Here is a 228897-nt window from a genome sequence, read left to right as displayed (position 1 = left end):
GAGCACCACGCACGACACCAGCAGCACCATCGGCCTACCCCCGCTTGCGCGGGGAGCACCTCTCGCGCACGTGCACGGGCTCGCGGACGAAAGGCCTACCCCCGCTTGCGCGGGGAGCACCGACGCTGCCACCACCTCCGGGAGTCGGCTTCCGGCCTACCCCCGCTTGCGCGGGGAGCACTCGAGCACCACGCACGACACCAATAACACCATCGGCCTACCCCCGCTTGCGCGGGGAGCACGGGAAGGCCGGCCGATGTCCCATCCGGAGACTCGGCCTACCCCCGCTTGCGCGGGGAGCACGGCGGAGCCCAACAGCGAGGGAGCATCTGGAGGGGCCTACCCCCGCTTGCGCGGGGAGCACGGCGGTCCGGGCCTCGACACCTCGTTTTTCGGGGGCCTACCCCCGCTTGCGCGGGGAGCACAGGCTGCGCACGCCTCAGGCGAGGACCATCCGGGGCCTACCCCCGCTTGCGCGGGGAGCACTTCGCTGGGCCTCTGGTCCACGGTTTTGTGCGGGGCCTACCCCCGCTTGCGCGGGGAGCACCCCCACCGAGGTCACGTCGCCCGGCATGGCATCGTGCTCAGCCGTGACCGTCGCCACAGTCGTGTCACCAGGGTCGCCCTCGACCACATCAATCCGGTCAGGGACCCACAACGACGCGACAGCCGGCGTGCCCTGGATCGTCACTCGCAGATGATCACGAGCGTCCAGCTGCGGCGCCGTTCCGGTCTCACCGGGGCACAGACGCTGACCTGTGATCTCCACCACGAACGACTCGTCGGTCTCGCCTGGCGAGTTCGGCTGAGTCGCGACCGCCACCGGGCGAGTCGCGCTCGCCACACCCACGCCCAACGTTCCCGCCGGGAACGTCACCGTCCCCGAGCTGGCCGTGTAGTCAGCCGGCGCGACAGCAGACCCGTTGCGGGTCACCCAGTCGACCTCGATGCACGGCGCGACAGTCGAAACGTCACCACGCGACGCCTCAATCTGAGAAGTCGACAGCGAACCGTCCACCACCGACACATCCGGTCCAGCACGCACCGACAACGGATCAGCAGCCCAACACGCAGCCCACTGCGCAGGCACAGACGGATCAATCCCTGTAGCCGTCGGCTCCGGGTGGTAGCCGGTGGCTCGCTGCGAACTTGGTGGCAGGACGGTCGCGCCGGGGACACCCGCATAGGTGACATCCGGATCCTTGCCCCAATAGGCGGTGCGCTCGAGCGCGTGATGTCGGTATCCAGAGACGAGAAATCGCCCGTCTTGCCGATCATCTGCCAGCGTTTCACCGCAGAAGACATACCGCCATGTTTGGTGACGGCCGTTGTCCACGAACCGGAACCGGGCGCTGGCCTGAGCGATCAGCGCAGCACGAGCCTCATTGGAGATTGCTGTTGAGAAGAAGGCCGTGAACCGATCCAGCCCAGTCGCGACCGGTGTGGTCGCCGTTGCCGACAGTCTGTGCCCGCACCCGGCGCCGCCCGGCGGTCCGAACTGAGTACACCCGGAATAGCGCCACTGGCTGTGGCTAGCAGTTCCCAGAGTCTGGTCTCTGCCGTTGATGTTCACGTTGGCAGCGGCGCAGCCGATGTAGTCCCGCGTGTCGACCGAGTACGAGACCGGCGGATAGGTGGGCGGTGTGACCCAGGTCAGCTCAGGATTCACATCGCATCGCCAAGGCACCGAATGGTGGTTCCAACGGCTCCATTTGCCGAGCCACCTGGTGTGTCCTGGTGGGGGAGTGCCAATCTGCGGGGCCGGTTGCGGGGGGTCCACCGATGCCGAGTTCGAGGCATGCGGGATGCTGTCGTGCGCGTCGGTTCGGTCAGCCGGAACCGCCACCAGCAGCGCCGCACCGAGCGCGACCACGACTAGCCCTGCCAGCCACTTGCGGTGTTCTCGTCCATGGCTCATCACCGATGAGCATGAATCCCGGCCGCTCTAGTGCCCCCGCATTCTCCCGCGCTTGGTTCGGTGCCATCCGCAGCGCACAGACCGCGTTGTGGGTGGCCCGCGCAACTGGGATTTCGACGGCGAAGCGGGCTTCATCACGACGACATGTAGCCGAGTTTGCGGTTCTGTCTGCGTAGACCCGACAGCGTGTAGATGTTGGATTTGAGTTGGTTGCAGGGGCCGCACAACAGCACTCGGTTGCTGATGTGGTTGATGCCGCCATCAGCGCGGGGGGTGTTGTGGTCAAGTTGCAGGTACCGCTCGTCGTCGAAGATCCGATCGCACCCTTGGCAGACTCGTCCGTGCTGGGCGACCAGGTGCTCGTACATCTGCGCTCGCGTCCACCGCGGGCCGTCGGGCTCCTGTACGCGTTCGGTGACTTGCAGGAACGGCGCAGCCGTCTCACCATCGTCGGTTCGCGCAGGGGGCGCGTTGGCGTAGGTGACCTCCCCGAATGTGAACAGCCGGTCGTCTGTGGCGTCGGCGTCCGGCACTGCAAGCGTCTCAGCCTGCATCCGGTCCAGCACTGCTTGGTGGGCCCTGTCCCAGATGTCGATCCCCACCCATTGGCGACCTTGCCGCTCAGCGGCGACTGGTGTTGTGGCGCAACCGCAGAACGGATCGAACACGATGTCGCCCGGATCGCTCGACGCGGCGATGATGCGCTCGTACAGCGGCAACGGCTTCTGTGTCGGGTAGCCGTATCGCTCGGGAGACCATGTTTGCAGCGAGTTGATGTCTGTCCACCAGTCCGGCATCGATGCTCCTCGCTCTAGGTCGCGCTCGCGTCCATCGATGCTCACGCCGCCGCGGCTGCTCACAAGTGCTTGTGACGCCTCCGAGTAAGGGACGTGCTGCCGGTGGAATGTGTTGTCGCGGCCAGCGGCGTAGAACAGGAGTAGGTCGTGCTTGCGCGCGAACGCATTGCGCGGTACCCCTCCACCGCGGTAACACCAGACGACTTCGTTTCGGAACTGCTTGCGTCCGAAGATTGCGTCCATGAGTTGCTTCAGGTAGTGGCTGGCGGTCGGGTCGCAATGCAGGTAGATCGAACCGGTCAGCTTGAGAATGCGGTGCATCTCGACGAGCCGCACGGCCATGAAGCACAGGAACGCCCCCAAGTCATCGCCCCAGCTCGATCGTGCTGCGCCAATGACATGCCACACGTCGGGCCAGTCATCTTCCAACTGGTCAATCCAGTCGCCTTCGATGTCGTCGGCCCATGACCAGCGGTCTTGGAACTTCGCCCCGGCAGCCAGGCTGTCCGGCGTGGCGTGGAAGTCCTTGCCCTTGTTGAACGGCGGGTCGGTGGCGATCAGATCGACCGTCTCGCTGTTCATGCCCCGCATCACTGCGAGGTTGTCAGCGTGGAACAGCGTCCGGTTCGCCCAGTTCGGCGCGCCTGAATCCCGGGGGGGTCACGGCAGACGCCTACTCAAACGTTGGCCGTCCGCGTCCGACGCACATGCATCTCGGTCTCGCCAGACACGCACGCATCCGTCTGCCGCAGACAGCACGGCAGCACCGTAGTGCGCTGCAACGAGACACGCCCGAAACGCCTAGCCCATGCCCTTGCCGTAGGTCAGGCGGCGGAGCCAGAAGCGGCCACGCGCTCAGCTGCGAACTTGGCGAAGGGTTCGATTGCGTAATGCACGCTGGCTGACTCGAGGGCCGCCATGTATCGCTGCCGATCGACGACTCGAACCACGGTCCACGGGTACCCACCTTCGGCGAGCATGAGGTTCATGATGAAGCGGGCCATGCGGCCGTTGCCGTCCGGGAACGGATGGATGTACACGAAGCAGAAATGCCCGAGGACGGCTCGCACCGACAACTCATCCTCGTTCTCGAGCAGGTCGAAGAACTCGGCCATCGCCTCCGGCACGGCCGACCAGTTCATGGGCGCGTAGCGCGAGCCGCTGAGGAATACGGCATGTTGCCGGTAGCCGCCGAGGTCGCTCGCCTTGACGAGTCCCATGTCCACGGAGGGGGCGAAGAGCTCGCGATGCCAGTGTCGATGCCGTTCGCGCAGCAGTGCTGAGGGATCGGCACCGTTGACAACCTCCCCGACGGCGAGACGGACTTGCTGGAATGCGCGCCAGTAGCCCAGCGCTGCCATCGCATCACGCGCTGACGCGTCATCGGCGTCAGACTCCGGATTCCATGTGCCCGAGCGGACTCGCTCGATGAGTTCAGGCGACACGCGGTACCCCTCGATAGACAGCGAGTGGTAGGCGTCCTGCTGATAGTTCTCGTCGACGGCGGCGAGGTAGGCGTCGGTGTCCGGGCGCGCCCCACGCGCCGTCGGCATAGCCGACACGACAACGCTCCTGAGATCCGCCCACATGACCCTCAAACGTGCGGCAGCGGGGTGAGTCCGAGAACGGAGCGAGCTCAGTGATGCGTACTGCTGCCACGGAGGCGCCTCGCGCACATCGAATCCGGCGCGCTTCATGGCATGGAGCACATCATCTGCTGCGTCAGCCCGCCCCACGGCTCGGAGCGCGCCTGCCAGACGCCCGGCGATCGTGGAGTGGGCGCCGTCGAGCAGTCGCCCCAAGAGCTTGCTGTGGTCGTTCATCTGCGCCATCACTGTCATCACTGCGACGCGGTGAGAGGTGAAGAAGCGCTCTGACGCACTGACCAGTGCAGTCTCGACGCACAGCAGCCGAACGCCGTCGGGGTCGACGAGCACGTCCTCGTGGCCGGCGTGTGCGTTCGTCTTGAGGTCGAACAGCGATGTCTCGTGCGGCAAGTCGACGCTGTGGTTCGACGCAAGCGGTGAGCAGACGATCACCTGGGGCGGAATCAAGCCGAGGCCGGCGTGCCGCAGGATCGAGCCCTCGGCCGAGAGATGCCACGCATCGCCGAATCGGTGTTGGCATCGCTGCACACAGAACTCCCAGAAGCAGCCGTACCAACCGGTCGCATCATCAAGCCGGTCAGCGGGATTTGCGACGAACAGCCACCCCTTTGTGGCCTGTCGCAGGAACCCACTCCGCATCAAGCGTTCCCGATGGGTGCGCGAGATCTCGTCTGAGCGAAGAACCCGCCGGTCGCCTTGCACTTGCGACAACTGCTCCAGCGATGCCGCCAGCTTCTCTCGGGGCGTAGGCATGTTCACATCCGGCGTCGATGCACGAAGACACGGCTGCTCGGAGCACAATCCGCCGCCGCTGTGCTCACACAATCATATTATGCAGTACGACTACACGCACATTCTGCATCGTGCTGCCCTCGTCACCACCGCAACCCGTGACAATCAGGGACCCAGCGAGCAAGGCGCCCAATGGCCTCCGCCGCATGCAGAAATGGCAGCGGGTGACCGCGCTATCCCGTCAGGTTTCTCGCACCAAGATCCCTCGCCGACAGCCGACACGAGGCGGGAGCGTAGTTTGCTGCGCCCAGAGTCACCAGATCGGTGCGGCCGACCTAGTTGAGACCTTCCCCGCAGGTCACCCAAGTGTTCGCACGGCCACCGTTGTGCCACGTCCATTGGTCGATTGCGAGCGCCTGGGCACCGCTTGCGACGACATCACCAGCGGGATCATGGCGAGTCGCCACCGAGAAGATGCGTCCATGATTCGACGCTGCTCCACTGCCTTTGGGATGGAGCATGCATGTCACAAGAACCCGATACTCGAAGTCCTCGGGCGGCAGATGATCGCACTCGAAATAGTTGGTGCAACGGAAGGTTTGAGTCGTGAGCACGAACCGCTGAGTGGCGATCACGCGATGCGTGACGCCAGCAGCGGATGTCACAAGAGAGATGTCGTCAAGCCCCAGTTGCTGACAGTCAGATGAAGGCTGAAGAACGATCTCGTCGCCAGGGCGCGCCGACGCGACAGCATCGAAACCGAGTGCACAAAAGCCGTCGCCGTTGTCGTCGAGATTCTCGGTGATTCGTTGGATGTCAAGTGTGCGCGTGGTGCCGGTTGCTGGTGGCACCCACACTTCGATGGGTTCGCGGTTCGGCGAACCGACCAGACCGTACACCTGAGTCAACTGGTTGCCGGCCGGGGTGTCGCTTGTGCAGTTGTTGCACTGCCCTGCTGCGGCTGCGTTGGCACCGTAGCCGGCTGTGCCGTTCTCGCTGCCGCCGAGGATCACGTTCGGCTGGTCTGAGGCGACCAAGAGATCGCCGGCTTCTCGGGCTTCCGTTGCGGTGGTCGGGTACTCGCTGTCGTCGGCTGGGTCGTCCTCTTCGGGTGTTTCGTCTTCGGCGGGGCCTTCCTCGTCGGGATCCGCAACGGGGTCCTCGGTGGCCTCTTCGTCGCCATCTGGATCACGTTCGGCGGTTTCCTCGTCGTCTCCAGCGGGGTCTCCAGTGGGCTCCTCACCGTCGGCCGGGTCGTCCTCGCTGGCCGGCTCGCCGTCTTGGGCCGGGTCTTGTCCTGCGTCGGGGTCGCCGGCGGAGTCATCGACGTCGGGATCGTCGGTGCCCGAAGTCGTGCTTTGGCCGTCTTCGTCGCCAGCGGCCGGTGCTGCGCCATCGGCCTCGGTGGTGGGGGAAGAGGAGGTGCTGTCGTCGCCGGACGGATCATCGTCGGTTGTCGTCGGTGTGCTGCTGTCGGTGGTGATCACCTGATCAGCGGCCGCGGTGTCCGTTGGCGCAGCCGTCTGTTCGGTTGCCTGGCTGTCCTGGGTTGCCGTGGGGTCGTTGACCGTGGTGGTCTGTGCGGGCTCCCCAGAGCACGCCGCGGCGATGACCGCAGCGGCAAACATGGCAACTACGAACCTGGTTCGGTGCTTGCGATTGGTGTTCATCACGGAACTCACTTCCACTGAAGAGACTATTTTCGGACATGGCCGCTAGGCGACGCCAATCCAGCGTGCCAGTCAACGGCGCGTCCGCGTTCGTCTGACGGCCCTTGCGCTCTCTCGGGCCGAGGCGGGCACTCGCCGATGCGCTTCCTTCTCGGTCGTAGGCTCACGCACCCGATGTCTGAGTCAGGCTGGTTGTGGAGATGTTGACGACCGTTGTTGTCGTAGCTGTCGTGAGCTTGGTGATCGCGGGTGTCCGGTTCGCGTTCGGCCGTCGCTGGGACGCCTCTGTCGTCTTGCAGCACCAAGACGCGCTAGCGGTGTTCCTGGATCAGCGAGATGGCGAACTGATCACACGTGTTGAGTTGGATGAGTTCCTCGCTGCGCAGGATCGTCCGATTGCTGACTACTACCGGCCAGAGGCGTGCCGCAGGGCAAAGGTGCTGATGTCGGAGCACTCGAGGGTGCCAAGGGTGCCCAATGGCGCGAACTGCAAGACGAAAGCATGCTCATCTCTTGCGGGATGACGGCCGCCGAGATCAACCCAATCGCTGAGCGCATCCTCGAACGTCTTGACGTTGGGCCTACCCCCGCTTGCGCGGGGAGCACCTCGGGTTCGGGTTCAGCATCAGCTTGGTAGTGGGCCTACCCCCGCTTGCGCGGGGAGCACAGGGGTGGTGTCACGCCACACGACCCGGTGCCAGGCCTACCCCCGCTTGCGCGGGGAGCACTGACCGGTCGGCTCCATAAGACTCCATCTCGGAGGCCTACCCCCGCTTGCGCGGGGAGCACGTCCAGACTCGGAACCCACGTCCGTAGTGGAGGGGCCTACCCCCGCTTGCGCGGGGAGCACCCGGATGCGTCTCAGGGTGGGACTGCGCCTCTGGGCCTACCCCCGCTTGCGCGGGGAGCACAGGCCTGGCCAGGGCCGGCCGATGGAGGGGCGGGGCCTACCCCCGCTTGCGCGGGGAGCACAGCCACAGATCGCCCGACGGCTCGGACAGGACAGGCCTACCCCCGCTTGCGCGGGGAGCACCCTCCGTGACCTGCTGGTTTAGGAGGACAATTCGGCTCTATCGGGCACTGTGATGTTGTCAAGGTGCTCTGCGGACATGGTTACCAGTTGCAGGCCGTCGAAGTCGACGATGTGTCTGCGGTCCGTTCCGCAGGTGCGGATCGAGAACCCCTGCTCGGTGGCATCCGGGTGGATGAGAAGTGCCCAACCTCCGTGGGTTTCTCCTTCGATGATGGTCCAGAGTTCGTCTCTGACTCGTGCTGACATGGTGCCGACGAACACTCCTGGTGCTGGTTCGATCATCCACCGGGTGAGTGCATGCCGGACATTCGGCGGTACAGCGGTGAGCACGAATGTCGCGTTCATCGGAGATCAAGCTCCGGCGGCGTAGTTGGTGCCGGCCGGCAGCGCACCGAATTCAGGAGACCAGAGATGGATCACGTTGTCGAACTCGTCTTCGAAGTCGGCACCCGCTCGTGGGATATCTGGATCCAGAGCCGCTTGGATGTCGGTGACCATTCGCCTGGTCAGTCGCAACAGCCGCCAGTCTCTTCGCATCGAACGCCGAACTGCAGATACGGGGTCGTCCTCGCTTGCGGCGGCGAATGCTGCGGGGGCGGCGAGCTCCATCTTGTATAGGTCTGCGATGTCGTACACGAACGATCTTTGACCGCCGGTGTGTATGAATCCGAGGGCGGGTGAGGCGCCGAGCGCTGTGATGACCGCATGCGCGACGCCGTAGAGAACATGGTTGGCGACGGTTAGGGCTTGATTGACCGGATCGGAGGCATCTAAATCCTTGGGGCTGTACACGCGGCGGAACGGGATCCCGTGCTTGCTGGCCAGGGACCTGTAGGCGTTCTTGACGCGATGCCCTTCCATGCCGCGCAACTGCTCGACGCTTTTGCCGTCAGCGAGGCTCCCGTCCTCGAATCTCATGCGGTACAGACGTCGGGCGACCTCTGCGCGCTTCTCGTCGTCAGCCCACTGTTGCGCCTGCAGGTGCAGCCATCGCGTTGTGAGTCCGTCATGGATGAGGGAGCCGTGATAGTGCCCGCCGGCTTCTCCCGAGAAGACGATCACTCCCCCGTCTCTGAGCACTTGTGACGCAGCCGGCTGAGTGATCGAAGTGCCCGGCCCGATCAGCAGCGCAGCCACCGACGCTGTGGGGAGGTACACGCGTTCGACGCCACGGGCCTCGGTGCGGAAGATCGCATGCACGCCGTTGTCGTCTCGTTCGATGCGGACACGGTTGAGGTACACGAAGCTGAGTTGATCGCTGACGCGAGGCAGCATCACCAGTGTCGGTGCGTGCAGTTTCTTGGGAAGCTCGGGCATCAGGCTCGCAGCACCGTCAAGAGGCCGCAGCCCCATGCTCTGGCATGCCCGATCCCTGCACGCATAGCAGCGCGCAGGCTCTCTGCGTCAGAGACCTGCGCGGTCCCGTCCACGCGTACCGAATAGACGGGAACACGCTGCTTGCCCCGCCTGATGTGCCGGTCAGCCATGCCAGTAATGGTCGGAGCCGACAAGGCAGCAAGACCGGCGTTCGCGATCCGTCCAGCGACCCACTTGGGCCGATCTTGCGCGGGGATCACGATTCGCTTGTTGATGCCGCCGGTGCGAGTGTTTCTGGCCGGATTGAGCACCACCCGGTAGTTGACGGCCATGCCATCTTGGAGCGACTCTAGGTGCTTGTCGATGAGTCGTTCTTGAATGTCGGCGTAGTCGTCTGGCAGGTCATCGAACCATGGCTCGGCTTCGGACTGCATCAGGATCGTCGGTGCGTCGCCGGGTTCGATGCGCCACAGCAACCCGACGTGCTTGCGTGGTTCACTGCCGAGATCGGAGTCGAAACAGCGCATCAGAGTCTTGTGGACTGTCTGCGGGTCACGGAACGATGCGCGGGCGAGCTTCGAACTCGGGTTCAGCTTCAGCAGCGTGAGAGTAGTCATGGCGTCGCTCCGAGCGAGTCCCTCAGCCGCATCACAGCTTCGGGCCCCCGTCCGGCGCATGCAACCGCTGGCACCTGGATCGACTTAGTGATCACGCGCCTGTTCATGTGCGCCAGACGGCGGGGGTCGAACGTCGTCGGCGCATCTGGTCTGAGCGTCGCTTGGTGACCGATGTCGTCCGGTGCTGACATCTCAATCAGCGCCGAAACATGTCCCGAGACGTCTGTGTCTGCTTCGAAGTAGTCGACATCGCTGAGAGGGGCACTCCCTCCGTCTGTTTCCCGTAACAGTGCTGCCGTAGTCAGCACTTCCTCAGGAGTCCGGTCCGCGACCACGCATACAGGGACTCGTTCCGCCGGCGGGCAGCTTCGACGCCCGAGGTACAGCGGACGTCTCGGGTTGTTGAGGGCATCCAGAATCTCATCAGCCGGCATTCCTCCGACTGGCGGTGTGTACACCGCCAAGAACGCTGCGTCCTGCAGATACCAGCGTCTCGTAGGCACCGAATAACGAAGGAGTTTGCCCTCGGCATTGAGGACATTCCCGAGTGTGTGGAAGTCCTCCATCGGCGTTCCCGGCCGGTCCGCCCGGACTGCGAGGCGCGCCCCCGCTGCTAAGTCATCGATGGGGTCGGTGCGCTTGCGGCCGAGCGCGTTGGACACCATCCCGATGATCCCTGACAGCGACGGCATGGATCCCGTGCCGCGTTCATAGATACCGGGCGCGGGACCGCCCCACGATTGCAGCGGGCCGGTGAGCAGCATCACAACCCCTGAGGTCATGCGCCGCATCTCTTCCGCCTGGCCGCTGGGATACGTGGCTCATCAGAAGTCATGTGCAGCCCGTTCGCCGTCGCTCCGCGTCGTCGTTGGAGCGATGTTGTGCTCCACGACTCGCACCAAGTCGTTCAGGCTGTCCAGCGGGTCGCCGAGGCCGCTGACATCAGGCGTCTCGCTCTCGACATACCACGAGTCGATCACGCCCTCAGGGCCGTACATCTGGTTCTCGAGCGCAGCTCGCCTGTGCAGTGCTTCGATGCTGGCATTCATGAAGCCGCCGTTGCGGCCGGGCTCGACTGGCTTCTCGAACGCGGCCGCGAACGACACCGGACGGTCGGAACGCAGAGTGACCGCCATCAGATCAGGCCGTGTGTGAGCGTTCGCGGAGTTCTGCTTGCCGGTCGGCTCAGCCAGCGCAAATGCCCTGATGAAGCTGCCTGCGACCTCAGCAACGGCCGCCTCCGAGTCGTCCAGCAATTCTGCGAGTTGTCGCAGCCCGATGGTTGCGTGCCGGTAGAACACACCGCTCGTGTACTCGCCGACGTTGATGTGCCCGGCGCCGGCCTCGTCGCCGTCAAGTTGCAGCTGATCGTCAACGGCTGTGAAGTAGTCGAGCTCAAGTGTCGAAGTGTGGGTCGTGAACGCGTGCGCCACTTGAAGCGCCCCGTCAACGTTGGTCTCGGGCAGCGCTGCGAGCATGCGGCCGCACAGGGCGATGATCGGATTGTGCGCATGCAGTGCAGAGGTCAGCGCCTTCTTGGTGGGCGGATCCGGCTTGAAGCCCTCGGCCAATACTTCGTCCTTGCAGGAGGCGATCACCCGGGCAACTGCGGCTGCCGCCTCAGTGGTGGTGAATGTGAGTTGATCACTTTGGAGCTCGTGCCCGTCGCCGTCCGATCCGACCTCTTCGACCGTGATGCCCTTCTTCACACCCTTCCCCTTGGCGTTGGCGAACATGGACACCACTGCTTGCTTCGCGTCATCGTCGTCCGCGAATACCTCGTCAGCCATGAGTCGCTCACGTACGAGCTGCGGAAGCCGACGAGTTCGAAGAGCGGTTCCGAGATCGGTGTTCTGCTCGAGCCAGAGCCGTGCAGCTCGCTTGGTGCACTGCGACGAAATGCGCGCCCGAGTCGCTCCGCCATACACCATCTGTTTGGGGGTGCCCAGATTGTCCCGATTCAGATTCGAGAAGGGGACGGCGTGCAGGACATGCACGTCGAGGAAGGCGCTATCGGTCTTGGTCATGATTGGTATCCCTTTCGGTTGATTCGTTGTTGTTGAGATCGGAGTGATGGAAGTCGCGGTACCAGCGGTGACGAGCTCGCTGTGCCCGATCACCGCCGCGTGAGAATGCGGATAGATCAGCGATCAGGAGCGCCCAGTCGATACGCACCGGCGCTGGGCGGAGCATCTCGATCACGCGGTTCACGCGGTCGATGCGAACGTGAGTCTCGATCCCGTCCGCTGTCATCCCTTCAAGCGACCGCTGGGCCACTTGATCGCTGAACCTCACACCGGCGCGGGCCAATTCCCCTGCGGGCGTGCGCCAAGGGGCGGATTCGGTCTGGCGATGCGTAGCACACCATGCAGCGACGCGGGCCATGATCAGCGCTTCGTCTAGATCGGCAGGCAGCCATCCGCCAAGCAACCACCATGCGTCATCGCCGATCACCTTGCCGTTGCGCAGCGATCGGCGCAGTCGCGCACGGTTGCCGGTATCAGCAGAAATTCGTCGCACATGCTCGACGAACGCACCGTTCCGCGAGGTGCTGGACCCGTCCGGCTGTTGCGTGATCGTCATACGGTCACATCTCCCCTGTCGGTCGATCCATTCGATTGTCGGCGCCAGCGTTCAATCCACCGTCGACTCTCCACCACAGCAAGATGGCTGCGCCGCTCGTGCATCAGATGCGCAGTGGCATCGTCGAAGCCGATGAGTGCGTGCTCCCTCAGTCGTTCGCCAAGATGCTCGTCATCAACGACATCCCGGGCGACTTGCCAAAAGTCTGCTTCCGCTCGATGCCAATAGGCCGAACGGGCGGGCTTCCGCACCTCGGCGATCTCCTCAGCCTTTGACTTACGAGTAATCACACCTGCCTTTCGGAATGCGGACTTCACCTCATCACACATCAATCTCTCGGCATCTGCGGCGAGGGCCAAGAACGTGGTGCATCGTCGGGATGCGTCAGGTTGGAAGATGCCCAAGAGGTCCGGGGCATGAGCGCACACGCTTGCGCGTTCCACCGGTTTGGATCTCTCGCCTCGATGGGAAAAGGCCACCCATCCGAACTCACTCGGCGGATAGTTCTCTGCACTGCTGTCCCCATCGCGAGCCCAATCCAAGATCGGAACCCGCGCGTACTGATCGTCACCTGACTTCAAGAGCAGCGATTGTGCCTCCCGCCAGAATTCGCGCCCTTCGCGTGGACGGATAGGGGACTGATCGTCTCTCACGAGGGTGTACGGGTCTTCTATCGCTAGATCCGGCGCAGTCCCTCTGCCAGCAGCGAGCGTAAACCCAGTGATGCAGCCGTTGGTCGTGTGCCAATAGAACGTCTTGTCCTGGCGACCTGCGATCTGCTCAAGCATGCCCGCGCGTCGTGCGTAGGGAGCGATTTGGCCCGGGACGCTCTCCGTCTCCCAGAAGGCTTCTCCGAACACCGTGTCATGAGGCTTCGGGATCATGTGAGCGATGAGAGTTGCAGCGAGATTCTTCCCAACCGGATGCAGCGACGTGGTGTTGCGCAGCGGTGGGTTCTTCCCATTCCCTCGAGGCTTGCCGGTGGCCGGGTGCCCCGTGACCGTGCCGCAACCGTAGAACAGGCGCAGCGTGAGCAGTGCTTGAGCGGCAATGCCGGGCTCAATCATGTCTGTCGCCGCATGTGGGCCCAGCGACGGACTGCTCGTTGATGCCCATGCAAACACTGCTTTAGCGGGCTTGTCTGGACACTCGATCCTGCTGAGTGCAGAGTCCTGTGCAATGGGTTCATGGCCAGCTGGCGGGTTGACGAGCCAGAACCGGTCCCGGTGCTGGTCCAGATACGAGCGAACGCATTCGGGGTCGAGTCGGCCTTCGTCGAGCAAGCGTCGTTGTCGGTCGGCGAATTCGCAGCGGTATAACTCATGGTCATGGTCGTCCATGCCGGTGATGCGGTATGTCATCGGGACGAGCAGTCGCATGAGCGCTTCGGAGAAGGCGGGGTCGCTGCATGGCCAACCATCGATCTGGTGGGCGTTGACGAGCGCTTCCTCAATAGAGATCGGCCCGCCGTCGACGGGGATCCATGGGTCGGTGATGAGATTGAATCCCTTGCCGGTCACGCTGCCTCTTTCGTGATGACGAGCCCTGCCTCACCGTCGACTCGGAGTGTCCATTCGCCGATGTCGCACGGCCCTGCGGAAACATCAAGAATCTGAGCCTGCGCGACAGGGGTTCGATCCCACGCGCCGGCGAGGTGCGGAAGTTCGCTGGACCATCCGGGGTTGGGGTACGAAACCGGGATCGACGCCTCGAATACCTTGCGGACGACATCAAGCGAGGGGTGCTGTTGCGGTTCGTGAACGATGACGGTGCCATCCGCGAGCGTCCAGCCGTCGGGCGTCTTCATGCAGGGCACTATCAGCGTCGAGTGGGCTTGGTGCCGGGTGCCGGGATGGGTCTCGTCGGTGTCGAGATGGCCCGTCAGAAGATGCAATGGCGCATCAGGTCTTGGTGGCGGGATCGCCCAGTTCGAGGCAAGCGACTTCTCGGCGTCGATGCGGACCAGTTGCGCCAGCGTCGCCTCGGCCGCGTCTGCCGCATCCTCGTCGGCGAATTCGAACTTCTCTTCGGCTTCGATATCTGCCCGTTCCACGAGCACAGGAACATCGTCCGGCACACGAATCATGAGGCTCGACTTGGTGTCCGCTGATGTGATGCACGCATGGGCGCCCATCAGATCGGCGCGGGAGTAGATCGGCGACCAATGACTCGGCTCGCCCTGCCTGTCGAGAGGCCAGACGACCGTCGTGCCCACATACTCGCCGTCCGCGGGAGTGCGATGCCGGCGCACCCGTCCAGCGCGCTGCAACAGCGCAGGCAGCGGTGCCGGGTCTGTGATCAACAGGTCGAAATCGACGTCGAATGACTGCTCCACGACCTGAGTGGCCACCACGATCAGCCGCTCGGGCCGATCGCTCGTGTCGCTGCCGAGTCGTCTGAGCATGTTGTCTGCCCTGCGCCGTCTGTCGCCCCGCGGCAAGCGCGAGTGGATGGTCTCGACGGATTCGCCAGGGACGAGTGATGGGTCTAGCTCTCGAATCGCTTGGTAGGTCTCCTGCGCCGCAGCGACAGTGCTGCGCACGATCAGCACGCATTGCCCGTTGTCGTGATTTGCTGCATGCAGCGCCGTCTCAGCGATGCGCCGCGTTGCCTGCTTGCGCTCCACCGTGTCGATTCCGATTCGCAGATCCCAGCTACGGCTTGCTTGTGAGGCTTCACCGGTCCAGCCATCAGCAGGAGTCCAACCAATCCAAGCCGGGTACCCATCCATAGCGGCTTGTGTGTCGCCGACGATTCCGCAGCCCTCTTGGTACGCCGAGCACAATTCTCGGACACGCTTGGGCGGCAACGTCGCTGACAAAATCACGACAGGCGTGCCCAGAGCTGCCAGCCACTCCACGGCTCGGCACAGCAGCTTGCGCATGTACGGGTCCAGAGCGTGTACCTCGTCCACGATCAGTACGCCGGACGCTGCGCCGAGGATCCGCAGCGGCGAGTGCTTCGCCCGCAGTGCGCCGAGCAACACCTGGTCGATCGTCCCGACACCGAACGGCGCCAGCAGGGACTTGCGTGTCCCGCGCATCCACGAAGCCGCTGCGCGCATGGTCTCGGAGTCGTCTGAAACGGCAGCGCTCGAGTCGCTGTCCGCCAAGAGCGCCTGCGAATGGACTCGTCGGAGGATCGGAAGATCGTCGTCCGGGGCGAGATTTTCGATGCATCTCCGGAGCCGGTCGTGCAAGCCTTCCGCTGTGGCGACGGTGGGCATGGCGAAGAACATCCCGTGGCGTTCTGACGCTGCGGAGAACTTCGCTGCGGCGATCAGCGCAGCCTCGGTCTTGCCTTCCCCCGTCGGAGCGCAGATCACCGAGATACCCGGGCTAGTCGGGTGGAAGCTTCTGTGGATGCTCGCTTGCAGACCTCTCCATGTCGGCTCGTCACCGTCGATGAGGTCCGCGGGCTCAGGCAGCTTCCGTCTCTTCGGGGCGACCAAGCCCGCAGCCTTCATGTAGGACTCGGTGAGGCGCAGCGCCCGCTGATAATGCTGCCCGGCATCGAATCCTTCAGCCTCGAGCGCTGACTGGTGCTCATGGATGAGAGCCTCGTCTGATGCCACCCAGTCGGCGAGCACCACGACAGCGAGAGCAGCCGACGCAGCGGGCGTCGGCATAGCGACTTCCGGCAGCGTCCCGATGGTGCCGTCGAGGGTGTCCCACAACCACCGCCTGGCAGATTCGAGCTCGCTGGGCGGGTTCTCGTCGACTTGTGCCGCGCCGCCCCACGCCTGCAGTTGATGCAAGTCAAGCCGCGGAATGCACCCGTGATGTCCGCCGATGATCTGAGCCACTCTCGAACGCGTGCGTGTCGGGATGTCCCCGAGCCGATCCCATGTCAGCCACGCACCGGTCAACGCATGTTCGCTGGCACGAATCGAGTCACGATGTCCGCGTGCCCAGTCAGGGCAGGCACTCTTGTCCAAGTTCTGGAAACCGCACGAAGCCTTCCCTATGTCATGCCACCCAGCGAGCACCCGAACCGCGCCAGCCCAGTCTTGGGCGCTGCAACTAACGCCGACATGACCCGCGACCGCTGTCGCCAAGCTGTGTGGCAGCACGCGCTCCGTGATCACCTGAGCCGCACCGGCCGTGTCCAACAGATGGCACACCAATGGATAGGGCGCCTGCAGCGACTGTGACTTGCCCCACAGGTCAAGGAACGCTCGCCATGAGTCGATCATGCTGAAGAACGCACGTAGTGATGGGGGGTTATGTAGGATAGTTGACGGCAGGGAAGCCTCGTCAGCCGTCCGGCCACCACGCTCGATTACCGGTTCGAGCGCTTGCGCAGCAACGCCCGCGCGACCTGTTCAGGCGTTGCGTCCGGGTCTGTCTGACGTACCGGCGGGTAGATGCGGGATCGCTTCACCCGCCGATCACGTTTCGGCTTCGTGGCCACTGGCTGCTCCTAGCTCGCTGTAGGGAACTTCTGTCGTGATTCCGGGCGGCAGTCCCCATGTCGCCCGTAGTTCGCTCATGGTCAGCCGGTTGCCCTTGCGTCCGTTGCACGCGGCGCACAGCAATTGCAGGTTAGCGTCGATGTCCGGCCCGCCCTTGGATTTCGGCTCGATGTGGTCGAGGTGGAAGTCGTCGTGCCACTTCGCTCGGTCGCAGCCCGGACACGGCCTGCGCTCGCCCGTGCCGAGCGTCTGCCACAGGATCGCTCGGATGTTGGGCGAGCGTCGCGGTGCATCGTCGTCTGTGCGCTGGGGGGTCGCGGGCAGATAGACGGTCTGTGTCGAGAGATCGAGGAACGCAGTGCCGTCAGCGTGCTGTTGGAGCCGCTTCTGCGTGATGCCCACAGCCACCTCGTCAATGTCGATGCCCGCCCAGTGACGGCCCAGCCGTTCGGTTGCCGCACACGCTGTGGCGCAGCCTGCGAACGGGTCGAGCACGATGTCGCCCTCGTTGCTGCTGGCTGAGATGATGCGCTCCAAGAGCGCTAGAGGTTTCTGTGTCGGCCATCCGGTGCGCTCTTTGGGTGGAAGGCCGCGACCACCGGGCAGATCGGCCCACACGTCACCCACCGGAACCGTGGTGTCTGCGTGTGCGAGGTACTTCTTGAGCGTCGGCAGGCCACCCTCTTGGTCCGGCCAGTGCAGCAGACCCGCCGCGTCGAGCGCGTCCAGCCGGTCTGAGGCGTCTTCGACGCTGCGATAGCCAGCGATGAACTCGCGCTCGATCCACTCGGCATCGTGCCCGGACTTCGGCGCGTTCCACGAGCCGGTACCGTGCCGCAGACCGCGCCATTCGCTCAGTCCTCTGCTGCTGGGATTCCTGAGCCGAAGCCGAGTGAACCTGCCTCGCTCGTCTTCGAGCGTGTACCACTTGCTGATCTGTTCATCCGTCCACGGAACAGTCTGCAAGTCCCAAGCGCGATGTTCAGACTTGGCGTAGAAGAACAGCCGGTCGGTAGTTGCGCGGGTAACGCTTCGCGCTGTTCTTCGTGCCTATCTCGCGCTGCCAGATGATCTCGTTCTCGAAACGTGCCGTGCCGAACACCGCGTCGAGCAGCTGCTTGAGGCACTGCGACGCGTTGTCGTCGCAGTGCAGATACAGCGAGCCGGTCGGCTTGAGAACGCGGTGAAGCTCGATGAATCGCTGCGCCATGAACGTGAGGTACGCCTGCATCGACTCGCCCGCTGTCAGCCCTGCGCCCAGGACTGTGTGATGCAGCGACGTGTCGGCGGCTTGCTGCAACTCGGCCCACTCGGCGGCGAAGTCGCTCATGCTCCATGTGTCATCGAAGCTGGCGTGCGCTGCCTTGCTGCCGAGCGGAGCGTGGTAGAGCCGCTGGCTGGTGAACGGCGGATCGAGGCAGATCGCGAACACCCACTTGCGGAGCGGCACGTTGGACGCTTCCAGCGCGGTGCCGGTCTTGGCGGAGAAATACTTGCGGCAGTCGCGGCACCTGTAGGGCATCGTCTTGTGCTTCGCTTCGTGCGTGCTGGTCGATCCGCAGTGCCCGCAGCACCGCTGCCCAGTCCACACCTGCGCCTCGAACCAGACGCGGGCCGCTTGCTCGTCGGGGAACAGTTCGGTGAGCTCGAGCAGCGTGATGCCCTTGCGGTGGTGCTTGCCGGGCGCTTCGGCGACGCAGAACACCGCCCCCCAGACCGCCCCCGAGCCCAACAGCGCGGCCACCGGATTCCCCGGCATCACCGGCACAGCGCTGCCCGGCGAGACGCTGACCGCCACCACCGGCGGCATCGCCGACGCCGACGGCCTGCAGATAGGGGCACCGCCAAGCCGCCCACTGAGGGTTCTCGCACCGGTGCCCTCGGCCAACCGGCGGCTCACGGCACCAGCGCCTGCCTGCCGCTCACGAGGGGGGTTCCGAAGCACATGACCCACTAATATCTGGCGGCATGGAGCTTCTGGGTGCGCAGGTCTGGCACTACTGGTTGGCGGTGCCGCTCACCGTGGCGACGGTCGCCACCGTCGCGAAGCTGGTGGTGGGCTACGTGCAGAAGGTGGTCGCACCCCGGTACCCCAAGCGCTGAGCACCCAGGTGAGCGCCTCTGCCGACGAGCACGTCGACTGGGATCTGGCGCGCCGGATCGCCGTCAAGGTTGCCGGCACCGAGCCGCTGTACCAGTCGTATCTGGCTGAGCCGCTGCGCGCCGACTTCGCCCGGTTCGTGCCGATTGCCGCCGAGCTCGTCGCCATCGAGACCGGCCTCGAGACACCTGGCGAGGCTCACGCCGAGGTCATCGACCGCGTCGGCTGGATCGACGCCAACATCGCTGCGTTCCGACGATTGCTGCAGCCACTGCTCGGCGCACCCGGCGCCGGCGGCGAACCGGCGGCGAGCTCCACCGTGACGCGCACCTTGGGCGCCGTCGAGCTGGGAGGGGTGCTGGGCTGGATGTCGCGGCGGGTGCTGGGCCAGTACGACCTGCTATGGGCATCCGAGGACGAGACTGCCCACGACGGCACCGGTCCGGGAGGCCTTGATGGCCCCAGCGGCCTCGACAGCCAGACGACCGGCGACACCGTCTATTTCGTCGGCCCGAACATCCTGCTCACCGAGAAGCGCTACGCATTCGTGCCGGCTCAGTTCCGGCTGTGGCTGGCGCTGCACGAGCTGACGCACCGTTCGCAGTTCACCGGCGTGCCGTGGCTGCGTCCCCATTTCCTGAAGCTGGTGAACGGCCTGGTCGATGAGGCGCAGCCCGATCCCGAGCGGCTGCGCGAAGGACTGCGCACCCTCGTCATCCAGCGCCGCAAGGGCCAGGACCTGCTGGGCGAAGGGGGCCTCGCGGCGGTGTTCGCCACTGAGCACCAGCGCGACCTGATTGCCCAGGTCGGCGGCATGATGAGCCTGGTCGAAGGCCACGGCGACGTGACGATGGCGCGGGCAGCCCGTGGCCACATTCCCGACGCAGAGCGATTCGCGCTGGTCATGTCGCACCGGCGCCGCAACGCGCGCGGCATGAACCGGCTCCTCCAGCGACTCCTCGGCATCGAGGCCAAGCTGGCGCAGTACCGGGCCGGCGAGGAGTTCATCGCCGAGATCGAGGCCGAGCGCGGCCCGCGAGCGGTGGACCGCATCTGGGAACGCGCCGAACACCTGCCGTCCATGACGGAGATCCGCAACCCCACAGCGTGGCTGGAGCGTGTCCCCGCCGCCTGATCCCCCCGGCGGCGCCCATCGAGCTGGGGCACCGGGATCGGGTGCCGAACTCGATCAGATGCTCGAGCGATGCACGTTCGGCGACCTCACCCAATCCAAGCTGGTCTGCGGGGTGTCCGGAGGTCCCGACTCGGCGGCTCTGCTGGTGCTGGCCTGCCGGCACGCGCAGCACAACAGCACACACGACGCAACGGTCGCCGCTGTCCATGTCGATCACGGCCTGCGCGACACGGGCGATGCAGAGGCCGCCCACGTCGAGGCGCTCTGCCGCCGGCTGGATGTGCCGCTGCGTGTCGTGCGCCCGCAGATCGCACCGGGCGCCAACCTGCAAGCCCGTGCCCGGGAGGCCCGCCACGCCGCCCTCGGCCCCGATGCGCTGCTGGGTCACACCGCCGACGATCAGGCCGAGACCGTGCTGCTGCAACTGCTGCGGGGCGGCGCACTCGACGCCCTCGCTGCCATGCGCGCCGATCGTCGCCCGCTGCTGGCGCTGCGGCGAGCAGACACCGAACGGATCTGCGAGCTGGTCGGCTACGAGTCCTTGCGCGATCCCTCCAACACCGACGCGCGCTTCTGGCGCAGCCGTGTGCGCCATGAGGTGATCCCGCTGCTGTGCGACATCGCCGGTCGCGATGTGGCGCCGCTGCTGGCGCGAGCCGCCGGCACCGCGGCCGCCGACACCGACCTGCTGGCCGAACTCGCTGCCGGCATCGACCCCACCAGCGCCGCCGAACTGCGAGCGGCGCCGCTGGCGCTGGCACGCCGGGCCGTCCGCGCCTGGCTCCGCACCTCCCATCCACCGGATGCCGCCACGGTCGAGCGAGTGCTGGAGGTGGCCCGCCACACCCACCGGGCTACCGAGGTCGGCGGCGGCCGCCGCGTCGTCCGGTCTTCTGACCGACTCCGGCTCGAGGGCTGATGCTTCAGCGTCGCCGCGCTGGGAGGACGATTCTGCCGACGGCAACCGCAAACCGCTAAGTTCAGCTCACGTGGCAGAGGTATCGGCTGCAACCGCATCGGAGTCGGGGGCAACGGCTCCGCAGGCTCCCCCGAGCGACCTCGACTCGATGCTGGCCGGCGATCCCAATGTCGGCGAGGTGCTCGTTTCAGGCCCCGAGATCGCCGAGCGGGTCACCGAGCTCGGAGCGCAGATCACCGCCGACTACGCGGGGTGTGAGCCGTTGTTGGTGGCGGTGCTCAAGGGCGCCGTGATGTTCGCATCCGACCTCAGCCGCGCCATCGACTTGCCGGTCGAAATCGATTTCATGGCCGTGTCGTCCTATGGCAGCAGCACCCGCTCCAGCGGTGTGGTGAGAATTCTCAAGGATCTCGACATCGATATCGTTGGGCGCGACGTGATCCTGGTGGAGGACATCGTCGAGAGCGGACTCACGCTGTCGTATCTGCGTCGCAGCCTGCTGGCTCGCGGCCCCGCGTCGCTGGCGGTGTGCTCGCTGCTGACCCGTGAGCACAACGGCAGTCTGAACGGGCTCGTCGACTACATAGGGTTCCGGCTGCCACCCGTGTGGGTGATCGGATACGGGCTTGATGTGGCCCAGAAGTACCGCAATCTGGCCGAAATTCGCGCATACGACTCATCTGCCGACGACGACGTCTGAAACATACCCCGCAGCACCGTGCACTGTCGGATCGACACCGGTAAATTCGGCAGCGGGCACGCACTGGTGTACTGCGAGCGTCGATGACGCTCCGACACACTGCAAGCGTCGATGACGCTCCGACACACTGCAAGCGTCGATGACGCTCCGACACACTGCAAGCGTCGATGACGCTCCGAGGGACGACGCACTATGAGAGGGAAGTGGGCGGAAGGCATTCAGCCCCGCAACTTCAACTGGGTTGTCGCCGAGCGTCTCGCTGTGTGCGAGCGTCCAGGAGGCTATGGCGCCAGCCACCGGCGCGTCCGCAGGCAAGAAGAGATCATCTGGCTGCGTCGCAACGAGTTCGACGTTGTCGTATCGCTCATCTCGGCACCGCACAACCTTCACAACTACGACGAGCTGGAATTGCCATACCTGCACCGGCCGTGGCCGACCTTCGACGACCTCGGGGACTACCTGCAAGAAGTCCATGACGACCTCGAACGGCTGGCAGGCGAACGCAAGCGGGTCATCCTGCACAAGGAGCGGGTGGGCGAGGACATCTGCGGGTTCGTGGCCTCATACCTGCTGCTGTCGGGCAAGGTGCCGACGGGTCCGCAGGCGACGGCCATCACCGAGCGGATCTTCGGACAACGGGTCGGGCCGGAGGGGCGTCGTGTCGTCGAAGTGGCGCTCGGCATCCTCGCCGCCGACGGAACGACACCCTGATCTCGGCCGTGGACACTCACACCGGCGCTGCATCTGATCACCGTGTTGATGATGCGATCGCCACGAGCGATCGCATTGAGCTGCGCGGCTTGCGGGTGATGTGCATCATCGGGGTGATCGCCCACGAGCGGGCCGCCCCGCAGCCAATCAGCATCGATCTCGATCTGTATGTGGACATGCGTCGGGCCGGCGAGTCGGACGACGTGTCTGACACGGTCGACTATGGCGAGGTCTGCGAACGCGTCGAAGCGCTGTGCGCCGATTCCAAGCCCCGCCTGCTGGAACGGATGGCTGCGCTGATTGCGGCAGATCTCTGCAGCATGGAGCTCGTGACGGCAGTGGCGATCACCGTGACCAAGCTGCGACCGCCGGTCGCTGTCGACCTCGGCACCAGCGCGGTACGCATCACCCGCATCGCGGACTGAGCCGGTGAGCCAATCCGGCACGCGGGCCTTCGTGGGGATGGGCGCGAACATCGGCAACCCGGCGGCGCAGCTGGCCGATGCACTTGACGCACTTGGGGAGGCGGGCCTGCTGGTGGCCTCCTCGAGCGTGTATCGCAGCGCCCCCATCGGGCCCGAACAGCCGTCGTTCCTGAATCTCGTCGCCGAACTCGCTGTCCGTGAAGGGCCATACGAGCTGCTGGCACGCTGCCAAGCACTCGAAGAGGTCGCACACCGGGTGCGGCGAGAACGGTGGGGCCCGCGCACGCTGGACGTGGACGTGCTGCTGTACGGCGAGACCACGCTGCAAGATACCGAGTTCGTCATCCCGCATCCGCGGATGCGCGAGCGCCGGTTCGTGCTCGAACCGCTGGCCGAGCTGGCCCCCGAACTCGTCACGGTCGGCGATCTGACGGCGGTCGGCGATCAGGACTGCGAGCGCATCGCTGCAGCGGACCGGCTGCGGGACTTGGCCGCCGCCTCGCCGGATGGCTAGCCAACCATCGGTACCGTGAGCTTACGATGACCAATTCCCTGCTACAGGGCCCGCCAGGCCACTCCAAGACGTGTCACTTCAACGAGACGTGAGCTTGCGATGACCAGGTCTCTGCCAGCGGGCGAGCCCGACGACGGCGCTGCGGCGGCCCACCAGCATCCCGGCGAAACCGGCCCGCCGTACCGCTACGAGCGAGACGCCGTTGCGGCCGACCTGCACGAGCAGTGGTCGGACCTGGAACCCGGCACCGAGACCGAGACGCGGGTCACGATCGCCGGCCGCCTGATGCTGCGGCGGGTGCAGGGCAAGCTGGCCTTCGGCACGCTCGACGACGGCACCGGTCGCATCCAGCTCTTCGCCCCCGCTGCGGTCACTCCCGACCATGCCGACTTCTGCGACCTGAACCTGGGCGACTGGATCGGCGTCAGCGGCATCGTGATGACCACCCGTCGCGGCGAGCTGAGCGTCCGGGTCGACGAATGGAGCGTGCTCGCCCGAGCTCGCCGGCCGTTCCCCGACAAGTGGCACGGCATCACCGATCCCGACACCCGCTTCCGCCAGCGCTACGTGGACCTGTGGGTCACGCCGGCCGCCCGGCGCACGTTCGCCCTGCGCAGCCAGATGATGACCGAGACCCGCCGCTTCCTCGAAGACCGGGCCTACATCGAGGTCGAGACGCCCATGTTCCACCCCATCGCAGGCGGCGCGCTGGCCAAGCCGTTCACCACCCACCACAACGCCCTCGACGCCGACCTGTGCTTGCGGATCGCCCCCGAGCTGTACCTCAAGCGTCTGATCGTGGGCGGGCTGGACCGGGTGTTCGAGATCGGCCGGGTCTTTCGCAATGAGGGCCTGTCCACCCGCCACAACCCCGAGTTCACGATGCTCGAGCTGTATGCGGCCTATGCCGACTACGGCGACATGATGGAGCTGACGTCGTCGCTGGTGGAGCACTTGGCCGTCACCCTCACCGGCTCCGCTGTCTTGAAGGCGGGCGACGAGATGATCGACGTCACGCGGCCGTGGCGGCAGGCCACCATGGCCGAACTGGCCAGCGAAGCGGTCGGCAGCACCATCAGCGTGCACACGCCGCGCGGCGAGCTGGCGGCATTGGCCGAAGCACACGACGTGGCCGTGCCCGACGGCTCGCGCACCAGCTCAGCCAAGCTGCTCACCGAGCTGTACGAAAAGCTGGCCGAGCCCGGGCTCGCCGGCCCGATCTTCGTCACCGAGCACCCTGCGGAGACCTCGCCGCTGGCCCGGCGTCACCGACGGGATCCGTTGCTGGCCGAGCGGTTCGAGGCCGTCGTGGCCGGCCGCGAGCTGGCGAACGCCTTCAGCGAACTGATCGATCCGGACGACCAGCGGCAGCGCTTCGAGGCCCAAGCCTCAGCCCGGGCCGAAGGCGACGACGAGGCCATGGTGGTGGATGAGGACTACCTGCGCGCCCTGGAATACGGCCTGCCGCCCACCGGCGGGCTCGGCATCGGCATGGACCGGCTGACCATGCTGCTGGCCGGTGTCGAGGCGATCCGCGAGGTCGTGCTGTTCCCGACACTCCGTCCCGAGCAAACCTGACCCGGGCAGAACTGAGCGTCAGCGCCGGCGCAGCAGGGCTTGAGACAGCCATCTCACCAGAGCCAGCTCAATCCTCCGGCATCTGCGGCGCGTCCTTGCGCATGATGAACAGCCCCTCGGCCCTGACGCACAGACCGTCGGGGCCATGCACGCTGGCGTGCTGGACGATCTTGCGGCCCGACGTGTGATCGATCCATGCCCGCAGCTTCAGCGGCTCGCCGATCGGCGTCGCGGCGTGATAGTGGACGGTCAGCCGGCCCGTGTACGCCTGGCGGCCCCGCATGCGGTTCAACGCGCCCATCAGCTCGTCGATGAGCAGCGCCACCACGCCGCCGTGCGTGCGCTCGGGAGGTCCCGCGAACATGGCATCCACGACGGCCTCGCCGCTCACGGCATCTTCGGATTCCTTGAAGTACCTGACGTCCACCGATGCGGGGTGCAGCTGCCCGCCGCCGATCGAGAACGGGTCGAACTCGATCTCGTCACCGGGTTCGAGCGGCAGCGGGAAGTACTGCCCCTCGTAGATCTCCCGCAGGTAGGGCCGCGAGAGCATGTCGTCGAGCTTGACGCGCAGCGTGCCCTGCTCGATCCGCTCGGCGGCGGCCTCGACGGTGGCAGCGACCTCGTGGAGCACCTCGTCGTCGACGCGCCGATTCGCCAGCGCCCGATTCAGCCGCCGCATCGCGGCAGCGGCCCGTTCGACAGCGCTCCAGTCGTGCAGACCCTCGCCGGCATTCACGGCTCGTGACGCTAGCTGCGAAGCCACATACGCTCGTCGTATGCGGCGCACCATCTTTGACGAAGAGCACGAGATGTTCCGCGGGACGGCCAAAGCCTTCGTGGAGCGTGAGATCGTCCCCAACCACCCCAAGTGGGAGGCCGACGGCAAGGTCGACAAGGCCATGTTCCGCAAGGCAGGAGACGTGGGCCTGCTGGCGACCGCCGTCGACGAGCGATTCGGCGGCGGCGGGGTCGCAACCTCGACAAGCTGGGCCTGAAGTCCCAGGACACCGCCGAACTGTTCTTCGACGACGTCTTCGTGCCCACCGAGAACCTGCTCGGCGGCGAGGGCAACGGCTTCATGCACTTGGTGCGAAACCTGCCCCAGGAGCGCCTGTCGATCGCCGTGGGCGGCGTGGCGCACGCGCAGGCTGCGTTCGACTGGACGGTGGACTATGTCACCGAGCGCACGGCCTTCGGCAAGACCATTGCCTCGTTCCAGAACACTCGCTTCGAGCCGGCCGAGATGAAGACCGAGCTGGACATCGCCTGGGTGTTCGTGGACCGCCAGATCGAGGCGCTCAACGCCGGCGAGCTGACCGCCACCGATGCCGCCGAGGCGAAGTGGTGGGTGACCGAGATGCAGCTGAGGCTGATCACCCGGTGCCTGCAGCTCTTCGGCGGGTACGGCTACATGACGGAGTTCCCGATCTCGAAGGCGTACGCGGATGCCCGGATCCAGACGATCTACGGCGGCACGACCGAGATCATGAAAGAGATCATCGGCCGCGAAGTCGCCGGAACCCGATAGGCAGGGTCGATGACGTCAATTGAATCGGCCGAGCCTGCGAGGCGCATTGATTCAGTAGCAATCATCGGCGCGGGCACGATGGGCGCCGGCATTGCCGCGGCGTCAGCGGCAGCGGGCTGCCGGGTGCTGGTGCTCGACACTGACCCCGAGGCGGTCCAGCGAGCGCTGGACGGCGTCGACGATGAATGCCGCGATCTCGTCGACATCGGCACCGTCGACGATCGGCTCGACGACATCGCCGGCTACGACTGGGTGTGCGAAGCGGTCATCGAGGACCTAGCCACCAAGCGCGACCTGTTCGAGCGGCTCGAAGCCGCCCGCAGCGACGGCTCGGTCATCTCGTCGAACACCTCGGGGATCCCGCTGCGCCAGATCTCCGAGGGCATGAGCGAACGGTTCCGGCGTGACGTGGCGATCACCCACTTCTTCAACCCGGTGCGGGTGATGAAGCTGTTCGAGCTGGTGCCCGGCGAGGACACCGAACCCGAGGTGATCGACGCCTTCGCACGCTTCGGGGCCGAGCGGCTCGGCAAGGGCGTCGTCCATGCCAAGGACACCGTCAACTTCATCGGCAACCGCATCGGCTGCTTCTTCATGCTGTCGGGCCTGCACGTGGCGAAGCCGTTCCTGGCCGGCGGCATGACCCAGGAGACCATCGACGCCGTGCTGGGCGTGCCCATCGGGCTGCCGCCGACGGGCTTGTACGGGCTCATCGACCTCATCGGCCTCGACGTGATGGAGCTGGTGGGCGCCAACCTGGCCGAGAACCTGCCAGCGGGCGACCGGGGCCTCGACTTCACTGCCTTTCCTGAGACGGAGCAAGCGATGGCCGACCGGGGCCAGCTCGGGCGAAAGACCGGCGGCGGATTCAGCCGGCGAACCAAGCTGGATGACGGATCGCGCAAGACCGAGACCTTCGATCTCGTCACCGGCGAATGGCGCGCTGCGGGGCCACCCGATCTCGGAGGCGTGCCCGCCGGCCTCGGCGAGGTGCTGTTTGCCGACTCGGTCCAGGGCGAGCTCGCCCGCCACGTCTTCGGCGGCACGCTGACCTATGCGGCCGATCTGGTGCCCGAGATCGCCGACGACATCGCCAACGTCGACAACGCCATCCGCTGGGGCTTCAACTGGGTGCACGGCCCGTTCGAGATGCTCGACCATCTCGGCCCCGATCTGGTGATCGAGTTCCTGCGCGGCGTCGATGAGCCGCTGCCGGCCATGCTCGCCACGCTCGAAGCGTCGGGGCAGCCGACCTTCTACAGCGAAGCCGCCGACGGCACCCGCACCCAGCTCATGCCTGACGGCACGGTCGCACCCGTCACGCCGTCGTGAAGCTCGGACCGTAGCCGAGATCCACAGAGGCGGATTCTTGGTGTCCGAAACCGACGAAGGCGACGAGACCAGAATCAACGCGGCGCTCTATCGCTTGACTGGTATTTCTGAATTGAAAGACGGTTTACGTGAGAAAGAGTCGGATGAGGAAATCCTCGCTGACACCCGAATTCGACGCTCGGTCAATTTGCCGCATTGGCGCGGATCCCTGGCGGCACCGGGTTGGCTGAGATCGGGCAGCGAAACGGCGACGATAACAATGGTGTCCTCGTCGGCGATGATCTCATCAAGTGTGTCGTCGGAACGCTCGGCATCGATCAGGACAGTGGTGTCGAGCAGCAAGTCCGCCATCAGCGGGCATCAATCTCGAGCAGGCCGCGCACAGTTGTCAACTGGGGCAACCAGTCTGGATCCGGCTGCGCGCGGCCGAGCAGCTGTTTGACTCTGAGGCCCTCGCCCTGACGGATGGACTCGATGCGCGCGAGAGCCTTGCCTCGCCGAATCACCGTGAAGCACACGCCGTGGTGCTCGACCGCGTCGAGCACGCCGGCCAACCCGCGGGATGCCTCGGTCGCAGTGATGTCTGCCATGAAATCAGATTATTTGATTTCATGGCTCCCGATGGCTGGGTTTCTTGGGCCGCGGGATCAGCCGTCCTCGCGACGCGGTCGCACGATGGCGTCGGTCATGCGCACGGCTTGCATCATCTCGGCCGCATCGTGCACCCGTACGACGTCGATGCCTGCGCAGATGGCGGCCACGATGGTGGATGCCGTGCCGAAGAGGCGATCGCCGGGCTTGGTGTTGGTGACCGCGCCGATGGTGGACTTGCGCGACGTGCCGATGAGCACCGGCAGCTCCAGTGCCCACAGCTCCGGCAGGCGACGCATCATCTCGAGGTTCTGCGAGACGCCGAATCCGAAGCCGAAGCCTGGATCGACGATGATCTGATCGGTGCCCACGCCGGCGTCCGAACAGATCAGCAGGCTTGCTTCCAGCCCGGCGGTCACGTCGGCCACGAGATCGGTATGGAGCCGGCCCCGCTGGTTGTGCATGATCACCGCGGCCGCCCCGCGCTCGGCCACCAGCGGCGCCATGTCGGGATCGAGGCAGAACCCGGTGATGTCGTTCACCACCGACGCGCCGGCGTCGAGAGCAGGCGCCGCCACCTCGGCCCAGGTCGTATCGACCGAGATCGGAAGCTCGGCGCCGATGCGGTCCAGCTCGGCTCGCACGGCGCCGATGACCTGCACGGCGCGGCGTCGTTCCACCTCCCGCGGTGTGGACTCGGCACCGGGCCGGCTGGACGCACCGCCCACGTCGATGATGTCCACTCCGGCGGCCACCAGCTCCCGTGTCAGCGCCAGCGCCTCGTCGAGCCGGTCGGCGACGCCGTCGCCCGAGAACGAATCCTCGGTGGCGTTGACGATGCCCATCGCGAACGTGCGGGTGCCCCATTCCCAGGGCAGACCCCGGCCGGGGTCCCACAGTTCACTGCGGTAGCAGCGACGGACCGGCCAGACGGGACCCATGGTGTGCCCCGACACGCTCAGGATCGGCCCGCGGCGTTCGCACGCGAGGCGATCGGCGGCAGCGTCCCGAGCAGGTTCGACGCCGCAGCCCGCAACCCGATCACCGCCGGCGTCGCATCGAGCGGCGCCAGCGCGTCGAGCGCGTCAGACACGCAGCCCTGCGCCGTGTCCACCGAAGTAGCGATCTCGGGGCCGTCCACGATCATCGTCCGGGCTCGGTCCCGGCGCTCGTCGTCGAGCGGTTCGCCCAGCAACTCCCGCAGTGAGTCATTGGCAGGATGACCGTCCGCCAGCATGCGGATGACCGGCAGCGTGTAGACGCCCTCGCGCAGATCGTTGCCGGAGGGCTTGCCGAGCTCCTCGTCGGTGGCCACCAGGTCGAGCACGTCGTCGACGATCTGGAATGCCATGCCATAGGCCCGCCCGAAGCTGGTCAAGCGGTCCAAGGTCTCGCCGTCGACGCCGCCCACCATCCCGCCGATGCGGCATGAGGTGGCGTACAGCTCGGCGGTCTTGCCCTGGATCGCGAGCAGGTACTGGTCCTCGGTACGGCTGCGATCATAGATCAGCTGCAGTTCGCGAACCTGTCCCTCGCACAGCCTCCCGATGGTGGCGGCCAGCAGGGCAGCGACCTCGGTGCCCAGCGACGCTGCCAGCTCGGACGCCTTGGCCAGCAGGAAATCGCCGGCCAGGATCGCCTTGAGGTTCCCCCAGCGATGGTTGACGGCCTCGATGCCGCGCCGCGTCTCCGCATCGTCCATGACGTCGTCGTGGTACAGCGAGCCCAAGTGCACCAGCTCTACTGCGACGCCGCCACGCACCATCTCGTCGGTGACCGCCTCGTGCGCGGCGCCATCAGAGTCAGGCGCCAGCGCCGAGGCGATGACGAATGCCGGACGCAGGCGCTTGCCTCCCGCGGGGATCAGATGCGAGGTCACCTCGGTGAGGAAGTCGTCGCCGGTGACCGCAGCAGCCCTCAAGGCCTCCTCGACGCGGGCCAAGTCGTCGTCGGGAGAGGGCCGGGTTTGCAGGGGCGAAAGGAGCGCCACGGCGCAACCGTAAACGACAGCGGCACCGTTGCGACACTCGTGCCGCGCGACCCTCACCCGGCGCGGAACCCCAAATGGCGAGGGAGCGATCCGGCAGGGCATCGTTACACTGCGCTCAGGAGACCCGAAGCTCCCGTGTGGGTGGCTCACGCCAGGAGGCCCAGTGTTTGAACGCTTCACCGATCGGGCCCGCCGAGTGGTGGTGTTGGCGCAGGAAGAAGCGCGCCTGCTGAATCACAACTACATCGGCACCGAGCACATCCTGCTGGGGCTGATCCACGAAGGCGAAGGTGTCGCGGCCCAAGCGCTCGAGTCGCTGGGCATCTCGCTCGAGGCGGTGCGCAGCCAGGTCGAGGAGATCATCGGGCAGGGCAGCTCGTCGCCGAGCGGCCACATTCCCTTCACGCCGCGCGCCAAGAAAGTGCTGGAGCTCTCCTTGCGCGAGGCCCTGCAGCTCGGCCACAACTACATCGGCACCGAGCACGTCCTGCTCGGGCTCATACGCGAGGGGGAGGGCGTTGCCGCTCAGGTGCTGGTCAAGCTCGGCGCCGATCTCTCGAAGGTCCGCCAGGAAGTCATCCAGCAGCTGTCCGGCTACAGCGGCTCCGGCGGCGGGCGCGAGACCGTCGGCGCCTCGTCCGGCCAAGCCAGCGAGCAGAGCGCCCAGAGCGGCTCGCTGGTGCTGGACCAGTTCGGGCGCAACCTGACCGCGGACGCCCGGGCCAAGAAGCTCGACCCGGTCATCGGGAGGCTGCGAGAGACCGAGCGCGTCATGCAGGTGCTGTCGCGCCGCACCAAGAACAACCCGGTGCTCGTCGGCGAGCCCGGCGTGGGCAAGACCGCCATTGTCGAAGGCTTGGCACAGAAGATCGTCAACAACGACGTCCCCGAGCTGCTGCGTGACAAGCAGCTCTACACGCTCGACCTCGGCGCGCTGGTCGCCGGCTCCCGCTACCGGGGCGACTTCGAGGAGCGCCTGAAGAAGGTTCTCAAGGAGATCCGCACCCGCGGCGACATCATCCTGTTCATCGACGAGCTGCACACGCTCGTCGGCGCCGGCGCCGCGGAAGGCGCCATCGATGCAGCCTCGATCCTCAAGCCGATGCTGGCGCGCGGCGAGCTGCAGACCATCGGCGCCACCACGCTCGAGGAGTACCGCAAGTACCTCGAGAAGGACGCCGCGCTCGAGCGCCGTTTCCAGCCCATCACGGTGGACGAGCCCACGCTCAGCCACACCATCGAGATCGTCAAGGGGCTGCGCGACCGCTACGAGCAGCACCACCGGGTCACCATCACCGACCAGGCGCTCGTGGCCGCAGCCAACCTGGCCGACCGCTACATCGCCGACCGGCACCTGCCCGACAAGGCCATCGACCTCATTGACGAAGCCGGCTCTCGCTTGCGCATCAAGCGCATGTCGACCCCGCCCGACTTCAAGGAGATCGAGACCAAGCTGGCCGATGTCACCGAGCGCAAGAAGCAGGCCGTCGAGTCGCAAGACTTCGAGACGGCCGGTGAGCTGCGCGACGAGGAAAAGGAACTGCTCGAACGCCGCACCGAGATCCTGGCGCAGGCCAAGGCCGAGGGCCACGACCTGTTCGACGAGGTCGACGAAGAGACGATCGCGGAGGTGCTGTCGATCTGGACCGGCATCCCCGTCTACAAGCTGACCGAGGAAGAGACCCAGAAGCTCCTCAAGATGGAAGATGCCCTGCACAAGCGGGTCATCGGCCAGAACGACGCCATCAAGGCGGTCAGCCAGGCGATCCGCCGCACCCGTGCCGGCCTGAAGGATCCCAAGCGACCGGGCGGCTCGTTCATCTTCCTGGGCCCCTCCGGTGTGGGCAAGACAGAGCTGGCCAAGACGCTGGCCGAGTTCCTGTTCGGCGACGAGGACTCGCTGATCAGCCTCGACATGTCCGAGTACATGGACAAGTTCACGGTGAGCCGCCTCGTCGGCGCGCCGCCCGGGTACGTCGGCTACGACGAGGGCGGCCAGCTCACTGAGGCGGTCCGGCGCAAGCCGTTCTCGGTGGTGCTGTTCGACGAGATCGAGAAGGCCCACCCGGACGTGTTCAACACGCTGCTGCAGATCCTCGAAGAGGGCCGGCTGACCGACGCGCAAGGCCGCTCGGTCGACTTCCGCAACGCGGTGCTCATCATGACCTCCAACCTGGGCACGGCCGACCTGCGCAAGGCCCGGGTGGGCTTCGCGACGGCTGACGAGGGTGCGAGCTACGAGCGGATGAAGGAGAAGGTCGACGACGCGCTCAAGGCGCAGTTCCGGCCCGAGTTCCTGAACCGCATCGACGACACGATCGTCTTCCACGAGCTGAGTGTCGAGGAGGTGACCCAGATCGTCGACCTGATGATCTCGCGCACCAGCGACCAGTTGCGGGCTCAGGGCCTGGGACTCGAGCTGACCGACGCCGCCAAGGAATGGCTGGCCCGCACCGGTTACGACCCCCAACTCGGCGCACGGCCGCTGCGGCGTGCGCTGCAGCACCACGTTGAGGACGCGCTGAGCGAGCGGATCCTCTACAAGGAATTCCACGCCGGCGAGATCATCGTGGTGGATGTGGAGGACGACGAGATCGTGTTCCGCACCATCGAGGGCTTCGACCCCGGGCCGATCGAGCTCGAAGAGGCTGCAACGGCCGAGTAGCCGTGCCATGACGGGCACGGTGCCTCCCCCGCCGGTGCCTGAAACGCGCACTCAGCCGCAGCGACGCTTCACCGTTGCGCTTGCAGTTGCGGCAGTGTCCATGGCGCTGCTGGCCGCGGGCTGCCGAGTCGACATCGTTGTCGACATCGACATCGCACACGACGGCGCCGGCGAGGTCACCGTCGAGGTGGTCTTCGACGAAGAGGTGCTGCGGTGGACGCCCGGCTTGGCTGAACTGATCGTGACAGACGACCTGGTGGGCTGGGAGGTCAGCCGGCAGCTTTCGGACACCTCCGCAGGCGAGCGCCTTGTCGTGGTCGCGTCCAAGCGGTTCTCGTCACCCTCCGAGCTGGCCGGCGTGCTTGCTGAGATCGACCAGCCTCCAGATGGGTCGGCCGGACTGTTCAGGTCCGCGACCTATGTGGGATCACGTGACGGCGCGCTGGTGCGCTACGAGCTGACCGTCACCGTCGGGCTGGACCGACCGATCAGCGAGCTGGTGAACCCCGCTACCGCCGAGGCGCTCGAAGGGGAGCGGTTCGGCATGCAGATCGCGGACATCGAGGCGCGGGCGGGCGTTCCGCTGGACGAGCTGGTGTCGCTGGTGGTGCAGGCGTCGGTGCCCAACGGTGCGGGCAGGCTGCCGGAGTCGGGAGCGATGACGCTCAATGAAAGCGACACGCGCAATGAAGACGGCACGCGGGAGCTGCGAGTGGTCGGCGAGATGGTCGATCACGAGATTGCGACAGCCGATGCCGATGCCGAGCGGCTGGCTCAACGGGCCAGTCGTGGCACCCGCATCGCGATCGTCTGGGGGATTGCCGTGGCGATCATCGCCGCGCTGCTCTTGGCTCTCGCCGCTCGAAACCGGCGCCGTCGTCAGGGATTCAGCTTCCGCTAGCTGTTCCTGCTCGATGAAGCGCTGGAGATCGTCAAGGTCTGACGGGCACGAGTCGGCCACGCGCGACGGACGGCCGCTGCGATCCAGGCCGGGTGTCGCGAAGCGGGGCCGGTCTGTGCTCACCCGGAACGTTTTCGATTCCTGTTCGCGTCTCTGGGGCCTTCGCCAAGACCCGTACATGGACTTCGACTGTAACCCTGTGCCACGCGCCAGCAAAGCCGTTTTTTGCAATGTGAGCTCTACGACAGGACGTAGTGCAGGGCCAGTTTCACCTCGCGCTGGTGTGCTTCGTCGATGACCGGCCCATCGGGGCCGACCACGTAGAACGAGTCGACCACCACGTTCGCCAGCGTCTGGATCTTGGCCGAGCGGATGTCCAAGCCCATCTCGGCCAGCACGCGCGTCACCTTGTACAGAACGCCGATGTGGTCCTCGGTGCGAATCTCCACAATCGTCGCGCCGGTGGCCGACTCGGCATCGAAGCTGACCCCGGTGGCAGCCCTGGTGGCTGACAGGGCTCGGCGCCGCCGGTACACCCGGGCTCGCTCGGCGATGCGCGCCTCCAGCGCCAGGTGGCCCCGCAGCGACCGCCGCACGTCGTAAATGACCCGATCCCAGTCGACGGGCGCATCGGGCGGCACGATGCGGAACGACGACACCGCCATGCCCGCGGGACTCGAGTAGGCGTCCGCCTGCAGCACGTCCAGCCCGCGCAGTGCCAGCACGCCCGCCGCCCGGCTGAACAGCCCGCGCTCGTCGGGAGCGACCACTGTGAGCACGTCTCCGTCGACCCGCAGCGCCGTCTCGCCGGCGGCCATCAGCTCCACGATTTCCTCAGTCAGCAGGCGCCGGGGGCTGGACTGGGCCTGATCCGCGCCGCTCAAGTGCTCGGAGGTCATCTCGACGAGTGCGGAGACCAGGTTCGCCGTCCAGTCCCCCCACGCCATCGGACCGGTCGCCATGCAGTCGGCCTCGGTCATGACCGCCAGCAGCTCCAGGAACTCCTGAGTCTCGACGGCGCGGACGACGGTGACAACGGTCAGCGGGTCGTCGAGGTCTCGACGCGTGGCGATGTCGGTCAGCAGCAGGTGGTGCTGCACCAGGCGCACCAAGGTGTCGGCGTCGGTGGCGCTCCAGCCGCAGCGCCGGGCGATCGGGCCCGCCAAGCGCATCCCGACCTGGGTGTGGTCTCCGGGGTAGCCCTTGCCGATGTCGTGCAGCAGTGCCCCCATCAGCAGCAGGTCAGGTCGTGCCACACGGTGGGTGAAGCGCGCTGCCGTGGCCACGGCCTCGAGCAGGTGCCGGTCCACCGTGAAGCGGTGGTATCGGGATCGCTGGGGGCGATTGCGGTTCGGCGCCCACTCGGGCAGCACCCTGGTCCACACGTCGAAGTAGTCGAGCGCCTCGATGACGTCGATGGCCCGGTGCCCGCAGGCGAGCAGATCCACGAACAGGTCACGGGCGCCATGGGGCCACGGATCGGGAAACTGCGCCTGGCGCTCGGCCAGCTTGTCGAGGCTGGCCCGGCTGATCGGGATGTCGCCGCGGGCCGACTGCACGGCGGCGTGCAGCACCAGCACGACATCGGCGGCGGGGTCGCCGTCGATGACCAGCTCGCCGTCTCGAACCGCCAAGCCGGCGATGTCGACGTCCGGTGCCTCGAAGGAGGTGCGCCGACGGGCAACGCCCGACCACAGCTGATCGGACAGGAACGCGATGACGCGCCCCGCCTGCGCGATGTCGGCCATGAAGGCATCGGCGTCGATGGCGCCGTACCGCTCGGCCACCGCATCCTGATCGTCGGCCGACAGCACATCGCTGCGCAGGCCCGTGGTGCGGTGCAAGTCGACCCGCGCCCTCAGCAGCGTCCGGTAGGCGTCGGCCAGGCGTTCGGTATCTGCTGCGGGCAACTCAGCGCCGGCCAGCCGCGCCCACCTAATCGCGTGCGCGTCACGCAGACCGCCACGGCCCGTCTTGAGATCGGGCTCCAGCCGGAACGCCACCTCGCCGCTCTGGCTGTGCCAGCGGCTGACCGCACGCTGCAGCTCGTCGAGCCGCCCCGTTGCGTCGTCACGCCAGAGGTCCCGCACGCCGGCGATCAGGCGCTGGGTCAGGTCCGCATCGCCGATCAGGTGGCGGCCATCGGCAAGCGCCGTCGCCGTGTCGATGTCCGATGCTGCCAACCCCAGCGTCCCCAGCAGCGAGCGCACCGCGTGGCCGAGCTTCAGCTTCTCGTCCCAGATCGGATACCAGAGCCGGTCGGCCAAGTTGCCCCGCTGCGAGCTGTCCCCGAGCGCACCGTGGCTCGCCAGCAGCGATGCGCGGCCGTCGTGCAGCAGCAACAGGTCGATGTCGCTGCCGGGGCACAGCTCGGCGCGGCCGTAGCCGCCGACTGCCACGAGCGCCACTCCGGTGCCCGAGCCGTGGTCGCCGTTCAGTCCCCATTCAGCGGCCTCGGCGGCGTACCGCTCAGCCAGCCAAGCGTCGGTGAGATCGGACAGCGCCGCCGGCAGTTCGGCCGCGTCGGCGGTCCGGACCAGCGCCGCTCGCCGCTCGCCGAACGACGTCACCGCTGCCCGGCTGTGTCAATGCGCCTCGCAGGCTCGGCTGTGTCAATGCGCCTCGCAGGCTCGGCTGTGTCAATGCGCCTCGCAGGCTCGGCTGTGTCAATGCGCCTCGCAGGCTCGGCTGTGTCAATGCGCCTCGCAGGCTCGGCTGTGTCAATGCGCCGTCGCTGCAGCACCTCGAACGCCTTCGCCGCGCCCCACGCGATGCCGATCGGACCCAGCTCCGGATCGATGTCGGCGAACGAGGCCGGCGTCAGGTCGTAGGGATCATCGGGAAAGCGGGACGCATCGAAGTCGTCACGCTCGGACACCGGCACGCCGCCGTCGGCCAGCACTTGCGTCGGGAACCGCACGGCGCTGCGCAGCACACTCAAGGGCGTGGTCTGCTGCTCGTCCACATCGGTTGCCAGCAGCTCCCGCAACCGAGAACCGACCTCTGCCGCACACCGCATCCCGGCGTTATGCGCCGGAGCGCTGAGTTCCGCAGGAGCAATGCCGGCGCGCTCGCAGGCCGAAGCCACGCAGCGCTCGACCCAGCCGGGCAATGCGCCAACGGCCCCGTCGGCCAGCAACTCAGCGGCTTCCTCCACTGATCGTGGCATCAAGGCATCGGGCGGCACCGCAGGAGCATCGGCATCCGTCTCGGTCACGCTCATCGCCCGGCCCCTGCGGCGGGCTCGTTGCACATGCCGTCGGCCCCAAGTCCGTCAGGTCCAGTGCTATCGGGCACCGCGTTGCCGGGAACAGGTCCAGCCAGCCCCTCCGTCGGCGATGTCTCCAGAGCCGGCGAGCTAGGTGCCTCCAGCGCGTCGTTGAGGTTGCCCGAGCGGAAGCCTTCGAGGTCCAGGGTGACGTAGCGATAGCCGGCGCCCTTGACAGCGGCGACCAGTTCGTTTCGCCGCGCGACAGCAGTCGCCAAGTCGTCGGTCGCCAGCTCGATGCGGGCCACCTCGCCGTAGTGGCGCACCCTGAGCTGACCGAACCCGAGCCGTCTCAATGCGGCTTCGGCACGGTCCAGCCGGTCCAGCAGCGGCACCGACACCGGCGTCCCGTAGGGAATCCGCGAGGCCAAGCACGCCGCTGCGGGCTTGTCCCAAGTGCGTAGGCCCAACCTCTCGCTCACCCGGCGCACGTCGGCCTTCGTGAAACCGGTCTCCACCAGCGGGAACCGCGCTCCCCGACCGGCGGCAGCCTGCTGGCCCGGCCGGTGATCCCCCAAGTCGTCGACGTTGACGCCCAGCACCACGGTGGCGTCGCGCTCGGCAGCCAGCGGCTCGAGCACGTCCATGAGCGCCGACTTGCACCAGAAGCAGCGATCGGCGTCGTTCGCCCGGTAGGCGGCATCGCTCATCTCGTCGGTGCGGACCGCCTGCCACCGCAGTCCCCACTCGCGGGCGAGCGCGACGCAGTCGTCCTTCTCGTCGCCGGCGAGGCTGGGCGAGACGGCGGTGACGCACAGCGCGTCGTCGCCCAGCACGTCGTTGGCCGCCCATGCCACCAGCGACGAGTCGACGCCGCCGCTGAAGGCGACCACCACCGGCCCAATGCCCTCGAGCGTCTCGCGCAGCGACTCGATGCCCACAGGTGCCGGTGCGCTCATGGTTCCGATCTCACCCACCATCGCCCCGGAGCAGAGGCTGAACCCCGGGTCCGAGCGGCCCGCGAGCGAAGCGAACAAGAGCGGGAAGCAACTGGTGCGACAACACGAGGGTTCACCTTCCCGCGCGGTTCCCTACAGGCGCTCGGCCGGAATGGCGTAGAAGAGATCGGCGCCGCCGGTGACGGCGGGGACCAGTCCGGCTGCACCCGACAGTATCTGGGTGGCGTAGAAGTGCGCCGTGGCGATCTTGTCGGCGAGGAACTGCGGCGACGACGGGCCGCTGCCGTCGGCTTCACGGGCATCGGCAACGCTGAGACCCTGCCCGGCCAGCAGGTGCACGGCCGTCTGGGCGCTGCGAGCCATCAGCCAGCCGCCCACCACCACGCCGGCCAGACGCAGGAACGGAGTCGAGCCGGCCGCCACGTCGTTCGGCGCCGATGCGAGCTGGGTGCCCAGCCACATCGCCGCGTTGCCGAACGCCTCCGCCCCCGCGCTCAGCGGGGCGGCAATCGCCTCGAGGTCCGCGTCGTCGCTCGCAGCCAGCTCCGCGGCGGTCTCGCCGATCTGGCCGATGAGCCGCGCCATGGCCTTGCCGCCGTCCAGCGGCAGCTTGCGGAACGCCAGGTCGGCGGCCTGGATCCCGTTGGTGCCCTCGTAGATCGGCGCTATGCGGCTGTCGCGCCAGTGCTGGGCAGCCCCGGTCTCCTCCACGTAGCCCATGCCGCCGTGCACCTGTACGCCGAGCGAGGTCATCTCGACACCCACGTCGGTACCCCAGCCCTTGCTGATCGGCGTGAGGATGGCCACCAGCTCGTCAGCCTGCGCACGCTCATCGGGATCAGCCGCCGACTGCGACTGATCGATGGCAGCGGCGTTCAAGTACATGACGCAGCGCATCGCCTCGGCGTTGGCCCGCATCGTCATCAGCATCCGGCGCACGTCGGCATGATCGACGATCGGCGAGGACTGACCGGGCGGCAGCTCGGACCCGATCGCCCGACCCTGCTTGCGCTCGACGGCGTAGTCACGCGCCTGCTGGTAGGCCCGCTCGGTCAGCGACAGGCCCTGCAGGCCCACCGACAGGCGTGCGTTGTTCATCATCGTGAACATGGCCCGCATGCCGCCGTGGATGGGACCCACCATGTAGCCCACCGCGCCGCCGTTGTCGCCGTAGGACATCACGCAGGTGGGGCTGGCGTGAATGCCGATCTTGTGCTCGGTGGACACCGCCCGCAGGTCGTTGCGCTCGCCCAGCGACCCGTCGAGGTTGACAAGGAACTTCGGCACCAGGAACAGGCTGATGCCGCGGGTGCCGGGTGGGCTGTCGGGTGTGCGGGCCAGCACGAGGTGGACGATGTTGTCCGTCAGCTCGTGCTCGCCGTAGGTGATGAAGATCTTGGTGCCCGAGATGAGATACGACCCGTCGGCTTGGGGCTCGGCGCGGCTCGTCAGGGCGCCCACGTCGGAGCCCGCATGGGGTTCGGTGAGGTTCATGGTGCCCGACCACTCGCCGCTGATCATCTTGGGCAGGTAGGTCTGCTGCAGCGTCTCGTCGGCATGGTGCAGCAGCGCATCGATTGCGCCCTGGGTCAGCAGCGGGCACAGGCTGAACGCCATGCTTGCCGAGGTCAGCATCTCCTGCACCGCCAGGCCCACGCACCACGGCATGCCGCCGCCGCCGAAGTCGGGATCGAAGGCCATGCCGTTCCAGCCGGCGCCGACGAACTTCCGGTACGCCTCGCCGAAGCCGTCGGGGTGGGTGATGACGCCCTCGTCGAAGTCCAGGCCCTGCTGGTCGCCGGGCACGTTCAGCGGTGCCACCTCGGCGGACATGAAGCGGCCCGCCTCCTCCAGCAGCGCGCCGGCGGTGTCGAGGTCGGCATGGGAGAACTGCTCGTGAGCTGCCAGACCGTCGAGATCGGCGATGTGTTCGAGCACGAACATCATGTCGTCGATGGGTGCCGAGTACTCAGACATCGCAACCTCGCAGGGTGGCCTCGCCGGTCAGCCAGAGCTGTGCCCGGATGTGCTGGGCAACAGACTACGACTCGCCCCTCACCGACCGCGAAGCGTCTCGGAGCATCCGTAGGTCGGCACGTTCGCCTGACGAACACGTGCTGGGAGTCACCGGGTATGGCAGATACTCTGCGAACGTGGTGCCCCGTGGCTACACAGACACTGAGCTCGCCGCGATGGCGGGCGGCATAGAGTCGGACCTCGTCGAACGCAAGGAGTCCCCATCCGACGCCGAGAAGATCCGACGGTGCATCTGCGCATTTGCGAATGACTTGCCCGCACACGGCAAGCCCGGGATCATCGCTATCGGGGTTACCGATGATGGCCGGGGCGCCGGGTTGCAGGTCAATGACGAACTGCTCAAGCGGCTGGCGGACATGCGCAGTGACGGCCTGACGTTGCCGATTCCCTCGATGGATGTCCAGCGCCACTTTTTCGACGGCTGCGATATCGCCGTAGTGTCGGTGCAGCCAGCGACGGACCCACCGGTTCGGTACAAGGGACGAGTGTGGGTGCGGATCGGACCAACGGTTCGCCTCGCATCTCCGGCCGATGAGCGACTCCTCGCTGAACGAAGACGCTCGGCTGACATCGAATTCGACCTTCGCGAGGCTGCCGAAGCCAGCATTTCGGATCTCGATCTCAACTACATCGAACGCCAGTATCTTCCGTCTGCCATCGCGCCTGATGTGATCGAAGAGAACGATCGGCCCATTGAGGAACAGATGCGTTCGCTGCGCCTGCTTCGAAGAGATTCGCCGACAAACGGGGCCCTTCTAGCATTTGGCCGTGACCCCAGGCTCTGGTTCCCTAGCGCCTACGTGCAGTTTGTTCGGTACGAAGGCGCGGAGATCTTCGATCCGATCAAGAGCCAATCTGTACTGGCCGGTCAGCTGACCGACGTACTTGGTGGCCTCAGCCAGTTGATCGAACTTAATGTCGAAACCCGACTCGACATCACTTCCGGTCGCCGCGAGCAACGCTTCCCCGACTACCCAATCGAGGCATTGCGTCAACTGGCCTACAACGCCGTCATGCACCGTAGCTACGACCCCGATGCCGGAAGCGCACCGATCCGATTGTCTTGGTACTCAGACCGCGTCGAAGTCCAGAGTCCTGGCGGTTTATTTGGCGGCATGACGACGGACGCTCTAGGCGAAGGGCCAACCAGCTACCGCAACCAGCTCGTTGCTGAAATAATGCACAATCTCGGTTTCGCCCAGCGCTTTGGATTTGGTATCCCCTTCGCGCGGAGAAGCTTGCGCGAGAACGGCAATCCTGAAGCAAAGTTCGAGGTCGAACATCATCGAGTCCTCGTCACGGTAAGGCCAGCGCGATGACTACCGTTGCCTTCTTCAACAACAAAGGTGGGGTCGGCAAGACTTCGCTCGTCTACCACCTGGCGTGGATGTACGCGGACTTGGGCGTCAGTGTCATCGCCGCAGATCTCGATCCACAGGCGAACCTCACGAGCATGTTTCTCGACGAATGGGAAGCGGAGGACCTGTGGTCGCCACATGCACCGCGAGAGACGATTCACGGCGCCCTGATGCCGTTGCTGGAGGGCACAGGTGACATCAGCACGCCGGAGACAATCGTTCCGCGACCAGCCCTGTGCCTCGTGCCCGGCGATCTGTCGTTGTCAGCCGCCGAGGATGAGTTCTCCGCCCAGTGGCCTCGGAGTGGCGACGGAGACGTACGTGCCTTCCGCGTTATCTCGGCGCTCGGCCGCATTCTGCAGCAAGCGCGCGAGGAGGCCGAGGCCGAATTCGTGCTCGTCGACGTCGGGCCCAACCTCGGCGCCATCAACCGCGCCGCGCTCATCGCGGCGGACTTCGTAGTCGTCCCGCTCGCCCCTGACTTGTTCTCGCTTCAAGGCCTTCGCAACCTAGGCCCCGCGCTCGCGAATTGGCGGCATGGCTGGCAGCAGCGATTGGCCCAAGCGGGCCAGACTGACGGACTCAGCAGCCTCGAGCTTCCCTCGGGACACATGAAGCCGATCGGCTATGTGGTGCAGCAACATGCAATGCGCTTGGACCGGCCGGTCAAGGCATATGCGCGGTGGATGGATGCCATCCCGAACGAGTACCGCACAGCGGTGCTGCAGAAATCCGGCGATCGCAGCAGACGGGTCACCGATGACAAGCATTGCCTCGGCTTGCTCAAGAACTACCGGAGCCTGATGCCCTATGCCCAAGACGCCCGCAAACCCATGTTCTCTCTCAGAGCCGCCGATGGTGCAGTCGGCGGCCACGTGAACGCGGTCCGCGACTGCTACGACGACTACCGAGACCTCGCCTGCACGATCGCCGATCGAGTCGGCGTCCGCTGCCCCCAGCTCGACTGAGCACCGAGACCGGCCTTGCGGGTGATCGCGTAGCCGTCACCCCGAAGTCGCTGATTGAAACTGCGTCTGCGGCTCGGAATCCGGCCGCCCGAAGGGGCGCTTCGTTTGCGCGTGGAGTAGTCCGGTGAGGGTCCCGGTGGCATAGGCAGGGATCCCCCAGAATCGGAGGTGCTTTGTAGCCCCGATTCGGGAGGATCCCTGTGGCTGTCGGCCTTACGCGTACGTTGCTGTTGATTGTCGGGTTGGAATGCCCCTGACACGGCGGTCCAGCGACCGCCTTTATGGCAACACCCAGAACGACACTCTGTGGGGTGGGCCCGGCGACGACATCCTCGACGGCCAGAGTCACAATGACGAGTTACACGGCGGACCAGGCGACGACACGCTGCGGGGCGGAGCGGGCGATGATCGGCTGTGGGGCGGCATCGACACAGCACCCGTGTCGGCCGTGCCGGTTCGCACAGCGAGCTGCGGCTGCGGCTCAGTTCCCCCAGCGGCGCGCGGGCGCCGATCACCGGCGCGCTGGCGGGGGTCAGAGTGTCCGCCGGTCCCAGCGGCGGCACCCGAGCCGACTGCGTCAACGCCAACGGGACCACCACAGGGTGCCGCACCGACACAAACGGCGAGATCACCGTCCGCTACCCAGTGGCACCCAGACGGTGAGCGTCCTGCGCCGCAGCGAGGACACCGTGGAGGCGACCGGCCTCTTCTGGGCGTTGGTAGTCATTGCTTGGGGGCACGCCCTGCCGCTGGTGTTGCTCGCCGTGTCTCACGTCTACGAAGTGACGGTCGCTCCGTCCGGCGACACGTCCGCCGTTCGCGCTCAGTCCAAGGCTTCGAGGGCAGCGACGAGGATGTCGAGGCCCTCGTCCATCTCGGCTTCGGTCACGTTCAGCATCGGCGTGACGCGAATGACGTTGCCGTACAGGCCGCCCTTGCCGACCAGCAAGCCACGATCCTTGGCAGCCTCCACCACAGCGGTCGAGGTCGCGGCATCGGGTTCGATGCTGCCGGGGTGGCAGAACTCGATGCCCTGCATGAGCCCCTTGCCGCGCAGCTCGGCGACATGCGGCGACGCGTCGCACACGTGCGCTAGGCGTTCACGCATCTGCGCCCCCCGCTCGGCGGCATTGGCCTGCAAGTTGTGCTCGAGCAGGTAGCGCAAGGTGGCCCGGCCCGCCGCGGTCGAGAGCGGATTCCCGCCGAAGGTGGTGAACGATGTGCGGGCAAGGCAGTTCATGAGCTCTGCTCGCGCCACGATGCCCGCCAGGGTGATGCCGTTGCCCACGCCCTTGGCGAAGGTGATCGCATCGGGCGTGATGCCGTGGGCCTCATAACCCCAGAAGTGCTCCCCAGTACGACCCCAGCCGGTCTGCACCTCGTCGGAGATGAACAGGATTCCCTCCGAATGCAGCACCTTGCCCAAGGCGCCGAAGAACCCGTCGGGCGGCGTGGCAAAGCCGCCGACGCCTTGGATGGGCTCGGCGATCAGCGCCGAGAACCCTCCCGAATCGGTCATATCGATGAGCTGGACGAGATCCTCCACGCAAGCGTTAGTGAAGGCGTCGTCGTCGAGGTGGCCGAACGGGCTGCGCAGCCGGTAGCCGCCCTGCACGAAGTGCACGTCAAGCCCGCTGTGACTGCTGGTGGACCACCCCCGATGGCTGGTGATGGCCTGCGCCGTCAGCGAACGCCCGTGATAGCTGTTGCGCATCGCCAGCACCTGGTTCGAGCGGCGGTAGTTGGTCGCCAGCAGGATCGCGGTGTCGTTCGCCTCGCTGCCCGAGGTGGTGAACAGCACCCGTGGATCAGCGATGCCTGAGACCGCAGCGACCTCTTCGGCGAACGAGATCATCTCCTCATTCAGGTACAGCGTCGAGGTGTGCATCACCTTGGCCGCTTGGGACTGCACCGCTGCGGCCACCGCCGGATTGTTGTGCCCGATCATCGTGGTGAGGACCCCACCGAAGAAGTCCAGGTAGCGGTTGCCTTCGTAATCGAAGACGTAGCTGCCTTCGCCCCGATCGATCGAAACGGGCTCGGCGTACAGCGGGCTGATGAAGCTGGGCATGATCGCCCGGTAGCGCTCGGCAAGTTCGGCGGTTGTGGCCATGACGGGCTCACTTTCGCATCGTTCGGCAGAGTCGGCCGGCAGGGCCGGATGCCCGAACCGCAGTCTGCGGCGCAGCGGGGAGGGCATATGGAAGTTCGGGCACATCGTAGAGTTCGGAGGCACCCGGTACTACCGGGCAGCACTCACTACGAACATCCACGAACGGGTCGGCTTCACAGTCGGTTGGCACAGCAGGCGAGTTCGTGGGAACCCTGAGCGAACGGCGGGAAGGAGGCACGCCATGGCAAGTCCGACGAAGTGGGTATCGCAGGCCTACGAGACGGCCCGCAGCGTCATGCAGTTCGGCGAGTTTGAACGCGACCCCGACAAACGGCATCTGGTCCGGGCTGCCGATGTATCCGACCTGCGCCGCATGGCGAAGCGCCGGATGCCCGGCGGCTGCTTCGACTACATCGACGGTGCCGCTGAGGACGAGATCAGCGCCGAACGCAGCATGTCTGCGTACCACAGCTGGCAATTCCGCCCGCGAGTGCTGCGCGACGTGACCGAGGTGGACATCTCGGGCAAGGTGCTCGGCCAGGAAGTGCCGATCCCACTGGTGATCGCCCCGACGGGCTTTGACCGCATCGCCCATTCGCAGGGCGAGTTGGCGGTAGCGAGGGCGGCCGAGCGGGCCGGGATCCCGTATTCGCTTTCGACAATGGGCACCCGCTCGGTGGAAGAGGTCGCCGAGGTGTGCTCGGGCCGAAAGTTCTTCCAAGTGTATGTCTGGCGTGATCGCGAATTGATGGCTGACCTGCTGAAGCGCTCTGCTGCGGCCGGCTATGAGGCCATCATGATCACCGTCGACACGGCGGTGCTCGGGCGCCGTGAACGGGATGTCCGCCACGGTTTCAGCCTTCCCCCCCAGCTCGGGCCGGACACCATCATCGATGGGCTGCTGCACCCGCGCTGGCTGCTGGATTTCCTCAGCAACGAGCCGATCAAGTTCTCCAACTGCGAGGGGGCGACCGGCGGCGACGGCGGCGGTGCCGTAGCGCTGGCCGACTACATCAACAGCCAGTTCGACCCGTCGCTGTCGTGGGACGACATCGAGTGGTTCCGGGATCGCTGGGACGGACCCGTGATGCTCAAGGGCGTGCTGTCGCCTGACGACGCCAAGATCGCCGCAGACATGGAGCTCGATGCGGTGATCGTGTCGAACCACGGCGGCCGCCAACTCGACGGGGCGCCTGCCCCGGTGGAATGCGTGCCGACGATCCGCGAAGCGGTCGGTGATCGCTGCGAGGTCATCTGCGACGGCGGCATCCGGCGCGGCAGCGACATCATCAAGGCGCTGGCGCTGGGGGCCGACTCGGCGATGATCGGCCGGGCGTACCTCTACGCGCTCGGCGCGGCCGGCGAGACCGGCGTGGACTGGGTGCTCAACTACTTCGTCGAAGGAATGACGCGGACGATGCGCCTGAACGGTGTTCGTTCGACCGCGGATCTGACCCCCGACCTGCTCGAACGCGTCTGAGGCGGTACTGATGGCAGAACAGACTCCACCCGGACCAGCCCTGCGCGATCGCTCGCTTCCGGACCGTGCTGCATCCAATCGCACGATCCCAGATCGTGCCGAGGTCGTCGTGGTGGGAGGCGGTGTGGTGGGCTGCGCGATTGCGTACCACCTGGTGCGGCGAGGTATCACCGACGTGCTGCTGCTCGAGCAGAACCAGCTCACCTCGGGTACCACTTGGCACGCGGCCGGCTTGGCAGCACAGCTCAAGGCGACCTACAGCCTGACCAAGCTGGCCACCTACACCGTGCGCCTGTTCGAGGCGCTGGAGGACGAGACGGGCCAGGCGACGGGGTTCCGGGCGCCGGGCTCGATCTCGGTGGCCTCCGACGCTGAGCGCTGGGAGGAGATCCTGCGCGGCGCATCGATGGGCAGATCCGTCGGGGTCGAGTCTCGAGAGCTCGACATGGACGAGCTGTCGGAGATGTGGCCGCTGATGCGCACCGACGACCTGGTGGGTGCGCTGTACCTGCCGGACGACGGGATGGTGTCACCGGTGGACGTCACGATGGCGCTGGCCAAGGGCGCCCGCGCCCGCGGGTGCCGCATTGTCGAGGGCATCGCCGTGACGGGGCTCGAGACCCGCAACGGCGCCATCAGCGGCGTCCGGACTGAGCCGTTGCCCGGCACCGCGAGCGCCGCCGGCGAGCCGTTGCCCGGCACCGCGAGCGCCGCCGGCGAGCCGTTGCCCGGCACCGCGAGCGCCGCCGGCGAGCCGTTGCCCGGCACCGCGAGCGCCGCCGGCGAAGACCACCTGATCGAGACCGAGACGGTGGTGCTGGCCGCCGGCATGTGGACCCGCCACCTCGCCGCACAGATCGGGGTGAACGTGCCACTGCAGGCGTGCGAGCACTTCTACGTCGTCACCGAGCCGCTCGAAGGGCTCGACACCTCCACGCCCATCGTGCGCGACCCCACCAACTACACGTACTTCAAGGAAGAGACCGGCAAGCTGATGGTCGGCTTCTTCGAGCCGGCCGCCAAGGTGTGGCGACTCGGCGGTATCGGTCGGGACTTCAAATTCGGGACGCTGGACGAGGACTGGGACCATGTCGGCCCGGTCTATGAACGCTCGTGTCACCGCGTGCCGGTGCTGGCGGACTGCGGCGTGCAGCTGTTCTTCAACGGCCCCGAGTCGTTCACGCCCGACGGCACCTACTATCTGGGCGAGGCCCCCGAGGTCGACGGCTGCTTCGTCGCCGCAGGCTTCAACTCCGTGGGCATCCAGTCAGCGGGCGGGGCGGGCTGGGTGCTGGCCGACTGGATCGCCGACCGGCACCCGCCGATGGACCTCTGTGCGGTGGACATCCGACGGGCCATGCCCTTCCAAGCCGACGAGACGTACCTCGGCGAGCGCATCAGCGAGAGCCTCGGACTGCTGTATGCGATGCACTGGCCGTTCTTCCAGTACACGAGTGCACGCAACCAGCGCCGTTCCGCGTTGCACGATGCAATGGACTCTGCGGGGGCGGTGTTCGGCGAGACGGCCGGCTGGGAGCGGGCCAACTGGTTCGCCGAGCCGGGCCAGGAGCGCGAGTACCGCTACAGCTACGGCAAGCAGAACTGGTTCGACAATTCAGGCCGCGAGTGCGGGGCAGTCCGCAACGGCGTGGCCACTTTCGACCAGTCGTCGTTCGTCAAGTTCACCGTGCGCGGTCCCGATGCGCTGGAGGTGCTCGACACGCTGAGCGTGGCCGACATCGATGTGCCCGCCGGGCGGGCTGTCTACACGCAGTGGTGCAACGAGCGGGGAGGCATCGAAGCCGACCTCACCGTCACCCGGCTGGGCGACGACGACTTCTGGGTGGTCACCTCGGCCGCCTGCCAGACCCGAGACTGGGCTTGGCTGCGGCGCCACTGCCGTGGGAGAGACGTCCAGATTGCGGACGTGACCGACGACTGGGCAGTGCTCGGGCTGATGGGACCGCGTTCGCGGGAGTTGCTCAGCTCGGTCACCGACGCCGCGCTCGACAACGATTCGTTCGGCTTCGGCTCGGCGCAGCACATCGACATCGCCACATCAGCAGGCCCGCAAACGGTCCTGGCGATTCGCATGAGCTACGTGGGCGAACTCGGCTGGGAGCTCTATGTCCCCAATGCCCAGGCCGTCGCGGTGTACGAGGCGCTCCGGGACGCTGCAGCAGCGGACGAGTCGCTGCAGCTCGGACATGCCGGCTACCACGCCATGAATACCCTGCGCCTCGAATGCGGCTATCGCCACTGGGGACACGACATCAGCGACGAGGACACGCCGCTCGAGGCAGGGCTGGGCTTCGCCATCGCATGGGACAAGCCACGGGATTTCATCGGCCGCGCGGCGCTGGAGGCACAGCGCCCGCTGCCGCGCACACGGCGCCTCATCCAGTTCCGGCTGGAGGACCCCGACGTGCTCGCCTACCACGACGAGCCCATCCGCCGCGACGGCGAGCTCGTCGGTCGGGTCACGTCGGCCATGTGGAGCTACACCGAGAATCGCTGCCTGGCGATGGGCTACGTGACGCATCCAACGGCGGACGAGCCGGAGCCGCAGGCAGTCACCAAGTCATGGCTGGACGCTGGCAGCTTCGACATCGAGATCGCCGGCCGCCGCATCGACGCCACACCCTCGATCCGCAGCTTCTACGACCCCACCAACCAGCGCGTCCGCATGTAGTCGCGCAAGACGTAGCGCCTCACGCGCATGCGTTGCACGTTGAGTCCAATCCCCCCAGTCGCTTCTGGTGGCTGGGCGAAGGTCCGCCTCGGCGGGCCTTCGAGCTTTCACTCAGCCACCTTCGTGAACTGAGTCGTGTTCTGTCGATCCGGCTTCGGCTTGATCGGTGGGCTGGGGTCTCGTGAATCCGACAGCACGGCAGCCGGCGATCTTGAGCGATTCGCGGAGCAACGGGAATTCATCGAGGTTCCTGACCCACTGGCGAGTCGCGTCAAGTGCGAAGTCGATCTTGCCGTGACCTGCGGAGGCCACCAGGCCGGACTTCATCAGGCGGCTTCGATAGACGCCCGCATAGGCATTGCTCACTTCGAGACGCGTCGCTATGTTTGCCATCTGCGTCGCTATGTCGTCGATGGCCATGGCTGCCAAGAACCGACGTGATCCGTGGGCAAGGTCACGCCAGAGTGGGGCGATCACGAGCTGCCCGATCTGGCGGCGAGCCGCATCGGTGCCGATGGTCATGTCGTCCAACGTCACCTCGACGGTCGGCTGCGGGGCCGCTTCCCAAGCGTGGTAGCCAACCAGCTGAACCAGGAACGGATAGCCCTGCGACACCTCAATGGCACGCTCGATGGCTTCGGGCGTCATCCGCCCGCCGAGTTCGCGCACGGGTTCGGCGAGGGCGACCCAAGTCGCGTGCGGGTCAAGGTGACCGATGTCGTAGCGACCACATCGTTGGAGGAACGTGACGGCAGCGTCGGCGAGCAGAGTGTCCTCCAGAAGGGGCAAACCTGCGCCTACGAACGCCAACGGAAGTCGGCGGACGCGCGTCACGTCTTGGATGGCGACTCCGAGGGCTCTGAGTTCGTCGATGTCGCCGCCGTGCAACTCGTCGATGGTGAGCACGACGCCGACGCCGTCAGCCTCAAGCTGAGCGGCGAGTCCTTCCAAGAGGTGGGGCAACCGGCGGGCGAGGTCAGCATGGGGGTCATAGCTGCCACCCAGTCCCACTCCAGCGGCGGTGAGATCGGCGACGATGCTCGGCAGCAGGTCTTCGACTCTCCGGTTGAGGTGCTCAGCCGCCCTGTGAGCAAGCCGGTTGGGCAGCCCGGAAGTCGCCGCGGCTTCTGAGATAGTCAGCCAGTCACGGTCTAGTGCGAGTGAGCGCAACGCCCCGAGGACGACTGTCTTGCCGGTACCGCGCCGACCGATGAGCAGCGTGGTGTAGTCGGGATGGGTCGGCCCTGCGGACCACGCCGTTTCGATAGTCGCCAGAATGTCGTCACGTCCGGCCAGCTTCGGCGGGGTGATGCCAAAGGAAGGCGCGAACGGATTGGTCGGCGGCATGGGGCATCACCTCCCTAGGACTTCTGTTGTCCGGCAGCGTAGTGGTGATGGACGCTGTTGTTCTAGATATATTTTGTTCTGTTTGTTATAACTTGTTAGAATTGTTGAAAGCTCGAGATGGAGCAATGGTGAGTGGTCCCTGTATTGCGCCGAGTTGTCGTTGCTGGCTGCTGAGAGAGTTCGCGAACGAACCGCGAACCCCATTTGAGTTCGACGCCACGCCCTCGATCCGCAGCTTCTACGACCCCGCCAACCTGCGCGTCCGCATGCAGCTCGGCCGTGAGCGAGCAAATCAGATTCGCGTGGGCTGCTGGCCGAGTTGGGCACGCCCGCAGTGATCGACGAGATCCAGCACGTTCCGGCGCTGCTGTCGTACCTGAAGGAACGTGCAGATCCGGCGTTCTGAAACGCGCGGATGTGCGCGGGGTGGGTGATAGCTTGCGCGCATCACATCGGCATGCCATGGGTCGGCGCCGGAGGTCCGGCCAGCACATGGCTTGGACTACTGGGGACCTGTCTATGACTGAGCAGGCCCGGCATGGCTGAGCATGCCTGAACAAGCGCAGTGCGTCATCGTCGGCGGCGGGGCGATGGGTGTCGGCCTGCTGTATGCCCTCGCGCACGAAGGCTGGACTGACACGATCCTCGTCGAGAAGGGCGAGCTCACCTCGGGCTCGACTTGGCACGCCGCCGGGCTGATCCCCAACTTCATCGGCGATCTCAACATGGCCAAGGTTCACGAAGAAGCCGTGGCGCTGTACCCCCGCCTCGAAGCCGAGACCGGTCTGTTCGCCGGCTGGCACGGCTGCGGCGCCATCCGGCTGGCTCGCACCGACGACGAAGTCGACTGGCACCGATACGTCCACGCGATGCTGACCCAGATCGGTGTGGAGTCGTACCTCATCGCCCCTGACGAGATCGCCGAGCAGCATCCGCTGCTGACCGACCTCAGCGACGTGCAGCTCGGCTTCTACACGCCCAACGACGGCTGGACCGACCCGTCAAGCTGCACCAACTCGATGGCGAAAGGGGCCCGCGACCTGGGCTGCCGCATCATGCGACACACGCTGGTGACCGGCATGTCGCAGCGCCCCGACGGCAGCTGGGACATCACCATCGTGCGCGGCGGTGCTGATACTGCCCGTCGGCGAAACAGCTCGAACGAGCACGACGAGCAGGACACCATCCACTGCGAGCATGTGGTGAACGCCGCCGGGCACTACGCCCCCCAGCTCGGTGCCATGATCGGGCTCGACGTGCCGATCGTCTCAGTCATCCACCAATACCTGGTGACCGAGACGGTGCCCGAGGTCGAGGCGCTCGACTTCGAGCTGCCCGTCGTGCGAGACCCGCGAGCCTCCTGCTACTACCGCCAGGAGATCGACGGCCTGCTCATCGGACCGTACGAGATGTCAGGTTCCCGGCCGTACGGCGTCGGCGGCATCGACTGGGACCTGAACTTCCACCTGCCCGGCCAAGACCTCGACGTGCTCGAGGAATGCCTGGACTTCGCCCAGCAGCGCATCGGCGTGCTCGCCGACGCCGGCATCAAACAGGTCGTCTCGGGGCCGATCACCCACACGCCCGACTCGGGCTACCTCATGGGACCTGCCCCCGGGGTGCGCAACTACTGGCACTGCAACGGGGCGTCGATCGGCATCACCCAAGGCCCGGGCGCCGGCAAGTACTTGGCGCAGTGGATGGTCCACGGGCAGACCGACATCAACGTGCGCGCGATGGATCCGCGCCGTTTCGGCGACCACACCGGCCCCAAGTCGCAGTTCGCACTCGAGAAAGCGCTCGACGAGTACCACGAGATGTACCAAGTGCGACTGCCGGGCGAGCAACGCGACGCCGGCCGGCCGGTGAAGACCACACCGCTGTGGGGCCGCTTCGATGCCTTGGGCGCGCAGTGGCAGGAGATCTACGGCTGGGAGCGTCCGCAGTACTTCTCGCCCGACGGCGCGCCCGAGGCGCACTCGTTCCGCCGTTCGAATGCGCATGACGTGGTGGGTGCCGAGGTGCGGGGCGTGCGCGAGCGGGTCGGCGTGGCCGATCTCAGCGCGTTCGCCAAGTTCGAGGTGGGCGGGCGCGACGCCGGGGCACTGCTGGATCGGCTGTCGGCCAACCGCCTGCCGGGACGCGACGGCGGCATCCGTCTCACGCACATGCTGACGACCCTCGGCGGCATCGAGTGCGAGATGACGATCGCCCGCCTGGCACCCGACCGCTACTGGCTGGCTTCCGCGATCATGGGCCAGAGCCATGATCTGGACTGGCTGCGCGACCACATCGGACCCGGTGAGCAGGTCGAGGTGCGGGACGCCACCGACAGCACCGCCATATTGGGGGTCACGGGGCCACGGGCACGCGACGTGCTCGCGTCCCTGACCGATGCCGACCTCGACAACGACGCGTTCGGCTGGCTCACCGCCCAACAGATCACGGTGGCCGGCGTGGCTGCGAAGGCGCTGCGGGTGTCCTACGTGGGTGAGCTGGGCTGGGAGCTGCACTGCGGTATGGACGAGCTGGACCGGCTGTACGACGCGGTCGCAGAGGCCGGGCAGCCACACGGCTTGGTGCACTTCGGCAGCTACGCCATGAACGTGATGCGCATCGAGAAGGCCTACAAGGCGTGGGGCAGCGAGCTCACCACCGAGATCACGCCCGTCGAAGCCCGGCTCGGGCGCTTCGTGGACTACAGCCGCCCGTTCATCGGCCGCGACGCCGCCGTGGCACGGCGTGACGCCGAGGAGCGAGGCGAGCCGCTGTCGATGGTGCTCACCTACTGCGAGGTGAATGCAGGCGACAACGACGTGCGCGGCAACGAGCCCGCGTTCGCGCCCGGCAGTGACGAACCCATGGGCATCGGCACCAGCGGTGCCTGGGGTCACTCGGTCGGCCGCAGCCTCGCGTTCGTCTACGTCGCCCCCGCATTCGAAGCCCCCGGCAGCACTTTCGAGCTGGACCTGCTCGGCGAGCGACGCACCGCCACCGTGCTCGCCGAGGCCGCCTACGACCCTGCGAACACAGCATTGCGGGCCTGACAAGGCTCGCCAGACCACTCCGACACACACCCATTTGCAGCTTCGCAACGACGACTCTTCTACCCCACGTCACTTGCTCCGATGCATCGCAGCGAGTCCCGCAAGCGTTCTCACAGGAGGTGATCGCGCATGATGTCCGAGATGGTTGAACCGGAGCCAGTTGCCGAGCCGTCGAGGCGTCGCCGCGGCGGCGGGCGAGCCGGCCGCATTGCTGTCCGCGAAGCCGTGCCCGAACGCGACCGCCGTCCGGTGCGCCCCGGCTTGCCGGCCGGCCGCTTCAAGCCGCTCACCGACAATGACATGGCTCAGGTCTTCGACACGGCGCTCCGGCTGCTGGAAGACGTCGGCATGGGCGACCCGCTCGACGAGTTCATCGAGGCGGCACTGCCGCTCGGCGCCCGGGTAGACGACAGCGGCCGCCTGCGCCTGCCCCGCAGCATCGTCGAGCGGACGATCGAGACCGCCGCCAAGGAGTGGATCTGGCACGGTTTCGACGACGACCGATCGGTGCATGTCGGCGGCGAGCACGTCTACTTCGGCACTTCCGGTGCGGCGGTGCTCATGTACGACCACGTCACCGGCACGTTCCGCGAGTCGCTGGCGCAGGACGTGTACGACTGCGGCCGCCTCGTCGACACGCTCGACAACCTGCACTTCTACGTGCGCACGGTGGTGGCCCGCGACCTCGTCGAGACCCGCGACCTCGATCTCACCACCGCCTACGCGGTGATGCGCAGCACGACGAAGCCGGGCGGCTCCTCGTGGTTCGACCCTCGATGGGTGTACGAGACCGTCGACATGCTGGACATGGCGCTCGGCGGCCCGGGAGAGTTCTCCAAGCGGCCCGTCATGGCGGCCAACAACACCTTCGTGGTCCCGCCGCTGCGCTTCGCACCCGAATCGGCGAAGTGCCTGGTCGCCCAGGTGCGCACCGGCATGCCGATCAACCTGCTCTCGGCCGGCCAAGCGGGTGCCACGGCCCCTGCTGCGCTCGCTGGCGCACTCACGCAGGCGCTCGCCGAGTGTCTCGGCGGTCTGACGTTCGTGAATCTGCTGTCACCCGGGCATCCGTGCCTGCTGGGCATGTGGCCGTTCGTGTCCGATCTGCGCACTGGCGCGATGAGCGGTGGCTCGGGCGAGGAAGGGATACTCAACGCGGCTGCGGCTCAGGTGGGCCACTGGCTCGGCCTGCCCACCGGCGTGGCAGCCGGCATGACCGACTCGAAGGTGAATGACGCGCAGGACGGCTACGAGAAGGGCCTGAATGTGGCGCTGGCGGGCCACGCGGGCGCCAACATCGTCTACGAGTCAGCCGGGATGCTGGCCAGCCTGCTGGCGTGCTCGTTCGAAGCGCTGGTGATCGACAACGACATGCTGGGCGCCATCAACCGCACCGTGCGGGGCATCGAGGTGAACACCGACACCCTGTCGGCCGATCTCATCGCGGAAGTCATCGCCGGACCGGGACATTTCCTGGGTTCCCAGCAGACGCTGGAGCTGATGGAGACCGAGTACTTGTACCCGCTGGTCAGCAACCGAGACACCCCCGAGGACTGGACCGACGCCGGCAGCCGGCCCGCCCACGACGTCGCCCACGACCAGGTCACGGCCACCTTGGAGAACCATTGGCCGTCACACATCAGCCCTGCGGTCGACAAAGCCATCCGGGACGCGTTCCCGATCCGCCTAGGAGATCGTTGAGCAATCGGCTTGTGGGGCGGTTGGTTCGTCCGCGGAGTGATCGCGGACGGGTCCGGCGGTGTCGTCGGCGGGTTCGGGTTCGGTGGAGGGTCAGGCGAGGGCCCAGTGGGTGCCGTTGTGGTGCGGTCCGAGGCTGGTGAGGCGTTGAGGGTCGGCCGCTGCGGCGCGCGGCACCCCTGTGTCGTATCGAGGTCGGCTGCGGTGCCGCCGCACACTCACGCAGGCGTTCTGCCACTGCATGAACGTCCGTTCACGACTAGGTTCTTCTGCAGCATGAACAGCACCGATGCAGCCAGCGGCGCGCTCACAGAGTCGGACCCCGTCGACAGCACTGCCGACTCCGAAATCGACGAGAACCACGGCAACGGCGACCACGACAACAACGGCAGCGGTCGCCGGATCCGCAAGGGCGAGCGCAGCCGCATGCGCATCCTGGATGCCGCTGCCCGGCTGCTGTCATGCCGCGGCTACGCCGCCACCACGCTCACGGACATCGCCGCCGCCGCCGAGATGCAGGCGGGCAGCCTCTACTACCACTTCGACTCCAAGGACGCGATCGTCGAGGAGGTGCTGCGGGTCGGCATCGATCACGCCCGCGACGCCATCGATGCGTCGCTGGCAGCGCTCGGCCCAGATGCGCAGGGCTCCGAGCGGCTGGCCGAGACCATCGTGGCGTACGTCAACTGCATCGTGGCCGAGAGCAGCTTCACGGTGGCCAACATCCGCTGCTACAACGAGTCTCCCCCGCATACTCGCGAGCAGCTCACGAGCGCCCTGCGCGACTTCGCCGACCTGTGGGTCGGCTTGCTGGCGGAGGGTCAGGCCGACGGCTCGTTGCGCGACGACACCAGCCCCAAAGTCCTCGCCCGGCTGATGATCTCCGGCCTCAACTCGCTGGCGAGCTGGTATCGGCCCGGCGGCGAGCTGCGCCTAGACGACCTAGCCCGCCAATTCGCCGCCATGGTGCTGCACGGCCTCCACCCCACCACCGACGCATAGCGCAGGGTTCCGCAGAACGGAACAAGGGGGTACGGCGGCGACGGCGGCAGCGCGCAGTTATGAAGCGCCCCTGCAACTGCCTGAGCGCGGCTGCGGCGCTGCTTTGGGCGTTCGCGGGCGTCGTGCCACCGGCTCGGGTCGCCCAAAGCGTTTCAGAGAGGCTCTTCCGCGAACCAGAACCCCACACTCGTGAAGAATCAGGGCTAGGGGGCGGCGATACCCTGACCGGATGAGGCGGGGGCGCACGATGCGGGTGCTGGTCGACCGCCTGCGCCAGGGCAGTTGGGGGCGTTCGCCCGACGAGGTCGTGGTCGAGGAGCCGCTCGAGATCCGTCTCGACGGGCACTTGGTGGCCACCACCATGCGCACGCCGGGGAACGACTACGAGCTGGCAGTCGGGTTCTGTGCCGGCGACGGTCTGCTCGCCGGGGCGGCCGTCACGGGTGTCCGCTACTGCGGCGAGGGTCCTGCGGCCGAGTTCGAGTACAACGTCGTCACCGTGGAGACCGGCGGCGAGGCGCCGGTGCCCGCGCCCCGGCTCGGAAACGTCAGCGCTGCCTGCGGCATCTGCGGCAGCACCACCATCACCGACATGGCCGCACGCCTCGGGCCGCTGTCGGGGACCCGCCGGTTCGACGTCGGCACCGTGGGTGCGGTGGTGGCGGCGGTGCCTGCGTCACAGGAGATGTTCGGCCGCACCGGCGGGCTGCACGCTGCTGCCACCTTCGACGCCGAGGGCCGCATCGACGTGCTGCGCGAGGACATCGGCCGCCACAACGCCGTCGACAAGGTGATCGGGAGGCGACTGCTGGACGGGCGCGACGACGCCGGTGCGATGGCCCTGTTCGTCAGCGGCCGGGCAAGCTTCGAGATGGTGCAGAAGGCGTGGGCGGCGGGCATCGGCACGCTGATCGCCGTGAGCGCACCCAGCTCGCTGGCGATCGAGGCCGCCAGGGCCGCAGCCATCACGCTGGCGGGCTTCGCGCGGGGCGACGAGCTGAACGTCTACTGCGGGCACTTGGAGAGCCGGCGGGCGCAGCCGCTCGAGGCCCCCGCAACGGCTGGATTGAATTCATAGGCTTCGCCCGTGTCGCAGCAGCCTGAAGTGACGACGTCGGTGGGATGGGGCGTGCTGCACCTGTTCTGCAAGCTCACGCCTGCCGCCGACCGTGCGGGGGTGCTTGCCGCCATCGAGAGCACGGCCGACGACGATCACCATGTGCTGGTGGTGGCCGTGTTGGGTCACAAGGCCGATGTGGGCGTCATGGCGCTGGGTCCTGACCTGTGGCGGCTGCGAGTCCTGCAGACGCGCTTGCAGCAGGCGGGTCTCGATGTCGCCGACAGCTACGTCTCGATGACCGAGGTGAGCGAGTACGCGCCGGATCTGCCGCCCGAGATGAAGACCCCGCGGCTGTACCCGCAGCTGCCGCCCGAGGGCAAGCAGGCGTTCTGCTTCTATCCGATGTCCAAGCGCCGCAACGCAGCGGGCCCCGGCAGCGGGAACTGGTTCACGCTGCCCTATGACGAGCGGCGTGAGCTGATGTACGAGCACGGCACGTCGGGCCGCAAGTTCCGGGGCCGGATCACCCAGGTCGTGACCGGGTCCACCGGCGTCGACGACTTCGAGTGGGGCGTGACGCTGTTCGGCGAGCACCTCGACGACCTCAAGGACGTCGTGTACACGATGCGCTTCGACGAGGCCAGCGCCGTCTACGGCGAATTCGGCGCCTTCTATACCGGCCTGGTGGCCGACACCTCCACGGTGCTCGATCGCATCGGCCTGCGCTAGCAGGCGTACGCGCGTTGGCTTGACCCTTACGCGGCGGTGCGCTCACCCCGGCAGCGGCGGAGGCTCTGGGGGTCCTTGAGTTTCGTGGATGCGTGTGCGGTGGTCGCTGCGGGGTGACGGTCTCGTCGGCGGTGGGGTTGCGGCCCTCGATCGCCATTTCCAAGGCGTTGGCGGCCAGCGACGCGGTGGCCCGGGAGTCGGCGGGTCCAGCCCACGACGCGGCGGCTGAAGGTGTCGAGCACCACAGCGCAGCAGACCTTGCCCTCGCGGGTGGGGTGCTCGGTATGGCCGCGAACTTCCTTTTGGGCCGACGTCCCTCTTACCCAGCTCGGTCGCTCGACGATGGATCGCCAGCTCGGTCTCGAGCTCGCGTACCCGCTTGCGCAACGCCACAAGCTCGCCGTGCTCCGCGGTCGTCATGCCGGGCTCGATGCCGGCGTCGTAGGTGCGGTCGCGGTCGGCGTCCACCCACACCAGCAGCTGATGCATCCGCCCGATGCTGCTGTCGGGGATGCGAACGATGTGCGTCGAGCGGCCCGCCGTGTACCCGCTGATCGATCGCGTCACCGTGTAGGTGACGCAGCCCTGGCCTGCGCCGGTCGAGCGGGTCAGCCGCTGTGTGCCGACACGGGTGATGCAATGACTGCTCGCCCCCAGACTTGACGCGGGGCCCGACACGACCCCCACGCCGGCCGGCAGCCCCACCGCACCACTGGGACTGCCGCAGGTCACATCGATGTCGACGAACGCATGAGAATCACTCGCGTAGCCCGACTGTGCGATATCGAACACCCCAGCCACCCGACCACTCAGCACAATCCCGTCGCACGGCGCGACCGAAGGCAGACCCAGAACAGTCCCGTCGTTATCGACAATCGTCGCTGTCGCGGTCGTGTCGGCGGCCGGAGTTCCGGTGAGGTACGCGATCTCGATGCTGAACGACTCGATCGTCTCGACAGTGCTGTCGTCGACGATCGGCGCGCCAACGTGCCTGAAGACGAACCGCAAGCACTGAGCAAAACCGCGAAGCGCCAAGAAGTTGTACCTATTCCATATGGATACGATGCCATTTGCAGCACTAATCAGACACAAGATGGATACATCGCTCCAATTGGACCAGCGCGCACAGAAGATCGAGACTGCGACAAGCACTGTCACAAGAGCACCTCAACAACCCCTCGGACATGGAGGCGGTCAGCTGAAGCTGACAGAAACCTTGAGCGCGCCGGCGTCGTGGGGTTCGTGAGCGAGCCGGAAGGCATCGCCGATCTCGCTCACGTCGAACACGTGGCTCAGCAGCGGCGACACGTCGATGTCGCCCGAGGCGATGAGACGCAGCGCTTGGCGGAATGACATCGCGCCGGGCTCGTCCTGCGCCCCGTAGGTGCTCGCCGCCGCGAGCCGTTTGCGAAAGAACTTCTGGAAGCGGACGTGGATGTTGTCGTCGGTCGACGGCAGCCCGAACCACAGGAGCTGTCCGTCCATGCGCACGAGCTCGACGGAGTCCAAAAACGTGTCTGAGCGACCGACCGCCTCAACGACGTAGTCGGCACCACGACCATCGGTCATGTCCTTGACGGCCTCGATGACGCCAGGATTCCCGAGTTCGGCCGCGTTCAGACACTCGTCGGCGCCGTAGGCCTCGGCAACCGCCAGGCGCGTCGGTGAAAGGTCCGAGACAATCACCCGTTCTGCGCCGGCCCGCTTGAGCAGATAGGTGAAGAACAGGCCTGCGGAACCCTGGCCCATCACGAGGACGGTCTCGCCGGAGACATCTCGGGGATGCTGGCGCATGGCGTAGATCACCGTGCCGAGCTGCTGGCCCATCAGCAGGTGAGAGCGCGGCACGTCGCCGGCCGGCAGCGGTACGCAATAGCCGGAGTTGATGCGCTGGAAAGCGTTGAAGCACTCGCCCACCGGCGGATTCGGGAACGTCAGCACATGGGTTCCCTCAGCGAGGCCGGGTTTGCGACTCTCGACCACCATGCCGATGCCCTCGTGCCCGGGGAAACCATGCGGGCACGGCGGGCGGTGCGCAAGACCGGCTCCCATCATCACCATGTGCAGGTCGCTGCCGCAGATCGACGCCATCTCGGAGCGGATGAGCACGTCGTGGTCGACCGCCGTCATGCCCAGCGCCGCGTCGGGACGGCTCGATGGTGCGGCCCCCGACGAAACCCCGCCCAACGCCGGCACGGGGATCTCCTCGCACTCCATGCGGCCGACGTCGACCATCCGGCCGGCCTTCATCATCTCCATGGGCTTGGTCTCACTTTCAGCGCCACCCGGCGACCGGACAGTCTCATCGATCCCACGAGTGCTGGCTCATGTGCGTCAAACCGTCGCAAGCGACGACGAGCATGCTCGCCTGCAGGCGCATCGGGGCAAGTTAGCTGGCAGGCTGTTCCGCGATGAATGTGCCGGTGGCGACTGCTGAGCGCAGCCAGCCGTTCGTTCGGGGCTGGGTCGTGCTGGCCGGCGTCTTCGGGGTGATGATGATCACTTCGGGATTCGCGTTCTATGGCCAAGGCGTCTTCTTGACGGCGCTAGTGAAAGAACAGGGCTTTCCGACGTGGATGGCTGGCCTGGGCACCACGGTTTTCTTGGGCTCCTCAGGTGTACTCGGCTACTTCACCGGCAAGCTGATCAGCCGGTTCGACGTGCGCTGGGTGCTCACGATCGGTGCCGCCATTGGTGCCGCCGGACTCGGCCTGCTGAGCGAAGTCCGGACTTGGTGGCAGCTCATCGGAGTGATGTTGATCTTCGGCATCGGATTCGGATTGGCCGGACTGGTTCCCACGACCACCCTGGTGACGCGCTGGTTCGAACGCCGGCGCTCGGTGGCACTCTCGATAGCGTCCACCGGCCTGTCGATTGGCGGCATCGTCATCACTCGACGCATGAGCAGCCAGATCGCAGCAGACACGCTGGTGTATTGGGCATGGCGCTACGCGTTGATCTACGGCGTATCGATTCTGGCGCTGACTTGGCTGCTGTTGCGGGCATGGCCCCGCGATGTGGGTTTGCTGCCCGACGGCGCAAGCGCGACGAGCAGCAGCCAAAGCGACGACGTGCCGGGGACGCCCTTCGAGCAGGCGATTCGCACCCGGTTCTTCATCTTTGTCTCGATTGGATTTGTGCTGGTGATGGGAAGCCAAGTCGGCGCCATCCACCATCTGCACAACCTCGCCGACTCGCGCATCGGCATCGAGGCAGCAGGCACCGCCTTGGCGTTGCTTGCTGGCACCAGCGTCGTAGCCAGGATCGGCGGCGGCATTGCGGCGGCCAAGGTGCCGATGCGGCTGCTGTCGGGTGGCCTGATGGTGGTGCAGACAGCCGGGCTTTGCCTGTTGGCGCTCGCAGGCGACTGGGGACTGCTGCTGCCGGGAGTCGTGGTTCTCGGTGCCGCCATGGGCAATCTGCTGATGCTGCACCCGCTGATCCTGGCTGACGCCTTCGGAGTGAAGGACTACCCGCGGATCTACGGCTTCGGCTCGCTCCTGATGGTGTTCGGTGCCGCCACGGGTCCGCTCTTCGTCGGCGTGCTCCGGGACGTGTACAGCTACCGGCTGGCTTTCCTGACCATTGCCCTGATCGCCATCGTCGGTCTCGCCGTCTACAGCTTCAGCGGCAATCCGGTGCGGGACTACGTGGGCGCCCTCGCGCCGGCGCCTGTCCAGCATGTCCAGCCGGCGTCCACTGCCGACCGCCCGCAACCCGGGATTCCTCCATCAGGACCGGCCGTCACTCCTAACGGCGCTGCTGCCGGACGCCCTGCAGCGACAGCAGGCATCGCGGCGAACGGACCGCTGACCTCAGCGCCCCAGTTCCCGCCGCGAACCGCGCCCGAGGTCTGGTCAGTCGAACCCGCCTGAACTCGACGCCATCGCGACGACCGGAACCTCGGGGCCAGAGCGATGCTGGGGTCATGCGGACTGGGGTCATGCGGATAGGAGTGCTCGGCGCGACCGGCTACGTCGGCGGGCGGCTGGTCCCGCACTTGGTCGAGCGCGGGCACGACGCCGATGAACGCGTCGAGGTTGTGGATGCGCCGATCCGCGACGTGTTCGCTGCCATTTCAGGCGTCGGCGGCGACCGCGGCTGGTATACGGCACAGAAGCTGTGGGAGCTGCGCGGGCGTTCGACAAGCTCATCGGCGGCGTCGGCATGCGGCGCGGCCGCCGCAATCCCGACGAGCTACGGATGGGTGACGCCGTCGACTTCTTCCGGGTGGAGGCGTGCGAGCCGCCCGGCCTGCTGCGCCTGAGGGCGGAGATGCGCGTGCCCGGCGAAGCGTGGCTGGAATGGCGACTCAGCGAGGTGGATGACGGCGTGGAGCTGCGCCAGCGGGCTCGGTTCCACCCCAAGGATCTGCTGGGACGTCTGTACTGGTGGGCACTGATTCCCGTTCACAAGGTGATCTTCCGCGGGCTCGTCGCGAATCTGGCCGACGAGGCACGCATCCGTGCCATCGGCGGCGATGAGAGGAAGCGCCGTTAGGGACGGAACGCGATGGGACGCTGAGTGAGCCGTACGGGGCGGCGGACGATCTCGTACGCGCCGTCGATCCACTCGCAGATCAGCGGGCGGGTTTCGCGCGGGTCGATCATTTCCTCGATCTGGAAGCGGTTCAGCGGGCCGATCGGGCCGCGTGCCGCCTCGATGCGGGCCTCCAGCTCAGCCCGCAACGCAACCGGGTCGTCCGCTTCTGCGAGCTGCCGCTTGTAGGCGGCTTCGATGCCGCCTTCGGGCGGGATGCCGCCCACGTCGGCAGCAGGCCACGCCACACGGGCGCTGTGCTGTCGTCGCGGCGTGGCGTAGTTGTTGCCGGCCACGCCGAAGCTCCGCCGCATCAGCACGGTGTAGATCGGCACCGTCGCCTGCGCGAACGCGGTCATCCAAGTGGCGCCCTTGCGGATGGCGCCGGTGATCTCGTGCTCCTTGCCGACCGCGAAGCCGGGGTTGTCAACGAGGTTCAGGATCGGCACGTGGAACACGTCGCACAGGTCGATGTGGCGCGTGAGCTTGTCGCAGCCGTCTGCGGTGAGCGCGCCGCCGTTGGGGTGGCGGCTATCCGATGCCAGCACGCCGATCGGGTGCCCGTTCATGCGGGCGAAGCCGACGACCTGGTCGGTCCCCCACAGTGGCCCGATCTCGAAGAACGAGCCGCGATCGCAGATCAGCTCGATCCCGCGACGGATATCGAAGGTGGTGGTGCGCTTGCGGGGAATCAGCGTGAGCAGCTCTTCTTCGCAGCGGTCAGTGGGGTCGTCCGGATCGGGCGGGAGCACCGGCGGCGCCTCGTATACCGATGACGGCAGGTACGACAGGAACCGCTGCACCTGCGCAGCGGCCTCCGGCTCGGTATCGGCCAGGTTGTCGACCGAGCCGTTGGTGCAGTGGATGCGCCAATCGCCGAGGTCTTCCTTGGAGATGTCGTAGCCCATCGCATGACTCACGACCGGCGGTCCGGCGACGAAGAGCTGCGAGATGTTGCGCACCATGACGGCGAAGTGACCCAGCACGGCCTTCGCGGCGCCGATGCCGACCACGCTGCCCAACAGCATGTTCACCACGGGCACCGTCGCAAGCTGCTCTGCGTATTCGGTGCTGCCGAGATGGGAAGGCAGGAATGATCCGCCGCCTCCGGACACCCGGGGGCGGCCTGAGCGGATCGCGCCCGAGCTCTCCTTGGCAGTGCTCTCGCCTTCCCGCTTCTGCTCGGGAACCATGGAGGCGACACTGCCACCGCCCGATGAGCCGTCGAGCAGGCGAATCGAGGGCACGCCCAACTCCATGGACAGCAGGTCCAGATAGAAGCTCTTGGCACCGATGGCGCCGTCGGCGTGGCCGCCACGGGATGTGAAGTCATCAGCACACACGATCACGCCGCGGCCGTCGATCTTGCCGGTGCCGCCGACGTGGTTGGCAGGCGTGAATGCCGCGATCTCGCCCTCGTCGTCGTAGGAAGCGAAACCCGCGAGGCTGCCGACCTCACGAAAGCTGCCGTCGTCGAGGAGCAAGCGGATGCGGTCCCGGCAGTGCAGCTTGCCCCGGTTCCGCTGGCGCACGACGCCCAGTTCTTCGCTTTCGGGACTGAGGCGATCCTCGGCGAGCTGCTGCAGCGTGCGGACATCGTCAAGCTGCGGCAGCCAACCCTCGTCGTGGTCAAGCTCGGCTGCCGAGGTCGTTTCGCTCGGCGCTGTGGACGCATCTGCGTCGGCCGTGATCACAGCGAGCAGGTCTCCGGCGCCGATCGTCTCGCCCGCCTGCATCGGACGCAGCGCAGTGACCGATCCCGCCGACGGCGCGACGACCTCGGTTTCCATCTTCATTGCCGACAGCACCACGAGCGTCTGTCCGGCCGTGACCATGTCGCCGGTACTGACACGGACCTCGACGACACTCGCCCCCACCGGGCTGGCAACCCCCACTTCGTCGGCACCCATCGCCCGGTCGGGCCACGTCGTCGAGGTCGCGGACTTTGCGCTGCCGTCATCCGCCGGTGTGGGTTCGAGCAGCGCCGAGAGCTTCGACGCTTGCGGGCCCGCGAGTCCGTTGCCCCCACCGGATGCACCGCTTGACAACGCCGGGTTCTCGGCCAGCAGCGTCGTGCGGGCATCGCCCGCGGACACATCGGGATGCTCAAGGATCGCCCGCAGCTGATCGATGTTGGTCCGCAGGCCGCCGACGTGGAAGTCGGCCAGTGCACGGGCTGTGCGGGCGACGGCGCCGTGCAGGCTGGCTGCCGAGCCGATCACCTTCGCCAACAGCGGATCGAAGTTCGGCGGCGGGCTGTAACCGGCGTAGCCCGCGGCGTCGACCCGGATCCCGGCCCCTGACGGCTCCTGGTAGCTCGTGATCGCACCGCTCCCCGTCACCACCACACGGGCCTGCACCGCAGAGCCACGGCATTCGACGGCATCCTGCGAGCCGATGCCGACCGATCCCAGGGAGGCACCGCCGGCGATCAGGAATTGAGCCTCCACCAGGTCGATGCCGGTGACCTGCTCGGTGACGGTGTGCTCGACCTGAATGCGCGGGTTGGTCTCGATGAAGAAGTACTCGCCGGTCTCGGGCACCACGAGGAATTCCACGGTCGCCGCGTTGATGAGCCCGGCTGCACGGGCCAGGCGTACGGCATCGTCATGAAGGCGAGCCCTGAGGTCGCCGTCGATGGCGGTTGCCGGCGCGATCTCGACGACCTTCTGGTTGCGCTGCTGCACCGAACAGTCCCGCTCGAAGAGGTGAACCACACTGCCGTGGTGATCGGCCAGCAGTTGCACCTCGATATGGCGGGGCCGCTGAAGGAGTCGCTCGGCGAAGATCGTGCCGTCGCCGAATGCCGCGGCGGCTTCGCTGGAACAGCGCTCGAAGGCCTCTGCCACATCCTGCGGTCGCTCGACCGTTCGCATGCCCCGGCCGCCGCCCCCGGCCGCCGCCTTCAGCATCACCGGGAAGCCGATGGCGGCTGCAGCGTCGCCCGCAGCGGCCGCGTCGGTGAAGGAACCCTCCGAGCCCGGCACTACGGGGATGTCGAGCGAACTAGCAAGTGCACGGGCGCGCACCTTGTCGCCGAACAGCTCGAGCACTTCGGGCGAAGGACCCACAAAGACGAGTCCTGCATCTGCGCATGCTTGTGCGAACGACGCGTTCTCGGCCAGGAATCCGTACCCGGGGTGCACACAGTCGCACCCGTGGCTTCGGGCTCGTTCGATCAACGCGCTGATGTCCAGGTAGGCCGCTATGGGGTCGCCGTCGGGCAGCGCCGCCACGGCATCGGCAGCCGTGAGATGCAGTGAGCGTTCGTCGACCGGTGCATGCACCGCCACCGAGTCCAAACCCAGGGCGTCGGCGGCTTTGGCGATGCGGATGGCAATCTCACCGCGATTGGCGATGAGGACTCGATTCAGCGTCACGGCACTACCCCATGTGGTCTTGGCCTATCGGTTCTCGACACCGGGGATTGTGGCGCACGGCCACGGGCCGCGCACACGAAGAACTCTTGCGGCCCGCTGCGTCCATACGGCAACGATGGTTGACTGTCGCGATGGAGCTTTACGACGTCATGCGCACCACGTTCGCCGCTCGGGACTTCACCGACGACGAAGTCGCCGACGAGGTGCTGTACCGCATCTTCGACAATGCCCGGTTCGCCGCCAGCGGCGGCAATCGCCAGGGCCACAAAGTCATCGTGGTGCGCGATCCCGCCCGCAAGAAGCGTCTCGGCGAGTTGTGCTTCCCCGCAATGCGCGTCGCCGCTGCGCAGGTTGCTGCAGGCGAGGTCTACTGGCAGAGCTACAACCCCTCGTCGGTGAACATCGAAGAAGCCATGGCCGACGAATCGTTGAAATTCCCGCTTCCGATGTTCTCGCACATGGATCAGGTGCCGGTGGTGCTGGTGATCACCGTCGATCTGCGCGTGGTCGCCTCGATCGACAAGGAGCAGGATCGCATCGGTGTGGTCAGCGGCGCATCGGTGTACCCGTTCGCCTGGAACATCCTGCTGGGTGCTCGCAGCGAAGGCTTGGGCGGAGCGATGACCACGCTGCTGTCGGCAAACGAGCCCGCCGCCAAGGAATTCCTCGGCCTCGAGGACTGGGAGGCAGTCTGCGCACTGCTGCCGATCGGCAAACCGACCAAGCAGCTCACCAAGCTGAGCCGCAAGCCGGTGTCCGAGATCGCAGTTCGCGAGCGGGGCGACGGGGAACCCTTCACGATCTAGCGCCCACGGCACATTCGCAGGAGTAGGCACCAATGGCCATCGACTTCAGCCTGAGTCCCGAACTCGAAGAATTCAGAAAGCGCATCGCCGCGTTCATCGATGCCGAAGTGCGTCCTGTCGAGGGTCGCATCGATGCCGAACAGCTCGAGGAAACCGACCGCGACGCATACGTGACTGCGCTGCTGGGCATGCGTCAGCGAGCGCGTGACGAGCAGTTGTGGCTGCCGCATATGCCCACCGAATGGGGCGGCATGGGGCTCGGCCACGTCGAGATGGCCATGGTGCAGGCGGAGGCAGCCAAGACTCGATTCGGCCCGTGGGTTCTCAACTGCCAAGCGCCCAACGAAGGCAACATGCACACGCTGCTGCATTGGGGCACCGACTCCCAGAAGCAGCGCTACCTGGCGCCCCTGTGCGAAGGCCGCGCCGAGTCGTGCTTTGCCATGACCGAGCCCGAAGTGGCCGGCTCGGATCCGACGCTCATCCAGACCCGCGGCTATCCCGACGGCGACGAGTGGGTGCTGAACGGCCACAAGTGGTTCATCTCGAATGCGCACCGTGCCAAATTCGCCATCCTCATCGCCCGCACCGAGGACAACCCCGACATTCCCCAGGCCGGCAACTCGGCCTTCATCGTGGACCTGCCTGCGGACGGCTGGACCGAAGTCCGCCAGATCGAGACCATGCACGGCTCGACCGGCCACAGCGAGATTCTGATCGAGGACCTGCGGGTCGGCGCCGGCCAGATGCTGGGCAGCCGCGGCCAAGGCCACCTGCTGGGCCAGTACCGGCTGGGACCGGCCCGCTTGGCGCACTGCATGCGCTGGATCGCACAAGCCCAGACGGCGCTCGACATGATGGTCGACCGATCGCTCAACCGGTACGCCCACGGGTCGCTGCTTGCAGAGAAGCAGGGCATCCAGTGGATGATCGCCGACAGCACTATGGAGCTGTACCAGGCGAAGCTGATGGTGTTGCATGCGGCCTACAAGGTCGACCGGGCACAGGCCGGCACCGGCGAAGACTTCAAGGCCGAGGTGTCGATGGCGAAGCACTTCGTGGCGAACATGCTGGGACGGGTCATCGACCGGTCGATCCAGGTGCACGGCGCGCTCGGCTACTCCACCGACACCCCGCTGGCCCACATGTACCAGCACGCCCGCTGGGCCCGTTTCGCCGACGGCGCCGATGAGGTGCACCAGATGCGCATCGCGCAGCGCACCATCGCCGCGTACACCGACACCGGAAGCACTGCGGCCGCGACCGGCAACCTGCCGGTGTGAGCGTCTGGGAGTACGTCGTCGCAGCGCTGTTCATCGGCGCAGGCGCAGGCACGCAAGCGTGCATCGGCATCGGCATGGGGCTGATCGCCGGGCCGGTCCTGGTGGTGATCGAGCCGACGTTTGTGCCAGGGCCGATGCTGCTGGTGGCCAGCGGTGTCAACTTGCGCAACGCCATCGCCGATCGGGCGGCGCTGCATCGGCCGGCTCTGGGTCGCCAGTTGACTGCCGCTCCCATTGGCGTCGCCGCTGGTGTGGCACTGACCTTCAACTTGAACGAGCGCTCGCTCGCCATTGCAGTGAGCATCTTCGTGCTCGTTGCTGTGGCGATGCAGGCTGTGGGCTTCCGGCCGCCTGAAGGCCGCCGGGCCGACTACGCCGCCGGCGCGGGCACTGCGTTCTCGTCTGCGGTCGCAGCAGTGCCCGGCCCCGTCTACGCCGTGTTCGCCAGCCACTGGAAGCCCGACGCGCTGCGAGCCACGCTCGGCACATTCATGGTGGCGGTGGCTGCGGCCATCATCGCCGCCAACGCCGTCATCGGCGATTTCGGCCTGCGCCAGCTCTGGCTCGGCCTGGCCCTGCTGCCAGCCGTCGCACTGGGTCTGCCGATCGGCAGGTGGCTGCGGCCGCGCCTCGCAGGCACGCACTTTCGGATCATCGTGCTGAGCGTTGCTGCCACCAGCGCAACCGTGGTGCTGATCCGCCAGCTCGTCAGCGGTTAGAACAGGCCAGCGGCAGGCCGGTTTGCTGCAAGCTCAATCTGCCGGACGCAGTCGTTGGCGTGTCACGAACGCATGTCGAGAGTGTCGTCATGAATGGCAAGATGGTGACATGGCCGACAGCGCTGAAACCATTGCTCAGCGGAAGCGTTGGATCGAGCGCATGGTCGCGGCCTGCGCAGAGGACGACCGGCGACTCATCGAATCGCTGCGCGGCACCGACTGGCAAGCGCATCGTGGGCCGGAGGTGGCGTCGATCCTCGCCCTCGCAGATGCGTTCCCTCCGCGGCAGAGAACGGAACTGGACTATCCACTCTTCCCCCGTCAATGACCTCGTCGTTGAGCTTCGCCGAACGTATCCGCCGCGTTCACGCATCTATGGCCGAGGCGGATGTCCCGCACGCGTTCGGCGGCGCGATCGCTCTGAATTGGTGTACGCCTCAGGCCCGCGTCACCAATGACATCGACATCAACATCTTCGTCGACCCTGTAGACGCCGAGTCAGTGCTCCTCGGGCTGCCTGTCGGCACCGAGATCACCGAGGAGGCCCGAGAGCGGCTGGCCCGCGACGGGCAAGCCAGATTCTGGTGGGAAACCGTTCCGATTGACATCTTTTTGAACACAACTGAATTCCATGTAGCCGCAGCCAACCGGATCCAGACCCGGGAGTTTCAAGGAGTCATGCTGCCGTGCTTGGCGTGCGGAGACCTCGCCGTGTTCAAGGCGTTCTTCGACCGCGGCAAGGACTGGATGGACATCGAGGCAATGGCATCCATCGACAGTTTCGACATCGAAACGGCGACCGGGGAGATCGAGCGTCTGCTCGGCCCAGACGATCCCCGCATCGCCAAACTGGACGCCTTGCGGAACCCCGACCGAGCCTGAGCTTCGGCGCGGCCGCGTCGGCCGCAAGCACCTCCAGCTGCTTGCGGCAGTGCCACCGCACTTCTTGGAGTAGTGCTTCCCAGAAACTAGGAACAGAGTGCACTCCAAATTATGAATAGTGTCTTCGCTGTTTTGTGATTAGGCAGTACGATGCCTGACTGTGGCCGCCGATATGCTGATTCCGAGACATCTGCGGCCACGCTTGGAAACGCTGCTCGACACGTTCCGGGTGATCGTGTTGCACGGGCCGCGGCAGTCTGGCAAGTCCACGCTGGCGCGCCTGGTCGCGGAGGCTCGGGGCGGCACCTACGCACCGCTCGACGACGAGGCGACCTTCGATGCGGCGATGTCCGACCCCGCGACATTCGTCGGTGACCAACGGTTTCCGCTGGTCATCGACGAGATCCAGCTTGGTGGAGACCGGATCGTCCGGGCTGTCAAGCGATCGGTCGATGCGACCCAGCGGACCGGGCGCTACCTGCTGACCGGCTCGACACATTTTCTGACCGTGCCCACGATCAGCGAGTCGCTGGCGGGGCGCGCCGCCATCGTGCAACTCTGGCCCCTGTCACAGGCGGAACTCGCCGCGGCGGCGAGCCCGAGTTTGAGGCCGGTCACGGCCATTGGCGACGCCAACCCCGTTTCCGCAGCCGCGACAGGTCTGCCAGCAGGCGGCGGCACCGTGATAGGACCAAGCGCCGAGATCATCCGAGATTGGTTCGACGGCGAGCCTGATCTTGGGCGCCGATCAGCCACGGCGCGCCCGGACTATCTGGAACTGCTCTGCCGGGGCGGCTTCCCCGAGGCGGTGCGTCTGGACACGGCGAGCCGCGGCACGTGGTTTCAGAGCTACGCGGACACGGTCATACGCCGCGATGTCGTCGCGCTCGGCGACATCCGCCGGTCCGCCGCATTGCCCCGCCTGCTGGCACTGGCCGCTGCCTCTACCTCAAGCGTGGTCAATATCGCGAACTGGTCACGTCGATTGGGCATCGACCGCGCCACGGTCGAGTCGTACCTGGAATGGATGCGTCGGGTGTTCTTGGTACACGAACTGCCGTCGTGGGGGCGCGACCGTGTCGGTCAGGTGACGCGGCGGGCACGACTGCATCTCACCGACACCGGGCTTGCCGCCGCCCTATGCGGTCTCGACCCCGCAGCATTGCGCCCGCTCACGTCAACCATGACGGGCGCACTGACCGAAACGTTCGTCGTCAATGAAGTGGCCCGCCTGCTGTCAGCAGGCGACATGACCGCCGCGATCCAGCACTACCGGGCCAAGGACGGAAGAGAGATCGACATCGTGCTCGAACGGGCCGACGGCGCAACCGTGGCCATCGAGGTCAAGGCCAGTGCGTCGCCCCGCCGGGCTGATCTGCGGCACGTGAGCTGGCTACGCGACCGGCTCGACGACGTTGCGCCGGGCAGCTTTCGCTGCGGTCTGTTGCTGCATACAGGTCCTGCGGCGCATCGCATGGGCGATCGCCTGTATTCAATGCCGATCGACTCGCTGTGGTCCTCGCCCGCCTGATCGGCACACCAGCCGAATTGCGATGGACGCCGGTGTGCCCGCTGGCGAGTGACGGCTGTTCAGCGGTCAGGACCAGGGGTCTTCGGGGCTTGGCGGCGGTTTGGGTGCCGGCGAGGTAGCCCGTGCGATGACCTGAGCGGCGGCGGCCACACCGGAGGCGCCCATGGGTGCATCAACGGCCGCCAGGGTCGCCTCAATAGTGCCGAGCGTGCCGAGCAGCATCGGCGGGTTCAGATGTCCCATATGGCCGATGCGGAACTCGGCGTCGGCGTTGCCGGTGATGCTGAGCCCCAAGGTGAGCCCCGCTTCGGACTCGCATGTGGCGCGAAGCTGCTGCGCCGAGACCTCGCCGGTCCGGATCATCGTGACCGAGTTCGAGCGATGCGCAGGATTGAGCACGTTCAGCTCGAGACCGCCCGGGGCCGACCAGGCGTCGACGGCTGCGTGGATAGCGCTTGCCATCACACGGTGGCGCTCCCAAACGTTCTCCAAGCCTTCCTCGTCGATCATGTCGAGCGCTTCGGAGAGACCCCACAGGTGCTGAACCGGCGGCGTGCCGCAGAAGATCCAGTAGTGCGCATCGGGATCGGTGCGTCGTGTCCAGTCCCAGTACGCAGTGCGCAGGTCAGCTTGCTGGTGGGCCTCCCACGCCTTGGGTCCGACCCACACCATGCCGAGACCCGGCGGCACCATCAAGCCCTTCTGGCTGCCTGCCACGGTGACGTCCACGTTCCAGGCGTCCATCTCGAACGGCTCGCAGCCCAGCGAGGCGACGCAGTCGGCCATCAGCAAGGCCGGGTGGTCAGCCTCGTCCATGGCATGACGGATGGCAGCAATGTCGTTGCGCACCGACGACGCCGTGTCGGTCTGCGCAACAAGCACTGCGGCGAACTCCCGCCCCACATCGGCCCGCAACCGCTCGGTGACCGCATCGGGGTCGATGGCCGCTCGGTCGGCGGCGTGCAGCACTTCGAACTTCACGCCGCTCATCGCGGCCATCTCGGCCCAGTTCGTGGCGAAGTGCCCGACCTCGAGCACCAGCACCTTGTCGCCGCGCGACAGCGTGTTGGTGATGGCCATCTCCCAGGCGCCATGGCCGTTGGAGATGGCGATATATGCCCGGTGCTCGGTTCGGGCAATGGAGGGCAGTCGATCCAGCAGCGAGTACGTGAGGTCGACGACCTCGCCCTCGTAGATGTTCGGAATCGGCCGTCGCATTGCGTTCAGCACGCGGTCTGGAATGACCGACGGGCCGGGTATCATGACTAGCGGTCGGCCGTGTCGCAGCGACATCGAATCTCCCTTCGGCAACCGCGCCTGTCAGCGGGCCGGAAAGCGTCATCAGCATACGAACAGCCTGCGGGCGAGCCAGTGCCGTCGCGGGGGATTGGGATGCCGGCGGGCCTGCCGTGATTCCCGCCCGTCGTGCGGCAGCACCCGCGTAGGCTGCGATCAGGCCTGTGTTCAGGGTGCGCCACTGCGGCGTCGGCGGACGCGGGAACGCACACACGGGGGTATCCACGATGAGCAGCAACGCACTCATCCATCCGTTCTCGGTCCTCAGCCGGGATGAGAACGAGTTCATCGAGATCGTTTCCGGAGAAGGCGTCGTGCTGCGCGACGCTGCTGGCAACGAGTACATCGACGCGCTCGCCAGCCTGTGGCTGTGCCAGATCGGGCACGGCAATCGCACGGTCATCGATGCGATCAACGCGCAACTGGAGTTGCTGCAGACGTACAACACCTTCGAGCCATTCTCGAACGGACCTGCCACCGAAGTGGCTGAGATGATCCGTGCTCGCTCCCAACATCCCGATGGCCGGGTGTTCCTGGGCTGCTCGGGCTCTGAAGCCGTCGACACCGTCCTGAAGTTCGCCCGACGCATCCACCGGCTGCGCGGCAACGAGGACCGCCAGATCATCGTGCGGCGCACGGGCGGCTACCACGGTGTGAACGTCGGCGGCACCAGCGTGCAGGGCCTCGAACCGATCCGGGACGGCTGGGGCGATCTGCTGCCCCATGTCGTCGAGATTCCCAATGACGATGTCGAGCCGGCCGCTCAGCTGTTCGCAGAGCACGGCGAGCGCATCGCCGCCGTCATCACCGAGCCGATCCAGGGTGCGGGCGGCGTGATCCCGCCGCCGCCCGGCTATTTCGAGGGGCTCCGGCGGCTGTGCGACGAGCACGGCGCACTGCTCATCTTCGACGAGGTGATCTGCGGCTTCGGGCGCACCGGCAGCTGGTTCGGCGGCCAGACCTTTGGCGTGGTCCCCGACATGTTCACGTTCGCGAAGGGCGTGACCTCTGGGTACATCCCGCTGTCGGGTGTTGTGGTGTCACGCGAGATCGCAGACACGCTCGAAGCCGACGAGAACAAGTTCATGCACGGCTACACCTATTCGGGCCACCCCACCGCCTGCGCCGCCGGTGTTGCCAACATCGGCGTCATCGAATCCGAAGGATTGGTGGAGCGGGCCAATCACATCGGCGACCGGATGGAAGAGGGCTTCCTCGCGCTCCAGGGCGACGGCATGATCGACAGCTACCGGGGCCTCGGCGGCATCTGGGCGTGCGACATCGGACGTGACGCCACCGAGGCACGCGAGGCGTTTCTCAAGCGCGGCGTGATCTCGCGGCCTATCGGCAACGCGCTCGGGTTCTGCCCGCCGCTCATCATCACCGATGAAGAGATCGGGCAGATGTTCGACCGGCTCGACGGCGCACTGCGTGCCACGGCGCCCTAGCGCACTTTTCTCCGGAGGCTTGAGACATGGAATCTGCACAGACGCAGGCATTGCTCGAGCGCTACTACGCAGCGCTGACCACGGCCGACCGAGACACGATGCTGGAGTGCCTCGACCCTGAAGTCACTTGGGTGCTGCCCGCCACGGCCGCTCAGGGCAATGCCGTCGACACGATGACGGGAGCGAATGAGGTGGTGGAGGCCTTGGGGGGTCGCGTCGTCAGGCAGACCTTCGACATCTCCCAGCCGATCAGCCTCGAGGTCCGCAGGATGATCGTCGACGGCGCTACCGCCGTCGTGCAGCAGCGGCTGACGGCGACCGCCAAGGCAACCGGTCTCGATTACGGCAACGAGTACTGCTGGGTGTACGACTGCCGCGACGGCTTGATCGCCCGCATGGAGGAATACACCGACACGCTCTACGCGGCGCAGCGGATGGGCTGGGACATCGACGCCTGACGGTTTCTGCTGCTGGCGAGCATGGCCGATGCCTCACGCGGCACAATCAGTACAGCGCATTCGAGCGCATCGAACGCGGGAGCTTCAGGAGACTTCGCCATGAGCACCTTCGACATCGTCGTCAAGGACGGCATGATCTTCGACGGCACCGGCGCGCCGCGGGTGCGCGGCGACCTGGGCATCGCCGACGGCAGGATCGCAGCTGTCGGGCGTGTCGATGCTCGCGAGGGGGCCAAGGTCATCGACGCCTCGGGGATGCACATAGCCCCGGGGTTCGTCGATCTGCACACCCACTACGACGCGCAGGTGTTCTGGGACCCGTATTGCACGCTGTCGGGCTGGCACGGCATCACCTCGGTTGCGATCGGCAACTGCGGTTTCGGGTTCGCCCCGGTTGATCCCGACATGCGGGACTACGCGATGCGCTCGATGACCCGGGTGGAGGCCATCCCCTATGAGTCGATGCGGCAGGGCATGCCGTGGGACTGGGTGACGTTCCCGGAGTACCTCGACAGCCTCGAGCGCACTCCCAAGGCGCTGAACATCCTGCCGTACGTGCCGATCGGTCCGATGCTGGTGATGGTGCTCGGCCTCGATGACGCAAAGTCGGGGCGGCTGCCGACTGAAGGCGAGCACGAGATGCTGGCCAAGCTGGTGCACGAGGCGATGGACGCCGGGGGCTGCGGCTGGTCGGCGCAGCGGCTGCCGCCGACCGGTCCCGCCGCAGTGCAGCGCGACTGGGACGGCACCCCGATGCCGACCGACATGATGAACGACGAGACCGCCCGGGTGCTCGCCCGGGTGCTCGCCGAGCGCAACGAGGGCGTCGTGCAGATGACGCTCACCAGCGGCAACGTCGCCCACGACATGGCCCACCTGGAGGAGATCGCGTCGATCAGCGGCCGTCCGCTGCTGCACAACGTGGTGCAGGCCTTTGAGGACAAGCCGAACATCCACCGGCGCCAGATCGAATGGCTCGAGCGTTGCCGCGAACAGGGCGTGCCGGTGTACGGACAGGGCGTCACCAGCGATGCCGGTTTCACCTTCACGCTCGAGGACTGGAACCTCTACGACGACTCTGAGGCCTGGATGGAAGCCTGCATGGGCTCCAAGGAGGAGCGTCTGGCGAAGATGTCGGACCCGAGCCGACGCCAAGCCCTCAAGGACACGATGCCGCGCACCGCCACCGCCGGGATCGAGACCGTGACCATCCTGTCGCCGCGCAGCGAATCGACCGAGCAGTACCGGGAGATGTCAGTAGGCCAGGCAGCCGAGACCGCCGGCAAGCACCCGGTGGATCTCATGCTCGACGTGGCAGTCACCGACGGACTGGACACCTTGTTCTTCGTGGCGCCGCCGCAAGGCAACTCCGACCTGCTGCGCGACGTCGTGCAGTACCCGCACATGCTCTTCGGCGTGTCCGACGGCGGGGCGCACACCAAGTTCCTCACTGCCGGCAGGTACCCCACCGAGACGCTGTCCGAGCAGGTCCGCGAGCACCAATGGATCACCTACGAGGAAGCCCACCGGCGACTGTCGGCGCTGCCCGCGCAGCTCGCCGGTTTCCGCGATCGCGGTCTGATCCGCCATGACGGCCCCGCCGATGTCGTGGTGTACGACCCGGAGAACTTGGCGGTCGGGCCGAACGAGGTGGTGCACGACCTGCCGGGCGGCGAATGGCGTCGGATCCAGAAGGCCAGCGGTTACCGCAGCGTGATCGTGAACGGCCAGGAAACCATCTCCGAGGACACCCAGACCGAGACCTACAGCGGCCGGCTCCTCCGCCACGGCGGCTGACCGTCGCCGCCGGGAACTCACCTTGCGCCGCGGCCCCGAGTGGCAGCGCCGCTACATTGATGTCACACCCCTCGGCCATCATGGCTCGCAGAACCCGCAACCAAGAAAGGCAAGTCAGCGTGAGTCAGCACGCTTGGCATGGAGACAGGGCAGACCGATGAGCGACACAAACACTCAGTACGACGACACCGACGTGATCGTGCTGAACGACGACGAGATTCGCGTCGCAGTTGAGAACGCGCTCGCCGAAGCCGACTGCACATGGGAAGAACTTCAGGCACAGGCGGCGGAAGGGTGCTTCGTGAGCGAACGCGCCCGCCGCACATGGTTCATCGTCTCCACCTTTGAGCCGTCGCCCGCCTGACCTGAGGAAACAGGCCAAGAGTTTCGCGGACGAGTTGTCCGCGACGCTCAACGGCACTGTGACTGACGGCATCCGCCTCGTAGTCGTGATGGCTGCCTCGGGACAGGCCGTGATCGGCTACCGGCTGAACAAGAGCGATCTATACGGCGCAGACATCGATCTGAAGCCTTCACCGTCACCGGCTCGACTCCGACTGCGCCTGCATCACACACTCGTGCTCGACGAGTCGAAGCAGCACCTGACGACGGACAAGAGCACCTACACCTTGGTGACCGCCGACGATGACGTCGCGGTACTCACGTACGACTACGTCCGAGACCCACCCAACAAGTATCCGGAAGCGCACCTTCACATCGACGGTGATGCACCGGGCCTCCAGCGATTGCTCAGTTTGGGTGGACGTGCCAAGAAGCGCCCGGTGGCCCTCCACTTGCCAGTCGGCGGGCGCAGATACCGGCCGAGCCTTGAAGACCTGATCGAGTTCTGCATTCTCGAAGGCCTCGTCACGCCACGTCCCGACTGGCAGAACGCGCTCGACGCTTCGCGAGATCGGTTCCACACGCAGCAACTGCGTGCAGCGGTGCGCCGCAAGCCGAACGAAGCAGCGAGCGTCCTGCGCGACAGCGGATGGACAGCCTCCGCGCCTAGCGACACGTAGCGTCTAAGCATGACTGCCGAGAGCTACTCGCTGGCAGACAGAGGCGAGCGCACGCGGGTCGAGGTCGGCGGCAAGAAGCTACGGCCGTGCGGAACCTATGCGGCATTCCAGCGCCACCAGAAGCGCGACGAGGAGCCGTGCGAGGCCTGCACCACGGCGGCGAGGTTGTGGCGGCTCTACACCAGCGCCCGCAAGAGATACTGGGACCGCAAGTCTGCGGAAGCTTCACACGAGGAACTCGAGGCGCTGCTTGGGGAGATGCTGACGCGCGAAATCGACTATCGGGTCCTGGAACGACGCAGCGACACCCCTCAACCGCCCGGCCGCCGCTGGACCGTCTATCGATTCGACTTTGAGAACGGCCAGCAGTACGTCGGCATCACTCAGCGTTCGGCGCGCGCCCGCGAAGCTGAGCATGTCTCGGGTGACAAACGTCTGACCGGCGGCTCAGCACGGATCAGTGAACTCGTCGCATGCGGCATCAAGTACGACCTTTTCACTCTCGCGACTGACTTGACCGAAGGCGAGGCCTACAAGTTGGAGCGCGAGGAGATCGGCTAGTTGGACAATCCACTCAACGTCCAAGGACCCGTCAGGCGTGATTACTTTGAAGCAATTCTCGACGACACGGCGGCGCTGTTTCCGACCGACATCAGCGATGAAGACGTCGTCAAGGCGGTCCGGGCGGCCAAGGACGAACTCGAATTCGGTGCACGAGACACTGATCTGCGCGGCTGAAGCAACTGCGGACACCAAGAGGCCAATCGAGTGCGGCCCCGCGAGTCCTGCAACACTGGACGGCGTTGTGGCCGCTTGGCCCAAGGGGGATACATGACGACGTATGCGGGTGAGCGGCTGATTCACGACACCGACAGCCACCTGATGGAGCCGGTGGACTGGCTGGTCAGCTATGCCGACAGTTCGGTGGCCGCGAAGCTCCGGAACCTGAGCTTGGCGGGCGGCGGCGATGCGGCCACGTTCGAGCTGGTGGAGCAGTGCTGGGCACGCCGAGACGACCCCGAAGAGACGGCCAAGCTGGCAGCCGACGTGGTCGGCGGGCCGAAGGGCTACTTCGCTTATGGCTCGATGGATGCCAACGAGCGGGTCGGGGCGCTCGACCAGCTTGGCTTCGCCAGCCAACTGGTATTCACGACGTTCGCTCACACGCAGTTCCACGCTCGCGGCGATGTCGATCTGGCCTATGGGGGCGCATCGGCCCACAATCGCGGCATCGCTGATTTCTGCTCAGTGGATCCCCGCCTGTTGGGTGTGGCATTCGTGCCGCTCGAAGATCCGCAGCGCACCGTCGAATGTGCGCGGGAAGCCATCGAAGTCGGCTGCCGGGCGGCGTGGATCCCTCATGGCGTACCGACTGAACTGAGCCCCACCCATCCCGATTTCGACCCGCTGTGGGCGCTGCTCAGCGAAGCCAGCGTGCCGGTGCTCATGCACTTGGGGCCCAACGGCGGCAACCAGCTGCCGAAGACGTATCACAACAACGGTCGCGTCCCCGGCAAGGATTTCGTGGGCGGCGGCGAGAACATGCGCTCGAAAGACTTCTTGAACCTGTACCACGACGCCGAAAACCTGCTGGCATGCATGGTGCTCGACGGCATCTTCGAGAAGTTCCCCGAGCTGCGATGCGGGCTAATCGAGCTGGGCGCGGGATGGGTGCCGAACCTGCTGCGCTCGCTGGACAACAGCGTCAAGGCGTTCGGCCGTCACGAACCTGAGCTGTCGAAGCTGACCATGGCGCCGTCGGACTACATCCGCCGCCAAGTGCGCTTCACCCCGTGGCACTTCGAGGACGTGGGCTGGCTGGTGTCGAACAGTGGGCCCGAGCTGTTCCTGTTCTCGTCGGATTGGCCGCATCCCGAAGGCGGGCGTGACCCGATCGCCGAGTTCCAGGCATCGTTCACTGCGGCCGGTCTCAGCGAGGGGGCCACGGCGCCGTTCTGGGCCGGCAACGCCTCGTTCCTCCTCGGCGTCTGAATCCGTATCAGGCTCAAATGGGCCAGCGGTAAGTTTGCGCTTGCAGCGCTGCGGGAGCCGTGCCCGGCGGCACGAGTCGCGGCGCAGGAGAGCAGACATGGCTGAGAATCCTGACCAGCGCGGTCACACCTGTCGAGCCCTGCTCGTCGTGGACGTGCAGCCCACGTTCTGCGAAGGCGGGGCTCTGCCTGTCGAGGGCGGCAATGCGGTGGCCGCTCGCGTGGCCGACGTGCTCGCCGGTGACCACGGTTACGACTTGGTGGTGACCACGCAGGACTGGCACATCGACCCAGGTGATCACTTCAGCGACGAGCCTGACTTCGTCGACACTTGGCCACCGCACGGCGTGGCCGGTACCGCCGAGGCCGAGTTGCATCCCGCCCTCGGGCCCGTCTCGGACCGCATCGACTCCAGCGTGCGCAAGGGCATGCATGCTGCGGCCTACTCGGGGTTCGAGGGCGTGGACAACGACGGGACGTCGCTGAACGATGTCCTGACCGCCGCAGGAGTGACCGATGTCGACGTGGTCGGGATCGCGTTCGACCACTGCGTGCGGGCCACCGCTGTGGATGCCGCCGTCAATGGCTACACGACAACGGTGCTCGAAGAATTCTCCGCCTCGGTCGCGCCTGAGACTGAGGCCGTTGCACGGTCACAGTTCGCCGAAACGGGCGTCGCCGTCATCGCCTCGCGCTGAACTGTCCGCGCAAACCGAGCTAGGACCGCTCGTCGTTGCGGTGGACCTCGTGCTCGATGGAGAACTCGCTGACGGCTTCGGCGATGCGCCAGTGGTTGCGGATGACCTCGTCCATCACGAAGTGCAGGAATCTCTCGCAGAAATCAGGATCGAGACCCTCTGCCTCGGCGAGTTCGCGCCACCCGCCTACCTGCTGATGCTGACGCACCAGGTCGACCGGGGGCAAGTCGTTCTCGGCTTTGAACACGCCGATCTTGTGGGTGATGCGGAAGCGCTCGGCCAGCAGGCGCACCAGCGCGTCGTCGACTTCGTCAATGCTGCTGCGATAGGCGGCGAGCTCGTCGTCGGGTCGGCCTTGTTTCTAGCCCGTCGAGTCGTCGCAGGCACCTGCCGAACCATCGAGAGGCGCACGGGCGGCAACCGGCTGCCATGGGCGGCACCGGTCGCACCTTGGCTACGGTTTGCGGCCGTGAGCCAGTCGGCGGCGAACCATGGACTGCGCGGCCGCACAGCCGTTGCCGGTGTCGGCGAGACCACCTACTACAAACGCGGTCAGTCGACCGACCCGGAGTTCGTTCTTGCGCTGAAGGCGATTCTGGCGGCGTGCGAAGACGCCGGGATCCACCCCCGCGAGATCGACGGCTTCTGCTCGTACAGCAACGACCGCAACACACCCGCCCGGCTGGCCAACGCGCTCGGCCTCGAAGAGCTGCGCTACTCGAACATGCAGTGGGGTGGCGGGGGTGGCGGCGCTGCAGCCGTCGTGCAGAACGCCGCCAGCGCAGTACACGCGGGATCGGCCAGAGTCGTGGTGGCCTACCGGGGGCTGGCCCAAGGGCAGTTCGGCCGCTTCGGCCAAGGCGGATGCCGCCCTGCCGTGCGGGGCGAGTTCGCCTACACGCTCCCCTATGGCGTGATGAGCCCAGCCCAGATGTATGCCATGCGCACCACCCGGCTGATGTGGGAGCACGGCATCGACCGGTCAACGATGCGAGCGGTCGCGCTCGCCGCGTACCACCACGCACAGAACAACCCCCGGGCGGTCATGTACGGCCGGCCGCTGGACGCCGAGACCTACGACGCCGCCCGCTGGATCACCGAGCCGTTCCGGCTGTACGACTGCTGCCTCGAGAATGACGGCGGCGCTGCCATGGTCGTCACCTCGGCCGAGCGGGCCGCCGATCTGAGCGACACGCCGGTGCTGGTGCTGGCGGCACAGCAGAGCGGCGGGCATCGCTCGGGAGCATGGGTCCACAACCCGACCGACTACGCCACTTCCAGCTTCAAGCTCGGGGCGCGGCACCTGTATGAGCAGGCCGGCGTGACGCCGGACGACGTGGACGTGGTGCAGAGCTACGAGAACTTCACCGGCGCGGTGGTGATGAGCCTCATCGAGCACGGCTTGTGCACCTACGAGAACGCCAACGAGGTGCTGACGTTCGAGAACCTGCGAGCTGATGGCGGCTCGATTCCACTGAACACCAGCGGCGGCAATCTCGCCGAGTGCTACATGCACGGACTTGGGATGCAAATTGAGGCCGTACGGCAGGTGCGCGGCGACTCCACCAACCAGGTGCCCAACGTGAACGTGTCGCTCTCGAACGCTGGACCGATGGTGGAGATCGCCTCGACGGCGATCTACGGCACGGCCGAGGCGCTGGGATGAGCTCGCTCGCGGAGGGCACGTACCTGCCCGAGGGCCTCACGCAACCCGCACCCATGCGAGACGGCATGGATGCGCCCTATTGGGAGGGCACCCGCGAACACGAGCTGCGCGTGCAGCGCTGCGCTGACTGCGGCACCTACCAGTGGGGTCCGGACTGGATGTGCCACAACTGCCAGTCGCTCAATGTCGAGTGGGTGACCGTCGAGCCCACGGCCCGCATCTACTCCTGGCAGCGGGTGCATCACCCGGTGCATCCGGCGCTGGCCGACCACGGCCCCTACATCGTCGTGCTCGTCGAGCTGCCCCACGCCGACAACCTGCGCATGATCGGCAACCTGCTGGGCGACCCAATGCAAGAGATCGTCATCGGCAGCGATGTCGAAGCCGTCTTCGAAGACCACGACAACGGCAACCCGCCCTACACCCTCGTCCACTGGCAGGTCACCGGCGGCTGACATTACCCATCCGAGCGGGCACGCGAAGCGAGTTGAGCAGTGCCCACCAGCACCAGTTGATACCTCAGTCCAGTTCTTAGACGAACCTGACTCACCGAGTGCAGGCAACCGACTTAGCTCGCGAGTAGATCGAGTTCCCTCAACTCGTCGCGCACCTTGCAACGGTGTTCCCGAAGCATTTTCCAATCTCCAGATTCGTGCTGAATCCGGCCTGCGACGCAGCTCGGGTGAACGCGATGACGACGTGCTGCCGCCTCTACGTCGTCGTAGGCCGAGGCGAGGTCAAGTCCACCTGGGAACATCCACCACGAGGCCAATTCATTGGCCTCGATCTCCCTTGGATCGTCCTGATCACGTGCATGGGATTCGTCATCTAGGAGCGGAGGCGAATCGGGTGCGATATGGCCCCTCACCAAGTGTGCACACTCGTGCAGGAGCGTAAAGACGACACTGTCGAAACGATCTCCCCGCGTCGTGAGACCAATGACCGGCCCGCCCTCTGGCATCAGGGTCACGGCGCCCGCGAGTCGCCCACCAGGTAGGCCCTCGCAAAACACGACACGAACACCTGCTTCGGCTAGGAGCTCCACAGCTCTCGGAATGGCTTGGGGCCCAGCTTGAAGAACTGACGGCAGGCGTGCCGCAACCGCCTCTAGCTCTTGCGGTTGGTACTCGGGCACGGCCCACTGGCGGGCGATTTGCCGAATGCGTCCCAGCCAGGCCTTCTGTTCTACGCTCATCGACTCTTCTTGGTTTGAGCGCCGGGCAGCTACTGCAAATGGTGGGTCATCACTGAGATCGTCAATCTCAAGCAGGTCGCGCGCCGCTGCTTCAAGACGATCAAGCTCACCGCGCGGAAGCCAGCCCCTCGCCGTGGCCTTCTGTAGCGGCACGGCTTGTTGCAGTAGTTCTCTCCGGACTTCAGCAGGAGACACCTTGGACGATGGGGTCCCAGATTCCGTGGGCACCGGAGCCACGACGGGCGCGCGCTGCGATCGAGCAAGTAGCAGCTCAATTGATGGCCCAGACGCCCGAGGGTCGACTCCGGTTGCCTCGTCCAATAGCTGGACGAACTCGTCTGCCGCTCGTTGGTCAGCGGTCTCTAGGCCGTCTGTCGATGGCGTCGCGTCGCGATTCCCTTCTCGGTAATCCAGATACTGCTGTCGAAACTCACTGAGGCTCACTGGCCCTTTCTCCACGTACTTCATCCCCTATGCCTTGGTGCTGTGTGTCTAGATGGTCGTCACTCTTGCTGGCGCGAGCGGTACGGATAGCGCGGATCATTTTCAATCAACGTCATAGCCTTCGCGAAGATTCTTCCCACCATTTGGCCGCTGATACCAAGTTCCACGCCGATGGCGCGTCTCGTCTTCTCTTCGAACGCAACGCCAAAGAAGACGGCCTGCTGCCGTTCGTCGAGGACTTCCAATGCCAGATCACGTAGTGCCGCGACCCTGAGGGCGGACAGGTATTCCGCTTCGTCCTGCAAGAACCGATCTTCCGGCGTCATCTCGGACGCCGGGACCGCTTCGAGGGACCGTCGTTCGCTGCGATCAGCGCCAATGGCATCAATCGAGGTCACGGTGATCTCTGACCGATGCTCGGTTGGCCGGAGACCCTTCCGTGACCTCCTCACAGCGTCGATCGAACGCTTCCTGGCAATGTCGACGGCGAGCGCCTCCCAACTGCCAGCAAATTCCAAGTACTGGTGCTGCAGTAGCTCCTCGAAGGCATCTTGCAGCACGTCGTCGGCGCTCACGCCACCGTGAAGCGCTGGGTCCACGAGCCGGCCGTTGCTGCTGCGCGCACGGTACCTGCCGACCTGCTTTTGGATGACCGTGTACATCGCAATTCGGATTTCTTCCAGGCGCGGCCGATCGAGCAGCAGGGGGTGCTGTAGGTCAATGGCTACGCCGTGCATTTCACTGTTTGTCGAAAATCGAATTCACCGTGAAACCTTGAGTCGCGACGCCGCCAGCGGTCTTGTGGCGCTGTCACTGCGGAAGTTTCACACGGCTAGCGATTCTCGACTCATTGACATATCCACCACTGCGAAAGGAAACGTGCCGATGTCTGACCAACCCAACGTCGTAGATCTGGGGCGGCTCATCCCGTTCACCATTGACGGCGAAGAATACGAGGCGGCTGATCTGAGTCAGCGAGCCGCAGACCTGCTGAAACTCGCCGGCCGTGATCCGGCTGCGTTCGACCTCGGAGAGATCGAGGGCAAGGATCGGCTTCGGACCCGAAAGTTCCGGGATGACGAGGTCGTCGAGATCCGCAAGGACGCCCGATTCGTCTCGATTCGGCAGTCCGCTCCGGTTGCCTGATGGACGGTCCTCTACTGGCCTTCCTCGATGACATGGACGGGCTCGGCCTCGGCCCTCGGGTGGAGGCCGGACTCATCGTGTGCGATGTTGTCCCGGTGGCAGGAGCCCGAGCCGGCAACTCGCTGTTGCTCGGCGTTGCGGTCAACGAAGTCAACAGCTGGCCTACTGCACCCCCGCACTGGATTCACCTGCCAGCGGAAGTCCAATTTCGCGCCACCAACAGCGAGGCATCTTCGAAGCCGGGCTGGCTGCGCCACAGCCGCAATCACGCTGGCTGGGGTGACGCGCCAGCAGCCGTGTGCTGGCATGCCCACCTTCAGGCCGTGCTTGGTGAGGCCGTCGGATGAGCAGGTCGTTCTCTGTCGCCATGACAGCCGGTACCCATCAAGCGCTCGGTGTCGTTCTGGTTCGAGATGACCGCCAGGAAGACGTCTGTCTCGCGCTCTATCGTCCGTCAACCGGCGAGGCGCGCACCACGGCACTGTTGACTTCGGTCGTGCCGCCTGTCGACTCTGATCGGGCCATCCACGGCAATGCGACGGTGTTCGGCGAATACATGCTGCGCGGGGCGGAGCGGGCCCGCGACGACGGCTGCGGCCTGATGTTCGCCCACAGCCATCCCGGCGCCTCTGATTGGCAGCCGATGAGCCGCCCCGACCGAGAGGCTGAGGCCAGCTATGCCAACCTCATTCGTGAGATCACGGGTCTGCCACTGGTGGGCATGACACTGGCGACACGCGATGAAGCCTGGTCCGCGAGGCGTTGGGACATCGGTGCTGGCACGGGAGTCGACTGCACTCACGCCGAGAACGTACGTGTCATCGGCGAGCAGCTGCGTGTGTCGTGGAACGAACAAATGCGCCCTTCTCCGTTCGCGTCAACAAGACAAGAGCGCACGGTCAGCGCATGGGGCGACAAGTGCCAGTCTGACCTCGTTCGTCGCCGCATTCTCGTGGTGGGGGCTGGAAGCGTCGGAATGGATGTCATTGTCCGGCTGGCTGCTTCGGGCATTCAGCGACTCACCGTCATGGATTTTGACGTCGTCGAGGAGAAGAACCTGGATCGCCTCATCGGCGCCGCGCAGCGTGATGTAAGGCTGCGCAGGCCAAAGATCCACGTAGCGAACCGTCTCGCGCTCGCTTCTTCAACTGCTGAGCGTCGACAGTTCGAGTTCTCGAGCCGCTCAATCTGTGAGCCAGAGGGGTTGAGCTTGGCCCTCGATCACGACCTGATCTTCTCGTGCGTCGATCGGCCTTGGCCACGTGCCGTGCTCAACGGTCTGGCGTACAGCGACCTGATCCCGGTGATCGACGGTGGCATCGCCATCGACACAAACAGCCGCGGCCGGATGCTCAACGCCACATGGCGCAGCCACGTAGTCCGCCCTGGGCGACCCTGTCTCGCTTGCAATCGACAGCTCGATCTGGGCTTGGTGACGCCGGATCGGCAGGGAGACCTTGACGACCCGAGCTACATCGAAGGCGCCGGCATCGCCCCTGAAGACGGTGGTCAGAACGTGTCGGCATTGTCAGCAAGCGTTTCTGCGAGTCTTCTCGCCCAATACGTCAGCTTCAGCGTCGCACCCGGGGGCATCGGCGACCCCGGCCCCATCCAGTACAGCCTCAGCAGTCACTTCCTCGATTATCGAGATGACGCCATTCGGCCGCACTGCCCCGTGGAGCCCAGCGAAGCCGTCGGTGACCTCCGTCCCGATCTTTCAGGTGAACATCCGATAGCTGAGGAGATGCGTCAGATGGCGGCCGCTGTCGACCGACGTACACGGGTGTTGCGGTGGGCCGACAACCGGCTGCAAGCACTTACCAACTGGATTGACCGACGATAGGGAGCAACAAGATGGGATACCTGTCGACAGCTACGACACAATGCTCTGCGGCAGCGCGCGAAGAAGGGGGCCGAGCGGGGCTGACGCCCAGCCAACGACTGACGCTCGTCTGGTTGGCATGCGCCACGGTTCTTGCCTTGCTCACCGGTGCTCGTTTCGCGGCTGGTGGCTGGTGGTCGTTGGTCGTGACGTGGCTCGAATGGCCCTATCCAGGATGGCTCAATCTGCTCACGACAGTCATCGGGATTGCGACCGCAGTCGTCGCTTGGTCCTGGCGCGATCGCGTCGAGGGAGTGTGGAGATGCGGCGCCCTGACCGCTTCAGCTCTCGCCGCGGCAGTGAGCCTGATCCTCATCGCATGCGCTGTGTTGGCTCTCACTTGGCTGTTCTGGTGTCTGTTCGCGGGAGACGACGATGAGAACGGCACCTTTCGAGCTCGTGCGCCAAGGCGCCGAAGGAGACGGCGGCGCCGTCCCAACCGGTATCGATACTGAAGCGCAACGCAGGACCAGAGCTACCCAGTTTCCTGTTCCTCGCGCGACGCTTCAGGGCATCGAATCCGCAGGCAACGACCCCGGGTCGCAGCTCGCCGCGGAGAAGCTCTGGCGGAATACCCAGCGGCGATTGTCACGGCGTGGCGCACGGTGCGAGCTACGCCGGCGAGCCCTACTCCTCGCTGGCGTCCTGCGGCTTGTTGGGCTTGGGACGCGGCCGGAACGCGTTCGTGGGCACATCCGCAGGGCCTACACCAGCCTTGGGTGTATAGACGCCCAAGGGGATGCGTTGCGCCACTTCGGCTGGCGGATCGTCCTTCTGCTCATCCATAGACATCTCATGCACCCTTCCGGCCAGCCGCTAGCGGCATGAATTCTAGTGACTCAATGTCGGCCCATTTGAGGAGGATGCCGCCGTTGAGCCAAACGAATTCGTCTTCATCCTCTCCAAACGCTGGCTCGCCCGTGTCTTGGTCGAACTCGGCCGCGTAGGCGATGTAGATGTCTTGATCGGGTCCTTCTGGGCCCACGTAGGAGGAAACAGGCGATGCTCTGGCATAGAGGCCGCCGACCCAGCGCCCGGATCGAAGCCTGCACCGGATGAATCCCGGCTCGCGTGCTTCGAACAGCGCATCCCACGCTGTCGGGGCGCGGTTGGGCCCGGGCAGCTTGGACACAACCCGCTGCAGGATCGGTCGGCGAAGCGCTGACCTAATTCGGATGCGGATTGGCTTTCGACGTACATGCTCAATCGAGTTGCGGGATCGCATCAATAATCCGAGCGACCAACCAACTGCAGCCGGCACGGCGAGGTACGCGACGGGTGCGAGGTAGACAAACCACGGAAGCGCCCTCCCATCGGTGAAGTCGTCCCAGTAGGACGAGACCACCCAGTGCAACGGCCATGCGCCAACAGCGAGACAGACGGCGGAGAGCCCGGCGAGACGCAGCAGCCAGTCCTTGAGCCGCCGCCCGTATCTCTGGACGTGACGCTCGAAGCCCCAAGCTGCGAAGGCGCCTGGGAGAAGCACAACCAAGAGCAACAGGGCAGCGTCGTAGCCGGTACTCACAGTTTCACTCTCCTCAACCTCTCCGCCCACCACGACATGTCGCCGTCAGACGACGGGCACCGCGTGAAGCCGATACGAATACCATCTCGCAGCGAACGCGGCCTCCACATTTTTCGGAGGCTGCGCGCGAAGCAGCGTGATAGCTGCACGATGGCATCCACGACGGGTCGGAGGGTTGAGTGAACGCGCGGACTCACAGCGAGATGGTCGGCTTCATCTGGAGCATCTGCAACCTGCTGCGCGGTCCGTACAAGCGCAACGAGTACCGCAAGGTGATTCTCCCGCTGACGGTTCTGCGTCGCTTCGACTGCGTGCTCGCCCCTACCAAACAGGCCGTGCTCGATGCCTACGGCAAGTACGCCAAGCAGAGCGAGAGCCTTCGCCACGAGATGCTCAAGCGCGCCGCCGAGCAGGCCTTCTACAACACGTCACGCCTGGACTTTCAGCTCCTGCTCGATGACCCGAATCTGGTCGCCCAGAATCTCAACGCCTACATCGCAGGCTTCTCGCCCAACGTCCGCGAGATCATGGAACGCTTCGAATTCGGTGCCCAGATCGCCCGTATGGACGAGAAGAACCTGCTGTTCCAAGTCGTGCGCAGCTTCGCAAGCCTTGACCTCTCTCCAACGCGGATGGACAGCTCGCAGATGGGGTACGTATTCGAGGAGCTGATCAGACTCGGTGCGGAGCAGGCGAACGAGGAAGCTGGGGAGCATTTCACGCCCCGCGAAGTGATCCGCCTGATGGTCAGCCTTTTGCTGACGTCGGAAGCGGACCTCGCCAAGCCGTACGTTGTCAAGACGGTCTACGACCCCGCCTGCGGCACTGGCGGGATGCTCTCGGAGGCCGAGTCATTTCTTCGCAGGCACAACGAGGACGCCAATCCGCGACTCTTCGGCCAAGACTGGAACGACGATGCTTGGTCCGTGTGCCGCTCGGACATGCTGATCAAGAACCACGACGCCGACCGCATCATCTTGGGCGACTCGTTCACAGCGGATGGCTATTCAGGCTGGACCTTCGACTACATGCTCGCCAATCCGCCGTTCGGCGTGGAGTGGAAGCAACAGCGGTGGTTCATCGAGAACGAGCGTGACACGCAAGGCGCCAACGGACGATTTGAAGCCGGCCTGCCGCGCGTCAACGACGGCGCGCTGCTCTTCCTGCAGCACATGCTGCGGAAACGACAGCCGGTGGAACCGGACGGCTCCGGCGGCAGCCGAATCGCCATCGTGTTCAGTGGATCTCCATTGTTTACCGGCGATGCCGGAAGCGGTGAGAGCAACATTCGGCGCTGGATCATCGAGAACGACTGGCTCGAGGCAATCGTTGCGCTGCCCGACCAACTTTTCTACAACACTGGCATCTCGACGTACATCTGGGTACTGACGAACCGCAAGGATGATCGGCGCCGCGGCAAGGTGCAGCTCATCGACGGACGGCAGTTCTCCGAGAAGATGCGCCGCAGCCTCGGCAACAAGCGTAATGAGCTGTCGTCAGTCCAAATCGACGACCTCACGAGCATTCTCGGCAACTTCGCCGATGGCGAGACATGCGACATCACCGACGAAGACCCAGTAACTCATCAGCCTCGGACCCAGCCCCGCGTTGTCAGCAAGGTGTTCGCCAACGAGGACTTCGGGTATCACAAGATCACTGTCGAGCGCCCGCTGCGCCTGAGTTTCGCGGCGACCCCCGAGCGCATCGGTCGCATCGAGTCTGAGTCCGCGTTCGTGAAGCTCGCAACGAGCAAGAAGGATCCGGGCCCCGCACACGATGCCGAGATCGTCAAGGGCGAACTGCGTCAGCAGCAGCTACGAGACCTTCTCGACGCGCTCGCTGACAGGACTGCCGGACAACTCATTGCTGATCGCGATGAATTCCTCGCACGGCTGCGGCTTGTCGAGGAGAGCCTGCAGATACGTCTCACGGCAGCAGAGCGCAGGGCTGTGATTGCCGCATTGGGCGAACGCGATTCGGGTGCCGAACCCTGCCATGGCAAGAACGGACACGAGCCTGATCCTCGGCTACGCGATACCGAGACGGTCCCCCTCAAAGAGGACGTAGACGAATACATGCGGCGAGAAGTGCTGCCACACGTGCCGGACGCGTGGGTCGATCACAGCAAGACCAAGATCGGATACGAGATTCCGTTCAACCGCCACTTCTACGTGTACGAGCCGCCTCGGCCGCTCCAAGCAATCGAGGCCGACCTCAAGACGCTTGAATCCGAGATCGCTCAACTGCTCACGGAGGTCACTTCGTGAAGCAGCCATACCCGAGCTACCGCGACGCTGAAATCGGATGGTTGGGCGACCTTCCTGCGCATTGGCGCACGACGCGCTTGCGCTTTGTGGCGTCGTACAGGACCAGCAGCGTTGACAAGAAATCCAACGCCGATGAAGTCCCCGTCAGGCTGTGCAACTACACCGATGTGTACTACCGCGAGCGCATTCACGCGGACGATGGCGAGTTCATGTCTGCAACAGCTACGGCAGACGAAGTAGCGCGCTTCAGGCTGCGTCGCGGCGATGTGCTCATCACGAAGGACTCGGAGGATTGGCGAGACATCGGGGTGCCAGCGTTGGTCGAGGCCACCGCCGATGACTTTGTGTGCGGTTACCACCTCGGCATCATTCGCCCCGGTGAGGAAATTGACCCCGGCTACCTGTTCCGTTCGCTGGCATCCGATGGCGTGAACAAACAGCTGCAAGTCTCCGCTACAGGTGTCACGCGGTACGGGATACGCAACGGATCCGTTGAAGACGCGGTGCTTCCGTGCCCGCCACTTGCCGAACAGCGCGCGATTGCCATGTTCTTGGATGCTGCGACCGCTCGCATCGACGAGCTGGTTCAGCGAACCGGCTCCAAGGATCGCGGCAGTCAGATTGCAGGAGCGGTCGGTGCGCTGATCGAGCGCCTTCAGGAGTATCGATCGGCGTTGATCTCCGCTGCGGTGACGGGGAAGATCGATGTTCGGGATGTTGTGACGGAAACGTGCGAGGACACAGCGTGAAGTCAGAGCAGACCGGGGAGGCCGCACTCGAATCGACGATCATGTCGATGCTTGCCAACGTGGGATGGGTCGAGGGCGACCGCGCTGAGTGGGACGTCGATTTGGCACTGTTCCCAGCCCGCGTCGTGGCATTCCTGCAATCTGCCCAGCCGGAACTCTGGGCAGAGATGGCTGCGCTACATGGCGGCGACCTAGAGGACAGGATTATCGCGACGTTGGCACGCGAACTCGACAAGAAGGGCACGCTCGATGTCCTTCGCCACGGATTCAAGTTCTACGGCAAGACACATCGACTCGCGTGGTTCAAGCCAGCGCACAGCCTCAACCCTGAAGCGGTGCAGCAATTTGCCAGCAACGAGTTGTCCGTCACCCGCCAAGTGCGGTGCCACCCGGGTGAAGCCGACACAGTGGATCTGGTCATGGCGCTCAATGGAGTGCCAGTGGCCACCTGCGAACTGAAGAATCCGTCATCGAATCAGCATTGGCGCGACGCCGTGCAGCAGTACCGCGAGGACCGCGACCCCAATGCACCGCTGTTCAGGTTCCGCAAGCGGGCCCTCGTGCACTTCGCTGCTGATACCGAGCAGGTCCACATGACGACGCGCCTTGCGAAGGCCTCGACGCGTTTCTTGCCGTTCAATCGCGGCAGCCATCCGGGTGAAGTGACATGCGGAGCCGGCAACCCCCAGCACCCATCCGGGTATCGGACCGGCTACCTCTGGCAGGAAGTGCTCGAGCGCGAACGCTTCTTGGAGGTCATCGGCTCCTACATGTTCCTCGAGCGTCGCGACGAAGCGGTCTCGGACCACACGGGCACGCGCACCGCCCCACGCGAGACGCTGGTCTTTCCTCGCTTCCACCAGTTGCATGCCGTCGAAGCGCTCGTCGAGACTGCACGGGCAGAGGGGCCCGGTCACAACTACCTCATTCAGCACTCCGCAGGCAGCGGCAAGACCAACTCGATCTCATGGCTCGCCCATCACCTGTCCAGCCTGCACAGCACCAAGGACGAAAAGGTCTTCAACTGCGTCTTGGTCATCACTGATCGACGTGTGCTTGACGCGCAACTGCAGCAGGCGATCTATCAGATAGAGCACGCACAAGGCGTCGTGCAGGCGATTGACCAGGATTCCCAGCAGCTCGCCCAGGCCCTGGTGGATAACACGAAAATCGTCATCACCACATTGCAGAAGTTTCCGTTTGTCATGCGCCAGCTGCTCCGGCTCGCCGGTGCGGATTCAGGCGAGACGCCCGATGCGAGCGAGCATGCCCAAGCGGCCGAGTGGGCCAAGAAGCTGGCCTCACGGAAGTACGCGATCATCGTCGACGAAGCACATTCGAGCCAGACCGGTGAGAGCGCCCACGACATGAAGTCGCTGCTCGGTGCCGCAGGCGCGACCGGCGACGAAGCTCCGGAAGACTGGGAGGACGGCCTCAACGCTGTCGTGGCTTCACGCGGCCGGCAGCCGAACCTGAGCTTCTTCGCGTTCACCGCCACGCCGAAGGGAAAGACGATCGAGCTCTTTGGTCGGCCTGGGTCAGACGGCAAGCCGGAGCCTTTCCACAGCTACAGCATGCGCCAGGCCATAGAGGAAGGCTTCATCCTCGACGTTCTGGGGAACTACACCGACTACGACACCTTCTACCGGCTGGTCAAGACCGCCGAGGAGGATCCCCAGTTCCCTCGGCGTGAAGCGGCGAAGAAGCTCGCGAGGTTCTCGCAGCTACATGCCCATCGGCTGGAGCAACAGACGTCAGTCATCATCGAGCATTTTCGAGAACATGTACGGCCATGCATGGGCGGCAGAGGGAAAGCGATGGTGGTCGCATCGTCCCGCCTGCATGCCGTGCGGTACATGGAGACGTTCACGAAGTACATCGATGAGCAGGGCTACGAGGATGTGAGACCGCTCGTGGCCTTCAGTGGCGCTGTCTCGGTTCCCGGGCTCGACGCCGAATACACCGAACCCAAGATGAACTTCGATGTCATCACCGGCAAGCCAATCAGCGAGTCTGCGTTGCCTGAGAGATTCGCCTCGCCGGACTACCAGATTCTCATCGTCGCTGAGAAGTACCAGACGGGGTTCGACCAGCCTCTGTTGCAGGCCATGTACGTCGATAAGCGTCTGAGCGGCGTCCACGCGGTGCAAACCCTGTCGCGGCTCAACCGTGTCGCCTCCGGCAAGCAGGCGCCGTTCGTGCTCGATTTCGTCAACAGCCCCGCCGACATTGCGGCTGCATTCGCTCCGTACTTCGAAGTGACTCAGCTGCGGGAAGCCTCGGACCCGTACCACCTGGAGAAGCTGAAGCACGACCTCAACGACATGCAGGTGTACTACGAGACCGAGATTGCCGAGTTCGCTCAGGTGTTCTACCTGCCACTGAACAAGCAGCGGCCGAGCGATCACGCCCGGATCGAGACCGCGTTGCAACCTGCAGTTGATCGCTTCGCTGACCTCGACGCGGAATCACAGGTCGTCTTCAGAGACCGGCTCAACGCATACGTGAGCCTCTACGCCTTCTTGAGCCAGATCATCCCCTACGCCGACTGCGAGCTTGAGCGGCTCTATTCGTACGGCCGAAAGCTGCTGCCGCACTTACACGTAGGCGGAGACTTCACGCCAATCCACCTAGATGGCGACGTTGACCTCGAGTACTACCGGCTCCAGCGCATGTCCTCGGGTGCGATCAGCCTGAACGACGAGGTTGCCGCATCGGTCGCCAGCCCGACGGACGTCGGCACGGAACTGGCCGAAGACGACACGGCGCCGCTGTCGGAGATCATCGAACTGCTCAACGACCGCTTCAGCACCGATTTCACCGAGAGCGACCGGTTGTTCCTGCAGCAGATTCAGGAAGATGGACTCCGCGAGGAGGCGATCCGAGAAACGGCTCGCGCAAACGACTTCGACAAGTTCCGCCTCGGAGCGTTCGATCGCGTCAAGCAACTGCTGATCGCTCGTCTCGCCGGGAACGACTCCATCGTCGACAAGTGTCTCAGCGACGAGGAATTCGGCGAATTCGTCATCACCGGCATCCTGCAGAGCATCTTCGACGCCGTGCAGGCCACGTCGTCCACATCGAGTGGTGGCGACTGATTCTCGCTGTTCTCCAGAGCACTCATCGACGGCGAAGATTCGGCACAGTCAGCAGCTCGGGTTGAGAGCCCGAGTTCGCGAAGCGAGCGATAGTGAGGCGTTCACCGTGAAACGTCTTGCCGAGTGCCCAGACCTCGTCGACCTCTGAGAACTCAACCCCACCCAGTTCTGCTGCCGAGTTGGGCGTATCGGGTTCGCATGCCTCTTCCAGCTGTCCGAGAGCGTTGAGAACATCCAGAACGACCACAAGCCACCGATCTCCGTCGACGTTCCTGAGCTGTCCCCAATCTTGCTGAGCCTTCGTCCTTTTGTGGGATTCGGGCTGCTGGGTTCGGCGGGGTCAGGTTAGTAGCAGGCCGCGGGCTTCGAAGTTCGTGTAGTTGGTGAAGCCGTGGGCTTTGCGGCGCAGGATCTGCAGCAGGTTGTTGGTTCCTTCGATGGGTCCGTTGCTGGGCCGGCCGGCTTGGTGCCAGTCGAGGATCTGGGGGTGCCACGCCAAGAAGGTGTCGACTGTGTCGCTGAACTCGGGGATCAGCCCGGTGCCGTAGATGTCCGCGAACCGGTCGAGCGCTTCGAGGGCGCCCTTTCGGTCCTTGGCGAGATAGAGGCCGTGCAGCTCGCCGAGCGCGTCCCACGCGGCTTTGAGCCGCGGGTGGGCGGCGAACAGCTCCTCGAGCCGTTGGCGTTCGGCGGCGTCGAGCTTGTCGGGCCGTCTCATGAGCAAGAACCTGGCCCGGAACACGTCGCGGTCGAACACAGGCTTGGAGCCTTCGGGGCGGCGCTGCACGTCTCGGCGCACCGCGGTCAGCCCGGCGGCGAACCATCGGATCACATGGAACCGGTCCAGCACGTGGCGGGCGTGGCCGAGCCGCGCCTCGATGGCGGCCTTGTATGCCTTGGAACCGTCGGACACCACGACTTTGACGCCTTTGCACCATTTGTGGCCCTGAGCAGCCAGAAACCCCGACAGGGCTTGGCTGTTGCGATGCGGCACCATGGCGAGCACCTCGCCGGTGTCGCCGTTCACGAGCACCGTCACATAGCGGTGCCGCTTGCGGATCGAGGTCTCGTCCACCAACAGAACACGGCACCGTCGGCGGCGTCGATGACCGGCGACCAGCCCCGCATAGGCGACCACCAAAGCATTGACCAGCTTCCAGCCCACCTGATGGCGCTTGGCTGCCGCGTTGACCGTCATCGCGCGTGCGTCCTGGACCACCCGCCGCGCCAGACGCGCCGTGACGCTGCCCTCGAACGCCGGATGGTCCTCCATGAACCGCCGCCCGCACGGCTCGCACACCATCCGCCGCCGATCCCACACCAACGTGGTCGGCCGGCCCGACACCTCCAAGTCGCGGATCTCGCGGTCCCGGCGGTCATGGACCCTCCCGCTCGGCGTCCCACAACCCGGGCACTCGGGGCGACGCACCGCCGAGCGCACCCGCACCACCAGCTCCAAAGGCGCGTCGACCGCGACCTCCAGCACCTCAATACGCGGCAGCCACAGCCGCACCGACATAACATCACGCTTCATCGAGGCCCCCTGGGGTTCGGCGTCTCTCAAACACCGATCCCAGCAGGGCCTCGACCCCTACAAGCGGACCCTCAACCGCCCCTCATCCCACAAAAAGGCGAAGGACCATCTTGCTTCTTCTCGATTGCGTTCCGAATGACAGGCACCAATTGATCCGTCCCACCAGCCATGAAGCCTGACTCGGTCGTCATTGTGTGCACGTAGATCCCGCCGATGGTGCCCTCCCGGGGAGTCGCTGGCGGGCTCAGCACTCGCGCCTCGCGCGGTTCCAGGTCGTGCAGCAGAAGATCTTCGATGTCAGGCGGGTACCAATAGTCACAAATCGGCATGTAGTCGTGTCGAAGCCACTCCTCCAGGGATTTGTCCCTCGGACACTCCAAAGCCCACTGGCGCATCGGGCCGCCAGACGAGCTCAAATGGGGGTGATATGGCGCGGGGTCGAGGACTGCGAACGCGCTGCGCATCATCATCTCAGGTGATCCGCCCTGACTCTCGATATGGGCGAGCGCTATTGAAAGCGAAGCGATCAGGTCCTTGAGCAGGCGACCGCGGCGCGCCCGCTCATCCGAATGCTCGTCAGCGATGACCACCTGCCACTCGAACCTCAACCTCGCGTCTCGGTACGGCTGCATCTTCTTGGCGGCTCCACGCAGTTCCCGGTCCGCTCGTCTGGTGGCCAGCGTCACCTCTGCGAATACCGTTCGGCCATCCGCCAGTTCCAACCGAAGGTCCGGAGTTCGCCCATTCGTTTCAGCTAACCACTCGTGGCGAGAGACTTCCTCGACCTGGCAAATTGCGTCGAGCGCTGCTAGCTCATCCGTTCGGCACTTGCGTTCCGCCATCGCGATGGCAAGCTAACGAACGTCTACGTCTGTCCAACTCACCGAGCGGGCTTGCACCACCAAGAAAATGCCGCCCCCGTCTCAGGAAGGCGTACCAGAGTCAGTCGACCGCGTGGTCTCCTCAATCTTGCGGACCGCTTCCAGCAGTTCCGCTTGCGCACGCGTGTACTCCGTCTGGAGCTGATCATCACGTTGAATCAACTGCGGATCGAGGCCGTCGCCGTGCTCGAACCGATGATCGACATGAGCCGTGGTTGCCCTCTCCCTGTCCGCCAACGCGCGCCCAAGCTCGATGCACACGATGAGCTCCTCAGCGGACACGTCATCGACAACTGGCATCACGTCGGGGTCAAGCTGGCCTTGACGAATTCGCTGAAACCAATCGCTGTACGTGTCTAACGCGTCGCTTGGACGTGCATCGTCTCCATGCCCGGGAGGGCCCAGCACCTCCCAAACTGCCCACATCAGGAATTGGCTCGCGAAGGTGTCCGACTTGTCGTCGATGTACTGACTTGCGTAGCTGCTGAGCGCTACACGCAGCAGCGCCGGAATTCTCGGGTCCATCGCAGACGGTCCCCACGTTTCTGACTCGCTAGGTGTGCCCATTTGCCCGCAGCTATCTGGCTACTCAGTCGAACGCTGTGTTCACGACAAGCCTACGAACTTGATTTCCAGGCGCCTGAGCAACACCTAGATGCCCATGACCCGAGACCCCGCCGCAGGACCGCGGCGGCCAAGCCGACCGACCGCATCTACTCCTGGCAGCGGGTGCATCACCCGGTGCATCCGGTGCTGGCCGACTGCGGTCCCTACACCGTGGTGCTCATCGAGCTGCCCCACGCCGACAATCTGCGCTTGCTCGGCAACCTGCTCGGCGATCCGATGCAGGACATCGTCATCGGCAGCAATGTCGAGGCCGTCTTCGAGGACCACGACGACGGCGACCCGCCCTACACCCTCGTCCACTGGCAGGTGCCCGGCGGTTGAACGCCCAAACGGCTTCGCTCTAGGGCAATCGGCCCGGCTTAGCATTCGGGCGAGAGGCATGAGGGGGCGCATACGATGGCACGTCTCGATTCCGCGCATCCCGACAACGTCGAGGGTCCGTGGTTCGTCGATACGCGCTGCATTGGCTGCGACGTCGCCCGGCACTGGGCGCCGGGGCTCATCGAGATGGACAGCGACGGGCGCTCATACCTGGCCCGCCAGCCGAACAGCCCTGAGGAATCTGCTGCGCTGTGGCGGGCTGCCGAGGCCTGCCCAACTCAGTCGATCGGCAACATGGAGATCCGCCGACCGCCTGACCCATCGTTCCCCCACCAGATGACACCAGGCGTCTGGGCGCTGGGCCACAACGCCCGATCCTCGTTCGGAGCGCACTCGTACCTTGTCGAACGACCCGACGGAAACCTCATGGTCGACTCGCCCCGCTACCTGCGCAGCCTCGCCGAGCGCGTCGACGACCTCGGCGGCATCGAGCATGTGCTGCTCAGCCATCGAGACGACGTGGCCGATGCCGACAAGTGGGCCGAGCGCTACGGCGCGCAGGTGTGGATCCACGCCGCTGACGCCGACGCGGCGCCCTACGCCACAGTCGTTTTGGAGGGCAAGGGTCCCACCGAGGTGTCGCCGGGCGCCGTGGCACTACAGGTGCCCGGCCACACCGAGGGCTCGGTCGTCTTCCACATCGACAACCGGTGGCTGTTCACCGGCGACACGCTGCACTGGAACCACCGCCGGGGCGAACTCGATGTCACGCCTGAGCAGACCTTCTACTCATGGGCCGCTCTCGCCGATTCGATGGACCGGTTGTCCGAGTTGCGCGCCGAGTGGGTATTCCCGGGCCACGGCATGTGGCACCACGTCGGCGCCGAGCTCTACGCCGCACAGATGGCTCGCCTGGGCACCGACATGCGCCAAGTCGGCCAGGCCGGGTGGGCGCGACGGCCCGACGCCGCCTTCAACTGGGAGTGAGCACCGCAGCTCAGGATTGCCGGCCAACGCTCTGCGTCAGCGCAGCACCTCGCCGCGCCCGCCGGCTCAGCCGTGCTGGTCGGGGCCGGCCTTGGTGATGTGGAAACGGACGAGGCAGCGCTGGTCCTCCACCATTGCGCGGCGGTAGTCGTCCCAGTCGGGGTGCTCGCCCTGCAGAGTCCGGTAGTACTCGACCAGCGGATCGAGCGCCGACTCGCCGGAGATGATCTCGGCCTGGCACTCGAGCTGGACCCAGCGGCCCAGCCACTTCCGGGGAAACACACAGAGCCACGACTGCGGATCACGGCGCAGGTTCCTGGTCTTGAACGCCGTCTCCCGCGTGCTCATGACCACCGTGTCGTCCACAACGGCCAGCGTCACGGGCGACAGCTGCGGGCTGCCATCGGGTGCTTTGGTGGCCAGCACCGCCTGGTCGTTGTCGCGTACATAGTCGAGGCCCTGGGAAATCTCCATTGCGGCAGCCTCGCATACACGGCCCCGTGAAGCCGGAGCGGCAGCCGGGTGCAGCTCGGCGTGTTCCGCGAGACTGCCGCCATGAAGATCTCTGCCGCATTCCCGCCGGTTCCCGACACGCCCGACCACATCGTGCTGGCCGAGGAGCTGGGCTACGAGACCGCCTGGGTGTACGACACACCGGCGCTGCAGCTCGACGTCTGGATGACGCTCGCGCTGGCCGGCGTCCGCACGAACCGCATCCGCTTGGGTACTGGCGTGCTGATCCCCTCGCTGCGCCACCCGATGACGACCGCATCGGCGATCGCGACATTGGTCGGGCTCGTCGGTCCCGACAGGGTGATCGTGGGCGCCGGCACCGGCTTCACCGGCCGCCGGGCCATGGGCCAGAAGCCGCTGCGCTGGGCGGACTTCCCGCAGATGGTCGCCGACACCCAAGCGCTGCTGCGAGGCGAGATCGTCTTGGTCGACGGCAGGGCGGCGCGCATGCTGCATTGGCCGGGCCAAGCGGTCGAGCGGCCCATCGAGGTGCCGTGGATCGTCGCCGTGAACGGTCCGCGTGGCCTCGCCGCGGCGGCTGAGATGGGCTGCGGCGTGTTCACCTCGCGGCCCCGTCCCGATGCTGACTACACCGGCATCGACGACGTCATCCTGCTTGGCTTCGGAACGATCATGGACGACGACGAGACGATCGAGTCGCCGCGGGTGCTCGACACCGCCGGACCAGGCGTGAGCGTCGCGTACCACGCATTCCTGGAACAGCGCGACGCCCGGCTCAGCACGCTGCCCAATGCCGACCGCTTCGCCGAAGTCACCGGCGACATGGATCCCGACACCCTCCACCTCTCACTCCACGAAGGCCATCTCACCGAGCTCAACGCCATCGACCGCCAGGTGCTCACCCCCGACTCGCTGCGCATCGCCCCCTTCGTGTGCCACGCCAGCGAGGTACCCGAACGAATGGAACGACTCGCCGCCGCAGGCATCACCGAGGTCGCCTTCCAGCCCATGGGCAGTGTCGAGCGGGAGCTTCGAACCTTTGCCGCAGCCGCCGACCTCGGCGGCTGAGGACTGAGGCCGCGGGCGCACCGGCCAGCAACCGCCATCTGGCACTATCAGGGCGATGAACCCGGTCCAGCGGGAAGACCCCAGCGAGCTCACCGACCTCGACGGCCCCGACTCGCTGAGCCTCGCGGAATCAGCCATCGACTCACCGTTGACCACCGCCGAGCTCTGCCGCGTCGTCGGCAGCCGAGTGCGCGAGCTCCGCCAAGCGTTGAACATGACCATGTCGGCGTTCGCCAACGACGCCGGCATCTCGCTGGGGATGCTCTCCAAGATCGAGCACGGCCAGAGCGCACCCAGCCTGTCGACGCTCGCGCGCCTGGCCGGAACGGCGAAGGTGCCCGTGACGGCGCTGTTCCGGGGCCTCGACGAGGAGCACGACCTGGTCATCGTCCGGGCGGGCGAAGGCCACGAGATCCACCACGACCGCGGCGGACCCGACCGGCTCTACCAAGACCTCGGCACCTTGCGAGGACCGAATCGGGTCATCGAGCCGATGATCACCACCATCACCGAGCCGGGTGGCGTCTTCCCGCTCTACCAGCACCCCGGCGTGGAGTTCCTCCACGTCCTCGAGGGCTCGCTCAGCTACGGCTACGGCGGCAAGTCCTACCTGCTCAATACGGGCGACACCATGCAGATCCACGGCGAGGTGGCCCATGGCCCGGTGGAGCTGGTCGAGTTGCCAGTCCGGTTCATCTCCATCAAGGTGTACCCGGCCAGCGAATCGCGCGCAGCGGCAGGGGGATGAGCCAATGGGACTGCTGCTCCTGATCGAGTTCATCAGCCAACGCCAAGGCGTCGCGCAGAGCGTGATGCTGTGGCTGCTGCTCGCCGGCGCGCTCGCGCTGACCTACTGGGAATGCCGCGAACGGGACTACCGGCTCAAGGTGCTGCTGTGGTGGGTGTCGTTCGTGGCGCTCACGCATGTGGTCGGCTATCTCGTCCTGCGGCTCGTTCCGCGGTCTGAGAGCGAGTCGTGAGCTGCCGCCTGCACCGGTCCGCGCCTCCGACAGCACCCCGACTGTCTTCCCGTCGGCAGCGACCCGACCGTCCGGTGAGAACTGCCGGCACCGAGCAAGCAGCGACATGACCGAAGAAGGCGACATGACCGAGGAACATGACTGAGACATCCCCCGACGAGCCGCCGACGCGACGCACCCTGGGAAATCGCAAGTGGGTGCTCGTCGGGACCGGGGCACTGCTGCTGGTGATCTTGATCTTCTTCGACGGATGCTCCGGTGTCGAAGTGGAGCAAGAGGACGCCATCGCGGTGGCACGAGCCGCACTCGAGGCAACACCCGAGAGATTCGAGCCCGACCGGTCCGAGATCCGGCTCATCCGACGGGGCTTCCCGCCGCGGCCGGCGTGGGCAGTGGTGTTCACGCTGGCTGATCCTGCCGGTGACCGCGACGACTTCCTGCGGCAGGCCGCGGTGGTCGTCGATGCCGCAACAGGCGCCGTGACTGAGATCGAATTCATCGAGCCCGGCGAGAGCTGACGAGAACGAGCCGCACCGCGACGGACAGCAGTGCGCCGTCCGGTTGCGGCCGCCCGGGCCGCGGTCTCGCTCGCCGGCTCAGCTTCGTGGGAGCCGCGCCAGCACGTCCACCCTTCCGTTGTCGCACCTGTTGATTCCCGCTCTTGTTCGCTCCGCTCACGAGCCGCTCGGGCCACAGCTTCGCCTACCGGCTCAGCTCCTTGGCCTGCCGACCGCCCGCAAGGTTCAAGATTCACCCATCTGGCGGTAGATAGTCGGCCGCAACATTGCGAATGTGTTACGGTCTTCCCCAATTGGGCTCGTCAAGGGATTGACGGCAACCCAAGCGCAACAGGAAACGGGGGGAGGCGCAATGGACATTGCCGCCGTGGCCACGGACGGGATACTGACCGAGGCCTACTACTACTTCACCGTCGCGATCATGTGGCTATTGCACGTCGGCTTCATGACCTATGAGGCCGGCGTCAGCCGTCGCAAGAACATCATGTCGACGGCGATGAAGAACATCATGACCATCGCAGTGGTGACGCCGACGTTCTACTACATCGGCTTCTGGGTCTACTTCTGCATGCAGGAGGGGCTAAAGTTCACCGGGACTGCCGACGGCAACGGCAACGCCGGCGAGGGGGCCTATTTCTGCGGCGACGGCTACTCAGTGCCGTGGGACGCCAGCATGGGGCCGAACCTCGGAGACAACCTCACCGGAGTCTTCTGGGCGGCATTCGTGCTGTTCTCGTGGACGACCGGCTCGATCATGTCGGGCTCGGTGCTGGAGCGCATCCGGATCTCGGCCTACCTCTGGCTGACCGCTCTCATGGGCGGCATCGTCTGGGTGATTGCCGCTGCATGGGGCTGGAGCGCCGGAGGCTGGCTGACCATTCACTTCGGCTACCACGACTTCGCCGCGTCAGGCGTGGTGCACGGCATCGCCGGCATCTTCGCCCTCGGCGTGCTTTTCAATCTCGGGCCGAGAATCGGGCGCTACGACGCCAACGGCGGGACACGGGCATTCAGGCCCCACAACCTGCATCTCACGTTGATGGGGCTGATGATCATCTTCACGGCGTTCTACGCGTTCTATGCCGCCTGCCTGTACATCCAGGCCGAGACCACCGGCGGCTACATCAACATCTACTTCGTCCCGACCACCCTGTCGGCCATCACGTTCACCATCACCATGGCGTTCGCCGGCGGCTTCGCCGGCGGCTACATCTTCGCCAAGGGCGACCCGTTCTGGACGCTCTCGGGTGGCCTGGCCGGAGTTGTGGCCGTCTCGGCAGGGGCCGACATCTACAGCCCGTCACTGACGCTGATCCTGGCGTTCTTCTCCGCTGGTCTCGCCTACTTGGTGGGCAACTGGTTGGAGCAGAAGGCTCGCATCGACGATGCTGTCGGCGCCGTCTCGGTCCACGGTGTGATGGGCTTCTGGGGCGTGCTGCTGTTGGGCATCTTCGCCGGCGGGTTCCCCGCGAGCGGCATCGTGGATGTCAAGACCTCGTTCTTGGGCCAGCTCGTCGGCGCCGCAGCACTTATCTCTCTGGCGTTCTTCACGGGCTACATCGCTTCGTGGATACTCAAGAAGCTGAACCTGCTGCGGGTACCGCCGGAAGTCGAACTCGAAGGCCTCGACATGGCCGAGTTCGAGACAGACTTCTTCCCCGAATTCGGTCGCGCGGACGAGTCCATCGTTCACGCCGACGGTTCCGAGGAGCCGTCTGCAGGCGTCCTGCAGGCGGCCTACCGGGACAACCGTTAGCGCACGGTGTCGGGCGCATGGCTCCAGTTCGTCGGCGCACTCGTGCTGATGTACCTCGTCGTAGGTGCAGCAGGGCTGTGGGCGCAACGGCAGCGAGCCAGAGCGCGCGACGCCGGCGGCAGCACACAGGACGCTGAGCGCCAGGCTCAGAATCGGTCAAGGAGAACAACATGAACACTTTTCCCTACGAAAGCCTCGACGCCGCCACCGAAGCGGCAGGGGGCTACTCGACTTGGAGCGCGGCGGCAGGCACCAACACGACGATGGTGGTCCTCGCCATCATCGGCATCGCCATCTCGGTGGTGTCAGCAGTGCTGGTGACGGTCCGCGAGGACGCGCTGCTCAACCACGCGGCCGACCGGCTCGCTGAGAAGTACAACTAGCTCGTAGAGCTCACCCGTTAGGACTGACATGGCTCGCAGAAAGCAAATCGAGTTCCAGGGCTTGCAGGGCCACAACAAGAACGTGGAGAAGGCCGTAGTGGTCTTCTGCGTCGCCTGCATCGTCTTCGTCATCATCGCCGTGCAGGTGGTCGGCGGAGGCTCGCTGCGCTGAGTCTCGGCCTGGCCGGCGGCGCCGGCATGAACTGCCGCTTCTGGCCGGGTGGGGGACCGCCAAGCCTTCAAGCATTCGCCGGTCACGGTTCCTGTCGGCACAGAAGCCGGCAGGAACCGTGACGGGCGCTCGGCGCGGAATGCAAAGATTGGCACCGTGAAAACGCCCCGCAAGCGGATTGCCCAGGTGTGCTCCGCCGCCGCTGGCGCAGCGATGCTGCTGCCATGGCACGTCAACGCGGGGCTGGGCGGCAACCAGACAGTGCTCGGCATCGGCATCACCGAGGGGCGGCTGACGATTGTTGCGTGCGCAGTGACGATCGGCCTGATCCACATCGACTGGCGCCCAGCGTGGATCGGCGCCGGTTTCGCCGCTGCCATTGCAGCACGCGAGATCTTCGACCCGTCCGGCATCGGCCCGCCCGGTCGCCCACCCGATCCGGGCATCGGCGTCTGGATTGCAGTCGTCGCTGCTGGCATCGCTGCCGTGTTGCTGGTATGGGACATGTTGGCCCATATCTCAGGGGCTGACGACGGCAACGGGCCGCCGAAGCAGGGGCTCTCCGGCCCGCTCGGCCGGCGGCGATGACACTGCTGCTGCCCGGCGAATCGGTGGTGGTGCCCGGGCTGATGCTGCTCGGAGAGGGCGTCGAGCGGTACCGGGTCACCGGCGGCGGGGCAACGGTGCTGGCCCTCGATGCGGGCGACGAGTTGGAGATCGTGGATCCGGAGGGCCGCCAGCCGTGCGAGCTGGTGGCGTTCGACGCCAGCGGGCAGTCGGACCCAGCCCTGCTCGAAGTCACCGGGCTCGAGGGCTCTGGCGGCAGCGCCCGAACAGCCGGCGGGTCCGATCCCGCCGCAGTCGGCATCCTCTCAGCGCCGCTGCACGACGCACGCCGCGTACGGGCCGGTCTCGAGCGTGTCGGCGTCGACATGCCCGCCCTGCAGGCAGCGACCCCGCTGAGGCTGCTCGACGGCGACACGCCGGCGAACGTCACGGCCCGGGTGACAGCGCTCGATGATGTCGCCTGCGTGGTCGCGGCACCCGGCGGCCCCATGTCGGCGCACGAGGGTGCTCCGCCCACCGATCTCATCGCCCATGTCCATCGCCGTGACCCTGCCGGCAGCGACACGGAGCCGTTGCTGCCGACACCGCTGGCCGACCCCAGCCAAGACTTCATCGTGCTGGCCAGCACGGCACGCGCCTACCAGGTGTCGAAGGGCGACTGGTTCCAGGTGGTGGACATGGAGGGCCGGCAGTGCTCCGACTTCCAGTGCTTCGCCGTGGCAGATCTTGAAGCGGGCACCGATCTCTGCCTCGACGCCACCATCACCCGCTCGCTCATGGGCGCGAGCTACCCGATGCCGGGCCTGTACTCCAAATTCTTCAACGCCAACATGCAGCCGCTCGTGGAGGTGGTGCAGGACACGGTGGGCCGCCACGACACCTTCAACACCGCCTGCAACGCCCGCTACTACGAGGAGATGGGCTACCCCGGCCACATCAACTGCACCGACAACATCAACGGTGAGCTCGGGCCCTACGGCGTCGCTGCGCGACGGGGCTGGGAGGCGATCAACTTCTTCTACAACACCCAGGTGGACGACGCGAATCAGATCTACCTCGACGAGCCCTGGTCGCGCCCCGGCGACTACGTGCTGCTGCGGGCGCTGGAGGACTTGGTGTGCGTCAGCACTGCGTGCCCGTGCGATGTCGACGCCGCGAATGGCTGGAACCCCACCGACATCGCAGTGCGGGTGTATCCCGCAGCGAACATGTTCAAGAAAGCGACGGCCATCAGAATGACCGCGGACTCCGAAGCCCAGCTCACCAAAGAGACCGGATTCCACTCCCGCACCGCAGCGCTGACGCGCAGCTTCAGCGAGTACTGCGGGTACTGGCTGGCCGACCACTTCACGGCCCACGGCGCCGTCGAGGAGTACTGGGCGTGCCGGCAGGCCGCAGCTGCCATCGACCTGTCGCCGCTGCGCAAATACGAGGTGACCGGGCCCGACGCCGAGCTGCTGATGCAGACCTGTGTCACTCGCAACGTCCGCAAGCTGGCTGACGGGCAGGTCGTGTACACCGCCATGTGCCACCCCACCGGCGGCATGATCGACGACGGCACCGTCTTCCGGATCGGGCGCGAGAACTTCCGCTGGATCGGCGGCCAGCTCGGTTACAGCGGGGTGTGGCTGCGTGAGCAGGCCGAGCGGCTCGGCTTGAACGTGTGGGTGCGCAACTCCACCGAGCAGCTCCACAATCTGCAGGTGCAGGGACCCAACAGCCGCCGCATCCTCGACGAGATCATCTGGACCCGCCCCGACCAGCAGGCGGTGTCCGAGCTGGGCTGGTTCCGCTTCTCGATCGCCCGCATCGGCGACTACGACGGCATCCCGCTGGTGGTCTCACGCACCGGCTACACCGGCGAGCTCGGCTACGAAGTCTTCTGCCACCCCTCCGACGCCCCGGCGGTGTGGGACGCCATCTTCGAGGCGGGCACACCCCACGGGCTCGTGCCCATGGGCCTGAGTGCGCTCGACATGCTGCGCATCGAGGCCGGGCTGGTGTTCGCCGGCCACGAGTTCTGCGACCAGACCGATCCCTACGAGGCGGGAATCGGCTTCACGGTTCCGCTCAAAACCAAGGAAGACGACTTCATCGGGCGCGATGCGTTGTTCGACCGGCGCGACAACCCCCAGCGGCGCCTGGTGGGCCTGGAGCTCGACGGGGGCGAGACGGCGGCGCTCGGCGACGGCGTGTACGTGGGGCGCAACCACGTCGGCGAGGTCACCAGCGGCACCATCTCTCCCATCTTGCGCAAGAACATCGCCCTGTGTCGCATGACGCTGCCCTACAACGAGATCGGCACCGCCGTCGAGGTGGGCAAGCTGGACGGCCACGAGAAGCGCATCGCCGCCGAGGTGGTGCGCTACCCGTTCTACGACCCCGACAAGTCCCGCGTACGCGGCCTCACCTAGGGGCTGAGCCGGCAGGCGAGGCTGTGTCCGGGGCCTTGGCACGCAGGTGCAAGACTGGGCGCTGTTCTACTCTCATTGCATAAACATCTACTCACAGGGGGGATCCGGACATGACACGGGTAGCCATCATCGGTGCGGGACCGTGCGGCCTGTCGCAGCTGCATGCGTTCGCCAGCGACGCCTCGGCAGAGGCCGCAGGCGTCGAGCTCGTCTGCTTCGAGAAGCAGGAGGACTGGGGCGGCCTGTGGAACTACACGTGGCGCACGGGCCTCGATGAGCACGGCGAGCCGTGTCACGGCTCCATGTACCGCTACCTGTGGTCCAACGGCCCCAAGGAGTGCCTGGAATTCGCGGACTACGGCTTCGAGGAGCACTTCGGCAAGCCGGTGGCGTCGTTCCCGCCCCGGGAGGTGCTCTACGACTACATCATCGGCCGGGTCGAGCGCAGCGGCGTCCGCGACAAGATCCGGTTCAACCACGCCGTGCGGCGGGTGAGCCGGTCCGCCGTCGGCGACGGCTTCACCGTGACGTCGCACGATCACACCGCCGACGCCAGCGTCAGCGAGGACTTCGACTGGGTGGTGGTGTCGACGGGGCATTTCTCGACGCCCAACATGCCCCACTACCCCGGCTACGAGACGTTCGGCGGCACGCTGCTGCACGCCCACGACTTCCGCGACGCCGTGCAGTTCGAGGGTCAGACGGTGATGGTCATCGGCTCGAGCTACTCGGCCGAGGACATCGCGTCGCAGCTCTGGAAGTACGGGGCCTCAGAGGTCATCTGCTCCTCGCGCAGCGGGCCCATGGGGTTCGACTGGCCGGCAGGCATCAGCGAGAAGCCGATCCTCACCCATGTGGACGGACGCACCGTGCACTTCACCGACGGCACAACCGCCGAGGTTGACGCCATCGTCTCGTGCACCGGCTACCTGCACCACTTCCCGTTCATGGACGACGAGCTGCGGCTGGTGACCGCCAACCGCCTGGCCTCCTCGATGCTGTACCGGGGCGTCGTGTTCCAGCCCGAGAACCGCATTCTCTACTTGGGGATGCAGGACCAGTGGTACACGTTCAACATGTTCGACGCCCAGGCCTGGTACGCCCGCGACGTGGTCCTGGGCCGCATCGAGCTGCCCAGCGCTGATGCGCAGGCCCGCTGGATCGACGACTTCCAGGCAGCCGAGGACGCCGTGCCCGACGATTACGGGGCCATCGACTTCCAGGGCGACTACACCCAGGATCTGCTGGACCAGACCGATTGCCCCGACCCGAACACGCAGCTCATCAACAAGATGTTCAAGGACTGGAAGGGCCACAAGAAGCAGTCGATCATCGGCTACCGCGACCACGGCCACACCTCGCCGGTGACGGGAACGCTGGCGCCGGTGCACCACACGTCGTGGGAGGACGCCCTCGACGACTCGCTGGAGTCCTACCTAGCCGACGGCTGATCAGCCCCGGTCCGAGTCTGCGCTCACGTCATGGCCGCGTTTCCCGCCGAGGCCGAGATCGGGGGCGCAGGTGGCCCGCTAAGCGGAGTTGACGTGCCCAGCGAAGCAGACGTCCCGCGCGAAGCCGATGTGATTGTGATCGGTGCCGGGGTGACCGGCGCCAGCATCGGCTACCAGCTCGCCCGGCACTCGGATCTGCGCGTCGTCATCGTCGATGCCAGGGCGCCCGTCGGCGGCATCTCCGGCCGCACCTTCGGCCAGATCCGCCAGCACTACTCCAACGAGCTGATGGTGCGCATCGCGCAGCGGGGCTTCCGCTGCATCCAGAACTGGGATTCGGTGGTGGGCTTCGGCGATCCCGGCTATGCGCGCTTCGGCTACATGCTGCTGGTGGTCGCCGACCAGCTCGACGGGCTGCGGCACAACATCGAGCTAGGTCAGCGCCTGGGCGTGGACACCCGCTTCGTGGTCGGTGACGAGATCAGCGAGATCGAGCCGCTGGTGAACGCCGAGGGACTTGCCGGCGGTGCCTACGAACCCGAAGGCGGCTACATCGACGTCACGAAGATGGTGCTGAGCTGGCTCACCGCGGCCAGCGCCGCCGGAGCCGATGTGCTCGCGCCTGTCGCTGTGGAGGAGATCACGACCGCAGGCGACACCGTCACCGGCGTGGCCACTGCTGCCGGTGAGATCGCTGCCCCGACGGTGGTCGCCGCGACCGGCGCGTGGGCCCGCGATCTGCTGGACCCCTTGGGCGTGGAGGTGCCCATCGAGCGTCGACGGCTGGAAATGGCAGTGCTCGAACAGCACGCCGGGGCGCGGGCGCTGGGCACCTGCATCACCGATGGCAACTCCAACCTGGTGATCCGTCCCGACATGGGCCGTCACATCGTGGCGGTGGCCTACCCGCCCGAGATGCCCGTGGTCGATGACCCGCTCGCCGATGCATCTGACGCCGATCACGCAGCCCACGACGTGCGCCTCAGAGCCGCAATTTCGGAGCGGCTTCCGAGCCTCACGGTGGCAGCCACCGTGAGCACCACCGCCGGGGCCTACGACGTTGCGCCCGACTACCACCCGATCCTGGGCTGGGCTTCGGAGATCGCACCAGTGGACGGCCTGTACTTGGCGGTCGGCCTCTCCGGCCACGGCCTCAAGCTGTCGCCGGCCCTCGGCGAGATCGTCGCCGCACGCGTGCTCGGCGTCGACCAGGTGGGCGATGCGCCCCCCATCGACATCAGCGCGCTGCGCCCCTCACGCATCGCCGACGGCGACCTGATGCACCTGTCCTACGGCCCCAGCGCCCGCGCCTAGCTCCAGGGGTAGGGCGAGTTGCTGACGGGGTGCAGCTTGCCTGCGGCACTACGCGAGGAGCAGCACAGCTATCGCTGAAGCGAGCTTCAGCGATAGGCGTCTTTGCGGGGGGTGATGGCGGTGACGCGGATAACGTCGGATGAGACTCGGTAGATGATGCGGTGGCTCCTGCCGAGGCGGGCCGAGCGGAAACCGCTCAGACGGCCTTGCAGTTTCTTGCCGAGCGCCGGGTCATTGTCGAGGCGCCGGATGATCTCCATTGCCCGACTGCGTTGCCCCTCAGGCAGCCCTCCGAGCGACTTGGCTGCACTGCGGGACAGTTCGGGCACGGCTCAGATAATGCGCCGTCAGATCTCGTCGAGTCGAACGAATTCGCCGGCGGCAAACTCGGCTTCGCCCTGCGCGATGGCCGCCATGGTGTCCTGGTCGCTCAAGATGTTCATGGTCTCGACCAGCGACTCGTACTCGTCGCTCGACAGGATGACAGCCACCGGTCGTCCGTGCTTGGTGATGACGCACTGGGTGCCGGTGCGGTCGATCTCGTCGACGATCTCGCTGAGGTTGTTGCGGACCTCAGTCAGCGGTGCCATCGACGGGTTCTGTTCGAGCTCTGACGACACGGCAGCACTGTACAGAATGCTGTGCAGAAAATACAGCCAGTTTCCGGTCGGCGGTGGCGCGGCCCGTGCCGAAGGCCGGCACCCGCGCCTAAACGCTCTGCCAAGTCTTGCGGGCGAGCGCCGGCGAAGCCTTGGCGCTCGCAAAGAACAGCTAGCTCCAGGGGTAGGGGGAATTGCTGACGGGGTGCAGCTTGCCTTCGGCGTAGCGCGAGTAGCGGAACGGCTCGAGCAGCGCCTGGGGCTCGCCGAGCAGCTCCTTCGCGACCAGCGCGCCGACGCCGATCATCTTGTAACCGTGGTTGGAGTCGGCGATGAAGTAGGCGTTGTCGCAGAAGGAGTCGAACACCGGGAAGTTGTCGGGCGAGAAGCTGCCGATCCCGCCGGATGGCTCATCGCTGATCAGGTGGTTCTTGCCCTCGAAGCGCTTGTGGCAGTGCGCCAGCGCCGCGGTCCAGGTGCGGTAGAAGTCGCCCCCCACCACGAAATCGGGCGAGTCCGGCCCGTAGGGGTCGACGGCCACCTGTTCGGGCGGCTTGTCGACCACGTAGGGCATGTAGCCGCCCTGCACGCCGCCGAAGTTGAAATCGGGCTTGTAGTAGATGCCCCACGGCCCTTCAGTGACCAGGCCGTCGGCGTCGTACAGCGGGGCGTCGGTGTCGACATGCACCACCGGGGGCATGTTGCCCTCATTGTCCGTCAGGTAACCGGGGTCGACCGTCAGGGTGCCCTCCTGCAGGCACATATAGGTCCACGTCGGCACGTTGTGCAGCTCGCCGTCGCCGCCCGCGATGTCGGTGGTCGTCGGCAGGTCGAGCATCGCCCAGATCTTCTGCACCCACGGTCCCACCGCAACCACGACGTGCTCGCAGGCAACCGGGCCCTGATCGGTGAGCACCGAGGTCACGGCCCCCGAGCCGTCCCGCTCGAAGCCGGTGACGGTCACGCCCCCGACCACATTCACGTCCTCGGCTTCGGCCTTGCCCAGCAGGCCCTTCAGCGAGGCCATGTTGTTGGCGTAACCGCCGCGGGTCCGATCACTTATCCCTGCGGGGACGACCACAGCGAGTAGTTGCCGTCGAAGGGTTCGCAATCGTCGCGATCCAACGAATCGTCAGCCGGAAAGCGCGGGTTCTCAAGCCACGCCTCAGAATCGTTGGGACTCGCTGTGGTGACCAACTGGAACCGGCTGAGACTAATCGTGCATGATCGCACCGATCCATCGAGCAGCGAAATCATGAAGAAGTGAATCGGTCCCAAGCACGAATCTGCCGGGACCACCTCGATTCCCAAATGCGCACCGTCCGTACCGGCAAGCCAAGCCGCCCATGGCGCTCCAAAATACTCCCTCTCGGAGCCTTCCTCAGCTGGCGGATAGAGCTGGTAGCTGCCGCTCGTCTCGCCGTACTGCAATGTGAACCCACCGTTGAATTCGACCAACTCGAGTAGTCTGTCGCCATAGGTAACCGTCGTCGGGAACGACTCCGAGAGGTGTCCACGGTCACTGCCATCCGACGGACGGGCCACGAGCAGTTCGCCCCACGATGCGACTGCCGACCCTATTCCATATGGCCCGAACTCACCATCCTCGCCGGAGGTCCACCGATGAGCGTCGAACCAGAATTCAAGCGTCGACGGTGAAATGACCGGCCACATGAAGCACAACTCCACAACAAGCGTGCCCCCATCGTCGGGACGGATTTCGACTTCCGTTAGTTCGAATGTTCTAGTGTCATAGAACTGCACTCTCGGCGCCGAGTCCCTCTCATAGTCGTATCCCCAGTAAGTGCGGACAATACCGCTGAATGGTGCCTGCGGAATCTCAGAGCTGAGTTGGTGCTGGAGATCCGTGGGTTCTGAAGCTCTTGATTGATCGTCAGACTCCGATGCCGCTTGATCGGGATCTTCAGCGCTTGAAGTTTCCAAACCCGGCTCGACCGGACGCAGATCATCGGAGTCACTAGTAACGCTGGCCGTCTCTGAGGGTGACGATACGGAGGTCTCGACCGTAGTTGTCGTCGGGGCAGAAGTGCTCTCCTCGGAACTCGGTGCGCTGTCTCCTTGAATCGTCTGCGAGACAGACGCGCGGTCAGCTGTGGATGTCGTAACCCTTTTCTCGGCGGACTCGTTGATCGTCGTCGAACCGCTGCATGCTGAGCACACAAGGAGCGTCGCAACCGCGAGCGCGCCCAGTCGGCATCGTGCCCGGGTGGGTTCATTCTCGTGACCGAGCAGTGTGGAGGAGTACTGATTCATAGGTCGATGAGTCCGCCCCAGCGGTAGTGCCCTGCGGATTGGTCGGCGAAGGCGTGCATCATGATGTAGTCCAAGAAGATCAGGAACTCTGACACGTTGCGGTTGATGTCGAAGCAGTCCATGCCCATCGCCGCAAGCAGCGCGTTCAGCGCTCGCGTATCGGTCCCCGATTCGTCGGCGTCGGTGTTGTCGTCGTCTGCGTCCCAATCTCTTGAGTCGTACTTGATGCTGAGCGGATTCGAGGTGAATGCTCTGATGCAGTCGCGGGCGAACAACCGGTTCGTCTCTTTAGCCGTCGAGAACCCTACTGGGCATCCGTCATCGGCATGGTAGTGATCGGCATGGCTCGGATATCCGCGTGGCAGAACGTTGCCGAAGTACTTCCGCAGCGACGCTTCGACCCCGACGAGCCACCGGTACCGCGTCAGCGGGGTCATTTCCTCGTTGCCGGCGCAGGGCCGGAAGATCTGACCGCCGGCCCAGTCGATGCCCTTGATGTCGATCGCTCTGCCGACGTTATGAAATGTACGTTGCTCCGCTCTCTTTACAAACATCCCGTTGTGATACAGCGTGGTAATGCTGCCGTAGGTGCCGTACTCGTTCGAGAAATACTGGAGGTTGGTCATCCAAGCATCGAGCAACGGCGACAGTTGTCGGCTGGATTTCCAACCGCCGTGCCCGAGTGGAGGTGGTCCCATTTCGGCATATGGGTCGACGGCAGTACCAGCAGGGCCTGTGAGCGTGCATGCGCCCGCAGCCACGTCGGTGAGACGCACGTTACCGATCGCGCCGATCGAGATCAGGCTTGAATCGTCGTCGGCAAGCGGGTTTTCTGGGCGTTCTTCGCAGCTCATGTCAGCTCACCTCTGTTCGGCGTTGCGGCTTGTAGGCCTCGGACTTCGCGAACCCTTCAGCACTGCCTAGCACCACTTCTGGGGAGACCCCGTGGCGAATCAGCTCGTCTGGCCCGAGCGCACGAGCGGTAGGCGAGCCTGACGACCCGAACACTTTGCGGACTCGACTGCCATCGGCGCCTTTCACCGCGACGACGTATCCGTCTTTCGTGTAGTGGACCCCCAGCAGTTGTTCGTCCGCTCGGAAGGGAAAATGCATCGGCGCCTGTCACTGATCTGGCCCGCGCACCGTCGCTGCCGTAGGCAATGACCAAGCCACCCGAAGGACCCTCGAACGCTCCCCACAAACCGCCATGCGGAACCGACAGTGCTTGGTGTTGCTTCTGAAACTCGCTTCTCAAAGCAGCAGCCAAGGACGCGAACTCCACAGCTACGCCGGAATCGGTGTCCCCCGAGTCGATGTATCGGAGCACCGCCACGACACCCTCGGACTGCAAGATTGCGCCGACCGTGCCGCCGCGCAGCGGATCGGAGCTGAACTCGATCTGCTGCCACTCGCGGCCATCACTGCTGGCAAGCAGCAGAGGCCGATGACTCGTCGGCCGAAATGAGAAGCCTGCTGGCTGTGCAGGTGCGAAAGACTGTCGTGACAGTCGCTCCGCTTCAGCACCTGCCTGAGATACAAGCTTCGTGTAGAGCTCTCCAGACTTGAGCTGAACCGGCTCTGACTCGATGATGCGATGACCCCCCACCACCAGCACTTGCCCGCTCACGGCAAGGCAGTATGCCTGAGCACCACTCGGAGTGGCAATGTTGTAATCCCGCTGGCGCTGCTCGTCGCGTACGAAGTAGCCGGCCGGGCCGTTGCGCAGTGTCAACAGGCTGCCGCCCCACACCGTTGCGTCGATCAGGCCCTCGGCGACCACGACCGGCTCGTACCCGCCTTCCTTGTCGGTGCTGCCGTCCCGCCCGAGCCGCGAAGCATCGATCCCAGGGGCCGCATATGCGTGCCGCCCAAGAAAGACAGCACCAGCCGACGCGCCGACGATCGCCAGGAATCGCCGACGAGACACCAAAGGTTGGCTATTGGTCACCATGAGTCCTTCCACTAGCTACTGCCTGGCAGGTCGTCGGGACGAGGGCAAGTGTTGCCGTAGGTCGTAGAGCCCGAAGCGGAGTCGCTGGTGCGCACGTACACATCGACGGTCGCCCGATCCGCCGTGATCGACGATGGGAGCCCATAGGTGGTCGCTTCGATCGTGTAAGTCCCCGGAGCAAGCCGCCCGTACAGACGCGAGTTAGATCCGTAGCCGCCATCGTCATTGTAAGTCCGCGACGTAGGCTGCGGAGGCTGATTTCCGAGCTGATACGCGCCGTTCAGCAGATACAGGTATGTGTCGTCGCTGGACACCAAGTCGATGGAGATGATCTTCGTCTCAGTCAGCGTGAACATCAGATAGTTCGACAGATATCTCGCATTGACCTCGAATGGGCCGTTCCGCGAGATCGAAACGCAAACGTCATGCTTGCGGAGCCCAGAGTGCGTGACCGACGCATCACCCAACGTGCCCAAGCTGACCAGACACCCGTCGATGAAGGCGACACTCACGCTCAGCGAGTAGCCGCCGGTATCGCCCACGTAGGTGCTGGTCGCCTCGATCGTGTAGGTCCCCGCCGGAAGCAGCAGCCGCTCCAGCCGCGAGCGGCGATAGCGCGAGTCACCCGTCGCGCGGCCCAGCACCGACCCCGAGCTGTCCGACAGAACCACATAGGTCCGCATCGACCCCGGCGACGCGTCGTCCAGGCTGATCGACACCGTCCCCGCCGCGTCCAGCGTGAACGTATGCCGCCGCGCGTAATAGACGCTCGTGGTGTCAGCCGGGTCACGCAGCGACGACACACAACCGGCGTCTGCTTGGATCGTTCCGGTTGTGGAGAGGCTGGTCGTGGTCGCGTTCAGGGTGCCGAGATCTGTCAGACAGGACGATGTGCTGTCGTCATTGCTTGTCTGTGCTGCTGCGACCGACGCGGCGAGCGCATCTGCCGCAGTCAGCATGAGGGAGAGACACCCAAGCACGCAGAGTCGCTTCCAGTGACTCTGGCAACGGTCGAGGGCTCTGGCCAGCACGAATGGGCACGCTAGGAGACTGCTGATTTATTCGGATCCGGGCAAGTCTGCAATGCTCTGACCTGCGGCTTTGTGTCCGTGAATCGGCGATTTCGGCAATTGCTCAGCAGTCTCCTAGGGCACGTCATAATGCATATTGGGGATATGTGTTAGGCACGAGACCAACACACACAAAAAGAGCCACAACCGCCGCCGCACCTCACTGGCGGACTCCGGCGTGAGTGATCCCGCTCGAGGCCCGCGCCTGGCCGGCGCCGGGAACCTAGCTCCAGGGGTAGGGCGAGTTGCTGACGGGATGCAGCTTGCCTTCGGCGTAGCGCGAGTAGCGGAACGGCTCGAGCAGGGCCTGTGGCTCGCCGAGCAGCTCCTTCGCCACGAGCGCGCCCACGCCGATCATCTTGTAGCCGTGATTCGAATCGGCGATGAAGAAGGCGTTGTCGCAGAAGGTGTCGAACACCGGGAAGTTGTCGGGCGAGAAGCTGCCGATGCCGCCTGAGGGCTCATCGCTGATCAGGTGGTTCTTGCCCTCGAAGCGCTTGTGGCAGTGCGCCAGCGCTGCCGTCCAGGTGCGGTAGAAGTCGCCCCCCACCACGAAATCGGGCGAGTCGGGACCGTAGGGATCGACGGCAACCTGTTCGGGCGGTTTGTCCACCACGTAGGGCATGTAGCCGCCCTGCACGCCACCGAAGTTGAAGTCGGGCTTGTAGTAGATGCCCCACGGGCCCTCGGTCACCAGGCCGTCGGCGTCATACAGCGGGGCGTCGGTGTCGACATGCACCACCGGGGGCATGTTGCCCTCGTTGTCGGTCAGGTAGCCGGGATCGACCGTGAGCGTGCCCTCCTGCAGGCACATGTAGGTCCACGTGGGCACATTGTGCAGCTGGCCCCCGCTCAAGATGTCGGTGGTGGTCGGCAGGTCGAGCATCGCCCAGATCTTCTGAACCCACGGCCCCACCGCCACGATGACGTGGTCGCACCGGACCGAGCCCTGATCGGTGAGCACGGCGGTGACTGCCCCGGACGTGTCCTGGTCGAACCCGGTGACGGTCACGCCGCCGACCACGTTGACGTCTTCGGCCTCGACCTTGCCCAGCAGCCCCTTCAGCGAAGCCATGTTGTTGGCGTAACCGCCGCGGTGCTCGTGCAGGACGCTGGTGATGCCTTGGGCCTGCCAGTCGTCGAAGATGCCCTTCATGTAGCTATCCGAGGCCGCAGCGCCCTCGACGAACGTCGAGGAATACCCGATGGCCGCCTGCTGGGCTGCGATGGAGGCCACGTCGTCGCGCATCGCCTCGTGGCTGATCTGCATGTAGCCCACGGGGTGATAAGAGAACGCTTCAGGGTCGCTGTCCCACACGCTCACCGAGTGCGCCATCAGCTCGCGCATGGCCGGCTGGAAGTAGTTGTTGCGGATCACGCCGCAGGCAATGCCCGAGGCCCCCGCGCCGACGCCGGACTTGTCGATGACGACGATGTCGGCTCCAGAGCCCCGACCCGACGACCTCAGGTCACGGGCGAGGTTCCACGCCGTGGACAAGCCGTGAATGCCGCTGCCGATGATGACGTAGCGAGCGCTGGTCGGTAGTGCCATTGCCGATGCCTTCTTGAGAATGGTCCTCTTGTGTGACGTGTCGAGCGTGCGGGCTCAGTGGCCAGCCGGGGCCTCCCAGCCCTCCAGCACCGGCGCACGCCAGTCGGTGCCGACAATTCTGGAATCCTCCACCCACGGCCCCAGCTCCACCTGCGGGAACTTGCAGTGGATGTCTTTCAGCGTGATGCCGTAGCTGTTGCCCTCGGTGAGGTGCTTCATCAGCACCTTGCGGGCGATCTCGTCCTCGCGGCCCTCGGGGATGTCGAAGTAGATCTTCAGGAACGAATTGGAGTACCGATCGAACACAGCGGGGATGCCGTCTTCCTCGAGCAGCGTGATGTCCTCGAGCCAGTTGATGTCGGGCCCCGGCGTGAGCGCCAGCAGATCGATGTCCTCCACGAGCGACATGTCCTCCTGGTAACCGAATCGCTTGCCTGCCAGCACCTCGGCATCGATGGCGACGGTGCGGGTCTCTCGTGTGCTCTCGCCCGTGCTCGCTGCATTGCTCATCTCAGAGTCCTCCGTCGATCACGTGCTTGTCGAAGAGATCACGGATCTCGGCCAGAGTCCGCTCCTCGGTGACGCCCGGGATGTAGTTGGTGCCGGCAATCGGCACCTTGGCCATGGCGGCCGCCTCGTGCGTCAGCGCCGCGAGGTCCTCGGGCTCCAGCGAGTGGATGTCGGTCTTGCCGCAGGCCCGGGCCAGCATCTGTACTTCCATCGTCAGGGTGATCAGGAAGTTGTAGACCCGCAGGGCCGCCTCGTCGACGTCGAGGCGCTTGCGCAGCTCCACGTCCTGCGTGGCAACCCCCACGGGGCAGCGGCCGGTGTGGCAGTGATAGCACTCGCCGGCCGGCACGCCGATCGTGCCCTCGTAGTCGGTGACCCCGGGGATCTCCTTGTTGCAGTTGAGCGCCATCAGCGCCGCGGTGCCCAGCGCCACGGCATTCGCCCCGAGAGCCAGGCACTTGGCCACATCGCCGCCGTTGCGGATGCCTCCCGCCACCACCAAGTCGATGTCGTCGGCCAGCCCCACGTCCTCCAGCGCCCGGCGAGCCTCGGGGATGGCTGCCATCAGCGGGATGCCGGTCTCCTCGGTCGCCAGGTGCGGCCCGGCACCCGTGCCGCCCTCGGCGCCGTCGAGGTAGATGACGTCGGGGCCGCACTTGGCCGCCATGCGCACGTCGTCGTACACCCGGGCCGAGCCCAGCTTGAGCTGGATGGGGATCTGGTAATCGGTGGCCTCGCGCACCTCCTGGATCTTCAGCGAGAGATCGTCGGGCCCCAGCCAGTCGGGGTGGCGGGCCGGGGAGCGCTGGTCGATGCCTGCCGGCAGCGAGCGCATCTCGGCCACCTGCTCGGTGACCTTCTGGCCCATCAGGTGACCGCCCAGGCCCACCTTGCAGCCCTGGCCGATGAAGAACTCGACCGCATCGGCCAGCATCAGATGGTGGGGGTTGAAGCCGTAGCGGCTCTGGATGATCTGGTAGTACCACTTGGTCGACAGGTCCCGCTCCGGCGGGATCATGCCGCCTTCGCCCGAGCAGGTGGCGGTGCCGGCCATCGAGGCGCCTTTGGCCAGCGCCATCTTGGCTTCCAGCGACAGCGCGCCGAAGCTCATGCCGGTGATGTAGACGGGGATGTCCAGCTCCAGCGGCTTTTCGGCAAAACGTGACCCGATGACGGTTTTGGTCTCGCACTTCTCTCGGTAGCCCTCGATCACGAATCGGGTGAGGGTGCCCGGCAGGAAGACCAGCTCGTCCCAGTGCGGGATCTTCTTGAAGATCGAGAAGCCCCGCATCCGGTAGCGGCCCAGCTCGGACTTCACGTGGATGTCGTTGATGACCTCGCGGGTGAAGATGCGGCTCTTGCCGAGCACATCGGTGCTCTGATTGACCTCGTTTTCGTCGGCCATGTGAGTGCTTCCCCTCGACGTGTCTAATGGTCGTGCTTTCGCACGCTGTGTAGATGGTCGTGCTTGCGCACGATCTAATGGATCACGAGCTTGCGCTCGGACGGCTCAAGCTGGTCGTAGTTGTGCAGCACCTTGCCGCAGACGAACTTCTGGAATTCGGGCGGGTCGCCCAGCCCGTGGATGCGGAACTTGCGCTCGATCAGCTCGGTGTCGGCGTCGGTCCAGTCGCCGGGCACGCAGTCGATGCCGAGCGAGGCCACCGTGCCGGCCACGTAGATCTCGCCGTCGTACATCGAGTCGCCCAGGTTCATGCCCGCGTTGCCGCAGATGATCTGGCGGCCGCGCTGCATCATGAACCCGGTGTTGATGCCGACATCGCCGAGCACGATGATCGTTCCGCCCTTCTGGTCGATGCCGGTGCGGGCACCCACATCGCCCTTCACGATGAGATCGCCGCCCCTGATGGCCGCACCGGTCAGCGACCCGGCGCTCCGCTCGATGGTGACAACGCCCGACATCATGTTCTCGGCCACCGACCAGCCGACGCGGCCGTTGATGGTCACTTCGGGCCCGTCGATGAGCCCGCAGGCGAACCAGCCGGGGCTGCCCTCGAAGTGAATGCGGCAGCGCTTGAGAATGCCCACCGCCAGCGAGTGCTTCGACGCCGGATTCAGGATCGTGACGTCGGTGATGCCGTCGTCGTAGATGAGCTTGCGCAGCGCCATGTTGATCTGGCGGATGGTCAGCTCGGATGCGTCGAAGCGGGCCCGGCCCCCGTCGACTTCGACGTTGTCGGGCATCTCGGCATGGGGTTCGACCAGCCCCCTGGCGTCGTAGGAGACGCCGCTGCGGGAACCTACACCTGCCACACCAGCACCTCCCGCTCGTAGGGATCACGCGTCACGACCTCGCGCTTCACCAAGGAGCGGATGGCCACTTCCTCGGTGGCCACAGCAACCAGCGGGTCGGACTCGAACAGCACCAAGGGCTTGGCCGCCATCTCGTCCTTCGCGACTCCCAGCTGGTTGCCGGTGACGCAGACGTAGGTGAATACGCCATCGAGATCGTCGAGGCTGTGCTTCATCGACGTTTCGAGCGTCAGGCCCCGGCTCATGTACTCGGCGAGGTACACGGCGATGATCTCCGAGTCGCACTCGCTCTGGAACCGGTGGCCGTGCTGCTCGAGCCGGCGCCGCCACTGGTGATAGTTCGTGAGCTGGCCGTTGTGCACGACGGCTACGTCGGCGAATGGGTACGCCCAATAGGGGTGCGCACTGGCGAGGTCCACTTCGGATTCGGTCGCCATGCGCACATGGCCGATGCCATGAGTGCCTTGGAACGATCCCAAGTTGTACTGATCGCTCACCGTCGCAGCATCACCGAGATCCTTGATGATCTCCAGCGAGCTGCCCAGCGACAGCACTTTGCAACCCGGCACGTCCTCGAGGTAGTCGGCCAGGGCTTTGAGGTCTCCGCCGTAGCGGATGGTGGCCCGGAACGCATAGCCGGTCTCGCTGGTGACCGTGGCCACCTCGGCGCCGATCTTGGCCAAGCGGCTCTCGACCTCGGCCCGGTTGCGTTCGAGGCGCTCGGCCATACCGATGCCGGTGCTCTTGTTGGGCTCAGCCAGCACGAACCGGATCACGACCAGATCGTCGGCCGGTCCGTACACCGCGTAGCCGGTGGAGTCCGGCCCCCGGTGCTTCATCGATTGGAGCATGGCGGTGAGCTCTGCTCCGATGTCGGCTGTTCCGTCGCGGTGGATCACTCCGGCGATGCCGCACATGGTGGGTCCCCCTTCGTAGGTGCGTTCGGTCTGTCGTGGCGTGTGTCAGGTGCCGGCCCCGCGGGCCGGCCGGCGGTCAGGGCAGGACGTCGAGGTACTCCTCCACGTCCCAGTCGGAGACGGTGTGCAGGAAGCGCTCCCACTCGTCGGTCTTGTAGTGGAAGAACACCTTCTCCATCTCGCCGGGCAGCGACCGCATGACGCACTCGTCGTTGCGAAGTGCCTCAAGGGCCTCGCCCAGCGTGAGCGGGATCTTCTCCACGCTCTTGCCCGCCTCCATGGCCTCGTAGATGTTGCGCTCCTCGGGCTCGCCCGGGTCGAGATTGCGGTCGAGGCCGTCGTCCATGGCCATGAGCAGCCCGGCAAACGACAGGTGGGGGTTGACCGAGCTGTCTGCCGAGCGGTACTCGAACCGGCCCGGCGCGCTCACCCGCAGGGCGGTGGTGCGGTTCTGGAAGCCCCAGTCGGCGAAGACCGGCGCCCAGAAGCCGGTGTCCCACAGCCGGCGGTAGGAGTTGACCGTCGGCGAGGACAGGCACGTCAGCGCCCGCACGTGCTCAAGGATGCCGCCGATGGCCTTCATGCCGACAGGCCCGGGGAGCTGCGGGTTGTCGCCTTCGGGCAAGAACTTGTTGTTGCCGTCGGTGTCCCACAGCGAGATGTTGTGGTGGCACCCGTTGGCCGACACCCCCATGAACGGCTTCGGCATGAAACACGGGAACGCGCCCAGCTCGCGACCGACCTGCTTGCACACCTGGCGGTAGGTGGTGAGCCGGTCCGCGGTGAGCTCGGCCCGGTCGAACTGGAAGTTCAGCTCGAGCTGGCCGGGGGCGTCCTCGTGGTCGCCCTGGATCATCTCGAGTCCCATGGCCTCGCAGTACTCGACGACCTTGTGGATGAGCGGCTGCAGCTCGGCGAACTGGTCGATGTGGTAGCAGTTCGGCTTGGTCATGCCCTCCACGGTGGGCTTGCCGTCGGCATCGGCCTTGAGCCACATCATCTCGGGCTCGCAGCCGGCCCGCAGGTGCAGCCCGTGCTTGGCCTCGAACTCGGCGTGGAGCCGCTTCAGGTTGCCCCGGCAGTCCGAAGTGAGGAAGGCGCCGCCGTCCACTTCTTCTTCACGGCCCCGGAACAGGGTGCACCAGACCCGGGCAGTCTTGGGATCCCACGGCAGCGGCATGAACGTCTCGGGCTCGCCGATGCCCACCAGCTCGCGGGCCTCGGGGCCGTAGCCGATGTAGTTGCCATGGCGGTCGATGAACAGGTTGGCGGTGGAGCCATAGACCAGCTGGAAGCCCTTGCGGGCAATCATCCCGAAGTGCTTGGCCGGGATGCCCTTGCCCATGATGCGGCCGGTGACCGACACGAACTGGCAGTACAGGTACTGGATGCCGTCGGCCTCGATGCGGCGCTCGACTTCGGCAATCTGTTCCTCGCGTCCGTCGGCTTCGACGAACATCTCAAGATCTGTGGCCATTGCTCCCCCTAATTGGCATGGCTGGCACGTTCATGCGAACCGTAACGCCATGAGTTTCGCGCCTCAGCACCCCCGCTCCCGGACGTGTCCAAGCCACGCCGAAACATAGCACAGAATCCGACGCGATGTCTAACGTGAGTAGCGGCTCTTTCCTCACAGTAGAGCAAACATTTCGGGCGCGACCGGCTGCAACTCACGCAGAAGGGAACCCACATCGGCAGCTCGGCGGCTCCATTCCGTTGAGTTGAAGCTGTGCAGATGTGACCGTTACACGCGGCGGAGGCGGATCACCGGAATCTCGCGCTCCACCGACGCCTGATAGTCCCCGAAGCGAGGCATGGCGGTGCACATAGCGTCGAACGCCCGGGTTCGCTCTTCGGCCGCCAGTTCAGTGGCCGTTGCTGCGAATGACTCCGTGCCGACTTCGAGGGTGACATCGGGATTGGCGGTGATGTTGTGATACCACGCCGGATGGCGGGGATGACCGCCCGCCGAGGCGAACACGATCCAGACGCCGTCGAGCTGGTGATAGGTCAGCGGGCTCGTGAGCTGGCGACCGCTGCGCGCACCGGTCATCGTCATCAGCAGCATCGGGTTGCCTTCGAAGATGCCGGCGCAGCGGCCCTCGTTCGCCCGGAACTCGCTGATGATCTGCTCGTTGAACGACAGCACCTGCTGGTCGTCCATGCCCTTCATGGCCATGACGCTGCCGCCTCTCGTTTGACGTGACTCACATGCGACCCTACCCAAGCAACGTCGAAGCAGATCAGGTCAGCGTCGCTCCTGCTCGAACACTCGCACCGACATCGGCGCGCTCAGGCGGTGACGGTCAGGCCGAACTCGTCGCCGGCGTCGATGAGGGCGTCGAAGAGGTACTGGCCGAAGGAACGGTCGCAGAAGATCAGGTACGAGGGTGTGCCGTTGACGTCGTTGCGGGCAAGGTCGCACGTCGTCAAGGCCACCGAGGCCGAGAGCACTGCACCGTCGGGCGTCATGTGGTCGCCCCAGTCGATGCCGCACACCTTCTCCAGCATGCGTGTCGCGTCGACACCGGTCACCCGGAACATCGCTCGGCTGTGGCTCCAGTCCAACGCCGTCATGAACTCCTGCGCCTCGAGCCCATCGAGGTCAGCGACCGCTGCGGACACCTCGCCGGGAGCGCCCACGATGATCCACTCGCCGGGCCGGGAGCCCAGCACGAGTGCGCCGCCGGGCGCGATCTGCGATGTTCCGAAGCGAGCACCGAGTCGGTCCGCCGTGAGTCCGTCGGCGCCGGCTCGTACCAGCCGCTTGGTGGCCGCGCTCGCGTCGGTCAGCGTCAGGTCGCCGCCAGCGGACGTCTGGTAGTACCGCACGATTGGACTCTCGAATGGCGGGCTCTCGAATGCCGGGCGCTGGGTCGATGCTGTCTCAGCCACGGAGACGCTCCCCTGCCGGGTCGAAGTGGGCGTGATGGTCGATCACGGTGGCGCCGATGCGCTCTCCCGATTCGAGCAGCACCGTCAGCTTGGTGCCTCCGGCGGCCAGGTCCGGCTCGACCTGCCCGAGGCAGATCGAGCGGTTCAGCGTCGGCGAGTACCGCGACGAGGTGATCCGGCCCAGGATCTCGTTGGTGTCGCCCTGCACGATCTGTGCGGACTCTTCGGGCACCACGTCGGGATCGTCGGGCTGGATGGCCACGATCAGCGGCAGCGACCGGTCGGCTGCCCAGGCCAGCTCAGGCTTGCCGGCGAAGTCGTCCTTGTCGAGCTTGATGAGCGACCCCAAACCAGTGCTGGGACCCAGCGTGAGGCCGTCAGTGTCCTGGCCGACGATGAAGTGCCCCTTCTCGAGACGCATGATGCGCTGCCCTTCGAGTCCGAAGGGGCCCACGCCGAGATCGCTGCCTGCCCCCATGAGGGCTTCCCAGACCCCGCAACCATGGCCTGCGGGCACATGCAGCTCGAACGACAGCTCGCCGGTGAAGCCGATCCGCCACATGAAGCAGCCCTCGACACCGGCCACGGTGGCCTGGCGGACGGTCAGGTAGGGGAAGGCCTCGGCGTCGAGATCGACGCCCTCGCAGACCCTGCTCATGAGCTCCCGGGACTTGGGCCCGGCCACGTTGATGCTGGCGTAGGCCGTGGTGACCGGCGTGACGTGCACCTGCCAGTCCGGGCGCTCGGTCTGCAGCCAGTTCTCCACCCATTCCCAGACACCGCCGGCGCCGGAGCTGGTGGTGGACATCATGTAGTGGTCCTCGCCGAGCCGGCCGGTGACGCCGTCGTCGAGCACCACGCCGTCCTCGGCGCACATCATCCCGTAGCGAACCCGGCCGATTCCCAGCTTCATCCACTTGTTGACGTACAGCAGGCTGAGCAGCTTCGGCACGTCGGGACCGCGCAGGTCGAGCTTGCCCAGCGGCGTGACGTCGATGAGCCCGACGTTCTCGCGGACGTTGCGGACCTCGGCTTGGGGGTCGCCGTAGTGATCGGGGCGCAGCCACTGGCCGGCCTGGATGACCGAGACGTTGTTGGCCTCGTGCCAGGGGTGTATCGACGACACGCGGACCGGCTCGAACATCCGGCCGGCGAGCGCGCCCAGCGTGATCGGCGCGTAGGGGGGCCGCCACACGGTGGTGCCGACCTGGCTGATCGTCTCGCCCCGGGCCTCGGCGAGGGCGGCAACGGTGTTGACCGTCTCGAGCTTGCCCTGTGAGGGTCCCATCGTGGCAGTCGTGTACCGCTTGGCCAGCTCGACCGAGTCGTAGCCCTCATGCGCAGCGGCCACCAGGTCCTTGGAGCTGATGTCCTCGGACATGTCCACCATGCCGTGGGTGTCGGCGCGGTAGAGCTCGGGATGGGGGTCGCGGCCCAGCGGTGCCCGCTCGTCAGGCGCCCAGGCGGGCTCGTCGTCCTCGACCGGCAGCGCCCGAGCGGTTCGGGCCTGCAAGCGATGCCGTACCACAGCGGCACGGGATGCGGCGAGGCGACCCGTCTCAGCGCCGTGCTGACGCAGTCGATCCAGATCGCCGTCGCCGGCAAGCCCGCCCGTCGCCAGCACGTTGCTGGGGGGGTCTGACGGAAAAAACCTGGCGGCGGCCGTGTCATAGACCGGACGGTCGCCTGCCATGTTGAGCAGCGAGGTGGGCGCGGTCCAGCCCGCGGCCACGACCAGCAGATCGGCCTCGATGCGCTGCGTGCCGCCGGCGCCGTCGACGGTCACGGCCTCGACCGCCCGGGCTGAGCCATCCGTCGAGTTGACCTGGCCGCCGGTGCGACCGTCGATCACGGCGGCGATCTCGGTGCCGACCCGTTCGAGGTCGGCGACGGCGGCATCACCTTCAGCGTTGAGGCTGAACACCACTGCCCGCTCGCCCGGCTTGACGCCCCACAGGTTGGTCAGGCGCCGGGCCGCTCCCGGGGTGATGACGCCCGGCCGGTCGTTGCCCTCGAACACATATGGTCGCTCGATCAGGCCGGGTGCCGCCACCAGCACTTTGGCGCGGGCCTTGATGAGCCGCTCGACCGCCATCGGGTGGTTGCGCTGGACGATGCCGAGCCAGTTGTCCTCATACCTTCCGGTGACCGTCGAGTCAGTCAGCACCTCGATGTCAGAAGCCTCCAGCGCAGCCCGCAGTTCTGCCAGAGCGGCTTGATCCGCAGCGTCGCTGGAATAACGCAGATGTCCGCCCACGGCGTGCTCATGGTCGACGAGCAGCACCCGGGCGCCCGCCTGCGCGGCGGCCAGCGCCGCCTCGATGCCGGCCGGCCCCGCTCCAGCCACCACCACGTCGGGGTGGGTGTAGCGCTTGTCGTGATAGGCGTGCGGGGTGTCGATGTCGATCTTGCCGCCGGGAGCGAACGTCGCGAGCACGCGCTCGTAAGTGGGCCACAGCCACTGCGGCCGCATGAAGGTCTTGTAGTAGAAGCCGGCCGACAGGAATCGTCCGAGCAGGCCGTTCACCGCCTTCAGGTCGCGGTTCAGCGACGGCCACGCATTCTGCGAGCGGACGTCCATGCCGTGCTCCAACAGGCGGTGGCCGGCCCGGACGTTGGGGTCGTCGCCCACCTGGACCATCAGGTTCGGGTCCCAGTAGTCGGCGGTGAGGATCCCTCGGGGCCGGTGGTACTTCATCGAGCGGGAGAAGATGTGCTCGCCCGAGGCCGCCAAGGCAGAGGCGATCGTGTCGCCTTCGAACCCGCTGAACCGCTTGCCGTTCCAGCGGAATCGGAGCCTGGCAGCCCGGTCGATCACCTCGGTGGGCTGGACGCCCTGCCGACTCATCGTCATGCCGCGCTGCCTTGCTCGCCGTCGGGCTGAGAAGCCCAGACAACACCGGGCACACAAGCACTCATGCCGCACCGCCTCGCTCGCCGTCGGGCTGGCAGCCCCAGACAACACCGGGCACACAAGCACTCATGCCGCACCGCCTCGCTCGCCGTCGGGCTGGCAGCCCCAGACAACACCGGGCACACAAGCACTCATGCCGCACCGCCTCGCTCGCCGTCGGGCTGGCAGCCCCAGACAACACCGGGCACACAAGCACTCATGCCGCACCGCCTCGCTTGTCGCCCGGCAGGGGCGGATCACGGAATTCGTTGGTGGCGGTATTGCGCTCGATCGAGAACCATCGGCGGCAACCCGATGCGCAGTACCAGTTCTCCCGCAGCCACCCGGCTGGGTTGTCGCGCAGGTAGAGGTAGCTGCGCCACTCCGACGGAGAGGCGGTGTTGGGGTCAGGACGCGCGTGCGACTCGCCCCCGTACCGGAGGTCTGTCGAATTGCGTGGGCCGCAGTTGGGGCACGGGACGAGCAACATCAGCAATTCCCCATCAGTGGCCCACCACTGTCGCAATGGCGTCGGTGGGCCTCATGGCACCAGAGTCGGGCGGCGGGCAGAACATCAGTGGCCCACCACTGTCGCAATGGCGTCGGTGGGCCTCATGGCACCAGAGTCGGGCGGCGGGCAGAACATCAGTGGCCCACCACTGTCGCAATGGCGTCGGTGGGCCTCATGGCACCAGAGTCGGGCGGCGGGCAGAACATCAGTGGCCCACCGACGCTGCGCCCTTTTCGCCCACCAGCTCGCCATCGTCGAAGCGGCTCAGGGCGAATGCCTCGATCAGCTTGGGCGTGCGGCCCGTAGCTGCGGCTTCGGCTATCTGTTCTCCCGAGACCGGAGCTGCCTTGAATCCGTAGGTTCCCCAGCCGACATCGACCAAGAAGCCCTCCACGGGCGTATGACCCATCACCGGCGAGTAGTCGGGCGTCATGTCGCACAACCCGGACCACTGGCGCAGAATTCGCATGCGAGAGATGCCGGGCATCAACTCCAGCACGTGGCCGGCCAGACCCTCGGTGAACTCCAGAGAGCCGCGCACCGAGTAGTTGGCGTAGGGATCGACCGAAGCGCCGAACACCAGCTCACCGCGGTCGGTCTGGCTGACGTAGACGTGCAGCGAGCCCGAGACCACCACCGTCGGCAGGAACATCTTGACCGGCTCGGTGACTGCGGCCTGCAGCGGGTGGGTGGTGATGGGCAGCCGCACACCGGCCATCGTCGAGATGAGCGAAGCCCACCCGGCGGTGCAGTTGATCACGATCGGCGTGGAGATATCGCCCCGGTTCGTGCGCACCCCGGTGACACGGCCTCCGGCGCCCTTGCCGTCGGGCCCGTCGCCGCCCTCGCAGATGATGTCGGTGACTTCGGTCTTCTGGTGCATCTCGACGCCCATGTGGCCAGCGGCGCGGGCGTAGCCCCACACCACTGCGTCGTGACGCACAACCCCGCCGGGCGGGTGGTACAGGGCGCCCAGGATCGGGTAGCGGGGATGGTCGGAGGTGTCGAGGCACGGTGCCTCTTGCTTGATCTCGTCGGGGCCGATCACGCTGGAGTTGACGCCGCCCAGCTTGTTGACCTCGGCGCGCCAATGCATCGTGCGCAGCGAGCTGTCGGAATGGGCCAGCGTGAGGTGACCGCGCTGGCTGAACATCACGTTGATGTTCAGCTCGACGGCCATGGCCTCATACAGATGCACCGACCGGTCGTAGAAGGCGACCCCTTCAGGCGTGAGGTAGTTGGAGCGCACGATGGCGGTATTACGTCCGGAGCCGCCGCTGCCCAGATAGGCCTTGTCCAGCACCGCCACATCGGTCATGCCGTGAATTCGGGCCAGGTAGTAGGCGGTTGCCAAGCCGTGCACGCCGCCACCGATCACGACTGCGTCGTACGAGCGCTTCAAGTCGCAATCGCGCCACACACGGGGCCACGATTCGCCCCGGAGGCCCTTCCAGGCCAGCGCCGCAGCCGAGTACTTGGGCGGACGTTTCCGTCCAAGTCGGCCGTTCCCCCTCATCACCGTGCAGGTTAAGCACCGCTCTCGGTGAGTCAAAGTATCAATATGCGATTGATTAAGAGTTAACGCATATTATTCACTACGGGTACGGCCACGAGAGCGGCCGGCCACACGGCCACCACCCGACCAAACGCCCATACAGCCACACACCCACCACCCGACCACCCCACTACGCGCCCACCCGACTACCCGACCAGACGCCCACACGCCCAATCCGCAACCGCCCGGCCACACAGCGAGGACAGCACCATGAACTTGCAACGCTTGCGCTACTTCGCAGCAGTCGCTGAGGAGTTGCACTTCGGCAGGGCGGCCCAGCGATTGCACATGTCCCAGCCGCCGCTGAGCCAACAGGTCAGGCTGCTAGAGCGCGAGCTCGACACGACACTGTTCGATCGCAGCACCCGCCGGGTGACCTTGACGGAGGCCGGGCGGTTCCTCTACCCCGAAGCGCTTCGCTTACTTGCAGCAGCGGACGGTGTGGAGCGCCTCATGTCCCAGCGCCGAGAAGGCCAGGCGGGCACGCTTCGCGTCGGGTTCGTCGACTCGGCCGCATATGAAGTCATGCCGCGTGTGCTGGCCGAATACCGCCGAAGGCGTCCCCGGGTCGACTTCGAGCTGCACACGCTGAGCTCGGACGAGCAGGTACGAGCGTTGCGGGCCGGACGCATCGATCTGGGCATTGGCAGGGCTGCAGGGGACGTCGACCAGGTGGAAGCGACCCTGGTGATGCACGAACGGCTGCTGCTAGCCGCCGGCGGTGCCCACCGGCTAGCTCAGCAGCCGGCTGCAGCGTTACGCGATTTGGCCGGCGAGCCCATCATCGGCTTCGACCGGGGAGTGTCGCCCAGCCTCCACGCCGTGTTGGCCGGGATGTTCATCGCCCAGGGTGTCGCCTACGACCCGATGATCGAGGCCACGGAGTACACGACCATCTTGGGATTCGTGGCTGCGGGCGAGGGGCTGGCAATCGTGCCCGCCAGCGTGCAGACATTCCGGCCGCCGGGCCTGCACTACGTGCCCATCTCCGACGACGCCGCCTCAGTCCCGCTGCTGCTGCTCACCCGCTCCGGCGCACCGCTGCCACTGGTGACCCAGGCCCTCGATGTCGTCGCCGAGCTATACGGTCAGCCGCCTCCGGCCTGAGCCCTCAGCGTCTCCGCTCGGCGAGCGTGCTGGGAAACCAGGACGATCGGGCAGGTTCAATGTTCCTACGGGCAGCCGGGGTAGATGTGCCTGGATGCGGTTGCAATCCCAGGGGCCGCGACGATAAGCAACCATCCACCAGTCGTTCGTCGAGAATTCGCTTCTCCCGTGGCCTACCGGGGTGAGAGAATGCTGGGACGGCATATCGACCGCAGTCATCGACACATTCGCTTTGCTCGGCCCTCGTATCTTGCAGTGAAAGACATCGAAACTAAATGAAGACAGCCACTGAATCCTCCCCAACTACGTTGCTGACCGCCGACGATCTGCTGCGGCTCGGCAACGACGTGCGCGGTGAACTCATTCGGGGAGTGTTCTGCGAGATGACGCCGACAGGACACGAGCACGGACGGATCGTCGCTTCGCTCACCCACGAACTCGTGGCTCACGTCAAGATCCAGCAACTCGGCGTCGTCGTCGCGGGCGACACAGGTGTGCAACTCGAGCACGAACCTGACACGGTCCGCGCGCCCGACATCGCGTTCACCTCGAGCGAACGGCTGCCCGTGGGCCAAATCACCCATCGGTATGTCCAGGTTGTTCCCGACTTGGTGGCGGAGGTCGTCTCGCCGTCGGACCGTCACGCCGAAGTTCGCGACAAGGCGCGAATGTGGCTGAGCTGTGGAGTGCAACTGGTCTGGGTGGTGTTCCCGGTCGCTCGCACGGTCGAAGTGCATCGAGTCGGCGTCGACGCAACGGAGACGCTGGCCGAAGCCGACCACCTCGACGGCGGCTCAGTGCTGCCGGGGTTCACCTGCTCGCTGCGTCGCCTCTTCGCCGCCTGAAGTTGCCTGCGGCCCCTCAAATGGCGAGGTCGTTGAAGTTGCAGTCGCGGATGACGCAGCCGGACACGTCGGTGGAGAGTCTTGGGCCGATCCGCGACAATCACGGCAGCGGCAGCCATTCGCAGTCATAGTCGCCCGTCAGATCGGCGAGCCCAAACTCGAGTCCGTCCGCTCGCCCAGCGCGGCAGACTGCCACCAGCTCGCGGCGAGCTTTCAAGTGCTCGCGATAGGCCGTCTCAGTCGATGCGGGCAATGGTGTGCCTTCGGATGCGCACGTCCCGACAAGCCGTTCGTACGCATCGTCGAGCGTGGTCGCGGCTGCGCCCATTTCAGCCCATGCGTCCTCGATGAGCAGCATCAGCTCAACTCGACGCCTGTCTGTCTCGACGCCTTCGGAAGCGCGCCACGAATCCCATCGCGGCAGCATCGTGACAGCGGCAGCATTGAAGCGGGCAACTTGCGCACTGGCGGCAGTTGGGTCGCAGGTATCGGGACTCGCCGGTGTGGTGGTCGGCACATGGTCAAGGCCATCTTCGGACTGCATACTCGAAGTCGCCGCCGACGTTCAATGAACGGCGTCCTGCTCGACACCAACGTCGTGGCCGAGACTGCACGGCCCGCACCCGACGCGAATGTGCTGACGTTCCTCGCCGCCGAAATGGACTTCTGGTTGTCGACAGTCGTGTTGCACGAACTGGAAGTTGAAACCGTGGATGCCCATGTCCCAGTCGGGGCTGTCCCAGTGGGTGACGCCGTCCTGGTGCCATGCCACCGAGCCGCCGAGCCCGGGTTCCTTCACGAAGATGGCGTCGTTGTAGGGAACGAAGTCGGGCCCGTTGATGCTCTCGACGATGGACATCAGATCGGGATGCCCGTAGAGCCGCAAGGCCGAAGGCATCGACTGGCACATGCCGAAGATCAGGTACACCACTTCGTGCGGGGCGTCGGCGTCAGGAGTGGGCTGATCCATCTGCACCTGGTGACGCCCCGCGAGGGCGTCGGTGCCGCCCCACGGGTCCGACAGCGGCGCAACGTGGATGTAGGGCTCCACGGCGAAGTCCCGCCCCAGCGCCGGACGGCCGTGGCGGTCCACCTCGGCGCCCTCGCGCACCGGCGCGCCTTCGATCACCTCGGCCACATCGGCCCGCAGCTCAGCGATTTCGTCGGCACCCACCACGCCGGTGAAGACGTAGAAGCCGTGCTTCCAGTAGGCGTCCAGGATGTCGGGGTGCAGCCTGCCGTCAGCGCCGTAGCGCACCGGCCCGCGATTGCCGGTCTCGTGCGCGCGCTCAACGCCGCCGGCGAGGTAGTCGGCCATCTCGGCGAAGTGCTCAGCTCTCGTCGGAGTGCCATCGGTCCGTACCGGATCGGCAACGTCAGTCATCGCATTCTCCTAGGCAGTCCCCGTCGCAACGATGGTAACCGGGCACCCGCCGGCTCTCTCGTGACCGGCTCGGCTCTGCGAGCATGAGCCAATGGAGTTTCAGGAGTGCGCAGACCGATACCGCACCGCGGAGGTGACCCGCGACGACGCCGGCGTGGTGACCGTCCGCATGCACACCCGTGGCGGCCCGCTGCAGTGGGGCGGGCGACCCCTACCCGCGGACCCTCAACCCACCCTCATCCCACCAAACCGCGAAGGTCCCTAAAGTTCCAGAGCGAAGGCCCCGGAAACGTCCCTGCTTCGGCAAACGTCCGGGGTTACGCCTTTTCTGGGACACCTGCCAGCGAAACAGCTACGCCCGCCACCAAGACGGATAGGTCAGCTAGGGCTGGACTTTGAGCTCGATCTCGACGCCGGCAGGCAGGTCGAGCCGCTGCAGCGAATCGACCGTCTTGTCGGTGGGATCGATCACGTCGATGAGGCGCTTGTGGATGCGCATCTCAAAGTGCTCGCGTGAGTCCTTGTCCTTGTGGGGCGAACGCACCACGGTGTAGCGATGCTTCTCGGTGGGCAGCGGAACGGGTCCTCGCACCTTGGCGTTGGTACGCAGCACCGTCTCGGTGATCTTCTGTGCCGACTGGTCCACGATCTCGTGGTCGTACGCCTTGAGGCGCATCCTGATACGAGGTGCCGCCATGGCTGTGCCTAACTGCTCCGGGCCTGACCGCTACTGAAGGATCTTCGTCACCCGGCCGGCACCGACGGTGCGGCCGCCCTCGCGGATGGCGAAGCGCAAGCCCTCGTCCATCGCGATCGGGTTGATCAGCTCGACCGTCATCTCGGTGTTGTCGCCTGGCATGCACATCTCGGTGCCTGCGGGCAGGTCGACCACGCCGGTGATGTCGGTGGTGCGGAAGTAGAACTGTGGCCGGTAGTTCGAGAAGAACGGCTTGTGGCGACCGCCCTCTTCCTTGGTCAGCACGTACACCTGCGCCTCGAACTTGGTATGCGGGGTGATCGCACCCTTGCGGGTGCAGACCTGGCCGCGCTCGACCTCGTCCTTGCCGGTGCCTCGCAGCAGCAGACCCACGTTGTCGCCCGCCTGGCCCTGATCGAGGATCTTGCGGAACATCTCCACTCCGGTCACGGTCGTGGTCTGCGGGTTGCGGATGCCGACGATCTCGATCTCCTCGCCGGTGTTGATGACGCCCTGCTCGATCTTGCCGGTCACCACAGTGCCCCGGCCGGTGATCGAGAACACATCCTCGATCGGCATGAGGAACGGTCGGTCGGTATCGCGCTCAGGCTCGGGCACGTAGGTGTCGACGGCGTTCATCAGCTCAATGATTTGCTCCGCCGCGGCGGCGTCGCCCTCCAGCGCATTCAGCGCGGAGACCCGCACCACCGGGACATCGTCACCGGGGAACTCGTTCTCGCTGAGCAACTCGCGCACCTCGAGCTCGACGAGCTCGAGCAGCTCCTCGTCGTCGACCATGTCGACCTTGTTCAGCGCGACGACGATGTAGGGAACGCCGACCTGACGAGCCAGCAGCACATGCTCACGGGTCTGCGGCATCGGGCCGTCGGCTGCGGACACGACCAAGATGGCACCGTCCACCTGGGCGGCACCGGTGATCATGTTCTTGATGTAGTCGGCGTGGCCCGGCATATCGACGTGCGCGTAGTGCCGATTGGCCGTCTCGTACTCGACGTGGGCAATCGAAATGGTGATGCCACGCTCGCGCTCTTCAGGCGCCTTGTCGATCTCGTCGAAAGCCGTTGCCTGGCCGCCGACCTGTTCCGCCAAGACGTGTGTGATGGCGGCCGTCAGCGTCGTCTTGCCGTGGTCGATGTGTCCCATCGTGCCCACGTTGACATGAGGCTTCGTCCGCTCAAAACGTTCTTTTGCCATGTCGTGCCCGCCTTTCGGGGTTCTGCTCGCCTATCGGGGGTGAGTGAGGTGCAGGGTTGTCTTTGCTTCTTCGTTTCTTCACCGTTCTGAACGGTGTGAGGCTAGGGATGCCGTGGCCCAGTTCCAATAGGCACAGCCAATTGGCCCAGCCGACAGACTCGGACTCTGGAACGACTGCGACCCAGCGACGCCCGAAGAACTCATTCGCCGCGGATGCGCTTGATGATCTCGGTGGCGATGCTGGGCGGAACCTGCTCGTAGTTGTCGAACTGCATGCTGTAGGTGGCTCGGCCCTGGGTGCGGGACCGCAGGTCGTTGGCGTAGCCGAACATCTCCGACAGCGGCACCTTGGCATCGATCACCTGGTTGACGCCGCGCAGCTCCATCTGCCCGACGCGGCCGCGCCGGGAGTTCAGGTCGCCGATGACATCGCCCATGTAGTCCTCGGGCGTCACCACCTCGACGGACATGACCGGTTCCAGCAGGACCGGCCGCGCCAGCCGGGCTGCGTCGCGCATGGCCATCGTGCCGGCGATCTTGAAGGCCATCTCCGACGAGTCGACGTCGTGATGGTTGCCGTCGATGAGATCGACGGACACATCCACAAGCGGGAAGCCCGCCAGCGGGCCGTTCTCGAGCGACGACTGCAAGCCCGCATCGACCGATGAGATGTACTCACGCGGGATCACGCCGCCACGGATGTGGTCTTCGAAGACGTACCCCTCGCCCGGCTCTGACGGCTTCAGGTTGATGACCACCACGGCGTACTGGCCCGAACCGCCCGTCTGCTTGATGTGGCGGTACTCGAACTTGTCGACCGCAGCGGTGATCGTCTCGCGGTAAGCCACCTGCGGCTTGCCGATGGAGGCGTCGACCCTGAACTCGCGCAGCATCCGGTCGACCAGCACCTCGAGGTGCAGCTCGCCCATGCCCGAGATCACCGTCTGGCCGGTCTCGTGATCGGTCTTGACCTGGAAGGTGGGGTCTTCCTCGCTGAGCGCCGTCAGCGCTCGGCCCAGCTTGTCCTGGTCGCCCTTGGACTTCGGCTCGACGGCTACGTGCACGACCGGGTCGGGGAAGTCGAGCTGTTCGAGCACGATCGGCTTGGACGAATCGCACAGCGTGTCGCCGGTGCGGGTGTTCTTCAGCCCGATGCCGGCGACGATGTCGCCGGTTGCGATGTTCTCGCGGTCTTCGCGGTTGTTGGCGTGCATCTGCAGGATGCGCCCGATGCGCTCGCGGTTGCCCGTGGTGGTGTTGAGCACCTGACCGCCCCGCTCGAAGCTCCCGCTGTACACGCGAAAATACGTGAGCTTGCCCACATGGGGATCGGTCATGATCTTGAACGCCAGCGCCGAGAACGGCTCGTCGTCGTTCGGCTTGCGTTCGAGCTCGTCGCTGCCGTTCAGCGAGCTGCCTCCGATGGCGGGGATGTCCACTGGCGAGGGCAGGTACATCGTCACCGCATCGAGCAGCGGCTGCACGCCCTTGTTCTTGAAGGCGCTGCCGGTGAGCACCGGGACGATCTGCCCGTCGATCGTGCCCTGCCGTATCGCTCGGCGCACGGTGGCAACGTCGACGTCGGTGCCCTCGAGGTACGCCAGCATGATGTCCTCATCGACATCGGCGAGACGCTCGAGCAGCAGGCTGCGGTACTCAGCGGCCTGCTCGGCCAGGTCGGCAGGGATCTCGATCGTGTCGTAGGTGGCCCCGAGGTCGTCGCCCTTCCACACCACCGCGTTCATCTCGACCAAGTCGACCACGCCTTCGAAGCCGGCCTCGATGCCGATGGGCAGCTGCAGCACCGCCGTGTTGGGAGTCAGCCGGTCTTCGATGCTGTCCAGCGAGCCGAAGAACGACGCGCCGGTGCGGTCGAGCTTGTTGATGAAGCACATACGGGGCACGCCATAGCGGTCGGCCTGCCGCCACACCGTCTCGGTCTGCGGCTCGACGCCGGCGACGCCGTCGAACACGGCGACCGCTCCGTCGAGCACCCGCAGCGAGCGCTCCACCTCGACGGTGAAGTCCACGTGGCCCGGGGTGTCGATGATGTTGATGACGTGGTCGTTCCAGTGGCAGGTGGTGGCGGCGGAGGTGATGGTGATGCCGCGCTCCTGTTCCTGCTCCATCCAGTCCATCGTGGCGGCGCCGTCGTGGACCTCGCCGATCTTGTAGTTGACGCCGGTGTAGTACAGGACCCGCTCGGTCACCGTGGTCTTGCCCGCGTCAATGTGGGCCATGATCCCGATGTTGCGGACGCGGTCGAGAGATTGCGTTCGAGCCATTTCAGCGTTGCCTCATTGATCAGATATCCCGATCAGATCACCAGCGGTAGTGCGCGAAGGCCTTGTTGGCCTCTGCCATGCGGTGCGTGTCCTCGCGCCGCTTGGCCGCCGAGCCGGTGCCGTTGGAGGCATCCATCAGCTCGTTCGCGAGACGTTCTGCCATCGTGCGCTCGCGGCGCTCGCGGGCGAAGCCCACGATCCAGCGAATTGCCAGCGCGGTGGCACGGCGGGGCCGCACCTCGACCGGGACCTGGTACGTAGCGCCTCCCACCCGGCGACTCTTCACCTCGACCTGCGGCCGGGTGTTGTCCACCGCACGCTTGAGAATCTCGAGCGGCTCGCCGCCGGTGCGCTCGCCGACGAGGTCCATCGCCCCGTACACGATGCGCTCGGCCAGCGACCGCTTGCCGCGCCGCAGCACCTTGTTGATGAACTGGGTGACCAGCGTGGACTCGTAGACGGGATCAGGGTTGATATCGCGTCGGGGAACTGCGCCTCGGCGTGGCATGTCAGGCCTCCCGCTTGGCGCCGTAGCGCGAGCGCGCTTGGCGGCGGGAGTTGACGCCCGAAGCGTCGAGCGCGCCCCGGATGATCTTGTAGCGGACGCCGGGGAGATCCTTCACCCGGCCGCCGCGCACCAGCACGATGCTGTGCTCCTGGAGGTTGTGTCCCTCGCCGGGGATGTACGCCGTCACCTCGACACCGCTGGTCAGACGCACGCGGGCGACTTTCCGCAATGCGGAATTCGGCTTCTTCGGGGTGTGCGTGTACACGCGTGTGCACACCCCACGCCGTTGCGGCGATCCCTTCAACGCAGGTGTGCGCACCTTCGTCGACTTCGACTTGCGGCCCTTGCGGACCAGCTGCTGGATCGTCGGCACTGAGACCTCGGTGGTTAGGGACCTCTGTAGGCCCGGGTGTCTGTCAGCGGGACAGGCTTACGGACAGGAGTCGGCAAATCCGCGCATCGCCCCACCGGCAACGCGCCGAAACCGGCGCTCAAGGCTAGACAGCGCGCCCCAGTGCCACAACCGGCGGAAGCGTGTGCGGGGAGTGCTCAGCCGGCGTCGACGATCGACGCCACGTTGTCCTCGAATCCCGTCCCGTCGAGGCCAGTTCCGTCCAAGTCAGACTCTTCGCCGATCGAGGCCAGCCAAGCCGCCGGGTCTTGAGCCTCCTCAGAGGACCAGAACTCCATCGGCTCATAGGAGGGCGCGATCGTGTCGATGTTGCGATAGCAGTCCTGACCCGTTCCCGCAGGAATGAGCTTGCCGATGATGATGTTCTCCTTGAGGCCCTTCAGCTCGTCGCGGCGCGACTCGATGGCGGCCTCGGTCAGCACCCGGGTGGTCTCCTGGAACGACGCAGCCGACAGCCACGACTCGGTGGCCAGCGAGGCCTTGGTGATGCCCATGATGATCGGGCGGCCTTCGGCGGGCCGACGCTCCTGCTGCACCAGTTCGCGGTTGGCTTCGCGGTAGATGCGCTGGTCGACCTGCTCGCCGGGCAGGAACCCCGAGTCGCCCTGCTCGCCCACCAGCACCCGGCGGGTCATCTGGCGGACGATCAGCTCGATGTGCTTGTCGTGGATCGACACGCCCTGCTCGCGGTACACCTTCTGGACCTCGGAGACGAGGTACTGCTGGGTCTCGCGTACGCCGCGGATCTCGATGAGCTCCTTGGGGTCGCGCGGGCCGTCCACAAGCGGATCGCCCGCTCGGATGTCCTGACCGTCGACCGCCGCGAGCCGTGACATCGACGGGACGGTGTAGGTGTCCTCGGCGCCGTCGTCGCCGATGACATCGATCTGCCGTCCCCGGCCGTCGTCCTCGCCGATTCGCACCACGCCCGAGCGGCGCGCCAGCACAGCCTTGCCCCGGGGGGTGCGGGCTTCGAATAGCTCCACCACGCGCGGCAGACCGCCGGCGATGTTCTCGCCGCCGATGACACCGCCGGTGTGGAACGTCCGCATGGTCAGCTGAGTGCCCGGCTCGCCGATGGACTGTGCAGCGATCACGCCGACCGCTTCGCCGACCTCGATGAGCTTGCCCGTCGCCAGCGAGCCTCCGTAGGCCATGGCCGACACGCCGAACTCGGAATCGTCAGTGAGCGGGGACAGCACGCGCACTTGGGTGACCTCGGGATCGTCACGCAGGGCGATCAGCTCGTCCTCGCCGACGAGCCGCCCTGCTTCGAGCACGGTGCCATCGCTGAGCGTCACCTCCGACGCCAGGCAGCGGCTGAACAGCCGGGTGTCGAGATGGGTGCGCTTGTCCGGGCGGTCCGCGAAGACGTCTTCGATCCACAGACCATTCACGGGACCAGACCGCTCGAAGGGGTTCTCGCTGTTGATGATGAGCTCTTGGGCCACATCGACCAGCCGACGGGTGAGATAGCCCGAGTCGGCCGTCCGCAGCGCCGTGTCTACGAGGCCCTTGCGGGCGCCGGGCGTGGAGATGAAGTACTCCAGCGTGGCAAGGCCCTCGCGGTATGACGACTTGATCGGGCGCGGGATGATGTCGCCACGAGGGTTGGCGACCAAGCCGCGGATCGCCGCGATCTGGCGGACCTGCATCATGTTCCCGCGGGCGCCGGACCCGACCATCATGTCGATCGGGTTGAACGTCGTGCGGGCCAGCTCGGCCTCAAGCGAGCGGCGCACTTCGTCGGTGGCGTCGGTCCAGATCTCCACTTCCTTCTGGCGCCGCTCGCCGTCGGTGATGATGCCGCGCCGGAACTGCGTCTCGACCCGCTGCGCCTCGCTCTCGTGGCGTTCGAGGATCTCGGCCTTGTCGGGCGGCGTGCGCACGTCATCGACCGAGATCGTCAGGCCCGAGCGGCTGGCGTACTCGTAGCAGAGGTCCTTGATGTTGTCGAGGCTGACGGCAATGTCGCTGGTGGAGTAGTTGTCCGAAAGCGCTCGCACGATGCGGCCCATGTCGCCCTTGCGCACCGTGCGGTTCACGTACTCGAAGTCGGCCGGCAGTGCAGCGTTGAACAGCGCCCGACCCGGTGTGGTGGGCGTGAAGCCTCCATTGCCGTCGCTGAGCTCGGGAACGCGCCACTCGATCAGCTCGTGAAGTCCGACCTTGGATCCTTCGAGCGCCCGCTCGATCTGGTGCAGGTGACGAAAGACCGACCTCGAGACGTCGACGTCGGACCCCTCGCCATCGTCGGCCCGGCGCTCGGTCAGGTAGTAGCTGCCGATCAGCAGGTCCTGGCTGGGCACCGTCGTCGGGCGGCCGTCCGCCGGGCTGAGGATGTTGTTGGCCGACAGCATCAGCACCCGGGCTTCCGCCTGGGCTTCAGCCGACAGCGGCAGGTGCACGGCCATCTGGTCGCCGTCGAAGTCGGCATTGAAGGCGGCGCATACCAGAGGGTGGATCTGGACAGCCTTGCCCTCCACCAGCAGCGGCTCGAAGGCCTGGATTCCCAACCGGTGCAGCGTGGGGGCCCGATTCAGCAGCACCGGGTGCTCCTTGATGACGTCTTCGAGCACATCCCAGACGTCGGCCCGCCGACGCTCCACCATCCGCTTCGCGGACTTGATGTTCTGCGCGATCTCGGAATCCACCAGACGCTTCATGACGAACGGCTTGAAGAGCTCCAGCGCCATCAGCTTGGGCAGCCCGCACTGGTGCAGGCGCAGCGTGGGCCCGGCGACGATGACCGAACGGCCCGAGTAGTCGACCCGCTTGCCGAGCAGGTTCTGACGGAAGCGGCCCTGCTTGCCCTTCAGCATGTCCGACAGAGACTTCAGCGCCCGGTTGCCGGGGCCTGTCACAGGTCGACCGCGACGGCCGTTGTCGAACAGCGCATCGACCGCTTCCTGCAGCATGCGCTTCTCGTTGTTGACGATGATCTCGGGTGCTCGCAGGTCCAGCAGCCGCTTCAGCCGGTTGTTGCGGTTGATGACACGCCGGTACAGGTCATTGAGGTCGGAAGTGGCGAACCGGCCGCCGTCGAGCTGCACCATCGGACGCAGGTCCGGCGGGATGCACGGCACCGCATCGAGAATCATCGCCCGCGGGTCATTGATGCGCCGGCCGTGATCGTCACGCCGGTTGAAGGCGCTCAGGATCTTGAGCCGCTTGATCGCCTTCTGCTTGCGCTGCGCCGACAGCGGGCGGCGGCCGTCCGACGCCTCGATGGCAGCGCGCAGCTCGGCTTCCTCGACGTCGAAGTCCATGTTCGCCATGAGCTGCGCGATGGCCTCGGCGCCCATGCCGCCCTCGAAGTACACGCCGTAGCGGTCCTCCAGCTCGCGCCACAGATCCTCGTCGTCGACGATCATCCGCTCGTGCAGCTCGGAGAGCGCGCTGAAGGTCCGCTCGACGAGGTCCTTCTCCTCGGCGGCCTCCTCGTCGAATGCCTCGAGGTCACGGTCGGCTTCGCGCTGGCTGGACTTCATCTCGCGGTCACGGGCGCCCTCGGTCTCCAGCGCCGCGAGCTCGTCTTCCAGTTCCTTGAGCCGCTCAGCACGCCGTTCGGCCAGTTCCTCGTCGATGACGGCGAGCTCTTCGGCCTTCTCGGCCTCGAGTCGCGGCAGATCCGCGTGCAGCTTCTCGCTGTCGACCTTGGTGACGAGGTTGGCGGCGAAATAGATGACTCGCTCAAGCGCTTTGGCTTTGAGCTCCTGGCGGGGGTCGAGACCCGTCAGGAAGTACGCGAGCCACGAGCGTGTGCCCCGCAAGTACCAGATGTGCACGACCGGTGCGGCCAGCTCGATGTGGCCCATTCGCTCGCGTCGCACCTTGGAGCGGGTGACTTCGACGCCACAGCGCTCGCAGATGATGCCCTTGAACCGGACGCGCTTGTACTTGCCGCAGCCGCACTCCCAGTCCTTGGTGGGACCGAAGATCTTCTCGCAGAACAAGCCGTCCTTCTCGGGCTTGAGCGTGCGGTAGTTGATGGTCTCGGGCTTGCGTACCTCGCCGTTGGACCATGTGCGGATGGCATCGGCAGTCGCAAGGCCGATCCGGATGTCGGAGAATTCGTTGACGTCGATCATGTGAGTGTTTCTGGCCCCGTGTGTCTGGCTCGTCGAGTCCCGGTCGGTGAATGTCAGTGCCGCTCAGATGCGCTGGCGGCGCAGTTCGTCTTCTTCGTCGCTGCCGCGCTCAGGCCGGCTGATGTCGATGCCCAGCGACTCCTCGGCGCGGAAGACGTCCTCGTCGAGGCCCTGGATGTCGATCTGCTGCCCAGCCGTCGACATGACCTCGACGTTGAGGCAGAGCGCCTGCATCTCCTTGATGAGCACCTTGAAGCTCTCGGGGATGCCGGGCTCGGGGATGTTCTCGCCCTTGACGATCGCCTCGTACACCCGCACCCGGCCCAGCACGTCGTCTGACTTGATGGTCAGCAATTCCTGCAGGCAGTACGCGGCGCCGTAGGCCTCGAGCGCCCACACTTCCATCTCGCCGAACCGCTGGCCGCCGAACTGCGCCTTGCCGCCCAGCGGCTGCTGGGTGATCATCGAGTACGGGCCGGTGGAGCGGGCGTGGATCTTGTCGTCGACCAAGTGCGCCAGCTTCAGGATGTAGCTGTAGCCCACCATGATCGGCTCGTCGTAGGACTCGCCCGTGCGCCCGTTGTAGAGCGTGGTCTTGCCCGTGTCGGTCATGAGCCGGTCGCCGGTCCCGCCTTCGGTGATCCACTCTGGACGCAGATTCGCCAGCGTCTGCTGGATGGTGGGATGCCGGCCCGCGGCCTCTGTCTCGTCCCAGCGGGCACCGTCGAACACCGGCGTGGCGATGAAGACCGACGGCTGAGTGGTGGGACGGGTCTTGCGGGCGGTGTTGCTGACCGGCTCGGCGCCGATCATGTGCTCGGTGCCGTTGGCGTCCGTCGCCCTCCAGCCCCAGCGGGCCGCATAGCCAAGGTGAGCCTCGAGCACCTGGCCGACGTTCATGCGGCTGGGGACGCCCAGCGGACTCAGGATGATGTCGACCGGTGTGCCGTCGGCCAGGTAGGGCATGTCCTCGACCGGGAGGATCTTCGAGATCACGCCCTTGTTGCCGTGACGGCCGGCGAGCTTGTCGCCCACGCTGATCTTGCGCTTCTGGGCCACGTAGACACGCACCAGCTGGTTCACGCCCGGCGGCAGCTCGTCGTCGTGGTCTCGGCTGAACACCCGGATGTCGGTGACGACACCGTTCTCGCCGTGAGGCACCTTCAGCGAGGTGTCGCGCACCTCGCGTGCCTTCTCGCCGAAGATCGCCCGCAGCAGCCGCTCCTCGGGCGTGAGCTCTGTCTCGCCCTTGGGAGTGACCTTGCCGACCAGCACCGCACCCGGCTCGACCTCGGCACCGATGCGGACGATCCCCTGCTCGTCCAGATCCGTCAGGATGTCGTCGGCCAGATTGGGGATGTCCTGTGTGATCTCCTCGGGTCCCAGCTTGGTGTCGCGGGCGTCGATCTCATACTCGTGAATGTGGATCGACGTCAGCACATCGTCCTTCACGAGGCGCTCGGACAGGATGATGGCGTCCTCGAAGTTGTAGCCCTCCCAAGCCATGTAGGCCACGAGGAGGTTCTTGCCCAGCGCCAGCTCGCCGTGGTCGGTGGACGGCCCGTCGGCGATCACCTGCCCGGCCGATACCTTGTCGCCAAGGCGGACCAGTGCCTTCTGGTTGATGCAGGTGTCCTGGTTGGAGCGCCGGAACTTGAGCAGTGGGTACGCATGCTCGTAGCCGTCGCCGGACTCCAGCACGACTTGGTCGCCGGTGACCTCGGTGGCCACGCCGTCGGTCTCGGACAGCACCATATCGGCGGCGTCGGCCATGGCCAGACCCTCGATGCCGGTGCCGATATAGGGGGCCTCGGCCCGCAGCAGGGGCACTGCCTGGCGCTGCATGTTGGCGCCCATGAGCGCCCGGTTGGCATCGTCGTGCTCGAGGAACGGGATGAGCGCGGTGGCCACCGACACGATCTGCTTCGGCGAAACGTCCATGAGCTGGACCTCCGAAGCCGGCACGTAGCTGATCTCGGTGGTGGCGGCGAAGTAGGTGTCACGCTCCATCTGCAGTCGCAGGTCCTCGAGGCTGGCGCCTTGGGGACTCTTGCGGACCAGCACGCGGGGGTTGCGGAACGAACCGTCGGGATTCAGCGGCGCATTGGCCTGTGCTACGACGAACTCCTCTTCCTCGTCCGCGGTCAGGTAGCGCACCTCGCTGGTGGCCTTGCCGTCTTCGATGACCCGGTAGGGCGACTCGATGAAGCCGAACTCGTTGACGCGGGCGAAGGTGGCCAGCGCCCCGATGAGCCCGATGTTCGGGCCTTCGGGCGTCTCGATGGGACACATGCGGCCGTAGTGGCTGAAGTGCACGTCACGCACCTCGAAGCCGGCTCGCTCGCGTGACAGGCCTCCGGGGCCGAGCGCGGACAGGCGGCGACGGTGGGTGAGCCCCGACAGCGGGTTCACCTGGTCCATGAATTGACTGAGCTGGCTGGTGCCGAAGAACTCCTTCGTGGCCGCCACCACCGGGCGGATGTTGATGAGTGTCTGGGGCGTGATCGCCTCGACGTCCTGGGTGGTCATGCGCTCGCGCACGACCCGCTCCATGCGGCTCAGCCCGATGCGCACCTGGTTCTGGATCAGCTCGCCCACGGAGCGGATGCGGCGGTTGGCGAAGTGGTCTTGGTCGTCGAGCCGGTAGCCGGGCTCAGCGTTGGCGAGATGGAGCAGGTAGCTGGCCGTGGCAAGCACCTCGCTGCGCGTGAGCACCGTGGAATCAGGATCGGGACGGACCAGTTCGGGACGCTCGAGTGCGTCGGGGTGGTCGACGTCGACGAAGTCCAAGCCGAACAGCTCCGAAACGCGATCCAGTTCGGGTCCCAGCTTGCGGTTCAGCTTGTAGCGGCCGACCTTGGACAGCGAGTAGCGGCGCTCGTCGAAGAACGCGTTCTGGAAGTAGTTGTTGGCCGCGTCTGCGGTGGCCATCTCGCCGGGACGGACACGCTTGTACAACTCGATGACCGACTCTTCCTGAGAAGGTGCGACCAAGCGGTCCTTCTCCCACTGCGGCTCGAGGAAGTCGAAGTGCTCGACGAACCGCTCGAGCAGTCCCGGGTAGCGGTCTTCGCCGTACCCCAAGGCCCGCAGCAGCGAGAAGATGCTGAGCCGGCGCTTGCGGGCGACACGGCTGCCGGCGGTCGGATCCTTGCCCGGCTTGTGCTCGACGTCGAACTCGATCCACTCCCCGCGGTAGGGATGGATGGTGGCGGTCACGAGCTGGTGCTTGGACATATTCCGCAGCCGGTAGCGCTCACCGGGCTGGAAGATGACGCCGGGCGAGCGGACCAGCTGGCTGACCACCACGCGCTCGGTGCCGTTGATGATGAACGTGCCCTTGCGGGTCATCATCGGGAAGTCGCCCATGAACACGGTCTGCGCCTTGACCTCGCCGGTGTGTGCGTTCTTGAACTCGGCGCGCACGAAGACCGGCGCCGAGTAGGTCATGTCGCGTTCCTTGCACTCCTCCACCGAGAACTTGGGGGGAGGGCGAAGATCCTCATCATGCGGATCGAACGAGAAGACGAGCTGCAGGTGCCCGCCGAAGTCGCTGATGGGACTGATGTCGGCAAACGTCTCTGCCAGTCCGACGTCGAGAAAACGCTGGAAGGAATCCTTCTGGATCGATACGAGGTCCGGGAGTTCCAGGACTTCGTCGAGATTGCCGAACGAATAGCGTTCGCGGCCGACACGAGACGACAACGGACTCTCCTAGTGGTTCAGTTGTGCGGGATAGGTCGCAGGCGACTGCCGATGGCACAGAGCGGCGGGTTGGAGGCGCGCGCGGTCGCGGGCGTCCGCAGCAATCAGCGACCGCAACGTTCGGTCTCGATGCTGGGGACTGGTGGGGTGCGCAAAAGGGGAGGCCACCTGTGCCACGGCTAGGTCAAGGCTATCCGGGCCTCGCACGCGCCACAACTGCGACACCGTGGCGGTGACACCCCGGCCGCACCGGGAGCGACAGCGACCCCTCAGGACAGCTCGACAGTGGCGCCGACTGCTTCAAGGGCCTCCTTGGCCTTGTCGGCGTCGGCCTTGGGCACATCCTCGAGCACGGCCTTCGGTGCCGCCTCGACGAGGTCCTTGGCCTCCTTGAGGCCGAGGCTCGTGAGCGAGCGGACCTCCTTGATGACCTGGACCTTCTTGTCGCCGATCGCTGTGAGCGTGACGGTCACTTCGTCGGCGGCTTCGTCGGCGGCTTCGCCGTCTCCGTCAGCAGCGCCGACGGCGGCCGCCACCATCACCGGTGCGGCTGCCGCGGCAGTGACGTCGAACCGCTCCTCGAACGCCTTCTTCAGTTCGACCAGCTCGAGCACCGTCATGTTGCCGATGGCGTCGAGGATCTCTTCGGTGGATGTACTCACTGGTTGTTCTCCGTGTCTGTTGAGTCTGTTGTCGAATCTGAGTCTGTTGTCGAATCTGCTGTGCTTCGATCGATCAGGGCTTGAACGAGGCCGGACATCTCGCCGATCAGGTTGTTCATCATCGAGGCGAGTGAGCTCAGCGGCGCTGCGAGCGCGCCCAGCATCTGGGCCCTCAGTTCGTCGCGCGATGGGAGATCGGCGAGCTCGCGCACCTGGGCATCGCTGAGCAAGGAACCCGCCAGGATCCCGCCCTTGATGGCCAGCGCTTCGTGCTCGGCCGCGAATTCGCGCAGGGCCTTGGCCGCCGCTGAAGGATCCTTGCCGCAGAAGGCCAGCGCGGTCGGACCCAGCAGCAGATCCATGACTCCGCCCGGCGCTTCGTCGGACAGCGCGCGGCGAACCAGGGAGTTCTTGTAGATCTTGTAGCGGCAGTCGGCATCGATGAGCCGGCCCCGCAAATCGGCCATCTGTGCCACATCAAGGCCTCGGTACTCGGTGAACAGCACCGCCTCGGCCTCGGCGAATCGCTCGCGGACCTCATCCACCACGGCGACCTTGTCGGCCCGCGGTGCACGTTGATCAGCCGTAGTTGCTGCCGCCACTGTGAGGTCCTCCTGTGTGATGAGTTGCCGCTGCATGTCTCGTGGTCGGGCGGTCGGGTCGCTCCCGGCCCCAGATCGGGCGCCGGTCCGCAGACCAGACAGAACCGCACCCCGACGCTGACGCGCACAGGAAGCCAGTCCGCCTCATCAGGCCCGGCCCGTGCGGCTCACTCAAGCTGAGCAAGCTCCTGAACTGGGTTCAGACGGGGCCGATTTCAGGCCGAAGCCACCGGAGATCTGCGGCGAGCAGGTTGTCGAGGCCAGAACGCTACCGGCCTTCGCGGACGCATCCAACCGCCGCTCTCAGCCGAATGTGGCGGGATCGATCTGAATGCCGGGACCCCTCATCGGGCTCGGCCAGAAACGCCTCCACCTCCCTGCGGCGCAGCGGCGACGGCTTGCCGCCAGGCCCGGCGTGCCCCGTGACACCCGGTGTGCTGCGAATCATGTGGTGCGCCTCGTCGCTCGGGCGGCAGCCAATCAACAGAAGACCCGCTAGAACACGCTACCGGCAGGCATCTGGGTCGCGTCCCGGCGTACGCCTCACCGCGGGGCAGTTCGCTCGTTGCCGATCACCAAACTGCGCACCACGACGGTGCCCCCAGCCTTGTCATGCGCGCCAGCAGCGTCCTCACCGCGCAATCGGCCGACAAGACACAGCACGCCAGACATGAACGGCAGCCCCACCACGACCCTATAGAGCACTGCATCGAGCAACACCCATGCGAGCAGGTTCTCAGCAAATGAGGTCTCGCGACCGCCGTCGATGAAGGAGAAGAAGTCACCGCTTCGCCCGCCGTAGTCCTCGGTCAACAGCTTGGCGAGCGCTTCCCATGAGATCCACAGCAGCGCCATCCCTGCCGCAACTGGGATCGCCCAGCGCACCAGCGCCTGACCGAACGCCGGCGTCTTGGCGGGATCTGCCCGTTGTTGCACTCTGATCCCAAACAACAGCTTGCCCAGCGTGCAACCCGTCCACGCAATGACCGTCGGCTCATAGGCCACCAGCACGAAACCCAAGATTCACGGAACGATCAATTCCTCCGGCTTCGGTGGAGCCGTGCGGGGGAAAATGAAGCCGCTATACGCCAACTCGACCGCGGCCCACAGGACCATCGCCAGTAGGAGTCTCAGCAACGTATCGACGCATCGTGCGCCGAATGGGGTTGCCCGGTAGACCCGCCTCTGTCAGGCCAGTCTCGGGGTTGCGGATCGTATTTCGGACGAAGTCCCACACGATCTCCGCGTAGCCCACGTGTCCCGCCACAGTCGGGTGAAACGACTTGCCGTTCACGCCGTTGTCTTCTTCGTCATCAGCCACAAAGCCGTTCAGCCACCGGACGCCGCTGCACTGGTCGTGACCGACGAAACCCGACGGATGCCGAGCAGAGGCCACCCCGCCCAACGCATTCACAAAGTGCACCCCAGCCGCCGACGCCGTCCGTTGTAGCGCCGCGTTCAAGTCATCAGCGCCCCGACGCAAGAACCACGCCTCCCCTGGGTCAATCTTCACAACTCCCGGTGCGAGTTGCGCAGCGGCGTCGCTCAGGAGGTCTTCAAACCAGTTGCTCCCCGCGGCGTACGCGACCTCGTCGGCCTCAAGGCTCGCACACTGAATAAACGACTCCAGATATCGCGCTAGACGCACTACGCAGGGACCCGAGAGCCTCGATTGGGGCAGAGTGCCCAATCGTTCGTAGGCAGCATTGAACGCTTCGACTTCATCGCGTGTGAGTCCGTCGCATGGCTCCATCACCGGTGTGAGGTAGGGGTAACCGAGGAGCATGATCGATGCTTGGGGTGCGATCGCGCGGATGCGCGTCCATACCGCAGTAACGCGATCCTCGACCGTGTCGAACACCTCGTCGTAGCTCAGCGGTGTGTCGCATTCTGTGGCGTTGTGCTGGTTGACGGCGACCTTGCAGTCCTCCACGTCGCTCTCGTCGCAAGTGCTGTCACTGTTTCCGAGGAGTGGGGTGACGCATCTCGTAAGGATCCGGAGAAGCTGACGTCGTTGCCGCCGATGGTGACGGTGACCAGGTCTGCGTCATTCATGAGTGACACGCTCTGGCGAGGCTCCTCGGCGGCGTGGGGATTGGGGCCGTTGGTGGCGAGGCTCCGCGGGTCGGCGTTGGTGCCGTGGGGATCCAACGGGTCGTAGACGTTGAGCGTTAAGGCACCCCGCCCACCGAACGAGCAAGCCGCCTGGTTGCAGGCGCAGATGCGTTCAACCGTCGCGCTCAGCCGAAGGTGGCGGGATCGATCTGAACGCCGGGACCCATTGTCGAGGAGACCACCATCTTGCGGACATAGCGCCCCTTGGCGCTGGAGGGTCGCGCGCGGGTGATCTCGTCCATGACCGCGTCGAGGTTCGCCTTGAGGTCCTCGGCGGAGAAGCTGACCTTGCCGATCGCCAGGTGCACGTTGCCGTAGCGATCGGTGCGATATTCCACCTTGCCGCCCTTGAACTCGCCGACGGCCTTGCCCACATCGGGCGTCACGGTGCCCGACTTGGGATTCGGCATGAGCCCGCGCGGGCCGAGCACCTTGCCCAATCGGCCTACCACGCCCATCATGTCCGGCGTCGCAATGGCGACATCGAACTCGGTGAAGCCGGCTTCGACGCGCTCGGCGAGGTCGGCACCCCCCACCACATCGGCACCCGCCTCGGAGGCTTCCGCCGCCGCGTCGCCTTGCGCGAACACCGCGACGCGCACATCGCCACCCGTGCCGGACGGCAGCGCGACGGTGCCGCGCACCATCTGGTCGGCCTTGCGCGGATCGACGCCCAGCCGGACCGACAGCTCGACCGATTCGTCGAACTTGGCTGCGGCGAAGGTCCTCACCATGTCGATCGCTTGGCTCGGCTCGTGCATCAGCTGCCGGTCGTAGCGGCGAGCGGCGTCGGCGTGTTTCTTTCCAGCCATGTGGGACTCTCCTGGGGTGAGGGCCGGCTCAGCCGGCGATTTCGATGCCCATCGAGCGTGCGGTGCCGATCACTTGCAGCTTGGCGGCCTCGATGTCGCGGGCGTTGAGGTCGGCCATCTTGGTTCGCGCGATCTCAGCGACCTGGGCGTCGGTGACATACGCGACCGTTTCGCGGCCCGGGTTCCCGGCCGCCTTGGAAAGGCCCGCAGCCTGGCGCAGCAGCACCGACGTCGGCGGGGTCTTGGTCACGAACGCGAACGACCGGTCCTCGAAGATCGTGATCTCGGCGGGCACGATCGTGCCTCGCTGGCTCTCGGTCCTGGCGTTGTAGTCCTTGCAGAAATCCATGATCGCCACGCCGTGCGGACCCAACGCGGTGCCCACCGGCGGCGCGGGCGACGCTTGGCCCGCGGGGATCTGGATCCTGACGACCGCAGCGACACGCTTGCGCCTCGGTGCCCGTGCTGCGCTGTCTGCCATGCTGTGCTCCTGAAACTGCGAGTGCGCCCGCTGCTCAGATCTTCGCGACCTGGACGAAATCGAGCTCAACAGGAGTCTCCCGACCGAAGATGTTCACCAGCACCTTGACCTTCAACTGCTCCTCATTGATCTCGATCACCTGACCCTGGAAGTCCGAGAACGGACCCTCCTTGACGCGCACGCTCTCGCCGATCTCGAAAATCATCGACGGCTTGGTGCGACGCGGCATCTCGGGGCCCTCATCGGGCTCCGCCAAGAACGCCTCGACATCCCTGCGACGCAGCGGCGACGGCTTGCCGCCGGGCCCCGCGTACCCCGTCACGCCCGGCGTGCTGCGAATCATGTGATGCGCCTCGTCGCTGGGACGACAGCGAACCAGCAGATAGCCCGGGAACACCTTCCTCTTGGCGACCACCTTGCGGCCGCCCTTGAACTCAATCACATCCTCCATAGGAATCGCGACCTCATGAATCTGATCCTCCATGTCAAACGACCCGACCCGAGCCTCAAGATTCTGCCTGACCTTCTTCTCATAACCCGACTGCGTATGCACAACGAACCAACGGCCGGGCCGGTCATAAGGCGAGACCCGCTTCGGTTCAGGCTCCGGGGGAACGAGCAACTCATCCTCGGTGAGCACCCCACCAAGAACGCCCTCGCCCGCAGCGGACCCGTCGACGCCCTCAACAGCACCGACGTCGTCAGCGGCCCCGGCCCCTGCCAAGACGGTCGCCGTCCGCGCGCCCAGCAAGCGGCGAGCCGCAGCCATCGGATCGGACCCAGCACCAACACCAACAACAGCATCGGCACCGGCATCGGCATCGGTCAGGTCACTCATGTTCATCAGCCCGGTGTCCGTCAATTCACATCAAAGAGGCGCAGCACAGCCTCGCCAAGAACCCAGTCGAACCCCGCAATCATCGCCGTCAGCACCACGATCGTGACAAAGACGACAACCGAGTAGTTGACCAGCTCAGAACGAGTAGGCCAAATGACCTTCCTCAGCTCGGAGCGAACCTCGCCCACAAACTGAGCAGGACCCGCCCGCTCAGACGACGGCGAAACCGACGACGCCTGGCGCCGCTCACGCCGTCCCGAAGGCGCGCCGTCCGCCGTCACCTCACCCTGACGCTGCAAATGACGGCGAGTCCGTCGGTTCATGGCCATCAGGAATGTCTCCGACTCAAACTGCCACAGATGCCAACATAATCAATCCGCCCAGCTGAAGCTCACCAAGCAACGGAAGCGCAGGGCAGGAGGGACTCGAACCCGCAACCGCCGGTTTTGGAGACCGGTGCTCTACCAAATTGAGCTACTGCCCCCAGCATCGGACGCACCGCGAACGGCACGCACATGACACAGACGCAGGCCGAACGTCCGCCACAACAGACTACCAGCAGCCATCTGAACCGCGTCCCAGCAGGTCTCACATCAAAGCCGCATCCAGTGTCGAGTCCTCCGTTGGCGACCATCGCCATGAGGGTGCACAGGACCGGCGAATGGCAATCGCCGACGGCGTGCCTCCAGAGGCGAGATCCACCCTCCAGAGGCGAGATCCACCTCGACGAGACCATCCACCAGCCGATGCGGCTGCGGATCATGTCGTTGCTCATATCGCTGACGAACCGGGACCGCCTGGCCTACGGGTTCGTCCAGAAACACCTGAAACCGACGCCCGGCAACCTCACGGCGCATCTGCGGAAGCTCGAAGACGCCGGGTACCTGGTGATCACCAAGGAGTTCCACGGCGTCAAGCCGAGGACATGGGTGGAAGCCACTTCCACCGGACGGCGCGCCTTCGCTGGCTGCCTCGCCAACCTCGAACGAGTCCTCGGCGTACGAACTCAGGACTGAGCACGCACATCGCCTGCGTCCGCAATGCGCTGAGCACGTCGGTGCTCAGCGGGTCGGCGGTCATGACCGTGAGCGACGAGAGGCTAGACCAGCTCGATCAACGCCATAGGGGCATTGTCACCGCGACGGGGGCCCAGTTTCAGGATGCGCGTGTAGCCGCCCGGGCGGCCTTCATAGCGGGGACCGATCTCGTCGATCAGCTTCTGAGCCATCTCCTGATCGCCATTCAGGCTTGCGATGATCTGACGGTGCCGCGCCAACCCGCCCTTGCGGGCCTTGGTGATGAGCTTCTCGGCATACGGCCGCAGCGCCTTCGCCTTGGATTCGGTGGTCTCGATGGCTTCAGCTGCGAACAGCGACGCCGCCAAGTTCGCCAGCATGGCGCGCTGGTGGTTCGAACTCCCGCCAAGCCGTCGGCCCTTCGTGGGCGTGGGCATGCTCAGCTCACCGCCGCCGGCTCGGCCGGTCCGTTCTGCTCGGACTGCTCAGGTGCAGCCGTCGGACTCATGCCCCGCAGTGCCAAGCCTCGTTCGTCGAGCTTCTCGATGACCTCATCCAGCGACTTCTGGCCGAAGTTCGGCACGGTCATCAGCTCGTCCACCGACTGATCGAGCAGCTCGCCGATCGTGTTGAACTGCGCTCGCTTGAGGCAGTTGCGTGCCCGCTCGGACAGGCCCAAGTCCTCGATCGGCCGCTCCAGGTCGCTGGTCCGGCCGTCGCTCACTGCCACGTCGGCGATCTCCAGACCCAAGCGGTCTGACGAGAGCTCGGCGATCATGAGCATCAGCCGGCACAGCGTGTCGCCTGCCGATGCCAGCACTTCACGTGGGCTCATGGCGCCGTCGGTCTCGATGTCGAGCACCAGCCGGTCGAAGTCCGTGGACTGCTCCACGCGCACCGGCTCGACCTCAACGGCCACACGCCGCACCGGGCTGAACAGCGCATCGATGAGAATCGCGCCGATCGCGCCGCCGACACGGTCGCTGTCGGGTGCCGAGTAGCCCCAGCCACGCTCGACCGTCAGGTCCATCGCCAGGCGCGCTCCCTCACCGAGCGTCGCTATGTGCAGGTCGGGCGTCAGGCATTCGACGTCGACACCCCAGTCGACATGGCCGGCGAGCACCGGACCGACGCCGCGCTCGTCAAGACGCACCGCGACGGGTTCGTCGCTGTGGCACCGCAGCACAATGTCCTTGAGGTTCAGGACGATGTCGGTGACGTCCTCGACCACGCCCTCGATGGTGGTGAACTCGTGAAGCGCATCGTCGAACCGGACCTGGGTGATCGCAGCGCCGGGAATCGACGACAGCAGCGTACGACGCAGCGAGTTGCCCAGCGTGTGCCCGAAACCCGGCTCCAGCGGGCTGATGGCGAAGCGCTGGCGATTGCCCTCGGACTCGCCCAGGATGTCGATTGTCGGTCGGTGCATGACCAAGGTGTCAGAGATGGACACATTGACCCCTTCGTGGATGATTATTTGCTGTAGAGCTCGACGATGAGCTGCTCGCGTACCGGAATCTCGATCTGGGACCGGATCGGCAGCTCGCTGACCGTGACCTGCTGGCCGCCGTCGCTTGCCTCGAGCCACGGCGGCGGCGTGCGATCCAGCACGTCGAGGTTCCAGCGGATGGTGACGATCTCGCGAGACCGCGAACGCAGGGCGACCACGTCGTCGGGGCAAACCCTGTAGCTGGGAATGTTCACCCGGCGACCGTTGACGTCGATGTGGCCATGGTTCACGAACTGGCGAGCCTGAGGGCGGGTCGCCGCCCAGCCGGCCCGGTACACGATGTTGTCGAGGCGCAGCTCCAGCAGCCGCAGCAGGTTCTCGCCGGTGACCCCGCGTTGGCGGGCGGCCTCCTCATAGAGGTTGCGGAATTGCCGCTCGGTCATCCCGTAGGTGAAGCGGCACTTCTGTTTCTCCTGCAACTGCATCAGGAACTCGGAATTCTGGCTGCGTCGCCGTCCACGGCCGTGCTCGCCGGGCGGGTACGGGCGCCGGTCCAGCGCCTTGGTCTCTCCGGCGGTGCCCCAGATATTGGTGTTGAGCCGCCGCGAGACGCGAGCTTTGGGACCCGTATAACGAGACATGTCAGACCCTCCGGCGCTTCGGAGGACGGCAGCCGTTGTGCGGCACCGGCGTCATATCGCGGATGCCCTTGATCTCGATGCCGGAATTCTGGATCGAGCGGATGGCCGTCTCGCGACCCGAGCCGGGACCCTTCACATGCACGTGCACTCGGCGCACACCGTGCTCCATCGCCCGCTCGGCAGCCTGCTCGGCAGCCTGCTGCGCAGCGAAAGGTGTCGACTTGCGAGAACCCTTGAAGCCGACGTTGCCCGCCGACGCCCACGACACGACGTTCCCGCCCAAGTCGGTGAACGTGATGATCGTGTTGTTGAACGAACTCTTGATGTGCGCCACGCCGTCGCCGACGTTCTTGCGCTCCTTGCGGCGGCCGCGACGGGCCGACTGCTTGTTCACTTGCGTCCGCTCCTGTTGAGTCCACTTTGAGGTGGCTGATGTGTTCGCTCCGCGCGCCTCATCACTTGCGCACCTTCTTCTTGCCGGCCACGGTCTTGCGCGGCCCCTTGCGGGTACGTGCGTTCGTATGCGTCCGCTGGCCCCTCACCGGCAGGCCGCGGCGGTGGCGGACGCCCTGGTAGCAGCCGATCTCGATCTTGCGCTTCACGTCTTGGGCCACGTCTCGCCGCAGGTCGCCCTCGACGGTGAGGCCGGCGTCGATGTGGTTGCGGATACGAGCCACCTCGGCATCGGTGAGATCGCGCACGCGGGTGCGTTCAGCGATGTTCAGATCCTCGCAGATCTGCTGGCTGGCTGAACGGCCGATTCCATAGATGTAGGTCAACGCGATCTCGACACGCTTCTCACGCGGTATGTCGACGCCGGCTATTCGGGCCATCGATACGGGACTCCTGTCTCAGCCTTGCCGCTGCTTGTGCCGCGGGTTCACGCAGATCACCCGGATCCGCCCATGACGACGGATGACGCGACACTTGTCACAGATCTTCTTGACGCTCGGACGGACTTTCATCGGGGGACCTGCGCTGTAGACGAGCGGGCAAGTATACGGGTCACGGTGCGGCCTCAACAGCCGCCACGGAGCTGGCCGGTGCGGCCTCAACAGCCGCCACGGAGCTGGCCGGTGCGGCCTCAACAGCCGCCACGATGCGCCGATGCACCTGATCGGGTGTGCCGAGACCGTCGACGGTGACCAGCACTCCCCGATCGGCGAACAGCTTGCGCAGCGGCGCCGTTTCTGTCTCGTACAGATCCAGCCGGCGTGCGATTGCCCCGGGCGTGTCATCCGCGCGGCCCCGCTCCAGCATCCGCTGCGTCACCACCTCGTCGGGAACCTCAAGATCGATCACCCGGCTCACCGTGTGGGGTGCAAGCAGGGCAAACAGCCCATCTGCCTGTGCCTCGGTGCGGGGAAAGCCGTCCAGCAGGAAGCCAGGCACTGCATCGGGCTCTTCGAGACGCTCAGCCACGATACCCAGGATCAACTCGTCGCTGACAAGCTCGCCTGCGTCCATCACCTCTTTGGCCCGGCACCCCAGTTCGGTCCCCGCGGCCACCGCGGCGCGCAGCATGTCACCTGTGGAGATGTGAGCCACGCCGTAGCGCTCGACGAGCAGCTCGCACTGGGTTCCCTTGCCTGCCCCCTGCTTGCCCAGGACAACCAGCCGCCGGGTGGCGCTGACCGACATCAAGCCAGGAAACCTTCGTAGTTGCGCATGAGCAGCTGGCTGTCAACCTGCTTCATGGTCTCCAGCGCCACGCCCGACGCGATCAGGATCGACACGCCGCCGAAACCGATAGCCGCACCTGCGCCTCCGGTGCCGAGTGCGTCGAGATCGCTCGTCAACGACAGCAGCACGCTGGGCAACAGCGCAACCATGGCGATAAACAGGGCACCCGGCAGCGTGATGCGGTTCAGTATCCTGGCCAAGTAGCGCTCGGTCTGCGGCCCCGGCCGGATGCCCGGAATGAAGCCGCCCTGCTTGCGAATGTTGTCGGCTTGGCGAACTGGGTCGAACGTGATGGCCGTATAGAAGTACGCGAAGCCGACGATCAGCCCACCGAAGAACAGGATGTAGGCGATGTGGTCCGGCTGGGTGAGGTACTCGTCGACCGCAGTCTGCAGCCAGCCCCAGTTCGCCACGTTCGACAGCAGCACCGGCAGGAACAGGATCGAGCTGGCGAAGATGACCGGGATCACACCCGACTGGTTGACCTTCAGCGGGATGTAGGTGTTCTGCCCGCCATACAGCCGACGCCCCACCTGCCGCCGGGAGAACTGCACCGGGATCCGACGCTGACCCTGCTCGATGAAGATGATCGCCACCATCATGCCGACAGCCACAATGATCGCCGCAATGAGGTACACCGTGCCCTGCACCGCTCGAAGGCGGGCTCCGTCGAAGGGGATCGTAGACACGACCGAGGCGAAGATCAGCAGCGACATGCCGTTGCCCACGCCGCGCTGGCTGATCAGCTCACCCATCCACATGAGCAGCGCCGTGCCCGCCGTGAGCGACAGGATCACCAAGGCCACCCGGTTGAAGGTGAAATCGGGTATGACGATGACGGCCGCTGTGTTGCCAAGCGCCGTGCCTTGACCGCGCCCGAAGATGAACGTGATGCCGGTGGCCTGCACGAACGCGATGCCGAGCGTCAAGTAGCGGGTGTACTGGGTCAGCTTCCGCTGGCCCACCGCCCCTTGCTGCTGGAGTTGCTCGAAGCGCGGGATCGCCACGGTGAGAATCTGGATGATGATCGATGCCGTGATGTACGGCATGATCCCCAAAGCGAAGATCGCGAAATTGGTGAGCGCGCCCCCCGAGAACAGGTTCAGCAGCGCCAGCACGCCGCCGGTCGAGGAGGCCTCCTCGCGCAATTGCACGATGGCGTCGAAGTCGATGCCCGGGACCGGGACCTGAGACCCCAGCCGGTACGCCGCAATGATGAACAGGGTGAACATGATCTTCCGGCGCAGATCCTGAATCCGGAAGATGTTCCGCATGTGGCCGAGCACGACGAGTCCCTAGCGATTGGTGTGCTGATTGCCCGCAGCGGCTGGCCGCGGACCCTTGAACGTGGGCGGCAAAATCTCGATGCTGCCCCCAGCGGCCTCGATAGCTGCACGGGCCCCCTCGGACGCTGCATGAGCCTTCACCGTGATCGGCCTGATGATCTCGCCGCGGCCCAGCACCTTGATCATCGAACCCCGCGACACCAAGCCGCGACCCAGCAGCGCCTCTGGCGTGATCTCGTCAAGACCGCACTCATCGAGCGTGTCAAGGTTCACCGGCTGGTACTCGACACGGAACGGGTTCTTGAAGCCCTTCCGCTTGGGAATGCGCACCTGCAGCGGGAGCTGCCCGCCTTCGTACCAAACAGGAACGGTTCCCCGAGCCCGGGTGCCCTTGGTACCGCGGCCTGCAGTCTTGCCGCCCTTGCCGCCAGTGCCGCGGGCCACCCGCTTGCGCTTGCGCTTCGCGCCTGGCGGCGGGGCCAAGTCATGCAGTCTGAGCATCGCCGGCCTCTCCTGGAATCTCTTGGACAGTGATCAGATGGCTGACCTTGCGGAGCATGCCGCGGATCTCGGGTCGATCAGGAAGGGTATGGCTGCGGCCGATCTTTCCGAGGCCGAGCGCACGCAGGGCGCCGCGCGCCTTGGGCTTGGCCCCGATGGCCGAACGCACCTGGGTCACGACGATCTGGTTCATGCTTGGACTCCCGCTGTCGAATCGCTCAGCTTGCGGGCGCGCTCGGTCTCCCGGTAGGCCTCCAGCAGGCCGGCGGGGATGCACTCCTCGGGCGACAGTCCCCGCAGCTTGGCCACCTCGTCGGGACGCTTCAATGCAGCCAGCCCCGCGATGGTCGCACGAGCCACGTTGATGTGGTTCGACGAGCCCAACGACTTGGCCAGCACATCACTGATGCCCGCCTCCTCCAGGATCGCCCGGGCCGCACCGCCGGCGATGACCCCGGTGCCGGGCGCAGCCGGCTGCAGCAGCACCTTGCCGGCACCCATCACTCCGAGCACGGGATGGATGATGGTGGAACCGGCCAGCGGCACCTCAGAGAGACTCTTGCGTGCCTCTTCGGTGCCCTTCTGGATGGCGAGCGGCACTTCCTTGGCCTTGCCGTAGCCCAAGCCCACCCGGCCGGCACCGTCGCCGATCACGACGAGCGCTGAGAACGAGAAACGGCGCCCGCCCTTGACCACCTTGGCCACACGGTTGATGTCGATGACTCGCGACTCGCGCAGGCCCTCATCGCTGCTGCTGCGCGGGTTGTCGAATTGCCGCTCGCGCTGGCGCCGACCGGCGCCGCGCTCGCGCGGCGCCTCGGTCGTAGGTGCATCTGCCACGAGTTCCCCCTCAGAACCTCAGGCCGCCCTCGCGGGCAGCATTTGCAAGGGCCGCGACGCGGCCGTGGTAACGGTTGCCTCCGCGGTCGAAGACCACGGCCGTGGCGCCGACCGCCAAGGCCCGCTCGGCGATGATCCGTCCGACTTCGCCGGCGGCGGCCATGTTGCCGCCACCCGCAGTGGCCAGCGCAGCTTCGCGAGTCGACGCAGAGGCCAGCGTGTGACCTGCTTCGTCGTCGATGAGCTGCGCGCTGATGTGCCGGTTCGACCGGAAGACCGCAAGGCGTGGGAGATCGGCCGTGCCCGACACCTTCTTGCGGACACGATTCCGTCGCCGGGCACGCCGTGCCGCTTTCGTCGGAACGCTCACTTCGCCGCCTTTCCGGCCTTGCGCAGCACGCGCTCGTTCACGTAGCGGATGCCCTTGCCCTTGTACGGCTCGGGCTTGCGCAGCTTGCGGATGTTGGCCGCCACCTGGCCCACGAGCTGCTTGTCGATGCCTTTGACGATGATCGAGGTCTGGCTCGGGACCTCGAAGGAGATGCCCTCGGGCGCCGTCACCGGGACCGTGTGGCTGAAGCCCAGCGACAACTCGAGCGCCGACGGCCCTCTGGCCGCGGCCCGGTAGCCCACGCCGACGATCTGGAGCTCCTTGGAGAAGCCCGCCGACACGCCTTCGACCATGTTGGCCACCAGCGCCCGGCTGAGTCCGTGCAGCGACCGCTGCGAGCGACTGTCGTCGGCTCGGTCCAAAGCGGCGACGCCGTCGTAAACGTGCACCGTGATGCCCGCTGCCAGCTCGCGGGTGAGTTCGCCCTGCGGTCCGCTGACCGTCACGACGGCACCGACCGGCGAACCGGCGGCATCCGCGGCCGACTCGGCAGTGACCGTCACCCCGTCGGGGATCGAGATGGGCGCTTTGCCCACGCGTGACATCTGAGCCTCCTACCAGACGTAACAGAGGACCTCGCCGCCCATGCGCTTGCGCCGGGCTTCGCGGTCGGTCATCAGACCCCGGCTCGTGGACAGCACGGCGATGCCGAGTCCGCCGAGCACGCGGGGAACCTTGTCGGACTTGGTGTACACACGCAGCCCGGGCTTGGAGACCCGCTGCAGTCCCGAGATCGTCCGGTCCCGGTCGGGCGTGTACTTGAGGTTGATCGTGAGCGTCCGGCTGTGGTTGGCATCGCCGCCTTCCACCTTGAAATCGCTCACATAGCCCTCTCGCTTGAGGATCGCAGCAAGGCGCTCCTTCTGCTTCGAGGACGGCATGGCCACCTCGTCCTTGAACACCATGTTGGCGTTGCGGATGCGGGTCAGCATGTCCGCTATGGGATCAGTCATCGTCATGAACCCGACCTCACCAACTGGCCTTGGTCACGCCGGGCACCTCGCCGGCATGGACCATCTCTCGCAGGCACACTCGACACAGCCCGAACTTGCGGTACACCGACCGCGGTCGGCCGCACACACGGCAACGCGTGTAGGCGCGCACCTTGAACTTGGGGGTGCGCTGCTGCTTGTTGATCAGTGCCTTCTTGGCCATCAGTACTGCCTTTGTGAAGTGTGCAAAGCGGGACGCTACGGGGTCGAGTCCTGCCGGAATGGGAAGCCGAGTGCATCGAGCAGGGCGCGCCCGCCCTCGTCGTCGACTGCCGACGTCACGAGCGTGATGTCCATGCCCCGGATCTGGTTGACGCTGTCGTAATCGATTTCCGGAAAGACCAGCTGCTCGGTAATGCCGAACGTGTAGTTGCCGTGGCCGTCGAAACTGCGCGGCGACAGCCCGCGGAAGTCCCGGATGCGGGGAATCGCCAGCGACACGAGACGGTCGTAGAACTCCCACATGCGATCCCGGCGAAGAGTCACCCGGGCGCCGATTGCATTGCCCTCACGCAGCTTGAATCCCGCAATCGAGCGCTTGGCGCGGGTGATCGCCGGCCGCTGGCCGCAGATGCGACCGAGATCGTCGACGGCGCCTTCGAGCAGGCCCCGGTTCGTGAGTGCCGCGCCGACACCCATGTTCACGCTGATCTTGGTGAGCGTCGGGACCTGCATGATGTTTCCGAGTCCGAGCTCCCGCTGCAGCTGGACCCGCAGGGTGTCGCGGTAGAGCGTCTTCATCCGGGGCTCGGGCCGCGCCGAGAGGCTGGCGACTTCGGGAGCTTCAGTCACGCTCACGGCAACTCCTCCCCGGAAACCCGGTGATAGCGCACCTTGCGGTCGCCTTCGAAACGGAACCCGACACGGCCCGGCTGGCCTGTGCGGGGACACACCACCGCGACGTTCGACACGTCGATCGGCAGCAGGTAGTCGATGATCTGGCCTTCCTGATTCCGCTGGGAGGGACGCTGATGCTTGTGACCGACGTTCACGCCCTCGACGGTCAGGCGGCGCCGCAGCGGGTCGACGGAGACGACCTCGCCCTCGCGGCCCTTGTCCGGGCCTGACACGACGCGCACCGTGTCGCCCTTGCGCACTCGCAGCCGGGGAAGCTGGTTTCGCTGACGTGCCATCTCCACACCCCCTTCAGAGGACCTCTGGCGCGAGCGACACGATGCGCATGAATCGCTTGTCGCGCAGCTCGCGTCCGACGGGACCGAAGATGCGGGTGCCCCGCGGCTGGCGGTTGTTGTCGACGAGCACGGCGGCGTTCTCGTCGAAGCGGATGTAGCTGCCGTCAGGACGCCGGCGCTCCTTGCGAGTGCGCACCACGACGCAGCGCACCACGTCGCCCTTGCGCACTGAGGCGCCGGGAATCGCGTCCTTCACCGTGGCGATGAACACGTCGCCCATCGAGGCGTAACGCCGACCCGTGCCGCCGAGCACGCGAATGCACAGCACCTCGCGGGCGCCCGAATTGTCGGCGACTTTGAGTCGGGACTCTTGCTGGATCATCAGGTACGCAATTCTTCTCGGACTCGGGCTCAGCGCGCCCGCTCGGTGATCTCCACCAAGCGCCAGCGCTTGGTCTTCGAGATCGGGCGGGTCTCCATGACGCGCACCCGGTCGCCCGGACGCGTCTCACCCGCGGGGTCATGGACGTACAGCTTCTTCGTGCGCTGCACGGTCTTGAAATAGCGAGGGTGACGCACGCGCTCAGTCACCGAGACCACCGCGGTGCGGTCCATCTTGGTCGAGGTGACAATGCCCTCACGGATCTTGCGGCGGTTGCGCTCAGCGTCGGTGGCCGACTCTGTGCTCATGAGGAATCTCCTGTCGAGGCTGCGTCGTCTGTGGCCGGGTTCTCGGCCGAGCCCTGCGAGACGCCAGCCAGCCCAGCCGAACCCTGCGAGACGCCAGCCAGCGCCTCGGCGGCAGCGATCTCGCGCTCACGCAGCACGGTGTGAATGCGTGCGATGTCACGCCTGGTCGCGGACATCTGTGCGGAGTTGTCGAGCTGCCCGGTGGCGAACGCGAAGCGCAGGTTGAAGAGCTCCTGGCGAGCGCTCTCGAGCTCGTCGAACAGCTGGTCGTCGGACAGCGTGCGAAGCGTCGCGGCCTTGGCCATCAGATGGCCTCCTCTCGCGAGATCACCCGTGCCCGCACGGGCAGCTTCTGGATGGCGCGCTCCATGGCGCCACGAGCCAGCTCGGCGTTCACCCCGCCCAGCTCGAACATGACCCGGCCCGGCTTCACGACTGCGACCCACTTCTCGGGGTTGCCCTTGCCGGATCCCATACGGGTCTCCGCGGGCTTCGCCGTCACCGGCTTGTCCGGGAAGATGTTGATCCACACCTTGCCGCCGCGCTTGACGTGGCGGGTCATGGCGATGCGGGCTGCCTCGATCTGGCGGGCGGTGATCCAGCCGGGCTCGAGCGCCTGGATGCCGTAGTCGCCGAAGTGCACAGCCGTGCCGCCCTTGGTGCGACCTTTCATGCGGCCGCGGTGCGCCTTGCGGTGCTTCACCTTGCGAGGCATCAGCATCAGTCGTCTCCCGGCCGGAAATTGGGCGTCTGGGACTGGTCCCGCGTGGCTCGCTCGATCTGCTCTTCCTCTTCCAGCAGGCGCTCAAACTCGGGATCGGCCTCGCGCAGCAGCGGGACGGGCTCCTCGGGCAGATCGTCCAGATCGCCGCGTCGGCCAGCCGACGACACAGCCCCTGCGGGGGGGGCGCCGTCACCCGAGGTCTGCCCAGTCGCCATGGCCGCCTCGCGGTGAATGCGCTCGTCGGAGGAAACCTTGTACGGGAGGATGTCGCCCTTGTAGAGCCACACCTTGACGCCGATGCGCCCCGCAGTGGTGCGAGCTTCGCGGAAGCCGTAGTCGATGTCGGCACGCAGCGTGTGCAGCGGCACGCGGCCCTCGCGGTACCACTCAGTGCGGGCCATCTCGGAGCCCCCCAAGCGTCCGGAGCACTGCACCCGGATGCCGAGCGCACCTGCCTTCTGGGCGTTCTGCACGGCGCGCTTCATGGCCCGACGGAACGCGACACGGCCGGCGAGCTGGTCTGCCACACCCTGAGCGATGAGCGCGGCTTCCAGTTCCGGCTGCTTGATCTCCTGGATGTTCAGCTGCACCTTGGGATTGCCGGAGATCTTGCCGAGCTTGGTGCGCAGGCGGTCGGCCTCGCTGCCGCGGCGTCCGATGACGATGCCGGGACGGGCGGTGTGCACGTCAACCCTCAGGCGATCCCGGGTCCGTTCCACCTCGATGCGGCTGATCGCTGCATGCGGCAGCTCGGTCCGCAGGAAGTCGCGGATCTTCCAGTCCTCGATGAGGTAGTCCTGATACTCCTTGTCGGCGTACCAGCGCGACTTCCAGTCGGTGGTGATTCCCAAGCGGAATCCGTAGGGGTTGACCTTCTGACCCATGATCAGTTCTTTTCTTCGGGGTCGGCAGCTTCGGGGTCGCCGGCTCCGGCCCCGCTGACTTCGCTGGATTCGACGTCGTCCGTCGCGACGGCCTCGCCCTCGGCCTTGTCTTCGGCGTCGTCTTCAGGGTCGTGGCCGCCTTCGGGGGCAGCCGCATCGTCGAACGCTGCTGCGTCTGCAGCATCGACCGTCTCGCTGATCGCTGTCTCGTCGGTTGTTGTCTCGTCGGTTGTTGTCTCGCCGGCCGCTGCTTCTTCAAGCTCGATCCCGGCACTGGGCTCATCGGCCGACTGGTCATCCGGCTCGCTGTCGCCCGCCTCCGCTGCCCGGCTGGCGGCGACACGCGCCGCTCGGGCCGCGGCGGCCGTCTGCAAACCCGAGGCGGCCAAGCGGGCCTCACGCATCTCGAGCTCTTCGTCGCTGAGCTGCGCAACGATCACCGTGATGTGGCAGGTCTGCTTGTGGATGCGCGTCGCGCGGCCCCGTGCCCGCGGGCGCCAGCGCTTCAGCACCGGTCCCTCGTCAGCCCAGCACTCGGCCACGTACAGCTCGTCAGCATCGAGCTGCTCATTGTTGGTGGCGTTCGCCACGGCGCTCTCGAGCACCTTGGACACCACTTCGGCAGCACCGCGCTCGCAGAACCGCAGCCGGTCGCGAGCAAGGGCCAAGTCCTCGTCCCGGATGAGGTTGAGCACCACCCGTGCCTTCGACGCCGACAGCCGGCCGTAGCGAAGCGTCGCCTTCGCCCCGGCGATGACGTCCAGATCGATGAGACCGCTCATCGCCGCCGTCCTTGTTCCCGTCCAGCTTGGGCGCTGAACGTCCGCGTGAGGACGAAACCGCTCATCGCCGCCTGCCGCCTCGCTCCTGGCCCGCGTGGAACTTGAACGTCCGCGTCGGCGCGAATTCGCCCAGCTTGTGGCCCACCATCGACTCGGTGACGTACACGGGCAGATGCTTGCGCCCGTCGTGCACCGCAATCGTGTGGCCGATCATCTCGGGGATGATCGTGGAGCGCCGGCTCCAGGTCTTGATGACTTTCTTCTCGCCGCTCTCGTTCAGTTCGTCCACCTTTGCGAGCAGGTGGTCGTCGACGAACGGGCCCTTCTTGAGACTGCGCGGCATCGCTCTACCTCCGGGACCCTCGCGTCCGGCGACGGCGGACGATGAGGTCATTGGACTTGCGGTTCTTCGATCGGGTGCGGCCCTCAGGCTTGCCCCACGGCGACACCGGATGACGGCCGCCGGAGGACTTGCCCTCGCCGCCCCCGAGGGGATGGTCGACGGGGTTCATGGCCACGCCCCGGGTCTGGGGGCGAACGCCCTTGTAGCGATTGCGGCCCGCCTTGCCGATCTTGATGAGATCAGCCTCGGCATTGCCGACCGACCCGATCGTGGCACGGCAGTCGATCGGCACGCGGCGCATCTCGGTCGAGGGCAGGCGCAACGTGGCATATGCGCCCTCCTTCGCCACGAGCTGCACGCTGGAACCGGCCGAACGCGCCATCCGGCCGCCGCCGCCCGGCTTCAGCTCCACGTTGTGCACCGTGGTGCCGACCGGCACATAGCGCAGCGGCATGGCGTTGCCGACCCGCACTTCGGCCTGCGGCCCGTTGGCCAGCTTGTCACCGACCTCCAGCCCGGCGGGCGCCAAGATGTAGCGCTTCTCGCCGTCGTGATAGTGCAGCAGCGCGATCCGTGCGTTGCGGTTGGGGTCGTACTCGATCGTGGCGACCGTGGCGGGCACCCCGTCCTTGTTGCGGCGGAAGTCGACCACCCGGTAGCGCTGCTTATGGCCGCCCCCGCGATGGCGGGACGTCTTGCGGCCGTAGCTGTTGCGCCCCCCGGTGGAGTGCTTCTTGGCGACGAGGGAGCGCTCGGGCTTGGTTGCCGTGAGGTCGGCAAAATCCGAGACCGTCTGGAATCTCCGCCCGGGACTCGTCGGCTTGCGTACTCGAATGCCCATGCCGAGTCCTACGAATTGAAGATCTGGATCGAGTCGCCCTCGACGAGGGTGACGATGGCCCGCTTGGTGTCCGGCCGACGGCCGACGGTGTTGTTGCGCCGGTTGCGCCGGATCTTGCCCTTGCGGTTGAGCGTGTTGACCTTGGCGACCTTGACGTCGAAAATCGATTCGACCGCCTGGCGGATCTCGGGCTTGCCGGCCGAGGGATGCACACGGAACACGTAGACGCCCGCTTCGAGCAAGTCATACGACTTCTCCGAGATCACCGGGGCGATCAGCACGTCGCGGGGGTTCTTCACTGGGTCTCCTCCGCATCCGGCGCTGCATCGCTCGTAGCTGCACCGTCCGCCGCTGCATCGTTCGGCGCTGCATCGTTCGGCGCTGCATCGCTCGTGTCAGCCGCCTCACCCACCGTCGCTGTGCTGTGGTCGGACTCGTCGGCGACCTCGAAGACTGGCTCGTCGGTCACCACGGTCGTGCTCGCCACGGTGGCGTCGCCGTCTGACAGCTCTGCGGTGGGCACGGCTGCGTCGGCGGGTGGTACGCCGTCCCCGGATGCCGCCGAGCTGGTCGGTGCTGTGCGCGGCTGTGCCGTGCTGGGGGACTCAGCGCTGGTCGGCAATGTGTCGGTGGTGAAGACCAGCCAGTCCGAGCGCAGGATGTCGTAGGCATTCAGCTCTGACGGGCGGACCGAGCTGACCGACGGAAGATTTCGGAAGCTGCGGTCGGCCGTCTGATCAGCAGGACTGTCGTCGAGAACGAGAAGAACCTGTCCGCTGAGGGACAGGTTCTCGAGCACGGCAACGGCGTCTTTCGTGCGGGGCTGCGCGAATCGCCATTCGTCGATGACCATGACGCGCTCGCTGCGAACCCGATCGCTCAGCGCCGAACGAAGAGCCAAGCGGACGGTCTTGCGATTCACCTTCTGGCGGTAGTCGCGTGGCTTGGGACCGTGCGCCACGCCGCCGCCGGCCCATTGCGGCGAGCGGATGGAACCCTGGCGAGACCGGCCGGTGCCCTTCTGCCGCCACGGCTTGGCGCCGCCGCCGCGGACCTCCGCACGGGTGAGGGTGCTGTGGCTGCCGGCCCTGCGAGCTGCGAGCTGTGCGGTCACCGCTTGGTGCAGCGCTGCCATGTTCGGCTCGATGCCGAAGATCGCTTCGTCGAGGCCGACGGTGCCGGCGGTGCCGCCGTCGGGAGTGCGAACGTCGAGCGTGAGCGTCATCAGAACCTCCTCACGCCTCGACCGGTGCTGTGCTGGCTGACGCGCCCTGCGGCGCTTTGACGGCATTGCGGACCACTACGGTGCCGCCCTTGGGTCCGGGGACCGAACCGCGCACCAGCAGCAGGCCCCGCTCGGCGTTGGCCTCCACCACGGTGAGGTTGAGCGTGGTGACCTTCTCGCTGCCCATGCGGCCGGCCATGCGGGTGCCCTTGAACACCCGTGACGGCGTCGCGCACGCGCCGATGGCACCCGGTGCCCGGTGGACACGGTGCGCGCCGTGGCTGGCTCGCTGGCCCGAGAAGTTGTGCCGCTTCATGGTGCCCGCAAAGCCCTTGCCCTTGGAGGTCGCCGTCACATCGACAAGCTCCCCAGGACCAAAAAGGTCGGCACCCAATTCGGTGCCGACCGTGATCTCGCTCACATCGTCGAGCCTCAGCTCCACGAGCTTGACGCCGGGATCTACGCCGGCACGCTCGTAGTGACCGTTGGTGGGCCGGTCGAGCTTTCGGACCTCGCGATGGCCGAAGGTGACCTGCACCGCGGTGTAGCCGTCCTGCTCGGTGGTACGGACTTGGGTGACCCGGCAGTCGTCGACGCGCAGCACGGTCACCGGGACGACGCGATTGTCGCTGTCCCAGAGCTGTGTCATGCCGACCTTGGTGGCGACCAGCGCCTTGTTCGCCATGGGCGTCTCTCTCGTGCCTTCGTACCTTCACCATGCGAACGCTCCGCACGGCTGGGCCGGCGGAGCGGACTTCTGGTTGTGCCGACCGGTTCCGAATACCCGACCCATTGAGGGGAGGCACCCGGCCTAGCCGGACGTCGGTTTCGGCGCAGACATTCCCGCGCCGCGAACAAAGCAGCCTACCGATCCACCATGACCGCCCCAACCCAGCCCCAAGGGTCAAGCGAAACTGCCGTGGCTCACAGCGGGATCGCATCTGCGAGCATCGTGCCGTACCGGTCTCTCAACCCGGCGAGGTTACGACTGCATGTCAGCGGCGTCGAACGGGATGCGAACGGGATGTCGGCCATGTCAGAGCCGGGTTCAGCCGAATCCATGCACCCGGTGATCTTCGATGTCGGCAGGTCGGAACCAAACGTTGTGGCGGCTGACAGGGTCCGCTGTTGGGTCGGCCGTCGGCACGATCCTCGGTGAGGGCAATCGCTCACTCCTCGAGGAGGACGTGCCCGATGGCCCTGTCTGATGTCGCCACAGCGCAGCGGTGGGAGACCGTTGGCGCTGGGGATCGCTGCCACATCCGATTCGGGAATCTCGATCGAGGCAGATGCGATTGGCGCATGAGCCTCAGACAGTCTCCTGACCCGGCACTCGTCGTGCCGGTATGTTTGAGAGCGTCGTATTAGTTCAATACGATCCGTCGGATTGGTGCGATAACGTTACGCGGGATGGGGTCCGGTGCACACGACGGCTATCTGCCGCGGATCGCGGACGGCGAGCTTGACGTGCTGTGCGCCGAGCTGCCCGCTGTGGCGCTGGAGGGACCGCGGGCGGTCGGCAAGACCGAGACCGCGTTGCGCCGGGCGACCACCGTGCACCGCCTCGATGACGTAGCCGAGCTCGACATAGCTCGCGCTGATCCCTCGCGACTCGCCAAGGGCGAGCCCCTCGTTCTCATTGACGAATGGCAGCGGCTGCCGGCCTCGTGGGATGTCGTGCGCCGGGCCGTGGACGCCGACCCGCGCACGCCCCGATTCTTGCTGACCGGCTCTGCAGCACCGGCACAGGTGCCGACGCACTCGGGCGCGGGCAGGATCGTGACCGTGCGTCTGCGGCCGCTGTCGCTCGCGGAGCGCGGCCTGTGCACGCCCACGGTCAGCCTCGGCAACCTGCTCGCAGGCAGCGGCACCGTCGTGGACGGAGCGAGCCCACTGCGGCTCGAGGACTACGCCGTGCAGATCACCGGCTCGGGCTTCCCCGGGCTCGTCGGGCACTCCCAGCGCGCATCAAGAGCCTTCCTGGACGGCTACTTGGACCGCATCGCCGAGCGTCACGTCCACGAGCAGGGCCGCACGCTGCGAAACCGGGCAGCCCTGCGACGATGGATGGCCGCCTACGCCGCCGCCACCTCGACGACAACGACGTTCGAGCAGATACGCGACGCAGCGTCGCCGGGCGAGGCCGACAAGCCGACCAAAGCGACCACCATCGCCTACCGCGCGGCGCTCGAGGGGCTGTGGCTGATCGAGGAACTGCCCGCGTGGCTGCCGGTCCGCAACCACTTGCGCCGGCTCGCCTCGGCCCCAGTGCACCAGTTCGCCGACCCGGCGCTCGCAGCCCGCCTGCTCGAGACCGACACCGACGCCCTGCTCGCAGGGCGCGACAGCGGCCACGGCCTTGACCGCGACTCCAGCCTGCTCGGCGCGCTGTTTGAATCGCTGGTCACCCTGTCGGTTCGCGTGTACGCACAGGCAAACGAAGCCAAGGTGTTCCATCTGCGGACCCAAGGCGGGGAGCACGAAATCGACCTGATCGTCCAGGGCCCCGGCGGCCGCATCGTGGCCGTCGAGGTGAAACTCACCCAAACCGCCTCCCGCAGCGACACCCGTCACTTGCGATGGCTTGCCGAACGCATCGGACCCGCCCTCGCCGACGCCGCCGTCATCACCACCGGGCCAGAGGCATACCGGCGCCCCGACGGCATCGCCGTCATCCCCGCCGCACTGCTCACGGCCTGAGCGACAGGTGCTGCTGTGCGGGGCCGAGACGTCGTGACACCAACTGATGTCGGAGGAACGGTCCTCTGGTTGTGCCGACCGGTTCCAAGTGCTGTGGGCACCCGGCCTCGCCGGACGTCGGTTCGGCGCAGGGGACCCCGCACCGCGAACCGAGCAGCCTGCCGAGGGTCCCCCACCTCCCCAACCCGGTCTGGCGACACCGCTCGCTGAAGTTCCTGTTCGGAGGACTCGTCCAGATTCGGGGTCAATCCCCTCAACTCGGTAATGCAATACTGCTGATCGGTAATGCAATACTGCTGAGGTACCCAACGTTGAAGCAGCGCAGCCCGCCCGCCGCGAGAACCCCACACAGATTTCCCCAGGGCCCGCCTGCACCGACAGAAAGTGCGGTCAGTTGGTAACCGGAAGGTGCGGTCAGTTGGCTACAAACCCCGACCCCCCCAACAATTGAGATGGCCATCAACGTGCACTGCACAACTGAATTGCGCTCCGGCGGACACTGACAAATACTCGCCTTGAGGGGCATCCAGAAGACCGGCATATGCGTTGAGGCCCCAACACTCGATGGTATTGTCGGCACGCAGACCGCACGCGTGAACGCCGCCAACAGAAACTTCAACAAATGCACCTGAGGGCGTCGGCCTGAAAGTAGGATCGGGGTTGGGGAAGTTAATGTCATAGCTTTCGTCCTCCAACCATTCGCTGTTGTCGTCTCCCCAGCAATAAACTGAACCGCTCTCGCTGACTGCACATGCATGATTACCGGAGACGGACAGATATGTGAACTTGCCTTTAGGGCTGTCTCGTAGGTCAATTCCGTCCAACACGTCAGGAGATACTGCTGGGGCTTCACCCCAGCACAGGATGGTGCGATCAGTCTTGAGACCGCATGATTGCCACACTCCCGCGTCCACCTGAATGAACTCTCCATCTGGTGGATCGGCTTGACCTACGTAGTGGCTGTCGTCAAGATCATCGTCACTGGCAGACCAAGCATAGTTGCTGCCCCAGCACTCGATACTCCGGTCTCGGCGCAACCCACAATTGTGATCACTCCCAGCGGCAATTGAAGTGAATTCACCAGTGGGTGGTCTGGACTGCCCGACAATCCCACCGACCGAGTAGTAGAGTTTGTTGCTGCCCCAGCATACAACTTCGTGATCAGCACGCAAGCCACAAGAATGGTCGTGACCAGTAACTACAGAATTGAACGAGCCACTAGGTGCATCCGCCTGCCCGGGCACAGAGCCTCGCTCGGATACATTGCTGCCCCAGCACTGGACGCGGCCATTCGTGTATACACCGCAAGCGTGTCCGTGGCCCACGCTCACCGCGCTGAACGTATTCCCCAGCGGAACGTTCCTGCCGCCCACTCGCCCACCCCAGCAAGTCACGATTCCATTGGCTTCCAATCCGCAGGCGTGCTCATCCCCGGCCGTAATGGACACATACGATCGATCTCCATCAGGGAACCTAAAGGCACTGCCCCTAGGATATACGTAACGTTTGTCTGGATCATAGTCCCTGCCCCAGCAGCGAATCGTGCCGTCGGCACGAATCGCACACCCAAAACCGCTGCCGACCGCGAGCGCCATAAAGGTGCCTTCCGGCGCTTCCGAAGCTGCTCCGCTGCCCCAGCACACCACGGTGTCATCTGTGCGGAGCCCGCACGCTGTTGTACCATCGTACTCAACAGCAGAATACTTGCCCTCTGGCACGTTCTCATCAACGCGGCGGTTCAACGAACACTCGATGCTGTTATCAGCCCCGATGCGGCATTTGGGTGGCAGACATCGGATGCGACTGCCCGATCTAGAGCACAGAGGCGTGCCCGATATCGAGGTAATGATCGCGGTGAAATCGCTGTCGGATAGGCTAGCTGTAACTGGGAACCTCGTAGCTGGAAAGTCACTTTCACCACCCCAGCACAAGGCAGTTCCATTAGTCTGGAGGCCGCATGTCTCTGACCTGCGATTTGAGCCACCTAACGCAATGACCGAAATGAATCGGGGTTCCTTATTTCTGGTCACGTTGACGGACTGATGGTGGTCGTCGCTTGAAGCAATGGAATGCGCTAGTTCTCCGACCTGTTGTGCTGTGTGCCATCGATTGTCGCCATCAAGTCTCGTCAGATCTTGGCCCGCGACCTTGGCGTTGGGCACCGCGCCGCTGCCGCCAATGACGAAGCCTCCGCTCGCAGCCGTGTAGAGCCTCACGATCTGTGCAGGAAGCATGACACCGTCGCGGTCGCCGGCGAGCACGATGCAGTCGGTGCCGATCACTCCGGCGAGCGTGACCGCGCTGTACAGATCGGACTGTGCGGCGGCATCCGACGCCACCACGATGGGAATGTCGCCGGTGCAGTCGGTGATGGGGTCCTCGGCGCCAACGGACGCTTCCGCACCGACATCATCCGCGCCTGCGAGTCTGCCTGCCTCGTTGCCGACCAGCCGGGCGGTCTCCCACCGATCGGCGCCCGCCACCCGCGTCAGGTTCAGGCCCGTCACCTTCGAGTTAGGCACCGCCGCGCGACCGCCCACGACGTAGCCATCAGCATCGGCAGCATCGAGGCGCGCTCGTTGATGCCGGGGCCACGACTCGCCACGTCCCCCCGCGAGCACGACGCAATCAGTCCCCACCACCCCCGCGAGCGTGACGGCGCTGTAGAGGTCGGATTGCGCTGCTGCATCCGACGCCACCACGATCGGCGTCTTGCCTGCACATGCCGAAGCCGTGTAGCTCACCGGCGGCAATACCACGCTGCCGCCATCATCGGCAGCCGCAGCCGCTGGCACCAACGCCAGACTCGCCGCCGCCACCGCGGCCACCACCGATGCCAGCAGCGGCCGCCGCGGCCTCAAGAACCGACTTCTGCCTATAGTCATGGCCGGTCGGCGACTTCGACGAGTCTGATCGCATCAACTGCGATCCTCGACGCCACGACGCCGGTGGCTTCGTCCCCGTGGGCCCGCCAGTCGTCGCGTGAGCGGGTGTCCTGCACCTCGATACGGACACTGCCGTCCAACGAATGTGTACCCAACGAAGCCCAGCCCGGCACCAGCGACTGATCCAGCCACGGACTTGCGATGTTCTCCTGCTCGGTGAATCGACCGTCATCGTTTGAGTCCACCCAGATCAGGTACTGAATCTCTGCCGACGCCCATGCGGCGGGAATCCACGCCTGGATATCGAATTCGCCGTCGACGGGGTCGAACTCCCAGCGCGCAAAGTTGTCCAGCGCATCATCGCTGCTGTTGCCAATGGCGACCGTGAACCTGAAGCCGTTGTCTCCCCAACCCTGTTCGTTGATCTCAGCAGGCGGTTCGAACCAGCTGTACTCGCCATCTTGCGTGTCAGCATCAAGATCAAACAGAGCCGGGTCGTCGTTGTAGATGATGCGCCTCGGCGCAGGAACCGTCTCCTTCACTGAGTGGGCTGTTGGTCGGCGCGGTAGCGGCCGGTACCAGCGCGAACGCGCACAGGGAACAAGGCGCGCAGCGCGCCTGAGGCATCGCCCCGGAGGCGCAGCGGCAGGAGCAACCACAACTGGTTGTGTTTGCGTTTGCGTTCGCCCGAGTTTGAAGAGAGCGCCCAGCGGGCGCGCGCTCCTCAGTTCACAGCAGCTAGCCCGAAACGACGTATGAGCAGCTACCGGGGCAGCAGAGAATTGGCACACCCGCGAGGCCGACCGTCGGGAACGAGGCGACGAAGAGGGGGGGGGGGGGGGGTAGCCAGATTCACGGCTGCACACTCTAGCACGCGCATTGCTGCGGCTGCAACTTGCCCCGGCGTAGGCGCAGCCACCTGCCGGCACCGACCATTCGAGGCCCATGGGCAGCGCTGGGCCGTCGGACTGGCAGTCTCGACATCACAGCCTGCACCACGCCTTGGAGCGCGGCGACAGCAGCAGCTCAACTCGCCGCCAACCCTCAGGTCACTTGGCCGGGCTACTGGTTGCTGCCCATAGGCATCAAGACGAAGTCTGCCCCCAACCGCTTCACCCGGCGAGCCGGGGAGAGGCTGATGGGGGCGTACGTTGGCAGCATACCGTGACACAACACGGCCGATCAATCGTCCAGCCACAGCGACGAGACCGGTCGCATCCATATGCGATCGCCGAGGCTCACGTCGTGTTCGCCCAAGTGCGGCACGACCCCGCCGATGAACGATCCGGGATTCACTGAGTCGAGTCTGAGCACTGGCTGACCGGCGCGCGAACTCGGAGACTACGAACGACTCGACCAGGGCCTCGACTGTCTGCGACATCGGGGCGAGCAGCGCTTCGGGTCCTACGCCGAGCAAGTGGGCAGCGAGGCCAGTGTCGGCGATGTGCAGCTTGGGCCGCCGTCCACCGCATCAGCGGTTCGAGAGCCGTCGAGCGGCGAGAGTCTGCTGCGGAATCCACAAGGCCTGAGTTCCGCCGAGTCCAGCAGCACACATTTTCCGAAAGTGCGAAGGCCCTCCTGAGTTCTACCGAGCGTGGGGTTCGTTGAGGAGCAGATGCTCCCACTCGACCCCATCTTCCCAGTAGGTGGCGTCGGGTACCAAGTCGGTGTACCTGACTGGGACCCGATTATCGAGTTGTATCGGTTCGCCTTCTGCCAACGGATTGACGATTGCACCGCGAGTGTCAACCACCGGTCTCGTCGGTGGCCGGTGAAGGGGCGGTTCCATCTCCTCTTGTGATCCGACTCAGCGCCTGCCGCTATCGAGGACATGCACTATCGGCCGTCGCTTACGCGTCGTCTGCGGCACTGGCCGGTTCAGCGGGCTCGCTCGGTGCAACGGGCGGTTGGAATGCAGACTTGGCGCGGCCGGGGTCTACCTGCCCCTTGGGCTGGTAGCCGAGATCATGCTGACGGCGCTGCTCCCTTGCGCGTCCACCGCCTTCGCCTGTGTCCTTCGTCATTGCTTTCCGCGGCCTCCGACTCGTCGCTGGGCTCTGGGATGAATTCTAGGGACTCGATCTCGTCCCATCGAAGCAGCAGGCCGCCCCCGGTCCATGCAGGCTCACCGTCTCGCAACAGCGGGGCGCCTGAGTCTTGGTCGTACTCGACAGCTTTGCTGATGTAGACGTCGACCATGGTGTCGTCGGCCGAAGCGAATGAGTCAATCTGCCCTGTTTCCTCGTACGAACCGCCCACCCAACGTCCAGAGCGCAGCCGGCATCGCACTGATCCGGCCGTGCCATGGTCGAAGAGGTGGTCCCAAGCTGTGGGCGTCCGATTGCCGCCCAGAACTTTGCGCATGCCTCGTGGGAAGGCACTGGTCATCCATCCCAGAGCCCATCCCAATCCGTAGGGCACGACCACGAATCCGAGTGGGACCGCGTAGACAAACCACGGCAGCGGCTTGCGGGCGACCAGGTCGTCCCAGTGGTCCACGGCCAGCGAGTGCCACAACCAGAAGCCAGCTCCCAGCCAGAGGCCCGAGAACAGCAGAAGCCGCAGGACCCAGTCCTTTCGGCGGCGGCTGTAGCGCACCGAGTGCCATTCGAATCCTGCGGCCGCCGAGGCACCCGGCACCAGCAGTGCAAATGCCACAGCGGCGCTCCGTGTGATCGACTCGAATTCGGGCAGCACAGTGTGACCTCCGCAGTCGTTCGGCGAATTCTGCAATGCGACGCGATGTCGTACCAGCGCATTTCGCCTCACGCTGAACAACGGCGCCTACGGCTTGGGGCGTCGTCGCTGGGACGTCGAGAGAGAATCCGCTCCGCGGCAGTCGGCCGTCACTATGTTTCACTCGACGCTTGTCAAACGGGCGGTTTGGGGCGCCGTCGGCTCGTTTGTGAGCCTGCGACCTCCGCAACCCGACTCGAACGCAGCCTGACCGTCAAGGTCGGCAGCGTCCAATGCGACGACATCGACAACGATCCGTCCGTGGACGGCAAGCAAGGCGAATTGCCGCACGGAACCGTTGAGCGCGCGGACTCTCTGCGTCAACAGTCGCGAAACGTTGCTGCGCTCGCAGCCAAGACTCCCGAACCCGGCGCGCACCATGGCGTACGCGAGTCCACACTCCGGCCCAGGTCCACTTCTGAACCCGGATGACCACGGAACCGGCGGCTTGGTCATGAAGGCCTTGGCGGTACTCGGTCACCAAGATTGCCAGAGCGGTGGCGGCTATCGCCCCATAGACGTACCACGGGCTGCTCCGGTCCTTAGCGATTGCTACGGCCAGTAAGCCTCCTGCGAGCACACTCCAGCGACTCACCGCCTGTCGCCAACCCAGAAGGCCGCCGTCCAGCGCCCGTACAACCTGAATCCTGAGCAGGTCCTTGCCCGGCGTGGAACCCGACAGCCCCAAGTGCCGCCCGAATGTCTCGTACAGCGACCAGACGGCTACCAGAACTCCGACTTCGGGCCAGCTCGGTGGAACGTGCGGACCGGGATTCTCGAACATCCCGAACGGCGAACCCGACCAATGCAAAAAGCCCCCGACGATCGCCGTCAACGCGATCACGACGCCCGTGTCTACGGCTCGTGCCAGGAGACGCTCGACGGGCGAGGCGAGCTCAACTGCGGGTTCCGTTCCGAATTGCACCGTGCCGGTCACCGGACCTGAACGTCCTGAGTGTTGTATGTCCATGATATGGAGAATGCCGCGACGTTCGGCCTCTGAATGGAGGCGCTTTCAAGAATTCATGATGTGAATTGGCATTCTGAAGATGTGTTGGGTGACACCAGAACAGCTGCGCTCGGGGTCGAACTGCAGTGCCGAGTCCGCCCATGTGGGCACAGTGGCCAAACCGCACTTGTGCAACGGCACCGCCTCTACGCCTCACGAGGTTCGCCGTTTCCGGTTGCCCGGCGACTGCGACGTAGACTTGCCCCGTACAGCTTCACACCGTCGACGTTGCGTCGGGCAATCTGGCGGAGCTTGTTGACGGCCTGCAGCGAGCCGAGACTGCGGTGACCATCGTCGAAAACGGCAAGCCGGTTGCGTTGCTGATCAGGCCGGACGACTACGACGGTCTCGTCGAGACGCTCGAGACTATGTCCGACGCCGAACTCGTGGCCGACATCGAACAGGCCCGAGCCGACTATGCCGGCTCTTCGCGTTTTAGCGTGGGGTGAGGCCGTCGAGGAGGCCCCAGTCGGGTTTGCCGGCGTAGAGCAGGACTCGGGTTCTGTGGTGGTCGAGGTTGGCGGTCCCGAACGAGACTCGTTTGATGAGCTTGGCGAGGTTGTTGGCTGCCTCGGTGGGGCCGTTGGTCACTTTGCAGAGATGCCAGTTGGCGATCTGGGTGCGCCAGGCGTTCAGGGTGCGGCCGAGCTTGTTCAGCTCCGGGCTGAACGTCTCGTCTCGCAGGTCGCGTGAGAACTCGTCGAGCGCATCGAGCGCGAGGTCGCGGTCGGGTATCTGGTAGATGCCGCGCAGGGTCTCCTTGGCGTGCCAGGCATCGCGCACCTCGCCTCGGGGGTCGCCGGCGGCGAGCAGGCCGCGAAGCTTCGCCTTGCCGCGGTCGGTGATCCGCTCGGCGGCTTTGAGCAGCAGCCGCCTCGTCCGGTAGAGCGTGTCGCCTTTGGCGCCGCGCCCGCCGGTGGTCTCGTTGTGGACTCGGCGGCACGGTGTCGCCGAACGCCTTGCGATAGGGACCCGACAGGCCCCGTGACCGCCCACCGCACCTGCCGCCGCCACAGCGACGTGCGCCCTTGGATCCATCTGGTCGCGCCCGCGGCGCTGCGGCCTGCGACTATGTCCAGCAGCACGCCGCGTCGGGTGTCGACGATGGCGGTGCCCCAGTGCTTGTGGCGGAACGGGCCGCGGCGGAACATCAAGATCTCGTCCAAGCCCAAGGCGGTCACCCCCTCGGCGCGGCCCGGATCGGCTTCGAGCAGCGCACGACCCCAGCGGTGCACTGCTGCCATGGCAGCGTGCCAGCCGCATCCCAGCTCGGCCGCGATCTCGCTGACCGCCCGCGCCTTGCCCGCCCGCCGCGTCGCCCACCGCGCCGCCCGGGAGGTCATGCGCGCCCTGGGCGGCGCGATGGCGGGGTCCTGGTCGGTGAACGTGCGCACCGCGCACGTCTCGCCGGGACAGCGCCAGCGGCGCTTTTTCCACCTCAACCGCACCGGCCGGCCGAACGCCGGCAAGTCCGCCAGCGCCACCGGACTCGACCCGTGCGCCCACACCGGCCCGCCGCAGCCCCCACAGCACGGCCGCCCCACCAACCCGACCTCGATCACCAGCGGCCCGCCGCCGCGGCCCCGCACATCGCGGACCGCGACACCGGGCCCCAGCCCGACAATCAACAGCAGCGCACGCGTAAGGCCAACAGCCACAGGGATCCTCCCGAATCGGGGCTACAAAGCACCTCCGATTCTGGGGGATCCCTCCCTACGCCACAGCGACCCTCACCGACCTACTCCACGCGCAAACGCGAAGCGCCAGTTTGAAGGAATGTGGAGCTACGAGCGCGGCGATATGGGCCATGACGCGCAGCTGTGCGGCTATCTCATCGTCGAAGAGCCGTACGTGCACATACTGGCCACAGGCTTCGGCTGGGATCCCGATATCGATCCTGGCCTCAGGAGAAATGAAGCTGACGGCAGCCTCGTCTACTACTGGGTGCTCCTGCCGCGATCGGGCACCCGATACGACCCGCGCACGCGGTCCTTGTGGGTCTGGGACGAAGGGCCGATGACCGACGGTGACCACGTCTCGGTCGGCGGGTCTCAGGAGGGAAGCACGTCGATCCCCGGCAACTTCCACCGCGACAAGTCGTGGCTTGCGACTGGAATGCGTTTAGCAGAACGCCCGTGCTGAGCCGGACTGAGAGTCCGATGATCGACGGCCAGGCCAGTGACGGTGTCGGGCGCAGACCGTGACTGGGACTGCTACAGCTTGCTCGAGACTCACCGTTGGCAGATTCAGCATCAGCACGCGAGCTGCGCCCGAGCAGTTCGGCTGAGGCCACACGGGCATCGCTTCGGCAAGGCCGCGACACCTCAGAAGTTATACTCAAATATAACTTTCGGAGGTGGGTGTGCACTCCACGACGATGCGACAGGTTGGCGGCTCGGTCATGCTGGCTGTGCCGCCCGCGCTCCTCGATGTGATCGGCGCGCAGGCCGGCTCAACCGTCGATCTCGACGTTGACGGCGGACGCCTCATCGTCGTGCCCCACCATCGCCCCAGATACACGCTCGACGAGCTGATCGCCCAGTGCGACCCAGCAGCGACCGATGACGATCGAGCATGGATTGACGGAGCGCCGGTCGGCCGCGAAGAGCTGTGACCGAGCGGGGAGAGATCTGGAGGGTCGATCTCAATCCGACGGCCGGACACCCCCAGCGCGGCACCCGACCCGTCATGGTGGTATCGCCCGCTGAGTTCAACGACCTGACCGGCGCGCCGATCGTGGTGCCGATCACCACGGGCGGGCAGTTTGCGCGCCGCCGCGGGTTCGCTGTCTCCCTCGACGACGCCGGCCTACGCACGAGCGGCGTCATGCGCTGCGATCAGCCCCGCGTGCTCGACCTCCAAGCACGCAACGGGAGATTCCTCGAGAACGCTCCCTCCGAAGTCATCGACGAGGTCGTCGCTCGTCTCGCAGCGATCATCCGCTAGCCGGCTCAGTTGCCGAGGCGGACGATGGTTGTGCCGACGGTGCGGCCTCCCAACAGATCCACGAACGCTCCGCCGACCGATTCGAGGCGTGCTCGCATGCTGCGGCAGGAATTGGAACTCTACTTCGGCAGATATTGTAAATATCAGGCGGCAATTTATGGACTATCCTCTCGGCAATCATAGGATTTCTCATGACGGAATCACCGGAACCGGAAATCGGGGCCGACGCGCGGGCGCAGGCGGACGACCACGAGGGTCTCTACCCCAGATCGGTGGAATGGCTGGTGCGAGACGAACTGCTCCCGGCTTTTCCCGCGCTCTGGGTGGTCGGGCCTCGCGGTTGCGGCAAGTCCACGTCGATGAGCCGCTTCGCCCATGCCGTCTTGGACCTCTCCGAACCGGGCACCCGCCTGGCGGCGCGGGAGGACCCCGATGGCGCGCTGTCCGACACCGGCGGCACCTTGCTCGTGGACGAATGGCAGGAGGCCCCTGAGATTCTCGGCGCGATCAAGCGGGCGGTGGATGCGGATCGCTCGTCGCGTCCGGGAAGGTTCATCGTCACCGGTTCAGTTCGGGCTGCAACCCAAGCAGCCACATGGCCGGGCACAGGACGCCTCATCCGGGTCCGGATGCATGGTCTGAGCTGGGCTGAAATGGAGCGCGTCGAGCGGTACAACCCGATCGATGCGCTGTTCAACCTCGACCAAGTGCAGTTCGCATCATCGGAATGGCGTCGCAACGACTATCTCGAAGCGATCGTGGCCGGACGCTTTCCGGTCGCGGTCGATCTGAGCGCCCCGAATCGCCACCGGTGGTTCCGCGCCTATGTCGAGCAACTCATCGACAGGGACGCGCAGCAGGTCTCCCCGCACACACCTCGCGCGGGAAAACTGCGCCCGGTGCTGGAGTCATGCGCTGCGCGAACGGGCCAACAGCTCAACAAGCAGGCCACTGCCCGTGATGCCGGTGTCGACTTCAGGACGGCCGACGCATATCTCGGCTTGCTCGAGGACCTCTGCATCATCAGCCGGCTCCCCGCCTGGCATGAGAAACGACTGCAACGGCTCACGCGATCCCCCAAGATCGTGCTGACCGATCCCGGAATGGCCGCTTACCTGCTCAACACTGACGCCGCATCGCTCGGAAGGGATCCCATGCTGATCGGGCAGATGTTCGAGACCTTCGCGGCGACCGAACTCCTCGCTCACATCGAGACAGCGGCAGAAGAAACCCGCATGTTCCATGCCCGCGATCGCGACGGCAAGGAGGTGGACCTTGTGCTTGAGAGCAGAGGCAACGTCGTCGGGGTCGAGGTCAAATCATCCAGCGTTGTCGGCCGAGATGACGCGAGGGGACTCATGTGGCTGCGCGACAGACTGGGAGATGAATTCGCCGGCGGTGTTGTGCTGAGCAGCGGTCGCATCCCATTCCAGATTGATGATCGAGTGTGGGCGCTGCCGCTCAGCTCGCTGTGGCATGCGCCCGTGTCGCCATGACCCGACTCGACGGTGTGCCGGGGCGAGCCGACGTGCAGGCTGGCCGCTCAGCAGTCGGCGAGCGCTGCGAGGGCGTCGCAGATCCTCGTTCGGTGCCATTGGACGGATCCGATGCGCTCTGTGAGGAACGACGTGCGAATCGGCTGCAAGTTGTCGAACGAGGCCGCGCACTGTGACGGCAGGCCCTCATCGGGCCCGAGCGGGATCTCGCTGGGAATCGCGCGGACCGTGCGCGTGACGGGCGCGACGACGACCCACGTCAGTACCGGCACTGCCTCGACACAGCACGGGTGGTCCTCATCGGCGGCGCCGCCGGCGCGACGACGACCCACGTCAGTACCGGCACTGCCTCGCTGCGAGTCACCACCAGCACCGGCCGCCTCTTGTCTTGCGCCTCAGCCCACCAGACTTCGCCCTGCGCAGGCGTCACCAAGGCTCCTCGGCGATCATCGCTGCTGTGGCCGCGTCTGGGAAGCCGATCTCGGTTGCGGTCTGCGGCTGGCGCCGGTAGCCCTCCACAATGGCTTCGCCGATCTGCCGCCGCCGATGCATGTCAACGAGCGCCGCGAGGCCGCTGCGAACTGCGTCGGAACGTGACTCGGCCCCGCCCGCCGCGACGAGCTCATCGACTTGAGCGGCGAGAGCGTCGTCGACGCGGGTCACAAACTGCGCTATGCATTCAGCATAGCGTTCTGCAATACACCGTTTCCAGTCGGCCGTCAGCAGAAGCCGGACAGCCGCGTCGTTCGTCGACGAGGCGCCGTGCCGGCGGAACGATGTCAGCCAACTGTCGGTCGAGGCGGTTTGGCTGATGCCCCTCCCGGTGCGTCACACCCTCCTTCTACGTTGACGGGCATGAAGACAATCACTGAGATGAAGACTGCGGCAGAGATGGCAGCAGAGATCGCACTGCCTGGCCGGTGCTCTGCCGACGGCGCTGACGTTGCCACGGTGGAGGTCGCTGACCTGAGCGTCGAAGACCTACTCGATCGCCTGAACGCCATAGAGCAGGCAGAGGCCGTCTGGTAGAGCTGCAGGCCGCTGTGTTTGATGAGATGGCTCGCCGCTGGGGCACCGGACGCGCCTTGCGCACAGTGCGGAACGGCCTGTGAAACCAGTAGCCGACGTTTTCACTGCTGCGGCGATCCGGCGGCTTGCCGGTCCGGGCCCCTACGAACGTGGCGTGGGCTATCTGAGTGACCACCGGGTTGAAGCGCCGGTGGTGCTTGACGGGCGGGCGCGGGCACTCGTGCGAGGCACCATGCCGTACGTGGTGGAGCTGTGGACTGTCGACGGCCGGCCGCGGTGGGACTGCAGCTGCCCGGCGGCCGAGGACGGCTCGTTCTGCAAGCACTGCGTGGCAGTCGCGCTGGCGCTGCGTCGCGGGATCGATGCACCCGAGTTGCCGTCCCGAGCGTCTGCAGATGCGGTGCCAGCGGCTCGGCAGCAGACCGCAGGGCGAACAACGGCAAGAAAGGGCGTGGGCGGCGGCCAGATCAAGCTGAGTGTGTGGATGCGCCGCATCGAGCGCGCCTTCGCCCCCTACGGCGATTTCGTCAGCTACTACGAGGCCGAAGGCTGGGCAGACGGCATTCACGTCATGATCGAGAACCTCGAAGGTCTCTGCGACTTGGGCCACCCTGATGCAGTTGCCGGCCTTGCCGAGCATGCCTTCGGGTGGGCAGACGAGTCGATCAACTACGTGGACGATTCCGACGGCCATCTCGGCGGCGTGATCGAACGGCTCTCCGAACTCCATCTGCGCGCGTGCCGTGAGGGAACCGTCGATCCGGCCGAGCTGGCAGGCCAGCTGGTGAAGCTGGAGCTGAAGTCTGAACTCGACGGATTCCATCGAGCCGCCGCGCACTACGCGGATGTGCTCGGCGAAGCCGGGCTCGCCGAATACCGTCGCCTGCTCGAACCTCGATGGCAGCAGGTACAACCAACCACCGAATGGGATGGCGAGAACTTCGCCGTGCGCCAAGCAATGATCGGCTGGGCGCTCGCCACGGGTGATCCCGACGCGCTCATCGAGGTGCATAGCCGCGGAGCGCTGATGCCCAGCGACATCCTCGAAATCGTCACCCCGTTGCACACCGCTGGCCGGATCGGCGAGGCGTTCTCGTGGTCGCAGCGAGGCATCGACGACAGCCGAAGCCGCCCGAGGGCGGCCGACGATCTGCGCGAGTTCCTCGCGCGCTTGTTGGCCGAACGTGGCCATGCGAAGAGCGCAACCAAGCTCTTTTGGGAGGCGTTCATTGCGGACCCGACGCTTGTCCGGTTCCGGCGGTTGCAAGAGAACGATCCGAGCCAAGACTGGCTCGCGCGGTGCAGGGGTGAATTGCGCGACATCCTCGAGCGGTCGCATGGTTCCGGTCCAAGAATCCCGCATGTCGAGCGGTCCGAGTCATCGATGCCGGCGCCGCACGCGGTACCGCAAGCCGCGACAGCACTCGTGGAGATTCTGCTGTACGAAGGGCTGATCGACGAGGCGTGGGACGCCGCCGCCGAATTCGGATGCACAACGCCGATGAAGCTCACGCTCGCACGTTTCCGCGAGCAGACCCACCCGCTCGACGCGATCTCCGTCTACGAGCCGCAAGCGCTGACGATCATCGGACTCAAACGACCGGACCGCTACCGGAGCGCGGTTGACCTCATGGAACGCATCCGCCGCCTCGCCGACAGCGCAGGCGAGCCGGAACGCTTCACATCGCTGCTGCAGCTCGTGCGCACCAAACACAAGCCCAAACGGCGGCTCATGGCCGAACTGGACGAACGCGATTGGCCCTGACCGATCCGAGCAGCGTCAGCCATCCCAACTCCGCGGGCGCTCAATCCGTCTGCTGGGGACGGCTTCGCTAGTAGGCGGTGAACACCATCACCTCGAGCGCCAACACCAGGTGGAACGACGTCGGCAAGTAGGCCGTGAACCACTTCCCGGCCGCGAAGCTGTCGCCGCCGAATGCCCCGGCATCGCCGAGGATCCCGATGACCAGCCGAGCCGCCATCGCGGCGAAGTACAGAGCCCCGAACCAGGCGATCGGCCTCGCCCAGCGCCCTCCGAAGAGGCTCCGGCCCGCGCGCATCCGCAGCGTCGCGGCCGAGATGATCACCAGAATCACCACTTGGACCCCCAACAGGGCCGGAAAGGGCAGGCTGCTGCCCTGCCAGGCGTCCTGGGAGGGCAGAAAGCCGAAGGCCCACCAGCGCTGCGCTGCCTGACCTGCGACGCGGAGCAGAAATGCGAGGCCCAGCACCACGCTCGCTGCCACAAAGCGGGTGTCGCTCATGTGCCCTCCAACGGCACCAGGACGGCTGCGGGATCGAGCTGCAGACCCAGTCCACCGCCGCGATCAGGCACGTCCTCGCCGCGCAGCAGCCCCCCGTGACCCCACATGATTGTTCGATCGGTGAGATCGCTGGACAGAAGGTGGGTGCCAAAGGCCCCCTCAGCTCCGATGACGGCGCCCTGAACGCTCGCCATCACGGCGAGCGCCGCCCGGGTGAGCACGCTCGTCTCCCCCACCTGGCACCCGACGATGACATCGATGCCCAGCTTCGTGGCCTCTGCCACAACCTCCATCGCCCTCAGCACTCCGCCCGTCTTCGACACCCGAACATTGACGATCCAGCGAGATGGCTCCGGCAATGCGGTGAGCTGTTCGATGAGCCGAATGCTCTCGTCGCCGATGACTCTGAGCCTGCTGTCGCGAGCGACCTGGGCGCAGCCATCAACATCGCCTGCAGACAGCGGTTCTTCGATGGCGAACGCCACGGCAGGCAGCGCGGCGAGATGGGTCTCGCACTGCTGCGGCGACGCCCAGAGATTGTTGAGCCTTCTCGTTTTTGTGGGATTTGGGCTGCTGGGCTCGGTTTGGGCAGGTTAGGTGACGAGGATGCCGCGGGCTTCGAAGTTCGTGTAGCTGGTGAGGCCGTGGACTCGGCGTCGCAGGACCTGCAGCAGGTTGTTGGTGCCTTCGATGCGGCCGTTGCTGGGCCGCCCGGCTTGGTGCCAGCCGAGGATCTGGTCATGCCAGGCGAGGAAGGTGTCAACGACGCTGCTGAACTCGGGTATCTGGCCAGCGCCGTAGATGTCGGCAAACCGGTCGAGGGCTTCGAGGGCGCGTTTGCGGTCCTCCCGCATCTGTGGGAGGACAGTCAGGGCTTCGGTGAACCGCCCTACTTCTCGACGTCCGCGAGCGACTTCTTCCTTCTTGAGGTGTACCGCGGTTCGGAGCCGCCTCCCACGCCGGACCCCAAGCGGGTGAGGGCCGCGGCCATGGCGATCGCGGCAGCCCGCCACCCGATGATCGTGGTCGGTGCCGGAGCCTACGAAGCCTCCGCCGAGGTGCGTGAGTTGGCCGAGCTGCTCGCGGCGCCCGTCACCGCGCACCGGTCGGGCAAGGGCGTCGTCGCCGCCGACCATCCGCTCGCGCTCCACGCACCCGAAGCGCACGAGTGGTTCGGCCGCTGCGATTGCCTGATCGGCATCGGGTCTCGGCTCGAGCTCACCCACATGCGGTGGCAGTGGCAGCCGACCGGGATGAAGACGATGCGGATCGACATCGACCCGACCGAGTTCGTGCGGCTCCCAGCTGACCACGGCCTCGTCGCTGACGCGGCAGAGGGCACACGCGCCCTGATCACCGAACTCGAGGCGCGGATGGCGCCCCGGCCGCCGCGCGCACCGGAACTCGATGAGTACCGAGCGCTCGCGGCAGAGAAGATGCAGCGCATCCAGCCGCAGGAGCGCTATCTGGCAGCGATTCGCGAGGCGTTGCCTCGGGACGGCTTCTTCGTGGAAGAGATCAGCCAGATGGGCTTCAGCGCCCGCATGATGTTCCCGGTCTACGAGCCGCGCCAGTACGTCACCTGCGGCTGCCAGGACAACCTCGGCTTCGGCTTCCACACCGCACTCGGCGTGAAGGTCGCCAACCCCGACAAGGCGGTCGTGAGCGTCTGTGGCGACGGTGGCTTCATGTTCGGCGTGCAGGAACTCGCCACGGCGGTCCAACACAGCATCAACACCGTCACCGTCATCTTCAACAACAACGCGTACGGCAACGTCCGTCGAGACCAGCAGCGGAACTACGACACACCCGGCGATCAAGGCAATCGCCTTTGTCGGTGAGTCGTCGACCGGCTCGATGATCCAGGCGCAAGGCGCACCGACGCTCAAGCGGGTGCACTTCGAGCTCGGCGGCAAGAACCCGGTGATCGTCTTCGACGACGCCGATCTCGAGCGCGCCGTGGACGCCGTCGTGTTCAGGATCTACAGCCTCAACGGCGAGCGCTGCACCAGCTCGTCGCGCGTCCTGATCCAGGACTCCGTCTACGACGAGGTCGTCGAGCAGGTCGCAGAGAAGATGCGCAACGTGACGGTGGGGCATCCACTGGACCCGGCGGCGGTCATCGGGCCGCTCATTAAGCTCGGCGGTTGACATGCGCGACAAGATGTTGATCAGCGGCTCTTAGCCCAGATCCACCGGTGGGGTGTGCGGTGTCGGGTTGGGCGGGATGTCGGTGGCGCGGTTTGTCGTGGGGGCGGGGTGAGGGCTGGGCGGACGCGTGGTTGGTCGGCGTCGGCTCGGGGGTTGGTTTGTGTGCTGCGCCTGGGGTGTGCTGCGCGGCGCTGCGTGGCGCTGGGGTTTGCTCAGCAGCGCTGGGGCAGGTTGCGGATGTGTCGCAGCGCGGCGGTGAACTGGGCTGCCCAGGGCCATTTGGCGGGCAGCCGCAGGGTGGGTCGGCCGCTGCGGTTGACGAGCCGGGCGGGGATGTTGAGCAGGCGTCGGGCGATGGTGGCCCCAACGGTGAGCTTGCGGGGTTCGTGGACCCGGCCGATGCGCGCGGTCCAGCGTGCGATGTTGTGGGCGAGGACGGCGAAGGCGAGCCAGGCGGCGTTGGCCGCGAACCGTCCTGAGGGGCTGTGGGCGAGGCCGCCGGCTTTGAGGTCCTTGATTGCTTGTTCGACGCGGGCGTGGGCGCGGTAGGCGGTGTCGGCTGCTTTGGTGTCGAGCTCGTCGTCGTCGATGTCGGTGACGAACGCGTGGTGGCGCCAGTTCGGCCACAGCTCGGCTTGGTCGCCGACGAGGCGGGTGCGGCGCACCACGAGGCGGACCGTGCGCTTGGGCTTGCCCGCAGCGCGTCGGCCGCTGGTCAGCGTGGCCTGGGCGACCTGGGCTTCGCCGTCGTCGGTGTAGCCGATCGGTGTCCAGTCGTCGTCGCCGATGGCGGCGATCGCCTTGTCGACAGCAGGGTTGCGGGCGATCGCGATCAGGAACCTCGTGCCGTGCGCGTCGAGCTTGTCGATCAGGTCCCACGAGAAGAACCCCGCGTCAGCTCGAAGCGTGAGCGCCGCGCCCGGCGCCAGGCGGCGCACCCGCGCCAAGGTCTCCGCGGCGAAATCGACGTGTCCCCGCTGCGAGGAGCCCTTGCGCATCCGGGAGTGCACGATCTCACCGGTGTCGTCGCGGGCCGCCACCAGCGGGTGATAGCCGAGCCGCCCGCCGTGGCCGTACGCGGCGCCGTGCTTCGCGTCGCTGTGCACCCCCCACAGCGTGGAGTCGATGTCGACCGTGATCGCTTCCGCGGCCGGGGCGGCCCCAGCAGCCCACGCACGGCCCAACGCGAGCTCCTGGGCGCGGTCGAGCTGGCGCACATGACCCCACGAGAACGACCTCGCGAACGTCCCCAGCGTGGACGGCGCCACCGGCGCGAACCCCAGCACCGACCCAGCCGAGCCGGCCCGCAGCCGATCCGCGTCAGAGAAGAACGACCCGCCCACCAGCATCGAGCACACCGCCGTGAGCACCTTCGCTCCCGACCCGCGGCCCGCCGCCGGCGGACGCACAGTCTCGTCGATCAAGCCCTCCAAGCCCAGCCGGCCCGCCAGCGTGCCCACCGCCAGCAGACCCGCGTCCCCCACCAAAGAGCCCTCGTCGAACACTGCCTCGACCCGGTCCAACAACCGCGTATCATCGCTCACAGAAAGTGCCTCCCGTCATGGCATCACGCCGCGTTCTCACAACCGGCAAAATGCCACCTCAGGAGGCCTTTCTGGTGGACGCAAACCCCCACCAGCCCAACCGAACCGGTGGATCGGGGCTTAGTACGCGGTACATCGCCGCGAGTTGGTGAGAGGCTGAAGCGTGTCCCTTTACTACGTGCAGAAGTTCCTGTATGAGCTGAACCGAGCGCCGGCGCTGCAGGATCGGTACCGGACTGATCCGCAGTCGGCTCTCGAGTCGTATGACCTGACCGACGAAGAGCTGGCGGCGCTTGCCGAGCCCGACATCGGGTTGCTGTTCCATCTCGGGGTGAACGGCCAGATCCTGATGCATTTCGCTGCGTTCCATCAGATCGAGTGGGCCGATTATCTCCAGCGGATGCGTGAGGGAATCGAGACGCACGGAGCGGTGCGCGAGGGTGTGTATGCCATGTCGGGCTACGAAGGCGTGGATGCCCACGCCGAGCGCCTGGGCCAGACCTCACACGCGACCGACGGCAGCGGGAACGAGGGAGAGAGCTGATGCCACTTGTCTACGCCGGGGTCTGCAGCCACGCGCCCGGCATCACCGGTCGCGCGGATCAGGCCGACCCGCAGGTCCGGGACGCCTTCTACGATGCGTTCGACCAGATGCGACTCGACATCGCCGCCTCAGGTGCCGAGGCGATCGTCGTGATCGCAGCCGAGCACTTCGCCAACTTCTTCATGAACAACATGCCGAGCTTCGCCATCGGCATGGCCGATTCCTACGAGGGCCCGATCGAGGACCCGGGCTGGCTGGGGATCAGCAAGTTCCGAGCCCCGGGCGACCGCGACCTGTCACAGCGATTGATCGCTGAGGTGATGCAGACCGTCGACGTGGCGTACGCCGAGGAGTGGATGTTCGACCATGGCATCGCTGTGCCGCTCCACTTCCTCACGCCAGACTTCGATCTGCCAGTCATCCCCGTCAACGTGAACTGCCAGGGCCCCCCGCTGACGCCGTTGCATCGGGCGTGGGCGCTGGGTGAGGCGTTGCGGCGGGCGGCGGACTCGGTTCCGGAGAAGATCGCGCTGGTCGGTACCGGGGGCATCTCGCACTGGCCAGCGACCCCGGACTCCGGGAAGATCAACGAGGCATGGGATCGCGACTTCATGGAACGGTGGTGCCGCAATGACCGCAAGGCGCTCCTCGACTACGACGACCTTGGGGTGTACGCCGATGCCGGCCAGGGCGGCTTCGAGATTCGCACGTTCATCGCCGTGAGCGCCGCAGCCGATGGGGCAGCGGGCACCGTGCACTTCTGCGAGCCGATCCCGATCTTCGCCGTCAGCTGCACCATCGCGAGTTACCAGCTGAGCTAGCCGTCAGCGTGCAGCTACAGCGTCGGGGCTCGTTCTGCCGGGCGCTGGGCGCCCTGGTAGAGGAGTTCGCGCAGCGCCACGCCGGCTCGCTGGTGGAACTCGACGGCGACAGGATCGAAGTCTCTTTGCGGTCGCGGGGTCAGCTCGAAGTGACCGTATTTGTCGGTCCCGCGGACGAGGGTGGCGAAATCCCAGTCGACGAGGAGCTGCCTGGTGCGGGTCGGCATGTACTGCAGCGATATGCCGATGCGACGGTCGTCGGTGGTGTTCGGCCCCGATCCGTGTGCGAGCCGCACGTTGTGCATGGACATCTGGCCCGGTTCGAGTGCCATCGACGCGACCTCTCGCTGGGAGACGTCGATCTTGAGCTCCTGGCCCCGAGTGAGCATGTTGTCTGCGTGGTAGGTCTCGTCGTGGGCGAGGAGTTCTCGGTGGCTTCCGGGGAGCACCGACATTGCGCCGGCGGCCTCGGACGCGGGCGAGAGTGCGATCCACGCGCTGACGAGCTCGCCGTTGTCGAGTCCCCAGTACTCGAGGTCCTGGTGCCAGCCGACGTAGCTGGGCGAATCTGCCTCCTTGATCCAGAAGATCGAGTTCCAGCACAAGATGTCGGGGCCGATCAGATCCTCGACCGCGTCGAGCAGGGTTTCGTGGCGCATGAGCTCGTCGATCCACGGCCACAGCAGATGACCGCCGGCACGCTGAGCGCCGCCGAGCGGGCCACCGCTACGAGCCTCGTAGGCCTCGAGCTTCGCCCGCGCCTCGGCCGCCTCGCTCGCCGTCAGAAGATCGACCGGCGAGACATAGCCCCGGTCGCGGTAGTGGTCGACCTGGGCGTCGGTCAGGTGCTTTGGCATCGCGTCCCCTCTTCGCCTGCCGTGGCCAGTCGGTCCGGTTCGTTGCTGAAACTACCAATCGTCCGGACGCGCACGAGGGCCGTCGTCGGTTGGTCTGGACACTTGCCGCGGTTAGTCTCGGAATGAGAATGATTCTCGCCTCGTCGGGCATGAGGTTCACCGATGGGGTCACGGTCCCGGAGACCGGGTGCCAACTGCCAGTGAGAAGTCTGTTGCATGCGTGAGCGGTTGCCGGTGACGGTGTTGTCGGGGTTTCTCGGGGCCGGGAAGACCACATTGTTGAACCACGTGCTGGCGAACCGCGAGGGCCGGCGGGTTGCGGTAATCGTCAACGACATGAGCGAGGTCAACATCGACGCAGCGCTCGTGGCGGACGGCGCAGCGCTGGACAGGACCGAGGAGCGGCTGGTCGAGATGTCGAACGGCTGCATCTGCTGCACCCTGCGAGAGGACCTCCTGGTCGAAGTAGCACGGCTTGCTTCGGAAGGGCGATTCGACTATCTCCTGATCGAGTCAACGGGCATCAGCGAACCGATGCCAGTGGCTGCCACGTTTCTCTTCGAGGACATCGACGGCCAAAGCCTGTCGTCCATGGCCCGGCTCGACACCATGGTCAGCGTCGTCGACGCATCCACGTTCCTCGACCGCTTCGAGGTGCTCGAAGAACTCGTCGATCTCGGCGTGGGCCGAGACGAAGAGGACGAGCGCTCGGTCACCGACCTGCTGGTCGACGCTATCTGTCGCGCTTGAGCCGCTTTCGTTGTGGTACGCCGCAACTCCAGAAGACGAGTGGGATCTGGAATCCGACGAGGAACGAGCAGAGCTCGAGTCGCGTTGGGATCCGATGTTCGGTGACCGCCAGACCGAGATCGTGTTCATCGGCATCGACATGGGCGAAGCCGACATTCGCCGACGTCTTGACGCCTGCGTCCTCACTAGCCCTGATTGTTCACGAGAGTTCTGTTGAGCTTCTTTTGGGCGTGTTCTTTGCTCTGTTTTTGCGGTCTGGGCGTTTTGGGGTGCTGGTGGGTGCGTCGTGGGTGCGTTGATGGCTGCGGTTGGGGGCGTTGGGGCGGGCCGGGTGTGTGTTCGGGCGCGGCGGGGCTGCCCCGCTGGGCGGGGAGCTGTGCTGGCTGGGTGCGCGGAGGGGGTCAGCGGGGGTGTGCGATGGCGAGCAGCGCTCGGGTGCCGGGGTGCTGTTCGGGCAGGCGCAGCAGGGTGCGCCGTGCGCTGGTGCACGCGAGCGCTGGCAGGTGCCACAGCTGCCGGCGGAGCCGTTTGGGCGCAGCTTTGGCGAGGGCGCCTTGGAGGCAGGCGTTCTGGAACCATCCCACGAGCGCGAGGCCGACCATGCGCACGGCGGCCCATGCGCTGTTCGCGTTCCACGCGGTGAACGCCATGCGCGACAGGCCGCTGTCCTTGAGGCGGCGCACGGCGTCGGCGACGTCGGCGTGCGAGCGCATCAGGCGGTCGAGTTGCGCGGTGTCGCCTTGCTGGTCGCTGTAGAACCCCCAGCAGCGGAAGCTGTCGCTTTCGAACAGGCTTCGCTGCGCGCCGGGGTGCCGCGGCTCGCGGCGCACCACCAGCCGTGTCCCCTCAGGCCACCCCGACAGGTCGGCGAGGTCGGTGAGGTCCGCGACCTGAGCGCGGCTGCGTTTGCGCTGCTTGGACCGTTCGGGGCTGTTGTGCCAGCGGCCCGGCTCGCCCACGACACGGCGGATCGCTGCTTCGATCGCCGGCGCGGAGCGCGCTGAGACCGCGAACCCGACGTTGCGCTTCGCGAGTCCCGCCGCGAGCGTCGCTGAGCAGCCGCCGGCGTCGATGCTCACCACCAGCGGGCGCAGCGCGAGATTGCTGTCGTCGCCTTCGCGGTGGCCTGCCGCATCGACGCCGGGCAGCACCGCCACGGCCGCGTCGAGCACTTCGAGACGATCCGCGATGCTGTTCGCGGCGGCGTTGCCCGCCCGCAGCTTGACCCACAACGGCTCCCCGTCCGCGGTCGAGCACACCACCGGATGAAACCCGAAGCCGCCCTTGCAATGCGGCGCCGCGCCCGCCTTGTTCTCCGAGTGGACCACCCGCCAGCGTCGAGCCGACATCGACCACCAGCGGGCCGCTGCGGTCACGACCGGCCCACATCTGCGGGCGCACCTGCGCCGCTGCGCCCAGCAGCGCCTCGGGGCCGCCCGCGCCCAGCCCGGCGATCACCCGCCACAGCGCCGAGTCCGACGCCACACCGCCGAACAGCTCCCGCTGCGCTCTCAGATGCTCGACATCGCTGCACGCCTCCCCGCCCGCGGCCACCGCCAACAACGCGTGCACCAGCACCGCGCCCCGATCATGAACCGGGGCGCGCTCCCCGCGTCGGGGCACCGCGGCCGACAGCGCGCCGGTCAGCCCGACACCGTCCGCGAAGCCCCCCAAAGCGAACAGCCCCGCGCCCCACGCCAACCGGTCCCCGCCGCCTGCCAGACACGCATTCGCGACACTGATAGACTTCACCTCGCAGATGCCCCCCTGAACCCGCCGATGCGTTCTTTGCAGACATGCATCATCGCAGGCCAGAGGGGTTCTTCTGCGGACCCAAACAGTCCCGAACACCACACTCGTGAATAATCAGGGCTAGTAGAGTCGGCTCAGGATGAGCCTGAAGTGGATTGTAGGTGAGCTGCTCATGGGAGCCTTGGACAAGTCATTGCGGAGCGTCTGGCCGCCATGTCGGTCCACTCGTCGAATAGCTGTTGCTGTGCTCGCATTCGGGCTGCTGGCGGCCGTCGTGGCGGTCGGACCCGCCTCCGCGCAGGCCGAGGAGGCCGACTGCGCTGCGAGCACGGCGACTGCGTGCTCGGTGACCGTTGGCGGCGCGCGGGTCAGCGGCACGCAGACGTCTGACAACGACGTGGACTGGTTCTCTTTCTCGGCCACAGCGGGACAGAGCTATCTGGCGATCCTCGGGTCGCAGCGGGTCCTCACCGGGGTGTATGACAGCACGGGCGATGTGCTGCCGGGCACGAACCGGCCGTACGAACAGAATGGCGGCTCGAGCGTGTCGTACGCGTTCGACGAGCGGGACAGACTTGGCAACTACCAGAGCTTCTCGGTCAGCGAGACCGGTACGCACTTCATCTCGGTGAACAGAGGGAGTCTCTCGCTCCATGACTCGTATTACGTGGAGCTCAAGTCGCTGACCGACGACTTCACCTCGACCACTGCGACCACCGGGACGGTGACTGTGGGCGGCTCCATCGACGGGAACGCCGACTTCGGCTTCGATGTGGACTGGATCAAGGTCGTCTTGGAGCAAGACGTCGCCTACGTCGTGACCATGACCGCGCGTCCTTTCAGCAGCGCCATGAGGTACCGCTTCGGGCGGTCCCACATGATGGCGGAGATCGTCGGCATCTACGACTCCTCGGGCGCCAAGCAGGCGAGGACCTCGGCACGGCCGGCCAATGAAATTGACTACGACTTCGACGAGGCCATCGTCAGGTTCGAGCCTGCTTCGGCAGGCAGCTACTTCATCGCCGTCACAGGGCACGGCACCGACAACGGCCCTTACACGGTGTCGGTGGCCGGGGAGCCGGCGATCACGTTCGGCTCGTCGGCCTATGCGGCTGTGGAGGGCGGCGCCGCAGTCACCGTGGAAGCGGTCATCCCCGAGGCGCCCACGACAGCGGTGACGGTCCCGCTGAGCGTCTCCTATGGCGGCGGCGCCACAGCCGAAGACCACTCCGCGATCCCCGCGTCGGTGACCTTCGACGTGGCTGCGACCAAGGCGACCTTCACCGTTTCGGCCGCCAACGACAGCGACGACGACGACGGCGAATCGGTCACGATCAGCTTCGGCGCCCCGCCGTCGGGCCACACCGCCGCGGGGTCCACCACGGTGAGCTTTGTGGACAACGACGGCCCGGTCCTGGTCGGCAACACCGGCCAATACGAGAAGTCCGCCGAAGCCCTCGTCGACCATGACCACGCGCAGCGGTTCACCACCGGCAGCAACACCGACGGCTACAGCTTGACCAGCGTCGACGTCCGCCTCGAAACCGAGCTCGGCAGCGATGTCGCCGCCCCGGCGGTGAGCCTCGTCAGCGGCACATCACCCAGCACCGGCACCGCGACCGCGCTCACTGCGCCCGCCTCGCTCGATGCGGGCTCGGGCCCCAAGAAGTACTCCTACACCGCGCCGTCGGGCACCAGGCTTGACGCTTCCACCAGCTATTGGATCGTTGTCGAATCCGCCGCGACCGGCGGCGAGCACGTCCATTGGACGCTCACCTGGTCCGACGGAGAGGACCGCTTCTATCCCGGCTGGAGCATCGAGCACCAAGTGTGGCGCCGCAGCGCATCCGCCGTCGGTTCCTACACGGCCCAACCAGACCGTTCCATGATGCTCCAGATTCACGGCACGCCAGTCGGCGGTCTGTCGTCGCTGGCGCTGAGCGGCGTCGATTTCGGGGCTTTCGACTGGGGGACCAGGGACTACTCGGCGACGGCGGCCGCCACGGTGAGCTCTGCCACGCTCACCTATGAGGCATTCGACGACGAAGCCGACGTCGTCGTCTCGCCCGCCGACGCCGACACCGTCACGGACGGCCACCAGGTCGGCCTTGCGGAGGGCGCCAACACCGTCACGATCACGGTGACTGCGCCCGACGGCACAGTCACCGTGTACACCGTCACCGTCGATCGAGCGGCTGAGTCGCAGTCTGCGACTGTGCAGTTCGTGCCCGGTGAAGGCCCCATCGCACAGCAACAGGCCCAGCAGCAGCAGGCCGAGCAGCAGCAGGCCGAGCAACAGCAGCAGACTCAGCAGGAACAGGCTCAGGGGCAGTCCGAGCAGCAGCAGGCTCAGCAGCAGCAGGCCGAGCAGCAGCAGGCTGAGCAGGAACAGGCCGAGCAGCAGCAGGCCGAGCAGGAACAAGCTCAGCAGCAGGCTGAGCAGGGGCAGGCCGGGCAGCAACAGGCCCAGCAGCAGCAGGCCGAGCAGGAACAGGCCCAGGGGCAGGCCGGGCAGCAACAGGCCCAGCAGCAGCAGGCCGAGCAGGAACAAGCTCAGCAGCAGGCTGAGCAGGGGCAGGCCGGGGAGCAGGAACAGGCCCAGGGGCAGGCCGGGCAGCAACAGGCCCAGCAGCAGCAGGCCGAGCAGGAACAGGCCCAGGGGCAGGCCGGGCAGCAACAGGCCCAGCAGCAGCAGGCCGAGCAGGAACAGGCCCAGGGGCAGGCCGGGCAGCAACAGGCCCAGCAGCAGCAGGCCGAGCAGGAACAGGCCCAGGGGCAGGCCGGGCAGCAACAGGCCCAGCAGCAGCAGGCCGAGCAGGAACAGGCCCAGGGGCAGGCCGGGCAGCAACAGGCCCAGCAGCAGCAGGCCGAGCAGGAACAAGCTCAGCAGCAGGCTGAGCAGGGGCAGGCCGGGGAGCAGGAACAGGCCCAGGGGCAGGCCGGGCAGCAACAGGCCCAGCAGCAGCAGGCCGAGCAGGAACAGGCCCAGGGGCAGGCCGGGCAGCAACAGGCCCAGCAGCAGCAGGCCGAGCAGGAACAGGCCCAGGGGCAGGCCGGGCAGCAACAGGCCCAGCAGCAGCAGGCCGAGCAGGAACAGGCCCAGGGGCAGGCCGGGCAGCAACAGGCCCAGCAGCAGCAGGCCGAGCAGGAACAGGCCCAGGGGCAGGCCGGGCAGCAACAGGCCCAGCAGCAGCAGGCCGAGCAGGAACAGGCCCAGGGGCAGGCCGGGCAGCAACAGGCCCAGCAGCAGCAGGCCGAGCAGGAACAGGCCCAGGGGCAGGCCGGGCAGCAACAGGCCCAGGGGCAGGCTGGGGAGCAGCAGGCTCAGGGGCAGGCTGGGGAGCAGCAGGTGCAGGTCGGGCGGCGGCAGGTTGGGCAGGCTGGTGGGCAAGGTGCCGAGTTGCATTCGGCTGTGAGTGAGAGTGATGGGGGTCTTGCTGCTACAGATTGCAGTGGGGATGTTCCTATCGTGGTCGCTGGGGATGAAGCCGCTCTGTCTGATCATTACAGCGCGGTGACCTTGGCCGGGGTGGTGGGCACCGATTGTGTTGTCTTGGCTGGCGGCCGTGATCAGCCGATGTCTGCTGTTCAGCGGTCTCGGTTGGATTCGGCGTCTTTGCCTGGCTATGTTGTCGGCGGCACGGCTGCTGTGCCGGATTCGAAGGTCGCCGGTTATGACTTGAAGCGTCTGGCCGGCGACGATCGTTGGCATACCGCCCGTCTAGTGGGGGTGGAGGCGGTGGTTGTCGGCGGCGGCGTTGATGCTGTCGATGTGGCTGCGTCGGCTGGCGCGGAGGGTTTCGACGCCGATTGCAGCGGGGACATCCCGATTGTGGTCGCCGCGGACGAGGCCTCGGAGTCTGATCGCTACAGCGCTGTGACTCTGGCCGGGGCTTTGGGCACCGATTGTGTTGTCTTGGCTGGTGATCGCAGCGATGAGCGGGCGATTCCCGCTGACCAGTTGGCTCGTCTGCGATCGGCTGCCGAGCCGGGGTTCATCGTGGGCGGCGTTGCTGCTGTGTCTCCCGCGAAGGTTCATCAGGTGTATGAGCACGGTCTGGTTCGCATAGCCGGCAAAGACCGCTGGCAGACCGCTCGTCTGGTCGGCGCCCAAGCAGTCGCATCTGCCGGCGGTGACGCATGAGAACGACATCTCGCACACCGCGGCATCCACGTCGCCCAACCTGACCCCACCGAACCCAGCAGCCCAATCCCGCAAAAACGCGAAGGCTCCATATCAATCACCCGGCGGATGCGCTGGTTCGGCTATGGGGCAGCGAGCTCGGACATCCGCGCCAATACGTCGACACCGAGTTGGTCATAGACGTGCAGCAGGTCGATGAGCACCCAGTTCTCGCGGATCTTGCGATCAATCGTGCCATCAGGAAGCCGTTGGCTCTCGACGCGCCAGAAGTCGAGGCTGCGCATCGTGATTTCTTGGCCGGAGGCCGCTATGCCAAGCCATCCGTCGCCCGTCACTGTCATGGCCATGCCTGGCCACCCCGTGACACCGACATATGCGCCGTCGCCGAAGAAGTGACCGTCGCCGGCGTAACCGCCTCGACGGTCCGGCATCGCTCGCAGAAATGGGATCTGGTGAAATCGACGGAACCCATCCACACCGCGACCGGTGCCGATGCCGTGCGGTCCGTACCAGTTGAACCTGGGATGCCACCAGTGCTCGAGACGCATCGCCTCGACGGGCTCACGCGGATGGTGTCCCATGTCGGAGAGCATGCCGATCACGTGATCGACGCTGGCCTGCGATTCTGCCTCATCGCGTTGCCCCGAGGTGAGGCCGTCACCGGTTGCCGGCGACGGCGCCAGCCAGTCGCGCCCGAGACTCGGCGTCATCGGCCAGACGCCGGCGCCCATCATGACTTCCGGCAGGTCCCAGACGGCCTGCATCTCCACAAGCCGCTGGTCGGCGAACCGGAAGAACTCGTGATAGCGCATCGAGGCCGGCCGACCGGTAGCAGGAATGCCCAGCCACGGCCCGGCGAAGGTTCCCATATACGAACCGGCACACCCGACCCAGCGGTGACCGCCGGGGTCTGCGCCGGCGATACAGATGTAGTCGCGCCGTTCGAGGTCGGGCCAAGCGGCTGCCAGCGGGGCAAATGCCTCCGCATAGAGACCACCCGGCCCGTCGAGGTCTTCGAACGGATGGGTGAGATGCACAGCGGCGTCGGGTGCGAACACTGTCTGCAGCGCGGCCTGCACGCTCGTCGGGTCGTAGTCGTACAGAGCTGCTCGAAGCGGCCGCAGCAGCTCTTGGTGGCCGCGGTGCGGATCGGCCCCGGGGCTCATGCGCTGACGGCCAGGTGACTCTGGCGATCAAAGAAGTGCAGATTCCGGACGTCCACGTTGACTCGTATTCGATCACCCACTCGGGCACGGGTTTCTGCCGCGAAGCGAGCCGTGCAGCGCCCTGTGTCCCGCATCTCGTCGAGTGCGTCGGGATCGCCGCTTTCTACGCCCTGCGCGTTGAGGTTGAAGTGCACCAGCGTCTCCGCGCCCAGCGCTTCACGGACATCCACGACCGCATCGAGACGCTGATCGTCGGGATGTTCGGCAGCCACCGCTGCGTCTTCGAGATGCTCGGGCCGGAAGCCCAGCACGATCGGATGATCGAAGTACCTCGCCAGTGCCGGCCGCGCCGCGACGACGTCGGCCGGAACCGCCAGGCGCTGATCGCCCAGGTCGATCTGGCAGTCGCCGCTGGGATCATCGCCGCGCCGGAGCGTCGCCTCATACAGGTTCATCGAGGGCGAACCGATGAATGCCGCTACGAAGGCATTGGCGGGGTGCGCGTAGAGATCCTCGGGCGAGTCCACCTGCTGCAGCACGCCGTCCTTGATGACGGCCACCCGGTCGCCCATGGTCATGGCCTCCACCTGGTCGTGGGTCACGTAGAACGTCGTAACGCCGAACTCACGCTGGATGCCGGCGATGTCGGCTCGCATCTGGACGCGCAGCTTGGCGTCGAGATTCGACAGCGGCTCATCCATCAGGAACAGCTCGGGCCGCCGCACGATGGCGCGCCCCATGGCAACCCGTTGACGCTGCCCGCCCGAGAGCTGCGCCGGCTTGCGATCGAGGTAGTCCGTCAGCTCGAGGACGCGTGCGGCCTGCCGCACCTGCTCGTTTCGCTCTGCCTTGGCCACCTTGCGCAGCTTCAGCGGAAAACCGATGTTCTCTGCCACGCTCATCTGCGGGTACAGCGCGTAGTTCTGGAAGACCATGGCGATGTCGCGGTCCTTGGGAGCGACATCGTTCAGCCGGCGATCGCCGACGTACAGATCGCCGCGGGTGATCTTCTCGAGTCCGGCGATCATGCGCAGCGCCGTGGACTTGCCGCAACCTGACGGCCCGACGAGCACCAGGAACTCGCCATCGTCGAGCGTCAGACTGAGGTCGGTGACCGCTTCGAAGCCGTTCGAATAGACCTTGGTCAGCTCGCTCAATGTCACCGTTGCCATGTGCCGCACCCCATCATCAGAACCCGCATCGTCAGAACTCCTCGATTCCCAAGATCTGGCGCATCCGTTCCAGGGGCCGCAGCCCTTGCTGGGAGAGCCAGTGCAGCAGGTCAATGAAGACCCAGTTGTCGGCCAGCTTGTCGCCCTCGCGCCGGTACACATCCACCACACGCATCTCCGCCGGCCCACTCGCCGGCAGGCCTAGGTAGCCGCCTCGCGGACGGTTGCTGACATTCGCCCAGCCGAACCAGGCCGCGTAGCGACCTTCCGCGATGCGGGCGACATGGCCGTGAAACTCCTTGTCCCCGAGGCCGAAACGGAACGGGTAAGAGTGCTGCTGCTGGTAGCGCTCGATCGTGTACGACGATCCGATGCCATCGGGTCCGATCCACAGCATGTCGGGGTGCCAGCAGCGGGAAAGCACCTCGGCGGGCATCCGGTCGGTGCCCTGTTCGCGCGCGATCCGGTTCGCTTCGTCGAGATCGCCTGCCATGCGCCATGCCAGCTCCAACGTCTGAGTGGTCTCGACGGGATCTTGCGAGTCGAGCTGGACGCCGTCTGCGGTGCGCGGACCGAGATAGATGCCGGATTGTCCGGTGGCGGGCGGCAACGGGTACTGGCCCGCTTGGCGCATGACGGCAATCAAGTCCAAGAACAGCGCTGACTCTGCAATTCGGTCGCCCTCGACCCGGCTGAACTCCACATAGCGAACCGGCGTCGCCCGGCGGGTCGGCGGGATGTCCAGCCATGGAGCATCGAACAGTCCGAGGAAGTGCCCCATGGAGCACACCCAGGTGGAGGCACCTCCGTCGGCGTCGTTGTCGCCGGCCAGAAAAACGTCCATGCGCCGCTGCAGCGGTGCCATCGCTGCATGCAGCGGCGCCCAGAACACGTCGACGACCGCACTCACGCCGTGCTGCTCACCGAAGGGGTGCATGCCTCTCCACAAGAAGTCCTCGGTCACGCTGGACGCCAGCGCGTCGGCGAGGTCATCGGCGGCATCGCCTGCCTGCCGGCGGGGACGTGCCAGCACGCCGTCGAAACTGCGGTGATGGTCCAAGACGACAGCCTTCGCGCGCTGCAAGTGGCCAGGGGCGTTGTCAGCCATCTCTCAGCCCTTCACCGCACCGGCGCCGAGGCCCTTCACCAAGTGCTTCTGGAACAGGATGATCACGATCACGATGGGCAGCGTGATCGAGACTGCCGCCGCTGCGGCTTCGGTGATCGTCCGACTGCTCTCACCGCCGGTCAGCGAGACGATGGCCACCGGCAGCGTCCACTCGGTGGGGGCAAGCACCCGCACGAAGAGGAACTCGTTGTAGGCGAGCAGCATCGTGAACAGTCCGGTGGCGATGATGGCGGGCCACATCACCGGGATGATCACCCTCCGGAACGCCTGCAAACGGGTGGCGCCGTCCATCATCGCGGCCTCCTCGAGCTCCTTGGGCACGTCGAGGAAGAAGCTGCGGAACATCCAGATGGTGAACGGCTGGTTGACCGCCACCAGTGCGAGGACGAGCACGAGCCGGGTGTCGAGCAGCTGCAGTCGGTCGATGAAGGGGACGTCGATCAGCGGGAAGTCGAACGTGCCCACGCCGCTGGATTCCAGCCAGTCGTCGATCCAGGTGGCGCCGAAGAAATACGGCAGCACGAATGCGCTGCGAGGCAATGCCCTGAACCCCAATGCCACGATGAGGATGACGGCGCCTGAGATCCCGCTGTAGCGGGCGAGGCCGTAGCCGGCCAGCAGCCCGATGGACAGCGAGATCAACATGGTGAGAACCGTCACGACGATGCTGTTCACCAAGAAGTCGTACTCGTCGTTGGTCTCCCAGATCCTCGGGAAACGCCACATGGCCACCAGCAGCACGATCCCGGCGCCGCAGTACCAAGGCCAGCCATGCCGCATTCGCTTTCCGACGAGTCCGAGCACGGCCGCGATGAGCCCCGCGGCAACGACGTAGGCGAAGACCCCCCACATGTTGATGTCGTCATCGCCCAGCCAGAACGCCCGGTAGGCGTTGGCCGTCGTTTCATACCCCCACAGCACCGGCTCGCGGGAGAGCACGTCCCGGGTGAACTTGACCGACGTCTGGACGGTCCACAGGAACGGCAGCACTGACCAGATGCACAGCACGCCGAGCGTGACATGCAGCGGCACGCGTCGTGCTCTGCGCCGCGGCGCAGTGGCGGCGCCGCGCATCTCAGGTGCGCTCCGAGCCGAATGCGAGCGCATCTCAGGTGCGCTCCGAGCCGAATGCGAGCGCATCTCAGGTGCGCTCCGAGCCGAATGCGAGCGCATCTCAGGTGCGCTCCGAGATCTGGTCCTTGTAGGACCGGTACAGGAACGGGATGAGCACGACGAGAATGCCGATGACGGTGAGAACCGCCATGGCGTTGCCCTTGCCCAGCCTGCCGATGTCGAACGCTGTCGCGATGCGCACGTTGTACACCTGCAGCGTGTGCGCATCGGTGAACCGGTTCCCGGTCCACACGAACACCTGGTCGTAGATGCGGTACATGTCCATGACCGAGATCAGCCCGACGAACAGCACCAGCGTCCGCAGGTGGGGCAGAATCACATGCCACAGGTTGCGCCAGAAACCGGCGCCGTCGATGGCAGCGGCCTCGAGACGCTCACCGGGCAGAGTCTGCAATCCGGCGAAGAACGTGATCATTGCGAAGGGCATGACCGCCCACACCGCCTGTATCACGATGAGGTAGCGGACGTTGCCCGAGGTGATCTGGAACGGGTCGTCGAAGACCACCTGCCAGAGCCACGCGATCAGACCGCCCCGGTCGAACAGGTCCTTGTAGACCAGCGAACCCACCACGGGAGTCACGATGAACGGAGTCAGCAGCGCAGCCATGTAGAAGCTGCGACCCCGCACTACCCGGTCCAGCATGAGCGCAACGGCGAGCCCGAGCACCATCTGGATCGGCACCACGATGGCCACGAACAGCATCGTCCAGCGGAATGCGGCCCAGAACTCCGGATCCGTCAGGATGTCGGTGTAGTTCCGCAGCCCGATCCACATCGGATTCTTGAGATCTCGCAGAAGCAAGCGGTGAAAGCCCAGCCACACAGTCGTCGCCAGAGGCACCACCATGAGCAGCCCCATCACCGCGACGCTGGGGACGGTGAAGAACCAGAACGTCTTGCGTTCCACTCACGCCCCCTCTTGGCTCGCTCCATTAGCCATTAGTCAGAATCTGCAAGAAGACGGCCGAGACTGGCACCTTGCGCTCCCCGCATTGTTCCCTGCTCCCGCTGCCCTGGGGCGACACCGCGGCACGGTGCCGCCCCAGGTGCACAGGGAGGGAACCTTGATGAGCTGCTGGCCTAGTTGAGCAGCCCCTGATCGCCTGCTTCGGCGAGGTACGCGGTCTCAGCGGCGGCAAGCGCCTCCTCGACGGACGTGCCGTCGAGAATCGTGATCAGCGCCTCACCCAGCTTCGCCCGGGCGATGCCCGCCGCAGGATGCGTGAGGTCAGCGCCACGGCCGTTCACGAGGCTTGCCTGCGCGGCGGCAGCGTCGCGCGGGCCGTTGGGGTGGCTCACACCGTTGCGGGTGACCAAGCCGAACTCGGCCGCGGCCTGCATGCTCTCCAAGTCGGTCGCTGCAAGCATCGCAAGAAAGATCGCCTCGACCTTGTCGTCAGGCGTGCCGACAGGGATGCCCCAGCCGTCAATGTACGCAGGCGCAGCGAGGATGCCCATGCCGCTGTCCAAGGCCGGTGCGAACTCGATATCGCCCACGACGATGGAGGCTTCGGGATCATCCATGCCCGCTGCGCGCGATGCCCATGTGTGGCCCAAGACCGCCTCTCCCGTCTGGAACGCTGCTTGCACATCGTCGGTGCTGTACGAGCTCGCGATGCCCGGAGCACACTCATCGACCATCCGCTTGAGGGTGGTGGCCGCGGCAACGCCCTCACGGCTGTTGAAGTTCGGCGCGCCCGTCTGTGGGTCGATCGGTGTGACGCCCATTGAGCCGAGCACCGAGTCGAACTCGATCTGCCAAGCCCAGCCCGCTGAGAGCATGTACAGGAAGCCGATGTCGTAGCCCGAATTGATGACTGCCCGGCAGGTCTGGAACGCCTCATCGAAGGTCGTCGGCACTGAGAGGCCGAGCGCTTCCATCACCGGCTTGTTGTAGAAGACGTGCATGGTGTTCGACACCATCGGCACGGCGTAGATCTGGTCACCGATCGACGCCATCGCCCAGAAGGCGTCATCGATCTCGTCGAGATCGAACTGGTCGCTGTACTTGGCGACCAGGTCGTTGAGCGGCATCAGGAAGCCCTGATTGGCCAGCTCGCCGATGAACGCATTCGAGCCTTGGTACAGCTCGAACGTGGGCGATCCGGTGGCCACGTCCTGGGTCATGGCGCTGCGAGCCTCGACGCTGTCGAGGAACTGCAGATTGAAGCGGTAGTTGCCCTCCTCGCAGTCCTCCAGCTCCTCGGCGTACTGGGTGATGATCGGGAATTCCCAGCCGATCGCGTCGATCTCGACGACCTCGGACGGATTCGGGATCGGACACTCGTCAGAGATCAGCTCCGCTTCCATCATGTCGTCGTCCATGGCGTCATCGTCGTGGCCGTCGTCCATGGCATCGTCCATGGCATCGTCGTCGGCGCCGTCCATGTCGTCGTCCATGTCGTCGTCCATGTCGTCATCGTCGTGATCGTGACCGTCGTCATCGTCGTGATCGTGACCGTCGTCTTCGTCGTGGTCGTCTTCGGCGCCGGAGTCCGCCGCTGTTGCGGACGTCTGCGACTCGCCGGTGTCGTCGCCGTCGTCGCTGCCGCACGCCGCAGCCAGCAGCACGAACGCGAGAAGGACGGCGATCAACCGCCAAGCCTTCCCTTTGGTGGTCATCATGAGGTTCCCTCCCGGGTAATGCATACGAACGGAGGCCGGAAGATCAATTCCCGGTCCCCAACAACTCGAGCGGCGCGACGTAGCCGGCCGCATCGAGACCAAATCCCGCATCGGCGGCGCATGCCAGCGTCTCAGCAGGCCATTCGACCCTGCTGGGGCTGTCGCTGCCGGTGACGATCGCTGCGCGTGCCGGTGAGGTGCCGACATTGCGCAGATCCCGCCACGCCGATGCGGGGACAGATACAAGCGAGCCCCTGACGGGCTGTGTGGCGACTTCCTGTGCCGCCTCGTTGACTGCAATTTCCCAATCGCCTTCGATGAGCAGCAGCACTTGGCTGTCATCGTGGCGGTGGATGCCTGTCGATGACCCCGGAGCTGCCTGAAGCCACTCGAGAGCAAAGCCGTGGGGGGTGCAGACCGGCGGCCGGCTGCGTCGATCTTGGGACAATCCGTACCCGATGACGGGCGCGAGCTCGACCGAGTGCTGGGCACCGAGCACAGTGGACAGCAGCGCCGCGGCCGACCAGCGAAGCCGGCTGGAAGGCACGAGGCACTCGCTCAGTTCGGACTGGCTGTAGCTGTCGATGCTCGCGAGCTGGCTGTCGCTGAGCGGTTCGAGCACCTCGGAGGGAACGAGGCCGTTGCGCGCATCGATGAGCGAATTGTCACGTCCGAGGTACATTCCGGTCTCTGCTGCCTCGCGCAGCACATCCGGATCCCAGATGATCCCGCCGGTGTCGTCGCCGCCAAGCACCACGAACAGGAATCCGTCATCGGGACCGGTGTTCTCGAATCCTCGGAAAACCCAAGTCGGCGCGGTGAAGACGTCGTCAGGCGCGAGCTCCACCGATTGCTCGCGACCCCGGCCGATGTCGATCCGCCAACTCCCCCGGGTGCAGATGAACACCTCGGGCGTGTAGTGCAAGTGGGCGTTGTTGTAGATGCCGTGCGGCATCGTGGCTGCGCCCACGTTGAAGCCGTGCGGCTCGGCGATGCTGATGTGCTGGTCGGCGTTCTGGGACACGCCGGGACCTACGAACGAATAGCTCGCCTTGCCCTTGGACCGCTCGATGCGAACGTCCACGAAAGCCTCCGTATCGGCCACAAAGTCCTTGGGCTCGAGGACGCGCGCGGCCAGATCAGCCTCGGTGACCGGCGCTCCGGGCGCTGTCATCGATTGCTGCGCTTCGTGGTTCGACCGATGCGGAGATGGCCGTCCACGACCACGTCGGTCGGTCGCGATGGCGACGTCTTGTCGCCGAGCAATTCAGCCGCATGCTGCGCAAGCAAGTCAGTCGGCTGGACGAGCGTCGTCAGGTCGATGCCCGCCCACGAGGCCTGCGGCAGTCCGTCGAACCCTGTCACGGCGATGTCGTCGGGGACTCGAACTCCCTGCGACTCCAGTCCGTCGATGACGCCGAAGGCGACTTCGTCGCTCCCGACCATCACGGCGTCAGGCGCGAGCCGGGCGATGCGCTGGGCGCAGCCGTAGCCCGCGTCGTAGCTGAACATGCCCGCTTCGATGTACGGCAAGGCCACCCCGTAGTCGCCCATCTCCCTGGCCGCACCCCGATACCGGGCTTGATCGGTGGAGATCGACGACACTCCGCCGACGAAGACTGCTGTCCGGCAGCCCTGATCGACGAGGTGGGATGCCAGCAAACGGCAGCCGGCCTCGTTGTCGACTGACACCGACGACACCAGCCCGGATGCAGCCGGCTGGTTGAAGGCCACCGTGGGACTCGACTGGCGGCGCATAGTGCTGAGCTGGTCGGGTCGGATGCTGGCTGAGGCCAGCAGCAGGCCGCTTACCCGGTATTGGCGAACGATCTCGAGCACATCGTCGACCTCGGCCGGATCGGTGAAGCTGAACAGCAGGAGTTGACGCCCGCGCACTGCCAGTTCACGGGTGACAGCCGACAGGACGTTCTGCCAGTACTCGCCGAATGCGGGCACCACGGCGCCCACGACGTTGCTCTGCTGCGACTTGAGGCTGCGGGCGAACGCGTTGGGGACGTAGCCGAGTCGGGCCGCCGCTGCGCTGACCCGCTCCCGAGTTCGTTCCGAGACCAAGTGCGGAGCGGAAAATGTTCGTGCCACCGTGGCCTGCGACACGCCGGCCTCGATGGCGACGTCGGTGGAGGTAGCGGGACGCTCTCCGCTGTCAGGAGCCTCTGTCCCCCCCGCCATGCAGTGCATCCTATGAATACGTAGTCATTGCGTCAACTGGGATCGACTGCAGCGCCCTGACCTGCACGTTCAGGCGCCAAGCGCTCAGCCGGTATGCAGGAGCACCTGCTTCCACACTGCGATGTCGTCGATCAACACCCACTCGCGCAGGACGCCGTCAGGTCCGAACTCGCACTGGCTGATGCCCATGACGTGCACCTCAGCGCCGCTGGGGGCGCCGTAGCGACCCTCGCCGTCGTGGGTCCCGTCCAGCGACCAGCGAAGAGCTGTGCGTGGCGGACGGTCAGGTTCGCGGCAGCCGATCCGGTGATGAATCGTGAAGCGCGCCGACGGGAACGACGAGGTGAGGCCGAGCCAGAAGCTGTCGGCGCCGCTCCATCCGTGATCTGTGACGCCGCTCGGCAATTCGAGGTGAGCGGCGCGGTCGTATTCGGCGCGGATGACGGACAGATCGCCTGCCATGATCCGGCTGAGCAGCCCGGCATATCGCACGCCATCAGGGTGGTCGTTGCCCGTTCCGCGGTAGCGACCGGTGACATCGCTGCTTGGCGAGAAAGGCGGCGCGGCCCGGCCCGGCCCGGCCTCGGCCTCGATCCGGGCGGCGGCGAAGCTCTTCGGGTCGGCGCCCATCATGCGCACGATGGCGCCCTGGTCCCGGATCAGCCACTCGTCGTAGATCTGGCCGTCCCGAGCCGCGCAGTCCGCGATGATCCGGTACTTGAGCCGGGCGCCCGTGGCCGGGCCATAGATCCCGTCACCAAGATGAGTGGCGGTCGACAGAATCCGATGCGACGACAGGAACCCGTCGTCGGCGTCGCACCAGATGACGTCCTCGCCGAGCAGCTGGCGGTCGGGAAACTCCGCGAGAGTGGCCAGCGTGGCGGCAATGACCGACTGGTTTCCCACCACGACGCCCGCTGGTGAGCGGACGACGACGTCATCGGCGTAGAAGCGACGGAGGGTGTGCACTCTTCGGCGTTCCCAGATGGTCTCGGTGACGCCCAAGATGAAGTCGCGCGGACCGCGGAATTCCTCGCCGAATCCCTCCATGCTCATCTTGTGCCTCCTCGCCTTGCCAGTACAGGCCCGGCGACGAATGCCGGGTCCGATGCAGTGCTGCATACGTAACCATTGCGGCTGACGGACGGCAACTCCTCGCTCGGCGCGCAGATCGTGGCCGCCAGGGCAAGACCGCCGTCGTCGCCCCCGCAGCGCGAGCTGAGATCGATCCTCGGGTTCCGCCCACCCGCAATCCGGCCAAGACTCCCGGTAGACATTCGGCTGGATCTGTCCCTCGATGACGACTGCGGCAGGCTGCCCTACTGCTGCTGCTGTTGCTGGGCGCCCTGCTGCTGCGGCACTGCATCAGCCGGAGGACTCACAGCGACGCTGGCTTGGCGACGGATCGGTTCGGTCACCATGGAGACCGGCGCCGTCGGCTGGGCGATGATCACCTCTGCGTCCACTCTGGCATCGGCCGTTCCGTTGAACACCCCGCGTACGGGCGGAACGTCGTTGTAGTCGCGTCCGTGGCCGATCACCACGTGCCGCTCGCCGACTGGCCCGCCGTTGGTCGGGTCGAGCGCATGCCATCCGTAGCCGGGGACTGCCGCCTCAATCCATGCGTGGGTCTGCACGGAGACAGCCGCCGAGTCGTCCGCAACGGGATGCTCGGAAGCGAACACGTCCTCGCCGAAGGGTCCGTGGCCGGCATGGTCGGCGCCGGCAGTGCGGTCGGGCGCTCGGGCGCCGGCTGGGGCTGCATCGTCAGCCGGGCCGTCATCAGAGTCCTGGCCGGGACATGTCTCATCGAGCGCAAACAGGTAACCCGAGACGTAGCGCGCCGGGATGCCGATGCACCGCAGCATGCCCACCGCCAGATGCGCGAAGTCCTGGCAAACCCCCCGCCCGCCGTCGATCAGCTCCTCCAGCGTCACGCCGATCGAGGTGGAGCCGCGCTCATACGCGAGCACCGTCGGCACAGCCTGGGCGACAGCGAGCACGCGCTCGCACACGTCATCGGCAGCACTGCGGACGGCCCACGACGCCACCTCGTCGACCAGTTCCCCCCATTGCACATGCTGTGACGGCGCGAGGTACTCGATGTGCTGGTTGACGAACTGCTGGTCGCTCAGGCGCTCGCAGCCCACCGGTGCAGGGGCGCTGTCGGTCGGGGTGGTCTCCACCGATGCCTCGGCCAGCACCAGCAGGTCGCCATGCGGTCCGCGTATGCCCAGGTGGTCGACGGTCGTGCCGAAGTAGTCGCGCACCTGCAGCACACGGGTCGCCGGCGTGGTCGTCAGCCGGTACGACAGCACTCTCTGGCGCAGATCGTCACGGGGCCGCACACGGATCTCGTTCTGCGACTCCGAAACGGAATCTGCGTAGGTGAAGTGCAGCCGGTAGGCGATGTCGAGTCTCATTGCGGCCTGCCTGTGCCGGCGCCAGGCCGCACATACTGCGCATGAACTTCGGCGATGCCCGATCTGGCCACCGTGCTGGCATGCACGTCGCCGGCCAGATCGGCCAGCGACGAGCCCAAGTACGTCAGCTCGGCCTCGGGTTCTCTCAGCAGCTCGTCGAGTTCGCCGTATTCCAAGTGCGCCCGCAGCGCCCCGGCACGCCGACGAGGCGTCGCCACCGCACCTGCCGCTGCGGCAAGGTCGTCCAAGCGCTCCTCCACCCGGCCGAGACACCACAGCACAGAGCGTGGGAGGTGCTGGTGCTGCAGGAGGAACCTCGCTACCGCTTGCCACTCCGGCGAGTGGCCCAGCTCGCGTTTCGCGGCCTGCAGCGAGTGCGTGAACGCCAGCAGCCGGTTGCCGTCGAACACGTCGCTGCCGGTTCCCAAGCCCGACTTCAGCAGCTCGACCGTCAGGATCGACCGCTCGAGCAAGCGGCCCGCCTCCATGAAGGCGTAGCCCTCGTCGCGGCTCATCGACTCGGTCATCACGCCGCTGAGCGAGCGGCAGCCCCGCCGGGCAGTGATCACCGACATGCGCGACACCTCGCCGCCGGTCTGCTCGCGCGCTGCGGAGCCGACAGACTTGGCACTCTGCATCAGGATGTGCAGGCTGTTGGCCTCCTCCCACAGCTCAACCGGAATGCGGTCGCGCACGATGCGCAGGTTCTCCCGCACTGCCTGCACCGCAGACACCACCGAACCGGGGTGCGAGTCGTCCGATACCAAGAAGTCCATGACGGCGTACGAGCCGGTGCCGACCTGGGCTGCGACGAACTCGTCCTGCAGCCCCAGAGCCTGGACCAGCCGGCGTGAAGCCAGCCGAGCCTCGGTGGCTTGTCGGTGCATCACCGCGTTGGTCTCCACGGAAACGCACCGGGCGATGGTGTCGGCCCGCTCGAGATAACGGCCGGCCCACAGCAGGGAATCGGCGTGACGCGCCAGGATCATCGGCCTGACCCGTGCCCGGCAGGATCAATCGACGGCTCGCCATTGGGCTGCCCGGATCGCGACTGGGAGCCGTCAGCCAGCACCCAGGTGTCCTTCGAGCCACCGCCTTGGGACGAGTTCACGATCAGTGATCCCTTGCGCATGGCCACACGCGTCAGGCCGCCCGGGAACACCTGCGTCCGCTCGCCGGTGATCACGAACGGCCGCAGGTCAAGGTGGCGCGGCTCCAGCACGTCATCGCACAGAGAGGCGAGCGTCGACAGCTCCACCACTTCTTGCACCACCCAATTCCGCGGATCCCGCTCGATCTCGGCCCGTGCGTCCGCCAACTGCTCGTCAGATGCGTCACGGCCGATGACGATGCCGTATCCCCCCGATTCGCCGACCGGCTTGATGACCAGTTCGTCGAGCCGTTCGAACGCCGCCGCGCGCTGGTCGGACTCCCACATCACATAGGTCTCGACGTTGGGGAGGATCGGCTGCTCACCCAAGTAGTAGCGAATCAGGTCGGTGACGTAGGGATGGATGGCTTTGTCGTCCGCCACGCCGTTGCCGATCGAGTTGCACACCGTCACCGTGCCCGCACGCATGGCGCCGAGCAGTCCCGGAACACCCAGCGTCGAGTCGGGGCGGAACGAGACCGGGTCCAAGAAGGAGTCGTCGATGCGGCGGTAGATCACGTCGACCGGCACCAGCCCCTCGATGGTGCGCAGGTACACGACATGCTCATCGGTGACGAGATCTGGGCCTTCGACCAGCTCCACGCCCATCTCGCGGGCGAGGAATGCATGCTCGAAGTAGGCCGAGTTGTAGATGCCCGGCGTGAGGATCACGATGAGCGGCTTGTCACCGGATCCGGTGGGCGCCACGGATTCGAGCGCAGTGCGCAGCATCCGGCCGTACTGGCTCACCGGCTCGACAGTGTGGTCTTCCCACACACGGGGAAACGCCTTGGTCATCGCCGCCCGGTTCTCGATGACGTAGCTGATCCCGCTCGGATTGCGCAGGTTGTCCTCGAGTACCCGGTACTGGCCTTCCGCATCGCGCACCAGGTCGATGCCTGCAATGACGCAGTGGGCGTCGTGCGGCACACTGACGCCGAACGCGTTGCGCTCGAAACCGTCGGACGACTGCACCAGCCACGCCGGCACGACGCCATCGGCCATGGCCGCGCCCTCGCCGGTGTAGATGTCGGCCAAGAACCTGTTCAGCGCCGTGACGCGCTGTGCGAGGCCCCGCTCGATCTCGCGCCACTCTGCTGCGGCGATGAGCCGGGGGAACAGGTCCATCGGCCAGGTCCGCTCGGTGCCCTGCGAGTCGCCATAGACGGTGAAGGTGATGCCTTGGCGACGGAACTCCTCTTCGATGATTCCCTCGCGGCGCCTCAGTTCGTCCGTGCCGAAGTTGGCAAAGCGCTCCACGATGGCCGCGTACAGCGGCCGGACAGTGCCGTCACGGTCAAACGCCTCGTCAAAGGCAGGGAACTCGGCGTCAGGCTTCCGCATCTCCGCCATGGCCCATTTGATAGCGCGTCAGCCCATGTGCCGGTGTCATCGTCGCTTGCGACGGCTCGGTCAGCCCAGATCGTGAGCGGCCGACTCGTCGGCTCGCGGGAACGGTGTGGCTACGCTCGCCGGATGGCCGCAGTCTCAGAAACCGCAACGGAACAGCCCTCTGCAGAACAATTCGGCGACCCGCACGCTGAGGAGGCCATCAAGGCCGCCCTCGCTGCCGTCGCGGGCCCTGGCTCGTTCTTCACGGGGACCGAGCGGCTGGCCATGGCCGCCCGGGCTCGAGTGGCCCGGGGCTTGGCCGACGCGGAGACTGACCTTCCCCCCATCGTGGCCGCGACGGTGGATCGGGTAGCGGTGGATGCCATCGCGACCCGGCCGTCCCACATCGAGGCGTGGCGTGACGATGGTCGGGACGCCTTGGCCTACGTCGAACTGGTCTCGGTCGTTTCCCAGATCTGCGGCATCGACTCCTACCGCGTCGGCCTTGGCGCCGGTCTTGACCCGCTGCCCGCTCCCGTCGTCGGCGAACCCGTGCCCGCTGCGGCCGAAGGCGCAGCCAAGGCGAACGCTTGGGTGCCCACCGTCGGCATCGCTCTCGCGCCGACGGCACTGTCGGCACTTCCCCGTGAGAACGCCACCAAGGCGGGCCTCGGCGCAGCCTGGTACATCACTGACAAAGTCATCCATCAGTACGACGTCGAACCGGGCAGAGAACTCACCCGACCGCAGATGGAGCTCGTGGCCGCCCGGACGTCGTGGCTCAACGAGTGCTTCTTCTGACTGTTCGGCCACACGTGGATGCTCCGTGAGAGCGCCAACGCCCAAGGCCAGCCGATCAACGTGCCAGCCGTCACGCGGCCGCTGCTCGGCGCGCGACTCCCTCTCGGGGACGAGCTTCTCGCCTTCACCGATGCCATCGTCCTGCTCAACTTCGACGAGCTGCCGCTCGCCCGAGCCGACCTCGCATCCGCCGGGGGCAGCGGGGCGGTAACCCGGGCTGCGGCCGTCTGCGCCAACTTCGAGGCCACCAATCGCGTCGTCGACGCTGTCGGCGTGCCCGTCAACAAGCGCTTCTACGACATCGGCGCCGAACTCGGAGTCGAGATACCCGACCACCTCCGCTGAGTGGGCGCACCACGCGACGCTTGATCATGTCGTGGACATGCCCCGGCTTCGCTCTGGGCTTTCCGCTCGTATCTCCCGACCTCGATTCGGTACGGGTGCGCGGGCCGCTCGGGCACGGGGCATGCACAGCGAGTCCAAGGGCCGGACCTGGACGGGTTCGCGGGCCGCCCGGGCACGGGGCTCATCAGGCTCTCAAGCGTCGAGTGAGTCGCGCAGCTCCTGAGCGCAGGTGTGCAGGTAGTTCCGGCCGGTTGCGGTCACCAAGCTGTAGGCGAGCGCATCGATCGCATCGGCCTTGAGCCGTGTCATGGCCTCTGCTTCGTGGCCGAGCGCGAGCACCAGGTCGCACAGCTCTGCGCACCACTGCGCCTCGCCGTCGGCGAGCGCCTCTCGGGCAGCTGCCGCAAGCGTCTCGGGACCCCCGGCAAGCGCCGCCAGCCGCCGGGCCCGGTCGGCGGGATGCAGCGGGTTCATCTGGGTCGGATTGCCGTCGAACCAGCCCAGGATGCCGCTGAAGATCGCCCGCACCGACCATGCCACGTTGCCGTAGTACTGGCCCAGCAGAGGATGATCCGCGAGGTCGGGCGGCAACGTGACCTCGTGGGCCAGTTCGTCGGGCGTCTTGCCGGCGTTCATGCCGGCGATCGTCTCGTTGTAGATGTGCCACAGGCCGCGGCTGTAGGTCTCGAGCGCAGCATCGACCTGGGCTGCTCCGGAGAACGGCGTGGTGTGGCCCAGCACCAGGTGGTCGGCCTCCATGGCACGGATCCGGTCGACCGATTCGCACCAGTCCCGCACGTCACGGTACTGCGTGCCCCGGATGGCGTAGAGGTTGGGGAACGAGCGGTACATGTTGTCGCCGGCGAACACGACCCGCTCATCCGCGAACCACGTCATGATCTGGTCCTCGGTCTCGCCCGGGTTGTGCGAGACCTCCAGGCGGACACCGCCGATCTCGATGACCGCCGAGCCCTCGAACCGCTTGGTCGGGAAGGTGCGGGGGTCGGGGCCTCCGCCGGGACCGCCCGCCAGCGCACCGGCTTTGGGGTAGACGGCGGGAGCGATGCCGTTGTTGATGCGCTTGTCGGGCGGCAGCTTGAATCCGGCCTGCCGCAGGCCGCGGGCACCCGCGATCGACACGCCGTTGCGGGCGAATCGCCGCGCCTCGTCACCGAAATGCTGCACGCCCCAGATCTCGATGTCGGGGTTCTCGTCGATCAGTGCGGGAGCGCCGCCGGTGTGATCGGGATGGCCGTGGGTGTACACGAGCGCCATGATCGGCAGATCGGTGTGGCGCCGGAGTTCCGCTATCGCGTCGGCCGTTCGCTGCGGGATGCTGCCGCCGTCGACGGCCACCACGCCGCTGTCGCCCAGCACGAACGAGAACGTGGAGACGCCGTAGCCCACCGCCACGAAGACGTGCTCGGTGAGCTGGATGAACTGCTCGGCAAACAGGTGCTCGATCGACCGCAGCTCGGCCGAGGCCGGAGTGTCCATCGGATCGATCGCTGCCTCATCGGTGCCCGTCGTCATCATCGCCGCCTTCCTTGAAGTTTCGGTTGAAGGTTTGTCTCCTGGGCGCTGCGCCGGTCTCGACCGTCAGCAGACGCTGGCGCTCGGGCAGCTCAGCGGTCACCGAGCGTCTTCTCCAGCATGTCGATGGTCTCCATCGCGCCGAGCGCCTGGGCGACGGACGCGTTGGGTTCACGCCTCTCGCTGATAGCCGAGACGAACTCCCGGTCCTGCAATTCAATGCCGTCATTCGAGACGGCCACGCCTGACAGGTCGATCGGACTGTCGTACCCGTCCACGAGGTCGTCGTAGCGGGCGATGTAGGTGCCGTTGTCGCAGATGTAGCGGAAGAACGTCCCGAGCGGCCCGTTGTTGTTGAACGAGAGCGACAGCGTGCACAGCGCCCCCGACGGCACGCTCATGCCGATCGTCATGTCCATGGCGATTCCCAGCTCGGGGTGCGTCGGGCCCTGCTGTGCCCAGCCGGCGGTGATCGGTTCGCCCGTCTGGTAGCCGAAGAGATCCACGGTGTGGCATGAGTGGTGCCACAGCAGGTGATCGGTCCACGTTCGTGGCTTGCCCATGGCATTGCGGTTCTCGCGCCGGAAGAAGTACGTCTCGACGACGAGGTGCTGCAGCGTCAGCTCGCCGCGGCTGATGCGGTCGTGCACCCACTGGTGGCTCGGGTTGAAGCGCCGGGTGTGGCAGACCATCGCGGTGACGCCGGTTTCGTGCTGGGTCCGCACCAGCTGCTGGCTGTCTGCAAGATTGTCGGCCATCGGAATCTCGACGAGCACGTGCTTGCCCGCCCGCATGGTCATGACCGCCTGTCCAGCGTGCATCTGCGTCGGGGTTGCGAGGATTGCTGCATCGGCCTCGAGCGCGAGCGCTTCGGCCAGATCCAGCGTCCAGCGTTCGATGCCGAACTCGTTCGCAAAGGCCGCGGTGTCGTCCGCGATGCCGCCTACCAGGGCGACCACCTCGACATCGTCGATCCGCTGCAGCGCAGCCATGTGCCTGCGCCCGATGGCGCCCTCTCCGGCCAGGATGATCTTCACCGCGCTCCCCGTCTCGGCAGCCGCATTCAGCGCCAGACCCTAGGCCGAACGCTCCGCCCTAGGAATCAGGGGAATTGTCCGGGGCTCTCACCTGCGGGGCGGCGAGCGCTGAAGCCGCCCGCCGTAGCGTGCGCAAACCGGCGACGATCTGACTCGAACGCATCTCTGCTTCGCAGCCGAGGCATCCGCTGTTGGGTACTCTCGACGCCGTGCATTGGAGAGTTCGGTCTATTGCTTCAGAGCGTCACGACACCTCAGAGCAAGGCAAGGGCCGATCTCGGATGGCTGTTGGTTCAGCAGCGGGGTACAGACGGACCAGCGGGTCGAGGCTCGTCTCGGTGGCCGAGACATCTACATTCCGCCGGACCTCCTGAGCATGTCATGCCGTCATCGAACCGAACTCGCTGGTAGGCGTCGAGGATGAATTCGTGAATGCCACAGACTCCCAGGGTGTCCTACACGAGGCTGTCGGCACACTCGAATCGCGTTCTAGCGAGCAAACCGACGGGGTGTGGCTCGAACGTCTGACCGCCGATGTTGCGCCGCTGATCAAGGACTGGCATCTCGACGGCTGCTGGAGATGGCAGGACTGGCCTGAGCGTGACGATGTGATGCCCGAAGGCACGCCTGCCGTTGACGTGGGAATCGACCTGGTGGCGAGGCGAAGCAGTGACGGTCGGTGGGTGGCCATTCAAGCGAAAGCCCGACAGCTCGACGACCGCGGCGAAGGAGCACCGATCAACTCATCTGAGATGAACAAGTTCCTCAGTGCCGCATCGGACAGGAGCATTTGGGCCGAGCGTTGGGTGGCCGTGAACGGCGATGTGCGTCTCGCGGGGCATTCGCCTGGCAAGGTCGCCATGTCAGGTGCCCCTGTAAAGGTGGTGAACGTTGCCAGCGCCGTGGAGATCCAGTACCACGCCTTGGCTGACATGTCTGAGCACGACCTTTGCGCACACTGCGGGAACTTGTCGCCGACGGCTCCAGCCAGTTCCGGCGACTACGTCCCCATGCAACAAACGCGCTCCTGCATGCAACGTGAAGCCGTCAAGGCGGCCGTCGAGCGACTGAAGGACAATCAGGAAGCCGACGAGCCGGGCATACCCCGAGGCGAGGCCCGCGGTCGCATGGTCCTGCCATGCGGCACAGGCAAGACCAGGATCGCTCTGCGCATCGTCGAACAGTTGACGTATGCAGGGGAATTCTCGGTGGTGCTGTGCCCGTCAATTGCTCTGGTGGCCCAGATACGGCGCGAGTTCCTCGAGAACACCGAGATGCCGCTGCGGGTGATGGCTGTTTGCTCCGACCAAGGCGTGGCAGCCGACGAGGAGAAGGTCGCGAATGACGACGATGCCACTCTCGACCGGGGCATGGAAACGGTTGATGTCATCAAGGGTTGCCCTGTCACGACCGACCCAGGCGAGATAGCCGAGTGGATTCAGGGAAGACGCGACGGGCGCGCATCGGACGCGATCAGCGTGATCTTCGGTACCTATCAGTCGGCTAGGCGCGTCTCAGAGGGCATCGCTCAAGCGGACGCAGCGGACGGCTTCAAGGTGCTCGTCTGTGACGAAGCGCATCGCACCGCCGGCGTGCGAAGGCGCAATCGCAGCACAGCTGCCGACGAGCGGCTGCGCGATTTCACGCTCTGCCATGACAGCGAGGCTTTCCCCGCGACGTATCGGGTGTATCAGACCGCCACACCTCGCATATATGGAGACGCCGCCTTGGCCGAAGCGGCAGGACGATCCAAGAGTGCCGAGTGGATCGTCAGGCACATGGATGACCAATCAGTGTTCGGGGTCGAGCTGTATCGCCGCTCCTATGCGGACGCCGTTCATAACAAGTGGCTGTCGGACTATCGGATCATCGCAATGGGGGTTGGCGACCAAGAAGCCCTCGATATCGCCAATCTGCTGGTCCTCGAAGCAGACCAGAAGGCCGCCGATGAAGCCGAAGCCGCGTCATCCAGGGGCATCGATGGTTCCAAGACAAAAGGGCGCTCCAAACGCCGCGAGAGGCTGCCTACCACTGGGGACTACCTCAAGGGAATGGCGTTCGCGCTCGCGATCGGCGGAGGCGCGATGTCAACTGACGGAAGCCGTGTCCCAATCAGATCGTGCATCGGGTTCCTGAACACCATCGCTCGCAGCCGAGCGATGACCGATGTGCTGCAGTCCGAAGCCGTCAAGTCGTGGATCTCCGGCCAAGTCGAAGGCGACGCTGACGTCGACTATACGCTCGAGCATCTCGACGCGTCTTCCCCAGTAGCGAAGCGGGACGAGGCCAAACGCCGCCTCGCCGCAGCGGGGACAGACGAACCGCACGGGATTCTGAATGTGGGCATTTTCGGCGAGGGAACCGACTCGCCATCCTTGTCCGCTGTTGCGTTCCTGGAGCCACGCAAGTCCCCGATCGACGTGGTGCAAGCAGTCGGACGGGCGATGCGCCGCGCGCAGGGCAAAGAGCTTGGCTACATCATCGTGCCCGTCGTCATACCTCCGGGTGTTGACGCCGAGCGCCATCTGGCCGTCAGCGATAAGCACGAAGGCTGGCGCGAGCTTGGCGACATCCTGCAAGCGCTTCGTGCCCATGACCAGCGCATCGAGGACGCGCTCCCCGAAGTTCTGACAATCCAGATTCCGGCCGACCAGCCGCCGATGCTCGAGTTGAAAACCGTCGTCGCCATCGGGAGGCCCGACCGCAAGAACCTCGAATATGCAGTGGTGACCGGTAACCGCGATGAAGCCGAGGATGTCGCCCGCGCCGCGGTGAAGCAGGAACGCCCGCTACTGGAGTTCGACAGTGCGGAGAAGTTCGACGAGACGCTGTGGGCCGAGCTCAAGGATCAGCCAACCTCGATGATCGTCCACGTCGAACGTACTGACGGCAGCACCGAGACCCGCGAGGACAGTGTGGTCCGGCACAAGCCAAAGCCCCGTCAAGAGCAAGGCGACGTCAACGCACAGCAGACCCGGCGGCGCGCCAGCAAGATGGCCAACGGCGAGCGGGGTAGGCCGCTGCCTGATCCCGCCGAGCGTGCCCGGCAACGCGCAGAACGAGAGCAGAAGCGCAAAGAGCGAGAAGACGAGCGGACACGCCAGTTCGAGACCCACATCCAAGGAGTGCTCGTCGATCTGTCGGACCGGATGGGTGGCGCCATCGCCATGAACCTGCTGGAGAAGTCAGGACTGACCGGCAACAAGGTCAAACGCGACCTGAACTTGCTTCGCGGGACTGTGACCGAAGCAGCACGGGTCATCCATGACGAGACTGGCCTCGCCGCAGCGCTCGACGAGCACTTTGGGATAGATCGGTTGTCGGCTCCTAAGCAGGGCAAACCACGCGCAGATGGAGCCACGGTTGCCTCGCTGCTGTGGATGAATGCCGCGATGCTGCATCAGCGGGTGCACGCGGGCGGATGGGTTGGACGGCGAGGCATTGAACCGCTGGCAGCGATTAAGGCATCGCCGGAACCGGATGAGCTATTCCGCGAGTCGTGGAATGCGATCACGCGCCAGGACTTCCTGCCGGTCCTCGAACCGGCACTCGAAGCGCTTACCGCTGCGCGCCGCACACACCGTCTCGGCGGGCTGCGTCGCGCTTTGCGGCGCATAGCGGAGGAAGCCGAGCTCATTGCTGAGACTTACGCCGATATGGGCACCGATCATGCCGGCGCGTTGTTCAACGAGGTCATGGGCGATCAGTCGTCCGATGGAGCATTCTTCACTCGTCCGGTAGCCGCCGACATCGCAGCCATGCTCGTGTTGGAAGCCACGGACCCCGACGACTCGCTCGACTGGTCCGACCCGGACGTGTGGCGAGACCACAAGACCGTCGACTTGGCCTGCGGTTCAGGCACTTTGCTCACGGCGGTGATGACCGAGATGAAACGCCGGGCAAGAAGGAACGGCGCCGACGATGCCCGCCTCGCCGATCTTCAACAGGTCGCTGTCCAAGAAGTCCTCAAGGGAATGGACATCAACCCCGTATCGCTCCAGCTCGCAGCGACCCAGCTGATGTCCGGCAACACCGACGTCAAATACCGCAAGATGGGCTTGCACCTGATGCCGTACGGCAGGCAACCCGGTGGCGAAGTTGCGGCAGGAACGCTTGAGATGCTCGCCCGCAGCGAGCTTGTGGACGCGAGGCGCTTGTTCGACGACGCTGTGGACTCTGCGCGCCTCAAGACAGGCGCCGAGACGGTGGTGGAAGGCCCCGAGATGGACGATGCCGTCTCCGCCGCCCGCAACGCTCGGATCGTCATCATGAACCCTCCCTTCACGAACCGCACCAAAGCAGGGGAAAAGCTCGAGCCGAGTGAGCAGCAGGCGCTGCGTCGCCGGATTGACGCCCTTGAGCAGATGCTGATCAGATCCGAACCATCGCTGGACGGAGCGCTCGACAAGAACTCCATCCGGCCAATGTTCGAAACACTGGCCGGGTGCTGCCTATCGGAAGGCAAGGAGAACGTGATCGCGATGATCGCCCCGACGATCATCGCGGCTGCACCATCCGCCGCTGACATGCGTCAGTGGATGGCAGCGCGTTTCCACCTGCACACGATCCTGACGAGCTTTGCTTCTCGTGACGGGAACCTGTCGCAGAGCACCGAGATCAATGAGAGCATCTTCGTGTTCCGTCAATGTGACGGCCCCCACCCTCCGACGCGAATCGTGGCGCTGGACCGCTTCCCATCAGATGAACAGGAAGCTGAGACGCTGCACTCCTATCTGCGATCCACTCAAGCAGGAATCCTGCCCGATGGGTGGGGAGAAGTCTCAAGCTGGCCCGCTGAGGCCGCCATCGCAGGCGACTGGACCGCCGCCGTGTGGCGGGCCCCCCGCCTGGCAGCGGCCGCGTCGGCATTCGCCCGGCACGCCGACCTCGCGGCGCTGCACGCGAACGGGGGGGGGGGGGGGGGTATCCACAAGACCAACCCGATCCTCAGCGCCAGATACCGCAGAACGACAAATCCGACAGGCCGGGCCGCGTGAGAGTCCACGCGACCCTCCAGTCTCTCTACAGCGGCCATCGCAAGACGACGCCGCCGCTCGAAGACGGGGGCGAGTAGTGCGCCAAACAGGTCGAGACCTGCATCGCGGGGGACATCAACCGGCAGACGAGGCCAAAGATGACTCTTTCCCGATACTGGCCTCCAAGGGCGCCGATGGCCAACAGCGCATCGAAGCCGTGCCCGACGAGTGGTGGGAACCCAGAGAACCAGGTGACTTGTCGATCCGCGCGAAAGCTGGACACCTGTTGGTGACGATGGGGCAAGGGCTTTCGACAGCTCGGCTCACTGCTGTTGCCTCGGACGAGCGATATGTCGGACAGGGGTGGATGCCTGTAACTGGCTTAGACCCGGCACCAGCGAAGGCAGCTGCCGTGTTTCTCAACTCCACCCCCGGCAGGCTGCTGATCTTGCGAAGCCCGGGCAAGAAGCTGAGATTCCCCTTCTACAACCCCGTCGTATGGGGCGACCTACCGATCCCAGACCTAGAAGACGATCGCATCACCGAGCCGCTGACAGCCTGTTGGGAAGCCACTCGACACGAGATCGTGCCGCAATTCCGTGATGGCTACACCTCCATCCGCCACCGCTGGGACGAAGCGGTGTGCGATGCATTGGGCTGGGACATCGACGAGGTAGCCGAACTCGGCAAGATCTTGGCAAACGAACCGCACGTCAGGGGAGTCCCGCACGGCCAGTGGATGGCGTGAGTGAATCATGCCGGGCATGGCAGAGACTGGCGAAGACCCTGCAGTACCGATGGCTTCTCCGGTCGCTCACGGAGAAAACAGCACCGTTGGAGATTCGCTGCAAGACCTGGATTCTCGGAGGCGCCGAGCCAGCACAGCAGCCGCGAGAGGTCCACTGCTCGGGATCGCGCCCGCACACTGCGCCGGGCTCACCCGGCCGATAGTCCGAGATAAAGCAGGATGCGTTTCTGAGCGATTTCGAGCTTGTCGCTGGGCAAACGGCCGAGCAGCTTGCCCGTCGGTACGTCCGTTTTGGCGACGGGCTGCAACGCGGGTATGCGTATCCAGCTCTTGCGCTTGAGGCCTGCTTCACCTGCGCTGAGCTTCACGCACAGTGGTGTCCAACGAGTGGTCTCGCTTGAGATTGGGCATCCGAGCACGGTCGGCAAGTCGGGATCGGGACCGTTCAAGAAGCTGAGCACGACGAAGGGCCGGGGCTGCGTGTCGGGATACACCTTGCGATCACTTGCGGGCGGCAGATTTAGCAAACGATCCGCGACGAGGAACACATCGCCGACGTTCACCATGAGTGCGAATCAGTCGAGAAGAAGCGAATTCGCGTACGCCCGGTTGCCCCTGAACGGGCCGATGAACTCGACAGCGTCAGGAAGCCCGTCGGGACCCACGTCGCTCAGGTCGGCGTCTGGGACGTGAGCGAAACGCTCGGCCAGTTCCGCCTTGATCATGTCCATATCCGTCGATTCGGGTCGCTCGTCGAGATCGAGAAGCATCCCCTTGATCCCCTCGGACTGGGCTTCAAGCATCGGCGCTGTCGAGTATGCGATCTCAGTGAGCGCTCTCGCGTTCTTGTGCCCGTGCTCTTCGAGCACCGCATCCAAATGCTCCAACAGCTCGTCGCTGCGCTGCATCAGATCCGTCGCCACATTGGGTCGCGCCCTGAGCCGGTACTCAGTCGCGTAGGCCGACAGGCGCCACGACTCGCGCTCCACCGCACCCGTGTTCACCAAGGCGTCTTCGGCGCTCCGTAACGACTGGCAATACGGGCCGTAGTGCCACCACCGCCACAGAATCCCTGACCGCGCTGCGCCAGTCGCGGCGACACAGCGGAGGTCCGCCAAGTACAAGAGTTTGACGACCTTGGTCCGCGTCATGCTCAGCGCTCGCCGAGCGGCGAGCACAAGCAAAGCGTGGATCGATGCCGCTGCCCGATCAGGATCCGTGCTCATCAGCACCACTCACAGAGCATACGCATCAAGTCCGATTCTTCATGGCAGCTTCTCACTTGGCCGGTCTACCTACCGATGCCCACGCTCGTGGGCATACACCGAACCTGATCAGCTGGCAGCGCGAAGCGAGCAGCGCGTCGCCCCGTGCGACTTCGCGACGAGAGCGTCAGACCGCTCGGGTCGCCGCTTCGCCTAACGGCTCTACCTCCTAGGGTGGCCCTCGTGCCCGAATTCGAGCGCGTCGCCGGGCCGTTCTCATTCACCGAGGGTCCGGTATGGGACGGCGAGCGCGTCGTCTTCACCGACATCCCGCCGAGTCGCATCATGGCGTTCGATCCCGCGACCGGCACCACCGAGGTCCTCATGGAGGGCACCGAGAAGAGCAACGGGCTGGCGCTCGACGCTGATGGCTGGCTGTACGCGTGCCAGGACGCCGGCCGGAGGGTCGTGTGGTACGAGTCAGACGGCAGCCGCACGGTGGTCGTCGAGACGTTCGAGGGACGCCGCCTCAACAGTCCCAACGATCTGGCCATCGACCGGGCCGGCCGCATCTGGTTCAGCGACCCTCGCTACGGCGACAACCGGGCCGACATGGAGCTGGACCACGAGTCGGTGTACCTGGCAACACCAGCAGATGCAGCCGGGGTCACAGCCGTGAATGCTACCGGCGACGATGGCTGCCGGCTGGCACGGGTGACCCTCGACACCACCCGTCCCAACGGAGTCCTGCTCGATGCGGCCGAGACCACGCTGTTCGTGGCCGAGTCCCCGAGGGCACCTGAAGGCCGGCGGGAGCTGCGGGCCTACCCGATCGGCAGCGACTTCAGCCTCGGCGCGCCCGTGGTAAGTGGGTAGCGCCGCAGCTAGTTCGATAGATCCAGGCCCGCGCCAGCGGCCAGCTCTGGAACCACACCAGGCGCAGCGCGACCCGCCGTAAGCACAGCGGCAGGACCAAGCGCCAGCGGCTACTTCTGGAACCACATGTAGGCGAACCAGACCGTGTCGGGCGGGCCGGCATAGGGCTCCAGCTCGAATCTGCACGGTTCGTCGCCGAGACGAGGATCGTCCTGCTCAGCCAGGACGGCCATCAGGCGAGCCTCCATCCGGGCGCGCACGTCCTCATATGCCGGGTCGCCGGCCACGTTGTTGAGATAGTCGGGATCGACCCGCAGGTCGTACAGCTCCTCACGGGGCCGCTTGCCGACCGCCAGGTCATACAGCGACTCCACGTCGTGGTCCTCGCGGTGGTTCACCATCCAGGCCTTGGTGGGCCCGTTGTCCCAGTCCATCAGCGTGCACAGCGGGTTGTTCACCAGTTGATCCCACGACGGCACCGTGTCGGGGTCGTCCAGACCGATCGGGTCGCCCATCGGCCAGCGGTCGGGCTCGAAGTTGACGATGTAGATGAAGTCCCGCTCGCGCAGCGACCGCTGCGGGTAGGGCAGGAAGCCGGCCCGGGCCTGAGCCACGTGACGCTCACGGCCAGTCACCACGAAATCCCGCTCGGGATCGATCTGGCCACTGCGGGGGCTCCGCAGAAGCGGCAACAGGCTCGTGGCGGTCATGCCGTAGGGCACGTCGATGTCGCCCGCCTCGCACAGCGTCGGCCCGAAGTCCATGAGGTTCACGAAATCCTCCACCACGCGTCCTGGTGCCACCACGCCGGGCCAGCGCACGGCCAACGCCACTTCACACCCGATGTCGTAGAGGTTGTTCTTGGCGCGGGGCAGCCCCGGCACCCCGTGATCACCGCTGACAATCAAGATCGTGTCGTCGTAGACGCCGGCCTTGCGGAGCTCTTCCACCAGAATCCCGAGGCCGTGGTCGAACGCGAGGCATTCGCCGAGGTAGTCGGCGGCGTCCTCGCGGATCTCACCCACATCAGGCAGGAAGCTGGGCATGCGGCCAGCCAGGTCGTCGGGCTCGATGCCCCACAGCGCCTTGCCCGAGCCCCGCTCCCATGAGCGATGGGTGTTGGCGGGGCCCCACCAGTAGCAGAACGGCCGGTCGGTGCGACGGGCCAGCAGGAACGAGCGGATGTTGTCCCGCACCTCGGTGTAGAGCAGCTGCTTGGCGGCCTCGATGCCGAACTTGGCGCCGAAGCTGGTCACATAGTGAGAGAACTGGTTGAAATCGAGACCGGCCTGGTTGTACGAGGTGCGCACGCCGCCCATCGGGGCGTTGCGGGTCTGGCCCGGGCTCCACACCTTGTAGGTGTGGCCGATCTCGTAGCCGCCCTTGTCCTCGAGCTCAAGCGGGAACGTCGGGATCTCGTCATCCCAGTTACGAGCCCATCAGGATCGCCCCGAGCCCGGTCTGCCAGAAATAGCGGCCGGCCAATATCGAACTGCGGCACGGGGTGCAGGTGGGCGCCGGCACGAGGGCGTTCGTGAACAGCGCCCCCTCAGCCGCGATCTGGTCGAAGTTGGGCGTCTCGATGAGCTGGTTGAGCGATCCCGAGCGCTCGTACGGCCGGTAGGCACTGGCGTAGCGGCCCCAGTCGTCGGCAAATGCAATCACAATGTTGGGCGGCAGGGGTCCTCCCGGGATCTTGAGTACCGTCGGAGCCTATGTCTGGCACCGGAGGTCGCCGTGGGTGAGCCGGCTGTGCCGAGCGCAGTCGGGGCATGGCGGCTGCGCTTCCGCACGGTGCGCGGCAAGGAGCAGCCCGTCGTGGCGCTCGCCGCCGACGGGACGGGCATATTCCAGAGTCCCGAAGGGCCGCTAGCCGTGACCGCCACCTACGACGGCGACGACGTGACGTTCTTCGCTGAGCACAAGACCGTCATGACCGACTTCAAGCTCCGCTTCCGCGGGACGATCAGCGGCGACACGTTCGACGGGATGCTGCAGACCGCCGGCGGACCTCACCCGGTCACCGGCGAGCGCGTCGGCTGAGCGGACTGGCTGCTCGCACTGAGCCAGTGCGACACGGCTACAGGAGAAGTTGGGTCCGGCCGTCAGTTGATGGCGTTCGGGGCGAGGCCCGATGCATGGTGTTCGCAATCGAATCCGCTACCAGTGCATTCGCCGACGCGGGCCGCGACGACAGGGCGAGTGCGGCGAGGGCGCCTGATGCCTGCACGAACCACTCAAGACGAACGGCAGTGAGCAAGTCCTCCTCGCGACCTCGCGAACAGCTACCCTTCTGCTGCTCATATTGGTCTCGGTACTTTCTTCATGCATACCAGTCCTCATGCATATCAGTGCCGCCGACCACCAAGACAGGGGTCATCAGATGAAACTCAGGATTTGCGCGTCGCTGCTAGCCGCGACGCTCGCTCTCGGGGGATTGCCGTCCACTGCGGCGGCCGATGGCGGCGACACAACACGAGCTGAGGAGGCATTCAAGACCGTAGCTGGACAGGTCAGTGGCCTTGCTGCGCTCCTCAACGGCACCGCTGCCGACGCGACGGCGCTCACCATCGACGAATCCGATAAGGCGGACAAGGTGTTGTCGATGGGCTCAGATGGTTCAGATGCGCTGAGCCTCCCGGCGGACCCAGCCGAACCCATCCTGATGAACCGCGAGGGCGGAACCTCCGTCGGCGTGGCGCTGCCTGGAACGCCCGACCGCGGCAAGCCCGTAGGCGGGAACATGGTTCTCTTCGAGGACATCGCCAAGGACACCGACGCGCTCGTCCAGGCCCAAACCGATGCTGGGGTGCGAGTGCTCACTGTCATCAACAGTGCGCAGGCACCCACGGAATTCGACTACAACCTCAAACTCGACGATGGGCACAAGCTGCGCTCACTGCAAGACGGACGTGTAGTCATTGTGGACGGTGACGACATCGTCCTGTCGATCATCGAGGCTCCTTGGGCATACGACGCGCAAGGCAACGCCGTCGCAGTCAACTACACCACATCCGACGATGCCCTGACGCTGAACGTCCTTCACGACGACTCGACTGTCTACCCGGTGCTCGCCGACCCCGTGTTCAAATGGGGGATCATCTCAGGCACCATGTATCTGGACCGTCAAGAAACTCGCAACATCGCAGTTGCCGGCGTCGTGCCGGCCGCTGTGTTCGCGCTGGCCGGTCCGTTTGGTTGGTACCTCGCTCTTTCCGTGGCCGAGATGGTTGCATGGGCATGGACGGCGAACGCAAGTGACGGTACGTGTTTGAAGTTGAAGTTCGGCTGGCAATGGAACTGGGGACGTCTCAACAGGTTCTTCGAGCCGGGTCACTACCAAGACGAAGCAGGCGTCAGATGCAGCTAGAACGAAGCTGAGGTACCGAAGCAGAACTCGTGAAGCTGATCTCGCTGGCGATCGCCGCGTTGGTGATGGTCGTTCTGATCGCCTACGCGACTTGGTTCGTGCTGAGTGGTTGGAGGAACGCGACGCGCATCGGCCGGGCTTTCGGGGTAGGCGTCGCTGCTGTCGCAGTGTGCAACGTATCGATTCGCGCTGCCGTGAATCACAGTCTCTTCGAGGCAGCCATGGCCCCGCCTGGGATTCTGTTTTCTAGCGGACTGGCGATGCGGCTCGCATCATGGATCGAACGGCGAAGGCACCCTGACAAGGCTCGATAGTCCGGGCCATCTCCAGCGAGCGGAACGCTGGCACCAAACATGTCGTTTGAGAGCAAGCACTCCGCTCGCTGCGCGCCTATGCATCAGGCACGACTAGCCCGCGAATCGAGCCTTCGAAGCTGGGCCGATCTGGGGCGACACCCAAGCCGAAGGTGTTCGCGAACATGGCGACCATCGTGTAATGGCCGAAGAAGATGACGAACTCCAGCAGCACCTCGGGCGGGTAACGGGAGCGCAGCACCTCCCACGCCGGTGTGGGGATCATGCAGTCCGACACCAGGCCGTCGGTTGCGGTGAGCAGGGCCCGATCCCATTCATCCCATCCCCCGGCACCGGGGCCGCCCTTCACCCGCTCGGCCTCGTCGACGGTCACGCCCGCTTCCAGCGCCGGGCCGTAGTGCTGCCCCCACTCGAATTCCGAGCGGTAGAGCCAGCTGATGCGCAGGATCATCAGCTCCCGATCGCGATCAGCGATCCCCGTCATCCGGTTGGCAAACGAGCCCGTCGCCTTCAGACGCCGCAGCACCTCGGGATGCTGCACCACCAGCCGGAACAGGCTCAGCCCGGCCTGCCCGAGCTCGCCCGCCTCCATATCGGCCCCCAGCAGCTCACGCTGTTCGGCGTTCATGTCCTCCGGCGCGACAAGCCCAACCCGCGGCGCATCGAGGCGCTCGGAGGCGTCCATCACATCGCTCCCGCCATGCTCACACGCTGCACTCGTCGTGCTGACACGTGGCTCCCGCCATGCTCAGCCGCCCAGCCCCAGGGCCAAGATCCCCGGGTAGTCCGGGGCGTACTTGTAGATCCGGAACATCCGGCCCGGGCCGCCGACATGAAAGTCCAGCACCATCTCGCCGTCAGGCGTCACCTCGACGATCCGCTTGTCGAAGGCCTGCACCATCACCGTGTTGCCGTTGGGCAGACGCTGCGCACCGCTCATGAACGGCGAGTACACGTCGTCACGCCCATCGCTGTTGTACGACCAGACGATCTCGGGCTCGCCCCCCATGACCAGCCTGCCCTCGGCGTCACGGGGGAACGACAGCTCGAGCACATCCGCATACGCCCCCGTGATCAAGCCCATGCAGATCTGATCATCCTCGACCTGCCCGTCGGCACCCCGGCGCATGCCGTTGTTGAACACCATCATGTCCCCCGAATGCGGCACGTCGTCACGCAGGAAGTGCGTGTCGTGCTGCCAGAACAGCACCTGATCGTCAGGCCCGCCTGCGCCGTGGGTCTGCGGGTTGCCCCACCGCCACACCAGGTCGCCGCCCCGCCCGTAACGCCCGCCCGCCGAGCCACGAGCTTCCTCCGCAGCAGTGGAATGGTCGATGATCCACACCTCGCCGAAGATCGCCGACGACAGCATGATGAGATCCTCCTCAGCGCTGTAGGAGACGCTGTTGAGGTGGATGAGCTGACCGCCGTTGAACTGGATGCCATCCAGTTGCGGCCAGTTGAGGTCGATGCGCTCGGGGTGCTCGGCAGGATCGCCGTAGTGCGGCGCGGCGGGATCGACGTTCTGGACGACGTGATCCAGCACCGACCACTCCCACACCACCTCGGCGCTGCCGGTGTCGAAGTCGGGCCGGACCTCGATGATCTTGTCGAGGAAGATGTGCTCCCGGTCGCTCTGCTGTGCCCAGCCATGCGACTGCGCCGCCGCGGCTGGCACCTTCACCCAGGCCATCGCGAGGACGTTGCCGTTGGGCATCACCTCGATGTCGTGGTGGACGCACTCGCCGTCCGGTGAATAGTGGTCCCACTCCCAGATGACGTTGCTGTCGGCATTCTCGATCGTGATGGTGCCCGCGGCCCCGACCGGGAACTGCGCCTCGATAACGAGGTAATGCTGCTTGCAGGTGGTTCGCACGAGGTGCCCGTCGGGGAGCAGGTAGGCGACGGTCGCCTCCGGCGTGTGGTGGTCGGTGTGCCACTGATGGGCAATCTCGCCGGAGTCGTCCATCAGGAACATTCCCTTGGACATCTGCACGTCGGAGCGGTCGTTCATCTCCTGGATCAACAGGTAGCCGGGCTGCACACCGGGCCGAGGTGACGGCGGCTTGGGGCCGGAGATCCCGGGCGTCCGGCCGAACATCTTCTGCTGGAAGGCGAGCCGCTGGGCTGGGGTGCCCATCGGCATCGCGTTCTCCATGTTGGCTCTGGGAGGCGGCAGGTCGTCGTCGGCAGTGACGCGCCCGTCTCCGTCGGCGTCGAGCAGCAGGATGCGCTCGGCTGCGTCAGCGATGTCATCGGGTCCGATCACGAAGTCACCGTCAAGATCGAGCACACGAGCGATCCCGCTGCGCCGGGCGGCGCCGTACACGGCGGTGGGCCCGCCGATGTCCACCTCGCGCAGGCAGCCGTCGCCGTCTGTGTCGAGCGAGCGCAGCACTTCGGGCGCCGCTTGGATCTCCGCGGCAGACAGCACACCGTCGCCATCGCTGTCGAGTGCACGGAACAACGTGCCTGCTCGCCAGCGCACGTCCTGCAGGATGCGGAGCGCTTCGTCGTCGGTGATTGGCATGCTTCCCCCTTGGCCGCTGCAAGATATGCGGATCGGCGGACCCGGCGTCGGGCTACCCCGCGATGGCTGTGTGAGGAGAGCGATGAGCTACAACGCCAAGAAACTAGTTTCAGTAGAGTTTCCGCGAGTGAAGTCGAAACAGCGGTTGAGTTTCGTTCGGAAGGATATGTGAGCGATGTCCTCATTCCAGTCACACGAGGATAATTCAAGTCGAGAAGATCAGTCTCTCCAAGAAAACGCGACCAGCGGTCCATCCCAGCCCGAATTCATGGAGTCCGAACTCACGCGCGCCGAGATGCGCAACAGAGCACTTCTATCGCGCAACAGCTATGCGCTTGGCGAGTTGCCTGACAGAACTCAAGGAAACGAGATAGACGCGGCACTCAAGCGAGAAGTTGAAGATGAGACTTCGATTGGTATTGCGTACAGCATTCTAGTCGAAAAAGAAATGCCTGACGACGAACGCATCGAGGCACTCAAAGACTGGTTTGGACATACCAGCTATGGAACTGCAGTTGGTCTCCGACAGCATCTGGATGCGCTCCGATTTGGAGTGTTTCCACAGGGACCATCTATGGCACGGCAGATCGCAGCAAGAATGAATTCCATTTTGCGGCGGCACGAGTTCTCACCCGAGACTAATGCTGTTCTGGAACGCAATATAGCATCGCTAGAAGAAATTGCGTCTGACGAGAGCCGGCAAGAAGCAGAACAAAGGCAGGCGGAAGACAAAGAGCTAAGGGTCGAAGAACTATTGAGTGATCGAGCCGGTGTCTATGTGTTCACCTATCCTCACTACCTCCGCCACCCAACACATCCATCAACGGAATTCGAAAAAACACCGGACCGCACGCTGCTGAAGGTGGGTTTCTCCGATAAAGGCATCTTGGATCGCGTGAATCAGGAGACGAGCAGTGCGGGCATTCCTGAGCATCGCCGAATCTTGCGTGCATACTTGGTTCCTGGATCTGCTAGGCGGGAAAATCGAGTAATCGAGAAGACTTTTCACGACATGCTCGATACCGCGGACCGCGCAGGGCCAAAGCGCCGCACGAAAGAAAGGCAGCGAGGTGGTACCGAGTGGTTCAATACGAGTTTGGAGTTTCTTGACAAGGTTGCGGAACTCATGGATCTAGAGATTGTGGAGATTGACGCTTCCGAGGATGCGTTGTAGATCATCAAGAATGTTTCGCCGTCTCCGTGATTGAAGTGTGGATCTATCCGCGAGATCAAGAACCAGTAGGCGGTCGGTCATTCTTGGCGAACTCGTCCGCTTCGTCGTCGGTGATTGCCATGCTTCCCCTTCAGCCGCTGCAAGATATGCGGACCGGCCTACCCAGCGTCGGGCTGCCCCGGCATCGACCGAACGGGATGTACCACTCCTGAGGTCCAGGTGCCCCCGGTCTACCAAACTTCGCGATTTGATATACAAACGCGAGAGCAGACCCCCGCAGGGCTAGAATCACTGCATGGTCGGCACTCAGAGGGGTTCGACTGCTGAGCGATCGCCGGCCGCGCAATCGCTTGATGCGCGACCGTCGGATGCAGGCTCGCGTTCGGCTCAGCTGTTGTTGAGGCTGCAGCCTGCCGAGTTGGAACGGGTTCGCAGCGCAGCGCTTGTCGCTGGCGAGACCGTTGCGACGTTCGTGCGCGACGCGCTGCATGAGAAGTGCCGGACTATCGAAGGACAGCGACCTGACGTCGCCGGGGCTGTCCGCAGTTCGGACGGCAAGAGTGCCCCCCAACTGGGCCGCGTCGAACGACTCGTACTCGCCGCGATCGTTTCACTGCCCGGTCTCCGCAGCGTCGCGACGGTGGCTGCCGCTGCGGGCGTGTCGTGGTCAGCGGCGCGCGGCGCACTGGACTCGCTCAGCGCTCACGGCGCAGTCCGATTTCGCACTTGGAAGCAGAGTTGGCGGCACGGCGTTCGTGAGATCGGCGCATGGGAGCCCGAAGTCGCTTCGGAGAACTCCGCAGGTCTGCTCGCGCAGACCGCGTGTGTGAGCCTGCCGCCACAGCCGCCGCCGTCCGAGCACTCGGGGCCTTTGCCGCCACAGCTCTGGCATCTGTTCTGGGACCATCCCGACCCCTCGGTTCTGAAGGTTCCTGACGACGCGGACTACGTCGCCAACCGGCTGCTGAACGGGCCATCTGCTTCCGCAGCGCTCTGGGCCGCAGTGCATCTGCCTGCCGACGCGCTGCGAGCGAGCACCGAACTGCGGTCGAGTCGGCCGGAGACCCGCGATCTCGTCAAGAACGTGCTCGCCAGTCGAGACGCTGCGC

The 228897-nt window shown here is 65.8% G+C and carries 215 protein-coding genes, 1 tRNA gene, 10 pseudogenes and 2 CRISPR repeat arrays (2 of these 228 only partly in view); of the genes and pseudogenes, 87 read left to right on the top strand and 139 right to left on the bottom strand.

The window, feature by feature from the left end; translation table 11 throughout:
• A CRISPR array of direct repeats spans positions 1-547; the repeat unit is 28 nt; unit sequence GGCCTACCCCCGCTTGCGCGGGGAGCAC (it extends 1250 nt beyond the left edge of the window).
• Between the two features lie 1505 nt (positions 548-2052).
• The 3 genes from ACOGXQ_RS16635 to ACOGXQ_RS16625 all read right to left on the bottom strand — a co-directional run bounded on the left by ACOGXQ_RS16635 (position 2053) and on the right by ACOGXQ_RS16625 (position 6724).
• Complete coding sequence (locus tag ACOGXQ_RS16635; protein ID WP_419944719.1) at positions 2053-3297, bottom strand: DNA methyltransferase; 1245 nt, start codon at positions 3295-3297, stop codon at positions 2053-2055.
• A 242-nt stretch (positions 3298-3539) separates the two neighbouring features.
• On the bottom strand, positions 3540-5075 hold the full coding sequence (locus ACOGXQ_RS16630) for a Fic family protein (RefSeq protein WP_419944718.1): 1536 nt from the start codon (positions 5073-5075) through the stop codon (positions 3540-3542).
• Positions 5076-5389: 314 nt separating this feature from the next.
• A complete protein-coding gene (locus ACOGXQ_RS16625; RefSeq protein WP_419944717.1) occupies positions 5390-6724 on the bottom strand; it encodes a hypothetical protein in 1335 nt (444 codons plus the stop codon).
• Between the two features lie 194 nt (positions 6725-6918).
• On the opposite strand from ACOGXQ_RS16625, the gene ACOGXQ_RS16620 reads away from it, so the two are divergent.
• Entirely contained in the window at positions 6919-7248 is a 330-nt protein-coding gene (locus ACOGXQ_RS16620) for a hypothetical protein (RefSeq protein WP_419944716.1), read from the top strand.
• Positions 7249-7302: 54 nt separating this feature from the next.
• Positions 7303-7757: direct repeats of the CRISPR family, unit length 28 nt; unit sequence GGCCTACCCCCGCTTGCGCGGGGAGCAC.
• 18 nt (positions 7758-7775) lie between these two features.
• Here ACOGXQ_RS16620 and cas2e read toward each other — a convergent pair.
• The 11 genes and pseudogenes from cas2e to ACOGXQ_RS16565 all read right to left on the bottom strand — a co-directional run.
• On the bottom strand, positions 7776-8102 hold the full coding sequence (cas2e, locus tag ACOGXQ_RS16615) for a type I-E CRISPR-associated endoribonuclease Cas2e (protein ID WP_419944715.1): 327 nt from the start codon (positions 8100-8102) through the stop codon (positions 7776-7778).
• 6 nt (positions 8103-8108) lie between these two features.
• The gene (cas1e, locus tag ACOGXQ_RS16610; protein ID WP_419944714.1) at positions 8109-9110 is read right to left on the bottom strand and encodes a type I-E CRISPR-associated endonuclease Cas1e; all 1002 of its coding nucleotides are present in this window, start codon (positions 9108-9110) and stop codon (positions 8109-8111) included.
• Positions 9074-9691, bottom strand: coding sequence for a type I-E CRISPR-associated protein Cas6/Cse3/CasE (gene cas6e / locus ACOGXQ_RS16605; protein ID WP_419944713.1), 618 nt, complete (start codon positions 9689-9691; stop codon positions 9074-9076). Before cas6e ends, cas1e begins: the two co-directional genes overlap by 37 nt.
• On the bottom strand, positions 9688-10473 hold the full coding sequence (cas5e, locus tag ACOGXQ_RS16600) for a type I-E CRISPR-associated protein Cas5/CasD (RefSeq protein WP_419944712.1): 786 nt from the start codon (positions 10471-10473) through the stop codon (positions 9688-9690). The genes cas6e and cas5e overlap by 4 nt, the downstream gene beginning before the upstream one ends.
• A 42-nt stretch (positions 10474-10515) precedes the next feature.
• The gene (cas7e, locus tag ACOGXQ_RS16595; protein ID WP_419944711.1) at positions 10516-11718 is read right to left on the bottom strand and encodes a type I-E CRISPR-associated protein Cas7/Cse4/CasC; all 1203 of its coding nucleotides are present in this window, start codon (positions 11716-11718) and stop codon (positions 10516-10518) included.
• On the bottom strand, positions 11702-12274 hold the full coding sequence (locus ACOGXQ_RS16590; RefSeq protein WP_419944710.1) for a type I-E CRISPR-associated protein Cse2/CasB: 573 nt from the start codon (positions 12272-12274) through the stop codon (positions 11702-11704). The genes cas7e and ACOGXQ_RS16590 overlap by 17 nt, the downstream gene beginning before the upstream one ends.
• Positions 12271-13794: a type I-E CRISPR-associated protein Cse1/CasA gene (locus tag ACOGXQ_RS16585; protein ID WP_419944709.1), complete on the bottom strand. Its 1524-nt coding sequence runs from the start codon at positions 13792-13794 to the stop codon at positions 12271-12273. The genes ACOGXQ_RS16590 and ACOGXQ_RS16585 overlap by 4 nt, the downstream gene beginning before the upstream one ends.
• Positions 13791-16469 (bottom strand): CRISPR-associated helicase Cas3', encoded by a 2679-nt coding sequence (gene cas3, locus ACOGXQ_RS16580; protein WP_419944708.1) that lies wholly within the window; start codon positions 16467-16469, stop codon positions 13791-13793. Before cas3 ends, ACOGXQ_RS16585 begins: the two co-directional genes overlap by 4 nt.
• A 195-nt stretch (positions 16470-16664) precedes the next feature.
• A complete protein-coding gene (locus ACOGXQ_RS16575) occupies positions 16665-17654 on the bottom strand; it encodes a DNA methyltransferase (RefSeq protein WP_419944707.1) in 990 nt (329 codons plus the stop codon).
• Between the two features lie 16 nt (positions 17655-17670).
• On the bottom strand, positions 17671-18120 hold the full coding sequence (locus ACOGXQ_RS16570; protein ID WP_419947420.1) for a DNA methyltransferase: 450 nt from the start codon (positions 18118-18120) through the stop codon (positions 17671-17673).
• Positions 18109-18348: pseudogene (locus tag ACOGXQ_RS16565) on the bottom strand (transposase); the annotation flags it as partial. The pseudogene ACOGXQ_RS16565 and the gene ACOGXQ_RS16570, both read right to left, overlap by 12 nt.
• 308 nt (positions 18349-18656) lie before the next feature.
• On the opposite strand from ACOGXQ_RS16565, the gene ACOGXQ_RS16560 reads away from it, so the two are divergent.
• From ACOGXQ_RS16560 to lysS, 8 genes are all read left to right on the top strand, one after another.
• A complete protein-coding gene (locus ACOGXQ_RS16560) occupies positions 18657-18791 on the top strand; it encodes a hypothetical protein (protein WP_419944706.1) in 135 nt (44 codons plus the stop codon).
• 8 nt (positions 18792-18799) lie between these two features.
• On the top strand, positions 18800-19924 hold the full coding sequence (locus ACOGXQ_RS16555; protein WP_419944705.1) for a zinc-dependent metalloprotease: 1125 nt from the start codon (positions 18800-18802) through the stop codon (positions 19922-19924).
• Entirely contained in the window at positions 19908-20843 is a 936-nt protein-coding gene (gene tilS, locus ACOGXQ_RS16550) for a tRNA lysidine(34) synthetase TilS (protein WP_419944704.1), read from the top strand. Before ACOGXQ_RS16555 ends, tilS begins: the two co-directional genes overlap by 17 nt.
• Positions 20844-20991: 148 nt before the next feature.
• The gene (hpt, locus tag ACOGXQ_RS16545) at positions 20992-21543 is read left to right on the top strand and encodes a hypoxanthine phosphoribosyltransferase (protein ID WP_419947419.1); all 552 of its coding nucleotides are present in this window, start codon (positions 20992-20994) and stop codon (positions 21541-21543) included.
• Positions 21544-21735: 192 nt separating this feature from the next.
• Positions 21736-22254, top strand: coding sequence for a hypothetical protein (locus ACOGXQ_RS16540; protein WP_419944703.1), 519 nt, complete (start codon positions 21736-21738; stop codon positions 22252-22254).
• An 8-nt stretch (positions 22255-22262) separates the two neighbouring features.
• On the top strand, positions 22263-22679 hold the full coding sequence (gene folB, locus ACOGXQ_RS16535) for a dihydroneopterin aldolase (protein ID WP_419944702.1): 417 nt from the start codon (positions 22263-22265) through the stop codon (positions 22677-22679).
• Between the two features lie 4 nt (positions 22680-22683).
• Positions 22684-23193 (top strand): 2-amino-4-hydroxy-6-hydroxymethyldihydropteridine diphosphokinase, encoded by a 510-nt coding sequence (gene folK, locus ACOGXQ_RS16530; RefSeq protein ID WP_419944701.1) that lies wholly within the window; start codon positions 22684-22686, stop codon positions 23191-23193.
• Positions 23194-23292: 99 nt separating this feature from the next.
• The gene (gene lysS, locus ACOGXQ_RS16525; RefSeq protein WP_419944700.1) at positions 23293-24771 is read left to right on the top strand and encodes a lysine--tRNA ligase; all 1479 of its coding nucleotides are present in this window, start codon (positions 23293-23295) and stop codon (positions 24769-24771) included.
• 67 nt (positions 24772-24838) lie between these two features.
• On the opposite strand, the gene ACOGXQ_RS16520 is transcribed toward lysS, so the two are convergent.
• Positions 24839-25510, bottom strand: a complete 672-nt coding sequence (locus tag ACOGXQ_RS16520) for a PaaI family thioesterase (protein ID WP_419944699.1) — start codon at positions 25508-25510, stop codon at positions 24839-24841.
• Positions 25511-25550: 40 nt separating this feature from the next.
• Here ACOGXQ_RS16520 and ACOGXQ_RS16515 point away from each other — a divergent pair.
• Positions 25551-26302: pseudogene (locus tag ACOGXQ_RS16515) on the top strand (acyl-CoA dehydrogenase family protein).
• A gap of 9 nt (positions 26303-26311) precedes the next feature.
• Positions 26312-27634 carry a 3-hydroxyacyl-CoA dehydrogenase family protein gene (locus tag ACOGXQ_RS16510; RefSeq protein ID WP_419944698.1) on the top strand — a complete coding sequence of 441 codons (1323 nt, stop codon included), beginning with the start codon at positions 26312-26314 and terminating at the stop codon, positions 27632-27634.
• Positions 27635-27721: 87 nt separating this feature from the next.
• Here the strand turns inward: ACOGXQ_RS16510 and ACOGXQ_RS16505 are convergent, their stop codons facing one another.
• Genes ACOGXQ_RS16505 through ACOGXQ_RS16490 form a run of 4 tightly spaced genes read right to left on the bottom strand, consistent with a single transcriptional unit; the run spans position 27722 to position 30215 of the window.
• Positions 27722-27985: a hypothetical protein gene (locus ACOGXQ_RS16505; RefSeq protein WP_419944697.1), complete on the bottom strand. Its 264-nt coding sequence runs from the start codon at positions 27983-27985 to the stop codon at positions 27722-27724.
• On the bottom strand, positions 27985-28224 hold the full coding sequence (locus tag ACOGXQ_RS16500; RefSeq protein WP_419944696.1) for a type II toxin-antitoxin system Phd/YefM family antitoxin: 240 nt from the start codon (positions 28222-28224) through the stop codon (positions 27985-27987). Before ACOGXQ_RS16500 ends, ACOGXQ_RS16505 begins: the two co-directional genes overlap by 1 nt.
• Positions 28225-28281: 57 nt before the next feature.
• Positions 28282-29166 (bottom strand): dihydropteroate synthase, encoded by an 885-nt coding sequence (gene folP / locus ACOGXQ_RS16495; RefSeq protein ID WP_419944695.1) that lies wholly within the window; start codon positions 29164-29166, stop codon positions 28282-28284.
• A gap of 17 nt (positions 29167-29183) precedes the next feature.
• Positions 29184-30215, bottom strand: a complete 1032-nt coding sequence (locus ACOGXQ_RS16490; RefSeq protein ID WP_419944694.1) for a polyprenyl synthetase family protein — start codon at positions 30213-30215, stop codon at positions 29184-29186.
• A 163-nt stretch (positions 30216-30378) separates the two neighbouring features.
• Between ACOGXQ_RS16490 and ACOGXQ_RS16485 the strand changes: the two genes are divergently transcribed.
• Positions 30379-32880 (top strand): ATP-dependent Clp protease ATP-binding subunit, encoded by a 2502-nt coding sequence (locus ACOGXQ_RS16485; RefSeq protein ID WP_419944693.1) that lies wholly within the window; start codon positions 30379-30381, stop codon positions 32878-32880.
• Between the two features lie 7 nt (positions 32881-32887).
• On the top strand, positions 32888-33781 hold the full coding sequence (locus ACOGXQ_RS16480) for a hypothetical protein (RefSeq protein WP_419944692.1): 894 nt from the start codon (positions 32888-32890) through the stop codon (positions 33779-33781).
• Between the two features lie 239 nt (positions 33782-34020).
• On the opposite strand, the gene ACOGXQ_RS16475 is transcribed toward ACOGXQ_RS16480, so the two are convergent.
• The 4 genes from ACOGXQ_RS16475 to ACOGXQ_RS16460 form a co-directional block, all read right to left on the bottom strand.
• Positions 34021-36351: a [protein-PII] uridylyltransferase gene (locus ACOGXQ_RS16475; RefSeq protein ID WP_419944691.1), complete on the bottom strand. Its 2331-nt coding sequence runs from the start codon at positions 36349-36351 to the stop codon at positions 34021-34023.
• Positions 36348-37004: a hypothetical protein gene (locus ACOGXQ_RS16470; protein WP_419944690.1), complete on the bottom strand. Its 657-nt coding sequence runs from the start codon at positions 37002-37004 to the stop codon at positions 36348-36350. Before ACOGXQ_RS16470 ends, ACOGXQ_RS16475 begins: the two co-directional genes overlap by 4 nt.
• Positions 37001-37948: an ATP-dependent sacrificial sulfur transferase LarE gene (gene larE / locus ACOGXQ_RS16465; protein ID WP_419944689.1), complete on the bottom strand. Its 948-nt coding sequence runs from the start codon at positions 37946-37948 to the stop codon at positions 37001-37003. Before larE ends, ACOGXQ_RS16470 begins: the two co-directional genes overlap by 4 nt.
• A 132-nt stretch (positions 37949-38080) precedes the next feature.
• Positions 38081-39925 carry an acyl-CoA dehydrogenase gene (locus ACOGXQ_RS16460; RefSeq protein ID WP_419944688.1) on the bottom strand — a complete coding sequence of 615 codons (1845 nt, stop codon included), beginning with the start codon at positions 39923-39925 and terminating at the stop codon, positions 38081-38083.
• A gap of 215 nt (positions 39926-40140) precedes the next feature.
• Between ACOGXQ_RS16460 and ACOGXQ_RS16455 the strand changes: the two genes are divergently transcribed.
• The 3 genes and pseudogenes from ACOGXQ_RS16455 to ACOGXQ_RS16445 form a co-directional block, all read left to right on the top strand.
• Positions 40141-41304 carry an ATP-binding protein gene (locus tag ACOGXQ_RS16455; RefSeq protein ID WP_419944687.1) on the top strand — a complete coding sequence of 388 codons (1164 nt, stop codon included), beginning with the start codon at positions 40141-40143 and terminating at the stop codon, positions 41302-41304.
• A complete protein-coding gene (locus ACOGXQ_RS16450; protein WP_419944686.1) occupies positions 41301-42311 on the top strand; it encodes a ParA family protein in 1011 nt (336 codons plus the stop codon). Before ACOGXQ_RS16455 ends, ACOGXQ_RS16450 begins: the two co-directional genes overlap by 4 nt.
• Positions 42312-42558: 247 nt before the next feature.
• Positions 42559-42696: pseudogene (locus ACOGXQ_RS16445) on the top strand (hypothetical protein); the annotation flags it as partial.
• 438 nt (positions 42697-43134) lie between these two features.
• Here ACOGXQ_RS16445 and ACOGXQ_RS16440 read toward each other — a convergent pair.
• On the bottom strand, positions 43135-44424 hold the full coding sequence (locus ACOGXQ_RS16440; protein ID WP_419944685.1) for an aspartate aminotransferase family protein: 1290 nt from the start codon (positions 44422-44424) through the stop codon (positions 43135-43137).
• Between the two features lie 241 nt (positions 44425-44665).
• On the opposite strand from ACOGXQ_RS16440, the gene ACOGXQ_RS16435 reads away from it, so the two are divergent.
• Together ACOGXQ_RS16435 and ACOGXQ_RS16430 are read left to right on the top strand one after the other, a co-directional pair.
• The gene (locus tag ACOGXQ_RS16435; RefSeq protein ID WP_419944684.1) at positions 44666-45904 is read left to right on the top strand and encodes an alpha-hydroxy acid oxidase; all 1239 of its coding nucleotides are present in this window, start codon (positions 44666-44668) and stop codon (positions 45902-45904) included.
• Positions 45905-45914: 10 nt separating this feature from the next.
• Positions 45915-48596 (top strand): GcvT family protein, encoded by a 2682-nt coding sequence (locus ACOGXQ_RS16430; protein WP_419944683.1) that lies wholly within the window; start codon positions 45915-45917, stop codon positions 48594-48596.
• 111 nt (positions 48597-48707) lie between these two features.
• Here ACOGXQ_RS16430 and ACOGXQ_RS16425 read toward each other — a convergent pair whose 3' ends face one another.
• Entirely contained in the window at positions 48708-49943 is a 1236-nt protein-coding gene (locus tag ACOGXQ_RS16425) for an AAA family ATPase (RefSeq protein ID WP_419944682.1), read from the bottom strand.
• A 548-nt stretch (positions 49944-50491) separates the two neighbouring features.
• On the opposite strand from ACOGXQ_RS16425, the gene ACOGXQ_RS16420 reads away from it, so the two are divergent.
• The 5 genes from ACOGXQ_RS16420 to ACOGXQ_RS16400 all read left to right on the top strand — a co-directional run bounded on the left by ACOGXQ_RS16420 (position 50492) and on the right by ACOGXQ_RS16400 (position 57479).
• Positions 50492-52990 carry a GcvT family protein gene (locus ACOGXQ_RS16420; RefSeq protein WP_419944681.1) on the top strand — a complete coding sequence of 833 codons (2499 nt, stop codon included), beginning with the start codon at positions 50492-50494 and terminating at the stop codon, positions 52988-52990.
• 141 nt (positions 52991-53131) lie between these two features.
• Complete coding sequence (locus tag ACOGXQ_RS16415; protein WP_419944680.1) at positions 53132-54691, top strand: trimethylamine methyltransferase family protein; 1560 nt, start codon at positions 53132-53134, stop codon at positions 54689-54691.
• Positions 54692-54964: 273 nt separating this feature from the next.
• The gene (locus ACOGXQ_RS16410) at positions 54965-55690 is read left to right on the top strand and encodes a TetR/AcrR family transcriptional regulator (protein WP_419944679.1); all 726 of its coding nucleotides are present in this window, start codon (positions 54965-54967) and stop codon (positions 55688-55690) included.
• 229 nt (positions 55691-55919) lie between these two features.
• Positions 55920-56768, top strand: a complete 849-nt coding sequence (gene fdhD, locus ACOGXQ_RS16405; protein ID WP_419944678.1) for a formate dehydrogenase accessory sulfurtransferase FdhD — start codon at positions 55920-55922, stop codon at positions 56766-56768.
• 9 nt (positions 56769-56777) lie between these two features.
• A complete protein-coding gene (locus ACOGXQ_RS16400; RefSeq protein WP_419944677.1) occupies positions 56778-57479 on the top strand; it encodes a chlorite dismutase family protein in 702 nt (233 codons plus the stop codon).
• Between the two features lie 42 nt (positions 57480-57521).
• On the opposite strand, the gene ACOGXQ_RS16395 is transcribed toward ACOGXQ_RS16400, so the two are convergent.
• Together ACOGXQ_RS16395 and ACOGXQ_RS16390 are read right to left on the bottom strand one after the other, a co-directional pair.
• Complete coding sequence (locus tag ACOGXQ_RS16395) at positions 57522-58487, bottom strand: transposase (RefSeq protein ID WP_419944676.1); 966 nt, start codon at positions 58485-58487, stop codon at positions 57522-57524.
• A gap of 186 nt (positions 58488-58673) precedes the next feature.
• On the bottom strand, positions 58674-59738 hold the full coding sequence (locus ACOGXQ_RS16390) for a zinc-dependent alcohol dehydrogenase (RefSeq protein ID WP_419944675.1): 1065 nt from the start codon (positions 59736-59738) through the stop codon (positions 58674-58676).
• Between the two features lie 152 nt (positions 59739-59890).
• Here ACOGXQ_RS16390 and ACOGXQ_RS16385 point away from each other — a divergent pair, with 152 nt between their 5' ends.
• Together ACOGXQ_RS16385 and ACOGXQ_RS16380 are read left to right on the top strand one after the other, a co-directional pair.
• Entirely contained in the window at positions 59891-61354 is a 1464-nt protein-coding gene (locus ACOGXQ_RS16385; protein WP_419944674.1) for an MFS transporter, read from the top strand.
• A 247-nt stretch (positions 61355-61601) separates the two neighbouring features.
• Complete coding sequence (locus tag ACOGXQ_RS16380) at positions 61602-61979, top strand: DUF2867 domain-containing protein (protein WP_419944673.1); 378 nt, start codon at positions 61602-61604, stop codon at positions 61977-61979.
• On the opposite strand, the gene ACOGXQ_RS16375 is transcribed toward ACOGXQ_RS16380, so the two are convergent.
• A complete protein-coding gene (locus ACOGXQ_RS16375) occupies positions 61976-65398 on the bottom strand; it encodes a carboxyl transferase domain-containing protein (RefSeq protein ID WP_419944672.1) in 3423 nt (1140 codons plus the stop codon). The two genes, ACOGXQ_RS16380 and ACOGXQ_RS16375, sit on opposite strands and share 4 nt — an antisense overlap.
• 131 nt (positions 65399-65529) lie before the next feature.
• Here ACOGXQ_RS16375 and ACOGXQ_RS16370 point away from each other — a divergent pair, with 131 nt between their 5' ends.
• The 6 genes from ACOGXQ_RS16370 (at position 65530) to ACOGXQ_RS16345 (ending at position 70619) form a co-directional block, all read left to right on the top strand.
• Entirely contained in the window at positions 65530-66204 is a 675-nt protein-coding gene (locus ACOGXQ_RS16370) for a nitroreductase family protein (RefSeq protein ID WP_419944671.1), read from the top strand.
• Positions 66205-66236: 32 nt separating this feature from the next.
• The gene (locus tag ACOGXQ_RS16365; protein WP_419944670.1) at positions 66237-67487 is read left to right on the top strand and encodes an acyl-CoA dehydrogenase family protein; all 1251 of its coding nucleotides are present in this window, start codon (positions 66237-66239) and stop codon (positions 67485-67487) included.
• On the top strand, positions 67484-68206 hold the full coding sequence (locus tag ACOGXQ_RS16360; protein WP_419944669.1) for a TSUP family transporter: 723 nt from the start codon (positions 67484-67486) through the stop codon (positions 68204-68206). The genes ACOGXQ_RS16365 and ACOGXQ_RS16360 overlap by 4 nt, the downstream gene beginning before the upstream one ends.
• 109 nt (positions 68207-68315) lie before the next feature.
• Complete coding sequence (locus ACOGXQ_RS16355) at positions 68316-68534, top strand: hypothetical protein (RefSeq protein WP_419944668.1); 219 nt, start codon at positions 68316-68318, stop codon at positions 68532-68534.
• A 47-nt stretch (positions 68535-68581) separates the two neighbouring features.
• A complete protein-coding gene (locus ACOGXQ_RS16350; protein WP_419944667.1) occupies positions 68582-69088 on the top strand; it encodes a hypothetical protein in 507 nt (168 codons plus the stop codon).
• A gap of 160 nt (positions 69089-69248) precedes the next feature.
• Positions 69249-70619 carry an ATP-binding protein gene (locus ACOGXQ_RS16345; RefSeq protein ID WP_419944666.1) on the top strand — a complete coding sequence of 457 codons (1371 nt, stop codon included), beginning with the start codon at positions 69249-69251 and terminating at the stop codon, positions 70617-70619.
• A gap of 66 nt (positions 70620-70685) precedes the next feature.
• Here ACOGXQ_RS16345 and ACOGXQ_RS16340 read toward each other — a convergent pair whose 3' ends face one another.
• Positions 70686-71837 (bottom strand): pyridoxal-phosphate-dependent aminotransferase family protein, encoded by a 1152-nt coding sequence (locus ACOGXQ_RS16340; protein ID WP_419944665.1) that lies wholly within the window; start codon positions 71835-71837, stop codon positions 70686-70688.
• A 305-nt stretch (positions 71838-72142) separates the two neighbouring features.
• Between ACOGXQ_RS16340 and ACOGXQ_RS16335 the strand changes: the two genes are divergently transcribed.
• The 9 genes from ACOGXQ_RS16335 (at position 72143) to ACOGXQ_RS16295 (ending at position 79329) form a co-directional block, all read left to right on the top strand.
• Complete coding sequence (locus tag ACOGXQ_RS16335; RefSeq protein ID WP_419944664.1) at positions 72143-73363, top strand: aspartate aminotransferase family protein; 1221 nt, start codon at positions 72143-72145, stop codon at positions 73361-73363.
• Between the two features lie 26 nt (positions 73364-73389).
• A complete protein-coding gene (locus ACOGXQ_RS16330; RefSeq protein WP_419944663.1) occupies positions 73390-73821 on the top strand; it encodes a nuclear transport factor 2 family protein in 432 nt (143 codons plus the stop codon).
• Between the two features lie 99 nt (positions 73822-73920).
• Positions 73921-75618 (top strand): N-acyl-D-amino-acid deacylase family protein, encoded by a 1698-nt coding sequence (locus tag ACOGXQ_RS16325; protein ID WP_419944662.1) that lies wholly within the window; start codon positions 73921-73923, stop codon positions 75616-75618.
• Between the two features lie 157 nt (positions 75619-75775).
• Complete coding sequence (locus ACOGXQ_RS16320; protein WP_419944661.1) at positions 75776-75982, top strand: hypothetical protein; 207 nt, start codon at positions 75776-75778, stop codon at positions 75980-75982.
• Positions 75963-76640 (top strand): hypothetical protein, encoded by a 678-nt coding sequence (locus ACOGXQ_RS16315; RefSeq protein WP_419944660.1) that lies wholly within the window; start codon positions 75963-75965, stop codon positions 76638-76640. Before ACOGXQ_RS16320 ends, ACOGXQ_RS16315 begins: the two co-directional genes overlap by 20 nt.
• A gap of 9 nt (positions 76641-76649) precedes the next feature.
• The gene (locus tag ACOGXQ_RS16310; protein WP_419944659.1) at positions 76650-77201 is read left to right on the top strand and encodes a hypothetical protein; all 552 of its coding nucleotides are present in this window, start codon (positions 76650-76652) and stop codon (positions 77199-77201) included.
• Positions 77202-77378: a hypothetical protein gene (locus ACOGXQ_RS16305; RefSeq protein ID WP_419944658.1), complete on the top strand. Its 177-nt coding sequence runs from the start codon at positions 77202-77204 to the stop codon at positions 77376-77378.
• 93 nt (positions 77379-77471) lie between these two features.
• The gene (locus ACOGXQ_RS16300; protein ID WP_419944657.1) at positions 77472-78632 is read left to right on the top strand and encodes an amidohydrolase family protein; all 1161 of its coding nucleotides are present in this window, start codon (positions 77472-77474) and stop codon (positions 78630-78632) included.
• A 97-nt stretch (positions 78633-78729) separates the two neighbouring features.
• On the top strand, positions 78730-79329 hold the full coding sequence (locus tag ACOGXQ_RS16295; protein ID WP_419944656.1) for an isochorismatase family protein: 600 nt from the start codon (positions 78730-78732) through the stop codon (positions 79327-79329).
• A 19-nt stretch (positions 79330-79348) separates the two neighbouring features.
• On the opposite strand, the gene ACOGXQ_RS16290 is transcribed toward ACOGXQ_RS16295, so the two are convergent.
• The gene (locus tag ACOGXQ_RS16290; protein WP_419947418.1) at positions 79349-79645 is read right to left on the bottom strand and encodes a chorismate mutase; all 297 of its coding nucleotides are present in this window, start codon (positions 79643-79645) and stop codon (positions 79349-79351) included.
• A gap of 153 nt (positions 79646-79798) precedes the next feature.
• Here ACOGXQ_RS16290 and ACOGXQ_RS16285 point away from each other — a divergent pair, with 153 nt between their 5' ends.
• Positions 79799-80995, top strand: a complete 1197-nt coding sequence (locus ACOGXQ_RS16285; protein WP_419944655.1) for a thiolase C-terminal domain-containing protein — start codon at positions 79799-79801, stop codon at positions 80993-80995.
• On the top strand, positions 80992-81450 hold the full coding sequence (locus ACOGXQ_RS16280) for a Zn-ribbon domain-containing OB-fold protein (RefSeq protein WP_419944654.1): 459 nt from the start codon (positions 80992-80994) through the stop codon (positions 81448-81450). Before ACOGXQ_RS16285 ends, ACOGXQ_RS16280 begins: the two co-directional genes overlap by 4 nt.
• A gap of 1243 nt (positions 81451-82693) precedes the next feature.
• Here the strand turns inward: ACOGXQ_RS16280 and ACOGXQ_RS16275 are convergent.
• Complete coding sequence (locus ACOGXQ_RS16275; RefSeq protein ID WP_419944653.1) at positions 82694-83371, bottom strand: sigma-70 family RNA polymerase sigma factor; 678 nt, start codon at positions 83369-83371, stop codon at positions 82694-82696.
• A 148-nt stretch (positions 83372-83519) separates the two neighbouring features.
• Between ACOGXQ_RS16275 and ACOGXQ_RS16270 the strand changes: the two genes are divergently transcribed.
• The 3 genes from ACOGXQ_RS16270 to ACOGXQ_RS16260 are packed head-to-tail and all read left to right on the top strand — an operon-like array spanning position 83520 to position 85623.
• Complete coding sequence (locus ACOGXQ_RS16270) at positions 83520-83780, top strand: hypothetical protein (protein ID WP_419944652.1); 261 nt, start codon at positions 83520-83522, stop codon at positions 83778-83780.
• Entirely contained in the window at positions 83780-84127 is a 348-nt protein-coding gene (locus ACOGXQ_RS16265) for a hypothetical protein (protein ID WP_419944651.1), read from the top strand. The genes ACOGXQ_RS16270 and ACOGXQ_RS16265 overlap by 1 nt, the downstream gene beginning before the upstream one ends.
• Entirely contained in the window at positions 84124-85623 is a 1500-nt protein-coding gene (locus ACOGXQ_RS16260) for a ThiF family adenylyltransferase (RefSeq protein WP_419944650.1), read from the top strand. Before ACOGXQ_RS16265 ends, ACOGXQ_RS16260 begins: the two co-directional genes overlap by 4 nt.
• 666 nt (positions 85624-86289) lie before the next feature.
• Here ACOGXQ_RS16260 and ACOGXQ_RS16255 read toward each other — a convergent pair.
• Together ACOGXQ_RS16255 and ACOGXQ_RS16250 are read right to left on the bottom strand one after the other, a co-directional pair.
• On the bottom strand, positions 86290-86448 hold the full coding sequence (locus tag ACOGXQ_RS16255; protein ID WP_419944649.1) for a hypothetical protein: 159 nt from the start codon (positions 86446-86448) through the stop codon (positions 86290-86292).
• A 7-nt stretch (positions 86449-86455) separates the two neighbouring features.
• Entirely contained in the window at positions 86456-87187 is a 732-nt protein-coding gene (locus ACOGXQ_RS16250; RefSeq protein ID WP_419944648.1) for a DUF6338 family protein, read from the bottom strand.
• A gap of 179 nt (positions 87188-87366) precedes the next feature.
• Between ACOGXQ_RS16250 and ACOGXQ_RS16245 the strand changes: the two genes are divergently transcribed.
• The 3 genes from ACOGXQ_RS16245 to ACOGXQ_RS16235 are packed head-to-tail and all read left to right on the top strand — an operon-like array spanning position 87367 to position 93301.
• Positions 87367-89454, top strand: coding sequence for a type I restriction-modification system subunit M (locus tag ACOGXQ_RS16245; protein ID WP_419944647.1), 2088 nt, complete (start codon positions 87367-87369; stop codon positions 89452-89454).
• Entirely contained in the window at positions 89451-90203 is a 753-nt protein-coding gene (locus ACOGXQ_RS16240) for a restriction endonuclease subunit S (protein ID WP_419944646.1), read from the top strand. Before ACOGXQ_RS16245 ends, ACOGXQ_RS16240 begins: the two co-directional genes overlap by 4 nt.
• On the top strand, positions 90200-93301 hold the full coding sequence (locus ACOGXQ_RS16235; RefSeq protein ID WP_419944645.1) for a type I restriction endonuclease subunit R: 3102 nt from the start codon (positions 90200-90202) through the stop codon (positions 93299-93301). The genes ACOGXQ_RS16240 and ACOGXQ_RS16235 overlap by 4 nt, the downstream gene beginning before the upstream one ends.
• A 22-nt stretch (positions 93302-93323) precedes the next feature.
• On the opposite strand, the gene ACOGXQ_RS16230 is transcribed toward ACOGXQ_RS16235, so the two are convergent.
• The 4 genes from ACOGXQ_RS16230 to ACOGXQ_RS16215 form a co-directional block, all read right to left on the bottom strand.
• On the bottom strand, positions 93324-93548 hold the full coding sequence (locus ACOGXQ_RS16230) for a hypothetical protein (RefSeq protein ID WP_419944644.1): 225 nt from the start codon (positions 93546-93548) through the stop codon (positions 93324-93326).
• Positions 93549-93641: 93 nt separating this feature from the next.
• A complete protein-coding gene (locus ACOGXQ_RS16225; RefSeq protein WP_419943792.1) occupies positions 93642-94835 on the bottom strand; it encodes an ISL3 family transposase in 1194 nt (397 codons plus the stop codon).
• Positions 94836-94906: 71 nt separating this feature from the next.
• A complete protein-coding gene (locus ACOGXQ_RS16220) occupies positions 94907-95521 on the bottom strand; it encodes a hypothetical protein (RefSeq protein ID WP_419944643.1) in 615 nt (204 codons plus the stop codon).
• A gap of 237 nt (positions 95522-95758) precedes the next feature.
• Positions 95759-96241 (bottom strand): hypothetical protein, encoded by a 483-nt coding sequence (locus ACOGXQ_RS16215; RefSeq protein ID WP_419944642.1) that lies wholly within the window; start codon positions 96239-96241, stop codon positions 95759-95761.
• Positions 96242-96457: 216 nt separating this feature from the next.
• On the opposite strand from ACOGXQ_RS16215, the gene ACOGXQ_RS16210 reads away from it, so the two are divergent.
• Positions 96458-96664: a hypothetical protein gene (locus ACOGXQ_RS16210; protein WP_419944641.1), complete on the top strand. Its 207-nt coding sequence runs from the start codon at positions 96458-96460 to the stop codon at positions 96662-96664.
• Between the two features lie 75 nt (positions 96665-96739).
• Positions 96740-97651, top strand: a complete 912-nt coding sequence (locus tag ACOGXQ_RS16205; protein WP_419944640.1) for an MBL fold metallo-hydrolase — start codon at positions 96740-96742, stop codon at positions 97649-97651.
• A 66-nt stretch (positions 97652-97717) separates the two neighbouring features.
• Here the strand turns inward: ACOGXQ_RS16205 and ACOGXQ_RS16200 are convergent, their stop codons facing one another.
• Entirely contained in the window at positions 97718-98125 is a 408-nt protein-coding gene (locus ACOGXQ_RS16200; RefSeq protein WP_419944639.1) for a PPOX class F420-dependent oxidoreductase, read from the bottom strand.
• 81 nt (positions 98126-98206) lie between these two features.
• On the opposite strand from ACOGXQ_RS16200, the gene ACOGXQ_RS16195 reads away from it, so the two are divergent.
• From ACOGXQ_RS16195 to ACOGXQ_RS16145, 11 genes are all read left to right on the top strand, one after another.
• Positions 98207-99193, top strand: coding sequence for an LLM class flavin-dependent oxidoreductase (locus ACOGXQ_RS16195; RefSeq protein WP_419944638.1), 987 nt, complete (start codon positions 98207-98209; stop codon positions 99191-99193).
• 55 nt (positions 99194-99248) lie between these two features.
• Positions 99249-99941 carry a helix-turn-helix domain-containing protein gene (locus ACOGXQ_RS16190; protein WP_419944637.1) on the top strand — a complete coding sequence of 231 codons (693 nt, stop codon included), beginning with the start codon at positions 99249-99251 and terminating at the stop codon, positions 99939-99941.
• 4 nt (positions 99942-99945) lie between these two features.
• On the top strand, positions 99946-100173 hold the full coding sequence (locus ACOGXQ_RS16185; protein ID WP_419944636.1) for a hypothetical protein: 228 nt from the start codon (positions 99946-99948) through the stop codon (positions 100171-100173).
• Between the two features lie 137 nt (positions 100174-100310).
• Entirely contained in the window at positions 100311-100691 is a 381-nt protein-coding gene (locus ACOGXQ_RS16180) for a hypothetical protein (protein WP_419944635.1), read from the top strand.
• A 352-nt stretch (positions 100692-101043) separates the two neighbouring features.
• Complete coding sequence (locus ACOGXQ_RS16175; protein ID WP_419944634.1) at positions 101044-102447, top strand: ammonium transporter; 1404 nt, start codon at positions 101044-101046, stop codon at positions 102445-102447.
• Between the two features lie 170 nt (positions 102448-102617).
• Entirely contained in the window at positions 102618-102830 is a 213-nt protein-coding gene (locus ACOGXQ_RS16170) for a hypothetical protein (protein WP_419944633.1), read from the top strand.
• A gap of 28 nt (positions 102831-102858) precedes the next feature.
• Positions 102859-103002, top strand: coding sequence for a hypothetical protein (locus ACOGXQ_RS16165; protein WP_419944632.1), 144 nt, complete (start codon positions 102859-102861; stop codon positions 103000-103002).
• Positions 103003-103158: 156 nt separating this feature from the next.
• A complete protein-coding gene (locus ACOGXQ_RS16160) occupies positions 103159-103590 on the top strand; it encodes a hypothetical protein (protein WP_419944631.1) in 432 nt (143 codons plus the stop codon).
• On the top strand, positions 103587-105983 hold the full coding sequence (locus ACOGXQ_RS16155) for a DUF1989 domain-containing protein (RefSeq protein WP_419944630.1): 2397 nt from the start codon (positions 103587-103589) through the stop codon (positions 105981-105983). Before ACOGXQ_RS16160 ends, ACOGXQ_RS16155 begins: the two co-directional genes overlap by 4 nt.
• Positions 105984-106093: 110 nt before the next feature.
• On the top strand, positions 106094-107434 hold the full coding sequence (locus ACOGXQ_RS16150; RefSeq protein ID WP_419944629.1) for a flavin-containing monooxygenase: 1341 nt from the start codon (positions 106094-106096) through the stop codon (positions 107432-107434).
• A gap of 30 nt (positions 107435-107464) precedes the next feature.
• A complete protein-coding gene (locus ACOGXQ_RS16145) occupies positions 107465-108748 on the top strand; it encodes an NAD(P)/FAD-dependent oxidoreductase (RefSeq protein ID WP_419944628.1) in 1284 nt (427 codons plus the stop codon).
• Positions 108749-108834: 86 nt separating this feature from the next.
• On the opposite strand, the gene ACOGXQ_RS16140 is transcribed toward ACOGXQ_RS16145, so the two are convergent.
• The 17 genes from ACOGXQ_RS16140 to ACOGXQ_RS16060 form a co-directional block, all read right to left on the bottom strand.
• The gene (locus tag ACOGXQ_RS16140; protein ID WP_419944627.1) at positions 108835-109008 is read right to left on the bottom strand and encodes a type II toxin-antitoxin system RelE family toxin; all 174 of its coding nucleotides are present in this window, start codon (positions 109006-109008) and stop codon (positions 108835-108837) included.
• Positions 109009-109095: 87 nt separating this feature from the next.
• The gene (locus ACOGXQ_RS16135) at positions 109096-109368 is read right to left on the bottom strand and encodes a type II toxin-antitoxin system Phd/YefM family antitoxin (protein ID WP_419944626.1); all 273 of its coding nucleotides are present in this window, start codon (positions 109366-109368) and stop codon (positions 109096-109098) included.
• A gap of 151 nt (positions 109369-109519) precedes the next feature.
• A complete protein-coding gene (locus tag ACOGXQ_RS16130; RefSeq protein ID WP_419944625.1) occupies positions 109520-110374 on the bottom strand; it encodes an FAD-dependent oxidoreductase in 855 nt (284 codons plus the stop codon).
• A 32-nt stretch (positions 110375-110406) separates the two neighbouring features.
• Entirely contained in the window at positions 110407-110892 is a 486-nt protein-coding gene (locus ACOGXQ_RS16125) for a hypothetical protein (RefSeq protein ID WP_419944624.1), read from the bottom strand.
• Between the two features lie 725 nt (positions 110893-111617).
• The gene (locus ACOGXQ_RS16120; protein WP_419944623.1) at positions 111618-112475 is read right to left on the bottom strand and encodes a hypothetical protein; all 858 of its coding nucleotides are present in this window, start codon (positions 112473-112475) and stop codon (positions 111618-111620) included.
• Between the two features lie 1108 nt (positions 112476-113583).
• Positions 113584-114531 (bottom strand): hypothetical protein, encoded by a 948-nt coding sequence (locus tag ACOGXQ_RS16115; protein WP_419944622.1) that lies wholly within the window; start codon positions 114529-114531, stop codon positions 113584-113586.
• A 334-nt stretch (positions 114532-114865) separates the two neighbouring features.
• Complete coding sequence (locus ACOGXQ_RS16110) at positions 114866-116194, bottom strand: NAD(P)/FAD-dependent oxidoreductase (RefSeq protein WP_419944621.1); 1329 nt, start codon at positions 116192-116194, stop codon at positions 114866-114868.
• A gap of 54 nt (positions 116195-116248) precedes the next feature.
• Positions 116249-116704: a hypothetical protein gene (locus ACOGXQ_RS16105; protein ID WP_419944620.1), complete on the bottom strand. Its 456-nt coding sequence runs from the start codon at positions 116702-116704 to the stop codon at positions 116249-116251.
• Position 116705: 1 nt separating this feature from the next.
• Entirely contained in the window at positions 116706-118109 is a 1404-nt protein-coding gene (locus tag ACOGXQ_RS16100) for an FMN-binding glutamate synthase family protein (protein WP_419944619.1), read from the bottom strand.
• A gap of 74 nt (positions 118110-118183) precedes the next feature.
• Entirely contained in the window at positions 118184-118978 is a 795-nt protein-coding gene (locus tag ACOGXQ_RS16095) for a GXGXG motif-containing protein (protein ID WP_419944618.1), read from the bottom strand.
• A complete protein-coding gene (locus tag ACOGXQ_RS16090; protein ID WP_419944617.1) occupies positions 118966-119895 on the bottom strand; it encodes a glutamine amidotransferase in 930 nt (309 codons plus the stop codon). The genes ACOGXQ_RS16095 and ACOGXQ_RS16090 overlap by 13 nt, the downstream gene beginning before the upstream one ends.
• Before the next feature lie 76 nt (positions 119896-119971).
• A complete protein-coding gene (locus tag ACOGXQ_RS16085) occupies positions 119972-121372 on the bottom strand; it encodes a glutamine synthetase family protein (RefSeq protein WP_419944616.1) in 1401 nt (466 codons plus the stop codon).
• Between the two features lie 267 nt (positions 121373-121639).
• Positions 121640-122074 carry a nitroreductase/quinone reductase family protein gene (locus ACOGXQ_RS16080; RefSeq protein WP_419944615.1) on the bottom strand — a complete coding sequence of 145 codons (435 nt, stop codon included), beginning with the start codon at positions 122072-122074 and terminating at the stop codon, positions 121640-121642.
• A gap of 113 nt (positions 122075-122187) precedes the next feature.
• Positions 122188-122790, bottom strand: a complete 603-nt coding sequence (locus tag ACOGXQ_RS16075) for a hypothetical protein (protein WP_419944614.1) — start codon at positions 122788-122790, stop codon at positions 122188-122190.
• Entirely contained in the window at positions 122783-125644 is a 2862-nt protein-coding gene (locus tag ACOGXQ_RS16070; RefSeq protein WP_419944613.1) for a 2Fe-2S iron-sulfur cluster-binding protein, read from the bottom strand. Before ACOGXQ_RS16070 ends, ACOGXQ_RS16075 begins: the two co-directional genes overlap by 8 nt.
• A gap of 256 nt (positions 125645-125900) precedes the next feature.
• Positions 125901-126173, bottom strand: coding sequence for a sarcosine oxidase subunit delta (locus ACOGXQ_RS16065; protein ID WP_419944612.1), 273 nt, complete (start codon positions 126171-126173; stop codon positions 125901-125903).
• Between the two features lie 226 nt (positions 126174-126399).
• Positions 126400-127710: an FAD-dependent oxidoreductase gene (locus ACOGXQ_RS16060; protein ID WP_419944611.1), complete on the bottom strand. Its 1311-nt coding sequence runs from the start codon at positions 127708-127710 to the stop codon at positions 126400-126402.
• A gap of 249 nt (positions 127711-127959) precedes the next feature.
• Between ACOGXQ_RS16060 and ACOGXQ_RS16055 the strand changes: the two genes are divergently transcribed.
• Positions 127960-128856, top strand: a complete 897-nt coding sequence (locus ACOGXQ_RS16055; protein WP_419944610.1) for a LysR family transcriptional regulator — start codon at positions 127960-127962, stop codon at positions 128854-128856.
• Positions 128857-129131: 275 nt separating this feature from the next.
• Positions 129132-129701, top strand: a complete 570-nt coding sequence (locus ACOGXQ_RS16050) for a Uma2 family endonuclease (RefSeq protein WP_419944609.1) — start codon at positions 129132-129134, stop codon at positions 129699-129701.
• A 100-nt stretch (positions 129702-129801) separates the two neighbouring features.
• Here ACOGXQ_RS16050 and ACOGXQ_RS16045 read toward each other — a convergent pair whose 3' ends face one another.
• Positions 129802-130245, bottom strand: a complete 444-nt coding sequence (locus ACOGXQ_RS16045; RefSeq protein WP_419944608.1) for a hypothetical protein — start codon at positions 130243-130245, stop codon at positions 129802-129804.
• 21 nt (positions 130246-130266) lie between these two features.
• The gene (locus ACOGXQ_RS16040) at positions 130267-131085 is read right to left on the bottom strand and encodes a phytanoyl-CoA dioxygenase family protein (protein WP_419944607.1); all 819 of its coding nucleotides are present in this window, start codon (positions 131083-131085) and stop codon (positions 130267-130269) included.
• A gap of 91 nt (positions 131086-131176) precedes the next feature.
• On the opposite strand from ACOGXQ_RS16040, the gene ACOGXQ_RS16035 reads away from it, so the two are divergent.
• On the top strand, positions 131177-131350 hold the full coding sequence (locus ACOGXQ_RS16035; protein ID WP_419944606.1) for a hypothetical protein: 174 nt from the start codon (positions 131177-131179) through the stop codon (positions 131348-131350).
• A gap of 117 nt (positions 131351-131467) precedes the next feature.
• Here the strand turns inward: ACOGXQ_RS16035 and rpsJ are convergent, their stop codons facing one another.
• The 17 genes from rpsJ to ACOGXQ_RS15950 all read right to left on the bottom strand — a co-directional run bounded on the left by rpsJ (position 131468) and on the right by ACOGXQ_RS15950 (position 149992).
• Entirely contained in the window at positions 131468-131782 is a 315-nt protein-coding gene (gene rpsJ, locus ACOGXQ_RS16030) for a 30S ribosomal protein S10 (RefSeq protein ID WP_323671069.1), read from the bottom strand.
• Positions 131783-131812: 30 nt separating this feature from the next.
• Positions 131813-132997: an elongation factor Tu gene (gene tuf, locus ACOGXQ_RS16025; protein WP_419944605.1), complete on the bottom strand. Its 1185-nt coding sequence runs from the start codon at positions 132995-132997 to the stop codon at positions 131813-131815.
• A gap of 200 nt (positions 132998-133197) precedes the next feature.
• Positions 133198-135282, bottom strand: a complete 2085-nt coding sequence (gene fusA, locus ACOGXQ_RS16020) for an elongation factor G (RefSeq protein WP_419944604.1) — start codon at positions 135280-135282, stop codon at positions 133198-133200.
• A gap of 37 nt (positions 135283-135319) precedes the next feature.
• Entirely contained in the window at positions 135320-135790 is a 471-nt protein-coding gene (rpsG, locus tag ACOGXQ_RS16015; protein WP_419944603.1) for a 30S ribosomal protein S7, read from the bottom strand.
• Between the two features lies 1 nt (position 135791).
• Complete coding sequence (gene rpsL, locus ACOGXQ_RS16010; RefSeq protein ID WP_419944602.1) at positions 135792-136163, bottom strand: 30S ribosomal protein S12; 372 nt, start codon at positions 136161-136163, stop codon at positions 135792-135794.
• Positions 136164-136339: 176 nt separating this feature from the next.
• Positions 136340-140293 carry a DNA-directed RNA polymerase subunit beta' gene (locus tag ACOGXQ_RS16005; RefSeq protein WP_419944601.1) on the bottom strand — a complete coding sequence of 1318 codons (3954 nt, stop codon included), beginning with the start codon at positions 140291-140293 and terminating at the stop codon, positions 136340-136342.
• A gap of 63 nt (positions 140294-140356) precedes the next feature.
• Positions 140357-143998: a DNA-directed RNA polymerase subunit beta gene (locus tag ACOGXQ_RS16000; RefSeq protein WP_419944600.1), complete on the bottom strand. Its 3642-nt coding sequence runs from the start codon at positions 143996-143998 to the stop codon at positions 140357-140359.
• A 269-nt stretch (positions 143999-144267) separates the two neighbouring features.
• Positions 144268-144618, bottom strand: coding sequence for a 50S ribosomal protein L7/L12 (rplL, locus tag ACOGXQ_RS15995; protein ID WP_419947417.1), 351 nt, complete (start codon positions 144616-144618; stop codon positions 144268-144270).
• A 38-nt stretch (positions 144619-144656) separates the two neighbouring features.
• A complete protein-coding gene (rplJ, locus tag ACOGXQ_RS15990; protein WP_419944599.1) occupies positions 144657-145262 on the bottom strand; it encodes a 50S ribosomal protein L10 in 606 nt (201 codons plus the stop codon).
• Between the two features lie 268 nt (positions 145263-145530).
• Positions 145531-145710: a hypothetical protein gene (locus ACOGXQ_RS15985; protein WP_419944598.1), complete on the bottom strand. Its 180-nt coding sequence runs from the start codon at positions 145708-145710 to the stop codon at positions 145531-145533.
• 95 nt (positions 145711-145805) lie between these two features.
• Positions 145806-146273, bottom strand: a complete 468-nt coding sequence (locus ACOGXQ_RS15980; protein ID WP_419947416.1) for an RDD family protein — start codon at positions 146271-146273, stop codon at positions 145806-145808.
• 70 nt (positions 146274-146343) lie between these two features.
• Positions 146344-147195, bottom strand: a complete 852-nt coding sequence (locus tag ACOGXQ_RS15975) for a hypothetical protein (protein WP_419944597.1) — start codon at positions 147193-147195, stop codon at positions 146344-146346.
• A gap of 307 nt (positions 147196-147502) precedes the next feature.
• Positions 147503-148189 carry a 50S ribosomal protein L1 gene (gene rplA / locus ACOGXQ_RS15970; RefSeq protein ID WP_419944596.1) on the bottom strand — a complete coding sequence of 229 codons (687 nt, stop codon included), beginning with the start codon at positions 148187-148189 and terminating at the stop codon, positions 147503-147505.
• A 28-nt stretch (positions 148190-148217) separates the two neighbouring features.
• Entirely contained in the window at positions 148218-148670 is a 453-nt protein-coding gene (rplK, locus tag ACOGXQ_RS15965; RefSeq protein WP_419944308.1) for a 50S ribosomal protein L11, read from the bottom strand.
• A 34-nt stretch (positions 148671-148704) separates the two neighbouring features.
• Positions 148705-149508, bottom strand: a complete 804-nt coding sequence (gene nusG / locus ACOGXQ_RS15960; protein ID WP_419944307.1) for a transcription termination/antitermination protein NusG — start codon at positions 149506-149508, stop codon at positions 148705-148707.
• A gap of 20 nt (positions 149509-149528) precedes the next feature.
• The gene (secE, locus tag ACOGXQ_RS15955; RefSeq protein WP_419944306.1) at positions 149529-149837 is read right to left on the bottom strand and encodes a preprotein translocase subunit SecE; all 309 of its coding nucleotides are present in this window, start codon (positions 149835-149837) and stop codon (positions 149529-149531) included.
• 81 nt (positions 149838-149918) lie between these two features.
• Positions 149919-149992: transfer RNA gene (locus ACOGXQ_RS15950), tRNA-Trp, on the bottom strand.
• 124 nt (positions 149993-150116) lie between these two features.
• On the opposite strand from ACOGXQ_RS15950, the gene ACOGXQ_RS15945 reads away from it, so the two are divergent.
• Positions 150117-150524 (top strand): transcriptional regulator, encoded by a 408-nt coding sequence (locus tag ACOGXQ_RS15945; RefSeq protein ID WP_419944595.1) that lies wholly within the window; start codon positions 150117-150119, stop codon positions 150522-150524.
• Positions 150525-150610: 86 nt separating this feature from the next.
• Here ACOGXQ_RS15945 and rplQ read toward each other — a convergent pair.
• The 29 genes and pseudogenes from rplQ to ACOGXQ_RS15800 form a co-directional block, all read right to left on the bottom strand.
• Positions 150611-150961: pseudogene (gene rplQ, locus ACOGXQ_RS15940) on the bottom strand (50S ribosomal protein L17); the annotation flags it as partial.
• Between the two features lie 2 nt (positions 150962-150963).
• Complete coding sequence (locus ACOGXQ_RS15935; RefSeq protein ID WP_419944594.1) at positions 150964-151977, bottom strand: DNA-directed RNA polymerase subunit alpha; 1014 nt, start codon at positions 151975-151977, stop codon at positions 150964-150966.
• Between the two features lie 20 nt (positions 151978-151997).
• Positions 151998-152615: a 30S ribosomal protein S4 gene (gene rpsD / locus ACOGXQ_RS15930; protein WP_419944593.1), complete on the bottom strand. Its 618-nt coding sequence runs from the start codon at positions 152613-152615 to the stop codon at positions 151998-152000.
• Between the two features lies 1 nt (position 152616).
• Positions 152617-153009 carry a 30S ribosomal protein S11 gene (gene rpsK / locus ACOGXQ_RS15925; protein WP_419944592.1) on the bottom strand — a complete coding sequence of 131 codons (393 nt, stop codon included), beginning with the start codon at positions 153007-153009 and terminating at the stop codon, positions 152617-152619.
• 61 nt (positions 153010-153070) lie between these two features.
• Positions 153071-153448 carry a 30S ribosomal protein S13 gene (gene rpsM / locus ACOGXQ_RS15920; protein ID WP_419944591.1) on the bottom strand — a complete coding sequence of 126 codons (378 nt, stop codon included), beginning with the start codon at positions 153446-153448 and terminating at the stop codon, positions 153071-153073.
• A gap of 18 nt (positions 153449-153466) precedes the next feature.
• A complete protein-coding gene (gene rpmJ, locus ACOGXQ_RS15915) occupies positions 153467-153580 on the bottom strand; it encodes a 50S ribosomal protein L36 (protein WP_419944590.1) in 114 nt (37 codons plus the stop codon).
• 40 nt (positions 153581-153620) lie between these two features.
• Positions 153621-154256: an adenylate kinase gene (locus tag ACOGXQ_RS15910; protein WP_419947415.1), complete on the bottom strand. Its 636-nt coding sequence runs from the start codon at positions 154254-154256 to the stop codon at positions 153621-153623.
• Positions 154256-155584 (bottom strand): preprotein translocase subunit SecY, encoded by a 1329-nt coding sequence (gene secY, locus ACOGXQ_RS15905; RefSeq protein WP_419944589.1) that lies wholly within the window; start codon positions 155582-155584, stop codon positions 154256-154258. The genes ACOGXQ_RS15910 and secY overlap by 1 nt, the downstream gene beginning before the upstream one ends.
• A gap of 9 nt (positions 155585-155593) precedes the next feature.
• Positions 155594-156085: a 50S ribosomal protein L15 gene (gene rplO, locus ACOGXQ_RS15900; protein WP_419944588.1), complete on the bottom strand. Its 492-nt coding sequence runs from the start codon at positions 156083-156085 to the stop codon at positions 155594-155596.
• Positions 156069-156278, bottom strand: coding sequence for a 50S ribosomal protein L30 (rpmD, locus tag ACOGXQ_RS15895; RefSeq protein WP_419944587.1), 210 nt, complete (start codon positions 156276-156278; stop codon positions 156069-156071). Before rpmD ends, rplO begins: the two co-directional genes overlap by 17 nt.
• Positions 156275-156823, bottom strand: a complete 549-nt coding sequence (rpsE, locus tag ACOGXQ_RS15890; protein ID WP_419947414.1) for a 30S ribosomal protein S5 — start codon at positions 156821-156823, stop codon at positions 156275-156277. Before rpsE ends, rpmD begins: the two co-directional genes overlap by 4 nt.
• A gap of 112 nt (positions 156824-156935) precedes the next feature.
• The gene (gene rplR, locus ACOGXQ_RS15885) at positions 156936-157295 is read right to left on the bottom strand and encodes a 50S ribosomal protein L18 (RefSeq protein ID WP_419944586.1); all 360 of its coding nucleotides are present in this window, start codon (positions 157293-157295) and stop codon (positions 156936-156938) included.
• Positions 157292-157861 (bottom strand): 50S ribosomal protein L6, encoded by a 570-nt coding sequence (gene rplF, locus ACOGXQ_RS15880; RefSeq protein WP_419944585.1) that lies wholly within the window; start codon positions 157859-157861, stop codon positions 157292-157294. Before rplF ends, rplR begins: the two co-directional genes overlap by 4 nt.
• A 9-nt stretch (positions 157862-157870) precedes the next feature.
• Positions 157871-158275: a 30S ribosomal protein S8 gene (gene rpsH / locus ACOGXQ_RS15875; protein ID WP_419944584.1), complete on the bottom strand. Its 405-nt coding sequence runs from the start codon at positions 158273-158275 to the stop codon at positions 157871-157873.
• A 10-nt stretch (positions 158276-158285) separates the two neighbouring features.
• Positions 158286-158471, bottom strand: a complete 186-nt coding sequence (locus ACOGXQ_RS15870) for a type Z 30S ribosomal protein S14 (protein ID WP_419909875.1) — start codon at positions 158469-158471, stop codon at positions 158286-158288.
• 35 nt (positions 158472-158506) lie between these two features.
• A complete protein-coding gene (gene rplE, locus ACOGXQ_RS15865; protein WP_419947413.1) occupies positions 158507-159049 on the bottom strand; it encodes a 50S ribosomal protein L5 in 543 nt (180 codons plus the stop codon).
• A 53-nt stretch (positions 159050-159102) separates the two neighbouring features.
• Positions 159103-159441 (bottom strand): 50S ribosomal protein L24, encoded by a 339-nt coding sequence (gene rplX, locus ACOGXQ_RS15860; protein WP_419944583.1) that lies wholly within the window; start codon positions 159439-159441, stop codon positions 159103-159105.
• 13 nt (positions 159442-159454) lie between these two features.
• A complete protein-coding gene (gene rplN / locus ACOGXQ_RS15855) occupies positions 159455-159823 on the bottom strand; it encodes a 50S ribosomal protein L14 (RefSeq protein WP_419944582.1) in 369 nt (122 codons plus the stop codon).
• 29 nt (positions 159824-159852) lie between these two features.
• Complete coding sequence (gene rpsQ / locus ACOGXQ_RS15850) at positions 159853-160131, bottom strand: 30S ribosomal protein S17 (RefSeq protein ID WP_419944581.1); 279 nt, start codon at positions 160129-160131, stop codon at positions 159853-159855.
• The gene (rpmC, locus tag ACOGXQ_RS15845; RefSeq protein ID WP_419944580.1) at positions 160128-160436 is read right to left on the bottom strand and encodes a 50S ribosomal protein L29; all 309 of its coding nucleotides are present in this window, start codon (positions 160434-160436) and stop codon (positions 160128-160130) included. Before rpmC ends, rpsQ begins: the two co-directional genes overlap by 4 nt.
• On the bottom strand, positions 160436-160852 hold the full coding sequence (gene rplP / locus ACOGXQ_RS15840) for a 50S ribosomal protein L16 (protein ID WP_419909887.1): 417 nt from the start codon (positions 160850-160852) through the stop codon (positions 160436-160438). The genes rpmC and rplP overlap by 1 nt, the downstream gene beginning before the upstream one ends.
• Positions 160852-161739 (bottom strand): 30S ribosomal protein S3, encoded by an 888-nt coding sequence (rpsC, locus tag ACOGXQ_RS15835; RefSeq protein ID WP_419944579.1) that lies wholly within the window; start codon positions 161737-161739, stop codon positions 160852-160854. Before rpsC ends, rplP begins: the two co-directional genes overlap by 1 nt.
• Positions 161740-161741: 2 nt before the next feature.
• On the bottom strand, positions 161742-162521 hold the full coding sequence (gene rplV / locus ACOGXQ_RS15830) for a 50S ribosomal protein L22 (RefSeq protein WP_419944578.1): 780 nt from the start codon (positions 162519-162521) through the stop codon (positions 161742-161744).
• 61 nt (positions 162522-162582) lie between these two features.
• Complete coding sequence (gene rpsS, locus ACOGXQ_RS15825) at positions 162583-162864, bottom strand: 30S ribosomal protein S19 (protein WP_419944577.1); 282 nt, start codon at positions 162862-162864, stop codon at positions 162583-162585.
• 4 nt (positions 162865-162868) lie between these two features.
• Positions 162869-163705: a 50S ribosomal protein L2 gene (gene rplB, locus ACOGXQ_RS15820; protein WP_419944576.1), complete on the bottom strand. Its 837-nt coding sequence runs from the start codon at positions 163703-163705 to the stop codon at positions 162869-162871.
• Between the two features lie 8 nt (positions 163706-163713).
• Positions 163714-164004: a 50S ribosomal protein L23 gene (rplW, locus tag ACOGXQ_RS15815; protein WP_419944575.1), complete on the bottom strand. Its 291-nt coding sequence runs from the start codon at positions 164002-164004 to the stop codon at positions 163714-163716.
• Between the two features lie 320 nt (positions 164005-164324).
• Positions 164325-164930, bottom strand: a pseudogene (gene rplD, locus ACOGXQ_RS15810) (50S ribosomal protein L4); the annotation flags it as partial.
• Positions 164931-164940: 10 nt separating this feature from the next.
• The gene (gene rplC, locus ACOGXQ_RS15805; RefSeq protein WP_419944574.1) at positions 164941-165615 is read right to left on the bottom strand and encodes a 50S ribosomal protein L3; all 675 of its coding nucleotides are present in this window, start codon (positions 165613-165615) and stop codon (positions 164941-164943) included.
• 239 nt (positions 165616-165854) lie between these two features.
• Entirely contained in the window at positions 165855-165992 is a 138-nt protein-coding gene (locus ACOGXQ_RS15800) for a hypothetical protein (protein ID WP_419944573.1), read from the bottom strand.
• 348 nt (positions 165993-166340) lie between these two features.
• On the opposite strand from ACOGXQ_RS15800, the gene ACOGXQ_RS15795 reads away from it, so the two are divergent.
• Positions 166341-167630: an ATP-binding protein gene (locus ACOGXQ_RS15795; RefSeq protein ID WP_419944572.1), complete on the top strand. Its 1290-nt coding sequence runs from the start codon at positions 166341-166343 to the stop codon at positions 167628-167630.
• A gap of 422 nt (positions 167631-168052) precedes the next feature.
• On the opposite strand, the gene ACOGXQ_RS15790 is transcribed toward ACOGXQ_RS15795, so the two are convergent.
• The 5 genes and pseudogenes from ACOGXQ_RS15790 to ACOGXQ_RS15770 form a co-directional block, all read right to left on the bottom strand.
• Complete coding sequence (locus ACOGXQ_RS15790) at positions 168053-170491, bottom strand: hypothetical protein (protein ID WP_419944571.1); 2439 nt, start codon at positions 170489-170491, stop codon at positions 168053-168055.
• A gap of 20 nt (positions 170492-170511) precedes the next feature.
• Entirely contained in the window at positions 170512-171057 is a 546-nt protein-coding gene (locus tag ACOGXQ_RS15785) for a hypothetical protein (protein WP_419944570.1), read from the bottom strand.
• Between the two features lie 830 nt (positions 171058-171887).
• A pseudogene (locus ACOGXQ_RS15780) lies at positions 171888-171932 on the bottom strand (hypothetical protein); the annotation flags it as partial.
• Between the two features lie 548 nt (positions 171933-172480).
• A complete protein-coding gene (locus ACOGXQ_RS15775; RefSeq protein WP_419944569.1) occupies positions 172481-173212 on the bottom strand; it encodes a DUF6338 family protein in 732 nt (243 codons plus the stop codon).
• 253 nt (positions 173213-173465) lie between these two features.
• On the bottom strand, positions 173466-174221 hold the full coding sequence (locus ACOGXQ_RS15770; RefSeq protein WP_419944568.1) for an RDD family protein: 756 nt from the start codon (positions 174219-174221) through the stop codon (positions 173466-173468).
• A 323-nt stretch (positions 174222-174544) separates the two neighbouring features.
• Between ACOGXQ_RS15770 and ACOGXQ_RS15765 the strand changes: the two genes are divergently transcribed.
• On the top strand, positions 174545-174709 hold the full coding sequence (locus ACOGXQ_RS15765) for a hypothetical protein (protein WP_419944567.1): 165 nt from the start codon (positions 174545-174547) through the stop codon (positions 174707-174709).
• Here the strand turns inward: ACOGXQ_RS15765 and ACOGXQ_RS15760 are convergent.
• Both ACOGXQ_RS15760 and ACOGXQ_RS15755 read right to left on the bottom strand, forming a co-directional pair.
• A complete protein-coding gene (locus tag ACOGXQ_RS15760) occupies positions 174696-175298 on the bottom strand; it encodes an ISL3 family transposase (protein ID WP_419944566.1) in 603 nt (200 codons plus the stop codon). The two genes, ACOGXQ_RS15765 and ACOGXQ_RS15760, sit on opposite strands and share 14 nt — an antisense overlap.
• Before the next feature lie 245 nt (positions 175299-175543).
• Positions 175544-175744: pseudogene (locus tag ACOGXQ_RS15755) on the bottom strand (transposase family protein); the annotation flags it as partial.
• An 878-nt stretch (positions 175745-176622) separates the two neighbouring features.
• Here ACOGXQ_RS15755 and ACOGXQ_RS15750 point away from each other — a divergent pair.
• The 3 genes from ACOGXQ_RS15750 (at position 176623) to ACOGXQ_RS15740 (ending at position 178702) form a co-directional block, all read left to right on the top strand.
• Positions 176623-176874 carry an antitoxin gene (locus tag ACOGXQ_RS15750; RefSeq protein WP_419944565.1) on the top strand — a complete coding sequence of 84 codons (252 nt, stop codon included), beginning with the start codon at positions 176623-176625 and terminating at the stop codon, positions 176872-176874.
• The gene (locus tag ACOGXQ_RS15745; RefSeq protein ID WP_419944564.1) at positions 176871-177206 is read left to right on the top strand and encodes a type II toxin-antitoxin system PemK/MazF family toxin; all 336 of its coding nucleotides are present in this window, start codon (positions 176871-176873) and stop codon (positions 177204-177206) included. The genes ACOGXQ_RS15750 and ACOGXQ_RS15745 overlap by 4 nt, the downstream gene beginning before the upstream one ends.
• Before the next feature lie 191 nt (positions 177207-177397).
• A complete protein-coding gene (locus ACOGXQ_RS15740; RefSeq protein WP_419944563.1) occupies positions 177398-178702 on the top strand; it encodes an ATP-binding protein in 1305 nt (434 codons plus the stop codon).
• A gap of 47 nt (positions 178703-178749) precedes the next feature.
• Here the strand turns inward: ACOGXQ_RS15740 and ACOGXQ_RS15735 are convergent, their stop codons facing one another.
• Together ACOGXQ_RS15735 and ACOGXQ_RS15730 are read right to left on the bottom strand one after the other, a co-directional pair.
• Complete coding sequence (locus ACOGXQ_RS15735) at positions 178750-179034, bottom strand: hypothetical protein (RefSeq protein ID WP_419944562.1); 285 nt, start codon at positions 179032-179034, stop codon at positions 178750-178752.
• Between the two features lie 94 nt (positions 179035-179128).
• Entirely contained in the window at positions 179129-179365 is a 237-nt protein-coding gene (locus ACOGXQ_RS15730; protein ID WP_419944561.1) for a ribbon-helix-helix domain-containing protein, read from the bottom strand.
• A 192-nt stretch (positions 179366-179557) separates the two neighbouring features.
• Between ACOGXQ_RS15730 and ACOGXQ_RS15725 the strand changes: the two genes are divergently transcribed.
• Together ACOGXQ_RS15725 and ACOGXQ_RS15720 are read left to right on the top strand one after the other, a co-directional pair.
• The gene (locus tag ACOGXQ_RS15725; protein ID WP_419944560.1) at positions 179558-179731 is read left to right on the top strand and encodes a hypothetical protein; all 174 of its coding nucleotides are present in this window, start codon (positions 179558-179560) and stop codon (positions 179729-179731) included.
• A 79-nt stretch (positions 179732-179810) separates the two neighbouring features.
• Positions 179811-181496 (top strand): SWIM zinc finger family protein, encoded by a 1686-nt coding sequence (locus tag ACOGXQ_RS15720; protein WP_419944559.1) that lies wholly within the window; start codon positions 179811-179813, stop codon positions 181494-181496.
• A gap of 67 nt (positions 181497-181563) precedes the next feature.
• On the opposite strand, the gene ACOGXQ_RS15715 is transcribed toward ACOGXQ_RS15720, so the two are convergent.
• From ACOGXQ_RS15715 to ACOGXQ_RS15705, 3 genes are all read right to left on the bottom strand, one after another.
• Positions 181564-181995 carry a hypothetical protein gene (locus tag ACOGXQ_RS15715; protein WP_419944558.1) on the bottom strand — a complete coding sequence of 144 codons (432 nt, stop codon included), beginning with the start codon at positions 181993-181995 and terminating at the stop codon, positions 181564-181566.
• Positions 181992-182480 (bottom strand): enolase C-terminal domain-like protein, encoded by a 489-nt coding sequence (locus ACOGXQ_RS15710; protein ID WP_419944557.1) that lies wholly within the window; start codon positions 182478-182480, stop codon positions 181992-181994. Before ACOGXQ_RS15710 ends, ACOGXQ_RS15715 begins: the two co-directional genes overlap by 4 nt.
• A 108-nt stretch (positions 182481-182588) precedes the next feature.
• Positions 182589-182849, bottom strand: a complete 261-nt coding sequence (locus tag ACOGXQ_RS15705; RefSeq protein WP_419944556.1) for a transposase — start codon at positions 182847-182849, stop codon at positions 182589-182591.
• 141 nt (positions 182850-182990) lie between these two features.
• Here ACOGXQ_RS15705 and ACOGXQ_RS15700 point away from each other — a divergent pair.
• Positions 182991-183800: pseudogene (locus tag ACOGXQ_RS15700) on the top strand (thiamine pyrophosphate-dependent enzyme); the annotation flags it as partial.
• Positions 183796-184131, top strand: a pseudogene (locus tag ACOGXQ_RS15695) (aldehyde dehydrogenase family protein); the annotation flags it as partial. The pseudogenes ACOGXQ_RS15700 and ACOGXQ_RS15695, both read left to right, overlap by 5 nt.
• A gap of 227 nt (positions 184132-184358) precedes the next feature.
• On the opposite strand, the gene ACOGXQ_RS15690 reads toward ACOGXQ_RS15695, so the two are convergent.
• Entirely contained in the window at positions 184359-185690 is a 1332-nt protein-coding gene (locus ACOGXQ_RS15690; RefSeq protein ID WP_419944555.1) for an IS1380 family transposase, read from the bottom strand.
• A 163-nt stretch (positions 185691-185853) separates the two neighbouring features.
• Between ACOGXQ_RS15690 and ACOGXQ_RS15685 the strand changes: the two genes are divergently transcribed.
• A complete protein-coding gene (locus ACOGXQ_RS15685; RefSeq protein WP_419944554.1) occupies positions 185854-186234 on the top strand; it encodes an aromatic ring-opening dioxygenase subunit LigA in 381 nt (126 codons plus the stop codon).
• The gene (locus tag ACOGXQ_RS15680; RefSeq protein WP_419944553.1) at positions 186234-187055 is read left to right on the top strand and encodes an extradiol ring-cleavage dioxygenase; all 822 of its coding nucleotides are present in this window, start codon (positions 186234-186236) and stop codon (positions 187053-187055) included. Before ACOGXQ_RS15685 ends, ACOGXQ_RS15680 begins: the two co-directional genes overlap by 1 nt.
• 14 nt (positions 187056-187069) lie before the next feature.
• Here the strand turns inward: ACOGXQ_RS15680 and ACOGXQ_RS15675 are convergent, their stop codons facing one another.
• Entirely contained in the window at positions 187070-187912 is an 843-nt protein-coding gene (locus ACOGXQ_RS15675; protein ID WP_419944552.1) for a phytanoyl-CoA dioxygenase family protein, read from the bottom strand.
• Positions 187913-188128: 216 nt separating this feature from the next.
• On the opposite strand from ACOGXQ_RS15675, the pseudogene ACOGXQ_RS15670 reads away from it, so the two are divergent.
• Positions 188129-188879: pseudogene (locus tag ACOGXQ_RS15670) on the top strand (GTP-binding protein).
• 184 nt (positions 188880-189063) lie between these two features.
• On the opposite strand, the gene ACOGXQ_RS15665 reads toward ACOGXQ_RS15670, so the two are convergent.
• Positions 189064-190038 carry a transposase gene (locus tag ACOGXQ_RS15665; RefSeq protein WP_419944551.1) on the bottom strand — a complete coding sequence of 325 codons (975 nt, stop codon included), beginning with the start codon at positions 190036-190038 and terminating at the stop codon, positions 189064-189066.
• A 548-nt stretch (positions 190039-190586) separates the two neighbouring features.
• On the opposite strand from ACOGXQ_RS15665, the gene ACOGXQ_RS15660 reads away from it, so the two are divergent.
• Positions 190587-194558, top strand: a complete 3972-nt coding sequence (locus ACOGXQ_RS15660) for a choice-of-anchor R domain-containing protein (RefSeq protein ID WP_419944550.1) — start codon at positions 190587-190589, stop codon at positions 194556-194558.
• Between the two features lie 122 nt (positions 194559-194680).
• Here the strand turns inward: ACOGXQ_RS15660 and ACOGXQ_RS15655 are convergent, their stop codons facing one another.
• The 12 genes from ACOGXQ_RS15655 to ACOGXQ_RS15600 all read right to left on the bottom strand — a co-directional run bounded on the left by ACOGXQ_RS15655 (position 194681) and on the right by ACOGXQ_RS15600 (position 208900).
• Positions 194681-195724, bottom strand: a complete 1044-nt coding sequence (locus ACOGXQ_RS15655; protein WP_419944549.1) for an ester cyclase — start codon at positions 195722-195724, stop codon at positions 194681-194683.
• Positions 195721-196896 carry an ABC transporter ATP-binding protein gene (locus ACOGXQ_RS15650; RefSeq protein ID WP_419944548.1) on the bottom strand — a complete coding sequence of 392 codons (1176 nt, stop codon included), beginning with the start codon at positions 196894-196896 and terminating at the stop codon, positions 195721-195723. Before ACOGXQ_RS15650 ends, ACOGXQ_RS15655 begins: the two co-directional genes overlap by 4 nt.
• A gap of 31 nt (positions 196897-196927) precedes the next feature.
• Positions 196928-198004, bottom strand: a complete 1077-nt coding sequence (locus tag ACOGXQ_RS15645) for an ester cyclase (protein ID WP_419944547.1) — start codon at positions 198002-198004, stop codon at positions 196928-196930.
• Positions 198005-198007: 3 nt separating this feature from the next.
• Positions 198008-199099, bottom strand: a complete 1092-nt coding sequence (locus tag ACOGXQ_RS15640) for a carbohydrate ABC transporter permease (RefSeq protein WP_419944546.1) — start codon at positions 199097-199099, stop codon at positions 198008-198010.
• 100 nt (positions 199100-199199) lie between these two features.
• Positions 199200-200066, bottom strand: a complete 867-nt coding sequence (locus ACOGXQ_RS15635) for a carbohydrate ABC transporter permease (RefSeq protein ID WP_419944545.1) — start codon at positions 200064-200066, stop codon at positions 199200-199202.
• Positions 200067-200239: 173 nt separating this feature from the next.
• A complete protein-coding gene (locus ACOGXQ_RS15630) occupies positions 200240-201781 on the bottom strand; it encodes an ABC transporter substrate-binding protein (RefSeq protein WP_419944544.1) in 1542 nt (513 codons plus the stop codon).
• 46 nt (positions 201782-201827) lie between these two features.
• On the bottom strand, positions 201828-202958 hold the full coding sequence (locus tag ACOGXQ_RS15625) for a cupin domain-containing protein (protein ID WP_419944543.1): 1131 nt from the start codon (positions 202956-202958) through the stop codon (positions 201828-201830).
• Positions 202955-203974: a LacI family DNA-binding transcriptional regulator gene (locus tag ACOGXQ_RS15620; RefSeq protein WP_419944542.1), complete on the bottom strand. Its 1020-nt coding sequence runs from the start codon at positions 203972-203974 to the stop codon at positions 202955-202957. The genes ACOGXQ_RS15625 and ACOGXQ_RS15620 overlap by 4 nt, the downstream gene beginning before the upstream one ends.
• A gap of 84 nt (positions 203975-204058) precedes the next feature.
• Positions 204059-205030, bottom strand: a complete 972-nt coding sequence (locus ACOGXQ_RS15615) for an ester cyclase (RefSeq protein ID WP_419944541.1) — start codon at positions 205028-205030, stop codon at positions 204059-204061.
• 263 nt (positions 205031-205293) lie between these two features.
• Complete coding sequence (locus ACOGXQ_RS15610) at positions 205294-206397, bottom strand: transglutaminase family protein (RefSeq protein ID WP_419944540.1); 1104 nt, start codon at positions 206395-206397, stop codon at positions 205294-205296.
• Complete coding sequence (locus ACOGXQ_RS15605) at positions 206394-207386, bottom strand: alpha-E domain-containing protein (protein WP_419944539.1); 993 nt, start codon at positions 207384-207386, stop codon at positions 206394-206396. The genes ACOGXQ_RS15610 and ACOGXQ_RS15605 overlap by 4 nt, the downstream gene beginning before the upstream one ends.
• On the bottom strand, positions 207383-208900 hold the full coding sequence (locus tag ACOGXQ_RS15600) for a circularly permuted type 2 ATP-grasp protein (RefSeq protein ID WP_419944538.1): 1518 nt from the start codon (positions 208898-208900) through the stop codon (positions 207383-207385). The genes ACOGXQ_RS15605 and ACOGXQ_RS15600 overlap by 4 nt, the downstream gene beginning before the upstream one ends.
• A gap of 123 nt (positions 208901-209023) precedes the next feature.
• Here ACOGXQ_RS15600 and ACOGXQ_RS15595 point away from each other — a divergent pair, with 123 nt between their 5' ends.
• Complete coding sequence (locus ACOGXQ_RS15595) at positions 209024-209680, top strand: hypothetical protein (RefSeq protein ID WP_419944537.1); 657 nt, start codon at positions 209024-209026, stop codon at positions 209678-209680.
• Positions 209681-209698: 18 nt separating this feature from the next.
• On the top strand, positions 209699-210025 hold the full coding sequence (locus ACOGXQ_RS15590; RefSeq protein WP_419944536.1) for a hypothetical protein: 327 nt from the start codon (positions 209699-209701) through the stop codon (positions 210023-210025).
• Between the two features lie 192 nt (positions 210026-210217).
• Here the strand turns inward: ACOGXQ_RS15590 and ACOGXQ_RS15585 are convergent, their stop codons facing one another.
• From ACOGXQ_RS15585 to ACOGXQ_RS15575, 3 genes are read right to left on the bottom strand one after another with little or no spacing between them, the layout of a single operon-like run.
• Complete coding sequence (locus ACOGXQ_RS15585) at positions 210218-211558, bottom strand: alkyl sulfatase dimerization domain-containing protein (protein WP_419944535.1); 1341 nt, start codon at positions 211556-211558, stop codon at positions 210218-210220.
• Positions 211539-211661 carry a hypothetical protein gene (locus tag ACOGXQ_RS15580; RefSeq protein WP_419944534.1) on the bottom strand — a complete coding sequence of 41 codons (123 nt, stop codon included), beginning with the start codon at positions 211659-211661 and terminating at the stop codon, positions 211539-211541. Before ACOGXQ_RS15580 ends, ACOGXQ_RS15585 begins: the two co-directional genes overlap by 20 nt.
• Entirely contained in the window at positions 211651-212595 is a 945-nt protein-coding gene (locus ACOGXQ_RS15575; RefSeq protein ID WP_419944533.1) for a Gfo/Idh/MocA family oxidoreductase, read from the bottom strand. Before ACOGXQ_RS15575 ends, ACOGXQ_RS15580 begins: the two co-directional genes overlap by 11 nt.
• A gap of 428 nt (positions 212596-213023) precedes the next feature.
• Here ACOGXQ_RS15575 and ACOGXQ_RS15570 point away from each other — a divergent pair, with 428 nt between their 5' ends.
• Both ACOGXQ_RS15570 and ACOGXQ_RS15565 read left to right on the top strand, forming a co-directional pair.
• A complete protein-coding gene (locus tag ACOGXQ_RS15570) occupies positions 213024-217592 on the top strand; it encodes a DEAD/DEAH box helicase family protein (protein WP_419944532.1) in 4569 nt (1522 codons plus the stop codon).
• Positions 217593-217983: 391 nt separating this feature from the next.
• Positions 217984-218319 carry a hypothetical protein gene (locus tag ACOGXQ_RS15565; RefSeq protein ID WP_419944531.1) on the top strand — a complete coding sequence of 112 codons (336 nt, stop codon included), beginning with the start codon at positions 217984-217986 and terminating at the stop codon, positions 218317-218319.
• A gap of 188 nt (positions 218320-218507) precedes the next feature.
• Here the strand turns inward: ACOGXQ_RS15565 and ACOGXQ_RS15560 are convergent, their stop codons facing one another.
• The gene (locus tag ACOGXQ_RS15560) at positions 218508-218885 is read right to left on the bottom strand and encodes a type II toxin-antitoxin system PemK/MazF family toxin (RefSeq protein WP_419944530.1); all 378 of its coding nucleotides are present in this window, start codon (positions 218883-218885) and stop codon (positions 218508-218510) included.
• A gap of 9 nt (positions 218886-218894) precedes the next feature.
• Entirely contained in the window at positions 218895-219545 is a 651-nt protein-coding gene (locus tag ACOGXQ_RS15555; protein ID WP_419944529.1) for a Panacea domain-containing protein, read from the bottom strand.
• Positions 219546-219767: 222 nt separating this feature from the next.
• On the opposite strand from ACOGXQ_RS15555, the gene ACOGXQ_RS15550 reads away from it, so the two are divergent.
• Entirely contained in the window at positions 219768-220400 is a 633-nt protein-coding gene (locus ACOGXQ_RS15550) for an SMP-30/gluconolactonase/LRE family protein (protein ID WP_419944528.1), read from the top strand.
• A 110-nt stretch (positions 220401-220510) separates the two neighbouring features.
• On the opposite strand, the gene ACOGXQ_RS15545 is transcribed toward ACOGXQ_RS15550, so the two are convergent.
• Positions 220511-221752, bottom strand: coding sequence for a sulfatase/phosphatase domain-containing protein (locus ACOGXQ_RS15545; protein WP_419944527.1), 1242 nt, complete (start codon positions 221750-221752; stop codon positions 220511-220513).
• Between the two features lie 76 nt (positions 221753-221828).
• Entirely contained in the window at positions 221829-222065 is a 237-nt protein-coding gene (locus tag ACOGXQ_RS15540; RefSeq protein ID WP_419944526.1) for a sulfatase-like hydrolase/transferase, read from the bottom strand.
• Between the two features lie 72 nt (positions 222066-222137).
• Between ACOGXQ_RS15540 and ACOGXQ_RS15535 the strand changes: the two genes are divergently transcribed.
• Entirely contained in the window at positions 222138-222443 is a 306-nt protein-coding gene (locus ACOGXQ_RS15535; protein WP_419944525.1) for a hypothetical protein, read from the top strand.
• A 340-nt stretch (positions 222444-222783) separates the two neighbouring features.
• Entirely contained in the window at positions 222784-223770 is a 987-nt protein-coding gene (locus tag ACOGXQ_RS15530) for a hypothetical protein (protein WP_419944524.1), read from the top strand.
• A 390-nt stretch (positions 223771-224160) separates the two neighbouring features.
• Here ACOGXQ_RS15530 and ACOGXQ_RS15525 read toward each other — a convergent pair whose 3' ends face one another.
• Positions 224161-224769 carry a carboxymuconolactone decarboxylase family protein gene (locus ACOGXQ_RS15525; RefSeq protein ID WP_419944523.1) on the bottom strand — a complete coding sequence of 203 codons (609 nt, stop codon included), beginning with the start codon at positions 224767-224769 and terminating at the stop codon, positions 224161-224163.
• Positions 224770-224832: 63 nt separating this feature from the next.
• Complete coding sequence (locus ACOGXQ_RS15520) at positions 224833-226614, bottom strand: arylsulfotransferase family protein (RefSeq protein ID WP_419944522.1); 1782 nt, start codon at positions 226612-226614, stop codon at positions 224833-224835.
• Positions 226615-226789: 175 nt separating this feature from the next.
• On the opposite strand from ACOGXQ_RS15520, the gene ACOGXQ_RS15515 reads away from it, so the two are divergent.
• Together ACOGXQ_RS15515 and ACOGXQ_RS15510 are read left to right on the top strand one after the other, a co-directional pair.
• Complete coding sequence (locus ACOGXQ_RS15515; protein WP_419944521.1) at positions 226790-227788, top strand: GIY-YIG nuclease family protein; 999 nt, start codon at positions 226790-226792, stop codon at positions 227786-227788.
• A 397-nt stretch (positions 227789-228185) separates the two neighbouring features.
• Positions 228186-228897, top strand: the 5' portion of a protein-coding gene (locus tag ACOGXQ_RS15510; protein ID WP_419944520.1) for a hypothetical protein. It continues 8 nt past the right edge of the window; the window shows 712 of its 720 coding nt (coding positions 1-712); the start codon lies at positions 228186-228188; the stop codon falls past the right edge of the window.

The organism is Candidatus Poriferisodalis sp., assembly GCF_965208485.1.
In the GTDB taxonomy this organism is placed as follows: Bacteria; Actinomycetota; Acidimicrobiia; order Acidimicrobiales; family Poriferisodalaceae; genus Poriferisodalis.
Note: the sequence above shows the minus strand (reverse complement) of the source record. Positions and strands in the feature narration are given on the sequence as shown.

Excerpts from the sequence above, each read along its gene's own strand:
- rplN (WP_419944582.1), bottom strand. The coding sequence starts at position 159,823 with ATGATCCAGCAAGAGTCCCGACTCAAAGTCGCCGACAATTCGGGCGCC.
- ACOGXQ_RS16310 (WP_419944659.1), top strand. The coding sequence starts at position 76,650 with ATGACTGCCGAGAGCTACTCGCTGGCAGACAGAGGCGAGCGCACGCGG.
- ACOGXQ_RS16365 (WP_419944670.1), top strand. The coding sequence starts at position 66,237 with ATGGCCATCGACTTCAGCCTGAGTCCCGAACTCGAAGAATTCAGAAAG.
- rplC (WP_419944574.1), bottom strand. The coding sequence starts at position 165,615 with ATGGCGAACAAGGCGCTGGTCGCCACCAAGGTCGGCATGACACAGCTC.
- ACOGXQ_RS16100 (WP_419944619.1), bottom strand. The coding sequence starts at position 118,109 with ATGGCCGACGAAAACGAGGTCAATCAGAGCACCGATGTGCTCGGCAAG.
- ACOGXQ_RS15655 (WP_419944549.1), bottom strand. The coding sequence starts at position 195,724 with ATGAGCCCCGGGGCCGATCCGCACCGCGGCCACCAAGAGCTGCTGCGG.
- ACOGXQ_RS16080 (WP_419944615.1), bottom strand. The coding sequence starts at position 122,074 with ATGGCCATGAAGGGCATGGACGACCAGCAGGTGCTGTCGTTCAACGAG.
- ACOGXQ_RS15590 (WP_419944536.1), top strand. The coding sequence starts at position 209,699 with ATGCTCCGTGAGAGCGCCAACGCCCAAGGCCAGCCGATCAACGTGCCA.
- ACOGXQ_RS16205 (WP_419944640.1), top strand. The coding sequence starts at position 96,740 with ATGGCACGTCTCGATTCCGCGCATCCCGACAACGTCGAGGGTCCGTGG.
- ACOGXQ_RS15645 (WP_419944547.1), bottom strand. The coding sequence starts at position 198,004 with ATGGCTGACAACGCCCCTGGCCACTTGCAGCGCGCGAAGGCTGTCGTC.
- ACOGXQ_RS16635 (WP_419944719.1), bottom strand. The coding sequence starts at position 3,297 with ATGAACAGCGAGACGGTCGATCTGATCGCCACCGACCCGCCGTTCAAC.
- ACOGXQ_RS16340 (WP_419944665.1), bottom strand. The coding sequence starts at position 71,837 with ATGCGACGGCCGATTCCGAACATCTACGAGGGCGAGGTCGTCGACCTC.
- ACOGXQ_RS16175 (WP_419944634.1), top strand. The coding sequence starts at position 101,044 with ATGGACATTGCCGCCGTGGCCACGGACGGGATACTGACCGAGGCCTAC.
- ACOGXQ_RS15620 (WP_419944542.1), bottom strand. The coding sequence starts at position 203,974 with ATGGCGGGGGGGACAGAGGCTCCTGACAGCGGAGAGCGTCCCGCTACC.
- ACOGXQ_RS16320 (WP_419944661.1), top strand. The coding sequence starts at position 75,776 with ATGAGCGACACAAACACTCAGTACGACGACACCGACGTGATCGTGCTG.
- ACOGXQ_RS16185 (WP_419944636.1), top strand. The coding sequence starts at position 99,946 with ATGGGACTGCTGCTCCTGATCGAGTTCATCAGCCAACGCCAAGGCGTC.
- ACOGXQ_RS16450 (WP_419944686.1), top strand. The coding sequence starts at position 41,301 with ATGACTACCGTTGCCTTCTTCAACAACAAAGGTGGGGTCGGCAAGACT.
- ACOGXQ_RS16070 (WP_419944613.1), bottom strand. The coding sequence starts at position 125,644 with ATGACGATGAGTCGGCAGGGCGTCCAGCCCACCGAGGTGATCGACCGG.
- ACOGXQ_RS15760 (WP_419944566.1), bottom strand. The coding sequence starts at position 175,298 with ATGGATCCAAGGGCGCACGTCGCTGTGGCGGCGGCAGGTGCGGTGGGC.
- ACOGXQ_RS16255 (WP_419944649.1), bottom strand. The coding sequence starts at position 86,448 with ATGGATGAGCAGAAGGACGATCCGCCAGCCGAAGTGGCGCAACGCATC.
- ACOGXQ_RS15555 (WP_419944529.1), bottom strand. The coding sequence starts at position 219,545 with ATGAGCACGGATCCTGATCGGGCAGCGGCATCGATCCACGCTTTGCTT.
- ACOGXQ_RS16350 (WP_419944667.1), top strand. The coding sequence starts at position 68,582 with ATGGCCGAGGCGGATGTCCCGCACGCGTTCGGCGGCGCGATCGCTCTG.
- cas6e (WP_419944713.1), bottom strand. The coding sequence starts at position 9,691 with ATGACTACTCTCACGCTGCTGAAGCTGAACCCGAGTTCGAAGCTCGCC.
- rpmD (WP_419944587.1), bottom strand. The coding sequence starts at position 156,278 with ATGAACCAGATCGTCGTGACCCAGGTGCGTTCGGCCATCGGGGCCAAG.
- tuf (WP_419944605.1), bottom strand. The coding sequence starts at position 132,997 with ATGGCAAAAGAACGTTTTGAGCGGACGAAGCCTCATGTCAACGTGGGC.
- rplO (WP_419944588.1), bottom strand. The coding sequence starts at position 156,085 with ATGCTCAGACTGCATGACTTGGCCCCGCCGCCAGGCGCGAAGCGCAAG.
- rplF (WP_419944585.1), bottom strand. The coding sequence starts at position 157,861 with ATGTCACGCGTGGGCAAAGCGCCCATCTCGATCCCCGACGGGGTGACG.
- ACOGXQ_RS16140 (WP_419944627.1), bottom strand. The coding sequence starts at position 109,008 with ATGGAGATCATCCGGCGCCTCGACAATGACCCGGCGCTCGGCAAGAAA.
- ACOGXQ_RS16275 (WP_419944653.1), bottom strand. The coding sequence starts at position 83,371 with ATGCACGGCGTAGCCATTGACCTACAGCACCCCCTGCTGCTCGATCGG.
- ACOGXQ_RS16090 (WP_419944617.1), bottom strand. The coding sequence starts at position 119,895 with ATGTGCGGCATCGCCGGAGTGATCCACCGCGACGGAACAGCCGACATC.
- ACOGXQ_RS15605 (WP_419944539.1), bottom strand. The coding sequence starts at position 207,386 with ATGATCCTGGCGCGTCACGCCGATTCCCTGCTGTGGGCCGGCCGTTAT.
- cas3 (WP_419944708.1), bottom strand. The coding sequence starts at position 16,469 with ATGATCGACTCATGGCGAGCGTTCCTTGACCTGTGGGGCAAGTCACAG.
- cas5e (WP_419944712.1), bottom strand. The coding sequence starts at position 10,473 with ATGACCTCAGGGGTTGTGATGCTGCTCACCGGCCCGCTGCAATCGTGG.
- ACOGXQ_RS16325 (WP_419944662.1), top strand. The coding sequence starts at position 73,921 with ATGAGCACCTTCGACATCGTCGTCAAGGACGGCATGATCTTCGACGGC.
- ACOGXQ_RS15800 (WP_419944573.1), bottom strand. The coding sequence starts at position 165,992 with ATGGATTCGGCTGAACCCGGCTCTGACATGGCCGACATCCCGTTCGCA.
- nusG (WP_419944307.1), bottom strand. The coding sequence starts at position 149,508 with ATGAGTGACCTGACCGATGCCGATGCCGGTGCCGATGCTGTTGTTGGT.
- rplB (WP_419944576.1), bottom strand. The coding sequence starts at position 163,705 with ATGGGCATTCGAGTACGCAAGCCGACGAGTCCCGGGCGGAGATTCCAG.
- ACOGXQ_RS15640 (WP_419944546.1), bottom strand. The coding sequence starts at position 199,099 with ATGCGCGGCGCCGCCACTGCGCCGCGGCGCAGAGCACGACGCGTGCCG.
- ACOGXQ_RS15725 (WP_419944560.1), top strand. The coding sequence starts at position 179,558 with ATGAAGACAATCACTGAGATGAAGACTGCGGCAGAGATGGCAGCAGAG.
- rpsG (WP_419944603.1), bottom strand. The coding sequence starts at position 135,790 with ATGCCACGCCGAGGCGCAGTTCCCCGACGCGATATCAACCCTGATCCC.
- rpsM (WP_419944591.1), bottom strand. The coding sequence starts at position 153,448 with ATGGCCCGAATAGCCGGCGTCGACATACCGCGTGAGAAGCGTGTCGAG.
- ACOGXQ_RS16630 (WP_419944718.1), bottom strand. The coding sequence starts at position 5,075 with ATGCCTACGCCCCGAGAGAAGCTGGCGGCATCGCTGGAGCAGTTGTCG.
- ACOGXQ_RS16085 (WP_419944616.1), bottom strand. The coding sequence starts at position 121,372 with ATGGCCACAGATCTTGAGATGTTCGTCGAAGCCGACGGACGCGAGGAA.
- fusA (WP_419944604.1), bottom strand. The coding sequence starts at position 135,282 with ATGGCTCGAACGCAATCTCTCGACCGCGTCCGCAACATCGGGATCATG.
- ACOGXQ_RS15630 (WP_419944544.1), bottom strand. The coding sequence starts at position 201,781 with ATGACCACCAAAGGGAAGGCTTGGCGGTTGATCGCCGTCCTTCTCGCG.
- ACOGXQ_RS16430 (WP_419944683.1), top strand. The coding sequence starts at position 45,915 with ATGGCAGAACAGACTCCACCCGGACCAGCCCTGCGCGATCGCTCGCTT.
- ACOGXQ_RS16505 (WP_419944697.1), bottom strand. The coding sequence starts at position 27,985 with ATGGCGGACTTGCTGCTCGACACCACTGTCCTGATCGATGCCGAGCGT.
- ACOGXQ_RS15625 (WP_419944543.1), bottom strand. The coding sequence starts at position 202,958 with ATGACAGCGCCCGGAGCGCCGGTCACCGAGGCTGATCTGGCCGCGCGC.
- ACOGXQ_RS16460 (WP_419944688.1), bottom strand. The coding sequence starts at position 39,925 with ATGTCTGAGTACTCGGCACCCATCGACGACATGATGTTCGTGCTCGAA.
- ACOGXQ_RS16500 (WP_419944696.1), bottom strand. The coding sequence starts at position 28,224 with ATGGCAGACATCACTGCGACCGAGGCATCCCGCGGGTTGGCCGGCGTG.
- ACOGXQ_RS16415 (WP_419944680.1), top strand. The coding sequence starts at position 53,132 with ATGGTTGAACCGGAGCCAGTTGCCGAGCCGTCGAGGCGTCGCCGCGGC.
- ACOGXQ_RS16180 (WP_419944635.1), top strand. The coding sequence starts at position 100,311 with ATGACTGAGACATCCCCCGACGAGCCGCCGACGCGACGCACCCTGGGA.
- ACOGXQ_RS16170 (WP_419944633.1), top strand. The coding sequence starts at position 102,618 with ATGAACACTTTTCCCTACGAAAGCCTCGACGCCGCCACCGAAGCGGCA.
- ACOGXQ_RS16330 (WP_419944663.1), top strand. The coding sequence starts at position 73,390 with ATGGAATCTGCACAGACGCAGGCATTGCTCGAGCGCTACTACGCAGCG.
- ACOGXQ_RS15610 (WP_419944540.1), bottom strand. The coding sequence starts at position 206,397 with ATGAGACTCGACATCGCCTACCGGCTGCACTTCACCTACGCAGATTCC.
- ACOGXQ_RS15525 (WP_419944523.1), bottom strand. The coding sequence starts at position 224,769 with ATGGACGCCTCCGAGCGCCTCGATGCGCCGCGGGTTGGGCTTGTCGCG.
- ACOGXQ_RS16195 (WP_419944638.1), top strand. The coding sequence starts at position 98,207 with ATGAAGATCTCTGCCGCATTCCCGCCGGTTCCCGACACGCCCGACCAC.
- ACOGXQ_RS15650 (WP_419944548.1), bottom strand. The coding sequence starts at position 196,896 with ATGGCAACGGTGACATTGAGCGAGCTGACCAAGGTCTATTCGAACGGC.
- ACOGXQ_RS15680 (WP_419944553.1), top strand. The coding sequence starts at position 186,234 with ATGCCACTTGTCTACGCCGGGGTCTGCAGCCACGCGCCCGGCATCACC.
- ACOGXQ_RS16385 (WP_419944674.1), top strand. The coding sequence starts at position 59,891 with ATGAATGTGCCGGTGGCGACTGCTGAGCGCAGCCAGCCGTTCGTTCGG.
- ACOGXQ_RS15985 (WP_419944598.1), bottom strand. The coding sequence starts at position 145,710 with ATGATTCGCAGCACACCGGGTGTCACGGGGCACGCCGGGCCTGGCGGC.
- rpsJ (WP_323671069.1), bottom strand. The coding sequence starts at position 131,782 with ATGGCGGCACCTCGTATCAGGATGCGCCTCAAGGCGTACGACCACGAG.
- ACOGXQ_RS15705 (WP_419944556.1), bottom strand. The coding sequence starts at position 182,849 with ATGCGGGAGGACCGCAAACGCGCCCTCGAAGCCCTCGACCGGTTTGCC.
- ACOGXQ_RS16150 (WP_419944629.1), top strand. The coding sequence starts at position 106,094 with ATGACACGGGTAGCCATCATCGGTGCGGGACCGTGCGGCCTGTCGCAG.
- cas1e (WP_419944714.1), bottom strand. The coding sequence starts at position 9,110 with ATGGGGCTGCGGCCTCTTGACGGTGCTGCGAGCCTGATGCCCGAGCTT.
- ACOGXQ_RS16035 (WP_419944606.1), top strand. The coding sequence starts at position 131,177 with ATGGAGTTTCAGGAGTGCGCAGACCGATACCGCACCGCGGAGGTGACC.
- ACOGXQ_RS16440 (WP_419944685.1), bottom strand. The coding sequence starts at position 44,424 with ATGGCCACAACCGCCGAACTTGCCGAGCGCTACCGGGCGATCATGCCC.
- ACOGXQ_RS15515 (WP_419944521.1), top strand. The coding sequence starts at position 226,790 with ATGTCCTCATTCCAGTCACACGAGGATAATTCAAGTCGAGAAGATCAG.
- ACOGXQ_RS16065 (WP_419944612.1), bottom strand. The coding sequence starts at position 126,173 with ATGTTGCTCGTCCCGTGCCCCAACTGCGGCCCACGCAATTCGACAGAC.
- ACOGXQ_RS16105 (WP_419944620.1), bottom strand. The coding sequence starts at position 116,704 with ATGAGCAATGCAGCGAGCACGGGCGAGAGCACACGAGAGACCCGCACC.
- ACOGXQ_RS15910 (WP_419947415.1), bottom strand. The coding sequence starts at position 154,256 with ATGTCGGTCAGCGCCACCCGGCGGCTGGTTGTCCTGGGCAAGCAGGGG.
- ACOGXQ_RS16410 (WP_419944679.1), top strand. The coding sequence starts at position 54,965 with ATGAACAGCACCGATGCAGCCAGCGGCGCGCTCACAGAGTCGGACCCC.
- ACOGXQ_RS15795 (WP_419944572.1), top strand. The coding sequence starts at position 166,341 with ATGGGGTCCGGTGCACACGACGGCTATCTGCCGCGGATCGCGGACGGC.
- ACOGXQ_RS15595 (WP_419944537.1), top strand. The coding sequence starts at position 209,024 with ATGGCCGCAGTCTCAGAAACCGCAACGGAACAGCCCTCTGCAGAACAA.
- rplV (WP_419944578.1), bottom strand. The coding sequence starts at position 162,521 with ATGAGCGGTCTCATCGATCTGGACGTCATCGCCGGGGCGAAGGCGACG.
- ACOGXQ_RS16270 (WP_419944652.1), top strand. The coding sequence starts at position 83,520 with ATGTCTGACCAACCCAACGTCGTAGATCTGGGGCGGCTCATCCCGTTC.
- ACOGXQ_RS16060 (WP_419944611.1), bottom strand. The coding sequence starts at position 127,710 with ATGAGGGGGAACGGCCGACTTGGACGGAAACGTCCGCCCAAGTACTCG.
- ACOGXQ_RS16435 (WP_419944684.1), top strand. The coding sequence starts at position 44,666 with ATGGCAAGTCCGACGAAGTGGGTATCGCAGGCCTACGAGACGGCCCGC.
- ACOGXQ_RS15560 (WP_419944530.1), bottom strand. The coding sequence starts at position 218,885 with ATGGTGAACGTCGGCGATGTGTTCCTCGTCGCGGATCGTTTGCTAAAT.
- rpsD (WP_419944593.1), bottom strand. The coding sequence starts at position 152,615 with ATGTCTCGTTATACGGGTCCCAAAGCTCGCGTCTCGCGGCGGCTCAAC.
- ACOGXQ_RS16260 (WP_419944650.1), top strand. The coding sequence starts at position 84,124 with ATGAGCAGGTCGTTCTCTGTCGCCATGACAGCCGGTACCCATCAAGCG.
- ACOGXQ_RS15675 (WP_419944552.1), bottom strand. The coding sequence starts at position 187,912 with ATGCCAAAGCACCTGACCGACGCCCAGGTCGACCACTACCGCGACCGG.
- ACOGXQ_RS16045 (WP_419944608.1), bottom strand. The coding sequence starts at position 130,245 with ATGCAGTCCGAAGATGGCCTTGACCATGTGCCGACCACCACACCGGCG.
- rplE (WP_419947413.1), bottom strand. The coding sequence starts at position 159,049 with ATGAAGACGCTCTACCGCGACACCCTGCGGGTCCAGCTGCAGCGGGAG.
- ACOGXQ_RS16335 (WP_419944664.1), top strand. The coding sequence starts at position 72,143 with ATGAGCAGCAACGCACTCATCCATCCGTTCTCGGTCCTCAGCCGGGAT.
- rplP (WP_419909887.1), bottom strand. The coding sequence starts at position 160,852 with ATGCTGATGCCTCGCAAGGTGAAGCACCGCAAGGCGCACCGCGGCCGC.
- ACOGXQ_RS16200 (WP_419944639.1), bottom strand. The coding sequence starts at position 98,125 with ATGGAGATTTCCCAGGGCCTCGACTATGTACGCGACAACGACCAGGCG.
- ACOGXQ_RS16190 (WP_419944637.1), top strand. The coding sequence starts at position 99,249 with ATGAACCCGGTCCAGCGGGAAGACCCCAGCGAGCTCACCGACCTCGAC.
- rpmC (WP_419944580.1), bottom strand. The coding sequence starts at position 160,436 with ATGGCCAAGGCCGCGACGCTTCGCACGCTGTCCGACGACCAGCTGTTC.
- ACOGXQ_RS16370 (WP_419944671.1), top strand. The coding sequence starts at position 65,530 with ATGGAGCTTTACGACGTCATGCGCACCACGTTCGCCGCTCGGGACTTC.
- ACOGXQ_RS16480 (WP_419944692.1), top strand. The coding sequence starts at position 32,888 with ATGACGGGCACGGTGCCTCCCCCGCCGGTGCCTGAAACGCGCACTCAG.
- rpsH (WP_419944584.1), bottom strand. The coding sequence starts at position 158,275 with ATGACGATGACTGATCCCATAGCGGACATGCTGACCCGCATCCGCAAC.
- folP (WP_419944695.1), bottom strand. The coding sequence starts at position 29,166 with ATGGGTCCCGTCTGGCCGGTCCGTCGCTGCTACCGCAGTGAACTGTGG.
- ACOGXQ_RS16420 (WP_419944681.1), top strand. The coding sequence starts at position 50,492 with ATGCCTGAACAAGCGCAGTGCGTCATCGTCGGCGGCGGGGCGATGGGT.
- ACOGXQ_RS16005 (WP_419944601.1), bottom strand. The coding sequence starts at position 140,293 with ATGATCGACGTCAACGAATTCTCCGACATCCGGATCGGCCTTGCGACT.
- ACOGXQ_RS16425 (WP_419944682.1), bottom strand. The coding sequence starts at position 49,943 with ATGCCGCCGACCAATCCGTTCGCGCCTTCCTTTGGCATCACCCCGCCG.
- ACOGXQ_RS15530 (WP_419944524.1), top strand. The coding sequence starts at position 222,784 with ATGAAACTCAGGATTTGCGCGTCGCTGCTAGCCGCGACGCTCGCTCTC.
- lysS (WP_419944700.1), top strand. The coding sequence starts at position 23,293 with ATGACCAGGTCTCTGCCAGCGGGCGAGCCCGACGACGGCGCTGCGGCG.
- ACOGXQ_RS16120 (WP_419944623.1), bottom strand. The coding sequence starts at position 112,475 with ATGAGCTGCGAAGAACGCCCAGAAAACCCGCTTGCCGACGACGATTCA.
- ACOGXQ_RS16590 (WP_419944710.1), bottom strand. The coding sequence starts at position 12,274 with ATGACGATCACGCAACAGCCGGACGGGTCCAGCACCTCGCGGAACGGT.
- ACOGXQ_RS16215 (WP_419944642.1), bottom strand. The coding sequence starts at position 96,241 with ATGGACCCGAGAATTCCGGCGCTGCTGCGTGTAGCGCTCAGCAGCTAC.
- ACOGXQ_RS15770 (WP_419944568.1), bottom strand. The coding sequence starts at position 174,221 with ATGGACATACAACACTCAGGACGTTCAGGTCCGGTGACCGGCACGGTG.
- ACOGXQ_RS15615 (WP_419944541.1), bottom strand. The coding sequence starts at position 205,030 with ATGAGCATGGAGGGATTCGGCGAGGAATTCCGCGGTCCGCGCGACTTC.
- rplX (WP_419944583.1), bottom strand. The coding sequence starts at position 159,441 with ATGGCACGTCAGCGAAACCAGCTTCCCCGGCTGCGAGTGCGCAAGGGC.
- rpsC (WP_419944579.1), bottom strand. The coding sequence starts at position 161,739 with ATGGGTCAGAAGGTCAACCCCTACGGATTCCGCTTGGGAATCACCACC.
- ACOGXQ_RS15585 (WP_419944535.1), bottom strand. The coding sequence starts at position 211,558 with ATGACGACGGGCACCGATGAGGCAGCGATCGATCCGATGGACACTCCG.
- ACOGXQ_RS16225 (WP_419943792.1), bottom strand. The coding sequence starts at position 94,835 with ATGAAGCGTGATGTTATGTCGGTGCGGCTGTGGCTGCCGCGTATTGAG.
- ACOGXQ_RS16455 (WP_419944687.1), top strand. The coding sequence starts at position 40,141 with ATGGCGGGCGGCATAGAGTCGGACCTCGTCGAACGCAAGGAGTCCCCA.
- ACOGXQ_RS15520 (WP_419944522.1), bottom strand. The coding sequence starts at position 226,614 with ATGCCAATCACCGACGACGAAGCGCTCCGCATCCTGCAGGACGTGCGC.
- ACOGXQ_RS15715 (WP_419944558.1), bottom strand. The coding sequence starts at position 181,995 with ATGAGCGACACCCGCTTTGTGGCAGCGAGCGTGGTGCTGGGCCTCGCA.
- ACOGXQ_RS16300 (WP_419944657.1), top strand. The coding sequence starts at position 77,472 with ATGACGACGTATGCGGGTGAGCGGCTGATTCACGACACCGACAGCCAC.
- ACOGXQ_RS16130 (WP_419944625.1), bottom strand. The coding sequence starts at position 110,374 with ATGGCCTCGCTGAAGGGCCTGCTGGGCAAGGCCGAAGCCGAGGACGTG.
- ACOGXQ_RS16625 (WP_419944717.1), bottom strand. The coding sequence starts at position 6,724 with ATGAACACCAATCGCAAGCACCGAACCAGGTTCGTAGTTGCCATGTTT.
- ACOGXQ_RS16155 (WP_419944630.1), top strand. The coding sequence starts at position 103,587 with ATGACACTGCTGCTGCCCGGCGAATCGGTGGTGGTGCCCGGGCTGATG.
- ACOGXQ_RS16165 (WP_419944632.1), top strand. The coding sequence starts at position 102,859 with ATGGCTCGCAGAAAGCAAATCGAGTTCCAGGGCTTGCAGGGCCACAAC.
- fdhD (WP_419944678.1), top strand. The coding sequence starts at position 55,920 with ATGAGGCGGGGGCGCACGATGCGGGTGCTGGTCGACCGCCTGCGCCAG.
- ACOGXQ_RS16280 (WP_419944654.1), top strand. The coding sequence starts at position 80,992 with ATGAGCTCGCTCGCGGAGGGCACGTACCTGCCCGAGGGCCTCACGCAA.
- rpmJ (WP_419944590.1), bottom strand. The coding sequence starts at position 153,580 with ATGAAAGTCCGTCCGAGCGTCAAGAAGATCTGTGACAAGTGTCGCGTC.
- rplK (WP_419944308.1), bottom strand. The coding sequence starts at position 148,670 with ATGGCAGACAGCGCAGCACGGGCACCGAGGCGCAAGCGTGTCGCTGCG.
- ACOGXQ_RS16040 (WP_419944607.1), bottom strand. The coding sequence starts at position 131,085 with ATGACTGACGTTGCCGATCCGGTACGGACCGATGGCACTCCGACGAGA.
- rpsQ (WP_419944581.1), bottom strand. The coding sequence starts at position 160,131 with ATGAGCACAGAGTCGGCCACCGACGCTGAGCGCAACCGCCGCAAGATC.
- rplL (WP_419947417.1), bottom strand. The coding sequence starts at position 144,618 with ATGACGGTGCTCGAGCTGGTCGAACTGAAGAAGGCGTTCGAGGAGCGG.
- hpt (WP_419947419.1), top strand. The coding sequence starts at position 20,992 with ATGCTGGCCGGCGATCCCAATGTCGGCGAGGTGCTCGTTTCAGGCCCC.
- ACOGXQ_RS16355 (WP_419944668.1), top strand. The coding sequence starts at position 68,316 with ATGGCCGACAGCGCTGAAACCATTGCTCAGCGGAAGCGTTGGATCGAG.
- ACOGXQ_RS16115 (WP_419944622.1), bottom strand. The coding sequence starts at position 114,531 with ATGCTGACTGCGGCAGATGCGCTCGCCGCGTCGGTCGCAGCAGCACAG.
- ACOGXQ_RS16390 (WP_419944675.1), bottom strand. The coding sequence starts at position 59,738 with ATGGAGATGATGAAGGCCGGCCGGATGGTCGACGTCGGCCGCATGGAG.
- ACOGXQ_RS16295 (WP_419944656.1), top strand. The coding sequence starts at position 78,730 with ATGGCTGAGAATCCTGACCAGCGCGGTCACACCTGTCGAGCCCTGCTC.
- ACOGXQ_RS15740 (WP_419944563.1), top strand. The coding sequence starts at position 177,398 with ATGACGGAATCACCGGAACCGGAAATCGGGGCCGACGCGCGGGCGCAG.
- cas7e (WP_419944711.1), bottom strand. The coding sequence starts at position 11,718 with ATGACCAAGACCGATAGCGCCTTCCTCGACGTGCATGTCCTGCACGCC.
- ACOGXQ_RS15870 (WP_419909875.1), bottom strand. The coding sequence starts at position 158,471 with ATGGCCAAGAAGGCACTGATCAACAAGCAGCAGCGCACCCCCAAGTTC.
- rpsS (WP_419944577.1), bottom strand. The coding sequence starts at position 162,864 with ATGCCGCGCAGTCTCAAGAAGGGCCCGTTCGTCGACGACCACCTGCTC.
- ACOGXQ_RS16540 (WP_419944703.1), top strand. The coding sequence starts at position 21,736 with ATGAGAGGGAAGTGGGCGGAAGGCATTCAGCCCCGCAACTTCAACTGG.
- ACOGXQ_RS16055 (WP_419944610.1), top strand. The coding sequence starts at position 127,960 with ATGAACTTGCAACGCTTGCGCTACTTCGCAGCAGTCGCTGAGGAGTTG.
- ACOGXQ_RS15660 (WP_419944550.1), top strand. The coding sequence starts at position 190,587 with ATGGGAGCCTTGGACAAGTCATTGCGGAGCGTCTGGCCGCCATGTCGG.
- ACOGXQ_RS16470 (WP_419944690.1), bottom strand. The coding sequence starts at position 37,004 with ATGAGCGTGACCGAGACGGATGCCGATGCTCCTGCGGTGCCGCCCGAT.
- larE (WP_419944689.1), bottom strand. The coding sequence starts at position 37,948 with ATGAGCGCACCGGCACCTGTGGGCATCGAGTCGCTGCGCGAGACGCTC.
- cas2e (WP_419944715.1), bottom strand. The coding sequence starts at position 8,102 with ATGAACGCGACATTCGTGCTCACCGCTGTACCGCCGAATGTCCGGCAT.
- ACOGXQ_RS16510 (WP_419944698.1), top strand. The coding sequence starts at position 26,312 with ATGACGTCAATTGAATCGGCCGAGCCTGCGAGGCGCATTGATTCAGTA.
- ACOGXQ_RS16560 (WP_419944706.1), top strand. The coding sequence starts at position 18,657 with ATGGAGCTTCTGGGTGCGCAGGTCTGGCACTACTGGTTGGCGGTGCCG.
- ACOGXQ_RS16145 (WP_419944628.1), top strand. The coding sequence starts at position 107,465 with ATGGCCGCGTTTCCCGCCGAGGCCGAGATCGGGGGCGCAGGTGGCCCG.
- rplA (WP_419944596.1), bottom strand. The coding sequence starts at position 148,189 with ATGGCTGGAAAGAAACACGCCGACGCCGCTCGCCGCTACGACCGGCAG.
- ACOGXQ_RS16050 (WP_419944609.1), top strand. The coding sequence starts at position 129,132 with ATGAAGACAGCCACTGAATCCTCCCCAACTACGTTGCTGACCGCCGAC.
- ACOGXQ_RS16265 (WP_419944651.1), top strand. The coding sequence starts at position 83,780 with ATGGACGGTCCTCTACTGGCCTTCCTCGATGACATGGACGGGCTCGGC.
- ACOGXQ_RS16110 (WP_419944621.1), bottom strand. The coding sequence starts at position 116,194 with ATGGCACTACCGACCAGCGCTCGCTACGTCATCATCGGCAGCGGCATT.
- secE (WP_419944306.1), bottom strand. The coding sequence starts at position 149,837 with ATGGCCATGAACCGACGGACTCGCCGTCATTTGCAGCGTCAGGGTGAG.
- ACOGXQ_RS15600 (WP_419944538.1), bottom strand. The coding sequence starts at position 208,900 with ATGGCGGAGATGCGGAAGCCTGACGCCGAGTTCCCTGCCTTTGACGAG.